We start from the raw sequence: 224,516 nt of genomic DNA on the forward strand, positions 1-224,516 counted from the left end.
TGCGCGATCTGGCACAACCGGACCACAGACCAGCCCGCGACCCGCTCACTGATCGCCTACGACCACTGACCGACTTCGGAACTACTCGTCTAGCCGGTGACGCCGGCGCCCCCTGTCGCCGCGACGGAGGCGTCGAGGTCCATGCCGAGGTTGGTCAGCCGCCACTCGCCCGTGACCTGGCCGAGGGTGAAGGTGAGGGCGAGCCGCACCTGGCCGGAGCCCTGTTTGGTGCTCAGGATCGCCTGCCGCAGGGTGTGCCCGTCCACGGTCACGTCCGCGTCGGTGATCACGCTCTGGCCCGCCGCCCCGGGGGCCTGGTGGGTGACCTTGAAGTCCGGCGTGTGGACGGCCTGGACGAAGTTCTCGTGCAGGGAGTTCACCAGCCGGGTGAACGCCGCCTTGCGGTCCTGCTGAGCGGCGGAGCCGGCGTTCGACGGCAGTCGGGTGAGCGTCCACGCCTGATCGACGTCCCCGCGGTACACGTCGGCGAGCCAGGCCTCCAGCACCCCGGCGGGACCGACCGCGGCCGCCGTCGTCGCACCGGTCGGTGCGGCCTCCGACGGCGGCGCCTGCGTCGAGGCGGCGGCGGGGGTGGTGGGGCCCGCGGCGGAGGCGGAGACCGCGACGGACGGGCCCGCGGCCGCCGTGCCGGTACCGCCCGCCGTGCAGCTCGCCGCGGCAAGTGCGAGGAACGGTAGGGCAGTTGCCCTGCGCAGGGGAACGCTCACGGTGGTCTCGGCTTTCCTGTCGTGGATCGGCAATCCGCTGATGCGAGGCCAGGCCAGAGCGTCGGCCGCCGGCGACGGTCACGCCCCCTCCACCGGCGGCCCACCGGTGCGGAGTCGGCCGGCACCGGGCGCGGCTCCCGAGATGGCGCCCCGTCTCCGGGTGGGGGCTCTGGCCAGATGACTAAGCGCTTGCTTACACTCGGCCCTGCCCCTTGCTGGACCCCGAACACGCCCTTGGAGACGTCATGACCGTAGTGAACCGCCAGATCCGCCTCGCCCGTCGGCCGGTCGGGGAGGTCCGGGCGGAGGACTGGGCGCACGGCGAGGAGGCCGTGGGCGTTCCGGGCGACGGCGAGTTCCTGGGGCGCACGCGGTACCTCTCGCTCGACCCCGCCATGCGCGGGTGGCTGGACGACCGGCCCTCCTACCTGCCGCCGGTGGGCCTCGGCGAGGTGATGCGGGCCGGATCGGTGGTCGAGGTCGTCGCGTCCAACCACCCGACGTTCCAGGTCGGCGACCACGTCGTCGGCACCTTCGGGGTCCAGGAGTACGCGGTGTCCGACGGCAAGGGGGCGCTCAAGGTGGACCCCGCGCTCGCGCCGCTGCCGACCTACCTCGGGGCGCTCGGGATGCCCGGCATGACGGCCTACTTCGGGCTGCTGGATGTCGGCGCGCTCAAGGAGGGCGAGACGGTGGTGGTGTCCGGCGCCGCCGGGGCCGTCGGCACCCTGGTCGGCCAGATCGCGAAGATCAAGGGCTGCCGGGTGGTCGGGATCGCGGGCGGACCGGAGAAGTGCGCGCTGCTCGTCGATGAGCTCGGCTTCGACGCGGCGATCGACTACCGCGCCGAGGACGTCCGCAAGGCACTGCGCACCCACGCCCCGGACGGCATCGACGTCTACTTCGACAACGTCGGCGGCCCGATCCTGGACGCCGCACTGACCCGGCTGGCGATGCACGCCCGGGTGGTGATCTGCGGCGCGATCAGCCAGTACAACAACGAGAGCGCCGTGCAGGGCCCGTCCAACTACCTGTCGCTGCTGGTGCGTCGGGCCCGGATGGAGGGCTTCGTGGTCTTCGACTACGCCAGGCGGTTCGGCGCCGCGGCCGCCGAGCTGGCGGGCTGGATCGGCGACGGCCGGATCAAGGTCAAGGAGCACGTGGTCGAGGGGACCGTGGACGACTTCCCGGAGACCCTCGGGATGCTGTTCCGCGGCGAGAACACCGGCAAGCTGGTGCTGCGCCTGACGTGAGGGCACGCCGCGCCGGTGGCCGGCCCGACCGGGGCACGGCGCAGCGGGGCGCGAGGCAGCCGGGCGCGGGGCGCGGAGGTCGGGACGGTGGAGCCGACGCCCCCGCGCCCCGGGCTCGTCGCCGGTCCGGGGCGCGGGGAGGTCAGGGGAGGTCAACGGCGCTGGAGCGCCCGGACGTTGTCGCCGAAGGTCCAGCCCTTCGAGCCGTCCCAGTTGACCGACCACGTCATCAGCCCCTTGAGGGAGCCGCCGAAGGCGTTCCACGCCTGGCCGACCGCGCCCGGGTCCAGGTAGCCGCCACCCGCGCCGGGTTGGGCCGGCAGTCCGGGCACCTGCTTGTCGTAGGGCACCCGGACGGTGGTGCCCTGGACGGTCAGGCCGTTGTCGAGGCAGGTGGTCTGCGCGGTGAAGCCCTGGACGGTGCCGGCCTGGTAGGAGTCGCCGGAGCAGCCGTACATGCTGCCGTTGTAGTACTGCATGTTCAGCCACCACAGCCGGCCGTTGTCGGCGTACTTCTTGACGATCGGCAGGTAGGCGCCCCAGATGGAGCCGTAGGTGACGCTTCCGCCGGTGACGTACGCGGTCTCGGGGGCCATCGTCAGGCCGAAGCCCGCGGGCATCTGGGCCAGCACGCCGTCGATGATGCGCACCAGGTTGGCCTGGGAGGCGGACAGCGTGTTGATGTCGCCGCTTCCGGCCAGGCCGGTCTCGATGTCGATGTCGATCCCGTCGAAGTTGTACTTCTTGAGGATGGGGACGACGGTCGCCACGAACCGGTCGGCGACGGCGCTGGAGCTCAAGTCGATGCCCGCGGTGGCACCGCCGATCGACATCAGGATCGTCGCCCCGGCCGCCTTGGCCTGGCACATCTCGGCGGGGGTCGCGACCTTGACGTTGGCGTCCATGCCGTCCTGCCACAGGACCGTGCCGTCCGAGAGGATCACCGGAAAGGCGGCGTTGATGACGTTGTAGCCGTGCGCGGCGATCCGGCTGTCGGTGATGGGGATCCAGCCCAGGCCGGGGTGCACACCGTTCGCCGCGCCGTCCCAGTTCTCCCAGTACCCCTGCAGCACCTTGCCGGAGGGCTTGGGCTTCGTCGGGCAGGTGTCGCCCGTGGGCGGGGTGCTGGTCGGCGGCGGGGTGGTCGGCGGCGTGGTCGGCGGGGTGCTGGTCGGCGGCGGCGTGGTCGGCGGCGTGGTGGGCGGGTTACTGGACGGCGGGGTGGCGGTCGGCGTGGGGCTGCTGCCGCCCGGTCCGGTGAGCGACACGTCGTCCGCGTAGTAGGCGGGCTGCCCGTACCAGCCGTGCAGGTAGACGGTCACCGAGGTGGTGTTCGGCCCGGTGGTGAACCCGACGCTGAGCTGGCCGTACGAAGGACTGGCGGGTGTCCAGGTGGACTGGGCACCGGTGATTCCGGTGCCGGTGGCCCCCAGGTAGACGTAGCTGCCCTGGACGTAGGCGCTCAGCGTGTAGGAGGAGTCGGGCTGGACGCTGACGGTCTGGGTGCACTGGGCGTCGTCCTGGCCGGTCGGTACGGCCCGGAGCGCGGAGGTCCCGGAGTGGACAGGGCTGCCGACGACCGCGCCGGAGCCGGCGGAGCAGGTCCAGTCGGAGAGCCCGTTCTCGAAGCCGGGGTTGGCCACCAGGTTGGTGGTGGCGGCCCCGGCCGTGACCGCCCCGGCCACGGCGGCGCACGCGCCGAGGAGGGCGAGCGCGCTCACCGCGGCGAGGGGCCGCTTCAGGGCGGCCGGTCGGTCCAGGGCGGCCGGTCGCTCCAGGGCGGCCGGTCGGTCCAGGGCGGTGCGGTTCGGCTGCGGTGCGCGTTCCACGCCCGGCGGGCGTGGGGTGTGCGGCCTCCGACGGAACATGTGGTGCTCCCTTCCGCCGGACGCCATGGACATGACGAGCGCGTGGGGGCGTGACGCCCGGCCCTGGGTGAGGTGGGGACATGTGGGGCTGTGCCGGACCGGATCGTAGGGAGGGCCGACCGGACCCGTCAATAGGTCTGGACCAATTCCGGTCCGGTCGACGAGGCCCGGCCCACGAGGCCGGGACGCCGTATGGCCGGCCCCGCTCGGCGCCGCTCGACGCCGGCCACGGCTCCGGGCCGTTCCCGTTTCCGCCCGCTCCCGGCTGGGCACCCGCGATGCGCGACGGCGGAACCCAGTGACGGGATCCGCCGCACCGGAAGGGGCTCCGGCCGCCCAGCCGGGCGCGTCGCACCGTGAAGGGGTGACAGCATGGCCGTCGTCGACGACGAACACCTGCTCGCGATCTACCTCAACGACCACCTGGCCGGTTCCTGCGCGGGCGCGGCGCTCGCGCGGCGGATCGCCCGTACGCACCCCGAGGGTCCCTCCGCGCCGGACCTGCGGCGCCTGGCCCGGGAGGTCGCCGAGGACCGCGACGAACTCGTCGGACTCATGCGGGCGCTGGGCGTCCGCCCCCGGCGGTACCGGATGGTCCTCGGCGCGGCGGCCGAGAAGGCCGGCCGGCTGAAACCCAACGGACGGCTGGTGCGCCGCTCGCCGCTCAGCGACCTCCTGGAGGCGGAGGCCATGCGCACCGGCGTCCAGGGGAAGCTCGCGCTCTGGCGGGCACTGCGGACGGTGGCGCGCGACGACCTGATGGACTCCCGGCTGCGGGTGCTGGAGGCCAGGGCCGAACGCCAGGCGGACATCCTCGACGCCCGCCAGGCCGAAGCCGCCCGGGCACTGCGGCCGGACCCCGCCACCGACGGCACCGGCGGCGCGGCGCATCGGCGCCCCTCCTGACCGGCGGTGCCACGCACCGCAACTCGGCACCGTGGGAAACGACTCAGGGAGACCACATGGCCCTGTTCCTGTTCATCGTGCTCGTCGCCGTGGTGTTCGGCTTCGTCGGCGTCCTGGTGAAGGGCCTGCTCTGGTTGCTGGTGATCGGGATCGTCCTGTTCCTCGCGGCCCTGCTCTTCGGCGGCATGAGGATCGGCCGCCGACAGGCCGGGCGCAGGTAGCCCTCGGCCCCCCGGGGGGCCGAGGGCTGGGAGGGCAACCGCGCAACCGCCTGTGTCATCCGCTGTGTCATCCGCCGACTCCGGGGTAGCCGGACTCCATCCGAACGCAGAGGAGTGGAGAAGATGGGTATCGGCGGGTGCATCCTCCTGTTCGCCTTCGGCGCGGTGCTGGCCTTCGGGGTCGACTGGCACCTCTCCGGGATGAACGTGCACGTGGTCGGCTGGATCCTGATGGCCGCAGGACTGCTCGGCCTGATCACCTACGCCAGCGTCTTCCGGCGCCGGCGCTTCATGGGCCGGGCCGGAGCCGACGAGGTCGTCGAGGAACGGCGCTACTACGACGAGCCGTGAGGTGTCACCGACGCCAGGCGGGGGCTGGCCTCGGTCCCGTCCGAGTCCCCCGCGAGGGCCGCAGGCCCACCGTGTGCGCCCTTATCCGCCACTGCGGCCCGCACGGTGGGGTCCTCGGAGCCGGGGGGGATGGCTGACGGCCCGGCTGGTCAACCAGAATGACCGGATGGTCAGGCTCGAGACTCCCCGTTTGGTCCTGCGTCGCTGGCGCGAGGACGACATCGCCCCGATGGCCCTCATCAATGCCGACCCCGAGGTCATGCGGTGGATCCGTGACGGCAGGGTCCGGGACGAAGGGCAGACCCGGAGCGGGATCCAGGCCTGGGAGGGCGAGTGGGAGTCGGAGGGCTTCGGCCTGTTCGCCGTGGAGGTCCGCTCCACCGGTGAGCTGGCCGGCTTCACCGGTCTGTCGGTACCGGCCTTCCTGCCGGAGGTGCTGCCGGCGGTCGAGGTCGGCTGGCGGCTGGGGCGCAGCCACTGGGGGCAGGGCCTGGCCACCGAGGCCGCCGCGGCCGCCCTCCGCTTCGGATTCGAGGAGCGGGGGCTCGACCGGGTCGTCTCCATCGTTCAGGTGGGCAACCGCGCCTCCGAACGGGTCACGGCCAAACTCGGGATGCGCCTGGTCCGGGAGACCGTCACTCCCACCAGCGGTCGGCGGGTCCGGGTGTTCGGACTGTCATCGGACCAGTACCCCGCAGCCGGTCGTTGAGGCGGCGGCACGGCACCGCGGCCGGTTGCCCCGCGACCGGTCAGTCCAGCAGGCGCACCATGTGCAGCTTGGCGACCTCCCGCCCGTCCACCAGGACGGCCCTCGGCTCCCGGCCCCACACCTCGAAGCCGCAGGCAGTGTAGAGCCGCAGCGCCGGCTCGTTGCCCTCCGAGACGGTCAGCAGCACCTGGCGCAACCGCCCGTCCGCGGCGGCGATCGTGAGGACCCGCTCGACCAGGGCCCGGCCGATCCCCCGCCCTCCGGCGGCGCGGGCCACCGCCATGCCGTACAGGGTGGCCTTGTGCCGCTCCTGGGCGCGCGGATGGACCCGCAGTCCGGCGGTGCCGAGGAGCGTGCCGCCGTCGTCGAAGGCGCCGAGCAGCGCGCCCGGCCCGGCCTCGGCCTCGGCGAGGCGCCGGACCGTGTCGGCGAGCGGTTTGCCGCGCTCCTCGGCGTGGCCGGAGGTGAAGGCGCCGGGTGTCTCCTCCAGGGCCGTCAGCCGGAAGGCGCGGTACGGTCCGGCGTCCGCGACGCCGAGGCGGCGGACCGTCATGGTTTCAGCCGAGACGGACACGGGTGCACCTCGTGAGGTAGGGCATGGCGATCCGCTCCCGACCGGCCAGGTCGGGATGGGTGGCGAGCAGGCGCTCGACGTCGGCCAGCAGGCCGGCGCGCTCGGCTTCGGGCAGGGCGATGACGTAGCTGCGCGAGGCGACCATGTCGAGGATCCCGGCCGGGGTGCTCTGGTGCTCCCAGCGGATCTCCAGCCGCTCGGGCGCGCCGAACGGGGCGGGGATTACGGGCGCGGTGTCGATCCGCCGACGGGCGCTGCGGCGCATCAGGGCGCCGAGTTCGGCCGTCCAGGGCTGCGACTCGTCACGGACGTTCCACACCAGGGCGAGAGTGCCTCCGGGGGTGAGCACGCGGGCGATCTCGGAGAGGGCCGCCGCCTGGTCGAACCAGTGCCAGGCGTGGGCGACCACGACCGCGTCCACGCTGCCGTCCGGCAGCGGGATCCGCTCGGCCGTGCCGGCCCGGACCGCCGCCCGGGGCGCGTGCGCGGCGAGCAGGGCCCGCATGTCCTCGTCCGGCTCGACGGCGACGACGTCGAGGCCGGCGTCGACGAGCAGTCGGGTCAACTGGCCCGTGCCGGCGCCGAGATCGAGCACCCTGCGGGCCTCGCGCGGCACCGCCGAGCCGATCAGCGCGTGGGGGTAGCCGGGGCGCCCGTGCTGGTAGGAGGCGGCCGCGGTGCCGAAGGAGCGGGCCTGCAGCCGCCCCGTCCAGCGCCGGGTGGCGCCCTGGCGGGTCATTCCGCAGGCGCGGCCGATCTCCTCCCAGGTCGCCTGCTTCCCGCGCCGGAGCTCCTCGACCAGACCGGTGCGCCGCTCCTCTAGGGCCGCGATCACCCCCGACAGCCGCCGCAGCCCGTCGAGTCCTCCCTCGCCCGCCACGTCGTCCGCCACCCGGCGCCCGAGATCGTCCGTGTTCATGGCCCGCACAGTAGGTCCCGCGCGCAGCGGCCGTCAACAGGCATTGCCCAGAGAGGCAACAGATGTTGCGCCACGCCGTGGGCGGGCCAAAATATCCCCCGCACGGGTGATGGAGGCCGCCGCGTCCGAGCCCTAGCACGAACTATCCGCCGCACGCGGCGAATTGAGCCGGAAACCCTTCGCATGAGCGAATCCCGGCCGGGTTGCCGGTGCGGAGGGTCCGAGGCGAGAAGCCTGGTGACCGGGCGGTGACCGACCCGGGCTGCGACTGGTGTGCGAGATGTCTGGCATGTCCGGCAAGTTGCCACAAGTCGGTTGACGGACAGTATTTTTGAGTTTCGGTCAGGGTTGTCCTGAACTTGGCTATGCTGCAGCACCACGCCTCCGGAGCCGGTCGTCGCCCGTCCCCGTTCTGTTCCGATCGTTTGAGGATGCCGAATGCTTCGAGCTGGATCGTCACCCACCAGACGGCGCCCCGCGCCTCTGCTCGGCTGGCTGCTGCCCACTGCCGTCATGGCCGTGGCGGTGGCGGTCGCCGCGGTGGTGGTGTCCGTCGAAGCCCGGGCCGGGGTGCTGTGGTGCGGGGCCACCGCCACCGTGCTGGTCGCCGTGGTGGCCGCCGAATCCGCCCGACGCGGCCGGGCGCTCGAGGAACTGCGCGCCGAACACATCCGGCGGGTCGACGAGTTGCACCGCAAGCTGGCCGCCCAGGAGGACGAAATCGAGCGGCTCGCCGCCGGCGAACTGCGCCGCCTGGTCGGCGGGGCCCGGTACGGCTCCTCCATCGACGTGCTGCTCAAGCCCTTCCAGCAGCCGAACCCGCTGCTCTCCCGGAAGTTCCGCGAGTCGCTCGAGATGGTCGCCCGGGGCATCGCCAAGGCCGTCGACGACGAGGTCAGCCGGCGCGACTCCGCCGAGCGCGCCTTCGTCAACCTCGCCCGCCGCGTCCAGGCGATCATCCACCGGCAGGCCAAGGACCTGCGCGAGATGGAGGACCGGCACGGCAACGACCCGGCCGTCTTCGACGACCTGCTGCGCCTGGACCACGGCAACGCCCTGGTCGGCCGCCTCGCCGACTCCATCGCCGTGCTCTCCGGCGCCCGACCCGGCCGGCAGTGGACCCGGCCGATCGCGCTCTACAGCGTCCTGCGCGGCGGGATGTCCCGCATCCTGGAGTACCAGCGGGTCGACCTCCACCCGGTCACCCAGATCTCCGTCACCGGCCCGGCCGTCGAACCGCTGATCCACGCCGTGGCCGAACTCCTCGACAACGCCACCCGCTACTCCCCGCCGCACACCCACGTCCACCTGAGCGCCTCCGAGGTGCAGAGCGGAATAGCGATCGAGGTCGAGGACGGCGGCCTCGGGCTCACCGACGAGGCCCGCGCCCGGGCCGAGCGCTCGATGCGCGAGGCCATGGTCTCCAAGGACTTCGACGACCTCACCGAGTCCCCCCGGCTGGGCTTCGCCATCCTCGGCCGGCTCTGCCAGGCGTACGGCTTCCAGGTGTCGCTGCGCCGGTCGGCGTACGGCGGCGTGCGCGCGGTGCTGGTCGTCCCCCAGGAACTGCTCACCACCGCGCCCCCGACCGGCCGGGCCCACGGCATCGGCGCCTTCTCCGGCCCGCGCCCGCTCCCGGCGAACCCGCCCCGGCAGACCACGCCCTCCCGGCCCTGGGGCGCCCGGACCTCCGCGCCGTCGGCCGGCGTCGGGCCGTCCTACGGCTCGACCAGTCCGTGGGGGTCCGCCGGCCCGGAGCCCGGGGACGACGAGGTGACCATCACCGAGCGGACGGCCAACGGCCTGCCGCAGCGCCGCCGCCACCGGCCGACCGGCCGGGCCGCCTTCGCCCCGGCCCCGCGCGCCGCCGCGCAGCCCAAGGGCACCGGCGCGCACCTCAGCGGGCCGACCTCGGGGCCGGCGGCGGGTCCTGCGGGCCCGACCCCCCGGCCGGCCGCGAAGAAGCCCGGCCTGTGGCTGGAGGCGTTCATGGACGGCTACAAGGGCACCGGCCCGTCGGCGAGTTCGACCGGACAGACCGGCGCCGGGCAACCCGGCACCGGACAGACCAGTGAAGAGACGGCAGGGAAAGGCGAGCAGTGATTCCGCACCGCAGCAACATGGACTGGATCCTCAACGACCTCGCACACAGCGTCCCGTACGTGCGCCACGTCATCGTGCTCTCCGCCGACGGCCTGCGGATCGCCCAGTACGGCGCCGACCCGGACACCGCCGACCGCCTCGCCGCCGCCTGCGCCGGCCTGCAGAGCCTGGCCGCGGCGGTCGGGCACGAGTTCCCGCACGGCAACGGCTCGATGCGGCTGGTCGTCATCGAGGTCGACGGCGGCTACTTCTACCTGATGTCGGCGGGCGACCGCGCCTACCTCGCGGTGCTCGCCGACGAAGGGGTGGACGCCGGACTGGTGAGCCACCAGATGCGCGACCTGGTGGAACGGATCGGCGAGCACCTCTCCACCCCGCCGCGCAACCCCGAGGTGGTCGCGTGATCCGGCCGGTGAACCGCCGCGGCGCCCGGGCGGTGACGTGAACCAGCACCCCGAGGCGATGACATGACGGCCGAACAGGGCGGCTGGGAGGGACCGGACCCAGATCGCCTGTACGTGATCACCCGGGGCCGCAGCGGCCCCTCCGGGCCGGGCGTCTTCGACCTGGTCACCCTGATCGTCTCCCGCGCGGAGCCGACCCCCGCCATGCAGCCCGAGCACGCGGCCATCCTGCGGCTGTGCCGCTCCCCGCTCTCGGTGGCAGAGGTCTCCGCCTATCTCGAACTGCCCCCGAGCGTGGTCATCGTCCTGCTGGCGGACCTGCTCGACGACGGGCGGATCGAGGCCCGCGCCGCCATCCCGGCGGCGGAACTCCCCGACCGTGCCCTGTTGGAGGCGGTGATCCATGGACTACAGCGGCTCTGACACGGTCGTCGGCCCGGCGAGCTCGGACCTGCTGCCCGACACCGTCGCCACGGCGGTGAAGGTGGTGATCGTCGGTGGCTTCGGCGTCGGCAAGACCACGCTGGTCGGCTCGGTCAGCGAGATCCGCCCGCTGACCACCGAGGAGACCATGACCCAGGCCGGGGTCGGCGTGGACGACCCGACCGGAGTCGAACGCAAGACCTCCACCACGGTGGCCATGGACTTCGGCCGGATCAGCATCAGCGACAAGCTCGTGCTGTACGTCTTCGGCACCCCCGGGCAGGAGCGGTTCTGGTTCCTCTGGAACGGACTGTTCGAGGGGGCGCTCGGTGCCGTGGTGCTGGTCGACACCCGCCGGCTGGAAGTCAGCTTCGAGGTGATCGGACGGCTGGAGGACCGCGGCGTCCCGTTCGTGGTGGCCGTCAACGGCTTCCCGGAGGCGCCGAGTTACGCGCTCGAGGAGCTGCGGCAGGCACTCGACCTCCCGGCCGACGTGCCGATCGTGGCCTGTGACGCCCGCAGCCGCCAATCCAGCCGCGACACCCTGATGGCGCTGATGCACTACCTGTACGAACTCGCCGCCCCGCCCACCGCCTGACAACCCTCCCCCCTTCCGCACCCCGCAACCGGAGCCCCTGTGACCACCCCGTTCCCCGCCGACGACGCCGCCCTCGCACCGCCGCCCGGCTGCCCGGCCCACGGCCGCGACATCGGGCCGATCGGCCCCGGCGGCCTGCGACGCCTGTACGGCCCGGAGGCCGAGGCCGATCCGGCGGGCCTCTACGAGAAGCTGCGCGCCGAGTACGGCGAGGTCGCCCCGGTGCTGCTGCACGGCGACCACCGGGCCTGGCTGATCCTCGGCCACGCCGCCAACATCACCGCGATGCGCACCCCGTCGCTGTTCTCCCGCGACTCCCGGCTCTGGAGCGCCTTCCGCAGCAACGAGATCCCGGCCGACTCCCCGCTGCTGCCGGTGGTCGCCTGGCAGCCGATCTGCGTCTTCGCCGACGGCGAGGAGCACCGCCGGCTGCGCGGCGCCGTCCTGGACGGCCTGAACGGCTTCGACCGGCGCGGCATCCGCCGCCACGTCCGCCGCTTCACCACCGACCTGGTGCAGGTGGTCGGCACGACCGGCCGGGCCGAGCTGGTCTCCCAGTTCGCCGAGCACCTGCCGATGCTGGTGATGACCAAGCTGATCGGCATGCCCGACGAGTACGGGCCGCAGCTGGTGAACGCCGCGCGCGACCTGATGAAGGGCACCGAGACGGCGATCGCCAGCAACGAGTACGTGGTGGCGAGCCTGCGCCGGACCATCACCTACAAGCGCGACCACCCCGGCGACGACCTGACCAGCCGGCTCCTGGCGCACCCGGCCGGGCTGACCGAGGACGAGGTGATGGAGCACCTGCGGGTGGTGCTGCTGGCGGCCAACGAGACGACCGTCAACCTGATCGCCGACTCGCTGAAGATGGTGCTCACCGACCCGCGCTTCCGCGCCCACCTGTCCGGCGGGCAGATGACCCTGGGTGAGGCGCTGGACCAGGTGCTCTGGGACTCGCCGCCGATGTCGCTGGTCGCCGGACGCTGCGCGACGGCCGACACCGAACTCGGCGGCCAGCAGATCAAGGCCGGCGACTTCCTGTTGCTCGGCCTCGCGGCGGGCAACGTCGACCCGGTGATCCGGCCCGACCTCGCCACCCCGCTGTACGGCAACCGCTCGCACCTGTCCTTCGGAGCCGGGCCGCACGAGTGCCCCGGGCAGGACATCGGACGGCACGTCGCGGAGGCCGGGATCGACATCCTGCTCACACTGCTGCCGGACCTCCGGCTGGCGGTGCCGGAGGAGGAGTTGACCTGGAGCTCGTCCTGGATCTCCCGCCACCTGACGGCACTGCCGGTGGAGTTCACCCCGCGCGAGATCGAACCCGACCCGGAGTCGGTGGCGGAGGCCCAGCTGGCCGCGGAGGAACGGGCCGCCCGGGAGGCGGAGGCGCTCCGGGCCGTCCAGCGGGCGGCGGCCGCAGCCGCTGCGCCGGCGGCCGTTCCGGCGCAGCGGCGCAGTTGGTGGGACGTGCTGACCGGGATCTTCCGGCGGTGATCAGCGGCGTCGTGTGCTGACGGCCGCGTCGCGCGGTGGTCAGTGCCGTCGCGCGGTGGTCAGTCGCCGTCGTGCGGCGGTACGCCGAGGTGTGCGGTGGTGAGCCGCGCCGTGTGCTGATCTCTCGCCGCGCGCTGGTCGGCTTCTTCCGGCGCTGATGGTCACTCGGCGCTCGCCAGGCGGGGGGCGGGGGGCCGGTGGTCTCCCGCCCCCCGCCTGCCGCGTGCTCAGTACTGGTCCCCACCGGCGTCGGTACGGCGGCGGTGCAGGGTGAAGGTGTCCACCGGGGTGAGGTCCCCGTGCGGGCCGTCGAAGGTGTAGTAGGTGACCCGCATCGTGGTGGTGCCGCCGGGCCGGTCCCCCGGGTCGACGTCGAAGGCGGCGAAGCCGTGGGTGTGGACGCGGTCCTGGAAGGCGGACCACGGCGCGTCCTCGGTGAGCCAGATCGACTCCCGGTACGGGGCGCCCGGGGCGGGGTGGTCCTCCAGGCCGATCACCACCCGGCCCTGGGGCCGCTCGAACAGGTCGTCCTGGGTGGTGGCGGCATTGCCTCCGGCGCCGATGACCATGTGGACGGTGCCGCGGCTGGTGTCGGCCAGGCGCGGGTCCGTACCGGTCGGGACCGGGGTGCGGGTGTCGTTGGGCAGGGTTCCGCGGACGGGGTGGGAGCGCTCGTAGTAGTGCTCGTGGCCGCTGACCACGAGGTCGACCCCGTAGGCGTCGAACAGCGGGCCCCAGGACTCGCGGACGCCGAGATCGCTGCCGGAGCCGTGCTTGGAGGTGGAGATCATCGGGTGGTGCATGCAGACCACGATCCAGTCGATCCCCCGGCTGCTCCGGGCCGTACGCAGCTCGCGTTCCAGCCAGCGGAGTTGGGCTCCTCCCGAGAAGCCGCGCAGATAGCTCTCACCGGAGTTCTGGATGGCCACGTCGTCGTTGGACAGGCTGATGAAGCGCACCGAGCCGACGGTGAAGGCGTACCACATGCTCCTGGTCTCCTCGTCGCGGTCCGCGGTGGAGTCGGGCAGCGAGAAGTAGGTCTGGTAGCCGAGGGCGCCGATCGGGCCGTTGCCGCTCTCGTTCTCGTGGTTCCCGGCGCAGGGCATCCACGGGCGCGACCGGGTCGAGCGGCTGTTGTTGATGAACCAGTCGGCCCAGGTGGCGGTGCGGCTCTGGCCGTGGCGGCCGCTGTAGGAGGCGTAGCAGAGGTCGCCGTTGACCAGGTTGAACAGCGGGCCGACGCGTTCGACGGCGGCGACGATGTCGGCGGCGTGCGGGGAACCGATCTGGCTGCTCATGTACACCGGGTACTTGCCGAGCGGTGAGGGCATGCCGTCGGGGAGGACCAGTCGGCGGCGGAGGTTGGGGGTGGCCTGGTCGCCGAAGCTGGTGAAGGTGAAGGGCGCTCGGCCGCGCGGGGCGGTGGTGAAGCTGCCGGTCTCCGGATTCGCGCCGTCGTGGCCCGCGGTGTACAGGTAGGTGGTGGCCGGGCGCAGGCCGGTGAGCCTGGCGTGGTGGACGTACACCTCGTCCTTGCCGAGGGCGTCGCGGTAGGTGCGGGTCTCCGCCTCGACGACCCGGCCGGGGCCTCCGTCGGGCGTGCCGAGCCGGACCTGCGGGCGGCGGACGGACTGCGGAGTGATCCAGGAGACCGTCATCGCGGTGGCCGGGTCGGTGCCGAACTGCAGGTGCACGCCGCTGACGCTCGGCGCCCCGGCGCGGTGCGGGGTGGTCTGCAGCAGCGGACTCGCGGGTGCGTCGTCGTCCGGACCGCCGGGGTCCGCGGCCGCAGCCGGCTGGGCGACGGCACCACCCGCGACCAGGGCGGCACCGGCCGCCGACGTGCCCTTGAGGATGGACCTGCGTGCGATCGTCATGGTGCTCCGTCCGCCGAGTGGGGGTTCGGGATCCGCAGCACTGTAGCGACATGAGCATGCACAGGCGATCGGTTTCTGACGAGGGGTCATGCCCGGCGTGGCCGGGATGACTTCGCGCGGCCGGAGTGGCCGGCATGGCGGGACGGGCCGGCTTGGCTGGACGGGCCGGCGTGGCTGGAGTGGCCGGCGTGGCTGGAGTGGCCGGCGTGGCTGGAGTGGCCGGCCGGTGACATCCCCGCGAATGCCGCACCCGGCACGGAATGCGCCCCGGCCCCGGCGGCCGGGGCTCCGCCGGGGCCGGGGCGGGCCCTGGGATTCGAGGATCGCGGGTCGGTGGACCGGGGCCGGAGCGTGGCGGCCGGCACCGGGGTCAGGCGGATCGCGTCAGGGGCAGTGCTTCCAGGCGAGGTGGTAGACAGTGTTGATGTCGCCGTCCGTCGAGTCCATCGTCATGAAGCTGGTGGTGCGGGTCGGGTCCGAGGAACCGGCGGCGACTCGCAGCTCGGTGTTGATGTTGAAGTTGCGCTCCTCCCCGCAGGGGGCGAACACCAGGGAGGCGACGTCGACGGTGTCGGTCGCCTGCCAGTTGTCGTCCCTCGGGCCGGTGAAGCGGTGGCTCTGGGAGGTCGTCCCCGACTGGCCCTGGAAGTAGTAGCCGGCCCGCTGGGTGCCGGTCGCTCCCGGCTCCAGGTGGGCGAAGCCGCGGTAGTCGGCGGAGGCGATCGCGTAGGTGAAGCCCTGCGGGACGTGCACGCGAAGGTCGAGCTGGCAGTTCTTCCGGAAGTCGGTCGGCTTGGAGCCCACGCCGACCTGGGCGAGGTAGCTGCTGTACGTCACGGTGAAGGCGGTGTTGTCGGGCGCCACGGCCACCGCCGCCGTCCCCGCCGGGCAGCCGGAGCCGTTGACCGTGGCGACGTCGATGACGATCCGGTCCGGCGGGCTCGGGAGCGAGTCAGCGCCGAAGGCCAGCGAGCCGGCGAGCGCGGCGGGGACGGCGGTCGCGACGGCCAGTGTGCGGAGGAGCATGGGGCTTCCCTTCGATCGTCCACCGGAGCCGGGGACGGCGATTGCCCCGGTCCTGGCGCGGGCGCGCCAGCCGGATTGACATGGCTATGCCATCACGCTCGAGCGCACTGTGTCCAGAGGGTGACGCATGGTCACCACGATCCGGGCCAACGCCGACGGCCGCCATGCCCGGGCTGTTCGAGCCCTTCGCCCGGCCCCGCACTCCACCCCGAGCCCCGCAGTCGACGACCCGTCCGCGAGGCGAAGATCACCGTGCGGTAGGCTCGCTCCGCAACACGACGCGAAGGGGAGCCAGTTGGCGCGGGTTGCAGTGATCGGTGGCGGTATCAGCGGGCTGGGAACGGCCCTCATGCTCGGTCGGCGGGGACACCCGGTCACACTGTTCGAACAGGACGCGCGACAGGCCGGGGAGGACCTGGAACGCGACTTCTTCGACTGGCGCCGGCCCCGCGTCCCGCAGGCCGTCCAGCCCCACTCGTTGCTCGCGCCGGTACGGACCGTGCTGCGCACTGAGAGTCCCGACGTCTACGCCGACCTGTTGGCTCGCGGGGCCCGGGAGTACCACGAGTTCGACTGGTTCGGCGAGCATCCGCCGCACCGGGCCGGCGATGAGCAACTGGTCACCCTGCGCACCCGCCGCATCGTGCTGGAGGCCGCCCTGATCGCGGCCCTGCGGCGGGAACCCACCGTCGAGGTGCGGGGAGGCCACCGGGTGAGCGGTCTCGTCGTCGACGAAGGCCGGCCGGCCCGGGTCACCGGAGTGCGGGTGGGCGCGCGGACTCACCAGGCGGACCTCGTCGTCGACGCCTCCGGCCGCCGTTCGCCGGTTCCGGGCTGGCTGGTCGCGGCCGGCTGCCGTCCGCCCGCGGTCGAGAGCCACCGTGCCGGGATCGCCTACCTGTGCCGCTGGTACCGGCTGCGGGCCGACGGCCCCCGCGATCCCGGGCAGGTGAGGACCGGTTCGGCCGCACCGTTCGCCCTGGCCGGCGTCTTCCCTTCCGACAACGGCACCTTCGCGGTGAACCTGGTGCTCTCCACCGGCGATCCGACCCGCAGCGCGCTGATGGACCCCGCCGTGTTCGAGGCCGTTGCCCGCAGGTTCCCCGCCTGCGCCGCCTGGCTCGACCTGGATCCCGAGCCCCGGTCGGCCGTCCTGGCGATGGCCGGGCTGGACAACCGCTGGACGGCCCTCGCGAACGAGGCCGGGCCCGTCGTCACCGGACTGATCAGCATCGGGGACAGCCTCATCCACACCAATCCCACGCTGGGCCATGGCGTGGCCCTCGGTCTGCTCGCCGGCCAGTACCTCGCCGGCCACGCCGACGAGATCGCCGCCGACCCCGACGGCTACCACGCCTGGACCGTCCAGGCCCTCCGCCCGTGGTTCGATGCCCAGGTGACGGCCGACCGCGTCAACGCCCAACGCCTCGCCGAGGGTTCACCGCTCTTGGACCGCCGGGCCGCGGCGCTGGCAGCCTGCGCCTTCGAGGACCCCGTCGTCATGAGGGCCCGCGCCCAGGTGCGCCACCTCGTCCGCCCGGCCGAGGAGGCCTACGGCACCGAGGAGGTGGAGCGCCACCTCACCGCCTGGCTCGATGCCCGCCCGGACTTCACTCCCCAGCACGACGGGCCGACTCGGGCCCAGTGGGACGCGACCATCCCCGGCTGAGTCCCGCCGGGCACCGCGCGGTGTCCGAACCCTCCGCTGCGGTGGCCAGGCGCGCCGCGTGCCCGAATCCGGAGCGAGAAGGGCATTCGATGGGGCGGACGCCACATCCGTGCAGCCGCGTGACCTCCGGTTCTCGGGCCTCAGTGATCAAGGCCCAATGCATCTGGAACACCCCGGATCCAAGCGGCTCGATCCTGCTCTTCCGCAGCAACGCGCTCCAGCCCCTCGATGAATCGCCGACGCCCGCCCGGATCCATCCTGCCCAGCTCATAGGCAATCTCTTCCAGGGTGCTCAGCGCCGCATGAGAGTCATGCCCCACCGCAACGAGATCCTCCAAGGTCGCCACCGCCGCCAGAAGGGCCCTGACGACCTCATCTCCCTGAACCACAGCTCCGCGTTCTTCAACCCCAGTGATCACAGGACGATGCTGCCACCCACACGGGTGCCCAGGACACCGCCGGCGCCGCCGCCCGCGACCGCTCACACCGGCCGGCCGAACGACACCCAGCCCGGTGAACGTTTGTGGTCAGGGCACTGGCCAGGTGCCGAAGCACTCCACTACCGGGCCCCGGGGGCCCCGGCCTTCCGGGCAGCGGTCGGAGTCTCCCCGGGTGACCTGCGGGCGTGGGGGAAGCGGTCCGCGCCGGGCGGGCCCGCATGGTCGAAAGGTTGGTCATACCTTCCGATCACGAGACGAGCCGATGATGCCCCTGTCCCATCGGCGGACCGCCGCCACGACCCTGGTCCTGCTGCTCGCCCTCCCGGCCTGCGGCGCACCGCGGGCAGCCGAGCCGCCCGCCCCGACGCCGCAGGCGGCGACGCCGACGCCGACCGGCCCGAGGGCCTTCACCCTGGTCGCCACCGGCGACGTGTTGCCGCACACCGAGATCATCCAGCAGGCCAAGGAGGACGCCGGCGGCAACGGGTACGACTTCACGGCCATGCTGGCCGGAGTCAAACCGCTGGTCAGCGGTGCGGACCTGGCGATCTGCCACATGGAGACCGTCTACGGCGCGGACGGCGGCCCGTACACCGGCTATCCGACGTTCAAGTCCCCGCCGCAGGTGGCCAAGGCGCTCAAGGACACCGGGTACAGCTCCTGCGACACCGCGTCCAACCACACCCTGGACGACGGTGCGGCCGGAATCCGCCGGACGCTCGACGCCATGGACGCCGTCGGCCTCGCCCACACCGGATCCGCCCGCACCGCCGAGGAGGCCGGTCGGCCCGCGCTGCTGCGGACGAGCGGCGCGACGGTGGCCCAGCTCGCCTACACGTACGGCACCAACGGCATCCCCCTGTCCGAGGGCGAACCCTGGGCCGTCAACCTGATCGACCGGGACCGGATCCTCGCCGACGCCCGCGCCGCCCGGGCGAACGGCGCCGACCTGGTAGTGGTCAGCATCCACTGGGGCACCGAGTGGCAGGACACGCCGAACGAGCAACAGCTCACCCTGACACGGGAGTTGTCCGCAGCCGGACAGGGTCCGGGCCGACCCGACATCGACCTGGTCCTCGGCACCCACGCCCACATCCCCCAGGCCTACGAGAAGATCAACGACACCTGGACGGTCTACGGTCTCGGTGACCAGCTTGCCGGCCACATGTTCACCTACGACGGCGCCGAGGACCCGCGCGGCAACTGGAGCTCCCTCGCCCGCTTCACCGTCAGCCCGTCGGCCGGCCCCGGGCAGCGGTGGACGGTCACCCGGGCCGAGTTCGTGCCGCAGATCACCGACCTCGGCCCGCCCTACCGGGTGCTCGACCTGCGGGAGGCCGTCCGCCGCAACCCCGGCCGCACCGACTGGGCCCGCGCGCTGGAGCACATCCGTACAGTGGTGCTCAGCCGCGGAGCCGGTGCGGCCGGCCTCACCATGGCGCCGCCGCAGCGGTGACGGCCGCCGGTACCGGGTCCGCCGGTCCGCCCGGATCAACGGTGGCCTCCCGGTGCCGCGTCCGGTAGTGCGCACAGGGCGGCGTCCACGAGGTCGTCGAGCCGCTGGCGGCCCGCCCTGTCGGTCACCTGCGCCGTCACCGCGACGCCGGCGGACCTTCCGTCGGCGGTGGCGCCGGCGCGCGTCTCGTAGCCGGGGTAACTGCCGCCGTGTCCCCAGTAGTAGCCGCCGCAGGACAGCGGCCTGCGCACCAGGCCCAGGCCGTACTCGGCGCCCGGACCGAAGGTGTCCTCGGCTGGGGTCGTGGTGCGCATCTCGGCCAGCAGATCGCCGGGCAGGAGACGGTCCTCCTCCAGCAGGGCGGTGAAGAACCGGTCCAGGTCGGAGTTCGTGGACACCAGGCCCCCGGCAGCCCAGGCCCAGGAGGGATCGAGTTCGGTGACGTCGACCAACGGGGCGCCGGGCGCCGGCCTGTCGTACCCCTTAGGGTGCGGGCCCCGGATCGTCGTGTCGCCCGGGGCCGGGAGGTACGTGTGCCGGAGCCCGAGCGGGCGGATGATCCGCCGGTTCAGCTCCTCGGACAGGGGCCGGCCGGTGACCTCCTCGATGATCATGCCCGCTACCAGGTAGTTGGTGTTGCTGTACTGCCAGGACGCCCCCGGCCGGAAGGCGGCGGGGTGCCGCAGGGCGAGGTCGAGGAGCTCCCGGGGCTCGTAGTGCCGGACCTCGTCACCGAGGTGGTCGCTGTAGTCGGGCAGTCCGCTGCTCTGGTGGAGCAGCTGACGGATGGTGATGTTCCCCCCGTCGATGCCCTCGCCTCTCACCAGGCCCGGCAGGTGGTCGTCGACGGTGTCGTCCAGCGCCACCTCGCCCTCGTCGACCAGCTGGAGCAGGACGACGGCGACGAAGCTCTTGGTGTTGCTGCCGACCCTGACCGCTCCGTCGAGGGGCACCGGTGCGCCCGTCGCCACGTCGCCGACGCCGGCCGTGCGGCCGGCGGTCCGGCCCCGGCCGTCGCGGACGGTCAGCAGCGCTCCGGGCGCCCCGAGGTCCGTCACCAGGGCGTCCAGCCGGCCCTGGACGGTGTCGGGCGGGGCGCCCGGACGCGCGGCAGTGCCGGCCAGGGCGGTGCCGGGCGGGGCGGCGACTGCCGGGGTGGCGAGCGTGAGGAGGGCGAGGGCGGCGGCTGCCGCGGTGGCCGCCGCCCTGCGGAGCGGACGGCGGCGCGGGGTGGACGAAGTCATGGTGCTCTCCTCCGGTGCGGCGGGGAGCGTGATCGCTCCCGGGTGCCCCCACACCATCACGGGATCCCGTGACCGGTCGTCACCATGCAGCAGGAAAGGGCCGTCGCTCCCGTGCTACCCCGGTAGTGCCCGGCCCTGCTCCCCTCGGAGTACCCGGCCCCCGACGAGCCGTCAGGGGCCGGGGGCGGGCGGCTGCCCCTACGGCTTGCGGGCGAGGCCGCCGTACACCGAGACCTCGCTGTCGGCGACGGCCGAGGGCTCCCCCAGCTCCGGGTGCCAGCGGTTGACCAGTACGACGCCCGGATCGTCCAGTTCCAAACCGGTGAAGAAACGTTCCACCTCGGCCAGGGAGCGTACGTGGACGTCGATCCCCGCCTCCGCGTAGCGGCGCGCGCCGACCGCGGCCTGCTCCGGCGCGTTGTCGGCGGTCCCCGCGGTCAGCGCGAGGAAGCTGCCGGAGGGCAGGGCGTCCAGGAGCTTGCGGACGGGCGGGTGCGCGGCCTCGTCGGAGAGGAAGTGCACGATGTTGATCAGCGTCAGCGCGACCGGCTCGGTCAGGTCCAGGGTGGCGGCCACCGCCGGGTCGGCCAGGAACTTCTCCGGGTCACGCAGGTCACCCTCGACGTACGCGGTGCGGCCCTCGGCGGTGCTGCTGAGCAGCGCCCGCGAATGGGCCAGCACGATCGGGTCGTTGTCCACGTAGACCACCCGGCAGGTAGGGTCCACCGCCTGGACGACCTCGTGCAGGTTGGGGGCGGTGGGGATGCCGGTGCCGACGTCCAGGAACTGGCGGATGCCGTGCGTCCCGGCCAGGCGGCGGACCATCCGGTGCATCACCCCGCGGGCCGCGGCGGCGCCGTCCCGGGCACCGGGCAGGTCGGCGAGCAGGCGGTCGGCCATCTCGCGGTCGGCCGGGAAGTTGGTCTTGCCACCGAGCAGGTAGTCGTAGACCCGGGCCGAGTGCGCCCGGTCGGTCCGCAGGTCCACCTGGGGCGGCTGGTCGAACGCGGCCTCCGTCAACCAGCTCTCCGGCCCGATGCTGTCCACTGCGCCCTCCCCGTTCGACGTCCGTCCCGGACCACTCAACCACAGGAGGCGACGTCCGTCAGGCGGTTCCCGGTGTCCGCTGAACGCCTGCTTCCGCCTCCTTCACCGCGGCGGCGAACGAGGGCACCCGCATCGCCGTCAGCAGGGCGAGGGCCGGCCCCGCCGTGCAGACCGTGACGTAGGCGGGGATCACACCGAGCCGGTTGTGGTGGTCGAGCCACTCGGCGAGCAGCGGGAAGGTCCCGCCGAAGGCGGCGATGGTGGCCGCGTTGACCACGCCGAGGCCGACCGCCCTGACCTCGGTCGGGAAGAGCAGACCGGTGAAGACGTTGAGCGTGCCGAGCACCGTCGCCACCAGCATCCCGAGCAGCACGGCCACGGCCTGGAAGGGCAGCCAGCCACCGCGCAGCCCGGCCAGCAGGATGCCGACGGCCGGGACGGGCAGTCCGAAGCCGAGCCGGGCGACCGGCAGCAGGCCGAAGCGGTCGGCGGCCGCACCGGTGAGCAGCATGGTGACCAGCACCGCGCCCAGCACCACGGTCATGAAGGAGGCCGCCTGCTCCTTGTCGATCACGTGGTAGGCGGCGGCGTACTGCGGCAGGTAGACCAGCGCGAAGTAGTACCCGACGGTGCCGCCGAGGGTGTTGAGGAAGACGGTGAGCACCGCCCAGCGGTGCTCACGGAGCATCCGGAGGAACGGCGGGCGTGCGGCGTCCGGCCCCTGGGCGCGGGACCTCGCGCGGGCGCGGTGGAACTCGGCGCTCTCCGGCGCGGCACGTCGCACCCACACCGCGCCGAGGCCGAGCAGCGCGGCGGCGACGAAGCCCCAGCGCCAACCGCCGTGCTCCAGGCCCGACTTGCCGATGGTGTGGATCAGCAGGGTGAGCACGCCGAAGGAGAGCAGCGAGCCGAGGATGATCCCGCCGTAGGACACCGAGCTGAAGGCGAAGCGGTGCCGCGGCGGGGCGGTCTCGGTGACGTACGCGGCGACGCTCGGCGCCTCGCCGCCGAAGGCGAGCCCCTGCACCACCCGCGCGGTGACCGCCAGCACGGCCGCCCAGGCCCCGACGCTCCGCTGCCCCGGCAGCACAGCGATGCCCAGACTCGCCGCCGCGATCACCGCCATCCCGAGGCTGAGCGCGAACCGCCGCCCCCGGGTGTCGCTGAGCCGCCCGATCAGGTAGGAACCGACCGGCCGGGCCCCGAAGCCGACGGCAAAGGTGGCGTACGCGCCGAGCACCCCGCTGACGCCGCCCTTGCCGTGGCCGAAGAGGTCCGCGGCGAAGTACGGCGCGAGGACGGCGTAGACGTTCCAGTCGAAGGACTCGACCACCGACCCGACGGTCGCCGCCGCCAGCTCCCGCCGTCGACCACCGGTTCGCGCCTCACCCTCGGCGGGACCGGTCTCGATGCGATCTGTCATGGCGTCAGCATGGCACCGTCGGGAGGGCGGCGGAATCGGGCCCGGCGGGCTCGTCCGGGCGGTCGGCGAGCAGGCGTGCGGGCGGCCCCTTGGGGCAAGCCGGCGTAGCGGGCGGACCCCTCCGGGCAAGCAGGCGTGCGAGAGGGCGTACGGGAAGGGTACGCACCACCGATGTGACTGGTGTGACTACCTGGTGATATTTGTGTGCGGTGCATTCGATGATCATCCGGACCTCAAGGCGCGCCCTGCCCGTCGCCGTCTCCGCCGCCACCGCCGTCGCCCTGCTGGCCGGCTGCACCAGCGGCGGCTCCTCCTCCGCGCCCGCCCCGGCCGCGGCGTCCGCCACCGCCCTCGCGTCCGCCACTCCGAGCGCGACCCCGACCCCGACCGCCAAGCCCACCGGCGCCGACGACCCGGCCCTCAAGGCCTTCTACGGCCAGCAGCTGGCCTGGGCGCCCTGCCGGAACGACGGCGACCAGTCGGCCGAGGACCAGGCCGACACCTCGGCACTGCAGTGCTCGACCCTCAAGGTCCCGCTCGACTACGCCGCCCCGGACGGCGGCACGCTGGACGTCGCCGTGATCCGCAACCCCGCGGTCAAGCAGGACCAGCGGATCGGCTCGCTGATCCTCAACCCCGGCGGTCCGGGCGGTTCCGGCGTCGCCATGGTCAAGGGCGGTCCGAAGCGCTTCGACGGTCCGGTGCACGACCGCTACGACCTCGTCGGCTTCGACCCGCGCGGAGTCGGCGGCACCAGCTCGCTCAACTGCCTGGACGACCGGACCCGCGACGGCTGGCTGAACACCGACGAGGCCGGCGCCGACCACGGCAAGCAGCTCGCCGACGCGTGCCAGGCCAAGTACGCCCGGGTGCTGCCCTTCGTCAGCACCCGCAACACCGCCCGCGACATGGACGTCCTGCGCTCCGCCCTCGGCGACCGGAAACTCAGCTACCTCGGCATGTCCTACGGCACCTACCTCGGCTCGCTCTACGCCGAGGAGTTCCCGGACCGGGCCGGCCGGCTGGTGCTGGACGGCGCCACCTCGCCGTCCAGCACCCTGATCCAGCACAACATCGAGCAGGAAGCCGGATTCGAGCGCTCGCTGAAGGCGTTCGCCGCGGACTGCGCCGCCAAGAACCCGTGCCCGCTCGGCAAGGACCCCGACCTCGCGGCGGGGAAGCTCGCCGACTTCCTCGACGGGCTCAAGGACAAGCCGCTCAAGACCGCCAAGGGCCGGACCCTCACCTCCACCGCGGCCTGGAACGGCGTGATCGGCCGACTCTACGGCGGCGAACAGGCCTGGGCCGGCCTGCGCAACGCCCTCGGCTGGGCCATGGTCCGCGGCGAGGGGGACGACCTGCTCGCGCTCGCCGACGACTACAACGGCCGGGACAAGGACGGCCGTTACGGGCCCTCCACGGACGCCTACACCGCCATCCACTGCGCCGACGGCGCCACCGACGCGCCCTCCGGCGAGCAGCTCCAGGCCGCGCTCAGCGACCTCGCCGCCAAGGCCCCGCTGGTGAGCAAGCACGACCCGACGGCCGCGCTGTTCGATCCCGACTGCCGTGTCTGGCCGTTCCGCTCGACCGAGAAGCCGCACGTCGTCAAGTCCACCGCCGCCACCCCGATCGTCGTCGTCGGCTCCACCGGCGACCCGGCCACCCCCTACGCCTGGGCGGAGAAGCTCACCGGCGAGCTCGGCAACGCCGTCCTGCTCACCCGCGAGGGCGAGGGGCACGTGGCGTACGACCGCAGCGCCTGCGTCCGCGCATCGGTGAACGCCTTCCTCGTCGACGGCACCGTGCCAGCCGCGGGCACCCGCTGCACGACCGACTGACGCCCGGAGCTGCCGCGCGCCGAGTCCCCCTGCCCCTGCCTCTCCCCCGAGCGGGCAGGGGGTCGGCACACCGTCGGCACAGGATCTGGCAGCACAGGAACTCACCGCGAGAGCCGTCGACACGGGAACCGTTCGCGCGGGAACTGCCGGCACGGGAACGCCGGCGCCCCTTCCGGACCTGCCGTCAGCAGGGGCGGGGCGGCCCTTCGCGCTCCGTCGGACCCAGCCGGCCTCGCAGGGGCGGCGGCGCCACCGGAAGTCCCCTCCTGCCCTCTCCCGGTAGACCGCCCCCGCGCAGGACTGCGGACCTCCCGTGCCACCACTTCGCAATCCTGCATCACGTCGGTGTCGGCGAACCCGCACTGCGGTGACGATCATAATCGCCAGGCGACGCGCGTTGTACCCCGCGACCACCGAAACCGGCGAGCTCGCCTCCCCGCACGGTGCACGACCACCCGTCGCGGCCGACCGAGCCACGGGCCGCGTGGGCGGCGCGGAAACGGACATCGCCGAACGGTGCGGCGCCTCCGCTCATCGGCCGTCGGCCGGACCAGGCGTACGCGCGGCCTTCTCCTCGAGCTCGCGGAGGTCGTCGGCCATGGCGAGCAGGACCCGCAGGCTCCCGTCCGAGAGCGCGGCGGCACGCCTGGCCAGGTCCACCACCCCGTCGTGGCCGAGGGCCTGTTCCAGCTCGCCGATCCGCCCCAGCCGATCGAGCTGCTCATCGACCAGGGCGGCCTTGGCGTCGTCCAGGAAGTAGCTCGCGCCGGCGCTGATGCCGAAGCCGCGGCCCAGCCAGTCCAGCGTGTCCACGGTGGGGTTGGAGGCCTGGCCCTTCTGGTTCAGGCCGAGGTGGAGGTTGCGCACCGTGTCGCGCGAGATGACGTCCCGTCCCGCCAGCCGGTTGATCCGCTCGGCCAACTCGCGGTAGGCCGGCGGGCGTCCGCCGGACCGCGCCGCCTCCCGGGCCATCAGCCGCTCCAGCCGGGCGGCGATCGCCGAGGCCCGGTCCACCGGCTGCTCCGGTCCGCCGGCCGCGCCGGCGTCTGCTGCCGTCACCTTCGTCCCCCTCCCCGAGGCGCAGTCACGATACCGTCGGCGTTCCACCAGCCGTCACCCGGGCTCGTCGGCCGGCCGGCGGCGGTGGGCCCCCCGACCGGGAGAGACCGGGGCCCACCGGCACGCGGGCGAGGTCGACAGCGGGCTCAGCAGCCGAAGTCGATCAGGCGGAACGTGGCGTAGTGGTCACCGGTGTAGTAGTCCTCGCGGTACCGCTGCCCCGTGACGATCCGGCGGGCGCCCCGGGTCGGGGCACCGGGGGTGACGACGGTGTACTCGTGGTAGTAGCCGGACCGCTGCGAGGGCAGCACGTGCTCCTTGTTGCCGAACACGGTGCCGTCCTGGCGGTACGGGAAGGGGCCGCCCGCGGCGATCAGGTCGAGGGTGGTCCGGACCTGGGAGGGCAGGGCGGAAAGGCACACCTTGCCGCTCACCGAGGCATGCGCCTCGGTGGCGACGGCGACGGGCGCGAGTGTGGTCAGGGCGAGGACGGTGGTGGCGGCAACACGCTTCCACACGCGTGGAGTTCGGGTCATGCCACCCAGGATGACGAGCCCGGGAGCGACTCGGAAGCCCTGTCCGAAGCCTTCACCTCCGGTCAACTCACCGTACTTTTGCAGGACTTGACCGAATCAGCGGGCCACTCCGCGGGGCCGCATCCGTGGACGGCCGACCCGTCGGCCGTCCACACCGGCCGAACCACAGCCGCCCGCACCCGCCTTTACCCGCACATGCGTCCGCCACCGCCGGTCGAGGCGGTGGCGGACGCGGAGGCGGTGGCGGACGCGGTGACGGCCGCAGTGCCGGACGCGGTGCCCGACGCGGTGCCGGACGCGGTGCCGGACGACCGCGCGGCTCAGCCGCGCGGCAGCACCAGGGACTGCACCGCCGACAGCTTGCGCCAGTCGCTCGACACGATGCTGGCGTGCGCGCGGGCCAACTGCTCGGTCCGGGCCCGCGCCTGGTCGGCGGTCGGATCGGTCGCGCTGATCTGCGGCGCGACGTTCTGGGCGTCCGTCATCACCAGCAGGTAGTGCGAGCGGTCGTACCACGCGGTGTCGATGCCGTTGACGTAGGCGGCGGCGTCGCCGTCGAAGACCACGAACCAGGGCCGGATCCCGGCGTCCGCCCCGGTGTACTTGCCGCGCGGGTCGCCGGCCGCGGCGCCGTGCACGGCGGGGAACAGCTGGGCCTGGCCGATCCGCCCGGCCGCCGCGAGGTCCCGCAGGTGCCGCCCGTACTCGACGTCGGTGTGCAGGTTGTCGAAGGGGTTGCCCTCCTCGACCGTCCCGGGGATCGCGTAGAGCAGCACCCGGCCGGCGAGCGCCGAGCGGCTCGGCCAGTTGCCCGCCCGCACCGCCTCGTCGACCGTGGCGTACGAGCCGCCGCCGGGCCTGGCCAGCACGTCGGCCGGGCGCAGCACGGCGTTGCCGAGGTGGGCGGCGATCAGCGCGTCCAGCTGGTCGGCACCCATCCCCATGTTCCCGGCGAAGCCGCCCTTGAGTTCCAGCTTGATCACCAGCGGTCCGGCGCCCGGGTGGGCGCCGAGCCAGACCCGGACGTCGTCGAGGCAGTGCTCCAGGTTCTTGTTGGTGCCGCCGGCGTAGAGCTGGGCCGGGGTGTCCGCGGCGGTGCAGTTGTTGGAGTTGCCGAGCGGGTTGGAGTGGCTGACCTTCCACTCCTTGGTGACGACGTCGGTCCAGAGGTCCAGCTCGATCATCCCGGTGCCGGTGTCGAGGCTCTGGGCGAGGTACGGGTAGGCGGCCGGGTCGTAGGTGTTGTGCAGGCCCACGGTGGTGGCCGAGCCGAACGGCAGGTCGCCCGTGCCGCCCTCGGCGGCCGCGGGGGCGGCGGTCGGGATCAGGGCCGCCGCGGCGGCGGCCAGGCCGGCCGCCATGAGGCCGGCCAGGGTACGGCGTACGGTCATCGGAATCGTTCCCCCCGGGTTCGGTCGCGTCGGCCGCCCTCGCGGCCGCCCGAGCAAGCATCGCCCGCCCGGGCGTGCTTCTCGTGAAGAAGACACGACAATAGCGTGACGACTCCGTCACGCCTGCAGGGGGTCCGGGCCGGGCTCCCCCGGCCCGCGCGGGGTGCCGCGCAGGGCGCCACGCCCCGGAGGTGACGAAGCATCAGCCTGTCGTACCCGCGCGCTAGCGTGTCCCGCGAACACCCGGAAGCCGGGCACTGTGACGACTAGCACTGTGACGACCGACACGGGCGATGAGCACCGGGTTCGAGATCATCCTGCCCACGAACAGCGAGCACCGAGCACCGAGCAGCGGAGGAAACCGATGTCCCTGGTCCGCGTCCACAACTTCTCGATCTCCCTCGACGGCTACGGCACCGGCGAGGGCCAGAGCCTCGAGCAGCCCTTCGGCCACGCGACCGATCGGCTGCACCGCTGGTTCTTCCGCACCCAGACCTTCCGGCGGATGCACGGCAAGACGGGCGGCGACACCGGTGTGGACGAGGCGATGGCCCGCACCTGGGCCGACGACATCGGCGCGGAGATCATGGGGCGCAACAAGTTCGGCCCGCAACGAGGCCCTTGGCAGGACGAGGACTGGCGCGGCTGGTGGGGCCCGAACCCGCCGTTCCACACCCCGGTGTTCGTGCTCACCCACCACCCGCGCCCCAGCCTCGAGATGGAGGGCGGCACGACCTTCCACTTCCTCGACGCCACCCCCGAGGAGGCACTGGCGCAGGCCCGGAAGGCAGCCGGCGGCAAGGACGTCCGGATCGGCGGTGGGCCCAGCACCGTCCGCGCCTTCCTGGAGGCCGACCTGATCGACCACCTGCACGTGGTCGTGGTGCCGATCGTACTCGGCCGGGGCGAGTCGCTGTGGGCCGGGCTCGAGGGCCTGGAGCAGCGCTTCGACAGCGAAGCCGTGAGCAGCCCGAGCGGCGTCATCCACCTCACCCTCACCCGCCGCCGGAGCTGACGCGGAACGGGCGGCCTCCCCGCGTTCCGGGGAGGCCGCCCGACACACACCGGACCGGCCGGGACCGCCCGGGCCGGCCGGGACCGCCTGGGTCGCCCGGGCTCGTCGGATCCGGTCGGTCACACCCGGCCGGGCACGTCAGACCCGGTCGGCCGCGATCAGCACGTACTGGAAGGAGCCGTCCTTGTAGGACTCGATGAACGCCTCCTCGATGCCGGTGACCAGCGAGGTGGTGTTGCGCAGCTCCCAGTAGGGCAGGGTGTCGGGGGTCAGGTCGATGACGGCCTGCGGCACCAGGCGGTTGTCGGCCATCGCCCGCAGGTACTCCCGGCGGGAGTGGATGTTGCACTCGAAGTGCGCGTTGATCTGCGAGACCCACTTCGACGGCTGCCCGTACTTCGGGTTCCAGCAGCCCGTGATGGTCACGTACCGGCCGCCGACGGCCAGTACCCGGGAGTGTTCGGCGAACAGGTCGTGCAGGTCGACGTACATGCTGGACTCGTTGTTCCAGGAGCCGGCGGCCGAGCCGTTCTCGAAGGGCATGTCGAGCATGTTGGCCACCCGGGAGCGGACGAAGTCCCCGATGCCGAGCTCGGCGGCGCGCTTGTTGCCGAATTCGGCCTGCTGGGTGGAGAGGGTCAGGCCCTCGACGCGGCAGCCGAAGCGCTGGTGCGCCATGACCATGGAGCCGCCGCGGCCGCAGCCGGCGTCGACCAGGAGGCCGTCGGCCGGGACGTCGCCGAGGTGGTCGAGCAGCACGTCGGCCTGGGCGGACTCCAGGCGGTGCAGCTCGGCGATGACCTTCTTCTCGCGCTCGCTGTCGGCCGGGTCGCCGATCGCCTGCTGGTCGACCGCGCCGATGCCGTAGTGGTGGTGGTAGAGGCCGTCGACGTCACCCAGGCGGAGGTTGACCGGGCGGGCCTCGTGGTCCCAGTAGCGCGCGATGTCACCCTGGTAGGGAGTCGCCGGGCCGGGGATGGTGCGGTCGGGAGCGCTGAGGTCGTCGGTCACGGACATGGGTCAACTCCAGTGTTCTCAAGGGTGGTTACCGGAAACGGGTGATTACCGGGATTCGGGCGGCTGCCGGGGGTGCGACCGGGAACGGCGCTCACCAGAAGTCGGGCAGCGTGTAGCGGTAGGTGTTGGTCTGGTGCCAGTAGTGGTTGCCGTCGACCCACGCGGCGACGCCGCGCAGGAACCGTACGAGTGTCGGCACGGGGCAGGCCGCGGCCAGCGCGGCCGCCTCCGCCTCGAAGGCGTGCATCAGCTCGTTGTGGACCTCGACGGCCTTCAGGTAGCCCTCCTTGTGCGAGACGCCCTCGCGTTCGGAGATCACCACGGGGAGGTTGAGGTGCACCCCCGGGCTGGACAGCTCCTTGGTGTACGAGTACAGGTCGTTGACGATGGTCGTCGCGTTTCCGGCCAGCGCGATCACCCGCTGCATGGCGGGCAGCGCGTGCAGGTCGGCGGGCAGCTCGTAGCCGCCGACGGTGTCGGTGATCGTCGGGCAGGGGCGGAAGTTGTTGAACTGGCGCATCGCCAGGTACTCCCACACCTCCGGCACGTGGCCGGTCTCGTCCCAGGCCGCCTCCGCCAGGTACCCCATGTGCAGCCGCGCCATGTCGTGCCGGAAGCGGTCCGCCTGGGAGGGCGTCGCGGCGCGGACGAAGTAGTCCATCGCCGAGCGGTAGGCGCGCCGGGGCGGGTCCTCGGACAGCGAGGACTCCCAGGCCGGGTGGTACTCCGCCGTGGTGTGGAGCGGGTCGAGCGCGGTGTGCGCGAGCAGCAGGCGGCTGCCCAGGCCGACCGGAGAGCCGCCGAGGTCCTCGCAGTAGCAGTCGTCCACGGCGTTCTCCGCGACCATCAGGCGGGCCGCGAGCATCAGGTGGTCGACGCTGGGCGCGTCCGGGTGGCAGGCCACCATGTAGCGCCCGGTGGAGAACCCGTCGAAATCCTTCTCCCACTCCGGCGGGTAGAGCTCGATCTCGTCGATCGCCCAGGCCTTGATCTTCAGGCTGAGCGCCTCCACCCGGACCGGGTCGGGCTCGGCGATCGGGTGGTGGTAGAGGCCGGGGACGGGATCGCCGGCCTTCGGCTTGCCCCCGGTCGGGGCATCGACGGCCGGCGGATCGACGGCGACGGCTGGCGCGAGGCGGGGCGGACCGGGCAGGCCCGGCGCCGGACCGGCCGACCCGACCAGGAGCGGGGCCTTGGAGCCGGGAGCCCCGAACCCCGGGGTCCTGACCTCGGGCACCTTGGTCTCGGGCAGGACTTCCGCGGGGACGGCGGCCGCTGCCGCCGGCGCCTGGGCCGCCGCGAGCTGCGGCGCCGGCTGCAGCCCGGCGGTCCCGATTCCGCTCGGTCCGCGCAGGATCCGCTCGATGGCGCTGGTGTTCATGCGCCCACCCCTGACACGAGGACGGTCGTGGGCGGTGGGGGTGGTGAGTCCGGTTGGGTGCGCACGGGCATGGAGCCTCCTCTGAGAAGGACCGCAGGATGTGACGGGCCGTCATCCCGCCGTCGCGAAGGGGAACTCCACGCCGCGGGCCCCGTCTCGCTCGTTTCCCAACCGTAGGCGCGAAGGCGCGCCGCGGAACGCAATGGACGATCTTCTACACCCGATAAGGTGAACGTTCATGCGTACGGCGTTTGAAGCGCCCCCTCATCCTGCACGGGCCGACCCCACCCTCCGGCGCATCGCGGCGGCCCGGCCCCCTGCGCCCCCGCTGCGGACCGCGTCAACCCATCGCGACCGTGGCGCGTCCGGCGCTGCCCGGCCGCGGGCCGCCCGCCCCGACGAGTGGTTCCGCCCGTAGCCGGCCGTGTAAGAGGGAGAAGAATGGCCTGGGGCCCCGTCGAGGAAGCGGGACCGGGAAGGAAGACCAGCGCATGGAGAGCCAGCCCAGCAGCCGCACCGCACTCGTCGAGGACCTCATGGAGCGCTTCCCCGACGTGCCCCGGGAGGCGGTGATCAAGGAGGACCTGCTGCGCGGAGGCATGGCCTTCGACGAGTCGGCCCTCAGCGGCAGCTCCGGCGCCGACGGGGGCGGCGAGGTCAAGCCGAAGTCGTACTTCATCTTCTCCTTCGACCACCGCACCCTGCCCGAACTCGGCGCGGCCGCACTCAACCGGCCGCCGGAGGAGGTGGTGCTGACCGGCGGACCGTACGGGCTGCGCCGCACGGTGGTGTCGGTGCGGGTCAACCCGGACTCGCCGTACCGGGTGGGGGCGGGCGAGGACGGCACCCTCGGCCTCTACCTGGACGGAGCCCGGATCGCCGACGTCGGCCTGCCGCCGATGCCCGACTACTACCGCCACACCCTGGCCAACAGCAAGTCCGTGATGGAGGTCGCCCCGACGATCCAGTGGGGTTACCTCATCTACCTCACGGTGTTCCGGGTCTGCCAGTACTTCGGCGCCAAGGAGGAGTGCCAGTACTGCGACATCAACCACAACTGGCGCCAGCACAAGGCGGCCGGCCGCCCGTACACCGGGGTCAAGCCGGTCGAGGAGGTGCTGGAGGCCCTGGAGCTGATCGACCGGCACGACACCGCCCGCGCCTCCCAGGCCTACACCCTCACCGGCGGCGCCATCACCTCGCACGTCGGCGGCCGGGACGAGGCCGACTTCTACGGGCAGTACGCCAAGGCCATCGAGGAGCGCTTCCCCGGCCGCTGGATCGGCAAGGTGGTCGCCCAGGCGCTGCCGCGCGATGACGTCCAGCGCTTCCGCGACTACGGCGTGCGGATCTACCACCCAAACTTCGAGGTCTGGGACAAGCGCCTGTTCGAGCTCTACTGCCCCGGCAAGGAGCGCTACGTCGGCCGGGACGAGTGGCACCGCCGGATCCTCGACTCCACCGAGGTGTTCGGCGCGGAGAACGTGATCCCCAACTTCGTCGCGGGCGTGGAGATGGCCGAGCCCTTCGGTTTCACCACCGTCGACGAGGCGATCGCCTCCACCCGGGAGGGCCTGCGGTTCTTCATGTCCCACGGGGTGGTCCCCCGGTTCACCACCTGGTGCCCCGAGCCCACCACCCCGCTCGGCAAGGCCAACCCGCAGGGCGCGCCGCTGGAGTACCACATCCGGTTGCTGCGGACCTACCGGGCGGCCCTGGAGGAGTTCGGCCTCTCCTCCCCGCCCGGTTACGGCCCGGCCGGTCCCGGCAAGGCGGTCTTCTCGGTCAGCTCCTTCATGGACTCCCTCCCGGGCTGAGCCCGCTGCCGGCGGTGCCGCGCGCCCGGTCGGGGGCGGCACCGCCGGACCGCCGGACCCGCTCGGCGAGCGCTCGCCCGCCGCGCAGAGGCCCGTCGAAGGCCGGCCGAGCGTGGCCTCACCCGCCGTTCAGCGGGCGGACGGTGAGGATCTGCTCGGCACGGCCGACCGGGCCGTGGACGTCGTGCAGCACCGTGCTGGTGACACCGTGCCCGGCCGGACCGAAGGTGACGGCGGTGTCCAGGCCGGTCCAGCGGCCTTCGGGGCGGCGATGCAGGTGGACCGTCAGATCGGTGTTGGGGAACATCCACTCACCGGGATCCCGGCGGACGGCGATCCCGTTGGCGGTGTCGACCAGGGTGAGGAAGGCGGCGTGCGGGCTGCTGGGCTCCCCCGCGACCAGCTCCAGCGGCGTGGAGACCCAGGCGGCGGCGCGCCCGGGGGCGGTGAGGCGGTGCCGGACGTCGATGGAGGCGATGTAGCCGCCGCCCCACTGTCCGCTCATCGCCCACGGCTCGAACTCCTCGGGCGCGGGCAGCGGTTCGTCGTGGGTTCCGGCGACGGCGGCGGTGTCCAGCTCGGCCAGGAACCAGGCCCGGGCCCGGACGACCGCGCGGTCGCCCACGGTGGCCACCGCCTCCACCAGCTCGATGGTGCGGCCCGGTCGGACGGTCTCCACCCTGATCTCGAGCTCGTCGAGGGCGATCAGGCCGAGTATGTCGTAGCTGATCCGGGCCAGTGCCAGGCCGTCGGCGGGGCGGCCGGCCCGGTAGCGGTCGATCGCGTGTGCGATCAGGCCGCCCACCGGGCTGAAGTGCTGCTCGTCCGGGTGCCAGGCGCCCTGCGCGTGGCCGGTCGGCTTGTAGCGGTGCTCGCCGGTGCGCTGGTAGTAGCTGTCGGGCGCGGCGGTGGGGGCGGTCAAGGTGCGTTTCTCCTCGGGCCGGATCGCGGGGGGCCGGGCGGGCGCCGCAGGACTCCGGCGCCCGCGATCACGATCGTATGGGGCCGAACCGGCACCGGGGGTTGTGATGCGCCCCACATCGCCGCGCCCCGCACCGCCGCGCCCCGCACCGCCGCGTCCCACACCGCCGCGTCCCGCACCGCCGCGTCCGGAGCCCGACCGGACGGTCACCGCCCGCACCGCCGTGGCCAGGCCCACCGCAGGCCGTACCGCCCGCCTCGCCCCCCAGCCGAGCGGCGGTCAGTGCGCGGCGAGCGGGTAGTGGTCGGAGAGGTCGGTGTAGGTGTAGCTCCTGCCCCAGCTGCTCACCGTCCAGGGCGCGCTGTGCACCCGCAGGACCTCGTTGGTGTACTGCTGCGGGCGGGCGTGGTCGGCCCGGTAGAGCACGTGGTCGAGGTCCTCCTTGGGCTCGCCCGGGTAGCGGTAGGCGGCGATGGAGTTGTCGGTGGTGTCGAAGGAGTACGGCCAGCCGGTGCGGGCGGAGGCCGGGGCGAGGTTGCCGTTGTCCAGCAGCGCCTGGAACTCGGATCCGCGCGAGTCGATGTTGAGGTCGCCGGCGACGACGATCGGCTCGTCGGCCGGGATCCGCTTGGCGTCCAGGAAGGCCCGCATCGCGCCGAGTTGCCTGGCCCGGTCGTCGGCGGCCTGCCCGCTCGCGCACCCGGAGTCGGTGGACTGCAGGTGGGTGCCGACCACGTGGGTGCGGCGCCCGTCGACGTCCAGCACCGCGTAGACGAAGCCCTTGTTGGACCACCAGTCGGAGCCGCAGGCGTCCTTGAAGACGTACTGCTCCTTGCGCAGGATCGGCCACTTGCTGAGCAGGGTGACCCCGCCGTCCTCGGGGGTGGTGGCGCTGTAGCTGCCCGAGGTGGCGTCCCAGCCGCTGGTGGAGCGTCCCACCACCGGCGTGTGGTACGGGTAGGCGGCCGCGGCCTGGGCGATCAGCGCGTCGGAGGCCGCGTTGTCGAAGGCCTCCTCCAGCACGACCACGTCGTGGCCCTGGAAGAAGTCCGCCGAGGCGATGGCCCGGGCGCGTTGCTGCTGGCCCCAGTTGGGGTAGAGCGAGGTGCTCATCAGGAAGGTGTTGTACGTCAGGACGTGCAGCGGCGGCGCGGTGACGGGGGCGCTCTCCGCGGCGGCCGGGGCGGTGCCGAGGGTGGCGAGCACGGTGGCGGCGGCGGCGAGGGCGCGGCGCGGGGACGGCAGGGGCATCCGGGGGCTCCGTGGGGGACGTGGTGACCCGCCGGTTCGCGGGATGTTGGGCATCCAACTTCGGTGCGTGCACGGCTCGCAAGACTTCCGGCGAGCATTCGGTGAACTCGTCCGGAACAGGAGGGCCGGACCGTCCGAGTCGTTGGGGAGGACGGCCGGTGACGCAGCGTCGGTTCCGGCGGCCCGCTCCCCGGCGATCGGGCTGGTCAGCCCGATCGGACCCCCGGTCTTCCGGCTGTCGGGGGCTGCCGTCACACTGGCGCGGGCACGACCGCGCACACCGATCGGGGGCAGCATGACGAGCAGCAGGAACAGGAAGCCGAAGAGACCGCTCGCCGCCGGGGCCTCCCGGCCGGCGAAGCCCGTCCGCAAGCGGGCGCGCAAGGACGCCCCGCTGCCGCCGCGCACCGTGCGCCGGACGGCGGTGCTGGTCGGGGTGCTCGCACCGGTGCTGATCATCGGGCTGCTCGCGCTCGCCACCAACCCGGACTACCAGGTCGGCTGCACGGTCCTCGCGGTCCTGGTGCTGATGGCGGCCGTGGTGGGGCTGATGCTGGTCCGCAGCACCGGGTGGGTGGTCTGGCCGGCCGTCCTGCTGGGCGTGCTGCTGCTGGTGATCCCCACGCCCGCCATCCGCGCTCAGCTGCTCTCCCACCGCGGGGTGGAGACCCAGGTGGTCATCACCGCGGCCCACAGCGCCAAGGACAAGACGGGCAAGGTCAGTTGGACCTGCACCGTCCGCCGGGAGGACGACCGGCCGCTGCCCCACGGCACGATCGAGGGCATCGGTTGTTCGGGCGGCTCCGTCGGCACCACCGCGACCGTCGTGGTCGACCCGGACGGTTGGGCCCCGCCCGCCACCCTGGAGAAGGACCTCTCCTTCCGCAGCAGTGGTGTCTACGTCGCCGGCGCGGTTGCCGTCCTGTGGGCCGCGCTCACCTTCGGCGCCGCCCACCGCTCCCTGCGGGGGCGCGGCGGCCGCAAGGGCGGCACGTAGCAGCCGGACCGGCGGTCCGAACCGCTCGATGACGGACGGCTGCGTCGCCGACCGGGCCGGGCGCAGCCGTCCGTCAGGTCCCGGTCAGGCCGTCGAGCAGGGCGAGGGCGTCCTCGACCGAGCCCGCCGGGTCGGTGACGGGGTAGAGCACGCCGCGGACGGTGCGGGAGTCGTCGAGGACCAGGGTGAGCCGCTTGAGGCGGTCCACACCGGCGGCGCGGAAGGTGGGCAGCCGGAGGGTGGCGGCGAGTTCCAGCCCGGCGTCCGAGAGCAGCGGGAACGGGATCCGCGCGTGCTCGGCGAAGGCGGCCAGCTGGTCCGGCCGCTGGGTGCTGACGCCGTAGACGGCGGCGTCGCGGGCTGCGAACTCTCCCATCCGGTCCCGGTAGGTGCAGGACTCCAGCGTGCAGCCGGCCGCTCCGGGAATCCCGCTCCAGCCCGGCGGGTAGTCCGCACCGCCCGGCGCGTAGGCGCCCGGATAGCAGTACAGCACCGTCCAGGCGCGGTCCGCGGCCACCGGGTCGGCCGGCCCGCCGGAGGCGGCGGTGAGCTCCATTGCGGGCAGTCGGCGGCCGGTCAGTGCCATGACCCGGCGGGTCTCGGCGGAGTCGGCGGCGCTGGTGCCGGAGAGCGAGCCGTCGCCCAGGACATAGCGTCCGCCCCAGTCCTGGAGGGCGACCAGCACCGGCAGCAGTCCGCGTCCGGCTCCGGTCAGGTGGTACTCGTAGCGCGGCGGGTGCGGGTGGTAGAGCCGCTTCTCCAGCACGCCGTCGGCGACGAGGGCCTTGAGCCGCTCGGTGAGCACCTTGCGGCTGATGCCGAGTGCGTTCTGCAGCGCGTCGAACTGGTGGGTGCCGCCGGCCACGTCCCTGATCAGGAGCAGGGTCCAGGTGTCCCCGACCACGCTCAGGGCCTGGGAGATCGCGCAGTCGGGGTCAGCCGCTTCGGTGTGGCGCATGATCAGTGATTATAGTGAGTTCCCAAACGGAACTCACTCGGTCCCGGACCGGGTGGCGACAAGGGGGTGGACGTGACGGCGGAACCGGTGGAGACGGTGGACGGCGCGGGCGTGCAGGCGCCGGCGGAAACGGTCGACGCGGTGCGGCCCGACGGGCGCCGGAACGGCGGGGCGGGGGCGTTCTGGCGCTACTGGACCGCCTCGACGGTCAGCCGGCTCGGGGACCAGGTGACGGCGGTGGCGCTGCCCCTGATCGCGGTGGTCACCCTGCACGCGACGGCGCTGCAGGTCGGCTTGATCACGGGCGCGGCCTACGTGGCCTGGCTGCTGGTCGGGCTGCCCGCCGGGGTGCTGGTCCGCCGGCTGCCACTGCGCGGCACCCAGGTCGCGATGGACCTGCTCCGCGGCGTCGCCGTGGCCTCGGTACCGCTGGCGGCGGCCCTCGGCGTGCTCGGGCTGCCGCAGCTCGTCGCGGTGGCACTGGTCGTCGGGTTCGCGAGCGTCGTCTTCGACGTGGGCAACTCCACCTTCCTGCCCACCGTCGTCCCGAAGGAGCAGCTGACCGCCCGCAACAGCCTGCTCTCCGGCAGCGTGGCGGCGACCGACCTGGCCGGCCCCTCGCTGGGCGGCGTGCTGGTCCAGCTGGTCGGCGGCGCGGCGTCGATGCTGCTGGACTCGGTCAGCTACCTGGCCTCGGCGGCGCTGCTGGGCAGTCTGCCGCGCACCGGGCAACCGGCCGCCGAACGGACGGACGGCGCCGGCATGCGGGAACAGATCCGGGAGGGCTGGCGGTTCGTCATCCGGCATCCGGTGATCAAGCCCTGCGTCGCCGACGCCACCGCGGTGAACTTCGTCTGCGGCGCCCTGATGACGCTCACCCCGGTGTTCCTGGTCCGCACCCTGGACGCGCCGGCCGCCGCCGTCGGCGCCCTGATGGCCACCGGAGGCCTCGGCAGCCTGCTCGGCGCCGCCGCCACACCCCGACTGGTGGCCCGGATCGGCACCGGTCGCGCGGTGTGGTGGGGCGCGGTGGTCGCCACCGCCTTCGCCCTGCTGCTTCCGCTGGCAGGGTCAGGCTGGGGGACGCTGGTCTTCGCCCTCGGCAACGCCGGGTTCTCCGCCGGCGTCGTGGTGACCAGCATCGTGACCCGCACCCACCGGCAGACCAGGACGCCGCCGGAGCTGCTGTCCCGGGTGATGGCCACCGTCCGTTTCGTCTCCTGGGGCGCGATCCCGGTCGGCGCCCTCGCCGCCGGCGCCGCGGCGGCGGCCTGGGGGCCGCGTACGGCGCTGCTGCTGTTCGCGGTGAGCAGCGTGGCCAGCCCCGCCGTCCTGCTGGCGAGCCCGATCCGGCGGATGCGCGACCTGGCCTGAGCCCGGCCGGCCCGGCCCCGCTCCTCCGTCGACCGGGCCGGGCGCCGAGCCGCCCGGAGGATCCGCGGGTACTTGGAAGGGCTGGACAGTGAATTCGCATTGACGCAGCCGAGTAATACAAGATTACTTTGTTCACCCACATTTTTCCCCGCCGGAAAAGCTTCACCGGATGATTCCGTGGGCATACCGTCTTCGACGGGGGCCGGGCCCGACGGCCCCATCCGAATACGTGGGGAGCACATGAAGAGAACGTTTCGAAAAATGTGCAGAACAATCGGATTCGCGGGAGCCGCTCTGCTGCTCTCCATGACGACGTCGGCCTCCGCGCACGCCGACACCGTGCGGCGCTTCGAGGGGTCCCACTGCAACGGCTGGTTCTTCCCTGCCTGCCTCAGCACCCAGGCCCGCCACGGCGAGGTCCGGTTCGGGAACGGCAGCTACGAGGTCACGGCGGACGTCGAACTGCTCTACACGCAGGACGCCACCTACGGCTACCTCGAGCACTGGTCCCGTGAATACGGTGGTGGCCGAAGCGAAATCAGGCGCACCTCCTACATCCGCCCGGGAGAGGACGACCCCTCCGACGGGAAGTTCCGCCGGGTGTACGGGCTGGTATTCGGCACGGGCTATTTCAGCCCCACCCACGGAAAGAGCGTCGTGATCAGGTTCTGCGTCGCCGGCAATGCCGTCGGGGGCCAGTGCGGCGGGGAGATCGAGATCTTCGAGAACCCCCAGTAGCCCCGCGGCACGGAACGCGCGGCGTACCGGGTCCTCTCCGGAGGTGCTCCGCAGGCGGGGGCTTGCGGAGCACCTCCGGAGAGCCCCCTGGGCAGGATTCCCCCTACAAACCGCTCGGCCAGTTGTAGCTGCTCGGCACGGCCACGGAGGCGTTCTCCGCCGCCGTGCCGTACACCAGGGCGATCTCGTCGTGGGCGTGCAGCGTGATCGCCGCCGGATCGCCGGCCACCGGTTTGCCGTTCACGTACGCGGTCAGCGAGTGGGTGGCGTCGGTGCGCAGGCCGCCGAGGTGGTCGGCGGAGGCGGAGACCTGCCATTCGGTCAGGAACTGGCCCAGCGTGAAGTCGGCGTTCACCGGCGATTCGACGTGGATGACGCCGGTGGTGTCGTGGGTGTGCAGTGGACTGATCCGCTGGGCGTTCTCGTCGATGCCGATCAGCGCGGGCACCGTCACGGCCTGTCCGTCGGCGTACACGTCGAGGTGCGCGTGGATGTGCAGGGCCGTGCCCTCGGCGCCGAGCATCGGCAGACCGGCCGCCTTGACGGCCGCCGCGACGTCGGCGGGCGCGTCCCAGGGCGGCGGGGTGGTCCGGCCCTCGGCGGTCGTGCGCGGGTGCGCCGGCACCCCGGAGGGCGGGGACGAGCTCTGGTTCGTCGCGATCACGACGGCGATCCCGCCGACCGCCACGAGTACGAGCAGGCCGATCAGCCCGCCTACCAGCCATCGCCGTCGCCGCTGGTGGCGGACCTCGGCCGCCCGGAGCGCGGCGGCGCGAGCCCTCCGTCGGGACGGCTCCGGGTTCTGCGCTGACATCGGTGCCGGCCTCCTCGGTCGAGGTAGCTGCTCTCTCAGCCTCGCAGAGTCGGTCCGGCTCGTCGCGTCGGGCCCGGCCCGGCCTGGAACCAGGCGGCCCCGACTCCCGGGCGGGAGTCGGGGCCGGAGCGCACTCGGCTCGGGTCAGTGCTGACCCGGGTAGCCTCCCGGCTGGCCCGGGTAGGGCACGTTCGGGACCTGCGGCGGGTAGGGCTGCGCCTGCGGCGGCACCGGGGCGCCCGGCTGCGGCGGGTACGGCTGCCCCTGGGGAGCCGGGTAGCCCTGCGGCGCCGGGTAGCCCTGGGGTGCCGGGTACGGGTTGGCCGGCGGCTGCGGGTGCGGCTGGTGCTGCGGGTGCGGCTGGCCCTGCGGCGGGTACGGTGCCTGCGGCGCCGCGTACCCCTGCTGCTGCGGCACCATCGGCTGCCCCGGCACCGGCTGGCCGGCCATCGGGTACGGCTGGCCCTGCGGCGTGTCGAACGGCTGCGAGGACGGGTCGATCGACCCGGGCGGGAAGGCCGCGCTCAGCTGGTCCATCTCGGCCCGCCAGATGCGGTGGATGTTCAGGCGCATCGGCTTGGCGTCACCCGGCATCTGGAGGTACATCGAGCTCCAGATGCTGGCGCGCTTGACCCGGCTGACCGGGAAGGCGGTGCGCGGGAACGCCGCGACGACGTCGCCGGGGCGGTTCGTCCAGCGGCTGGCCGCGTTGACCACCACGTGGGTGTTGGTGAGCGTCAGGAAGTAGTAGCGGCGGGTCAGGATGATGATCAGGCCGAGCAGCGGGATCTCGCCGAAGACCCCGTTGAGCCACGGGCTGGGGCCGCTCTCCGCATGCACGCAGGCGATGAAGGTCTCCCCAGGAGGCGCCACCTGCGAGAGCTTCTCTATGACCTGGGCCTTCTGCTTGGCCCGGAGAATTGCCATGTGTTCGTCCCTCTTACCCCGTCTTGTCCGCCGACCGTTCGCGGCGGGAAATCGGCTGAGATTAGCAGGTGGTGATGAGGCTTCGAACAGCACCCTGGGCGGCCGAGGTTCCGCCCCGAGCGGTCGCCCCCGCCCAGGTCACCGACCCGCCGCCGCCCGGACTGCGGCCTCCTCCTGCCCGGGTCACGACCACGGCAGAATCCGTTAAAAGGAGGGTCAAAAAATGGCGTGTCATCTTGTTGATAATGTGATCACCTATGTATGCGCTGTGGCCCATTGCGCCGCAGGGGAGGGATCGGCCTGACCCGATCGATCAGGCCCTGTCACACAGGAGAAGCACCATCAACACCGTCATCCGCAAGGCCGCCAACGGCGCGCTGCCCGTAGCGGTCACCGCTTCCGTCCTCGCCGCGGGTCTGACCGCCTGCGGCACCGCCGAGCAGCTCTCGGCCGCCCAGAAGGTCACCAAGGCCTTCGACAAGGTGGGTGACGGCAAGTCGGCCGGCTTCACGCTCTCCGTGGAAGCCACCCCCGAGCAGGTCATCGCCTTCACCAAGGCCACTGGAGAGGCGGCCGACGAGACGAGCGCCCGCGCCCTGTCCGGGCTGTCCCTCTCCGTCGCCGTCGCGGCCGACAAGCCGCTCAAGGAGGTCGACGCCTTCAAGACCCCGAAGGCGGACGAGAAGAAGGACCTCACGCTCGACAAGTCGGTGCGGGTCTCCTACGTCCTCGCCGACCGCAAGGGCACTCCGCTCCTCGAGTACCGCCAGCTCGACGCCAAGGCGTACCTGCACGCCGACGTGAAGAGCGTCCTGAAGCTGACCGGCCAGGACCCGTCCGAGGTCGACACCGTCGCCCAGGACCTGCCCCCGGAGCTGAGCAGCGCCAAGGCCGTGCTGAACGGCAAGTGGGTCTCGTTCGACCTCCAGGAGCTGGCGGACGAGGCCAAGAAGACCGACGGCGGCAAGGGCGACAAGCCCGCCGCCGTGCCCTCGGTCGACCCGGAGGCCGGCAACCAGCTCCTCAACTCCCTGAAGGACGTGTTCAACCGGACCGTCACCTTCGAGGACAAGGGCAAGAAGGACGGCACCGAGCACATCTGGATGAGTGCCCCCGCACGCACCGCGGTGGACGAGCTGTACAAGGCGATCAAGCCCCTGGCCGGCAAGTTCCCGCAGCAGTTCAAGAACCTCCCGACCGAGGCCCCGAAGGACGTGCCGGACACCAAGGTCGGCGTGGACCTCTTCCTCAAGGACGGCGCGTTCTCCTCGGCCACCTTCGACCTGGCGCAGCTGGACCGCAAGGCCGGCCCCGGCGTCAACCTCCCCGTGAAGCTCGCCTTCAACCAGGCCGCGCCGAACGTCCAGGCCCCGGCCGACGCGGTGAAGATGACCGGCGAGGACCTGATGAAGACCTTCCTCACCCTCGCCGCCGGCGGCGCCGAGGACGGTACCGGACCGGACGACGTCCCGCCCGCCACCGAGGCCGCGCCGCTGACCGATGCCCAGCTCAAGGAGCTGGCCGGCCTCGGCGTGCCGGAGGCGCAGGCCCGTGCCTTCAACAAGCTCGGCATGAGCTTCGAGGACATCAAGTCCATCGCCCAGGAGAAGTGATCCTCCGATGTCGTTGACCGCCCGGCCGCGGCCGCCCGCAGGGCCGCGGCCGGACCGGTCGGCAGGTCAGTCCGACTTCTCCTGACGCCCCGTCATTCCTCGGCTCCCACGAGGAACGTGCAGCTCCACACGGCCGCGGCGGAGATGGTTGCGGTGGCCGTCGGCGAACTCCAGCCGGAGGCTGCGGTCGGCCGGGGCGGCCACCACGACGGCGCTCTCGACCGTGCCATAGGAGGAGTCGCGGTAGACCCACACCTGGTCCCCGACGTGGAACTCCGGCGTCTCGGAGACGATCACCGCACTCACCTTCCCTCGTGCCTCACCGATCAGTACGGTGCCCGGGCACCGGTCGACTCAGTGCCGGCCGAGGTCGCCGCGCGCGGGCCGCTTCCCGGGGGTGCCCAGCCCCGGGAAGCGGCCTGCGAAGCGCCGCGTCAGGCGTGGGCGGCGGCGCACTCCGGGTGGCCCCAGCTGCCGCCCACCTTGGTGATCTTGTCACCCTTGGCGTACGGGCGGCTGCACGGGCAGGTGCCGGGGAACCGGGCGTTCAGGGTGCGCGAGCCGCTGCGCCTCACGCTGCCGCCGGGACCGCCGGCGCTCCCGGTGCCGCCGGTGCCGCTCGTCCCACCGCTGCCGGTCGTGGTGGCGGCCCGCGGGCTGCGCGCCCGGGGCGCCCTGGCGGCCGGGGCCGGGTCGGGCACCGGCAGGTCGGCTGCGGTCCCGGCGGCGGCCTGCTGGGTGCGGGCGGCGTCACTGGCGGCCTTGTCGGCGATGGCGTTCAGCGGGTCGCCGTCCACCTGGTGGGCGGGGACGTACACGAAGACGACGTCCCTGCCCTCCAGGAGCTCGTCGATCCGCTGGATCAGCTCGCGGTTGGCGACCGGCTTGCCCGCGGCCGTCTTCCAGCCGTTGCGCTTCCAGCCCTTGAGCCACTTGGTCACCGAGTCACGGGTGTAGGTGCTGTCGAGCCTGACCTCCAGCGGCACGGCGGGATCGGTGGCGGAGAGCAGCTGCTGAAGTGCCGTCAGCTCACCGATGTTGTTGGTGCTGTGCCCGAGCGGCCCGGCCTCCCAGCGCTGGGGCCTCCCGGCGCCGTCCGCGACCACGTAGGCCCAGGCCGCCGGGCCCGGGTTGCCCTTCGCCGCTCCGTCACACGCTGCAATGACTCGTTCCACCATGCCCCGATCATGCCTGGTCAGGCGGCCGGTCGCCAAAGCCGCAGCCCGGGTCAGTACCAGCTGGTGAACGCGGCCACGCCCCGGCCGGTGCGAGCGGCGTACCGCAGCACGCGCAGCGGGCCGTCGAGCAGGGCATCGGCGTCGTGGTCGGGGGCGTCACCGAGGCCGGTCATCCAGGCGTGGATCCGTTCGATCGCGTCCCGGCGCCGGGCACCGGTCATGGTCAGGGCCGCCTCGGCCGCGGGAAGGCAGGCGCGCAGCCCGGCGGAGTCGAGCAGGACGTCACCGAACCAGCCCGGCAGTCGCAGCGTCGCTTCCGGCCCCAGCGCGTAGGCCAGGGCCCAGAACGGGTTGGCCTTGCGGGCGGCTGCCGCGAACAGCCCCTCCTCGTCCTCGGGTGGGAACCGCTCCATCACGGCGTCGCGCAGGTCTTCGACCGGTTCGGCCCCGTCGCGGCAGCCGTCGAAGAACGCGCAGAGCCACCGGGCGTCCTCCGTGGCGGTCCACTCCCCGTGGCCGTCCGTCGACCTGGCGAACAGGGACTCCCCCGCCCGTCCCCGCCACCAGTCCAGCTCCGCCGCACAGCCGGCCGGCGCCGACGGCGGCGGGAACGGCGACGCCGCCGCCCGATCCGCCGTCGAGGGCCGCAGGCCACGCAGCTCCTCGTCGGACACCGTGCCGACGACCCACACGCCCGTGGCGCTCAACTCCGCCTCCCCTTGCCGGTCCGGCCCCCATCCTGCCCGCCCCCTCCGACAGCCGCCCCCGCCCGGACGGCGCGAACGCCGCGGGGCCTCACCGCAGCCGGGTCCCCGCCCGAGGGATCGCCGGCGCCTGCCCGGCGTACACCGGGAGCACCGCCGTGCCGGCCCTGGCCTCCAGGGCCCCCGGACTCGACGGGCGCCCACGGGCCGACGGTCCCCGGCCTCAGGAGCCCGCGGCGGCGTCAGGAGCCCGCGGCGGCGTCCTGGTCCTCGGCGAGCGGGAAGTCCGGCCAGGTGTCCATCAGCCTCGCCGAACCGGTCGACATGTAGAGGCCCGGGCCGCCTTGCGCGCCGCAGCCGTAGCCTTCGTGGACGACGCCGATCTGGTAGAGGACCTCACGGCCGGGCACGGTGCGCAGCAGCGGGCCGCCGCTGTCGCCCTGGCAGGCGTCGCGGCCCTCGCGGCCGGCGCAGACCATGGTCGCCGGGTCGAACCCGCCCGCGATCGAGCACTCCTCGTGGGCGAGGAGCGGCACCTCCACCCGGTGCAGCCGGTCGGGCTTGTGGAAGAGCACGTCATCGGTCAAGCCCCAGCCGAGGACCGTGGCCGCCTGGCCGGGGCGCAGCCCCGCGTCGGTGCCCCTGGTGGGCAGCCGCACCGGTGTGATGCCGTACACCGCCTCCTCCAGTTGCACGGCCGCCACGTCGTAGTCGCCCCTCTCCGGGTCGTACAGGGGGTGGATCCTGACGTCCTCCACGTGCCGGAACTGGCCCTTTCCGGTGTCGGACAGCTGGGTACGGCCGACGACGACGTCGAACCCCTCGTGCTCCCAGCCCCAGACGCAGTGAGCGGCGGTCAGCACCCAGTCGGGGGCGATCAGGCTGCCGCCGCAGAACTGGTTCCGGTAGTCGTTGGCGGCGGGGTTCTGGAGGAGCAGCGCGGCCGTGAACGGGTAGGCGTCGTCCGCGACTTCGCTGCCGCCGATGATCCGGGCGCGCGGTGCGGTCTCCGCCGCGCGCCGGGCGGGAGGCGGGTCGGTGGTGCCGGCTCCCAGGAGGGCGGCGACCACGGCCGCGGTGAGGCCGATCGTCATGGCGTGGCGCAGGCGGCCACGGGCGGCGCGGAAGAGCATGGGGATTCCCTGTCGCAGGCGCGGGTCGACGGCCGGGACCGTCATCGGAGGGCGGCCACGGGCGGCGTCCGGGAGGTGCGCGGAGCCACTGGACCGTGGACGAACAGTATCGCCTCGGTCACTCTCCGACACCACGGCGACTTCCGCGGGTCGCCGACCGGACTCGTCGGGCCGGCGCCGGCGGCCGTGCGGCCCCGACCGGCCCGGCGGTCCGCACCGCCATGCGGACCGAACCGGCCGCGGATCCGCCGTAATCGGGTTGCGGGCACGGCGGAGTAGCGGGAATCCTCCACGGATGGAGCTGGCAGAGCAGGAGATCCCGCTGGGCGAGGTGACGCTGCGCCGTTTCCGCGGCGAGGCGGACCTCCCCGAGTACTTCCGGGTCATCGAGGAGTCACTGGAGCACCTGCGGCCGTTCATGCCGTGGGTCGCGGAGCACAGCCTGGCCAGCACGACCGCCTTCCTGGCCGAGCGGCCAGGGCTGTGGGAGAGCGGCCGGGACTTCAGCTACGCGATCCTGCTGGACGGCGCGATCGTCGGCGCCTGCGGTTTGTTCCGGCGTTCGGACACCGCGGAGAACGGTCGGGAGATCGGCTACTGGCTGCACCCCGGCGCCACCGGCCGCGGGATCGCCACCCGGGCCGCACGGGCACTGGCCGAGCAGGCCTTCCTCCTGCCGGGTGTGGACTTCATCGAGATCGTGCACGACCCGGCCAATCTGCCGAGCGCCGCCGTTCCGGCCCGGCTCGGCTTCTCCGAGCACCTGCGCCGTCCCGCCGAGGCGCTCGCCCCGGCCGAGACCGGCGAGGAACTGGTCTGGCGGTTGGAGCGCGCCCGATGGGCTGCGCTGACCACCTGAGCCTCTGACAGCCCGAGGCCCCAACAGCCTGGCGGCTCGACGGGCTGACGAACCGAGCCGACGGGCGGTGGACCGTCGCACGGGCCCGGCGGTCCACCGCCGTGGGGTGCGTGCGGACCGCCGGGCGGCGCCGCCGGACGGGACGATCCGGTCGGCCGCCGTGGGAACGGACGCGGCCGGAGACCTCGTCTCCGCACGGAGCGCCCCATCTCGAACCCCGCGTGCCGGCCGCGGTCCCTCTGCCGCGGCGTCGCGCGCCCGTTCCCGTGCCCAGGAGACCGTCCGGCACCCCGGGCGATAACACTTTCTTCCGCCGCCTTCCGACCGATCGATCGGCAGCCCCCGGTGATCCGGGACGCCCACGAAGCGCCGGGCGCGGCAACCGGGTGAGCGGGCGAGGCCGCAGTCTCCGAACGGCGGATCGGCGGGTTCGGCCGACGGCGAGCGGGTCCGCCGACACCAGGTCAGAAAGCTTGTACAGGAACTTCCGCTTCCTCATACTTCCGGACAGCGCCTGTCAGGGGCAGATCATCCTCCGTGCTTCGGGACAGCACCGGCAGGTGTCCGCCCGTCTCCTGACCGCGCCTCACGGCCCCCGACCCCCGGGGCCTCCCACTCCCAGGAGGAGATCGGTGAGGACTTTGCGCAGGACCCCCAGCACCGGCACCACGCGCCGCACCCGCCTGCTCGCCGTGGCCCTCGGCCTGCTGACCGCCACCGCGGTCGCAGTGCCGGGCGCCGCGGCCGCGCCCGTCGACACCACCACCCCCGTCCACACGACCACCCCCGCGGACACCACCACCCCCCTGAACACCGCCGCCCCCGAACAGCTCGCGGCCGTCAGCGACGCCGTCATGAACGCCGCGGTGGACGGAACGGCCTGGTACGTCGACCAGGCGGCCGGCCGCGTCGTGGTGACCGCCGACAGCACCGTGTCCCCCGAAGGACTCGCCAGGATCATGCGCGCCGCCGGCCCGGCGGCCGCCACCCTGACCATCCACCGGGTCGCCGGGGCGTTCACCCCGCTGCTCGCCGCGGGCGACGCCATCTACGGCGGCCAGTACCGCTGTTCGCTCGGCTTCAACGTGGTGAGCGGCAGCACCCACTACTTCCTGACCGCCGGGCACTGCGGGAACGTCGCCAGCAGCTGGTACACCGACCGCGCCCACAGCACGCCGATCGGCCCCACCGTCAGCTCCACCTTCCCCGGCCACGACTACGCGCTGGTCCGGTACGACAACCTCGCGCTGAGCAACCCCGGCGGCTTCACCTCCGCCCCGAACGCCTACGTCGGCGAGCACGTCACGCGCACCGGCTCGACCAGCGGCACCCACACCGGCACCGTCACCGCGCTCAACGTCACCGTGCGCTACTCCGGCGGCGGCACCGTCACCGGCCTGATCCAGACCAACGTCTGCGCCGAGCCCGGCGACTCGGGCGGCCCGCTGTACGAGGGCTCCAAGGCGCTCGGCCTGACCTCGGGCGGCAGCGGCGACTGCACCGTCGGCGGGACGACCTTCTTCCAGCCGGTCAACGCGGCGCTCGCCAACTACCACGTGAACGTGTACTGATCCGCGAGCCCGAGCCGTCCGGCCCGCCGCACGGTGCGGCAGCCGAGACGGCTCGGGCTCCGGCCTGCCGGGCCCGCTTCCCGTCAGCCCGCGTACACGTCCTCGACGTAGCGGCCGGACTCGACCAGCCCCTGCAGCCAGTCCTGGGCCCGCTGCTCGTCCGCCCCCGGCGTGCGCTCCCGGTACAGCGTCCGGAAGGTCTCCCGCACGCCCGGCGCCATCCGGGCGCCGTCACCGCACACGTACACCCGCGCGCCGGCTTCCAGGAGTCCCCAGACCTCCGCCGCCTCGACGGCGATGCGGTCCTGGACGAAGCGCCGCCCCTGCACCGGCCGCTCGCTGAACGCCGGCCGCATCGAGACCGCACCGGCCCGTTCGGCCGCCTCCAGTTCGGCCCGGTGCAGGTAGTCCGCCTCCGGGTCGTCGCAGCCGAAGTACAGCAGCGCCGGGGCCAGCTCCGCCCCTCCCCCGGCGAGCGCGCACCGGTCCGCGACCGCGCCGCGGAAGGGGGCCAGGCCGGTGCCGGCCGCGATCATGATCACCGGGGTGTCGTGGCCGATCCGGAACACCTCCCGGCACGGCTGCACCCGCGCCCGTACGGTGTCGCCGACGGCCAGCCGGGCGAGGTAGCCGGAGCCGGTCCCGCGGAAGGTCCCCCGTCCGGACCGGGCCGGGGCGCTGAGCACCGAGACCATCAGGTCGACCCGGCCGGCGTCGGCGGCGGGCGAGGAGGAGATCGAGTAGTGCCGCGGCCGCATCGGCGGCAGCAGGTCCAGCAGGACCGGCCAGCTCAACCGCCCGCGCAGCGCCGGGTGGTCCTCGATCAGGTCGAGCAGCGTCCGCGGGTCGTCCGCCGGCAGCGCCCGCAGCGCGGCCTGCTCGGGCGGGCAGGGGTTGAGTCCGGCCAGCACGGTGCGCTGCGCGGCGCTCGGGCGGTCCTGCAACTCCACGTGGTGGGTCAGCAGTTCGCGGACCGTCAGCGGACGGTCCAGGGCCAGGCCGGAGCGCCGGTGGGCCACCACGGAGAGCACGGTGCCGAGGTCGACGCCGAACAGGTCGGCGGCCCGCCGGACCAGGTCGGGGTCGTTGGCCGGGAGCACGGTGAGGTGGTCGGCGGTCCGGTACTCCACGCCCTCCGGCAGCGCCAGCCGGACCAGCCGCTTCACCCGGTGGTACGCCGGGTCGGTCAGGTTCTCGACGGCGGTGACGGTCAGCTCGACCATGCCGTGCCGGGCGGCCAGCGCGTCCAGCGGGCCGCCGACCAGCTCGGTGACGGTGTACCCGGCCTCCTCCTGGCGGGGGGCGGCCGGGGCGTCGGCGTCCCCGTAGCGCTCCAGCAGGGCGGTGCCCAGGGCCTCGGTGAACTCCCCGACCGTGCCGGACAGGTCGCCGGAGGCGTCCGCCTCCGCGCGGGCGAGCAGCCGGGTCCCGCCGAGGACCGCGAGCCGGTCGTCGATGAGGGCGGGGACGCGCTGGTAGGTGGCGGCGTAGGTCCGGTCGCCGATGCCGAGCACCGCGTACTCGACCCCGACCGCGCTCCCGTCCTCCTGCAGCCGGCGGACGAAGGCGGCGGCGTCGTCGGTCGGCTGCCCGTTGTACGAGGCGGCGGTGATCACCACCGGCCGGTCGGTGGGCAGCCCGTCCGCGTAGGCGTCCAGCGGGGCGATCTCGGTGGCGCAGCCGAGTTCGGCGGCCGCCTCCGCGAGGTGGCGGGAGAACTCGCGGCAGGCACCGTAGTTGGAGCCGTGCAGGAGCAGCAGGCCGGTGCCCTGTCGGACCCGGCCGGGCAGTTCGGAGCGTTCGGCGGCGCCGGCCGCGCCGCGGACGGGCTGCGCCGTCGGGGCGGGGGTGCGCGGGGCGAGGGCGAGGGTGAAGCCGTCGGGCTTGATGGTGAGGGTCTGCTTGAGGGCCAGCCGGTAGTCGGCGTGGTCGATCAGCCGGTAGCGGTGGACCAGCATGGCCAGCAGCATGGTGGCCTCGTGCAGTGCGAACTGCCGTCCGATGCACGCGCGTTCGCCGGTCCCGAAGGGCTTGAAGGCGTGCGGCGAGCGGGCCGCCTCGCGCTCCGGGTCGAACCGGGACGGGTCGAACAGCTCCGGGTTGTCGCCCCAGGCCGGGTCGCGGTGGAGCATCGGCGTGACCACAAAGACGGGCTGGCCCGGCCGGACCGGGATCCGCCCGCCGAGCAGCGTCTCCTCGCGCGCCTCCCGGCTGAACGCGGGAGCGGTCGGCCACAGCCGCAGCGCCTCGTTGAGCACCTGGCGGGTGCGGCGCAGTCGCCCGACGTCCTCGTACGTGGGCTCCGGGTCGGGCCGGTCGCCCCAGAGCGCGTCCACCTCCCGCTGGACGCGCCGGAGTTCGGAGGGGTGCTTGGACAGGTAGTACAGCGCGAAGGACAGCGCGCCCGAGGTGGTCTCGTGACCGGCGATCAGGAAGGTGATCACCTGGTTGCGGATGTTCTCGATGTCGAGCCGGGTGCCGTCCACGGGGTGCACCGCGTCCAGCATCAGGCCGAGCAGGTCCTCGGCCGGCCCCTGTCCGCCGCCGGCGGCCCGGGCGGTGATGACCTCGTCCACCACCCCGGCCAGGTAGTCGGCGTCGGCCCGGAACGCGGCGTCGCGCTCGCTGTGGTCGAGCTCCGGGTCGCGGGTGAGCCTGGTCATCGCCCATTCCAGGCAGCGCACCATCGCCTCGACGAAGGGGTGCAGGTCGTCCCGCTCGAAGGAGCCGAAGTCGAAGCCGAACCCGGCGAGCCCGATGGTGTCCAGGGTCATCCGGGTCATGGAGTCGGGCACGTCCACCGTCAGCCCGGCGGCCGCGCGGCGGTCCCAGGAGTCGATCAGCCGGCGGGCCACCCGCAGCATCACCGGGTGGTAGGTGCGCATCGAGCCGAGCGCGAAGGCGGGCATCAGGATGTCGTGCGCCCGGGCCCAGTTGGGCTCTTCGTTGTAGGCGGTGAACAGGCCGTCCCCGGTGAACTCGCGGACGTTCTCCAGCGCCGGGCCGACGGCCTTGCGGAACCGCTCCTCGTCGGCCAGTTCCTCCACCAGGTCCAGGCTGCCGACGACCAGGGTGTCGCGCCCGTGCAGCCGCTGGACGTAGGCCGGTCCGTGCTCTCTGACCAGTTCCATGGTCCGCAGCACGGGCGCGGAGACCGGCGGGAGTGCGGAGATGTCCACCAGGGGCACGGTCCCGGCCGGCGCCGGCGGCACGGTCGGTGGAGCCGGCACGGCCTCGGTCATGGTGTCGGTCATCGCTTGGTCCCTCCCTGGGAAAGTTCTCGACTCCTCCACTCTGCGCCCCCGGGAGGTGCGCACGGCAGCGATCACTACATGATTGTGTAGTGCCTGCGGCATCCGGAGACTTGCCCACGACCCGTCAGATCTGATGCGGGCGGGTGCCGCGGGAGGAGTGCGGAGCATGCGACCGACCGACGGCTGCGGTCCGGTGGCCGGCACCCGGCTCGACGCCGCGGTGATCTGGCGCAACCGGGCGCTGCGCCTGCTGGACCACGTGCCGCTGCCGATAGCCGTGGTGGAGTTCGGCGGCCGGATCCTGATCGTCAACCGCGCGATGGCGGCCGAGTTCGGCGTCCTGCCGGGGCAGTTGCGCGACCGCCGGATCCTGGAGTACTTCAGCCTGCGGGACAGCACCACCTTGCAGGCGCTCGCCGACGCCGTCCGCCTGCACCGCCGCTCGCAGTACCCGGCCCGGGTGTCCTGGACGCCCGTGGACGGCGGCGAGCGCCACGGCGAGATGACCGTCGACCTGGTCGCCGACACCCCGGAGCAGACCCCGAACCTGCTGCTGTCGCTGCGCGCCCTGGACGAGCCGCCCGCCCGGCCCGCGGCGGAGACGGCCGGCCCGGGCGCCGGCGCCAGCCCGATCGAGGCCCGCATCCTCGCCGCGGCGGCCCGGGGCGCGACCACCGCCCGGATCGCCAAGGAGATCGGGCTCACCGCGGACGGCGTCAACTACCACCTCGCCCGGCTCGCCCGCCGCTGGCAGCTGCCCAACCGCACCGCCCTGGTCGCTCGCGCCTACGCCCTCGGTGTCCTCGTGCCCGGCGCCTGGCCACCGGAGGTGGCCGGGCCGGGGTGACCGGGCGACGCTCCCGCCGATGCCGCGTCGGGGGGCGCGGGGCGTTCCGCCCGTCACCCCGGAGAACCGCCCCGGCAGCCCGCAGCGCCACCCGGCAGCCCAGCGCCACCCGGCAGCCCAGCACCACCCGGCAGCCCGAAAAGCCGCCCTGGCAGTCCGCGAACGGCGGCACAGGACTCGCCGCCGTCCTCGGGGCGTGCTGCCGTAGGACACATGATCACTTCATCGCCGGCCCGGCTGGCCGCCCCCCTCACCGCCGTCCTCCTCGTCCTCGGCGCCTCCGCCCCGGCCTGGGCGCTCCCGCACGACGTCACCGCCGAGCAGTGCCAGGAGGCCGGCGGCACCGTGCAGGGCGGCGGCTACTGCGTGGGCGCGGTCGGTGAGGACCAGTGGGGAGCGGACATCGATGGGCAGGGCATCGCGTAGCGGCCGCCCGGCGCGTGCGCCGCTCCCCTCCGCGGGACACGGTCTCGGAGCCGTTCCATTACCCGGGCTAATCGAAGCTTGAGGTGAACGATCTTGTTGCGCCCGGTCGGCGCTGATGAGCTGACTGCATGAACAGTTCCGACATGGTCGACCGGACGGCGACCGGGATCGCGTACCGCCGGGCACCGGTGATCGCTGTAGCGCTGACCACGTTCACGGTCGTCTCCTCCGAGATGATGCCGGTGGGCCTGCTGACCCCGATGGCGAAGACGTTCTCCGTCTCGGACGGGATCACCGGCCTCTCCCTCTCGGTCACTGGGATCGTCGCAGCCGTCGTCTCCCCCTTCGTCCCCGCGCTCATCGGCCTCCGCGACCGCAAGTGGGTGCTCGTGGCGTTCATGGGCCTGCTGTCCCTGGGGAACGCCCTGACCGCGTTCGCACCGAGCTTCCCGGTGCTGGCCGCCGCCCGGATCCTCCTCGGAGTCTCGATGGGCGTCGTATGGGGACTCGCCGCGGGACTGGGCCCGAGACTCGCCGACGGTCCCCGCGTCGCCCTCGCCACCACACTCATCTTCTCCGGAGTCTCGATCGCCTCGGTCCTCGGTGTTCCGCTGGGGACGTACCTCGCGGCGCACCTGGGTTGGCGTGCCGCCTTCTGGGCGCTCGGGCTCCTCGGCACGGCCGCCGCGGCCGCCCTCGCCGTCGCGCTCCCGGCGCTCCCCGTGCGCCGGCGGAGCAGCGCGGACGGAATCGTCGACGCCCTGCGCAACCGCGGTGTCGCCATCGGGTTGGCGGTCACGGCGCTCGTGGTGCTCGGCCACTTCACCGGCTACACGTACGTCCGCCCGGTGCTCGAGCTCGACGCCGGCATGAGCGCGGGCGCGGTCGCGGTCGCACTGCTGGCCTACGGCCTGGCAGGAGTCGCGGGGAACTTCACCATCGGCCCGCTGGCCGGGCGGCGCACCGGAGCAGCCGTGTCCGTGGCACTGGCCGGAATAGCGCTGGCCACCGCGCTGCTGCCGTTCGCCGCGGTGAGCACCCGCACGGTCCTGCTCGCGCTCGTCCTCTGGGGCTTCTCGTACGGCGGCGTCTCGGTGTCGACGCAGAGCTGGGTCCGCAAGGCTGCTCCGGAACGCGTCGAGGCCTCGGCCGCACTGTGGGCCGGTGTGTTCAACGCGAGCATCGCCGTGGGCGCCCTCGCCGGTGGGCTCGTCATCGACGGCGCGGGGAGCCGTGCCGTCCTGTTCTCCGCGTCGCTGGTCACGCTGATCGCACTGGTCATCGCGCTCGGTTCACGTCCGCGACCGGCGGCTGCGCGCTCCCGGCGCGGGGAGCGGGAGGCCCCGGTCTGCTCGGGCTGAGGCCACCTCCAACCGCCCGAAGCCCGAGCGGCCCAGGCCCCGGCCTGGGCCGCTCGCGGCAGACCGGCGCGCCCGTCGGGACGCGCCGACGCGAGCGGCTGCCGGTCTCGGTGGCGACGTCTCAGCCGGTGTTCCGCACCAGGAGTTCGGCGAACCGGCCGGTCAGGCCGTGCGGCTTCCGCTCGTTCTCCAGGAGGAGCAGGCTCGTCGGCTCCAGGTCGGGAACCGGCAGGTGGCGGATGTCCGGGCGCCGGACGTACCTGGTGCTCGCCTCGCACAGCAACAGGCCCAGCCGCGTACTCGCCACGGTCGTGAGCGCCTCCTGGATCGTCCCGGCGCCCGCCGAGTAGGTCAACTCGTGCCCACCGGGCGTCCTCCTCGGCGCGTTCACCTGGCGCCAGTAGTCGGGTGCCGACCCGAGCGGCTCGATCAGCCCCAGACGGGACAACTCACCGGCGGAGACAGCCGTCCCGCGTGCCAGGCGGTGCGTGCTGGACACGGCCACGCACATCGGCTGCCGCGAGAACTCCAGCACGACGCGAGCGCCCTTCTCGTGACAGGGAGCGAGGACGATGGCCGCGTCGACCTCCCCCCGGAGCAGCTGTGTGAACGGGTCCCCCCAGGGGAGCTCCACAAGGTGCGCAGCGTGCTCGGGAAGGCCCGCTATCGCCTTGGCGACCGGCTCGTGGACGACGCCCTGGAAGCCGATCCGCAGGGGCCGGTCCGCCGCCACCGCGCTGGCACGGGCAGCGTCGAAGCCCTCGCGGAGCCGGCGGAAGGCGGGCACCACCTGGTCCGCCAGCATCCGTCCCAGAGCGGTCAGTTCGACACGGCGGCTGGTGCGCTCGAAGACCGGGGCGCCCACCCGGCTCTCCAGGCGCTTGATCATCTGTGAGACGCGCCCCTGGGAGACGCCGAGCACGTCGGCCGTGCGCCCGAAGTGGAGGTGGTGCACCAGCACCGAGAAGCACTCGAGCTCCCGGAGCGGCAGCTCCGGCAGCCCTGGCAGCCCCGGCCCTGGGTCGATGCGCTCCATCTGCACGGTCTCCGTCAACGCCTCACCGATCGGGAACGGTGGGGCCGGCCCCGGCGGCCGGTCCTGTCCCCATGATGCGGTGTGGCAACGATCAAGGACAACGGCCCCGGCTCGCCCCGGGGCGCGGGCGCGCAGCAACCCCGGGCGCCCGCGTCCGGGAGTCCCGGGCGCGGGCGCAAAGGAGTCCTGGGCGCGGGCGCACCGCGGCCCGGCCCCACCCCTGATCGGAGGAGGCCGGAACCCGAAGGGTTGTCAGGGGCGGCGCGGGCCCGTCACCGCCCCAGGATCGCCGGATCCCGGGCGAGTTCGGCGAGCAGGGCGTCGAGCTTGGCCCGGTCGACCGAGGGCATCACGAAGACGTGGACGTAGCTGCGCCGGGTGGTCTCGTCGCCCGGGACCATCAGCACGTCCTGCGAGGACAGCGACCACTTGGCCACCAGCTCGGGGCTCGGCTTGCGGAAGCGCACCGTCACGGCGCCCGGGGTGCGGGCGGGCCACAGCTCGACGCCGAGTTCCTGCTCCATGGCGGCCAGCCGGCGCTCCAGGTAGGCGGCGAGCTCCTGGGCCTCGCGGATCCGCTCCACCTGGTCGCGGTAGGAGTGGCGGGACAGGTGGTCCCAGATGACCAGCGGCGAGAAGCCGTTGCGGGATCCGGCGAAGGTGGTGTCCGGTGCGCCGATGTAGTCCGGCTGGGACGGCGGCGAGATCTGGTACTTCACCTTCGTCATGTAGATGCCGCACGGCCACGGCGCACCGGCCCACTTGTGGCCGCTCATCGCGATCGAGGAGACCATGTCGACCTCGCCGTGCCGCTCGGTGGGCAGCCGCAGCCCGAAGTCGAACTCCGGCAGGTCCACCTCCGGCGTCCAGCCGTACTCCTCCGGCTCCTCGGCGGCCAGCCGCAGGAACGGCGCGTAGCCCGCGCCGAGCGCGCCGTCCACGTGGATCCAGAAGCCGCGGCGCAGGTCGACCAGCGGCTCGCCGGTGCGCGGGTCGGTGCCGTAGACGACCTCGCGCCGGACCAGACCGTGCCGCTCGAAGATCGGCAGCAGGCGCTCGCAGACCGCGCGGACGTCGTCGTGGGCGCCCTTGAAGGTGCTGCCGAGGTTGAGGTTGACGAAGATCGGGTGGCCCTTGGCGGCGAAGAACTCGACCAGTACGGCGAGGGCGTCGACGTCTATCTCGCCCGGGCCGTCCCAGGACAGCCCGGAGGGGCCGGGGCGGGACGGGACCTCGGTGGGCCAGGTGCGCAGGCCGGTCACCGGGTCGACCAGCGGGCACTCGTCGGCGTACTTCTCCAGTCCGACGGCGTGGAAGGTCTCCACGCCCAGGACCCGGACGGCCTTGGCGAAGGAGTAGTGGGTGTCCTCGGAGTAGAAGGCCACCGGGTGGTGGGCGTTCGGGTTCTGCCGGTCGGGCGCGGCCTTGACGTAGCGCAGCGCGTCGAAGGGGGCGGTCGGCGGCTGGATGAGCGCCTTGCCGCCGAGGTAGTCCCGGGCGTTCCAGAGGGCGTACATGTTGCCCTCGGTCGAGCCCATGGACAGCATGTAGCCCCAGTAGGACTCCGGGTCCGCCGGGTCGTGCGGGCGTTCCGCGTGCCAGAGCTTCGCGTAGTAGTCGAGGACGGCCCGCTCGACGACCTTGGTGTTGGGCTTGTAGCCGCCGCTCTGGAACGGGTCGCCGAGGTTGTTGATGTTGTTCGGCATGAACCGGGCCAGGTCCAGCGCGGTGCCCTGCATGTCCTGGGTGGCCTGGTAGCCGACCAGGTGGTTGCGCTTGCGGGTCAGGTACTCGTCGACGGCGTCGAGTGCGCGCAGCCGCTGCCCGTCGTCCAGGCCGTCAGCGGGGAGCGCGAAGTCCCGGCCGTCCAGCTCCGGGCCCGGGTCGACCGCGGACGGCGCTGCGGACGGGGCTGCGGACGGCACGAGGGCGGCGGACGCGGTCGGGCTCATGGACGGGGCGCTCCGGGGGTCGCTGCGGACGGGGACGGACGTTCGTCACCCGCGGCAAGGATGGAACTTTCGTCGCCGACCAGGAAGGCCGTCTGAAGAACATTCGGTCCGGGGCCGATCAGGTTTGCGAATCTGCGGGCCGAGCTGGGATCCTGGCAGCCATGCCGAACAATCCGCAGGCCCGGCGCGCGCCCGTCGACGAGGTGGACCGGGCGATCGTCCGCGTCCTGGCCGACAACGCCCGCCTGCCGAACAACGCCCTGGCCGCGGCCGTCGGCATCGCCCCCTCCACCTGCCTGGCCCGCGTCCGCGCGCTCCAGGAGCGCGGCATCATCCGCGGCTTCCGCGCCGAACTCGACCCGGCCGCGATCGGGCTGCCGCTCCAGGCGATGATCTCGGTACGGCTGCGCGCCCACACCCGGGAGCAGAACGAGAGCTTTCGCAGCACCGCACCCGACCTGCCCGGGGTGCTGGCGGTGTTCCACATGGCCGGCTCGGACGACTACCTGCTCCACGTGGGCGTGGCGGGTCCCGAGGCCCTGCGCGACTTCGTGGTGGACCACCTCACCACCCACCCGGCGGTCGCCCAGACCCGGACCAACCTGATCTTCGAGCAGATACCGGGCCGCCGCTACCTCGCGCCCGGGCGCTGACCGCGCGGCCTGGCGCGGCTCAGGCCCCGGGAGCTCCGACGCCGTCGAGCAGCGCCCGGACGGTCGCGTCCGCGAACTCCGCCAGGCCGGCGGGGCGCAGGGCCTCGGCGGGAGCCTCCCCGGCGTAGAAGACCTCCAGGAAGGCGCGGTGGAAGCAGGCGCCGACCAGCAGCACCGCGGCCGCGTCCGGGTCGATGCCGGCGGCGACGCGGCCCAGCCGCTGTTCGGCCCGCAGGTAGTCGGCCAGGTGCGAACTCACCTGGTGCGGACCGGCGTCGTCGAGCTTGCGGCGGTGGGCGGCGAGCAGTTCGGGGCTGGCGAGCAGGCCTCCGGCCATCGGGAAGGACTGCCGGTAGAACGGCACGGCGACCTCGACCACCGCCTCCAGGTGCTCCCGCACCGCGCCCTCCCCGGCGCGCGCGGGCAGTTCGGCGACGGCGTCGGCCAGGCGCGGGGCGCGTTCGCGCAGCACCCGGACGAAGATCTCCTCCTTGTCCCGGAAGTGCTTGTACAGGGCGGCCTCCGAGCAGCCGGCCTCCCGGGCGATCTCCTTCGTGGTGGCCCGTACCAGCCCCACCGTGCCGATCAGCCGGGCGGCGGCGTCCAGCACCCGCGCCCTGGTCAGTGCGCCACCGGTCAGCGGCCGGTGCCCCGCGTTGCGGTCTTCCCCCACGCCCTCGCCGGTGCCTTCGCGCTTGCCCTCGGTCGTCATGGGCGCCAGCTTACCTTGACAGGTGGGTGAGCACTCACTCACCATCGGAAGAAGAAGGAAGTGAGCACTCACCCACCCCCGGGAGGGGTCATGGAACTCGCCGTTCTGGGCGCCACCGGCGGCATCGGCCGCCACCTGGTCGCCCACGCCCTCGCCGACGGGCACCGGGTCACGGCCGCCGTCCGGGACCCGGCCCGGCTGCCCGTCCGGCACGACCGGCTGACCGTGGTCAGGGCGGACGCCCTCGACCCCGCCTCGCTGGAGCCGGTGATCGACGGCGCCGACGCCGTCCTCTCCGGCATCGGCCAGGCCGGCCGGACCGACCCGCTCAAGCCGGCCTCGACCTCCGCCCGCGCGGCGGCCGCCGCCATGACGGCCGTCGGGGTGCGCCGGATCCTCGTGGTCAGCGCCGCACCGCTGAACCGGGCCGGCACCGGGCAGCCCTTCCTCGCGGCCAAGGTGTTCGGCCCCCTGCTCTGGGCGGCACTCCGGGACGTGTACACCGACCTGGCGGCGATGGAGAGCGTCCTGGCCGAGAGCGACCTGGACTGGACGGCCGTCCGGCCGCCGCGACTGACCGACCGCCCGGGGAGCGGGCGCTACCGGCACGCCGTCGAGACCGGACCGGCCGGGGTCACCGTCCCCCGCGCCGATGTCGCACGGGCCATGCTGGACCTGGTCACGGACCGGGCGAGCTTCCGGCACGCGGTCGGCGTCAGTTCCTGACCCTGCGCCAGTTGCTGATCAGACGCCAGAAACCGGGCCGCCCACAGCGGAAAGCGGAGCCACGATTCCTCCACGATTGTGTCCGACGAGTGGAGTAGATCGGTCCGGACCCCTTGCCAGGCCCACCGTTCCTCCCTACCTTCATGGTCCAGGAACCCCGGCCCCATCGGGCCGGTCGGTTCGCGACGGCCGCGATCCGCGGCGTCGCCATCGCCCGAGGCACGACCAGACCTGGAGGCGTCACATGCCCGTACCCATGATCGACGAGATTCGCGACGCAGGCCCGCTGGTGGTCGACGACGAGACCATCGCCTTCGAGGACGACGACCGCGGCGACCACGAGGCCACGGCGTGTCTGGCGGACCCGTGGGTCACCGCCACCACCCGCTTCGCCTGCGACTTCAACTCCTGACGTGACCGGTTCCATCGCCGGCCGCAGCGGAGGGTCCGACGACACCTGGTCGTACCTGAACGACCCGCGGATGCCGGCGATGGAACACGGCTGGAAGCTGCACGTCTCCGCCCGCCCCGGCGAGCTCGAGGCCGCGGTCGCCCTCGTCCTGCCGGTGCTGGCACGCCACGTCTGCCACGCCAAGTGGGCCCGCGACCCGGAGACCCTCCGGGAGCTCAACTCCGGGGCGAGGAGCGCCGGTTCCGTCGGAAAGGCGATCACCGTCTACCCGGCGCCCGGCACCGTCGTGGCGCTCGCGGACGAACTCGTCGCCGTGCTGCGCGGGCGGGAGGGTCCGCCGGTGGTCAGCGACCGCCGGGTCGATCCCCACGCCCCCGTCTACTACCGCTACGGCCCCTTCACCGGCGACTACCGGACCGGCCGGAGCGGGCGGCTCGAATCGGTGATGACGGGCCCGGACGGACAGCTCTTCGACGGTCTCGCCGGCGCCTCCTACCGCCGACCGCCCTGGGCCGAGGACCCCTTCGAGCACCGAACCCGCCCGCGCACCGGCGCCGGACTCGGCGGTGGACGCTACCTGGTCACCGGCGGCATCGCGCGCAAGCCGCAGGGCAACGTCTACCGGGCGCTCGACCGGGCCACCCGGGCACCGGTCGTCGTCAAACAGGCCCGGGCCTTCGTGGCCGAGGACGAGTCCGGAGCGGACACCCGCGACCGGCTGCGCAACGAGCGGAGGATCCTCCGCGCCCTCGACGGCGTCACGGGCGTGCCCCGCGCACTCGACTACTTCCGCCACCGCACCGACGAGTACCTGGTGATGACCGACTGCGGCGCACGCGACCTGCGGCGCACCGTCCAGCAGGACGGCCCGTACCGGGACGACGCGCTCCAGGATCTCGCCGCGCGGCTGCTGCGCGTCCTGGACGACGTCCACCGCCGGGGCGTGGTGGTCCGTGACCTGAAGCCCGACAACGTCGTGCTGGACAGCTCGCTCCGCTGCCGGCTGGTCGACTTCGGCATCAGCGCACTGGACGGAGCCGCCCCGGACGGCTCGACCCCGGGCTACAGCGGTCCGGTCCGGCGCGGCGCCGGGGCGGCCGAGGCCGCCGACGACTACTACGCCCTGGGCGCGACCCTCTGCTTCGCCGCCACCGGCCTGGACCCGGTGCTCGTCGACACCGATCCCGCCGTCAACCGGGACCGCACCCTGCTGGGCCTCGGCCGGGCACTGCCCGGTCCGGAACACCGCGCATTCCGTGCGCTGGTCGGCGACCTGATGAGCTTCGATCCGAAGGTGCGAGCCGCCGGCGCCGAGCGCCTCCGCACCGGGACGCACGCGCCCGGCAACGGCCACTCCGCCGACAGCGGCCCCTCCGCCGGAAGCGGACCGGTGCCAGGCCGGCGGTTCCGCCTCGACGACGGCCTGCTCACGGAGATCATCGACCACACGACCGCGTTCTGCGTGGCCGAGGCCCACCGGATCACCGACCCCACGGCCGCCGCACGCGCCGCCGTGCCCACCCCGATCGACGTCTACGGCGGCAGCTCGGGCCTCGGCCTCGAACTCCTCCACCACCGGCACCGGCCCGGGGTGCGCGACGCCGTCGAGGCGCTGGCGCACTGGACGGCCGGCCAGTCCCGGAACCTCTCCCCCGGCTTCTACTCGGGCCGTACCGGCGTCGAACTCTTCCTCGCCGGAGCGCACCTCGACCCGGTCGGCGCGTCGGCGGACACCGACACGACGAGCCCGTCGGCCCTGCCCCTCTCCGGCCCCGGCGGCGGACCACCCGAAGCGGACCTGATCGAGGGCGTCGCCGGAATCGGCGTCGGCCGCCTGCTGCTCGCCCGGCACGCCGCCGCGGGCGACGCCCGCACACCGGGCGGCCACGCCGAGCGGCACCTCGCCGTGGCCGCCGCATGCGCCCGGATGCTGGCCGCGGGCACCGCCCGGTTGACACCGTCCCGCACCGATCCGGCCGGCCGCGCCGCCCTGGCCGAGGGGCTGGCGCACGGCGAGGCCGGCGTCGCCTACTTCCTGCTGGAGTACGGCCACGCGACCGGCGACCCGACCGCGGTACGCCGGGCCCGGACGGCCTGCGCCCGCCTCGCCGCCGTCACTCCGGACGTCCTCGCCGCCTCGGCCGCGCCGGGAGCGACCCGCCGCTACGGCTCGTGGTGCCGGGGCCTGGCCGGGATCGGTGCGGTGCTCGTCCGCGCCGCCGACCGCCTGGCCGCGCCCGAGTACCTCGCCCTCGCCGAGGACGCCGCGCGCCGCTGCGCCGACCTGGCGCCCCGGATGCCGCTGGTCACCCAGTGCTGCGGGCTGGCCGGGGTCGGCGAGCTGATGGTGGACGTCGCGATGGCCTCCGGGAAGGCGGAGTTCTGGGACGCCGCCGAGACCGTGGCCGCGATCATCCTGTGCCGCAGTGGCGGCACGCCCGCCCGCCCGGTGTTCCCGGACACCGGCCTCACCCGCTCCTCCGCCACCTGGGCCGGCGGCTCGGCCGGCGTGCTCGCGTTCCTCCGGCGCCTGCACGACCGGGGCGGCCCGCGCCTCGGCCTGCTGGACTGAGCCGGGCCGGGACGCCGGGCCGCGCCGGGACCCTGCCGGACCGGGCCGGCGCGGCGGGCCGGCGGCTCGGCCTCGGGACGGCCCGCCCAAGTGGCACGGGTGTGGACCGCGCCGATCCGGGCAACCGCCCGGCATGATGCTGATCAGGCCCCCGGGCGTCTACGCGCCCCAGGACGACACCGAGCTGCTGGCCTCGTGCGTGGACCGCGAGCGCCTGGACGCCTCCAGCCGGGTGCTCGACCTCTGCACCGGGACGGGCGCCGTCGCGCTCGTCGCGGCCCGGAAGGGCGCCCGGGTCACCGCGGTGGACCTGTCCGCCCGTGCCGTCGCCGCGGCCTGGCTCAACGCCCGGCTGCACCACCGCCGGATCCGGCTCCTCCGCGGCGACCTGCTGGCACCCGTGCGCGGGCAGACCTTCGACCTGATCACGGCGAACCCGCCCTACGTACCGGCCCCGACCGCCACCGACCGGCCGGGCCGGGGCGCCGCCCTGGCCTGGGACGCCGGACCGGACGGACGGTTCGTGCTGAACCGGCTTTGCCGCCGGGCGCCCGACCTGCTACCGGTCGGCGGCGTGCTGCTGATCGTCCAGTCCTCGCTCGCGGACGTTCCGGCCACCCTGGCGGCCTTGCGCCGGGCCGGACTGGCCACCGAGGTGGCGGCCCGGCGGCGCCTGGCCTTCGGGCCGGTGATGGCTGCCCGGGCCGCCCTGTTCGAGCGGCGCGGCCTGATCCGGCCCGGCGAGTACGAGGAGGAACTGGTGGTGGTGCGCGGTGTCCGGGAACAGTGACCGGGGCGCGACCCGGGTGACGGTCGTAGCGAACGGTCCGCTGCTGATCGAGGGCCCGATCGAGGTGGTGCTGCCGGACGGCACGGTCCGGGCCGCCGAACGTCCCGTGGTGGCGCTCTGCGCCTGCCACCGGAGTCGGACCTACCCGTTCTGCGACACCAGCCACCGCCGCCGAGCCCGCCGCCCCGGGCGCGACGTCCAGCAGCCGGACAGCCGCACGCGGGACACGCCGGACACCGACGCCCACCCCCCGGAAGCGGACTCAGACGGGTTCGTCGGCAAGCGCTGAGCGCAGCGAGGTCCGCCCGGCGTTCCACCGGCCGAGCAGGTGTTCGCCGAAGCGGGCGTCCACCACCTCCGCCGCGGCGATGCCGAACGCGATGTCCTGCTCCAGCTCCGGCTCGGTCGCGATCAGTGCCTCGATCACCCCGCGCCTGACCAGTTGCTCGTGGACGGCGTCCGCCTCGACGTGCTCGCGGTAGAACAGGGTGCCGTCCGGCCCGCCGCCCAGCCGCTCCAGGGCCTTCGCCAGTCGCGCGGAGCCGGGCGACGAGGTGATCTCGATGACGGCGAACTGGCCGACGGCCGCGCCGCGCAGCGCCCGGTGCAGTCCGAAGAGCGTCATCAGGTTCACCACCGCCAGCGTCGGGGCGGGAACCAGGTCCAGGTAGTGGCCGTAGCCGGGGTCGAGACCGAAGGCGGCCATCATCCTGGCGAACAGCAGGGTGTGCGCGCGGTCCGGCCGCCCGGCCCCGTACTCGTCGTACGCGATCGTCATCAGCGAGGCCTGGGCCGGGCCGTGGATCCTCGGCAGCACCCACAGCTGCGGGTCCGCCTCCTTGAGGTGGTAGATCGAGCGGTGCACCAGGTACTCGCGGGCGTGGCCGCGCTCCCCCTCGGCCAGCAGGAAGTGCGACGGCCCGGTGCCCTCCGGCGCCTCCACCAGCAGACGCTCCAGCGCCTCCCGCAGCGGCGGCGGGGACGGCACCTCGGCGCGCACCGCGGCGAGGAAGGACTCCTCCAGCTGCCCTCGCAGGCGGAGCAGCTCAGGGTCCCACTCCCACTCGGGACGGACCCCGGGCAGGCCCCGGTCGTGCAGCTCGTAGCAGAGGTGCAGCGCGAGCTGGTGGTCCTCGCCCCACGGGTCGGTGAACGGGCCCGGCGGCGCGACCAGCCGCCCGTTGCCCGGCGGCCCGGCCGTGGCCAGGTCCAGCACCGCGGCCGAGATCGGCCCGCGCGCCCCGACCGGGCTCGTCCTGCCCGGCTGTGTCCGCACCACGTCCGGCTTCCCTTCGCCGTCGCTGCCCGTCGTCCCGCTGGCCATCACCGGCATCCTCCCGACGTCGCCCGGTATCCCGCCCAGGCGCGTGCCCCCGGGCCCTCGCGGCAAACCGGCCCGGGCGGCGGACCGGCCGCCGCGCCGGGCTGCCGGCGGGCCGTGTGAGGAAGACCACCGGCGGGTGGAATCCGCAGGTCAGCGCGGTGCGAAGGGGGTCCGGGAGGGGGTGTGACGGGGCCCACCGTTTGAGAACCCGCCGGGCGCTGTGACGATGGACGACGCCGCTGCGGAACCCGGCACCCGCGGCCATGGTCCGTGCACGACAGGTCGTGCGCCCGGACCGACCCGCTGCCGGTCCCGCCCCTCGGTTTGTGAAACGTGCTGCCCGAATCCGTCCTGTCGCCGCTCGACCGGCCCAGCCTCCTGCCCGCCCAGCGGTCCGCGTCCGCCCGTCCGGACACCGCTGCCCCCGACACCGCCCCCGCGCCCGCCGCCCCGGCGCACACCACCGCGTCGCACGCCACCGCGCCGGACACGCCGGCCCGGCCCGGCGCCGAGCGGCCGGGCTCCCGCGCGCCGTGGCGCTCGCTGCGCCACCGCAGCATGCGCTGGTGGTCGGCGGCGAACCTGGTCTCGAACGCCGGTGCCTGGATGCAGCTGACGGTCCAGAACCTGCTGGTCCTCCAGCTCACCGGCTCGGCCACCGTCACCGGGCTGTCGCTGGCCCTCCAGGTGGCGCCCGGTCTGCTGCTCGGGCTGGTCGGCGGCGCGGCGGTCGACCGGTGGCCCCGGAAGACCACCGCCGCCGTCAGCCAGGCGGCGCTGGCCCTGATCGCCTTCGGCACGGCGGCGCTGGTCGCCCTGGGAGCGCTGAGCGTCCCCGTCCTGCTGGTGCTGGCCGTGCTCACCGGGCTGATCGCCACCGTCGAGGGCCCGGCCTGCGCCCTGCTCGGCAACGACCTGGTGCCCCGCGAGGACGTCCCGTCGGCGATCGCCGTGGGCTCGGTGGTGCACAGCGTCGGCCGACTGGCCGGCACCGCCGTCGCCGGCGTCGCGGTCGGACTGTTCGGCATGGCGAGCGCCTACCTGGCCAACGGCCTCTCCTTCGTGCTGGTCGCGCTCGTCATCCCGTTCCTGCGACCGGCCGCGGACGCCGGCGCGGCCACCGCGGCCGACACGGCCAACGGCTCGCCGGCGGCGCCGGCCCGGCAGACCGTCCGGGACGGGATCGTCTTCTTCTGCGGCCGGCGCCAGCTGGTCGCGGTCGCCTGCCTCACCGGTCTGGGCTCGCTGCTCGGCCGCAACTACGGGCTCACCCTCGCCGCCTTCGTCAACGGCGCGCTGCACGGCGGCGCCCGGGAATACGGGCTGATCGCCACGATCCTGGCCGTCGGCGGCACCGCCGGCGCCGTGCTGGCCGGCCGGCTGCGCAACCCCTCCGTCCGGTTGGTGGCCGTGCTGACGGCGGCCGGCGGGGCGCTCCAGGCCCTCGCGGCGCTGTCCCCGACCCTGCTGGTGCTGGCCGTGCTGGTGGTTCCGATGGCCGTCCTGGAGTCGCTGAGCGACACCGCCGTGACCACCGTCCTCCAGACCGACCCGCCGGACCACCTGCGCGGGCGGGTCCAGGGCGCCTGGCGCAGCGTCAGCACGGTCTGGGGCCTGGCCGGGCCGCCGCTGCTCGGTGCGTCGATCCAGGCACTCGGCGCACGTGGCGCGCTGCTGACCGGCGGTCTGCTGGTGAGCGGCACGGTGGGCGGCGCCGCCGCGCTGCGACGCCGCTCCGCCGAGCGGCCCCGGGACCTGGAACGGCTCAGCCCGGCCGTGTGACGGACGGGCGTCCGGCCAACTGGTCGGACGGGCGTTCGGCCGGCCGGTCGGGCTGCGGGGCGCGGTGTTTCCACCCGTCCGAACCGGGCACGCGCGGCGGCATGGACAGGCCTCCCCCGACGCGAACCGCTCGCCGGCGCCGCTACCTGCTCTGCCCGCCCGTCCACTTCTCCGTGGACTACGCCATCAACCCGTGGATGGACCCGGGCAGGCCCGTCGACCGCACGGCCGCGCTGCACCAGTGGACCCACCTGTGCACGGTCCTGCGCCGCCTCGGTCACCAGGTGGAACTGATCGACCCCCAGCCCGGCCTGCCCGATATGGTGTACACCGCAAACGGGGCGACGGTGGTGCAGGGCCGGGCCCTGGTGGCCCGCTTCCGGCACCGCGAGCGCGCGCCGGAGGCGGAGGCGCACCGGCGCTGGTTCGCCGCCGCGGGCTACCACCCCGTCCGGACGGCCGGCCTGGTGAACGAGGGCGAGGGCGACCTCCTGCTCGCCGGCTCCCGCATCCTGGCCGCGACGGGCTTCCGCACCAGCCGCGAGGCGCACCGGGAGGCGGGGCGGTTCCTGGGGCGCGAGGTGGTCACGCTGACGCTGGTCGACCCGCGGTTCTACCACCTCGACACCGCGCTCGCCGTCCTGGACGACGACCTGATCATGTACTACCCCCCGGCGTTCTCCGCGGAGAGCCGGCGGGTGCTGCGCCGGCTCTACCCGAACGCCCTCCTCGCCACCGAGGACGACGCCGCCGTCCTGGGCCTGAACGCGGTCAGCGACGGCCGGCACGTCGTGCTCCCCGCCGCCGCGCACGGCCTCGCCACCCGGCTGCGCGCCGAGGGGTACGTCCCCGTCCCGGTCCACCTGCCCGAACTCCTCAAGGGCGGCGGCGGCCCGAAGTGCTGCACCCTCGAACTGCGCCCGGCGTGACCGGGCCGCCCCGCGGCCGCGGTGGATCAGCGCCGCAGGCCCCGGCGGCGCCCCAGTAGGCGCAGCCCCGCGAGCATCGACGTCAGGGCCCACACCACGCCGAAGGCCGCCAGCGCGCCGGGCGAGTGGACGTCCGCGCTGACCAGCAGCAGACCGGTCGACAGGGCCACCAGCAGCGCCAGGACGGCGGACGGCACGCGTACGGCGCCCCGCAGGACACCGCCCAGCACCCAACGGGGCCCGCGCCGCATCGTCCGCAGCGCACGGTCCAGTCGGCCGTCCGCCCGCAGGGTCTCCTCGATCTCCGCCAGGATGCGCTGCTCCCGGCGGGAGAGCTCCGGCCCGTCCATCGCCGACACCTCCACCGGGCGGCTGCCCAGCCCGCCCGGGCGTAACCGGCACCCGCCCGGGTGCCCCCGGCTCGCGGGGCCGGGCCCCGGACGGTCTCGTGGATCGGGAGGCGTGCACGGTTTTCCGCCTCCACGGAAGGAGACCGGCTGTGGAGCAGCGACCAGGGCATCCGCCGAGGATGGGCTTCTTCACCGACACCTCGGTGTGCATCGGCTGCAAGGCCTGCGAGGTGGCGTGCAAGGAGTGGAACGCGATCCCCGAGGACGGCCTCGAACTGACCGGGATGTCCTACGACAACACCGGCGGCCTGGGCGCCGACACCTGGCGCCACGTCGCGTTCATCGAGCAGAGCAGGCCCCCGGGCGGCGTCTGGGCGGTCGCCGACCACGGCCGGGTCGACGTCTTCGCCGAGGCGCAGCGCCTCGGCCGCCCCGCCGGGGCCGGCGAGCGCATCGCGCCGGTCGCCCCCGAGGGGCGGACCGAGTTGCGCTGGCTGATGTCCTCCGACGTGTGCAAGCACTGCACCCGGGCGGGCTGCCTGGACGTGTGCCCCACCGGCGCGCTGTTCCGGACCGAGTTCGGCACGGTGGTGGTCCAGCAGGACGTCTGCAACGGCTGCGGATACTGCGTGCCGGCGTGCCCGTACGGCGTGATCGACCAGCGGCCGGACGACGGGCGGGTGTGGAAGTGCACGATGTGCTACGACCGGTTGGGCTCCGGGCTGGAGCCGGCCTGCGCCAAGGCCTGCCCCACCGACTCGATCCGGTTCGGGCCGCTCGAGGAGCTGCGGGAACAGGCCGCGGAGCGGGTGCGGGTGCTCCAGGAGGCCGGGGTCGAGGGCGCCCGGCTGTACGGCCACGACCCGCAGGACGGCGTGGGCGGGGACGGCGCCTTCTTCCTGCTGCTGGACGAGCCCGAGGTGTACGGCCTGCCGCCCAGCCCGGTGGTGACCACCCGTGACCTGCCCGCCATGTGGCGCCGGGCCGCGCTCGCGGCCGTCACGGTGGCCGCCGGCGTGGCGGCGTGCTGTCTGCGGAGGGCCCGATGAGCGGGGCGCGCGCAGGGCGGGGCGGACGGACCCGTGGGGAGCGGGCGATGGTGCCGCCGGCGGAGTTCGGCTCGTACTACGGCCGGCCGGTGCTGAAGCGGCCGGTCTGGAAGCCGCTGGACATCGCCGGCTACCTGTTCCTCGGCGGCCTCGCCGGCGGTTCCTCGGTGCTGGCCGCCGGCGCCGGGGCGTCCGGGCACGGCGCGCTCGCGCGACCGCTGCAGGTGGGCGCGTTCGGGGCGATCTCCCTGTCGCTGGTGGCGCTGGTCCACGACCTCGGCCGCCCGGGACGCTTCCTCAACATGCTGCGGGTGGTCAAGCCGACCTCGCCGATGAGCATCGGTTCCTGGCTGCTGTCCGGGTACGCGCCGCTGGCGGGCACCGCCGCCGCGAGCGCCCTGAGCGGCCGGCTGCCGCGCGTGGGCCGGGCCGCCGGGGCGGGAGCCGCCCTGCTCGGGCCGGCGGTGTGCACCTACACGGCCGTGCTGATCAGCGACACCGCGGTGCCGACCTGGCACGACGGCCACCGGGAGCTGCCGTTCGTCTTCGGCGGGTCCGCGGTGTCCGCAGCGGCGGGCCTGGGCCTGCTGGCCGCGCCGGTCGCCCAGAACGGGCCGGCCCGGCGCGCCGCCGCCTTCGGGGCCGCGCTGGAGATCGGCGCGACCCGGCTGATGACCCGCCGGCTCGGGCTGAGCGCCGAGCCGCTGCACACCGGGCGGCCCGGCCGGCTGATGCGCGCGGCGGAGCTGCTGACCGGTCTCGGGACGGCGCTCGCGCTCGGCGCCGGGCACCGGGACCGGCGGGTGGCTGCGGCCGCGGGGGCGGCGCTGCTGGCCGGATCCGCCGCGCTGCGCTTCGGGGTCTTCCTCGGCGGCGTGCGGTCCGCCGAGGATCCCAAGTACACCGTCCTCCCCCAGCGGGAGCGCCTGGTCGCCGAACACCGGGCTGCGGGATGAGGTGCACGCGGTGATGATGGGAGTCGGCGGCCCGCGAGCGGGCGCCCGGCACGAGGAGGTCCCGTCGTGGGCGTTCTGACCTGGATCGACTCCTGGCCGGTCTACCGGCAGCTGACCGGCACCGACCCGCTGGGCCGGGGCGAGGCGGCCAGGAGCGCCCGCACCGAGGCCCTCGCCCCCCGGACCGACACGGCCGACCGGGTGGTCAAGTCCGTCTGCCCGTACTGCGCGGTCGGCTGCGGCCAGGACGTGTACGTCGAGGACGGCCGGGTCACCCAGATCGAGGGCGACCCCGACTCGCCGGTCTCCCGGGGCCGGTTGTGCCCGAAGGGCTCGGCCACCCTCCAGCTGACCACCGGGGCGGCCCGCGAGTACCGGGTGCTGTACCGCCGCCCGCACGGCACCGACTGGGAGCCGCTGCCCCTGGACACCGCGATGGACATGATCGCCGACCGGGTGATCGCGGCCCGCCGGTCCGGCTGGCAGTGGGAGGTCGACGGGGCGCGCACCCGCCGCACGATGGGTTTCGCCAGCCTGGGCGGCGCGACGCTGGACAACGAGGAGAACTACCTGATCAAGAAGCTGTTCACCGCGCTGGGTGCGGTGCAGATCGAGAACCAGGCCCGTATTTGACACTCCTCCACCGTCCCCGGTCTGGGGACCTCGTTCGGCCGCGGCGGTGCCACGACCTTCCAGCAGGACCTGCAGCACGCCGACTGCATCGTCATCCAGGGCTCCAACATGGCCGAGTGCCACCCGGTGGGCTTCCAGTGGGTGATGGAGGCCAAGGCGCGCGGAGCCAAGGTGGTCCACGTGGACCCGCGGTTCACCCGGACCAGCGCCCTGGCCGACCTGCACGTGCCGCTGCGCGCCGGAAGTGACATCGCGTTCCTCGGCGGCATCGTCAACCACGTGCTCCGCCAGGAGAAGTACTTCCGCGAGTACGTCGTGGCGTACACCAACGCGCCGGTGGTGCTGCGCGAGGACTTCCGGGACACCGAGGACCTCGACGGGCTGTTCTCCGGGTTCGATCCCGAGGCCCGCACCTACGACCCCGCGACCTGGCAGTACCGGGGGCTGGAGGTGCAGGCGGCCTCCGGGCAGCGCGACGAGCAGTACGTGCGGCGGACTGAGAGCATGGGCCGCGGCGAGGCCCACGGCTCCGGCGGCGCGCCGATCGGCGAGGAGGAGCCGGAGCGGGACGAGACGCTGACCCACCCGCGCTGCGTCTTCCAGGTGCTCAAGCGACACTACGCGCGCTACACACCGGAGCTGGTGGAGCGGGTCTGCGGCGTGCCGCAGGACGTCTTCCGGCAGGTCTGCGAGCTGGTGACGGAGAACTCCGGACGGGAGCGGACCACGGCCTTCGCGTACGCGGTCGGCTGGACCCAGCACACCGTCGGCGCCCAGTACATCCGCACCGCCGCCGTGCTGCAGCTGCTGCTCGGCAACATCGGCCGCCCCGGCGGCGGCATCCTGGCCCTGCGCGGACACGCCTCGATCCAGGGCAGCACCGACATCCCGACGCTGTTCAACCTGCTCCCCGGCTACATCCCGATGCCGTACGCCCACCCCGACGAGACGCTGGACAGCTTCGTCGAGGCGGAGGCCGCCCACAAGGGCTACTGGGGCGAGATGCGCTCCTACCTGGTGAGCCTGCTGAAGGCGTACTGGGGCGAGGCCGCGCAGCCGGAGAACGACTTCCGCTTCGACTACCTGCCGCGGCTGACCGGTTCGCACAGCACCTACGAGACGGTGCTGGCCCAACGGGAGGGCACCTGCCGGGGTTACTTCCTGTTCGGCGAGAACCCGGCGGTCGGCTCGGCCGACACCAAGCTGCAACGGCTCGGCATGGCCAACCTGGACTGGCTGGTGGTGCGCGACTTCTCGCTGATCGAGAGCGCGACCTGGTGGAAGGACGGGCCGGAGATCGCGAGCGGCGAGCTGCGGACCGCGGACATCGGCACCGAGGTCTTCTTCCTGCCCGCCGCCGCCCACACCGAGAAGGACGGCAGCTTCACCAACACCCAGCGGATGCTCCAGTGGCACCACGCGGCCGTGGAGCCCGCCGGGGAGGCCCGCAGCGACCTCTGGTTCACCTTCCACCTCGGCCGGATCATCCGGGAGAAGCTCGCCGCCTCCACCGAGGAGATGGACCGTCCGCTGCTCGACCTGGTCTGGAACTACCCCACCCGCGGTCCGCTCGACGAGCCGGACGCCGAGGCCGTCCTCGCCGAGATCAACGGCCGGGACGCCCGGGGCCGCCCGCTGTCCTCGTACACCCAGCTCAAGGACGACGGCTCCACCGCGTGCGGCTGCTGGATCTACTGCGGCGTCCGCGCCGACGGGGTGAACCAGGCGGCCCGGCGCAAGCCCGGCGCGGAGCAGGACTGGGTGGCCAAGGAGTGGGGCTGGGCGTGGCCGGCCAACCGCCGGATCCTCTACAACCGGGCCTCCGCCGACCCGCAGGGCCGGCCGTGGAGCGAGCGCAAGGCGCTGGTCTGGTGGGACGCCGAGGCCGGCCGCTGGACCGGGCACGACGTCCCCGACTTCCCCGTCGGCCGGGCGCCCTCCTACCGCCCGCCGCCGGGGGCCCGGGCCGCGGACGCGCTCTCGGGCGTCGACCCCTTCGTGATGCAGGCGGACGGCAAGGGCTGGCTGTTCGCCCCCGCCGGACTGACCGACGGACCGCTGCCCACCCACTACGAGCCGCAGGACTCGCCGTTCGACAACGCGCTGTACGGCCGGCAGCGCAACCCCGTCCGGCACCTGATGCCCTCGCTGCCGGACAACCGGTACCAGCCGAGCGGCAGCGAACCCGGCTCGGAGGTCTTCCCGTACGTGGCGACCACCTACCGCCTCACCGAGCACCACACGGCGGGCGGCATGTCGCGCTGGCAGCCGTACCTGGCCGAGCTGCAGCCCGAGATGTTCTGCGAGGTGTCGCCCGGGCTCGCGGCCGAGCGCGGGCTGGAGCACCTGGGCTGGGCCACGGTGGTGACGGCGCGGGGCGTGATCGAGGCCCGGGTGCTGGTCACGGACCGCATGGTGCCGCTGCGCGTCCAGGGCCGTACGCTGCACCAGGTCGGGCTGCCCTACCACTGGGGCCCGAACGGCTGCACCACCGGCGACGCGGCGAACGAGCTGCTGCACCTGTCCCTGGATCCCAACGTCCACATCCAGGAGGCCAAGGCGCTGGCCTGCGACATCCGGCCCGGCCGGCGGCCGCGCGGGCCCGCCGCGGTGGAACTGGTCCGGGAGTACTGCCGGCGGGCGGGCATCACGGAGCGCACCGGCACCGAGCCGTGACCGGCGCACGGCGGCTCGTACCTTACCGAGCCGCGCTCAGCGCAGCACCAGGGCGCGGCCGGACGGCGGCACCAGCTCCCCGATCACCGGCGCGCCGGGCACCTCCCCGGCGACCAGCAGTCCGCCGGAGGTCTGGGCGTCGGCCAGCAGCAGCCGGTCGGCCTCGGCCACCCGGCCGAAGTCCGTGTGCGGTGCCACCCAGTCGAGGTTGCGGCGCGTACCGCCGCTGACGAAGCCGTCGCGCACCGCCTCCCGGGCGCCCGCCAGGTACGGCACCGCCGCGGTGTCGATCACGGCGGTCACGCCCGAGGCCCGCGCCAGCTTGTACAGGTGGCCGAGCAGGCCGAACCCGGTGACGTCGGTGGCGCACCGGGCCCCGGCGGCGAGCGCCGCCCGGGCCGCGTCGCGGTTCAGGGCGGCCATGGTCTCGACGGCCTCGGGGAAGTGCTCGCCGGTCGCCTTGTGACGGTTGTTCAGCACACCGGTGCCGAGCGGCTTGCTGAGCGACAGCGGCTGCCCGGCGCGGCCCGCGTCGTTGCGCAGCAGCCGGTCGGGGTCGGCGATGCCGGTGACGGCCATGCCGTACTTGGGCTCCGGATCCTCGATGCTGTGCCCGCCGGCCAGGTGGCAGTCCGCCTGCCGGGCGACCGTCAGGCCGCCGCGCATCACCTCCCGGGCCAGCTCGAAGGGCAGGGTCCCGCGCGGCCAGGCGAGCAGGTTCACGGCGACCAGCGGGGTGCCGCCCATCGCGTAGACGTCGGAGAGGGCGTTGGCGGCGGCGATCCGCCCCCAGTCGAAGGGGTCGTCGACGACCGGGGTGAAGAAGTCGGCGGTGGCGATCACCGCAGGACCGCCGTCAGGGAGGCGGACGGCGGCCGCGTCATCCCCGTTCTCCAGGCCGACCAGCAGGTCGGCCGCCCCGGCGGCCGGGGGTGGGACCAGCCCGGACAGCGCGGCCTCCAGCTCGCCCGGCGGGATCTTGCAGGCGCAGCCGCCGCCCCGGGCGTAGCCGGTGAGTCGGATCGGGGCTCGGGTGGTCATGACGGTTCCCTCGGGTCGGTGCAGCGGGTCGGTGCGGCAGGTCGGTGCAGGCGGTCCGGGCGGGCGGGCCGGTGTGGTGCGTTGATCCGCGGCGCCCCACCCGCTTGCATGGGCGCTGACGCGGAGACGTGCGGGTGCCTGGTGGCCCTCCCGGTCTTCAAAACCGAGGTGTCCGAGGATCTCGGACAGGCGGGTTCGATTCCCGTCCGTCTCCGCCACCTGCCGCAGCGGCCGTGCAGCGGCGGTGGACGGCGTCGAGCCGTTCCGTCCAGCCGCGCCGGTCGAGGTGCTCCAGCAGGGGGATGACGACCCGCCGGGTGGTGTCCAGGGCGATCCTGGCCTCGCTGGTGGTGAACGGCTGGGCCAGCCGGGCCAGCGCGGCGGCCGCCCGCCGGTCGGCGTCCGGGAGCAGCACGATGCCGTCGGGGAGCCGCAGCAGCTCGCCGGAGGCGGCCGCGGCGGCGACCAGTTGCGGCGTCAGCCCGAGCGCGGTGAGCTCCGCCGCCTCGGGGGCGTGGAACGGCCGGGCGGCGAGCCGGTCCCGCACCTGCCGTACGGCGGGCGGCAGGACCGGCGCGGTGACGCTGCCGTAGAGCCGGCCGTCACGCTGGTCGAGCCGGCCGGCCAGCGCCCGGACCAGCGCGGTGACCAGGGAGCGGTCCGGCAGCTCCAGTTGGCGGCGGGCCGCCTCGACCGGCAGGCCCGGGTCGGTCGGGCGTTCGGCCGCATGGCGTTCCACGGCCTCGCACAGCCGCCGCTGGAGTCGCGACCAGTGCGCCGGGTCGCACAGCCAGTCGGCGGTGACGGGCGGTGCGGCGGGGGTGAGGCCCATCGCGGTGAACTCCTGGCGGCGGATCAGGCCGCGGCGGCGCAGCTGCGCGGCGGCGTCCGGCACGCCCCGGTACCCGTCGAGCTCGCGGGCCCGGTCGGCCGCCGCGCCCCGGCGGGTCAGCCGGGGCGGGCGCGGGTCGAGGACGGTGGCCGCGCCCGCGATGCGGTGCCGGCCCGGGTCGCGGAGCAGTGCCACGTCGTCGATCCGCAGCGGGAGCGGGGTGTCGAGGGCGAGTCGGGCGGTGGCGGTGCCGAGGGGGCGGACGGTGACCGGGACGGCGGCCGTGCCGAGGTGCAGGGTGAGCCGCCGCGGCAGGTCGGCGGCGGCGTCCCCGCGGAGCCGGACGTCGACGGTGTCGGTGGTGAGCCAGCGGTCCGGGGTCAGCAGGGCGCTGCCGCGCCGCAGGTCGGCGGCCCCGGGGCCGTGCACGTTGACCGCCACCCGGGCCGCGGCGCCGACGGCCGGTCGGGGTTGCTTGAGGCTCTCCAGGCCGCGGACGCGCAGCAGTCGGCCTTCGCCGGGGCCGGTCACCGCGAGCAGTCGGTCGCCGACGGAGATCGTGCCCGCTGCGAGGGTGCCGGTCACCACGGTGCCGTGGCCGCGCACGGTGAACGTCCGGTCGACCCACAGCCGGACGTCACCGGTCCGGTCGGCCGGGGGCAGCCGGGTCGTCAGACGGGCCAGCGCGGCGCGCAGCTCCGGCAGCCCGGCTCCGGTCAGCGAGCTGACGGCCACCGGCTCGACCCGGCCCAGGGAGCTGCGGGCCAGTCGGGCGAGGGCCTGGTCCCGGGTCGGGGCGGGATCGGCCAGGTCGCTGCGGGTGACGGCGAGGACGCCGTGCCGGACGCGGAGGGCGTCGAGGACGGCGAGGTGTTCCTCGGACTGGGCCTGCCAGCCCTGGTCGGCGGCGACGACGAACAGCACGGCGGGGACGGGGCCGACGCCGGCCAGCATGGTGGTCACCAGCCGTTCGTGGCCCGGCACGTCGACGAAGGCGGTCTCGCCGGCCTCGGGCAGGGTGGTCCAGACGAAGCCCAGGTCGATCGTCATGCCGCGGCGGCGCTCCTCGGCCCAGCGGTCCGGTTCCATCCCGGTGAGCGCGCGGACCAGGGCCGACTTGCCGTGGTCCACGTGGCCGGCGGTCGCGATCACGTGCACGGCCGCTCCGGTGTCTGGCTCCGGGCGACGGCCCGGCCGCCGCCGGCGCCGTGTGCGGCGACGGCGACCTGCGGTGGCGTTCCGGCGCAGCGACCCCGTTCCCCGGCTGCGGCGCGGACGGCCCCGGCGAGCCGGTCGTCGGCCTCCGGGGCGACGGTGCGCAGGTCGAGCAGGCAGCAGCCGTCGGCGGTCCGGCCGACCACGGGCGTCGGCCCCTGCCGCAGGAGGACAGCGAACTCCTCCGGCAGGGCGAGCGCCGAACTGGCCAGCACCACGCCGGGCGCTCCGCCGCCCCCGACCACGGCCCGGCTGCTGACCGCCCGGGCCGGGATGCCCTCCGCCGACAGCACCCCGGCCAGGCGCTGGGCACGGGTGCGCAGTTCGCGCTCCCCGGCGCGCAGGGCGCGGCGGGTGGGCGTGTCGGGTGTGGTGAGGGTGGCCTCCAGGGCGGCCAGGGTCAGCTTGTCGACGCGCAGCGCCCGGGCCAGCGGGTGCCGGGCGAGGGCCCGGACTGCGTCGGCGCGGCCCAGGAGCAGGCCGCACTGCGGGCCGCCGAGCAGCTTGTCCCCGCTCGCGGTGACCAGGTCGGCGCCGGCCCGCAGCCAGCTGTCGGCATCCGGTTCGTCCGGGAGCAGCGGTTCGCGCTCCAGCAGGCCGGAGCCGATGTCGGCGACGACCGGAGGGCCGAGCGCGGCGAGTTCGGCGACGCCGACCGCTCCGGTGAACCCGGTGATGCGGAAGTTCGAGGGGTGGATCTTGAGGATGAACCCGGTGTCGCTCCCGATCGCGGCGGCGTAGTCGGCGACGGTCGTCCGGTTGGTGGTGCCGACCTCGCGCAGCCGTGCGCCCGTCGAGGAGAGCAGGTCCGGCAGGCGGAAGCCATCGCCGATCTCCACCAGCTCGCCCCTGCTGACGACGATCTCCCGGCCCTGGGCGAGCGCCGTGGCCGCCAGGACGAGGGCGGCGGCGCCGTTGTTCACCACGTGTGCGGCCTGGGCGGCGGGGACGCGGGCGAGCAGGGCCCGTACGGTCGAGCGGCCCCGGGGTGCCCGTTCGCCCGAGGCGAGGTCGAACTCGACGTCGGTCGCGCCGGCCGCGGCGAGGACGGCCTGCCGGGCCGGCTCGGAGAGTGCGGCGCGCCCGAGGTTGGTGTGCAGCAGCACGCCGGTGGCGTTCAGCACGGGGCGCAGGGCGGTGGCGCTGTCCGGGAGCGACCCGAGGGCCGTCTCGGCGACCTCGGCCGGGCCGATCAGCCCCTGCCGGGCGAGCTCCTGGGCGTCCGTCACGGCGGCCTTGACGATCGGCCGGCCGAGGCGTCCGACGGCCTCGGCCAACCGGGGGTCGGCCAGGACGGCATCGGTGCGGAGCACCGCCCGGCGCGGATCGGGTCCGCGTCCTCCGCCGGCTCCTCCGGCCGCGGGTCGAGCGGCATCCGACGCCCGGTCACCGTGCGTCGATCCGTCGGGCGTCGAACCGTCGGGCGTCGATCCGCGGTACGTCGGTCCGCGGTGCGTCGATCCGGAGTGCGTCGAGCCGTGGTGCATCGATCTGTCTCGGCCTTCGGGCTGGCGGTCACGTGGGGATCAGCCTGACCGCTCGGCCCTGCGGCTTCGTCCACCGACACGCTGGGGAGCGGCGAAACTGCGTGGCCCCGCCCGCCGCGGGTGCCCGGCCGCGGGTTCCGTCCGCGACGCCCGACGAGCACACTGGAGGCGGGGCGGGACCCTGTTGCTTCGGCCGATGCGAGGTGGCTGCGATGCCGTTCCCGCCGTACACCACCAGACGGCCGGGTCTGGACCTGCTCCGATGGCTCACCGTGGCGGGGCTGGCGGTCGACGCCTACGTCCACGCCGATCTCGCCGACCGGTACGACCCGGTGGCGAACCCGATCAGCCAGGGCGACCTGTTCCGGGCCGAGGCCGGGCTGGCGGCCCTCGCGGCGCTGCTGGTCCTGATCCGCCCGCGCCTGTCGGCGCTGGCCTTCGCCTTCCTGGTCGCGGCAGGCGGCCTCGTGCTCCTGCTGCTGTACCGCTACGTCGACGTGGGGTCGATCGGGCCGCTGCCGGACATGTACGAACCGGTCTGGTTCACCGAGAAGGTGATCGCCGCGGTGGCCCAGGGCGTCGCCGCCGTGGCCGTCGTCCCGCTCCTGCGCGCGCACCGGAGGGTCCTGGTCTGACGTCCGCGCGTGTGCGGGGCCGGATACGGCGGAGCCGTGGCGGGGAGGTGGGGCGGCGAGTACGCGGGGCGGGTGCGCGCGGCACGGGCGGCCGGTGAATGGCCGGCGCCGGCGGTGGAGGTGCTGCAGCAGGTCACGGACGAGGTCGGCGACGCGGTGGTCCGCCGCTTGCCGAGTGCGGCGGCGCCGGCGCAACGGCTGTCTCGGACCTCCGTGCCCGGGGCTGGGCCGGGGACGACGAGCTGGCCGCACGGGCGGCCTTTCTCCTGGGCCTCGGTCCGGACCCGGCGACCGGGCCCAGCGCGGCGCGTCTGGGCTGAGCCCTGCGGCCCGGTGCGGCTGGGTCCGTGGGACTCCACCGCACCGGGCCGCCGACGGACCGCCGGGGGCCGGCCTCAGCCGACGGTCAGCCGGAACGGGCCGGCCAGCACCGAGTAGCCGTCGTTGGCCAGGTAGTACGCGTCGTAGGCGCCCGCGCCGTTCAGCTTGCCGGTGGAGAAGGTGACCGCGCCGCTCTGGTTCGGCGTGTAGGCCCAGGTCAGCGCGGAGCGCGAGCCGGGGGTGACGCCCGCCGGGTAGATGCCGACCCAGTTCTTGGGGCCGGCCTGGGCGGCGGTCGGCAGGGTGTAGCGGAGCGTGACGTTGCCGCCGTTGGCCACCGCGCCGAGGTCGCCGGTCAGCGTCGGGCCGGCGGCCCTGGAGGGGGCGAAGGCGGCGTTCAGCGGGGTGGCGTAGGTGTCGTTGCCGGTCAGCCCGGGCAGGCCCAGGGCGGACTCGATGGTGCGGCCGATGCCGTAGTGGTCGTAGTGCAGCGGGCTGCTGGTGCCGGCCGGCACGGTGCCCTGGGAGCCGACGACGACGGTGGCGAGGTGGTTGTAGCCCTCGCTCTCGCTCTCGTCCCAGGTGAGCAGGAGCAGGGAGCGCTGCTGGGTCCACGCCGGGGAGGCGAGCACCGGGGCGAGGGTCTGCCGCAGCCAGCCGTCCTGGGTCTTCAGGCTGGTGGCGTTGCCGTTGCCGGAGCCCTCGCCGTCGTAGTAGTCGTCGGCGGCGATCCAGGAGAAGTTCGGCGTGGTGGCCGCGGACTTCAGGTCGGCGGTCAGCTGCGAGGTGTCGAACAGGTGCGCCGCGCAGCGGGCCGGATTGCCGCTGATGTCGGTGTAGTTGATGAACGGGGCGTCGTCGGGCATGTAGGAGCTGTCGTAGTTCTTGTTGGTGTTGCAGGGCGTGCCCATGCCCTGTTCGTAGGCCTTCCAGGTCTTGCCGGCGTCCTCGATGGTGTCACCGAGGTTGCGCTGCGGGGAGTTGATGTTGGGCCAGTAGGTGGCGCCCTTCGTGTAGGTGTCGCCGCCGGCGATCGCGAGGTAGTTCTCGTCGCTCGGGTGGTAGACGCCGTGGGCGTCGGTGAGGGTGGCGCCCTGGGCCATCAGGCTGTGGATGTACGGCGTGTCCGCCGGGTCGTTCATGATCTGGGAGTAGTCGGTGTTCTCCATCATGACCGTGAACACGTGGTCGTAGCCCGGCACGGCGGAGGGGGGCGGGGTGAGCGGGGCGGGCGCGTTGACCGGGGTGTCGAGGGTGAGGGAGAGGTTGTCCAGGTAGCCGGTCTCGTTGGAGGTGGACAGGAACTGCACCTCGACCTGAATCGACCTGGTGCCGGCCGGGACGGCGCCGGTGGCGCTGCGGGAGAGGAACGCGGTGCTCAGGCCGCGGTCGGTGGCGGAGACGGTCGGCAGCTTGGCGGTCGCGCCGAGCGGGTTGCCGTCGGCTCCCCGGAAGTGCAGGCTGACCGCGGCGTAGCCGCCGTACGTGGTCCAACCGCCGAGCCAGGCCGCGAGGTTGTAGTGCACTCCCCCGCCGTCGATCGCGCCCGCCGCCGAGGAGACGTCGACGGTCTGCGACATCGCGCCGTCGCCGAAGTTGCCGGGGCCGAAGAAGGCCCTGCCGGGGGTCCGGCCGTCGGAGGGCAGGCCGAAGGAGCCCACCGAGTGGCACATCTGGTTGATGCCGCCGGCCTGGACCGTCCAGCCGGGGACGGTGCTGGCGGCGCTCCAGTCGGTGGTGCAGTAACCGCCGCCCTCCGCGTCGCCGTTGACGATCAGGTTGCCGCTGGTGGCCGCCGCGGTGGCGGTGCCGGGCGCGGCGACGGCCAGCGCGCCGAGGAGGGGCAGGGTGGCGAGCATTCCGCCGAGGGGGCTCCGACGCAGTCGCATGGGGGGTACCTCGTCCCGTTGGTGAGGGTGGGTGCCATGGCTGTCCGCCATGGGCGCGACATAGAGGTACCGGTCGGCACTGTCCGGCGGAAGAACGCCGGTCGAACTTGACCAGACAACTTTGCGCGTGCGCTACGCTCCCGGCCCCGCCTCGCCCCTGCCCGCCCCGGCGCGACGACGAGACGACGGGGCGGTCGGACCGCCGCTCAGGCGCGCAGCACCCGGACGCCGGCGTCGGCGATCGCCCGCTCCTGCTCGGCGGAGACCCCCGAGTCCGTCACCAGGTCGTGCACCTCGGCGAGCGGGCAGATCGAGGCGAAGGTCACCCGGCCGATCTTGGTCCGGTCGGCCAGCACGACCGAACGGGCGCTGCTGCGCAGGAAGGCCCGGTCGGTCTGGGCCTCCATCTCGTCGTGGGTGGTGCAGCCCTCCTGCACCGTCAGGCCGTCCACGCCGATGAAGGCGAGGTCGAGGTGGTAGCGCTGGAGCATGGCGTCCGCCGCCGGGCCGACCAGTTCGTAGCTGGCCGAGCGGGCGATGCCGCCGATCACGACCAGGCGGACCTCCGGACGGACGATCAGCTCGGCCGCGATGTTCACGGCGTTGGTGACCACCGTCACCTTGCCCCGCTCGGCCAGCACCCGGGCCAGTTCGGTGGCGGTGGTGCCGCCGGTGAGGCCCACCACCGCACCGTCCGGTACCAGTTCGGCGGCCACCCGGGCGATCCGGCGCTTCTCCTCCTGCTGCTTCTCGCTGCGGTGCCGCAAGGGGAGTTCGAGGTTGACGGCCCCGGTCACCGCGCCGCCGCGGGTGCGGTGCAGCAGCCCCTGGTCGTGCAGCTCCTGGAGGTCGCGCCGCACCGTCGCGCCCGACACCCCCAGCAGATCGGCGAGCGCGTGCACGTCGGCGCTGCCCACTTCCGCGATGTGGGACAGGATCCGGGCGGCGCGATCAGCTTTGAGCATGGTCGGATTGTATCTCCGGCCACAGCTGCTCGGACTTGCCATGTTCAGTCAAGATCGAGCGGTGGCGGCCCCGAGCACCCCCAGCAGGCGCGTCACCTCCGTGGCCACCGCCGTCCGCCCCGGACCGAGGTAGCGGCGGGTGTCCACCAGCCCGGGATCGGCGCCGAGGACGTACCGGACGGCACCGGTGAAGACCCGGTTGAGCTGGGTGGCAATGTTCACCTTGGTCATGCCGTGCGCCACCGCCCGGGCCAGGTGGCCGTCGGCCACGCCGGAGGAGCCGTGCAGGACCAGCGGGACGGGGACGGCGGCGCGCAGCCGGGCGATCAGCTCGAAGTCCAGGACGGCGTCCCGGGTGGCCATGGCGTGGGAGGTGCCGACGGCCACGGCGAGGGCGTCGACGCCGGTGGTGGCGACGAAGTCGGCGGCCTCCCCGGGGTCGGTCCGGGCGCCGGGGGCGTGCACCCCGTCCTTGCCGCCGACCTCGCCGAGCTCGGCCTCCACCCAGACGCCCGCCGCGTGGCAGCGCTCGACCACCGCGGCGGTGGCCCGGACGTTCTCCCGGTACGGCAGCGCCGAGGCGTCGAACATGACCGAGGAGAAGCCCAGTTCGACCGCGTCCGCGACCAGCTCGGCGGAGGTCGCGTGGTCCAGGTGCACCGCGACCGGTACGGTCGCGGCCCGGGCGACGGCCAGCACGGCGGCCGCTATCGGCGCGAGCGCGCCGTGGTAGCGGACGGCGTTCTCGCTCAGCTGGAGGATCACCGGGGCACCCGCGGCCTCGGCGCCGGCCACGACGGCCTGGGCGTGTTCGAGCTGGATGACGTTGAAGGCGCCGACTCCGCGCGCCGCGCTCGCGGCGGGGGTGACGATTGCGCCGGTTCCGGTCTGGGGCATCAGGGCCTCCTGCTCCCGGCCGTCACGGCCTGGTCAGCACGATCGAGCGGGTCAGGTTGCGCGGGCGGTCGGGGTCCAGGCCGGCCGCCGCGGCCAGCCGTACCGCCAGGCGCTGGGCGCGCACCAGGTCGGCCTGCGGGTCGAGCGCGCTCACCGAGGCGGCCGCGCCGGTGGCCCGCACCTCCCCCACCAGCCCGGCGGGCGGCTCGCCGAGGAACCAGACCACCCGGCCCGGGGCGGCGATGCTGATCGGGCCGTGCCGGTACTCCATCGCCGGATAGGACTCGGTCCAGGCGCCGGCGGCCTCCCGGAGCTTGAGGGCGGCCTCGTTGGCGAGGCCGACCGTCCAGCCGGTGCCGAGGAAGGTGAACTGGGCCGCGGCGGCGGCCCCTTCAGGCAGTTCTTCGGCCAGCGCCTGTTCGGCCTGCTCGGGCAGATCGGCCGGGGCGAGGCCGAGGTGGCCGCGCAGCAGCGTCAGCGCCGTGGTCGCGAAGCGGGTCTGCACCACCGACTCCTCGTCGGCGAAGGCGAGGTCGACCACGGTGCCGGCGTCCGCGCGGATCGGCGTGTCCGGATCGCCGGTGAGCGCCGTGCTGGGCAGGTGCCGGGCGCGACGGAGTGCGGCGAGCACCTCGGTCGTCGTCCCGGACCGGCTGATCGCGATCAGCCGGTCGTAGTCGCGGGTGGCCGGGAACTCCGAGGCGGCGAAGGCGTCGGTCTCGCCCAGTCCCGCGGCCTCGCGCAGCGCCGCGTACGCCTGGGCGACGTACAGGGAGGTGCCGCACCCCACCACGGCCACCCGCTCGCCGCGCTCGGGGAGTCCGGCCGGATCCAGCTCCAGGGCCCGGCGCCAGCACTTCGGCTGGCTGGCGATCTCCTGCTCGACGTGGCTCATGACGCTCCTTAGGTGCGCAAAACTGCGCCTCGAATGCTCGATACTGAGCAATACTGCTTACTTCTTACTACGGAAGCCGCGGATCGATCAACCGTGCGCACCGATCGCGGTCCTCGCGCAGGGGCGGCACGGGGGGCAGGGAGGTCACCCGGGGACGGGGGCGCAGGCCCCCGTCCCCGGGTGACTCGGACGCGTCAGCCCGCGATGGGGCCGGCCCCGGCCAGCAGCAACGAGAACCCGCTGGCGGTGGACTGCTGCGGCGTCTTCACGTGCACCACGCCGGCAGCCGCGTCGTACCACCAGCCCGAGGGCGCGGCGTCGAACGCGGCCCGCGAGTCGAAGCCGTCCAGCGCGCGGTGGTCCAGCAGCACCGCGCCCGGCCCCGCGCCGGTGTGCACGGTGAACCCGTACGCCCGGGCGGCCGGTTTGCCGGTGTAGTCACCGACGCTCGGCCCGACCTCGACGGTGGTCATGCCGTGGCCCCGACCGACCGAGCGGACGGTGACGGCCTGGGTCGCGGACGCGCCCTGCTCGCGGGCGCGGGTGGTGCCGTCGTCCTCGTACAGGGTGTACGAGGACGAACCCTTGGCGTAGACGTCGTAGTCGAGGCGGGCGGTGTCGCGGGTCTGCCAGGACAGCGTCCCCTCGGGCCACATCGGCACCACGGCACCGGCCCGGACGAACAGCGGCAGGGTGTCCAGCGGCGCCTGGTAGCCGTTGAGGGTCGTCGGCCCCTGGTACGTCCGGCCCGTCCAGTAGTCCACCCAGGTGCCCGCGGGCAGGTAGATGCCGTTGCGGACGGCGGAGTCCTCGTAGACCGGGGCGACCAGGAAGTCCTTGCCGCTCAGGAACTCGTACTTGGCCGCGTCACCCCAGGTGTTGGGATCGTCCGGGTACTCCAGGACCAGCGGCCGCACCGCGCCCACGCCGCTCCGGTGGGCCTCGGCGGCGAGCGTGTAGAAGTAGGGCAGCAGCCGCTCCTTCAGCTGCAGGTAGCGCCGGTTGATCGAGCTGTACGGTTCGCCCGCCCGCCAGGGCTGCTTGTCGGCGGCGGCCCAGCCGTCCATGGTCATGATCGTGGGGATGAAGGTCTTCCACTCCAGGTCCCGCGTCCCCACCTTGGGGTCGCTGCCGAAGATCCCGCCGACGTCCCCGGTGTCGTAGGCGATGCCGGACATGGTGGCGCCCGCGTAGGTGGGGATCTGCCAGCGGAGGTAGTCGTAGCTGCCCTTCTGGTCCCCGCTCCACAGCACGCCGCAGCGCTGGGCGCCGGCCCAGGAGACCGGCAGCCAGACGAAGCCGCGGGCGTCGCTGTTGCGCTGGATGCCGTCGTAGGCCGTCCGGCAGCCGTCGAGGGCGAACTTGTAGCCGGGGCCGACCCAGGCGACGTCCAGCTTGCGCACCCGGACGCCGGCCTTGACCTCCTCGTCCTGGTTGGGCAGGCCGGTGGACGTCCACAGGCCCAGTTGGGCGTGCTGGTCCCGCAGGCCCTGGCCGGTCTGCTGGAGGTTCTCGTAGCCGCAGCCGTAGCCGTCGTTGACCAGCATCCAGCCCAGCGGGTCCTGGTTGGCGGTGTAGCCGTCGGCGACCTGGAGGGCGTCCAGGGTGTGCCGCTCACCGCGGTTGGCGTTGTGCAGGTAGCAGTCGGAGTCGCCCGGCTCCAGGCCGTAGACGGGCGGCATGAAGGGCTTGCCGACCAGGTCGGTGTAGGCGCTGATGACCTTCTTCAGGTCCGGGCCGTAGAAGTAGTAGCCGTCGAAGCGCCGCTCGCGCTCGGCGGTGGTGACCGGGTCCCCGAAGGTGTAGGTGCCGGGCGCGTAGGTGTGCCGGAAGACGCCGTAGCCGGCCGAGGAGAGGTAGAAGGGCTGGGAGTTGTTGAAACCGCCCTCGTTCCAGTTGAAGTCGTTGGCGGCGTGGACGGTCCGGCCGCGGTGCGAGAACGAGCCGTTCTGCTCGCCGACGCCGTAGAACTGCTCCTGCGGTCCGCGGGCCAGGGTCTGGGCCGTCGCGTCCTCGGTCCAGGTCAGGCCCCGGGTCTCCTGCCAGACGAGTCTGCTGTCGCCGTCCGCGTAGAGCGCGAACCTCAGCGGGTGCTTGTAGGCGCGCAGCGTCACGTCCCGGGAGCTGATCGCCCAGTAGTCGCCCTCGTCGCTCTGCCGGACGGTCTTCAGGACGGGCGGGGTGGTCGCGATCATCTCGCCCACGGGCGGGGCGGTGAAGCTGCCGTCCGGGGAGAACCGCAGACGGAAGGTGTCCTCGGTGGTGAAGTCGACCCGGGCCTGGGCGCCGCCGGCGGCCCGGATCAGGTAGCCGTCGCCGTCGCGACTGATGCCGGTGGCGTCGCCGACCGTGGTGGGCCTGGTCAGCTGGGCGGTGGCGGTGTAGGAGGCGTCGGTGACGTGGTACGGCACGACCAGGACCTGGTACGTGCCCGAGGCGTCCGGGATCACCGCGGAGGCGGGGTCGGCGCCCGAGGCGTCCTCGGCGACCTCCCGGCCGGTGCTGTCGTAGACGTAAAGGTCGAACTCCATGGCCGGGTCGGGCCAGGTGACGGAGACGGGGACGCCTCCGTCGGGGTTGTCCCGCCAGTACCCGGCGGGGACGTCGACGGTCAGGTCGAAGCGCCCGCAGACCTTGCCCTGCGGGTCCTCGGCGGCACTCGGGCAGTGCTTGGGGTCGGGCACCGAGCCCTGCGCGTAGGTCGGGGACTGCCAGCTGACGGCGGGGTGGGCCGGGGAGAGCGCGCCGCTCGGAGGCGTCGCGGCGCGGGCCGCCGGGGCGGTGCCGAGCATGCCGCACAGCAGGGCGACGACGGCGACCAGGATGCTCCGGGGGCGGGGTGGAGGTAAACACCTAGGGATGGGCATGAGCATGCCACCATTCAACGGAGGTCAGGGTGGTGTGCGGCGCAGGACCCTATCAGTTCACTTCTGCTCACTCAATGGTTAAGAATGCGCACAGCTGGGGACATGGGTGTCCGACCATGCTTGCTCTGCGATTGACTTCTGCATCTTCACGCAGAAAACTCGCTCCTCCCGACACCGGGGCCGGCTGGCACCGGCCCCCTCCGCGAAGGCGGTACTGAGATGAAGCGCCCACTCCTCGCCCTCGCCGCCGCCACCACGGCCGGCGCGCTCGCCCTGTCGGCGTGCAGCAAGGGCTCAGGATCCGACTCCACCTCGGCCGACGGCGCCACCGTGATCAGGTTCGTCGCGGCCGACTACGGCTCCAACGGCGAGAACCCCACCCAGGCGTACTGGCAGGACGTCATCTCCGCCTTCGAGCAACGCAACCCCGGGATCAAGGTGCAGCTCCAGGTCATCAACTGGAACGACCTCGACACCCAGGTCAAGACCATGGTCCAGAACGGCAACCAGCCCGACATCCTGCAGACCGGCGGCTACGCCGACTACGCCGCCAACGGCATGCTGTACCCCGCGGGCGACGTCCTCTCCCCGGCGACCGCCGCCGACCTCGTCCCCGCGCTCGCCAAGGCCGGCGTCCAGGGCGGCACCCAGTACGGCATTCCGTTCGTCTCCAGCGCCCGGATGTTCCTGATCAACAACACCCTGTTCCGCAAGGCCGGCCTCGATCCGGCCGACCCTCCCAAGACGTGGAACGACGTCACCGCCGCCGCCACCGCCCTCCGGAAGGCCGGGGTGGACGTCCCGCTCGGCATACCCCTGGGCAAGGAGGAGGCCCAGGGCGAGTCCTTCATCTGGATGCTGGGCAACCACGGCGGCTACCAGGACGCGAACGGCAAGTACGCCATCGACTCCCCGGCCAACGTCGCCACCTTCACCCAGCTCAAGGCCTGGGTCGACGCCGGCCTGACCGAGCAGAGCCCCGCCTCCGTCAACCGCACCGACCTCACCAAGGACTTCGCCTCCGGCAAGGTCGGCATGCTCAACGGCTTCCCGGGCCAGCTGAACGACGTCAAGGGCATGGACGTCACCTGGGCCCCGATGCCCGGCAAGGACGGCCCGTCCCCCGCCACGCTCGGCGTCGCCGACTGGGTCATGGCCTTCAAGAAGCGCGGTCACAAGGACCAGATCAGGGCCTTCCTGGACTTCGCCTACGGCAAGGACAACACCGTCAGGTTCGCCAAGGAGTACCACCTGCTGCCGGTCACCGAGTCCGCGCTGACCGCCCTGAAGTCCGATCCCGACGAGACCGCCCTCCAACCCTTCCTCAAGATCCTGCCCTCGGCCTCCTTCTACCCGCTCAGCGACCCGACCTGGCCCGGCGTCTCCGCCCAGGTCAAGACGCAGATCGGCGCCGCGGTCAGCGACCCCGCCAAGGGCCTGGCAGCCCTCCAGCAGGCCGCGGTCCAGGCGGCGCAGTGACGACGACGGCCCCCGGCAAGACGCTCGACACCGTCCGGTCCCCGGCTCCCCCGACCCGGCACCGGTCGCTGCTGCGCAAGCTGGGCCCGCTGCCCTGGCTGGCACCGGCCGTCCTGCTCATCCTCGGCGTGGTCGTCTGGCCGGTCGTCGAGATGGTGCGCACCTCGCTGCGCCGCGTCGACACGACCGGCACCGACCACGGTGCGGCCGGCCTGCTCAAGTACCGCAAGCTGTTCGCCGACCCCCGCCTGCCCGACGTCCTCACCTGGACCGTGGTGTGGACGGTCACCGTGGTCGGCCTGACCATGGTGATCTCCCTGGCGCTCGCCCAGCTGTTCAACCGGGAGTTCCCCGGCCGCCGGATCACCCGCTGGGCGCTCATCGCGCCCTGGGCCGCCTCCGTGCTGATGACGTCGATCGGCTTCCGCTGGATGCTCGACCAGGTCGCCGGGGTGTTCAACCGCCTGCTGCTGGACCTCGGTCTGATCGACCGCCCGCAGGCCTGGCTGGGCGACGCCGCCCACGCCAAACCCTGGCTGGTGCTCGTCGCGGTCTTCGTCTCGCTGCCGTTCACCACCTACACCCTGCTGGCCGGCCTGCAGTCCGTACCCGCCGAGGTGTACGAGGCGGCCCGGGTGGACGGCGCGTCCCGCGCGCAGACCTACCGGCGGATCACCCTGCCGCTGCTGCGCCCGGCGTTCCTGGTCGCCCTGGTCGTCAACCTGATCAACGTCTTCAACTCCTTCCCCGTCATCTGGGGCATGACCCAGGGCGGCCCCAACACCGACACCGCCACCACCACCGTGTTCATGTACACGCTGCGGAGCTACGACGTCGCGGAGTCGGCGGCGATGTCGGTCGTCAACTTCGCCGTCGTGATCGTCATGGTGCTGCTCTTCCTCCGGGTCAGCGGCCGGAACGGGGAGGACAGCCGATGAGCCGCCAGGGACACCGCGCGAAGCCGCCGGCCGCCCGCACCGTGCTGGTCACCGCCACGGCCTGGGCGCTGGCCGCGATCTTCGTGCTCCCCTACCTGGAGATGGTGGTCACCGCCGGACGCCCGGCGGGCGAACTGCGCGACAGCGGGTACCTGCCCGGGCACTTCGACTGGTCCTCGTTCGTCCGGGTGTGGTCCGACACCACGCTGGCGCAGAACCTCCGGATCACCCTGGTGGTGGCGCTCGGCTCCACCCTGCTGGTGCTGGCGGTCGCGCTGCCCGCCGCGTACTACACCGCCCGGGTCGACTTCCGCGGCCGCAAGGCCTTCCTGCTGCTGGTGCTGGTCACCCAGATGTTCCAGCCCACCGCGCTCCAGGTCGGGCTGTACCGCGAGTTCTTCACGCTCGATCTGCTCGACACCGTCCTGGTGCTCGTCCTCGCCAACGCCGCGTTCAACCTCGCGTTCGCGGTCTGGATCCTGAGCGCCTACATCGCCGCCATCCCGGTCGAGTTGGAGGAGGCCGCGCAGATCGACGGCAACGGGCGGATCGGCGCCCTGTTCCGCGTCACCCTGCCGCTCGCCATGCCGGGCGTGGTGACGGCGGTCATCTTCACCTTCATCGCGGCCTGGAACGAGTTCGTCATGGGCCTCACCCTGACCACCTCCACCGACCGCCAGCCGCTCACCGTCGGCATCAACAACATGATCGGCGCCTACAGCGTCCAGTGGAACTACGTCTTCGCCGCCTCGGTGGTGGCCATCGTGCCGGTGATCGTCCTCTTCGCGGTGATCGAACGCCACGTCGTGTCCGGGCTGACGGCGGGCTCGGTCAGGTGACCACCGACCCGCCTATAGTGGCGCCATGACGGACCAGCGCCCCACCTCGGGCTTCCACGCCGCCAACGCCGACCCGGCCGTCACCGACCGGCTGACCGCCGCGCTGGACGTCCAGGCCGCCAACCCGGGCGTGCGCCGACTGCGCGAGTGGGCCCACGCGAGCCTGGCCGTACGCCCCGGTGACCGGGCGCTGGACGTCGGCGCCGGCACCGGCTCGGAGACCGTGGTGCTCGCCGAGGCCGTCGGCCCGGAGGGCACGGCGACCGGCCTGGAGCCCCACCCCGGCCTGCGCGCCGTCGCCGAACGGCGCGCCGCCGAGGCCGGCAGCCGGGCCGTCTTCCTCGACGGCGACGCGCTCGCCCTGCCGCTGCCCGACGCCGAGGTGGACGCGGTGTGGTGCGAGCGGGTCCTCCAGCACCTGACCGAACCGGACCGGGCCGTCGCCGAGATCGCCCGGGTGCTGCGGCCGGGCGGCCGGGTCGCCCTGCTCGACACGGACTGGGCCACCTTCGTGCTCCACCCGGCCGAGCCGGCGGTGCGATCCGCGCTGGCCGCCGTCACCCGGAGCGCCGCGGCCACGCCGGACGCCGGGCGCCGCCTCGCGGAGTGGCTGACCGGAGCGGGCCTGAGCGTCGACCACGCCGGCGCCGACGTCCTGCTGCACGATCCCCGTACGGTCAGCCTGCCCATCGTGCGGGGCCTGGCGGCCGCCGCCCTGGGCAAGGGCCTGATCTCCGAAGAGCAGCGCGACCGGCTGCACGCCGGCCTCACCGCCGCCGCCGAACGGGGCGCCTTCCACCTGTCGGTGACGATGTTCGCCGTGGTCGCCCACCGCCCCGCCTGACCGCCCGGGGGGCCGTCCGCGCGGCGCGGCACTGCCCGGAGCGCGTCAGGCCGTCCGGGAGTCGGCGGTGAGGGCCGTCAAGAGCGGTTCCAGGAAGCGCTGTTCGAGCCGACCCGGGGGGAGTTCGTCGGGTTCGACGTAGCTCTGGGCGAGGCCTCCCTCGCGGATGGCGATGAGCAGCCGGGCGAGTTCGTCGGCCTCCACGGTGAGGGTGCGGCCGGCCCGGGCCAGGTGCTCGGTGAGGGCGCGGGCGAGTTGGGCCCGCAGCCGGGCGTCGTGCTGGGCGAGCACCCAGGCGGCCTGGGGGTCGCGGATGGCGTGCAGGGTGAACTCGGTGGTGACGAGGTACCACTCGCGTTCGGCCGGTTCGACCTCGCAGAGGACGTCGACGAGGGCCCGCAGGGTGAGGTCCTCGCTGGCGATCGAGTCGACCAGCGCGGTCATCCGCTGGACGATCCGCTCGCTGTGGGCGTCGAAGAGCGCGAGGAAGAGCTCCTCCTTGCTGCTGAAGTTGGAGTAGAAGGCGCCCCGGGTGTAGCCCGCCCGTTCGCAGATCTGCTCGATGGTCGCGGCGTGGAAACCGGACTCGGCGAAGGTCTCCAGGGCCGCCTGGAGCAGGGCCGCCCGGGTGCGCGGCCGCCGTTTGGTCTCGCCCTTGGGCATCGGTGGTGTCCCCGTTCGCTCGAGAAGAAGGCCGATCGGATGCATTGGCGTATCGGATTCATCATTGTATCTTCTGGGGCCATGAGCACTCCCACCGCCTCGGGGGCCGGCACCCCGCTGCCCGCCTCGCTCGCCGCCGCCGTCGGACCGCTCCCGCCCGGCGTCACCTTCCCACTCCCGCCGACCTTCGACTCCGTCGAGCAGGAGCGCCGCTACCGCAAGGAGCAACTGGCCGCCGGCTTCCGGTTGTTCGGCCGCTTCGGCTTCTCCGAGGGGGTGGCCGGCCACATCACCGTCCGCGACCCGGAGCACCCCGACCGCTTCTGGGTCAACCCCTTCGGCATGCCGTTCGGCATGATCAGGGCCTCCGACCTGATCCTCGTCGACCACGAGGGCACCCTGCTGCACGGCAGCCGGCCGGTGAACCGGGCCGCGTTCGTGATCCACTCCCAGGTGCACGCCGCGCGACCGGACGCGATCGCCGCCGCCCACGCCCACTCGCTGCACGGCAAGGCCTTCTCCAGCCTCGGCATCCTGCTGGACCCGCTGACCCAGGACGCCTGCGCCTTCTTCGAGGACCATGCGCTGTACAGCGACTACCGGGGCGTCGTCAACGAGGTCGACGAGGGCAAGCGGATCGCCGGGGCGCTCGGCCCGCACAAGGCGGTGATCCTCCAGAACCACGGCCTGCTGACGGTCGGCCAGTCGGTCGCCGAGGCCGTCTGGTGGTTCGTCACCATGGAGCGCTCGTGCCAGGCCCAACTGCTCGCGATGGCGGCCGGCACCCCGAAGCCGATCGACCGCGAGACCGCACTGATCACCCGTGGCCAGATCGGCAGCAACCTGGCCGGCTGGTTCCAGGCGCAACCGCTGTTCGAACAGATCGGCGCGAGCGACCCGGACCTGGCGGACTGACCGGCCGAGGACCGAGGACACCCGGAATGGACCAGGAACCGCGGATCGCGGTCTTCGGCGCCGGCAGCATCGGCTGCCACCTCGGGGGCATGCTGGCCGCCGCCGCGGACGTCACCCTGATCGGCCGACCGGCCCCCATGGCGGAGATCGAGCGGAACGGGCTGACGCTCACCGGCCCCGGCGAGGCGCGCCGACACGTCCGGGGGCTCGCCACGGCGACCGGCGCGAGCGCCGCCGCGCGGGCGGACTTCGTGCTGGTGACCGTGAAGTCCGCCGACACCGCGGCGGCCGCCCGGGAACTGGCCGGCCACCTCGCGCCGCACGCGGTGGTGATCAGCTTCCAGAACGGCCTGCGCAACCCCGGGATGCTGCGCGCCGAACTCCCCGGCCGCCCGGTGCTCGCCGGGATGGTGCCGTACAACGTGGTGCGCAGCGGGCCGGCCGCCGTGCACCAGGGCAGCGGCGGTGCGCTGACGGTCGAGGACGACCCGGCGGCCCGTCCGTTCGCGGCGGCGGCCCGGGCCGGCGGCCTCGACCTGACGCTGCACCCGGACATGCCGTCCGTCCAGGCGGCGAAGCTGCTGATGAACCTCAACAACGCGGTCAACGCCCTGTCCGGGCTCCCGCTGCGCGAACAGCTCGGCACCCGGGCGTACCGGGCGTGCCTGGCCCGGTGCCAGCGGGAGGCCCTCGCCGCCTTCCGCGCGGCGGGCATCGTGCCGGCCCGGGTCGGACCGGTGCCACCGCGCTGGACGCCGGTGGTGCTCGGGCTGCCCGACGCGCTGTTCCGCCGGCTGGCCGCCGCCGGCCTGCGGATCGATGCGCGGGCCCGCTCGTCCATGTGGGAGGACCTGCGGCGCGGCCGACCGACCGAGATCGACGCGCTCCAGGGCGAGGTCATCGCGCTGGCCCGGCGGCACGGGCTGGCGGCGCCGGCCAACGCCCGCCTGGCCGCGCTGGTCCGCGAGGCCGAGCGGGCCGGTCCGGGCGCCGCGCGGAGCTGGTCGGGCCGGGAGCTGCTCGCCGAGCTCGGGGGGTGACGCCCGCCGGGGCTACGGCGTACGCGACCGCTACGGGGCGACGTACTCGACGGTCTGCATCATGCCGAGGTCCTCGTGCTGCAGCTGGTGGCAGTGGGCGACGGTGCTACCGGTGAAGTCCTCGTACCTGACCAGGAAGGTGACCTGGTCCCCGGGCCTGCCGCCGGCCAGGCCGACGGTGTCGTGCCAGACCGGCGGGTCGAGCCGCTGGCCGTTGCGGTGGGTGACCAGGACGTGGTTGGTGTGCAGGTGGAACGGGTGGTTGAAGCCCGCTCGGGAGTCGTCGGTGCGCACGGTCCACCGTTCGACGGTGCCGAGCGGCAGGGTGTGGTTGACGTAGTCGGGGTCGAACAGGCCGTGGGCCGGGTCCCGGGCCGGGTCGCCGTCGGGGTCGGCGGCGGGGGTGGCGTGGGTCCCCAGGACGCGGAAGGCGTTGGGGAAGGGCTCGGGGAAGACGCCCGGATCGGTGTGGAAGACCACCTCGCGGTCCGCGTGCGGGTTGGTGATGTCGTCCTCGTCGAGGAACGGCTTGCCGGGCGGCAGCTCGGTGGGCAGCGCCATCGGCGGGTCGACGGGCTCTCCCGCCACCTCGACCGTCATCAGGGGTCCGGGCACGCCGTCGGCCCGCAGCTCGTACCGTCCTGGTCCGTCGCCCCGGACCAGGACGTCGGCGCGGTTACCCATGGCCAGGCTCACCGTGTCGGTGGCGACGGTGGCCGGGAAGGTCACGCCGTCCTGGGCGATCTGGTGGAAGGCGAGGTTCCCTGCGTCGCCGGTGAGCCGCAGCGGTAGAGCGGTGAACGCGGTCGCGGCCACCAGCCGCCAGCGCTGCACCTCCCCCGGGCGCAGCGTCAGGGTGGGGTTGACCTCGCCGTTGACGGTGAGGGTGGCCGGGACGGCGGCGAGCGCTCCGCCGGAGGTGAAGTCGGGGACCCTGCCGTCCTGGAGCCTGAGTTCGTTGACGCAGACGACGAGGTCGGCGGCGGCCTTGATCTCGGGCACGTCGTCGATGTCGCCCTCGACGATCAGCACCCCGGCGAGGCCGCCGACGACCTGGACGGACGTGGCGCCGTGCAGGTGGGGGTGGTACCAGTAGGTGCCGGCCGGGTGGTCCGCCGGGATGTCGATGACGGTCTGGTACTGCGGTTCCGGGGCGCCGGCGTCGACCTCGTCGGCGGTGCGCGGGGCGAACTCGCGCTGGACGTTGTCGGCGTCCCCGGACGGGGAGACGTGCAGGCCGTGGGTGTGCAGGTTGACGCTGTTGAAGCGGTGCGGCTGGTTGTGGCCGCCGCTGTGGGGCTCGTTCGGGGGCAGCCCGTTGACGTGGGTCAGGCGCAGCGTGTCCCCGCCGCGCACCCGCAGGGTCGGCCCCGGGATCGCGCCGTTGTAGGTGCGCGTGGTGGCCGGCCCGTAGCCCGGGATCGTGAGGTCGGTGAACCGGACGTCGAGCGTCTGCTCGACCACCTGGGGCGCGGGGTCGGAGACCGACCGCGGGGCCCGGACGGTGACGGGCTGCGGGAACCGCGCCGCCGCCACCGCGCGCCAGTGCTCGGGGATCCGGTGGGGCGCGGCCAGGAGGACGGCCGTGGGGATCGCCTTGAGCACCGATCGACGACTGATTCCGACATTTTCGCTCATGGCCGGGCAATCTAGATCAGATTGTCACAGGCCTCCGGAAGGCACACCGCACGGCCACCCGTCGGCCACCGGTCGGCCCGGGGACGGCCCGTCAGATGGACCCGGTCAGGGCCGACGCCTCTGCTGGCGCCCCCAGGGGAGGTGACGATCGCTCGCCGCGGCGGCGCCGCAGAGGCCGTCACCGACCGGCCGACGGTCTGGCGCCGCCGGACCGGACCCCCAGGAGGCGGCGCCAGCGCGGTAGTTCGGTGCCGCAGCAGGTGACGGCGAGGAGGCTGACCAGCACCGCCGCCCAGGCCGGGAGCAGCAGCCAGGCGGCGGTGACGGCGCCCGCGAGTTCGGCGAGCACCATGAGGACGGTGACCCAGCCGGGCACCGCGACGACCGTGCCCGGCTTGTCGCCCGGCGTCTGCAGAACGGCCGGGACGCCGATCAGCAGGACGTCCACGGCGATCGCCAGCAGCACGGAGTGCGGCCAGAGCGCGATCGGCAGGCCGATCCACCCCACCAGTTCCAGGCCGGCTCTCAGCCCCGTGGCGTACCGGGGCTCGCCAGGCCGCTCGGCATGCTGCTCGTCCTGCGGGCCGCGCGCGGCCGCCTCGTTCCCGCCGGATCTGCCCGGCTCCTGTCCTTGACCCGCCATCAGTTGCCCCCCGTTCGCCGTGGCCGGAACGTTTCGCTGCGCATGCTAGCGCCGGCCGCGTGACGGCCGAGTCTCCGTCAAGGACTTGGTATGAGCACGGCAAAGGCTTCGCTCCACCGCGTCCGCACGTCTGGACCGACCGACCGGCCGGCTGGTGTGGTGTCGGCGCTCCACCAACGCACGGATCCACCCCGCACGGATCCACCGCGCCCGGACGCACCACGCCCGGGCGCACCCCCACGGATTGAACCTCCCACACCCTCACACTCGGGAGCAGACGCATGCGCAAGCCGTTCAAGGCCGCCGCCCACACCCTCACCGCGCTGGCCCTGGCCGCTTTCGGCACCACCACGCTGGCCACCGGAGCCTCGGCGCAACCCGCCCCGGCGCCCGCCCACTCCGGGCTCAAGCCGCTCCACCCCGGCTCCGCCCAGCGGCCCGCCGCGACCACGAGCAACACCCTCTCGGTCCGTTCCAGCGCCTCCCAGGGCGTGGTCTCCCCGACCCCGAAGGTCTACCTGGTCTTCTGGGGCTCCCAGTGGTCCTCCGACCCGGCCGGAGTCGCCCCCGACATGCAGAAGATGTTCAACGGCCTCTACGGCAGCCAGGACACCTGGGGCACCATCCTCGACCAGTACTGCGAGGGCGTCGCCAAGGGCACCACCAACTGCGGCACCTCGGGCGTCCACGTCCAGCACCCGACCTCCTCCCCGCTGGCCGGCGTCTGGTTCGACAACGCCACCGCCGCTCCCGGGAGCGCGACCAGCGCCCAGATCGCCGCCGAGGCCGGCAAGGCCGCCGCCCACTTCGGCAACACCACCCAGGCGCCCAACCTCAACGCCCAGTACGTCGTGGTCTCCGCGACCGGCACCCACCCGGACGGCTTCCCCAACAGCGGCTTCTGCGCCTGGCACGACAAGACCAGCAGCGCCTACGGCACACTCGCGTACACCAACCTGCCGTACATCCCCGACACCGGCGCCGGCGCCTGCACCACCTTCACGGACGGGCGGCTGCTCTCCGGCATCGAGTCCACCGAGACCCACGAGTACGCCGAGACCGTCACCGACTTCTGGCCCAGCATCGGCTGGAACGGCGGCGGCGGAGAGATCGGCGACGAGTGCCAGAACCTCGACGCCTACGTCACCCTCAGCACCGGCACCTTCGACCTCCAGGGCCTGTGGTCGAACAGCGCCAACAAGTGCGTGACCCACGGCTGACGGGTCGGACCGGAGCGCGGGCCCGCGGGGGCCCGCGCTTCCCGGCCGGGGCACCGGAAGGAGGAGGGCCGGGCGGCCCGAGCTCCCGGGGCGACCGGCGCGGAGGACTGACGGAGTGAAGGGCCCGGCCCCCGCCCCGCGACGATGCGGTTCACGGCTCACGGTTTCCGGTCACGGCTCCCGGTCCAGGGCCTGCGGGCGGCGTGCCCGCCGCTCGGGCCGCCGGTGGCCCACCACGGCCCACACCGTCTTGCCGCCGTCGGGCAGCGGGTGCGCCCCGTAGCGGTCGGCGAGGGCGGAGACCAGCCGCAGCCCGCGGCCTCCCGGCTCGCCGGGCTCCGGCAGGCGACGGACCGGGAGCCGGGGATCGCCGTCGCGGACGTCCACCCGGACCCGTCCGTCCTGGGCGCGGAGGACGAGCAGGGGCCGCTCCCCGGTGTGCCGGAGCGCGTTGGTGACGAGTTCGGAGACGATCAGCAGGACGTCGTCCAGGAACTCCGGGTCGCCGGCGTGACCGGTGACCTCCAGGGCACGGCGGGTGACGACTCGCGCGGTGGCGATCTGCCCGGGTCCTCGTCCCAGCCGCACGGCGAATCCCACCGCCGCATCCGCGGGCGCGGCCATCAGGGCCAGCGGAGGAGGTCTGGACATCTCGGCCTCCAGAACCGGAGCGGGTCGTTCACGCCTCGGGTACCCGGCCGCGATTCGCCCATTCGCCCGATCCGGACCCCGTTCGGTTCCCGGACGGCGGGGCGGAGCGTCGTACCCGGCGCGGCCGCCCGGGGATGCGGCGTCCCGTCCACCGTGCGTACCTGGTCTCGGAACGGGTTGGAGCGACTGCGGAGGACGCGATGGGCTTGCCGCTTTCCGTCGGCCATGTGCTCGTGCGGCTGGAGGACGGCGAGCCCGGGGCGGCGGATGCCGTCCTGGACCTGCTGGAGGCCCTCTTCCCGACGCACACCGGCCGCGGGCTGACCCGGATCGGGAACGTGTGGGAGGACCCGCCCACGCTGACCTCCGAGAGCACCTGGACGGTGGCCGAGCCCCGGCTCGGCGGTGCCTCGCCCGGCCCCGGTCCGGGCCCCGCGGTGAGCGCCTCGCAGGCGTTCGACGTCCACCACGGCACCCCGCCCGGGCGAGGGGCCGGGCCGGCGGGCGGGGTCACCGCGGAGTTGCTCGGCGCCCCGGAGGACGTCGAGGTGATGCTGCGCACCCTCACCGGCTGCTGCTCGGCGCAGGAGGAGGGGCGCCGGCAGGAGGGGCCGCAGCTGGTGGTGCGACTGCGGCTCGGGCCCGCCGGACGCCCACCCGGGTAGCCACGCGGGCGGCAGGGGCTCGGGTGCTCGACGGCCGGGCCCGCGCGGGCGGCGTCGGGCCGGGCCCACCGAGCGGCCGCGGGCCGTCACCCGGTCACCCCCGGAGGGCGGCGAGTCGGCGGCGGGCGGGGTGCAGCGAGCGGCCCCGGCTCGGGGCGTCCCGCCACGGATCGGCCTCGAGCAGTCGGTCGACGGTGGCGAGCGTCCAGCGCTGCGGGGTGAGGTCCGGGTCCGCCACGTCGTCCCAGCTGACCGGGGCGGCCACCGGGGCGCCCGGCAGGGCCCGTACGGCGTAGGGGGCGACCGCGGTCTGGGCGTAGGCGTTGCGCTGGAGGTCCAGGTAGAGCCGGCCGGCCCGGGCGCGTTTCCTCGCCTCGGTGGTGAGCCGGTCGGGGTGGCGGGCGACCAGGAGGCCGGCCACCTCGCGGGCGAAGGAGCGGACCTCGTCGAAGTCGGCGCGGCGGTCCAGCGGAACCAGCACGTGCAGGCCGCGTGATCCGGTGGTCATGACGGCGGACGGCAGCCCCAGTTCGTCCAGGAGTTCGCGCAGCAGCAGTGCCGCCTCCCGGACCGGGGTGAACTCCTCGCCGGCCGGGTCGAGGTCGAAGACCAGCCGGTCCGGGTGGTCCGGCCGGTCGGCGCGGGAGAGGAACCGGTGCGGGGTGATGCAGGCCTGGTCGGCGAGGTAGAGCAGGGTGGCGGTGTCGTCGCAGACCGGGTACGTCACCGTGCCGTCCGCCTTGGGCAGTTCGGCCCGGTGCACCCAGGCGGGGAAGTAGCCGGGGACGTCCTTCTGCATGAAGGCCGGGGCGTCGATGCCGTCGGGGTGGCGCTCCAGCATCAGCGGCCGGCCGCGCAGCTGCGGCAGCATCCGACGGGCCACCGCCCGGTAGTGGTCGGCCAGTTGGGCCTTGGTGATGCCGTCCGCGGGGAACAGCACCTTGTCCGCGCGGTGGAGTTCGACGGTCCGACCGCCGGCGCGCAGCTGCCTGGTGGTCATCGCGGACTCCTCGTCTCCGGGCCGGCGGTCCGCCGGCGAGGGGGCTCAGGCGGCATCGCGGGTCTGCCGGAGGGTGTGCCCGGTCCTCACCGAGCGCGCCCGGGCCGGATCGGTCGTGCCGTCGGCGGCGGCGCCGGATCCGGCGTGCTTGACCAGCAGCCAGGCCTCCCGCTCCCCGGCGCCGTGCCGGATCCGGGTCAGTGAGTAGCCGCCGTGCAGTTTGTGTCCGTACAGGTGGAACGAGGCATGGCCGCGCTCCAGGGCGTCGGCGAGCGGGAGGTCGCGCCCGGCGCGGTCGGTGGACAGGTTGCGGTACGTGCCCTCGTCCCAGACGATCACCGTGCCGGCGCCGTAGCCGCCGTCGGCGATGACGCCCTCGAAGTCGCGGTACTCCAGCGGGTGGTCCTCGGTGGGCATGGCGAGCCGCTTGTCGTGCGGGTTGCGGGACGGGCCCTTGGGGACGGCCCAGGACTTGAGTACGCCGTCGACCTCCAGCCGGAAGTCGAAGTGCATCGCCGTCGCGTCGTGGAGTTGCACGACGAAGGACGGACGGCCCTCGGAGGGCGTTGTCCGGCCGCCCTCGGGCTCGGCGGTCCGGGCGAAGTCCCGGCGCCGGTGGTACTCGGCGAGGGTGTCCTTCATGTCTCCTCCGACTCCTCGGGGTCGCTCGGGCGACGGACCCGCTCTCCCCGTCGTCGCCTGCCCCCGGTCCCCCGGCCGAAACGGGCGCCGCGGCGCCACGGCTCGCGCGGGCCCCGGGGGCCTACGGCAGCCCGAGTTCGCACCAGACGGTCTTGCCCCTCCCCCACGGACGCCAGCCCCAGCACAGGGCGAGCCGGTCGAGCAGGTAGAGGCCCAGGCCACCGCGTTCGTCCGGGCCGTGCGGGGGCCGGGGCAGCGGGGGCCGCGGGCTGGAATCGCTGACCTCGATCCGCATCCGGCCGGGGCCGCGGACGAGGAGCAGCGCGCCGGGCTCTCCGGCGTGGCGCAGGGCGTTGCCGACGAGTTCGGAGACCAGGAGGACGGCGTCGGCGATCACCAGCGGGTCCGGTACCCCGGCCAGGAAGTCGGCGGTGACCGAGCGCGCCTCGGCGACGATCCCGGGCGCCGCCCGGAGCGGCAGCCGCCGGGCACGGGCTCGGGCCGGTCGTGCGCAGCGGAGCGGTGTCCCCGTCACGCCCGTCCACCTCCCTCGGTCCTCCGCTGCCGGTGGCCGCGGGCGGCCACCGCCCTGCTGGTTCCGCGCCGCCCTCGGCGCTCCGGCGCCGCCCCGCCGGGGCGCGCCTACCCGGGCGGCCGGTCCCGACACGGTGGACGGCCGGAGGGCCTCGACGGCGGACAGGCGGATCGCGTGGCCGGCGCCGGCCCGGCCGGGAGGTGGCGGTCGGTCAGCGGGCCACCGACGGCGGTCAGTCGGGTGGGGCGTCCCGGATCCGGAAGGCCTCGGTGGCACCGGTGAGTTCGAGCATCCGCAGGACCAGCGGCCGCGGCCGGGCCAGGTCGATCCGGCTGCCGTCGGCCACCGCACGGGCCTGGGCGCGCAGGAGGGCGTTGAGGCCGGTGGAGTCGCAGAAGTCCAGGCCCGCGCAGTCGACCACCACCACGGTGCCGGGCGTCTCCAGCGCGGGGTCGAGGGCTGCCCGCAGGTCCGCGACCGAGTCGAGGTCGAGTTCGCCGCGGAGGGCGAGGACGGTCCCGCCGGCCCACGGTGTCGCGTCCACGGTGAACGGGCGCGGCGGCTCCTCGGGGGCGGAGTCCTGCTCGGCGGACCACCGGCGGGGCGGTTGCGGGGCCACGACGCTCCTCCTGGCGGTACCTCGGTGGCGACGGCCCCCGAGGCGCGGCTGTCCGCTGGGCGGAATCCGAAACCCGGGCCGCGCGGAAAACCGGCACCCGGGCAGATGCTTGACAAGCTCAACCTTTCAGGCCTAGCGTGCCTCCCCGACAGTTATTTCATGACCTGAAGCATCGGCGCGCAGGACGCCCCGAAGCCCCGCGAGACCGGACCCCGGAGACCACGTTCATGACCCCGCTCGACCACGGCGCCGCCGTCGCCGCCGAGACCGCCCGCTTCGTCGCCGCCGTGCGGCAGGCCGACGCCGCCCTCCCGGTGCCCAGCTGCCCCGGCTGGACCCTCGGCGACCTCGTCCGCCACGCCGGAAGCGTGCAGCGCTGGTTCACCGTCCTGCTCCAGCAGCGGATCCAGGAACCGCCGCGCAGCCGGGACGTGGACCTGCGGCTGCCCGAGCGGCCCGAGGACTACCCGTCCTGGCTGGCCCAGGCCGCCGAGGAGGCGGCCGCGACCTTCGCCCGGACCGACCTCGACGCCCCGATGTGGGCCTGGGGCGCCGACCAGCACGCCCGGTTCTGGGTGCGCCGGATGCTGTTCGAGACGCTCGTGCACCGCGTCGACGCCGAGCTCGCGCTCGGTGCCGAACCCGCCGTCGAACCGGAGCTCGCGGCCGACGGCGTCGCCGAGTTCCTGACCAACCTGCCCTTCGCCGCCTTCTTCGCGCCCGCCACCGCCGAACTGCGCGGCGACGACCGCGCCATCCGGTTCAGCTCCGTCGACGGCGGTGGCGAGTGGCTGGTGCGCCTGCGCGCCGACGGCTTCGGCCTCGACCCGGACGGCGTCGGCGCGACCGCCGACGCCACCGTCCGGGCCACCGCCGCCGACCTGCTGCTCCTGCTGTACGGGCGGCTCGACCGCACCTCGGAGCGCGTCGAGCGGTCCGGCGACGAGGATCTGCTGGCCCACTGGTTCGCCCACTCGTCCTTCTGACGGCGGTGACGCGGCCGACCCGACAACGGCGGTGGCGGCGGCCGACGGCCTGGGCCCGGGGCCGTTCGCCCGAGCGGCCCCGCGCCGCCGGACGGCCCCGGGCCCGGTCGTCACCCCCGGATCAGCGACATCAGCTGGTCGTGGGTCACACCGTCGGCCGCCGCCACGAGCCCGCCGCCCGGCCCGCCGACCGGGCCGCCGTCGATTCCGGTGACCACGCAGCCGGCCGCCCGGCACAGGGCGATGCCGGCGGCGAAGTGCACGCTCCCGGAGAGGTCCCCGCCGTCGGTGACGTACGCGGCGCGCCTGCCCGCCGCGACCCAGGCCAGGGCGAGCGTCGTGGAGAGGACCCGCGGGCGGAACCGGGCCGCGAACCCCGGGTGCGCGAGCAGGTCCACCGCCCGGAAGGTCCCGGCGTGAGGGAAGGGCGGATCCAGGTTGACGTCGACGAGCCCACTGGCGGCCGTGGGCTCCAGCCGGGCGTCCGCGCCGTCGCTCCGGATCCAGGCGGTGGCACCGTCGGTGAAGAACACCTCGTTGCCGAACGGATCGGCCACCGCCGCCGCACCGCCGCGCAGCGCCACGTTGACGGCCACGGCCATGGTGCCGACGGCGTAGTTGAGCGTGCCGCACAGCGGATCCACCAACCACCGGCGCTCGGCCCGCGCCGATCCCTGCTGCCCGCCCTCCTCCCCCAGCACGGAGTCACCAGGCCGCGCGGCCCGGATGACGTCCAGGATCGCCTGCTCGGCCTCGACGTCGGCCGTGGTCGCGAAGTCCCCGGCCCCCTTGTCGATCCGGGCGAGCCGGCGGCCGTACAGCTCCCGCACCACGGTCGCGCCGGCCCGGACCGCGGCCACCGCGACCTCGGAATCGTCATGCCCCTCATACGAGTTGATCATGACTCGCAGGATAGCGAGGCCGGGCCCGCCGCTGGACACGGGGGCGGCCGCGCAGCAAGGGGACGGACCCGGCGGGGTGGGAGCGCTCCTCCCGCACGCCGGGCCGCGCCGCCGCTACGGTTCGACCCGGACCTTGTCCGCCTCCATGCCCTTCGGGCCCTCGACCGCCTCGAAGCTCACCTTCTGACCCTCCACCAGGGACTTGAACCCGCTCCCTTCGATCGCGCGGAAGTGCACGAACAGGTCGGGGCCGGAATCCGGGCTGATGAAGCCGTAGCCCTTCTCGTCGTTGAACCACTTGACCGTGCCCGTCTGACGCTCCGCCATCTCTTCTCCTCCACGATCGGGCTCCGGTCCGGAGATCCTCTCACGCAGGGCGTCCGATCCGGCACGCACCGTGGCGGCGCCCGGGTCCAGGCGGTCGGCGCGGCGCACGCCGGCTCAGGCGGTCGGCGCCAGGGTGCCGTCGAAGGTGGCCGCCGCGAGGCCGAAGGAGAGGGTCATGCCGATGCCGGAGGTGACGGAGAGGGCCCGCACCCCCGGCGCCAGGTCGCGCACCAGCAGCGGGCCGCGCGGGCTGCTGGCGTAGACGCCCTGCCAGCGTTCGAGGATCCGCAGGCGCTGGACGCCCAGCACGTCGGCGACGGCTCCGATCAACAGCTCGGCCGTGCGCTCGTCGACGAACGGCGGCGTGGTGGCGTCGTAGTGGTGCGAGTCGCCGACCAGCACGGTGCCGTCCGGAAGCCTGGTGAACATCACGTTGGCGCCGATCTCCAGCAGCTCCGCGCTGTGCCCCTGCACCTCCTCCCGCAGCCGGGCGGCCGACGGGCGGCCGGTGAAGGCGTCGTAGCGGAGCATCGAGGTGGCGGTCAGCACCGCGGCGTGGGTGCGGAAGGCGGCCGGGGCGGCAGCTCGCGCCATGGTGAGGCGGCAGCGCTGGATGCCGTGGTCCTCGGCGAGGTCGGGGAACAGGTAGTCCAGGTCGTGGCCGACGCAGATCAGGATCCGGTCGCCGTGGACCGGCCCGCGGGTGGTGTGGACCGTCCCGGGCTCCACCCCGGTGACGGCGGTGCCCCAGAGGATCCGGCCGTGCGGCTGCTCCGCCACCCACCGGGCCAGGCCGGGCGCCGCTTCGCGCGGGTTGACCCGCAGGTCGGCGGGCAGCAGCGCGCCGCCCACCGGGCCGCCGGACCCGCTGCTGCCGCCGTCGCCCCGCGCCCCGCCGTCCGTGCGCCCGAGCAGGGCGGCCGTCTCGGCGGCGGTCCGCAGGCGGACGGCGTCGCCGCCGCGCTCGGCGCGCAGTTCCTCCAGGACGGCCGCCTCGGTCGCCGACCGGGCGACCACCAGGGTGCCGGCCTCCTCGGCCCAGATGCCCGAGGCCTTGGCCGCGCGCAGCCAGCCGGGGCGGGAGCGCTGGGCGAGGGCGAGCAGCTCGCCGTCCTGGGCGCTGATGCAGCAGTGGCCGAAGTTGCGGACCGAGGCGCCGACCGGCTGCCGGTCGCGGTCGAGGACGGTGACGGACAGTCCGTTGCTCAGCGCCTCGAAGGCGTGGGCCAGGCCGATGATCCCGGCGCCGACGATCACCACGTCGCTGCGGCCGGGGGTGCCGGCGGCGCGGGTGCGGGTGGTGGCGCGGGCGGTGGTGGGTGTGCTGCTGCTCATGGCTCCAGGTTTCCGGCTGGTCGGCATCCATGTCAATAGCTGTATGTACAAGTTATGCTGCGTTCATCCCGGCGACCGCTCGGGTATCGATGCAGCTCACCGCCCGGATTCTCCTACCGGACCGCCTTGAGAAGTGCCGCCCAGGAGTGTCATAGTCGACTTGTGAAGACAAGTGACGAGCTTCCTCTCCACCAACGGCTCGGCGCCGAGTTCCAGCGCCGCATCGCGGCCGGCGAGTGGCCCGAGGGCGAGCCGGTGCCCAGCGAGTCGCAGCTCTGCGCCGAGTTCGGCACCTCCCGGGGCCCGGTCCGCCAGGCCCTGGCCATGCTGCGCCGCGAGGGCAGCCTGGTCGGCGGGCGCGGCAAGCCCCCGGTCGCCCGCCGCGCGGCACCCTCCCAGCCGTTCGGCACCTTCCTGTCCTTCACCCAGTGGGCCCGCACCATCGGCCGCGAGCCCGGACAGACCACCCTCGAGGTGGCCCGCCGCCGGGCGAGCCCGGAGGCGGCCGCCCGGCTCGGCCTCGCCGAGGGCGAACCGGTCGTCGAACTGGTCCGGCTGCGACTGCTGGACGGCGTACCGGCCATGCTGGAGCGCTCCACCTTCGTCCACGACGTCGGTCGCATCCTGTTCGACTTCGATCCGGATCACGGGTCCGTCTACGAGGAACTGCTGCGCCGCGACGTCGACCTCCACCACGCCCGGCACACCATCGACGCGGTCGCCGCCGAGCCGGGCGACGCCGAACTGCTGCGGGTCGCCGTCGGCGCGCCCCTGCTGCGGGTGCGGCGGCTCACCGCGTCGAGCCGGGGCGTGCCGCTGGAGGACGCGGACGACCGGTACCTGCCCGCCATGGCCACCTTCACCATCGAGAACGCCATCAACGGCCCGACCGTCATCGGCCGTTACCACACCGAAGAGGACTGACACCGTGATCGAGCTCGTGGCCCTGGACATGGCCGGCACCACCATCGACGAGGGCGGGGCCGTCTACCGGGCCCTGCGCACCGCCGTCGAGCGCACCGGGGTGCCGGTCGCGGACGCCGACCTCCAGACCTGGATGGGCACCGACAAGCGCGAAGCCATCGCCGCCCTGGTCCGCCTCGGCGGCGGCACCCCGACCCCGGAACTCGTCGAGGAGGGCTACGCGGCCTTCCGGGAGTTCCTCCGCGAGGCCTACCGGACCACTCCCCCGCAGGCCATCGCCGGCGTCGAGGAGACGCTGGCCGAGCTGCGCCGACGCGGCATCAAGGTCGCCCTGACCACGGGATTCAGCGACGACGTCGCGTACCCGCTGCTGGAGTCGCTCGGCTGGTCCGCCGGTGAGGGCGGCAACCTCGACGCGGTGGTCACCTCGGACGAGGTGCCGCGCGGGCGCCCGGCGCCCCACATGATCCACCGGGCGATGGAGAGGACCGGGGTCATCGACACCCGGCGGGTCCTGGCCGCCGGCGACACCGTGGTCGACGTCGAGGCGGGCACCAACGCCGGTGCCGGGGTGGTGGTCGGCGTGCTGACCGGGGAGCTGACCCGCGCCGACTTCGACGGTCACCCGTACACCCACGTCCTGGACAGCGTCGCCGACATCCCCTCGCTGCCCGAGGTCCGGCCGGCCGGCTGACCCCGGGCCGGGGCGCCGGAGGAGGTCCGAGCGGCGCCCCGGCCGCCGCCCGGCGCCGGCCCGCACGGCGGGGCAGGTCCGGCCTCTTCGGACGCCGGTCGTGCCCGCGCCACGGAAGGTCGGAACACCCCTGATATCGCTGGCGATCGCCGTCCCGCGTGCCGCAGACTCGGGGCGAGCACTTTTCGGACCGGAGGACGATTTCCATGGTTGACCAGCCCTTGACGCTGATGGCAGTCCACGCCCACCCCGACGACGAGGCCACCGGCACGGGGGGTGTGCTGGCCCGCTACGCGGCCGAGGGCATCCGTACGGTCCTCGTCACGTGTACCGACGGCGCCTGCGGCGACGGGCCGGGCGGGGTCAAGCCGGGCGAGCCCGGCCACGACCCGGCGGCCGTCGCCGCGCTGCGCCGGGCGGAGCTCCGCGCCAGCTGCGACGTCCTCAAGGTCGGCCACCTGGAGATGTTGGACTACGCCGACTCCGGGATGATGGGCTGGGCGACCAACGACGCACCCGGCTCCTTCTGGCGGACGCCCGTCGAGGAGGGTGCCGCCCGCCTCGCCGAACTGATCCGGCACTACCGGCCCGACGTGGTCGTGACCTACGACGAGAACGGCTTCTACGGCCACCCCGACCACATCCAGGCCCACCGCATCACCATGGCGGCGCTGGCGATGACCGGGACGACGCCGAAGGTCTACTGGACGACCGCGCCGCGTTCGGCGATGCAGCGGTTCGGGGAGGTCATGCGCGAGTTCGGCGCGGACTGGGAGGCGCCGGAGGACGGGGACGCGTCGCAGTCCGACGCGATGCCCGAGATCGGCCTCCCCGACGAGGAGGTCACCACCTGGGTGGACACCACCGCGTTCGGCGGCCAGAAGTACGACGCGCTGGCCGCGCACGCCAGCCAGGGCGAGAACATCTTCTTCCTGCGGATGGGCAAGGAGCGGTTCACCGAGCTGATGGGCGTGGAGACCTTCGTGCGCGTCCAGGACACCACCGGCGCGCCCGTCCCGGAGAACGACCTCTTCGCCGGCCTGCGCTGAGCCCCTCGTGATCCCCGCGGTTCCGCCCGCCCGCTCGACCCGGGCGGGAGGAACCGCGGGGACGCGTCCCGCGTCGGAACGGGTGTACGCCCACCGGCCGCCGGGGCCGGGCGGGCCGGGGGAACGGGGGCCTTCGACGTGCTGATCGCGCTGGTACTCCTCGCCGCGGGCGCCGGCCTGGTCGTGATGGGCGTCCACAAGCTGACCACGGCGGTGCCCACGTGCGACGGCCGGCCCATGTCGCCCGAGGACGTCTGCCACCCGCGCGTCACCGGCTCCTTCGGTGACGGCATGCCCGAGCCCCACTCCTCCACCTACCAGGAGCAGTTGGACAACCTCACCAGCGGCGGCTGGACCGCCCTCGGCATCGGCGTGGTCCTGCTGGCGCTCGGGGTCCTGGTCGCCGTCGCCTGGGCGGCCTCCCGGGACTGAACCGGCGGGCGCGCCGCGAACGGGATCGGCCGGTGTACGACCGGCCCGGGAGGCCCTTGCGGCGGCGCCGCGCGTGGTCGGAGGCGTCCCCGGAGCCTTCTACGATGACCGCCATGAACACAGCTGGGGCGGAACGACGCCTCGTCGACGGACGCTTCGAGCTGCTCCAGCAGCTCGGTGGCGGCGGCATGGGCCTGGTCTGGCGGGCCCGGGACAACGCACTGCACCGCGAGGTGGTGCTCAAGGAGGTCCGACCGGCGGATCCGGCGATGGCCGCGGCCGACCCGGACGGCGAACGGGAGTTGCGCGAACGGGTGCTGCGCGAGGCCCGGGCGCTGGCCCGCCTCCAGCACCCCAACGTCGTGGTCATCCACCACATCGTGGACAGCCCCGAGCACCCCCACCCCTGGCTGGTGATGGAGCTGGTCAGCGGCGGCAGCCTGGCCGACCGGTTGGCGTACGGACCGCTCGGCGTGCCGGAGGCGGCCCGGCTCGGGCGCGGTGTGCTGTCCGCACTGCGCGCCGCCCACGCCGCCGGCATCCAGCACCGGGACGTCAAGCCCGGGAACGTGCTGCTGCGTCCCGACGGCACCCCGGTGCTCGCCGACTTCGGCATCGCGGCCGTCCAGGACGCGACCGCCCTGACCGCGACGGGCGCGCTGATCGGCTCGCCCGGGTACATCGCCCCGGAGCGGATCCGCGGTCAGGAGGGCGGCCCCTCCTCCGACCTGTGGTCGCTCGGCATGATGCTCTACGTCGCCGTCGAGGGCAGCCACCCGCTGCGCCGGGCGAGCACCCTGGCCACCCTGGCCGCCGTGCTCGACGAGCCGCTGCCGCCCCCGGTCCGGGCCGGGCGCCTCGGGCCGCTGCTGGTCGCCCTGCTCGACAAGGACCCGGCACTGCGCCCGGACGCCGAGCAGCTCGACCGGGCGCTGGCGGAGGCCGAGTACGGGCCCCGCACACTGCCGCTGACGCCACCCGCCCCCGCGGCCCGGCCGGCGCCGCAGGACCGCATACCCACCGGCTTCCCGGTGTCCCCCACCGCGGTCCCGCCGTCCGCACCCGCCGTCCGCCGCAGCCGTGCCGCGATCGCCGCGGTGGCGGCCGGCGCCGTGGTGTTCGCCGGAGCCGGGGCGCTGTACCTGAGCCGCTCCGGCGGCGACCCGGGCACCGGAGGGGCCAAGGCCCCGAGCGCCGCGACCGGGGCCGCCGTCACCGGAGCCGCCGTCAGCGGGCCCGCGAACCCGTCCGGCGCGTCCTCGCCCTCCTCCGCCGGCCCGGCCGTCTCCGCACCGCCCCCGGCGGCCTCGACCGCCCCGGCGAACCTGCTGACCCCGGAGGGCGTGCGCCGCACCGTCGCGGCCCTGCAGCCCTACGCGCCCGGCAACAAGGTCTTCGAGCTGACCGTCTACCCGGAGTACGCCATCGCCGAGGTCCCGACCTCGGCCGGCCCCAAGCTCTACGACCGGATCACCATCCGCGCCGGGAAGGTCACCAAGGAGGCCGGCGGGGAGGTGATCGGCGACGGCAAGGCCGTCGACCTGGGGCAGTACGACTGGGACGCGCTGCCCGGCCTGCTCCAACGCGCCCAGGCCACCCTGAACGTCCCCCAGCCGACCACCCGCTACCTGCTCGTCGACGCCGACATGTTCGACGACTCCCCCGCGCTCAAGGTCTACCTGGCCGACGACTACGGCACCGGCTACCTCGAGACGGATCCGAAGGGCACCACCAAGCGCAGCTACCCGCGCGGCTCCTGACCGCCGCTCAGGACGGCCGGACGCCCGCCTGCCGGAGCGCGGAACGCGCGGCCAGGACGCCGCACAGCCCGTGCACCCCGGCGCCGGGCGGGGTGGCCGCGGAGCAGAGGAAGACGCCGGGGATCCCGGTGGCGTACGGGTCGAGGGCGGCGCGCGGGCGCAGCACGGTCTGCAGCGCCGTGTTGGCGCCCGTGGAGATGTCGCCGCCGACGTAGTTGGCGTTCTCCCGGGCCAGTCGGCCGGTCGACGTGACGGCCGTGGCGAGGACCCGCTCCCGGAAGCCGGGCGCGAACCGCTCGATCTGGGCGAGGACCGCCTCCGAGGCGTCCCCCCGGTAGCCGTGCGGCACGTGGGCGTAGGCGTACACGGGGTGCACGTCGCCGCGCGATCGGCCGGGGTCGGCGAGGTACTGCTGCGCCACCAGGACGAAGGGGCGCTCGGGCATCCGGCCCGAGGCCGTCTCCCGTTCGGCGTGGGCGATCTCCTCCAGGGTGCCGCCGAGGTGGAGGGTGCCGGCCCGGCGGCAGTCCCGGTGGCGCCACGGGACGCCGCCGTCCACGGCGAAATCCATCCGGAACGCCGCCGGGCCGTGCCGCCAGCGGCGGTAGGCGCGGTGGACCCGGGCGGGCAGCTCCGGCCCGCAGAGGTCCGCGGCCGCGCCGGGCGCGAGGTCCAGCAGGACGACGCGGAACGGCCGCAGCTCGGCCAGCGAGCGCACCGGCCGCCCGGTCTCGATGCGTCCGCCGAGTTCGGCCAGCCGTGCCGCCAGGGCGGCGGTGATCCGGCCGGAGCCGCCCCGGGCGACCGGCCAGCCGCGGTGGTGGGCGGCCGCGAGCAGCAGCAGGCCGACGGCCGAGGTCAGCGGTCGGTCCAGCGGCTGGAAGGCGTGGGCGGCCGCGCCGGCGAACAGCGCCCGGGCCCGGTCGGTGCGCCAGCCGCGGGCGAGCAGGGTGGCGGGCCGGACGGCCCTCAGTCCGAACCTCCCCAGCGTCACCGGGTGCCGGGGCAGCCGCAGCAGCGGGCGCAGGGCGTCCCCGGCCAGGGCGTCGAAGTCCGCGCCCAGCCGGCCGAACACCCGCTGCCAGGCTGCCGCGTCCGGCCCCAGCGCGCGGGCGGTCTCCGCCACCGACCGCACCGCCACCGCCGCGCCCCCGTCGTCGAGCGGGTGCGCCAGGTCCACCTCGGGCCAGGCCCACTCCAGCCCGTGCCGGGCGAGGTCGGCGGAGCACAGCAGGGCGGAGGCCATCGCGAAGGGGTGCACCGCCGAGCAGTGGTCGTGCAGCAGGCCCGGCAGGGTGGCCTCGCCGCTGCGGGCGCCGCCGCCGATCCGTTCGGCCGCCTCCAGCACCGTGACGGCCAGGCCCTGCTCGGCGAGGGTGACGGCGGCGGCCAGCCCGTTGGGGCCGGAACCGACGACGACGGCCTCGCTCACGCCTGCCTCCCGGGCGGTCGCCCGCTACGGCCGGTGCGGCCGCGGCGCTGGTCCCGGACTCGGACTCGGGGCCGGACCCGCGGCCGGGGCGCCGCCCCGGCGACCGGCACCGTCCGCCTCCTCAGGACTCCTCCAGCGGTGCGGCCTCGTCGGGCCGGAAGGAGCGGAACGGATCCTGCGCCGGGTCGTCGGCCTCGGCCCACCAGGGCTGCTCCGCGTCATCGGCGCCCGCGGCGGTGTCGCGCGGCCTGCGGATGGCGCCGTGCAGGCGTTCCAGCACCTCGGGCGGCACGGACGCCGCGAGGTCGGTCACGGCGCCGGCCCGCCCTCCGGAGCCGCGGGCCTTCCGCCGCGCCCGGTCCGTCGGGGCGGCCGTCCGCAGCCCGGGGACACCGTCGACGCCGGTGGCGTCGTACCGGGTGCCGAGGCTCTCCGAGGCGATCCGCGGGTGGTCCCCCAGGGCGATCGGCGAGGACAGCACGATCTGGTGGCCGCCGAACGGCCCGGCCAGCACCGGCCAGGTCCGGTCGTTGCGGCACCGCTCGACGGCCCTGCGGGCCCAGTCCGGCGGGTTGGTGACCGACAGGAACCGGCCGTGCTCCAGGCCGAGCAGCAGGTGGACGGAGACCAGCGAGCGCGGCAGCGCCTCCTCCCGGCCGGCCCGCCGGGCCGGCGTCCAGTCGGAGGTGTTCTCCACGACCACCGTCAGGCGCTGCGCCCGGTACGGACCGGGCAGCTCCTCGGCCCGCACCCGCACCAGGCCGTCGACCTGTTCGCACCGCCGCACCAGCCTTCCGACGGCCGCGCCCTGCCGGTGCACCAGCTCCGTCCTGCCGACGCCCGGCAGCCGGAAGGCCCGCTGCACCCCTTCGCCGCTCAGCTCGTCGATGTCCAGCAGGAGTTCGATCCGCTCCTCGACGCCCTCGTCCCGCTCGGGGAGGGCCCACTCGGCGACTTCCCGACCAGCGGGTTCCCGCCCGGTGGGGGGCCGCTCGGGGAGGTCCGAACGCTCCGCGAGGTCGAACCCGCCGACCTCGAACCCGCCGGTCTCGACGGCCCGCTCCACGGTGCGCCGCTGGACGCGCAGGAAGCGCAGCTCGACGGCCAGCCGGTCGTCCCGGCGCGCCTCCATCACGCACTCGGTGCGCTGGTGGGAGTGCTCGCCGCCCTGCGCGGTGTACTCGGGCGGGACCAGGACGCCGAACTGCCAGCGCAGCGCGTTCCCGGCTGTCGGCTCCCCGTACGGGTGGAGCGCGTAGTCCTCCAGCAGCACCGCGTCGGCGATCTGCCGGGCGGCGGCGAAGCCGCGCTCGATGCCCTCCGGGTAGCAGTTCGCAGGCTCGGCCCCGCCCGCCGCCGCGGTGGCCTGGATCTCACGCATCGTCGCCTCCCGGAAGGGCGGGGCCGGTCGGGAGCGGCGGGCCGGTCGGCGCCGCGGTGGCGATCTCCTCGCTGCTCGGTCGCCGCGCGGCGGGCGGTGGCACGGTGCCGCCGTCGGTCGGTGCAGCACCCATCAGGACGCCTCCTCGGGTTCTCGGGACGGGGTCGTGCGGAAGGGCTCGGATCAAGTCATAGCAACGGTCCGGGCGGGTCGCCCGGTCCGAACGGTCGGGGTGGGCGCCCGGGGGCGCCGGCGGGCGGGAGCCTAGGGGTCGGGTGCGCCGGCGGAGTCCGGGGTTCCGCGCTGCACCGTCCGGAGTAGCCCGGCGCCCGGCCGCCCGCCGCCGCGCCGGACCACGGCGGATCACGGCGGACGGCGCCGGATCAGCCGACCGTCAGGGTGCCGTGCATGAACGGGTGGATGGTGCAGATGTACGGGTGGGTGCCCGACTGGGGCACGGTGAAGGTCCCGGTGGCACCGGCCGCGATCGTCCCCGTGTCGAAGGACTTGTCGGAGGCGGTGAGGGTGTGCGGGACGGAGTCCTGGTTGACCACCGTGACGGTCTGACCGGGGCTCACCGTGAGGGCGGCCGGCTCGAACGCGAAGTTCCTGATCGTGACCTGGAGCGCGCCGCTGCTGCTGGGCACGGGCGACGAGGCGGTGGCGGCCGGGGAGGTGACCGCCGGGGAGCTCGCGGCCGGGGAGCGCGCGCCGGTCGTCGCGCCGCCGGAGGGCGTGCTGGAGCTGGAGCAGCCGGAGAGGACGACGGGGATCAGGAGCGCTGCGGCTGCCTGGAGTGGCCGGGGGGTGATCACGGACGGGCTCCGTTCGGAGAGGGGCTCGACGGGGGTGGCGGCGCGATGACGGGCCGCTTCCGTTCTCCTGCGGCGCGCGCCCGGCCGCAACCGGGCCGGGCCCCGGGACGGCCCGCCGGTTCACGCGCACGGGTGAACCCGGGTGAACCCGCGGCGCGGCCTTGACCCGGACCGGCGGTCGGGGGCGCTCCCGCCACTCGTTGCCCGTCCGCCCCTGCGCGGGGCGGCGCGGACGGTGGTGTGCGAAGGGGTTGTGGAGATGACGGCCCCACGGGGTGCACGGAAGCGCTTCGGGTAGGCGTCCCGCAGGTGTGCCGGCCCGTCCGGGGGCCGGTCCGTCGCGATCGAAGGAGGCCGAATCGATGCAGACGTCCACGGTCCGCCCGATGCCCGTCACGTTCCCCGAGAGTGCGCTGCCCGACGTACCGGTCGACGCCGAACTGCGCTTCGACACGAGCCTTCCGTACGCGGCCTGCCTGGCGTTCCCGCTCTCCCCGTGCCAGTGCACCGACGACGGCGCCCGGGTGTGCTGGTACTTCAGCCGGGAACTGCTGAACGAGGGCCGTCACCAAGCCGTCGGCAGCGGCGACGTGAAGGTCCGTCCGGGCCCGGACGGCGAGGTCCTGATCACCCTTCGGGGGCCGACCGGCAACGCGGCCGTGCTCAGCGCCCCGGAGGACGTGGTCACCGCGTTCCTCTCGGAGTGCTTCGCCCTGGTGCCCCCCGGGTCGGAGTCCGACCACCTCGACCTCGACGCCGCCGTCACCCGGCTCCTCGCCGCCGACTGATCCGCCCGCCCGGGGCGTTCCGTAGAATCCGCAGGTCGTACCCGCCCTACCCACTCGCCTGCTGGAGGCCCCGTTGGCGCCCAACCCCGGGCCCGGTGTGCTCACTCACCTGGAGACCCTGCTCCGCGAAACGCCCCCCGACCGGAGCGGGGCGCTGTGGCGACTCGCCGAGGAGGGGCGCCAGCTGGACGCGAACATCGTCCGGCTGGCACCGCACGCCGAGGTCGCCGAGCACGTGGAGCCGGACCTCGACGTCCTCGTCCAGGTGCTCGGCGGGAGCGGCCGTCTGGAGACGGACGGCGGCCGCCAGCCCCTCGCCCCGGGTGCCACGGCCTGGCTGCCGCACGGCGACCGGCGGGCCCTGGCCGCCGGGCCGGAGGGACTCCTGTACCTCACCGTCCACCGCCGCCGGCCCGGCCTCTCGATCCGCTCCGTTCCGCTCCCGTAGGCCGACGGCGCCTGCCGGGCGCGTTCCCCGGGTGCCCGGGTGCCGGGGATCCAGCTCAGCCGTCGTTCTCCGCGGAGGGCAGGTACGCCCCGGGCACGTCGTCCGGAGCGAGGACGGCCGACTCGCCCGGGTAGGGCGTGGTCCAGCCGTGCGTCTGGTACCAGGTCAGGTGGTTCATCTGCGCCGGGTTGGCGCGGTCCGGTGCGGCGTTCGGCCCGGTGAGGCGCTGCTCGGCCTTCCAGGCGTCCCACTGGTCCGCGACGGCCCGCTCCGCGGCCGGCGGTGCGGTCGTCACCGGGGCGGCGGCCGCAGCGCGGTCCTGCGCCGCGGGCACGTCGACGCCGCACGCGGGCGGCGTCTTCAGACCGTCGGTCAGCGGGGTCCGGTTGGGCACGGCGGTGAACGGCGTGAAGTCCGGCTTGTCGGTGAAGGCCGTGGCCATCGGGGAGGCCGCGCTGTCCTTCTGGTTCATCGGGTGGATCCCGAGGATCTGCTCGATGGTGCGGATCACGGTGATCTGGGAGTAGTAGCGGCTGTCCACGGCCCCGTGCCGGGCCCAGGGGCTGATGACCTGGATCGGGGCACGGTGGCCGTCCACGTGGTCCAGGCCGGCCTGGGAGTCGTCCTCGACCACGAAGACCGCGGAGTCCTTCCAGTACTCGCTGTGCGAGATCTCGTCGACGATCCGGCCGACCGCCAGGTCGTTGTCGGCGACCTGCGCGGCCGGGCTCGCCGGGCCGCCGGTGTGGTCGCTGGACAGCCACAGCAGATTGAGGTCGGCCGGGCCGTTCTGCTCGAAGTCCCGCTTCCAGATCTGGTACCGGTACTGGTCCGGCACGTCGAGGTCGAACTTGGGGAAGCCGGGCACCGACACGTCGTTCAGCGAGGGGATCGGCGACGAGGACTCCAGCGGGTAGGCGGTGTCCTGCCCCTTCGCCTCCATGTCCTTGGCGTCGCAGTACAGGTTCTGCCAGGTCGCGCCCGCGGGCTTGGTCAGGAACTGGTGGAACTCGCCGAAGTCCCGCACGTCTCGGCCGGCCGCCTGGGCGCCCGTCCACAGGAAGCCGGAGCGCTGGTGGCCCAGGCCGTCGTCCTCGGTGTCGTAGCTGCGCTCGTACTCGCCGGCCGAGGACTCGGTGTACTCCGGGTTGTCGGCCTGCATCAGCCAGTTGTGGCCCTCGGCGGAGTTGGTGCCGATGTCGTAGGTGTTGTCGTAGAGCCCGAACTGCTGGGCCAGTGCGTGCTGGTTGGGCGTCACGTTCGCGCCGAACTGGGCCAGCCGGGGATCGCCGTTGCCCTGCGCGAGGTCGCCGAAGAGCTGGTCGTACGTCCGGTTCTCCTTGACGATCAGGAAGACGTGCTTGATCGTCGACGGGTCGCCGATCCGCGCCGGCACCGGCACCGGCTCGGCCTTCCGACGGTCGGCGGTCCGCACCGAGCCGTCGGTCCAGCCGTTCTGGCGGAAGACCTTGGCGGTCTGGGAGCGGATCTCCCGGTCGCCGGGCAGGGTGAACCGGGTGATGCTGGCGGTGGTGTCGTGGGTGTTGTGCGCGCCGGTGCTGTTGGGCCGGCGGGCGTCGACGCCTCGGGTGTTGGAGACGACCACCGTGGATCCGACGGTGGTGATCTCGGCCGGGAAGTAGTCCGTGGGCAGCAGGCCGACGTAGCCGACCGGCTCCTGCGCACCCCCGTAGCGGTAGACGGCCACCGCGTCGGCCCGGCCGAGGGTCACCAGCAGGTGCCCGTCGTCGGTGAGCGTCACGGCGGTCGGCTCGTAGCCGACCGAGGCCTCGGGCCACGGCTTGGTGGAGATGCGCTGGACGACCTTGCCGCGAGCGGTGTCGACGACCGACACCTCGTCACTGCCGGTGTCGGTGACGAACAGCACGCCGTCCTTGGCGTACAGCGCCGTCGGGTGCAGGCCGACCTCGATGGTGCCGACGGCCGCGGAGGGGTCCGCGAGGTCGATCACGCTGACGGTGCCGGTGGTGGTGGCGCCGGTGTCCGGGTCGGCCACCACCTGGGTGCCGTAGGAGTTGAGGGTGTCGTCCTCGGGCGTGGCCGGACGGCCGCCCTCGTTGCTCACGTACAGCTTGTGGCCGACCCGCACGATGCCGCGCGGCGCGTTGCCCACCGTCCAGCTCCGGCCGATCGCGCCGGTCGCCGCGTCGATCGCCACCACCCGGTTCTGGCCGTTGACGGCCGCGTACACCGTCGAGCCGTCGGCGGAGAACACCGCGCCCGAGGCCAGCGCGTGCTTGGCGCCGTCGGCCGGGATCGCCACCGTCACCGGGGCGGACAGGGAACCGTCGGGGTTGACGGTGAACCTGGTGTAGCCGTTGAGCTGGCCCAGCCACAACTGGGAGCCGTCCGGAGAGTAGACCGGTGCCTCCTGGCCGACCGAGCCGTCGGCGAGGTGGAGGTCGTCCCCCTTGGCCCTGCCGATGCGCTGCTGCACCCGGCCGGTCTTCAGGTCCACCACGACCAGCGAGGCGTCGCCGTCGGCGACCGAGGCGGCCAGGTGACCGCCGTCCGGGCTGACCCGGGAGGCCATGACCTTGCCGTTGTCGATCTCCAGCCGGTCGCCGTACGGCGCGAGGTACTGGTCGCTGGAGATGACCTGCCCGTCGGCGGTGACCTGGCCGACCCGGTCGGTGCCGAACTGGTGGGTGGACGCGAAGGCGGTGCCGGTGGCCACGGACACCGCCGTGATGCACGCCGTGGCGAGGGTGGCGCGGCGGCCGGCTCGCCGGCCGGAGAGGACGGGGTGTTCCTTCGGGGGGCGTCGACGACGCGTCACCTGCATGAGGTCAGTCCTTCGGTGAGTGGGTTGCGGTCGCTGCGACCGTCGCGGCCTTCGGGTGCGTAGCGGTCGTTGCGGGCGTCGCGGCCGTCGGGTGCGCCGCGGTGGTCGGATCCGGCGCGGCGGAGAGCAGCCCGAGCCTGCCGTCGAACTGCCACAGCGGGTTCGGCGCGTCCCCGTCCGGGGTGTGCACCAGGAAGTAGCCGTTGACCTCCTTGGGCCCGTCCCCGTCCGCCGTCAGCCGGCCGTCCGGGGCGACGTCCACCTGGTAGACCGCCGTCCCCGGTGCGGCCGTGCCGGGCAGGTGCCAGGTGACGACGCAGCGCCAGTCGTTGCCGGGCCCCTCCGGATCGACCTGGCCGTCGCCCCGGTCGCAGGCCGCCGTGACGCTCAGCTGCTCCTCGGAGACGGCGGGGCGGTGCAGCTGCTCGGTCTGCAGGCGGTACAGGTGCGCGAACACGGTCGCGACCGACCGCTGCACCTTCGCCTGGGTGATCCCGGAGCCCGTCGAGGGTGCGGCCACCGCGACCGCGCCGAAGGTCAGCGCGAGCAGCCCGGCGAGCGGCAGCACCCCGGTCGCGAGCGCGCGGCGCCCGGTGCCGTCCTCGCTGCCGTGGGTGAAGTCGCGCCGCAGGAACAGCCGGTAGGCCGCGACGGTCGCCACCACGGCCCACCCCAGGCTCACCGCGACCGCGATCAGCGGCTCGTCCAGCCGCGTCGGATCGGCGAACAGCCCGTCCCAGGCGACGAAGGCGTAGCCGGGCAGCGCGAGGCGCAGCGCCACCGGCAGCGGCAGCAGTTGCGCGAGCTGCATCGCGACCGCTGCCAGCGCGGGGACCAGCAGCCCCATCGGCGAGCGCCCGAGGACGACGGAGCCGAGCAGGCCGATGGCCGCCAGTGCCAGCGTGGGTGCGAGGGCGATCCCCCAGGCCAGCAGGACGTTCGCGGCCGCGTCCGACGGCGCCAGGAGGTGCCCGTCGATGCCGACCAGCGGCCGGTTCCCGACCGCCGCCAGCCCGCCGGCCGTGCTCGCGACCACGAGCCCCGCCACCAGCAGCACGATCACGGTCGCGCTCGCCAGCGCCTTCGCCGCGAAGATCCGCCGCGGGGAGCGGATCGCCACCAGCAGGTGTCGCCAGGTGCCGAGCCGGTCCTCGGCGGCGAACACGTCACCGGCGACCACCGAGGTGAGCAGCGGCAGGGCCCACGAGCCCGAGAATCCGAGCACCACGAGCGGTCCGGCCCAGCCGGTGGCGTGCATCCAGCGGCCGAACAGCGTGTCGGAGGGCAGCGTGCCCTGCTGGGCCACCGCGGCCGTGAACAGCCCGGGTACGGTCCAGCAGGCGAGCATCAGCAGCCGGATGCGCCACTGGGAGACGAGCTTCACCAGCTCGAAGCGGTAGACCCGGCCGACCGGCACCCGGCCGGCGCCCGGTACCCGGTCGGCGGCCGAGGCGTTGGTCGTGGTCGTGGTCGTGGTCATGCCCGCCCCTCCTGCCGCTGTTCGGTCAGGGCGAGGAAGGCGGCCTCCAACGGCGGTACCACCGGCGCGACCTCGCGCACGCCGATGCCCGCGAGCACCAGCTCGGTCACCAACTCCTCGAGGGCCGGCCCCGATGCCCGTACGACCAGCGCCCCGTCGGCGCGGCGCGGCCCGGGCTCTGCGAGGGCCCGTACGCCCGCCGCCCCGGCGGCCACCCGCCGGGCAGCCTGCGGATCGGAGGTGACCAACCGGTGCTCCAGTTCGCGGCTCTCGGCCGCCAGTTTCTCCAGCGGGCCGGAGAAGCGCACCCGCCCGGTCGCGAGGATGGTGACCTCGTCGCACAGCGCCTGGAGGTCGTCCATCCGGTGGCTGGACAGCACCACCGTCACCCCGTCGTCCGCGAGCCGCCGCAGGGCCCGGTGGACGTGCCGCTTGCCCGCCGGGTCCAGGCCGTTGGACGGTTCGTCGAGCACCAGCAGCCGGGGACCGGTGAGCAGCGCCGCGGCCAGTCCGAGCCGCTGCCGCATGCCCAGGGAGAAGCCCCGCACCCGGTCGTCGGCGACGTCCGTGAGACCGACCTCGGCGAGGACGTCGTCGATCCGCCGGCCGCGCGCGACCGGTCCGTGCAGCGCCGCCAGCGCGGCCAGGTTCCTCCGTGCGGTCAGCGCGGGGTACAGTCCGGGGCCGTCCACGAAGCCGGCCACGCCGTGCGGCGCCGCCAGGGCCGGCCCGACCGGTCTGCCCAGGACCCGCAACTCGCCGCGATCGGCGACGGCCAGCCCGAGCAGCAGCCCGAGCAGGGTCGTCTTCCCGGCCCCGTTCGGCCCGGCCAGCCCGTGGATCCGGCCGGGCGCCAGGTCCAGCCCGACGTCGTCGAGCGCCACGACGTCACCGAAGCACTTCGTCAATCCGCGAGCCCGTACGGCGAGTTGTGTGTCGTCCATAGCCCCTTCTCGCAGTCCACCAGGGAAGGTAGGACGTTGACGGGGCGCTGACAGGAGCGGGTGGTTGAACACGGGTGGAACAGCAGGCGCTCGGCGGGCCGATCCGACGGCCGGGCCTGTCCCTCAGCTCCGCCGGCCGCCGGGTCCACCTCCTGGCGCCGCCGGCCGCCGGGCCTGCGGAGCGGACGTCCCCGGCCCCGGCCCGGCGACCGCCCACCGCCCCCACGGGCGGACGGTCGCCGGGCCCTCGCGGCCGGTGCGGCGTCAGCCCTGGCAGATGCCGCGGGTGTAGTCGTACGTCGCGGCGGTCCGCGAGTACTGCCACTGGGGGGCGAGCACCCGCTCGTCGAGCTGCGCCGCGGCGGTGCGGTCCTCGACCACGTAGCCGAAGTCCTGCAGCCAGGCCGGGTAGAGGTTCTTGGAGCCGATGGCGAAGGCGGATCCGTCGACCGAGACCAGCTTGTGGTGGAGGGCGTACGGGTGGCCGTCGGCCCAGGTCGAACCGGCGGCGGCGCGGAACGGCGCGAGTTGGAGGTTTCCGCACATCGCCGCCCTGGCCCGGGCCGGGTCGCCGAGGCGGGCGGTGAGCCGGGCGGCGAGGGTGTCGCTGATCTCGTTCAGGGACTTGATCTGCGAGTAACCGCCGCTGCCGACCGCGCCCCGGTTGCCGGGGTCGCTGACCACGATGCGGACCTTCACGCCGTCGGCGAGTTTGGCCGCGAGCAGGTCGAAGAGCCGCACGTCGTAGCGGGGCATCGGCGGGCAGGTGCCGGTGACGTCCTGCTGGGAGATGTCGATGCGGCTGGTCGCGCTGGCGACCAGCGCGCGCAGCGCGCTCTCCTCCGGGTTGACCGTCTCGTAGTCGCGGTCGCCGTTGGTGTTGTCGTGCAGGCCGACCGGGCCGCACTTGAGATCGTCGGCGGCGGGCACCGGGCCGGGGCGGTAGGTGGAGACCGGGTCGCTGTCGCGGATCCCGGCACCCAGGCCGCCGACGGCGATCACCGACTGGCCGCCGGTGGCGGGCACGCGGTCGGCCGGCGGGTTGTGCCGCTTCTCCAGGTCCGGGGTGCAGGCGGCGCCGTTGGAGGAGGCGAACCAGGCGGCCGAGAGGACTCCGGTGTTGCGGCAGGTCCAGGCCCAGAGGGTGTCCAGGTAGGCACCGGCGGAGGCGGCGGCCGGACCGTTCAGCGCGAGGTCGACGTCGGTGACGGGGTGGGTGGTGTCCAGGTAGTCGGCCTTCCAGTTGTTGATCCCGCCGGCGATGACGCTCTGTCCGTCGACGACCAGCAGCTTGGAGTGGTTCCAGGAGAACGCGGTCCTGGCGGTGGTCATCGAGGCGACCTCGACGGTGACGGCGCGGGCGGCGCCACCCAGTTTGGCCACCAGGTCGTCGCGGTACTTCGACGGGAGCGCGGTGATGTTGTAGAGCGGCGCGGCTCCGGCGAGGATCCGCACGTGCGGCGTGTTCCCGGCGGCCACGGACGCCTTGAGGCCGTCCACGATGGCGTCCTGGAACGCGCCGTCCGGGAACGGCGCCAGGGTCGAGATGTCGACGGTGCGGGTGGCGCGCGCGATGTTCTCCCGCATCCTGTCGAGCAGGCGGCGGGTTCCGGTGCGCTCGGTGCAGGACGCGTCCCCCCAGCAGCCGGGGGTCTGCAGCAGCCAGCCGCCCGGGTCGTCGGCCGGCGCGTCGAGCCGGTTGCCGGCCGTCCGCTGCCACACCGTCCCCTCCAGGCCGGGGGACACCTGACGCAGCGCCTGTTCCACGGCGTCCAGGTGCGGGGTGGCGTCGGTCCGGGCCGCCGGCCCCGGGGCGGGGGCCGGGGCGGGCGCCGCAACGGCGGGGGCGCCGGGCAGTGCGCAGACGGCGGCGGCGAGGGCCAGTGCCGTTCCGGCGAGACGGCGGCCGGATCGGCGGGGCTGGTGATCGAGCACGTACAAGTCCTTCATGAGGGGCCGGGTTCGTTCACCCGGATGACAAGATCAAATTACCCTAAGGTAACCTGATGTAATGTCAGGGACCCATCACCGGAAGCACGTCGGCCCCGCACCGGTCGGGGCGGGGGCCGCGGGCGAGAATCCGAGCACCGTGCCGCGCACGAGGACGATCAGGGCGACGGGTGTGCGCCGTTGGGCACCGGCGGTGGCGGGGCTCGGCCTCCTGCTGGCGGGATGCGGGAGCGAGCACGTGGGAGGCGGGGCCGGGCCGGGGGCCGCGATGCCCTCGCCGAGCACGACGGCGGCGCCCGCCTCACCGCGCGACTTCCCCTGCCCCGGGGAAAGCCCGACGACGACCCCGGCGGCGGCCCCGACGTCGACGGGGGCGCCGGCCGGGCCGCCGTCGCCGCCGGACCACTACTGGGAGAACAACGGGTTCAAGATCCCCCTCCCGCTGCACGGACAGGCGCGCTGCGACGGGCTGTCGGCCGTCCAGCGGATCCGGGGCGCCCTCGAACCGCTGCGCCGGCGCGGGGATCTCACGGTCGGGAGCACCCGCACCGCGCTCACCGGCCTCGGGTTCGAGGACGGGAAGGTGACGGTGGACGGCAACGGTGCCGGCCTCAGCTTCCTGATCGACGCCACCGGCTCCCACCTGTGCCTGGAGGGCACCGTGAATCCGGCCGCCGTCACGGCGGAGGCCTTCGGGGGCTACCCGGACCACCCCGGCTGCGACGTCCCCCGCGGCGGGCACTGACCTCGGCCCGGCGGTCCCGGCGGCCCGAGGTCAGGCCGGCCACCTCAGCCGGCCGCCCCAGTCGGCCGCGTCAGCCGGTGACCTCGACCGTGACGTCGTACGTGCGTTGGTCCGGCGCGCAGTTGAGGGCCTCGCCGCAGACGGTCCGGGAGGCGGCGAGGTGGGCGGTGCCGGGCGTGCGGGCGGTGAAGGTGGTGGTCGCCGTGCCGCAGCCCCCGCCGGGGTGGCAGCCGGCGGACGGCGAGGTGGTCGGCGGGCCGGCCGGGGCGACGACGTCCGGGGCCGAGCTGGTGACGGCGGACCAGTAGGTGCTGTGCAGTTCGACGGAGACCGTCGTGCCGACGGCGACCTTCAGGGTGGTGTGGTCGGCCTTCTCGTCGGCGGTGACGGCGCCCGAGGCGGTCGTGGCCGTGGGCGTGGGCGCGGCCGTCCCCGTGGCCGTCGCCGTGCCCGTGGGCGCGGCCGTCCCCGTGGGCGCGGCCGTCCCCGTGGGCGCGGCCGTCGCCGTGGCCGTGGTCGCCGGGGCGGAGGAGGCCGCCGGGCTGGCGGCCGAGCCGCAGCCGGCCAGGGCCAGCAGCGCGGCGGCGCAGGTCAGGGTGACGGCGGTGGGTCTTCTCAGGTTCACGGTGGTTCCCTAGTGCCGGGGTACGAGCGGTGCCGGTTGGACGCACCGGCGCCCGGATCGGATCCCTTCCCCCGGGAGCGAAAACCGCACCGGGGCGGGCACGAGGCCCACCCCGGCGCGTTCGGCGCGTCGATCGTCAGGAGACGGTCACGTCGTCGTAGTAGGTGTAGGTCGGGTCACCCGGGTAGTTGTCGTCGTGGTTGCTCAGGGTGAGCGTGTAGGAGTGGCCCGGGGTGACGGCGGCCGTCTTGTTGGTCCAGGTGCCCGTGGTGGTGCAGGTCTTGGCGAGGACCGTGGTGGTGGTGCCGGTGGTGTTGTCCTTCAGGGTGGCGGTGGCCCAGTCGTAGGTGACGGTGTCGTCGCAGGTGTTGCTGTACCAGAAGGACAGCTTGCTGGAGCCGGTCGGCGCGGTGAAGGTCTGGGCGAGCGAGGAGTCCCCGGTCGGGCTGGTGGAGCCGACCATGGCGCCGTAGCCGCCGCTGTGGGCGGCGCCCGCGGTGGCGGAGGTGGAGCCGGCGGCGGTCCAGCCGGTCAGGCTGCCGGTCTCGAAGCCGCCGTTGGTGACGGATCCACCGCCCGAGGTGGTGGACTCGGTCCAGGTGAAGGTGGTGTTGCCGGCGGCGCCGGTGGTGTCGGTCGCGGTGACCGTGACGCTGGAGGTGCCGGCGGCGGTCGGCGTGCCGGAGATCAGGCCGGTCGAGGAGTTGATCGACAGGCCGGCCGGCAGGCCGGTGGCCGAGTAGGTCAGGGTCTGGCCGGTGGCCGAGTCGCTGGCGTGGATCTGCAGGCTGGCCGCGGTGCCGACGGTGCCGGTCTGGTTGCCCGGGTTGGTGACGGTGACCGTGTTGCCGTGGGTCAGGATGGCGTGCGAGATCGCGCAGGAGTTGGTGTCGTTCGACCAGCTGGCCTGCTCGGCGAAGGTGCCGAAGGAGCCGAAGGAGACGTTCGCGGCGCCGCCCGTCGAGCCCGGCTGGATCCAGGCGCACTCGTCGGAGTTCTCCTGGCCGTTGTACGAGCTGCCGGACACGTGGTTGGTCCAGCCGCCGGCCGGGTTCTGGTCGGACATCATCTCGTGCCACTCGTGGCCCAGCGTCATCGTCCAGCCGTCCAGCGTGCCGGGCGAGTTGACGAAGCCGACGCCGCAGCTGGCGCCCTGGTCGATGTTGTACGGCTGGTTGGAGAAGGCGATGTCGCCGTAGGGCGAGCTGGCCGCGCCGCCGGTGAGGGTGGTGTCGCCGTTCCAGTCGTGCCAGGCGCAGTACCCGGTGGTGGGGTTCTGGTAGTCGTCCGGGTTGGTGCCGTGCGGCGAGAGGATGACGTAGTACGCGTCGCGGTTGGAGGCGGCCGTGGTGTTGCCGAAGTGGCCGGCGGCCTTGACGGCCTCCTGGGCGAGCTGGTTGCCGGTGGCCTGGGCGGGCGAGGCGGCCGCGTTGTCGTACCAGACGCCGGCCAGGACGCCGCCGCTCTGGTACGGGATGAAGTTGGCGTTGGACGGGCAGCTGGTGGCACCGGTGGCGACGTTGGGGCCGTCGCACCACTGGGTCAGGTCGGCCGACCAGGTCTCGCCGTTGGTCCCGATGCCCTTGAACATCTGCTGGGTGGCACCGGCGGCGCCGGCCGAGTCTCCGGAGAACTTCGCGTTCCCGTTCGCGTCGGTGGTCTGGGTGCCCCACTGGGTGCCGTAGAAGACCAGGTACACCTTGGAGTGCCCGCTCTGCACGCCGATGCCGTCGACGCCGCCGCCGTAGGACAGCGTCTGCTGGCCGGTCGCCGCCGCCTGGTTGTGCGCGGCGAGCCACTGCTTGTAGTTCTCGTGCTGCTTCATGTTCGGCACCGCGCCGTGGCGGTACGGGTGCCCGTTCTGCGGGCTCCAGGGGTTGAACTCGTTGGCGGTGCTGCCCGAGGAGCTGGAGATGTCCTGGGCGGCGGCCGGGCCGGCCGCACCGGCCAGGCCTGCGGCGGCGAGCGCGAGCGACGCCATTCCGGTGAGCGCCGCGTACTTCGCGCGCCGCATTCTGCGGGAGTGACCCATGGGGTGGGGGTGCCTCTCTCTGCCGATCGCCCGCACGGCCCGGGGGGCGGCGGACGATCCCTTTGTGGGGAAGGGAGCTGACGGCGAATTCCGTTCGAAAGCCGAATCCGGCGATGTGTTCCGGCACCCGGATTTGACTGCCCGTCGGCTGGGGCCGCCGTCTGCTGGCATGAGGAAAGCAGAGCTGATGAACGCGGGTCAACGGCGAAGGGTAAGGAATCATTAAGAGTGGGTATCCGGGCAGGTGGAGCCCGTGATCGGCAGGGAGTTCAGAGCTTCGGCCATTCACTGAATAGTGGTCACAACACTGTTTCCGAATTCAGTGAAACCGTCGCATCGTCAACAACTTCGCGATTCACTGTGAACGGCCGCCGTGCCCGTTCCCGGCCTCCGCCGGGGGGCCTATTCCGGGCTCAACTTCCCGTGGCCGGACGCGGGGCGTCGATCTCGGCCCAGACCGTTTTGCCGTCGTCGTGCGGCAGCGCGCCCCAGCGGGTGGCGGTCTTCTGGACGATGAAGAGGCCGTGCCCGCCGGGCAGGCCGGGGTGGTGGGGCCGGCGCGGCTCGGGCAGGGTGGTCGACCGGTCGCCGACCTCGATCCGCAGGCGGGCCTCGGAGGCGTCGAGGACCAGTTCCACCGGACCGCCGGCGTGCAGGGTCGCGTTGGCGACCAGCTCGGCGACGAGGAGCACGATGTCGTCCCAGGCACCGGCGGCGCCCGTCGGCCACGACCAGTCGGCGACGGCCTGCGCGGTGTACGTCCGGGCGCGGGCGACGGGCTTGGGCAGCCCGGCGAGGTGCAGGCGGCGGCGCTGTCCGCCGGGGGGCAGTGTGGGACCGGCACCCGACCGGTCGCCGTCCAGGGTGGCCCGGCTGGTCGTCATGAACGGGTTCCCCTCCGTTTCGGCACTGGGTGGCTCTCCGCTTCGCCTGCTCGGCTTCCCGACCGCCGCGGGATCATGCGCGATCGCCCGGCGGCAGCGGTCACAGCGGCGCCGTCAGTGCGGCCTCCAGGGACGGGTGGAGCGAGAACACGCTGTCGGCGCAGGTCAGTTCCAGCAGCCGCCGGACCGCTTCGGACGGGGCCGAGAGGCGGAACCCGACGTCCGCCGCGGTGGCCGCCAGCCGGGTCCTCAGCAGCAGGTTCAGCCCGGAGGAGTCGCAGAAGTCGACGTGTCCGAGGTCGACGACGAGCAGCGGCGGATGCCGGTCCACCAGGTCGTCGAGCGTGCTCCGCGCGGGGGCCAGCGTCTCGACGTCGAGGTCGCCCGCCAAGGCGCAGACCACGGCGAGGTTCTCGGTGTGCCAGGTGCGGACGGCCAGGTCGGGCCGGACCGGACCACCCGTCGCCGCGTCGAAGCCGACCAGTCGCAGCCCGGGCAGTCGGGGCTCGGGCAGTCGGGGCTCGGGCAGTTGGTGTCCGGACAGGTCGGGCCGGCGCAGTCGGGCCTCCGGCGAGTGGGGCCGGCGCAGGGGCGCCCCGGTCGGCCGGAACCGCGCCGGGGTGCTCGGCGGCGGCGGTTCGAAGGCGGCGGGGACCGGGGGCACGGTCGTGGGCCCCTCCTCCTCCGGCGTCGTCTCCTCAGGCCGCATCGTCCTCGCACTCCCTCCACGGGCGTCCTCCACGAGCCTAGGCACGTCGATGCCGTTACGGCCAGGCCCTGGCCCGAATTCGACCGGTCCCGGACGGTCCCGCGGACCGTGACCCGGGTTCAGGTGATGGCGAGGCCGGCGCGCAGGCGCTTCATCGTGCGGCCGAGCAGACGCGAGACCTGCATCTGGGACAGCCCGAGCCGGTCGCCGATCTGGGCCTGGGTGAGGTCCTCGCCGAAGCGCAGCGACAGGATGAGCCGGTCGCGCTCCGGCAGCGCCGCGATGAGGGGCTTGAGCGCGATCAGGTCCTCGATCCTCGCGTACCTCGGGTCCTCCTCGCCGAGGCACTGGAGGAGGGTGGCCGGCTCTCCGTCCTCCCCCTCGGCGGCGGGGGCGTCCAGGGAGCCGGCGGTACGGCCGTTGGCGGCGGCGAGCCCGTCGACCACCTCCTCCTCCGGCAGTCCGAGGTGTTCGGCGAGCTCGGGCACGGTCGGCGCGCGGCCCAGCCGCTGGAACAGATCGTCGCGGGCCTTGGCGAGATCGATGCGCAACTCCTGGAGGCGTCGCGGCACGTGGACGGCCCAGGTGGTGTCGCGGAAGTGGCGACGGATCTCCCCCAGGATCGTCGGCAGGGCGTAGGTGGTGAACTCGACGCCGTGGCCGGGGTCGAAGCGGTCGACCGCCTTGATCAGGCCGAGCGAGCCGACCTGCACCAGGTCCTCCTCGGACTCGCGCCGCGTGCCCAGGCGGTGCACCGCTATCCGGACCAGGGACAGGTTGAGCTCGATGAGGGTGGCCCGCACGTACGAGTACGCGCGGGTGCCCTCGTCGAGCGCCGCGAGCCGGACCAGCAGCACCCGGGTCAGCTCGCGCGCGTCGGCGGGCGCGACCCGCCGGACGTCCTCGATGCCGGCGAGTTCGGGGAGGGCGGGGCGGGAGGCGGTCGGAGCGGTGACGGACGGCGCCGCCCGGCCCGGGGCCGTCGCGCGGTGGAGGAGGTCGTCACCGGTCGTGGCCATGGCTTTCCCTTCCGCTCGGCCTGCGGTCCGCCCCCGGTTACCCCCGGGAGCCTCGTCCATGCCCCTCCCCGGGTGCGGATCGCGTGAACTTCCCTGCCGGGCCGGCGAGTAGTCGAGACGGCACACACTGTGCATGCCCGGCCCGGATCGGGGCACCCGGACCGGTGTGGACCGCCGCAGGGGCGGCGGAGTCGGGGGAACCCGGACGCCGGAGGTCGAGGAGGAGACGATGGGACGGATCGAGGAGTCGGTCGAGGTGGCGGCGCCGCTCGACGAGGTCTACGGGCAGTGGATCCGCTGCGAGGACTTCCCGCAGTTCATGCGCGGGGTGCTGAGCGTCGACGTGTCGGGCCCCGGCAGCAGCAGCTGGGTGGTCGAAACCGCCGGCGGCCGACGGGAGTTCGAGGCGGTCACCACGGAGGTGGTGGAGGGCGAACGGGTGGCCTGGGACGGTGGGTCCGGCCCGGTCCGCCACAGCGGCGTGGTGACCTTCCATCACGTGGACGAGCGCACCACCCGGGTCATGCTGCAGCTGGAGATCGAACCGCACGGGCTCTGGGAGCACCTCGCGGAGGCACTCGGCTTCGTCGACCGCAGGGTCATCGACGACCTGAACGACTTCAAGCACCACGTCGAGCTGAGCAGCGGGGCCACGGCCGGTTGAACGGCCTGCTGCCCCGGACGGCGTTCCGGACGCCGAAGGGCGATCCGAACGCATGAACCTCGACATCGGGGGCAGTCGAGCGGACACGACCGGCCGGGCCGTACGGGAGGGCCCGGTCCACGAGGAAGCGAACGGAGGCAGTCATGAGCGAACGACACGACATCTGGCAGTTCCGCACGGCCGCCGGGCACACCGCCGGCACCGACCTCATCGGCTTCCACGTCGAGGCCACCGACGGCTCGATCGGCAAGGTCGACAAACTGTCCGAGGAGGTCGGCGAACAGTACCTGGTCGTCGACACCGGCCCGTGGATCTTCGGCAGGCGCGTCCTGCTCCCGGCCGGCACGGTGACGCGCATCGAGATCGCCGAGCAGAAGGTCTACGTCGACCGGTCCAGGGACGAGATCAAGCACAGCCCCGACCTCGACGAGTCCGAGGACCACCAGGAGAACGACACCCGCGAGCGCTTCGGGCCCTACTACGACCGGTTCTACGGCGGCCGGATCATGTGACCCGGCAGCGGCCGGACACCGCGCCGGACCGGTCGGCCCCGCCGGAGACGCCGGCACCACCGGAGGGGCCGGCGCCACCGGAGGGGCCGGCGCCACCGGCCGGGCGAGCACCACCACGGGTCAGCACCGGACGGGACTGACCGCGGCAGACCGACGGAAGGACCGGCCGCGACCGTCCCGCTGCGGACGGAACGGGGAAGGAGAACCCGCTCGATGGAACGTCTCACCACCCGGATCACGATGCGGCTGATGACCGGGGACGAACGCAGCCGGGACCTGGAGGTCGGCTGGTCCTACCGGGCCGACGATCCCCACGCGGTGGACCTGGACTTCTCGTCCTACCAGCCGGGCACGGTGTGGACGCTCTCGCGCGATCTCCTCGTCACCGGCCTGCTCCACCCTGCGGGAGAGGGCGACGTCCACGTGACGCCCTACGACAACGACCGGGTGCTGGTGGCACTCGGCGGCCGCGAGGGCGTGGCCCTGCTCGCCGCTTCCGCCGAGCCGGTCGCCCGCTTCCTGGCCGCCACGGCCGGCATGGTTCCGCCCGGGCGCGAACACACCCGGATCGACTGGGACCAGGGCCTGAAGGACCTGCTGGCCGCCTGAGCCGTCGGGCCCTGCCCTCGGCGGCGGGCGGGGCCCGGCGTCATCCACCCCACGGCCCGCCGGACCGCGGCCCCGCGAGACCGGCCTCCCGGACCGAGCCTCCACGAACCACGCTCACGCGCCGAGCCCACGGACCCGCCTCGCGAACCCGGCTCACGCGCCGAGCCCACGGACCGAGCCGGTGAACCCGGCTCACGCACCGAACCCACGGAACGACCGAGAGGAGCCCCCATGACCAGCGCACCCGCCCAGCCGGGCGTCCTGCCGCAGCCCGACGAACCGCCGGGGCCGCCGATGCCGGTGCCCCCGGAACCGGCCCGGCCGCCCGGCCCGCCCGTGGTCCCCGACCCGCCGCCACCACCCGGTTCGCCCGTCCCGCCGCCGGACCCACCACCGGCGCCCGGCCCCGTCCGGCCGGCCCCCGGCCCGGCCGCGCCCCGACCGGGGCATCCCCATCCCCCCGAGCCGCCGGACTGACCGGCGGTCAGCGAGCCCGGTCACGGGCCGACGGACGCCGCCCAGCTCCCCCGGGCGGCGTCCGTCGGCGTGGTGGCACCGCCTCCCGCGACCGGGCGTCACCGTGCCCAACTCCCGCAGACAGGAAGGAGACCGGCACATGTGGAGTCTGCTCCGCCTCGCCGTCGTCGGTGTCGCGGCCGCCCTCTTCACCTATGGCCTCGACCGGATGATGCAGTTGGTGGCGCGGCGGCTGACGATCCAGGGCAGTGCCGAGGGTGTCCCGCGGATGGTACGCAGGTGCCGCCGCCCGGTGCTGGCGCTGACGGCGTGCCTGCTGCTCTCCGCCGCACAGCCGTGGATCGACCCGCCGACCGCCACCCGCGAGGAGCTGCGGCACCTCCTCGTGATCCTCTCGATCGCCGCCGGCGGATGGCTGTGCGCCCGGGTGGTGGCGTTGCTGGTGGACAGCGCGCTGAGGCTCGCCGTGCACCGCCGCGACGCGGCCTGGGCCGGCCGGGCCCGCACCCAGGCCAGCCTGCTCGGCCGGATCTGCCAGGCGGTGGTCGCCGTCGCCACCCTCGGAGCCGTGCTGATGACCTTCCCGGCGGTCCGCGGGGTCGGCACCAGCCTGCTGGCCTCGGCCGGGCTGGTCGGCGTGGTGGCCGGTGTCGCGGCGCAGAGCACGCTGGCCAACGTGTTCGCCGGGGTGCAGATGGCCTTCGGCGACCTGGCCCGGATCGGCGACGTCGTCGTGGTGGCCGGTGAGTGGGGGACGGTCGAGGAGATCACCCTGACCGCGGTGGTGATAGCGACCTGGGACCAGCGGCGGCTGGTGATGCCGATGTCCTACTTCGTCGGCCGCCCCTTCGAGAACTGGTCGCGCCGCACCAGCCGGATCACCGGGACGGCGCTGCTCCACCTCGACCACCACACCCCGGTCGGGCTGCTGCGGGAGGAGTTCGACGCCTTCCTGGCCAAGAGCGACCTCTGGGACGGCCAGGGCAGCGCGCTCCAGGTGGTCGACACCACCCCGACCACGATCGTCGTCCGGGCCCTCGCCACGGCGGCGAACGCCGACGACGCGTTCGAACTGCGGTGCAGGCTTCGTGAGCACCTGATCGGCTACCTGCGCGACCACCACCCCTACGCGCTGCCGCGCGTCCCGGTCGCGGACGCAGCGTCGGACCGGGTCCCCGGGCAGCTGCGGGAGGGCGACGTCACGGTGCCCCGCGGCCGCATGCCCTGACCCACCCGCCGGGGCCCTGCCGCTGGCCGCGCCCCTCCCCGGGCTCCGCCGACGCGACGCTGACGGACCGCCGACGCGACGCCGACCGCCGGCGTCACGTCGGCGGTCCGTCAGCCCTCGTCCCGACCGCTGCCGGCCCCGGGCTCTCCCGCTCCGGGCAGCTGGTCCTTGATGAGCTGCATCACCGAGCTGTCGGTGAGGGTGGTGACGTCGCCGAGACTGCGGTTGTCGGCAACGTCCCGCAGCAGGCGGCGCATGATCTTCCCGGAGCGGGTCTTCGGCAGCTCCGGCACCACCAGGATCTGGCGGGGCCGGGCGATCGGGCCGATCTCGTGGGTGACGTGGGCGCGCAGTTCCTCGGCGATGTCGCGGCCGCCGTCGCCCGCACCGGTCGCCGCGTCCGCGCGCAGGATCACGAACGCGACGATGCCCTGCCCGGTCGTCACGTCGGCCGCGCCGACCACCGCTGCCTCCGCCACCTTCGGGTGGGAGACCAGCGCCGACTCCACCTCGGTGGTGGAGATCCGGTGGCCGGACACGTTCATCACGTCGTCGACCCGGCCGAGCAGCCAGATGTCGCCGTCCTCGTCCTTCTTGGCCCCGTCCCCGGCGAAGTACACCCCCGGGAACCGCGACCAGTAGGTGCCGAGGTAGCGCTGGCGGTCCCCCCAGATGGTGCGCAGCATGGCCGGCCACGGCTCGGTGAGCACCAGGTATCCGCCGGCGCCGTTCGGGACCGGCACACCGTGGTCGTCGACCACCTCGGCGCTGACCCCGGGCAGCGGGCGGAGCGCCGACCCGGGCTTGCAGACGCTCAGGCCCGGGAGCGGACTGATCATCTGGGCACCGGTCTCGGTCTGCCACCAGGTGTCCACCACCGGGCACCGGTCGCCGCCGATGGTGCGCCGGTACCACATCCAGGCCTCCGGGTTGATCGGCTCGCCGACCGAGCCGATGATCCGCAGACTGCTCATGTCCCAGGCGGCCGGCACCTCCTCGCCCCACTTCATGAACGTCCGGATCGCCGTCGGCGCGCAGTACAGGATGCTGACCCGGTACTTCTCGACGATCTCCCACCACCGCCCCTGGTGCGGGGTGTCCGGGGTGCCCTCGTACATCACCGAGGTGGCGCCGTTGGCCAGCGGACCGTAGACGATGTACGAGTGGCCGGTCACCCAGCCGATGTCCGCGGCCGTCCAGAAGACGTCCCGTTCGGGCTTGAGGTCGAAGACGGCCCAGTGCGTCCAGGCGACCTGCGTCAGATAGCCACCCGAGGTGTGGAGGATGCCCTTGGGCTTCGCGGTCGTCCCCGAGGTGTACATGATGTAGAGCGGGTGCTCGGAGTCGAAGGGCCGCGCCTCGTGGTGCGGCGACTGCCGGTCCACCAGGTCGTGCCACCAGACGTCCCGGCCCGGGGTGAACGACACCTCCTGACCGGTGCGGCGCACCACCACCACGGTGCGCACCTCCGGGCAGTCGGCCACGGCGTCGTCGACGGCCGGCTTCAGCGCGGAGGCGGAGCCCTTGCGGTAGCCGCCGTCCGCGGTGATCACCACCCGGGCGTCGCAGTCGATGATGCGCCCCCTGAGGGCGTCGGCGGAGAAGCCGCCGAAGACGACGGTGTGGGGCGCCCCGATCCGGGCGCAGGCGAGCATGGCGATGGCCGTCTCCGGGATCATCGGCATGTAGATCGCCACCCGGTCGCCCTCCCGCACGCCGAGTTCGGTCAGCGCGTTGGCCGCCCGGCAGACCTCGTCCTTGAGCTGCGCGTAGGTGAGGGTACGGGTGTCACCGGGTTCGCCCTCCCAGTGGAAGGCGACCCGATCACCGTGTCCGGCCTCGACGTGCCGGTCGACGCAGTTGTGGGCGACGTTGAGACGGCCGCCGACGAACCAGCGGGCGAACGGCGCGTCCGACCAGTCGAGCACCTCGGTCCACGGCTCGGCCCAGCTGAGCCGCTGCGCCTGCGCGGCCCAGAAGGCCAGCCGGTCCCGCTGCGCCTCGTACACCGTCCGCTCCGTGACGTTGGCGGACGCGGCCAGCTCGGCGGGCGGCGGGAAGCGGCGCTCCTCGTGCGACAGGTTGGACAGCGTCTCGTTGGACGGAGTCTCGTCAGTCATCGCTACTCCCCGGGGCGGTCCGGGAATCCTCTGGCCTCCCCGAACCCGGGGTCCGAAGGCCCGGTGGGCGGAACGGAACCGCCCGGCGGGACGGTGCCAGCCGGAGGAGCGGTACCGCCCGGACCGGCGGGCGCAGCGGCGCCGCCGAGCGGCCACACCGGGAGGACGGTCCGTTTGAAGGTGCCGTTGGTGACGGTCGCGAAGGAGGCGTACCAGGCGATCAGGGCGGTGAGCAGCCCCAGCCAGCCCCCGGCCTTGGTGCAGCCGTCGGACTGGGCGAAAGCACCGATGGTCAGCAGCAGGAAGGTCAGGGTCAGACTCACGAACACCGCGAGCACCGCTGCCGTCGTCCGCAGGGCGGCGATCGTCATGTAGGCCGTGAAGATCGTCCAGGCCAACAGGAACAGGCCCGTCGCCTGGTAGAGCTGGTGGGCGTGGAGCAGGTGCGGGACCACGGCCTGCACGAAGCCCCAGTACGCCAGCCAGAAGGCGCCGAAGGAGGCGAAGGCGGTGGCCGCGAAGGTGTTGCCGCGCCGGAACTCCCACATCCCTGCCAGCAGTTGGACGATGCCTCCGTAGAACAGGGCCAGCGGCAGCACCACGGCCGCCACGGACTCGTTGATCAGGCCCGCGTTGAACCAGCTCAGCACGAACGTGGTCATCGCGAAGGCCCCGAGGCCGAGGGCACCCGGATCGGCGACGGTGCTGGGGGCCGGCGGGGCCGGCGGTCTGGGAGGAAGTACGGACCCTGGATCGGTCCGGCCGGGAACTGCCACGATGACTCCTCTCCACGGCGTGCCGACCGCAGCCGCCCGCCCGTGCCCGACGTCGGACACGGCGCCGAACGGGATGCGGTGTGTTCCGGGCACCCGCTGATCGGCGGTGGTGCTGCCGGCCGGAAGGCTCCGCGGCGCGGCAGCCCGTCGCACCGAGCGCGCCTTTCCGGTCCGCACCCGCTCAAACGGCCGGCGGGGCGCCTTCGGGGCCGAGGCCTCCGGCACGCTCGACGTGCGCTGATCGGTGCGCTCTTCGATCCGCTCTTCGGCCCGTTGATCGGCGCACTCTTCGGTGCGCCGGGCCGGGCTCTGGTGCGTCCGACCCGTGGCGGCCACAATGCGGGCATGCGGACACGGCGCGTGGCGGGCCTGCTGGGCTCGGTCGTGGCGGCCCTGGCGCCGTGGGCGTGCGGTGGACCGCCCACGGCGCCGCCCTCCGTGGCGGCCGCGCCGTCCTCCGCCGACCGGGTGACCGACTGCGTGCTGAGCGTCCTGCCCTGGTTGCGGACCTACCTGGACGGCGGCACCGATCTCGGCGACTACCAGGAGATGGGCCTCTCCAACGCCCAGGGCGGTGCACTCCGGGAGCTCCAGCGGCAGGCCGCCGCCGTGAGGGCCCGCGGTCCCCTGCCCTCCGGCTGGGCCGCCACGGAGGTCCGCCGCGCCTGCGACTCGATCGTCGCCGCCTCGGCCACGCCGACCGCCACGACCAGCACGAGGCCGCCCGGCTGGCCGTGACGGGCCGCCCCACCCCGTCCGGTGCACCCGGGCCCCGGGGCAGGGCGGACAAGGCCGGGGTCGGCGGGGTCAGGCCCGGCGGGGTCACGCCGGGCGGGGTCACGCCGGGCGGGGTCAGGCCTGGGCGCGGCGCACGATGAGCATGTCCTGGGTGTGGCCGATCGCGTAGCTGCCGTCGGGCTGGGTGAAGTGTTCGCGCACGTAGCAGGTGAGGGCCGCGCGGGTGGGCCGGGCGTCGAGGGTCGCGAGGTCGGCGACGTTCACCATGAACTCGGCGACGTCGACGGCCTCGCCGAGGTGGGGCGTGCGGTAGTGGAGGGCGAGGGTCTCCAGGGCGTAGTCGTGGGCGGGGTGCGCGGTGCGGAGGCGGTCGAGGAGGGGCCGCAGGTCGTAGCGGGCGCCGGTGAAGTGCTCGGCCATCCGCATGCACGGGCTGTCGGGGTTCTGCAGCACGACCAGCAGGGCGCCCCCGGGAGCCGTCCAGTCCAGGGCCCTGGAGACGGTGGGGAGCCAGTCGCCTTCCGGGACGTAGTAGAGCACGTGGGAGAGGTGCACCAGGTCGGCCGGCTCGGGCGGCCGGGCCCGGTCGATCGGCTCGGGGAGGACGAGCGCCTCGGGGCAGGCGGCGCGGAGCTTCTCCCGCATGGCCGCGCTGGGCTCGACGGCGATCACGCGGTCGAAGGACCGGGCCAGGTGGGCGGTGGTGCGGCCCTCGCCGGCTCCCAGGTCGAGCAGGACCCGGCGCTGCGGGAGTGCGGCCGCGATCTCGCTCAGCCGGGCGTGGGTGCGGGGCTTCTCGTCGGTACCGGCGAGGAAGAGTTCGAAGGCCCGGCGGTAGTCGGCGCCCGAGACGTCGAGTACGCGGACCGGAACGGTGTCGGTGGTCGTCGGCTCCATCGGGAGCGTCTCCTGTGGTGTGTGCGGGGGCTCGGAAGGGGGCCGCGGGCGGAGGGCTCGCGGCGGAGGTGGTGCGGGACGGCCGAGCGGTGCGGCTTCAGCGGCCGCTCCCTTGCACCGCGGTACGGCTTCCCTCACTGCACCGCGGTACGGCTTCCCTCATTGCACCGCGGCGCGGCCGTCCCCATTGCACCGCGGCGCGGCCCCGACCGGACGCAGGGACGTTCCTGCCCGGGTGTCGCCGCCGCCCCGCCGCCCGCCGGGCCGTCAACTCCGGCATCCCAGTTTCCACCTGGGCGGGTGGTTAGGCCGGGCCGCCCCCTCACCGGTGGACCCGCGTCGTCGGACCCGCCTGGTACGAAGGCGGAGCGAAACGATCCCCATCCGGAAAGGAGTCCACGGCATGCGACGCCTGCTCCGCCTGTTCGCCCTCCTCGCCGTGCTCCTGACGGTCGCCGCCGCACCGCCCGGCCACGACGGCGCCGATCCGCCGCGCACCCCCGGTGCGCCCGCCTACACCGTCGAGCTGCGCAGCGACGCCACCGGCTCGCACTGGCGCGGCCGCGAGCGGATCGCTTTCAGCAACGCCTCGGCCGAACCGCTGCGCGAGGTGTACCTGCGGCTCTGGGGCAACGCGCACGGCGGCTGCGCCGCGCCGCCCGTCCGGGTGTCCGGCCTGGACGGCCCGTACTCCGTCGGCTGCACCGCGCTGCGCGTCGCCCTGCCCCGGCCGCTGCCGCAGGGCGCCTCCGGCAGCGTGGCGTTCGACCTGGCCGTCGACGTCCCGCACCGCGTCGACCGCTTCGGCCGCGACGGTGCCTTCAGCTTCCTCGGCAACGCCCTGCCCGTCCTCGCCGTCCACGACGGGGAGGGCTGGCACCTGGACCCGTACAGCGACCTCGGTGAGTCCTTCTACGCACTGGCGTCCGACTTCGCCGTCACCCTGGACCATCCCGCCGACCTGCTGGTCCCCGCCACCGGCACGGCCGTCGACGCACCCGGCGAGCCGGGCCGTACGCTCACCCGGGCCACGGCCCGCCGGGTACGGGAGTTCGCCTGGGCCGCCGGGCCGTTCCGTCGCATGACGGGCCGCTCGGCCGACGGCGTCCGGATCGCCGTCTACGCGGCCGCGGGCATCCGCGCCGAGGACGCCCGCGCGATGCTCGACCTCTCCCTGCGGACGGTCGACGCCCACTCCAGAAGCTACGGGGCCTACCCGTACGGCGAGCTGGCCATGGTCCTGGACGACGCCTTCGACTTCGGCGGCATGGAGTACCCGGCCTTCATCCTCGACCGGATCAGGCCATCCGCCGTCATCCACGAGCTGGCGCACCAGTGGTGGTACGGCATCGTGGGCGACGACCAGTACCGCGCGCCCTGGCTGGACGAGTCCTTCGCCGAGTACGCCATGGACCTCGCCCTCGGCGACTTCGGCGAGGGCTGCACCGCCGCCACGCCCTGGCGGTCCGCCGAGGAACGCCTCACCAACGCGATGAGCTACTGGGACGCCCACCCCGACCGCTACGAAGCGGTCGTCTACGACCGCGGCTCCTGCGCCCTGCACGAACTCCGCCGTCTGATCGGGGCCGGGACGATGGCCGCCCTGCTCCATGACTACGCGGGCGCCCACTGGTTCGGCGTCTCGACCACCGCCGACTTCAAGGCCGCCGCCCAGGCCGCGACCTCAGTCGACCTGAGCGCCTTCTGGCACGAGCACCGGCTCGACTGAACCACCGCCGGAGGAGCCGGCGCGCCCCTTCCGGCCCGGAGTCCGCCGAAGGCGCCGGGCAGGGCGCAGCCGGCGTGCCCCCTGTCCACACGGCCGGGTGCGGCTCGCCCCCGGGGCGGGAGGCGAGCCGGGAAGGGCCTCAGGCGCGGCAGCGCAGCAGTTCCAGCGGCGGGCTTGCGAGGAGGTCCGCCCAGAATTCCTCGCCGTACTCGCGGACACCGGCCTCGGACACCTGCAGCGGCACCCACTCCAGCTCGCCGAACCCGGCGGCCCGCAGGGACTCCTCGTAGACCTGGCGGCGCGGAACCACGCCGAGGATGCTGATGGGCTGCGGGTCGAGGAGCGCCGTGACCCGCGCCCGCGGGCCGATCTCGATCTCCTCGCCGGTCGGCTCGCAGCGGAACCCGTACTTCTCGAGGGAGGCGCAGTCGAACCGGTAGTCGGGCTTCTGGGCGAACACGAAGAGCTCCCCACCGGGCACCAGATTGCGGTGGATGTTGCGACACATCCGTTCGAGCTCCGCGCGGGACTGCGCGTAGTTGAGGCACTGGACCGCCAGCGCGATGTCGAACCGCCGATCGAGCGGCGCGAGTTCGGCCACGTCACCGACCTCGTAGCGCGCCCCCAGGGGTTCCCGCCGCTCGAACTCCCGGGCGACGGCGATCATTTCACCGGAGATGTCGACGCCGAGCACCTCCTTGGCTCCGCGCCGCATGAACTCCCTGCTGTAGAAGCCGGTGCCGCACGCCAGGTCGAGGACGGACTTCCCGCTCACGTCCCCGACCAGGCCCAGGAAGCTGGGCACTTCCCCGTACCGGATCAACGGCAGCGACTTGAAGCCCTCGAACGCCTCACCGATCTCGTCGTACTGCTGCGCGCCCATGCGCCGCCCCTCCCGTGTCGTCATCCTGTGGACGGCCGCCGCCCCCCGTTCCGAACGTGCTGATGGGCGGCGGCCGTGGCGGAAAGTCTCCCGCCCCCGACCCGGCCGCCGTACTGGCAGATGACACAAAGAACTCGGCCGGCGCCCCGGGGCGGGTGCCCGCCATCGCCCAATCCCGGACGACGCGCGGCCTGTCGGAACGTCAGGTCACCCCGCCCCCGGTCAGCCGATCGGCGTGCCCACCTGGTCGCGTTCGAGCGCGGACCGCAGGGCCGAGAGGGCCTGTGCGACCGCCGACAGTGAGGGCCCGTCGAGATTGCCGCCGAGCAGCTCGGCCAGCCCGCCGGTGAAGGTCCGCTCCGCTTCTTCGACGAGCCGCGCGCCGTCGTCGGTCAGGGCCAGCAGCGAGGACCGGCGGTCCGAGGGGTTCGGCCGGCGGGCGACCCACCCCTGCTTCTCCAGCCGGTCGATGCCCTTGCTCGTCGCCCCGACGCCGATGGCGAACTCGCCGGCCAGGTCCGCCACCCGGCACCCGGGGTGGTCACGCAGGTAGCTCAGGAACTCGTACTGGGAGGTGACGATCCCGTGCCCGTCCCGCAGGCGGTCGTTGAGCGCGTTGTACACGCGCGTCTCGCAGCGGACCAGGTCGGCGAAGACCTTGGCGAGCTCGCCCGCAGGCCGATCGCCACCCGATGTATATTCCATGGCATATAGTGTACCGGAAGCTACTTGCGAGGAGTGTGCCCATGAGCAGGGACCAGCGCATACGCATCGACCGGCTTCTGCGGCAGCCGCACCCCCAGGGCCCCCAGTCGGTCGAGCAGATCCGGGCGGGCTTCCGGGAGTTGATGGCGCAGATGATCGTGCCCCACGACCGCATCCGGACCGCACCGACGACGCTCGGCGACCGGCCCGCCCTGCGCGTCGAACCGAACCCCGGACCGCAGGCGGGGACGGACGGCCCGGGCTCCGGAACGATCCTGTACTTCCACGGCGGCGCCTGGGTCTTCGGCTCCCCCGAGACCGCCCTCTCGCTCACCGGCAACCTCGTGGCCAGGACCGGCTTCGGCGCGTACTCGCTGGACTACCGGCTTGCCCCCGAACACCCCTTCCCCGCCGCGATCGAGGACTGCGTGGCCGCCTACCGTGCCCTCCTCGACAGCGGCGCGGACCCCTCGGCCCTCGTGTTCGCCGGGGACTCCGCCGGCGGCGGCCTGGCCGTCACCACCTGCCTGGCCGCCCGGGACGCGGGCCTGCCGCTGCCCGCCGCGATCCTGGCCTTCTCCCCCGGGCTGGACGCGACCCGGACCGGCGAGAGCATGGACACCAAGGAGGGCATCGACCCGGTCTTCACCCGCGCGGCACTCGACCACACCGGAGCCATGTACCTCGCCGGAGCGGACCCGCACCAGCCGCTGCTCAGCCCGGCCGTCCTCGCCGACCTGACCGGCTTCCCCCCGATGCTGATCCAGGTCGGCTCCAACGAGGTGCTGCTGGACGACTCCACCCGCCTGGCCGCGCGGGCGAGGGCCGCAGGCGTGGACGTCATCCTCGACGTCACGGCCGACGTGCCGCACGTGTTCCAGGCGTTCGCCGGCGTCCTCGACGAGGCGGACGAGGCGCTGGACCGCGCCGCCCTCTTCCTGCGTCAGCGGATCCGCGCCGGAGCCGCCGCGCGGACCTCGGGCGCGTAGGACCGAACGGCGCGCAGGACCGAACGGCGCGCAGGACCGAACGGCGCGCAGGACCGAACGGCGCGTAGGGCCGAACGGCGCGCAGGACCGAACGGCGCGCAGGGCCGAACGGCGCGCAGGACCGGACGGCATCGCGCCCGCCGGAGCGCACGGCCCACCCGCCCGACGCTCAGACGAGGACGTCCGCGTGCTCCGGGCCGAGGAACTGCACCCCCACCCGGTCCGCGTGGGCGGCGAGCAGGCCCCGCAGTTCCTCGGCGGCCGCGTCGAGCAGGTGCCCGTCCCGGGTGGCCCGGACGGTTTCCAGCAGGAAGAGGACGCGGGCGGACTCCTCGGTGACGCGGGTGCGGTGGGCGTCGCGGTGGTTCCAGTGGCGGGTCAGCACGCCGGCGCCGTCCGCGTAGACGACCTCGCCCGGCGCGGGGTGTTCGACGGTGCCGGGCTCCCCGAGCGGGGTGAAGGCCTCGCCGCCGTCAGCGTGGCGGATGGTGATGTCACCGGTGACGCGGTCCAGGTCGAAGGCGCCGGCGGGCAGGCCGTGCCGGACGGAGACGGCGTTGTAGGAGTCGACGGCGGGGCCGATGCGGGGCAGGGTGCCGCGCTTGACGAGGCGTCGGCCGAGGGCGTCGACGCTGGGGCGGCTGCGACGGGGATTGGTGCCGAAGGAGCGGTAGGCGGCGTGCCAGGCCTCGATGCGTGGGTCGGTCTCGTCGGCGGGCCGCCGGCTGCCGTCGGCGAGCCCTCGCTCCAGTTCGGCGAGTGCGGCGTCGGTGCCGGGCCAGGGCTCCCGGCCGCGCAGGCCCGTGACGGTGAGCACGGCGATGCGGGTGTCGGGGAAGGCGTGGGCGACGGCGGGGTCGAGCCGGAGGCGGGGCATGGGCGGTCCTTTCCTGTGGCGGTGGGGGGCGTGCCGTGGTCGCCGGAGGTGATCGGCGGCCCGGCGCGGCGGCGGTACCGGCTTCCGGCTGCGCCGGGGTTCGGCGGCGCCCGCCTTCGGCGGCTCGGGCCGGCGCCGCAAGGCTGACCGCGAGGGCGGCGGCTCAGGCCAGGGCCAGGAGGCTGACCGCGAGGGCGGCGGCGCCGAGCCCGACGACCTGGCCGCGGTGGATGCGCTCGGCGAGCACGCCGCGGGCGAGCAGCACGGTACCGGCCGGGTAGAGCGCCGTGATCACGGCGACGACCGTGAGGTCCCCGCCGCGCACGGCGAGCAGGAACAGCAGGTTCGCCACCGAGTCCAGTACTCCGGCGGCGGCCGACATCGCGTACGCGGGCCGCTCCGCGCCCAGCCTGCGGCGCATCGCCCCGGCCGCGGCCAGGGTGACCGCGGAGGAGACCGCACGGCCCACGATCAGCGGCGCCACGCCGCTGCCGGCCGGCGCCTGGTGCAGGCAGACCAGCTGGAGGGCGATGGCGGCGCCCGCGCCGAAGGCGAGCAGCAGGGCGGTGCGCGAGGGGCGCGCCGCGCCGGCACCCTGACCGGCGCTCACCAGGACGATCGCCACCAGGGCAAGCGGCAGGCCGATCACTCCGGCAGCGCCGAGGTGCTCGCCCTGCAGCAGTCCCACGGCGACCGGCAGCGCGGCGGAGACCAGGGCCGTCACGGGGGACAGCACGTTCATCGGTCCGATCGCCAGGGTGCGGTAGAGCAGCGCGAAGGCGGCGGCGGAGGCGACACCCGAGGCGGCGCCCCAGCCGAGCGCTCCCGCGCCGAACGAGGCGCCGAGTACGGGCCACAGCAGCAGTTCGACGGCGAGGCTGGCCGGGGCGGCGATGAGCACGGTCCGCAGCACGTGGGCCTTGCGGGCCCCGAGACCGCCGACGAAGTCGGCGCACCCGTAGGCGAGGGAGCTGCCGAGGGCAAGGAGCAGAGCGATCACGGTGGTACATCCCTCGCGGACTCACAATGGAACGACCACAACGTACATCAAACCGACCGCCGCGTGCCAACGAACCGACCGGGCGGTGCACTAGAGTGGTCCGAGTGAGGATGGTGATCAGGTGACCGAGACGGCCGAAGCACTGCGGACGGTCGCGCACAACGTCCGGGCCGCCCGCGTCCGCGCGGGGCTGTCGCTGGAAGAGCTCAGCCGACGCGCCCAGGTCAGCAAGGGCGCCCTGGTCGGTCTGGAGAAGGCCCAGGGCAACCCCAACCTGGCCACCCTGGTGCGCCTCGCCGACACCCTGGGCATCTCGGTGTCCGCGCTGATGCAGGGCCGACCCGAGGGCCGCGTGCGCGTCGTCGCGGCCGACGCCGTCGCACCCCTGTGGACGGGGGAGCACGGCGGTGAGGCCCGGCTGATGCTGACCACCTCCGGCCCGGCCCCGGTCGAGGTGTGGCGCTGGCGGCTGGAACCGGGCGAGGAGTACCCGAGCCACCCGCACCAGGCCGGCGTCGTGGAGACGGTCAGCGTCACCTCCGGCCGGATGACCCTGGTCGTCGACGGCACCGAACACGCCGTCGAGGCCGGCCAGACCGCCACCTTCGACGGCGACGCCCCGCACACCTACCGCGGCGCCGGATCCGGGCCCTGTCACCTGATCATGACCGTCCACCTGCCACCGGGCCCCGCCACCACGGCCTGACCGCCGGGATCCCCCCTCGACGCCGGGCGCCGCGCTCCTCCCCCCCGCCGGGCCCGGCATCGCCGTGCGGCGAGGGGGCGCACCGCCCCACCGCACAGGACGGCCCGCACACCGCGGCGCTCAGCTCCGAAGCGCGCCGAGCCACTCGACCAGCAGCCGGTTGACGTCGTCGGCCCGCTCCTGCTGGATCCAGTGGCCGCAGCCCTCGAGGAGGTGGCAGCCGGTCAGCCCCGGCAAGGTCTCGGTGTAGGCCGCGATCGCGTCGGCCAGCCAGGTGGTGGAGGCGTCCTGGGTGCCGCCGACGAACAGCGACGGCTGGGTGACGGGGGCACCGTGGTAGGCCATGAGGTCCTCCCAGTCCCGGTCCATGTTCCGGTAGCGGTTCAGCGCCCCGGTCAGGCCGGTCCGCTCGAACTCCCCGGCGTAGAAGTCCAGATCACTTTCGCTGAGCCACCCCGGCAGCGGTCCGGAGGGGAAGCGCTCGCGCAGCGTGCCGCCGGTGGCGACGAAGTGCGGGTCCGGGGAGCCGGGCGCCGGCATGGTGTCGGCCGACAGTGCCGCGTAGAAGCCCGCGAGCCAGCCCCGGACGTCCGGCTCGATCTCGGCCTCCGCGCGCCCCGGCTGCTGGAAGTAGGAGACGTAGAACTCCTCCCCCCCGCCCAGCCCGGCGAACACCTCGCCGGGTCGCGGACCGCCACGCGGAGCGTAGGGGACGCTGAGCAGCCCCACCGCGCTGAACACCTCCGGGTGGAGCAGCGCGCTGTCGGCGGCGATCGTCGCTCCCCAGTCATGGCCCACCACCACCGCCGACGCCTCGCCAAGCGCGCGCACCACGGCGACGTTGTCCTCGACCAGCTCACGCATCCGGTAGGCCGCCGGCTCGGCGGGCCTGGAGGAGCGGCCGTAGCCGCGCACATCGAGGGCGACCGCGCGGTACCCGGCCGCGGCGAGGGCGGGGAGCTGGTGGCGCCAGGAGTACCAGGACTCCGGGAAGCCGTGCACCAGCAGCACCAACGGCCCGGAGCCCTGCTCCACCAGATGGATCCGCCGGCCGCCGGAGGAGACCAGTCGGTGGGTGGGTGCGTCCTGCTGCGGCATGCGTCCTCCGAGGTTTCGACCCGGCGCGCGCGGGAAGCGGCGCCACCTGCCCGCACTGCGGGCTCCGCCCACGATCCTGGGCGAGCACCCGCCAGGAGGCCCAGCCGATTTGCTGTTCCGGCAAAGCCGCTGTCCCCGGGTCACCTTCCTTCCTTCCGGAAACGCCCACCCACCGGCAGGTGGGAAGTTCAACCAGTGGATGCTCGACCTCACCTCAGCCGAACTCGCCGAGCTGGCTGACGAATTGCAGGCGCTGTCGCGGCGCTGGCGGGATCGTTGGAAGGCCGCGCGGGCCGCCGGTGACATCGAGGGTCGAGAGCACGTGTCGGTTCACGTGTACGGCTTCCCCTTCCGCCCCTGACCCGGCTCCGCGCACCGCCACCGTGCGCCACCACCGCGCCGTCACCGACCAGTTGGAGCCCGCCTTGGCCACCGTGGAGACCGCACCGCCCCTGCTCCCCCCTGCCCCTGCCCATCGCGATGCCAACGTGCTGCGCTGGCTCACCGCCTACACGGCTTCGCTGGTCGGCGACAGCGTCTACTTCCTGGCCCTCGGCTGGTCTGCCCAGAAGACCGCCGGGCCCACCGAGGTCGGCATGGTGATGGCCGCGGGAGCGCTGCCCCGGGCGGTCCTGATGCTGGGTGGCGGCGTGGCCGCCGACCGGTTCGACCCCCGCCGGGTGATCCTCGGCAGCGACACCGTGCGCTGCCTGCTGATCCTCGCCGCCGCCGTTGCCGTGGCCGTCACGGCGCCGGCGCTCTGGCTGCTGGCCGCGGTGGCAGTGGTCTTCGGGGCGGTGGACGCCCTCTTCGTTCCCGCCGTCGGCGCCCTCCCGCCGCGCATCACCGGCGCGGACCAGCTGGCCCGGGTCGCCGGTCTGCGCTCGCTGGTGATGCGCGTCAGCCAGGTCGCCGGGCCGCCGCTCGGCGGCCTGGCCATGGGGCTCGGCGGTCCCGCCGTCGCCTTCGCCCTCGCGGGCCTGCTCTTCGCCGTCTCCCTACCGCTGCTGCTGGCGGTGCGGCTCCACCGCCTTGATGCGCCGTCCGAGCCGTCCGAGCCGTCCGAGCCGTCCGGTCCGTCCGACCGCCGTGAGCAGCAGGCGCAGGGCCGGGTCGAGGCCCGGGGTGAGCTGCTGGACGGGCTGCGCTACATCCGCCGCCATCCGCTGATCGGCCCGCTGGTCGCCGCCGGGGCCGTCAGCGAGCTCGGCCTGTCCGGCATCCTCAACGTGGGCTTGGTGCTGCTGAACGCCGAACGCGGCTGGGGCGCGTCAGGCTACGGCTGGATCGTCGCCTGCTTCGGCGCAGGTGCTGCCGCCGGGGCCGCGCTGGTCGCCGTCGCCGGCTGGCTCCCCCGGCCCGGTCTGACGATGGCGGCGACGCTGGCGGCGGGCAGCGTGGGTGCGGCCGCCATGGCGTCGGTTCCCAGCCTGGGGGCGGCTGCGCTGCTGGGCGCGCTCGTCGGGCTGGGCGCGGGCGTCTTCGGCAGCCTGGACAGTGCCCTGATCCAGACCGCCGCCGACCCGGCCTACCTCGGCCGGGTCACCTCCGTCGCGATGCTGACCATGGTCGGCCTCGCGCCCCTCAGCTACCCGGTGGTCGGCGCCGCCGTCGGAGTCTGGGGCGCGGCGCCGGTCTTCGCCGGCTGCGGCGGCCTGGCCTGTCTCGGGGCGGCCCTCGCGTTCGCCTCGCGGGCGGTCCGCCGGGCAGAGCTGCCCCGACGGTAGCGCCCGCAGCGGGTGCCCGGCGAGGGCGGGGCGACCGGGCCGGTGGCCCGGTCCCCTGCCGCGCCGTCGGGTCGGGCTACAGCCCGGGTGTGTAGGGGGCGACGCCGACGATGAGGATGTCGCGCCGGCCCTCGGGGCCGTCGTCCCCGAGTCGGACCGGGCCGACGTAGTGGCTGACCCGGCAGTCGTGCACGCCGTACCCGTCCAGTGGGTCGCTCAGGACGAAGCGGTCGTGGACGGCCTCGGGGGGCAGTGCGTCGGGTTGCCGGCCGGCGCTCTCGGGGGTGGCGATGACGTTCTCGCCGCCCTCGATGTTCCGCCGTCCGACGAGGTGGGCGAAGGTGAAGGTCGCCGGTGAACCACCATCCTGGTGGAGGCAGTTCGGCGAGGACACCGCTACCTGGTCCCGGTCCCGGACGCCGAGCGCGATCAGGTGGATGCCGACGTAGACGGGGACGCGGTGCAGGTCCTCCAGCCACAGGGCGTGCTCGAGGTCGGCCCGGATCACGGCGTCGAGCAGCCGGTTGCCGTGCAGGGCGGTCGGGATGTCGGGCAGCCGACGGCGCACCCTCGGGTACTCGGGGTTGTGCTCGTCCTGCCAGTACTCGGTGACGGTGCCGAACTCGTCGTCGGGCGCGCCGGGGATGTAGGACAGCTCACCGGTCCAGGGCAGGTAGACGGCGTGGGAGTAGCGGCGGAACCGGTTGGTCTCCTTGGCGTACGGGTCCGGGGGCAGGTCGTCGTAGGCGCCGGCGAGCCGCCCGAAATCGTCCGCCATGGCCTCGAGGTCGACGCCGAGGTCGGCGGCGCCCAGCCGGGCGTAGCCGTCGCGGCGCACCCGTACGGCCTGTTCGACCGTCGGGGGCTCGGGCGGCCGGTCGGCGGTGCCGGGCGCACCGGTGGCGGCCGGCCGGCCGTCTGAGTCCAGGATCGTGTCCATCGGCTCCTCCTCCTGAGTTCACGGGCGGCCGTCGGCGGGGTCCGTTCCCCGCTCGGCTCCGGTCGCGCCCCTTCAACCTGGCACGCCTACGGCGGTGGCGCCGCCGCGTGATCCGCCGTGCGGGCGGTGTCGGGGGCTGTCATGCCGGCCGCCAGGTCGTCCACGACGGCCGGCAGACCGCCCGAACGGTAGGCGGCGCGCTGGCGGTGGGCGCCGCTGCCCCGGGCGGCCAGCCGGTCGAGGAAGGCCTCGACCCGTTCCAGGTCGCCGTATTCCTCCAGGGCCGCACCGATGTGCGCCACCAGCCGCCGGGCGCGCTCGGGAGCCGACAGTCTCCGGCCGGAGAGCGCGTCCACGCCCTCCCCCGGCCAGCCGTCCCGGGTGGCGTACCAGTACGCGCCCCGCAGTACCTCGCCGCCCAGCCGCGGGCCCTTGTCACCCTGCTCGGCGAGGCGGGCGGAGGTCACCACCAGGCCCCGCACGACGGCCGCCAGCGCCACGGAGTCGGCGGCGTCGGCCGGGACGTCCATGCAGCGCACCTCCAGGGTGGGCAGGCAGGGGTGGGGGCGGGTGTCCCAGAACGGCAGCTCGGCGAAGGACATGCCCCCGACGTCCGCCATGGCCGTGGCCACCTGCCGGTAGCCGTCGAAGGAGTCGACCCACGGCGGCGGCCCGAGGCTCGGGAAGCGCAGGCGCAGTACCGACCGCCAGCTGGCGTACCGGGTGTCCCGTCCGGCGTGGAAGGGCGAGTTGGCGCTCATCTCGACCAGCAACGGCAGCCAGGGCCGCAGGTGGTTCCCGGCCAGGGCCGCGACCTCGCGGTCGGGCAGGTGGACGTGGACGTGCAGCGCGCTGACGGCGAAGTCGTCCATCATCGTGCGGAACAGGTCCACGCCCTCGCGGTACCTGGGGTGGTCGCCCACGGGGACCGCACCGGCGCCGCCGCCGATCACGGGCGTCCCGCTCGGGCACACCCTCAGGTTCGCGGTGGCGGCGCAGGCGGCCAGCTCCCGGCGCAACCGGGCCAGTTGGGCGGACAGCTCGTCCATGGTGGTGCAGGGTGTCGTCCGCACCTCGATCTGGAGGTCGGTGAACTCCCCCGACACCGACGCGCCGAGCACACCGGCGGCCCGGGCGGCGAGCCGCGGACCGGCCGGCACCACGGCGCGGGTGCCGGCGTCCACGAGGAAGTACTCCTCCTCGACTCCGACCGTCGGCGGGCCCCCCTCGGGCGCGCGCTCCTCGGGCTTGCGGTCCTGGGGCTTGCGGTCCTCGGGCTCCGCGCCGTCCGGGGTCGCGAACGGCCCGGGCCGCAGGGCCCGGGTCGCCGCGTTCACGGTCCCGGTGTTGTCCGTCACCGCGGACCCCCCATCGGCCGGACGGGACCGGTCGGAAGCACCGGACCGGTCAGTAGTAGTGGCGACGTCCACCGACAGCGTGTCCCAGAGCGCCCGCGATCCAGAGGATCAGGCCGATGACGAGCAGGACGATGCCTATGGTCCACAGGATCGAGATCCCGGTGACGAAGCCGATGATGAGCAGGATGACGCCGACGACGATCACGGTGCCCTCCGGGTTGGTTGACGGGACGGCTGTCGAAACGGGGCGGTGGACCGGTCCGGCGCCCGGGGCCGTCCCCTGAAGTGGGACCGTCCGTCCTTCGGCTCCACCCGAGACACGCGTCTACCGCCGTTCGGGCGGGCCAAACCTCGTGCGCGCCCGGTTTCCCCGCGGAAGCGACCGGCGCGCCCGGACCGGGTGCGCACGGCGCGGCACGGCACCGCTCCCTCGCGTGCACGACGCGGCACGGCACCGCGTCCTCGCGTGCACGACGCAGCACCCACCGCGGGGCACCGGCCTGGCCTGGCACTCCAAGGCGTCCGGGGCACCCGTGAAAAAATTCCCGCGAATCCGTCCCTCGTGTCGATCCCGGGCTGGTCCCGTTCGACCTAGGTCTGAGAGGGTCGAGAAACGGCCCCTGATCGAGGAGAGCGAAGATGGCCAAGTACATGCTGATCATGCGCGGCACGGACGAGTCCGTCGCGAAGATGATGGAGACGCCCTTCGAGGAGATGCTCGAGACGGTCGGCCGCTTCAACGAGGAGCTGATCCGGGCGGGCGTGCTCGTCGCCGCGGAGGGGCTGGACGATCCGTCGCAGGGCGTGGTGGTCGACTTCAGCGGGGAGACCCCGGTGGTCACCGACGGGCCGTACGGTGAGACGAAGGAGCTGTTCGGCGGCTTCTACCTGATCGACGTCGCCTCGAAGGAGGAGGCGGTCGAGTGGGCCAAGCGGCTCCCGGCCGTCCCCGGCTCGAAGTGCGAGGTGCGCCGGGTGCCGGGCATCGACGAGTTCCCCCAGGACAACGAGTGGATCGTCAAGGAGCGGGCCTGGCGCGAGCGGACCGGCCAGCTGTGACGTCCGGTGTCCCCGACGGCCCGCCGGTCGCCGAGTCGGCGCGGCGGGCCGTCGAGGCCGTCTGGCGGATCGAGTCCGCCCGGATCGTGGGCGCGCTGGCCCGCTACACCGGGGACTTCGCGTTCGCCGAGGACGTCGCCCAGGAGGCGCTGGCGGAGGCGCTGGTGTCCTGGTCCCGGGACGGCGCCCCCGCCAGCCCCGTGGGGTGGCTGCTGGCGACCGCACGGCGGCGGGCCGTCGACGCCTTCCGCCGCAGGTCGGCGCTGGACGAGCGGTACGCGGCGCTCGCGGGCCCGCTGGTCGAGGGTGAGTTCAGCTCGGGCGCGGCGGCCGCGCCCGAGCGGCCGGAGGACGACCTGCCGTTCGACCCCGACCGGGTCGACGACGACGTCCTCGCGCTCATGTTCACCGCCTGCCACCCGGTGCTCTCGCCCGAGGCCCGGGTCGCACTCACTCTGCGCGTGGTGGGAGGCCTGTCCAGCGAGGAGGTCGCCCGGGCGTTCCTGGTGCCGGTGCCGACCGTCCAGGCCCGGATCACCCGGGCGAAGAAGACGCTCGCCGCGGCCCACGTCCCCTTCGAGCTGCCGCCGCCCGAGGAGCGGCGCGAGCGACTCGGCGCCGTACTGAGCGTGCTGTACGTGATCTTCACGGAGGGGTCGACGGCGACGACCGGCGACCGCCTGCTGCGTCCGGACCTCGCCTACGAGGCCGTCCGGCTGGCCCGGATGCTGACCGCGCTGCTGCCCGCCGACCCGGAGGTGCACGGGCAGCTCGCGCTGTTCGAACTCACGGCCGCGCGCTTCCCCGCCCGGACGGGGCCGGACGGCGAGCCGGTCCTGCTGGAGGACCAGGACCGGAGGCTGTGGGACGGGTCGGCGATCCGGCGCGGTCTGGCTGCTCTCGGCCGGGCCTCGGCCCTGCGGCGGGGGATCGGCCCGTACGGTCTGCAGGCCGCCATCGCCGCCTGCCACGCCGTGGCGCCCTCCGTGCGGGAGACCGACTGGGAGCGCGTCGTGCTCCTCTACGAGGCGCTCGGCCGGGTGGCCCCCTCGCCGGTGGTGGAGCTCAACCGGGCGGTGGCCGTGGCGATGGCGAGCGGCCCGCAGGAGGCGTTGAGCCTGGTGGACGACCTGGTCGCCGCCGGCCGGCTGTCGGGCTCGCACCTGCTGCCGACCGTGCGCGGCGAGCTGCTGGTCCGGCTCGGCCGCACCGTCGAGGCCAGGGCCGAGCTGGAGCTGGCCGCCCGCCTGTGCGGCAATGCGCGGGAGCGGTCGGTGCTGCTGCGCAAGGCGTCCGCGCTGGAGTGAGGTCGGCGCCGGTCCCGCCCCCGGCGGTCGGCGCACCTCCTCCGACCAGGCCACTCGGGTCGGATTGGCCCGCGACACCGTCTCTCCGTCCCGCTACCGTCGGGCTGACGTCCGATCAACGGAGAAGCCCCATGCACCCCGAACTCGCCGCCGACCTGGCCCACTTGCCCGCCCTGCTGGAGGAGACCCGACGGCAGGCCGTCGCGTTCCTCGCCGGCCTCGCCGACCGCCCGGTCGTCCCCCGGCACCCGGATCCGCCGGCACCGGCCCAGCCGCTTCCCGAGGAGGGCGAGGGCCTGCGAGCCGCCCTGGCGGCGTTCGGCGAACGCTGGCAGCCCCGGCTGTCGGCAGGCGCCGGCCCGCGCTACTTCGGCTTCGTCACGGGCGGCGCGACTCCGGCCGCGCTGGCGGGCGACTGGCTGACCTCCACCGCCGACCAGAACTCCAACTCCTCGCTGGATCCGGCCGGTCAGCACCTGGAGGCGGAGACCGTCGGCTGGCTGCGCGACCTGTTCGGCCTCTCCCCCGTGCACGACGGGACCTTCGTCAGCGGTGCGACCATGTCCAACACCGTCGGTCTGGCGATCGCCCGGGAGTGGCTCGGCGAGCGGCTCGGCGTGGACGTGGCCGAGGACGGGGCCGCCGCGCTGGGCCGGGTGCGGGTGCTGTCGGGCAGCGCGCACTCCAGCGTGTCCAAGGCGCTGAGCGTGCTGGGCCTGGGCCGCCGGGCACTGACCGCCGTGCCCACCCTGCCCGGCCGCGAGGCCGTGGACGTCGCCGCGCTGGAGCGGGCACTCGCCGAGGCCGAAGGCCCGTGCGTCGTGGTGGCGAACGCGGGCACGGTGAACACCGTCGACTTCGACGACCTGTCCGCGATCGCGGCCCTCCGGGACCGTCACGACTTCTGGCTGCACGTGGACGCCGCCTTCGGCGCCTTCGCGGCCCTCGTGCCGGAGCACGCCGGGCTGGTGGCCGGACTGGACCTCGCCGACTCGGTCTGCGTGGACCTCCACAAGTGGCTCAACGTCCCCTACGACAGCGCCGTGCAGTTCACCCGCCGCCGCGACCTCCAGGCGAAGGTCTTCCGGAACGCCGCCGCCTACCTCGGCCCCCTCGGCGAGCACCCGGACCTCGTCCACCTCACCCCGGAGAACTCGCACCGACTGCGCGCGCTCGCCGCCTGGTTCACCCTGCGCGCCTACGGCCGGGCCGGGCACCGGGAGATCGTGGAACGCTGCGTCACCGGCGCCCGCGCGCTCGGCGAGGCCGTCGACGCGACCGACGGCCTGCGCCTGCTCGCCCCGGTCCGGCTCAACGTGGTCTGCTTCACGCTGGCCGAGGACCCCACCCCGGAGCGGCTCGCCGCGCTCGCGGCCGAGGTCTCCGACGAGGCCTTCCTGACGCCCACCCGCTACGGCGGGCAGGCCGCCCTGCGCGCGGCCTTCAGCAACTGGCGCACCACGGACGCGGACGTGCGCCGCACCGCGACCGCGCTGTCCGGCGCCGTCCGGAAGCTGGCGCCGAACTGACCGCGGGGCGCGGCGTGTTGCGGATGCGCCCCGTCGCCGTGGAGACTCCTGGGCGAGTCGGTCACACGCGGGGCGACGGGGCGGCGCGGCGGACGTCCGCCGCGCGCACCCGCTGCGCAACACACCTGCCACCCCTTGACCTTGACACCGGTGTGAAGCCCGATGATGGTCCCATGACCACCACTGCCTACGACCCGTACGCGCTCCTCGCCCAGAGCCGCCTGGGCATCCTCGCCACCATCAAGGCGGACGGCCGTCCCCAACTCTCCCCCGTCATGCCCTACTACGACCGGGAGGCGAACGCGATCCTGATCTCCACCCGGGAGGGGCTCGCCAAGACGGCGAACCTGCGCCGGGATCCGCGGGTCAGCCTGGAGGTCACCGGCCCGGACGGCCGTTCCTGGGCGACCGCCGAGGGCGTCGCCACCCTCACCGGCCCGGGCACCGACCCGCACGGCCCCGAGGTCGAGGCCCTGGTGGACTACTACCGCCGGGCCGCCGGGGAGCACCCGGACTGGGCGGAGTACCGCCAGGCGATGGTCGCGGACCGCCGGGTGCTGCTCACCATCCCCGTGGACCACGTGTACGGGACCAGCATCTGAGAACGGGCCGAAGCGGGGCTGGACCGGGGGCTGGACCGGGCGCTGGCTCGAGGGCTGGACCGGGCGCTGGCTCGGGAGTTGGTACGGGGGTTGGTCCGGGGGTTGGTGCGACTGTCCCGACCGTCCCGGCCACCGCCACGGGGGTGCGGTGACCGGGGCGGTCCTCACTCACGGCCTGGTCGCGACGACCACCGTGGCGTCCAGTTCGTCGTCCCGGCGGGCGACGGCCGCCAGGCCGGCCGCCCGGGCCACGGCCAGTGCGCCCGCCGCCTGCCGGTCACTGGTCTCGAACAGCAGCGACCCTCCGGCGGCCAGCCAGCCCGGCGCCCCGGCGGCCACCCGGCGCAGCACGTCCAGCCCGTCGGTGCCGCCGTCCAGTGCGGGCCGGGCCTCGTGGACCCGGGCCTCGGTGGGCAGCAGTTCGATGTCACCGGTCGGAACGTACGGGACGTTGGCGATCAGCACGTCCACCCGCCCGCGCAGCGCGTCGGGCAGGGCGGAGAACAGGTCGCCCTCGAAGACCCGTGCGCCGGTGCCCGCCAGGTTGCGCCGGGCGCAGTGGACGGCGGCCGGATCGAGATCGGCCGCGTAGAGCTCGACCGGGTGGCCGACCGCAGCCACCACGGCGGCACCGAGCGCACCGCTGCCGCAGCACAGGTCGACGACCAGCGCACCGGGGCGGGTCAGCCGGGCGGCAGCGGCGGCCAGGAACTCGCTGCGCCGGCGCGGCACGAACACGCCGGGGTCGACGGCGATCCGCAGCCCGGCGAACTCGGCCCAGCCGACGACGTGTTCGAGCGGCCGCCCCTCGGCGCGGGCCCGGACCATGGCAGCCAGTTCGGAGGGTGTGGCGGCGGCAGTGAGCAGGATCCGCGCCTCGTCCTCGGCGAACACGCAGCCGGCGGCACGCAGCCGGGCGACGACCGAGGAACGGAGAGCGGTGGAGGGAAAGACCGGCAAAGGGACCCCTTGGGCAGGACAGGAGAAGAACGGAGGACTCCGTCAGGGCTCCCGCCAGGGCCGACGCCGCGTCGACGCGTCCGCGCTACGCGCGCGGGGCGCCCGCACGGCCGCGCTCCGGGAGCACCCGTTCGGACATACCGGTAATGGGTCTCACCTCCCTGCGTGACGGTCGTATGCGGCGTCGGTCACCCTACCGCACCGGCGCCGCCGGTGATCAGGCCTTTTCTGGTACCCGGCGCGACCCGGGAAATGGCAGGCCGGCGGGCCGGCAGGCCAGCACACCGGCGGATCCGCTGGCCGGGTCCGGCCGGCTGGTCAGGGGAGGAAGTCGGCCACCAGCACCGCGAACTCCTCCGGCGTGGTGATCGACACGCCGAGCTCCTCCGCCTTGGCCCGCTTGGAGCCCGCCTTCTCACCGGCGACCAGCAGCGTGGTGCGCTTGGACACCGACGAGGAGGCCTTGCCGCCGGCGCGCTCGATCAGCTCGTTCACCGCGTTGCGGGAGAGGTCGGCCAGAGCACCCGGCATGCTGCCGGTGACCACGACGCTCTGCCCGGCCAGCGGGCCGGCCGAACCGCCCTGGTCCGCTGTGGTCGGAGGGGCTGCTGCGGCAGCGGCCGGCTCCGTCACCCCGACGCCCACCCCCTGCGCCGCCAGCCGGTCCAACAGCGGCCCCACGGCGGCGAGTTCGGCCAGGATCACGGCCGCCTTCTCCACCCCGATGCCGTCCACGGCCGCCAGCGCCTCGGCGTCGGCGGCGCGGATCGCGGCCATGCTGCCGAAGTGGGCGGCGATCCTGCGCGACATGGTGCGGCCGGTCCCGCGGATGCCGAGGGCGCAGAACACCCGGTTCAGCGGCCGGGTGCGGGCGGTCTCGATGGCGGCGAGCAGCTTGTCCGCGCTGGTGTCGCCCATCCGCTCCAGGGTGAGCAGCTGCTCCCGGCTGAGGGTGAACAGGTCGGCGAGATCCGTCACCAGCCCGGCCTCGACCAGCTGGACGGCCCGGGTGCCGCCGAGTCCCTCGATGTCCAGCTGGTCGCGGCCGGCCGCGTAGATCACCGAGGCGACGGTCTGGCAGCCGCGGCCCCGCACGCAGCGCCAGCGCTGCTCGGAGGTGTCGATGGCGTCGCCGCAGCGCGGGCAGGCCTCGGGGAAGGCGATCGGCTGTTCGACGCCGGTGCGCTCGTCGACCAGCGGGGCCTCCACCCTCGGGATGACGTCCCCGGCCCGGTAGACGAACACCTGGTCCCCGAGCATCAGGCCGCGGCGCTCGATGTCGGCCGGATTGTGCAGCGTCGCGTAGGTGACGGTGACACCGTCGATCACCACCGGTTCGAGCACGGCCCGGGGCGCGATGATGCCGGTGCGCCCGACGTTCCACTCCACCCCGAGCAGCCGGGTCACCTTGTGCTGGGCCCGCAGCTTGCGGGCCACCGCCCAGCGCGGGGCCCGGGAGCCGGAGCCGGCCCGCTCCTGGTCGGCCGCCGCGTCCGCCTTGACCACTACGCCGTCAATCCCGAACGGCAGCGCGGCGCGCATTCCGGCGATCTCGCCGATCCGCTGCTCCACCTCGGCGAGGGTGGCGCAGCGACGCGGCGCCGCCTGCGTACCGGCGGCGGTGCCGACGCCGAGTTCGGCCAGCCGGGCGAGCAGGTCGCCGTGGTCGAGGCCGGGCAGGCCGAGGGCGTCGTAACCGAAGAAGGTGAGCTCGAGCCGGTAGGCGCGGTCCTTGGCCCGCAGGGTGCCCGCGGCGCCGCTGCGCGGATGGGCGAAGGGAGTGGCGCCGTGGGCGGTGCGGACGGCGTTGGCCCGTTCGAACTGCTCGTGGGTGAGGAGCACCTCGCCGCGCAGTTCCACGTCGAGCGGTTCGGCGAGCCGGGCCGGGAGGCCGAGGACGGTGTCGGCGGCGTGGGTGATGTCCTCGCCGGCCAGGCCGTCGCCCCGGGTGAGCAGTCGGGTGAGCCGGCCGGCCCGGTAGCGGGCGGCCACGGCGAGCCCGTCCAGCTTCGGCTCGACGCACCAGGCGGCCACCGGGTGGCCGAGCCGGCGCTCCAGCCCGGCGGCCCAGGACTCCAGCTCCTCGGCCGAGAACACGTTGTCGAGCGAGAGCATCGGCGCGCTGTGCGGGACGTCTCCGACTGCCGCGCCGCCGGCCACCTTGCCGGTGGGCGTCTCGGGCAGCACCTCGCCGGGGTGCTCGCGCTCGTAGGCCTCGATGGCCCGTACCAGGGCGTCGTACTCGTCGTCCCCGAGCGGGGTGGCACCGTCGGCGTAGTACGCGGCGGCGGCGCGGACGGCCGTGGCGACGGCCTCGGCGTAGGCCGCCGGCGAGGCCAGGGCTGCGAGGGAGGCGAGGGCTGCCGGGGAGGCGGGGGCCGCCGGGAAGGCAGGGGCTGCGGGGGAAGCCGTCGTGGCTGCGTCCTTCATGGCCCCATCATGTCGAGCAGCACTGACATTCGATCCTGCCGCCGGAGGCGCCCCCGCGCGACGGCGCGGCCCACCGGGACGGACCGGCGGGCCCGGCACCGGGACGGGTGCGGTGAGGATCAGGCGGGCGGCACATGTGATCCGGAACACGGTTGAGGTTGCCCCTGGGGCAGGGTGGAGGGTCGTCGCATCGGCCCGGGGCAGGCACCGGGCACCACGACGCGGAGGAGCGGCATGTCCACCACCCGGACCGACCGGCGGCAGGACCGACCGGAGCTGCGGCGGGCGATCGAGGAGATCGCCGAGTCCGGCTTCCTCGGAGTCCAGCTGCGGGTGAACGACGAGCACGGCACATGGGTCGGCGGCGCAGGGGTCAGGGAGTCGGGCCGCAGCGCCGAGGCGCACACCGACGGTCACTTCCGCGCGGGCAGCACCACCAAGAGCTTCGTCGCCACCACGGCGCTCATGCTGGTCGCGGAGGGGAGGATCGGCCTGGACACGCCGGTCGAGGAGCACCTCCCCGGCTTCGGCTTGGACGGGCGGATCACGGTGCGGATGCTGCTGCAGCACACCAGCGGGATCTTCAACCACACCGGCGAGCTCCGCGAGGACGGGACGGTCGAGCCGGGGGTGCCCTGGCAGGGCGAGGAGTGGGTGAGGAACCGGTTCCGCACCTACCGGCCCGAGGACCTCGTCCGACTGTCCCTGTCCAGGCCGGGCCGGTTCGCGCCGGGGACGGGCTGGAGCTACTCCAACACCAACTACGTGCTGGCCCGCCTGGTGATCGAGCGGGTCACCGGCCGCACGTTCGCCGAGGAGCTGCAGCGGCTCGTGCTGGGACCGCTGGGCCTGACCGGCACCGTGGCACCGGGCACCTCGCCGGCCGTCCCCGAGCCCCACAACCGCAGCTACTACCGCTACCGGGACGCCGGGCGGGAGCGGACGGTCGACGTCACCCGCCACAACCCCTCCTGGGTCTCGGCCGGTGGTGACATGATCACCACCACCCGGGACCTCCATGTCTACTTCTCCGCCCTGATGGGCGGCAGGCTGCTGCCGGCCGCTCTGCTGGCGGAAATGCGCACGCCGGAGGCGACCATCGGTTACGGCCTCGGGGTGTTCGTCCAGGACACCGGCCTTGGCGGCCCCACCCTCTTCCACCACAACGGCGCGACCATCGGCTCGGCAGCGCTGATGTACAGCACCGCCGACGGCGGCACGACCATGACCGCCGGCCTGAACTACGTGGACGACGCCGAGCTGTCCATCGCGCCGGCGTTCCAGAACGCCCAACAGCGGCTCGTCCAGGCGGTGTTCCTGGACGGGCGGACCGATCCGGCCCGGCCCGGCCCGGCCGAGGAGCTGACCGCCGAAGGCCGTACCCTGCGTGACCGGGGGCTCCTTCCGAACTCGCCCCGCGCAGAATTCACCGGGGCCACGCCGAGCCGGTCAGGCCGGCGGGGTCCGTTCACCCACGGCCTGGCGGGGCAGCGCATCCGCCAGGCCGGAGAAGGACAGGCTGAGCAGTGATGAACGGAGTCACCATCGGGCAGGCGGCGGCCTTCGTCGGCGTCACGGTGAAGACGGTGCGGCACTACCACCAGCTCGGGCTGGTCGACGAACCGCGGCGCGACGGCTCCGGCTACCGGCGGTACGGGTCGGACGAGTTGCTGCGGCTGGTACAGGTCCGGACACTGGCCGCCGCCGGGGTACCGCTCGCCGAGATCGGACCCCTGCTCGACGCCGACGCCGAGCGGTTCACTGCCGCCCTGGCCGATGTCGAGCGGCGGCTGAACGACCGGATCGCAGAGCTGACCGCGCGCCGCGACACGCTGCAGCGGCTCGCCGACGGCGATCGGGCGCTGCTGCCCGATCGCGCCTGCGCCGTCCTGGACCGGATGCCCGGCCTCGGGCTGAGCCCCGACTACGTGGCCGCACAGCGCGAGGCGCTGGTGCTGGCCCGGGCCCTGGTGCCGGAGGGCTTCGACGGCTTCGTGGCACAGCTCGAACACTGCCTCGACGACCCCGAGTTCGTCGATCTCGCCAAGCGCGGCCAGGAGGCCGAGGACTGGGAACCGGACGACCCGAGGGTCGGGGAACTCGCCGCCGCCATGGCCGACCGCTACCTCGCCAATCCCGCCCTGCTGGGTGATCCCGCGAGCCTGCGGGCCTGGACCAGGGCCTCTGCCCAGTACCGGCTGATCAACCATCACCGGGAGGAACGGGCGCCGGTCTCGGCCCGGCTGACGGCGCTCACCGAGGCCAGACTCCGCTGGGCGGGGGTTCTTGTCCCCCACCGCTCGGCGGAGGTGCCGGTTCCGCACCGTCAGCGGAGGTGACGTGCCCCGGCGGCCTCAGCCGCCCGCCCGTACGCGCGGGCCCGAACGCTCCGTTCGCTTCCGCGGCCGCGCCCGTCCGGGAGCGGCGTGGGTTCCCGTCTCGTAGCCGCCTTCCGCGCAGGACCGGCTACCACGGACCGGGCAGCCGGGGCGGCCGTCCAGAACCGGCTCCGGTCACCCCTGCCGTTCACAAACCGGCCGCGACCCGTTCGGCAGTCCCGGCGCGAGCGTCCGTCGACTCCTCGCCCCCGTGCGGGGCCGAACGGGCCGCCGCGGCCTCGGCGACCACCTGGGCGCCGCGGTCCGGCCCCATCTGGAGCGAGCCCAGCACGCCGGGCACCGCGATGCTCGGCATCAGGTGCTGGAACAGTCCGGACACCCGTTGCTCCAGGTCGGCGCGACCGGAGAGCTTCTGGGACTGGATCTGCACGCCCGTCCAGGCCGCGGTGATCACCCACGCGGTGTCAGCCGGGACGACGTGCGGCAGCAGTTCTCCGCGCTGGCCGGCGGCCACCAGCAGCGCCTCCGTCCGGTCGATCCAGGTGCGGATCGCACCGCCACCGAGATCGTCGGACAGGTCCTGGCCGAGCGAGAGCCGGGCACCCGCGCTGAGGAGCGGGTCACGCGGCATCAGGTGGGCGACCACCATGCCGGTGTCCACGAACTCCTGGAGCTTGCAGCTGCGTTCGGGCACACCGTCCTGGCCAAACTGCTCCTCCACCACTCCTCTGGCCAGATCCCGCTTCGAGGCGAAGTGGAAGTACACGGCGCCCCGGGTGACTCCGGCCCGGGAGACCACTTCCCCGATCGTGGCGCGCTCGTAGCCGAACTCGTCGAAGACCGACGCCGCGGCCTCCAGGATCAGCCGACGCGTCCGACGCGCCCGCTCCTGCCGCACCACCGCCACCACCCCGCCCTGAGCTTCCGCAAACAAAACCAAATACCCCGTATCTTAGCTACCGACGGCCCGGGAACCACGCGGCCGAGGGAATCGCTGCAAACTCCTTCCGCTCCCCACCCAAGCGTTCACCCTTCCTCCCGGTCCTCCCAGTTGCGCCAGGGGTGGGCGCCGGGCAACCACAGGGTTCCGACGCCCCGCCGCCTCCGCAATGAAGGCTCTGAGCCGCCCCACCAAGAAATACCGAGCGACCGGTTTTCGCGGGCGCCGGCCGCGTGAACACCGGCGGGCGCCCCCTCCTCAACCGATCGGTTGACAGTGTCCCCGGCGGGAGTAACGTGGTCATCAACCAATCGGTTGAGGATGAACAGAGGTGTGCGGTGGCCATCGATCCGCTCTCCCGGGCGTTCGTCGCCCTGGCCGATCCCACCCGGCGCGACATCGTGGCCCGACTCTCGACCCGGGACGCCACGGTCGGCGAGCTGGCGGAGTCCTACGCGATCTCGATGCAGGCGGTCTCCAAACACCTCAAGGTCCTGGAGGAAGCCGGACTGGTCAGCCGCAGCCGGGACGCCCAGCGGCGACCGTGCCATCTGGAGCCGCAGGTGTTCGACTTGATGACGAGCTGGATCGAACGCTACCGCCGCCAGGCCGAGGATCGGTTCAGCCGTCTGGACGCCGTCCTCGCGGCAGTGAACACCTCGGCCCCCGGTGCCCACCCCGACACCGGCCCCGAACCCGGCACCGACCCTGAACCCGGCGCTGGCACCGGCACTGATGCCGAGCCAGACCTACGGACACCGCCCCGGCAGGTCCGGACCCCGGACCGGGACACCAGGCCCGAACCCGGCAAGCCCGATCCCGGCAAGCCGGACCCCGGCAAGCCTGAGCCCAGCAGGCGCGAGCCCGACAACCCCCGCGCCGAGCAGAACGAAGGAGCCCGTCATGACCCCCACCGACCGTGAGACCCGGATCGAAGCGGACCCCGCCCTTCCCACCATCCGGATCGTCCGGGAGTTCGACGCCCCGCAGGACCAGGTCTTCCGGGCCTGGACCGAGCCGGAACTGGTCGCCCAGTGGCTCGGCCCCCGGGACCTCGACATGAAGATCGACACCTGGGACGCCCGCACCGGCGGTTGCTACCGCTACTCGGTGTACCGCGAGGGCCGGGAAGTCGCCGGCTTCTACGGCTCGTTCCACGAGGTGCGGCCGGCCACGCGGCTCGTTCAGACCTTCACCTTCGAGGGCGTGCCGGACGGCGTCTCCTTGGACACCGCTGTGTTCGAGCCCGTCGGCGAGAGCCGCACCCGTGTCACCGTGCTGTCGGTGGTCGACAGCCTTGCGGCCCGGGACGCCATCCTGGCCAGCGGCATGGAGCGGGGCGTGGTCGAGGGCTACCAGAAGCTGGACGCCCTGCTCGCCGCCTACTGAGCCCGACGGTGCGGGGCGCGTCAGGGCAGTACGGCCACCGCCTCCACCTCCACCAACTGGTCGTGGTAGCCGAGCACCGAGACGCCGAGCAACGTGCTCGGGACGTCATGCTCCCCCATGTACTCCCGGTAGACGTCCCACACCTTGACCAGGTCCGCCTGGTCGCCGGAGGCCACGTACACGGTGGTCCGCACGATGTCGGTGAGCGCCGCGCCCGTCTCCTCCAGCACGGTTATCAGATTGCGCATCACCTGGTGGGCCTGACCCGCGTAGTCGCCGACGGCCACCGTGCGCCCCTCGGCGTCCAACGGGCAGGCCCCGGCGAGCCAGAGCGAGCGGACGGGCGCGTCGACGACCGCCGCGTAGGCGTAGTCGACGGCCGGGGTCAGGCGCGTGCTGCGGACCAGCTTGACGGCGCTTTTCACGAGGTCCTCCGAGGGTCGCGACCGAACGTTCGCGCCCATCGTTGGCCCCTCACGAACGCCGGTCAAACGCTTTTACGGTGAACTCCCGGCCCGGCCAAGGCCCGTGTGCCCACGATTCACCGTTGCGGGTGATGGCGCACCGGGCTGCCGGACCGCGATGCTGGTGCCCGTCCGTAGCGCCGCACGCCACGCCCGGCCACGCCGGCCCGCCCTGGACGCCCCCACCAGTACCGCAGCCACCCCGGGAGTCGACCGATGGAGTCCCCACCACCCAGCCGCGACCAGGCCTCCGGGGTCGGACGGCGCCGGATGCTCGGCCTCGCCCTCGGGGCGGGCCTCGCCCCCGCCCTCGTCCCGGCGGCCCAGGCAGCGGCCGGAGCGACAGCCCGGACCCCGGCCCACGCCGCGCCGCCGTCCGAGCGCGCCGCCGCCCTCGGCCAACGGGTCGCCGCCGTCGCCGAGGCCCAAATCGGCATCCCGTACGCGTGGGGCGGAGGCGACCGGCTCGGCCCCAGCCTCGGTTTCTGCGACGACGAGAACGGCTACCTCGACGGCAAGTGCCTGGGCGAGTCCACGGTCGGATTCGACTGCAGCGGCCTGTCCCTCTACTGCTGGTACCGGGCCAGCAACGGCACCGTCGAACTCGGTCACTACACCGCCGCCCAGTTCCACCTCGGCACCCCGGTCGATCGTGATGCCCTGGCCCCCGGCGACCTGCTGTTCTTCTCCCGCCCCGACGCACCCCTGCACCACGTCGGCATCTACGCGGGCGACGGCGCGATGATCCACGCCGAACGCACCGGCACGCTGATCGCCCGGGTCGAGAAGGTGCTCGACGTCCCGCGCTGGGCGGGCGAGTTCGCCGGCGCCCGCCGCCCCGGGCCACGCGCTTCCTGAGACCACCCGGCCGGGGAGACCACCCGACGCCCAGGACCACTCGCCGCCCGAGACCGCACGCGGCCTGAGTCACCGGACGCCGGAGACCACCGGCCGCCGGAGATCACTCGCCGCCGGAGATCACCGGGCGTCGGAGATCACTCGCCGCCGGGCTGCTCCGCCATCCCCTGGTGCACCCGCAGCAGCAGGTCGTGCAGGGTGCGCCGCTCCTCCGCGTCCAGCGGCGCCAGCACCTCGTCCCGCACCGCCCGCGCCCGCCCCTCCAGTTCGGCCAGCAGCGCGCGCCCGGTCGCGGTGACCGCCACCGACACCCTCCGCCGGTCCCGCTGGTCGCGGGTGCGCTCGACGTAGCCGGCCGCGCCCAGTTGGTCGGCGACCTTCGCCAGATCACTCGGGTCGATGCCCAGCCGGTGCACCAGGTCCCGCTGGGCCTGCGGCCCGAAGTCGGCGAGCGCGGCGAGCACCGCCAGGTCCCACAGCCTCAACCCGCGCTCCGCCAGCTGGTCGGCGAGTCGGGCGCGCGCGGTCCGGCCGGTCCGGGCGAGCAGGAAGGTGGTGAGGTCGAGCAGCGTGGGCGGCAGCCCGTCGGGCCGGTCGGAAGTGTCGGGAGCCATGGCCGGCATTCTAGGGGCTGCCCCTACAGTGGGCGATTCCCTATAGTGGGTGCCGACCCACTATTTCCCGCTCAGCCGCCCGCTCCGCGGCTTCCGACCGACCCAGGAGTTCCCGCGTGGACGCCCTGTACACCCGCCTGCTCGTGACCCGCTTCGCCGAGTGCTTCGAGTTCTACCGCCCGGTCCTCCCGGCCCTCATCGGCGCCACCCTCGTCAAGGGCTCGCCGGACGGCCCGTACGCCAACTGGGACGTCGACGACCAGGCCGTCCTGGTGCTGTACGACCGCTCCGCGATGGCCGCCGGCCTCGGCACCACCGACCTGCCCGCCCGCCCCTCCGCACCCACCCAGGACTCCGCGATGCTAGTGTTCCGGGTCGGTGACGTGGACGAGGCGCTCGCCCTCTGCCTCGACCACGGCGGCACCCTCGCCGCCCCGGCCACCGACCGACCGCAGTGGGCGCCCGGCCTGCGCACCGCCCACCTGCGGGACCCGGAGGGCCACCTGATCGAGCTGCAGTCGTACTGAACCGACGGCCCGGCGACGAGGACGCGCACCGCGTCCGCCCATGACTCCCGATCACCCCCGCCCAGGCGACCGCCTCCGGCTCACCGGGCAGCCCCGTCCTCCCACAGCTCGGAGCTGCACCGGGCCACCAGCGCACCGATCCGCGCCCAGGCCTCCTCGGCCTGCATCTGCTCCAGCCGACGGCCGTCCCGCAAGCGCAGCGCGACCCGGTCGTCCACGGCCTCCTCGGCGCCGATGACCGCCTGGTAGGGCACCAGCCGGGACTCCCGGATCCGGGCCCCCAGACTGCCGCGCTCCGGCCCGGCGAGCTCGGCGCGCAGGCCGAGGTCCAGACAGCGTCGCCGCTGCCGCTCCGCCTGCGGGACCTCGGCGTCGGAGATCGGCAGCAGGACGACCTGGGCCGGTGCGAGCCACGCCGGGAACGCCCCGCCGTAGCGCTCGATCAGGTGGGCGACCACCCGCTCGACGCTGCCGATGACGCTGCGGTGCACCATCACCGGGCGGTGCTTGGCTCCGTCCGGGCCGATGTAGTGCAGGTCGAAGCGCTCGGGCTGGTGGAAGTCGATCTGGACGGTGGAGAGGGTGAACTCGCGCCCGGCACCGTCGGCGATCTGCACGTCGATCTTCGGACCGTAGAACGCGGCCTCGCCCTCCGCCGCCTCGAACGGCACCCCGGAGCGTTCCAGCACATCGGTCAGCAGCCCGGTGGCCCGCTCCCACAGGGCCGGATCGGCGACGTACTTGCCGCCCTCCCCGGGCAGCGAGAGGCGGTAGCGGACCGGCACGATGCCGAGCGCGTCGTGCGCCTCGCGGATCAACTCCAGCGCGGCGACGGCCTCGTCGGCGGCCTGCTCCGGGGTGCAGAAGACGTGCGCGTCGTTCAGCTGGATCGCCCGGACCCTGGTCAGCCCGCCGAGCACCCCCGACAGCTCGGAGCGGTACATGCCGCCCAACTCGGCCATCCGCAGCGGGAGTTCCCGGTAGCTGTGGGACCGGGAGCGGAAGATCAGCGCATGGTGGGGGCAGAGGCTCGGCCGCAGCACCATCTCCTCCGAGCCGACCTCCATCGGCGGGAACATGTCCTCGCGGTAGTGGTCCCAGTGACCGGAGATCTCGTACAGTTCCCGCTTGCCGAGCACTGGCGAGTACACGTGGCGGTAGCCCGCCCGGCGCTCGCGGCCGCGGATGAACTCCTCCAGGGTGTGCCGGACGGCGGCGCCGCCGGGCAGCCAGTACGGCAGGCCGGACCCCATCAGCGGGTCGGTGTCGAACAGGTCGAGCTCACGGCCGAGCTTGCGGTGGTCGCGCGGGGGCAGGTCGTTCACGGGTGTCTCCACTCTGGTTCCGCGGGCCGAGCGGATCCGGAGACGAAGCCCCGGGGCACTCGGCCCCGGGGCTTCGGACTAGGTCAGCAGTCAGCGCGCCGGGACTCTCTCCGGCGTCGTCGTGACGAGTGCAGCGCGCTTCATACCGCTCACCGTAACAGGTGCTCGGCATTCCCGCTGGTCCTTTCCTCGCGCCCCGCCGTCTCGCGGCGTCACCCGGCCCGGGCTCAGAACAGAACGACGCAGCCGCGCCCGGCGAGCGCGTCCAGCAGCCGCTCCGACGGCCGTACCGCGTTCCACCGCAGGTCGAGCTTCTCCAACGCGGGCAGCGCCGCGGGTTCGGCCAGCCACTCGGGCAGTTCGGTGATCCGGTTGCCCCGCAGGTCCAGCCGGCGCAGCAGCGGGAGACCGGCCAGCTCGGCGGGGAACTCGGTGAAGGCGTTCTCCCGCAGCTCCAACTCGCGCAGTTCGACGAGCCGGACCACGGAGTCCGGCAGCGAGCTCAACTCGTTTCCCCGGAGCCACAGTTCACGAAGTGCACCGAGGTCACCGATCGCCTCCGGCAAGGCGGTGAGCCGGTTCCGCTGGGCGCGCAGCTCGACCAGGGCGGCCATCCCGCCGATGGTGGAGGGCAGTTCGGTGATCCGATTGTCGCCGATATTGAGGTATCGCAGGGCGCTGAGCCGGCCGAGTTCCTCGGGCAGGCTGGTCAGCGCGTTGTCGTGCAGGTAGAGGAAGTCGCCGAGGCCGGTGAGGCCGCCCAGTTCGGCCGGCATCGCGGCGAGCCGGTTGTGCCCCAGGTCCAGGGTGCGCAGCCGGTTCAACCTGCTGATCCCCGGCGGGAGTTCGGTGATCCCGGTCTCGGCGAGGATCAGCACGGTCAGCTCGGTCCGGTCCCACAGCCGTGCGGGCACCTCGCCGAGCGGCTGCTTCCACAGGTTGAGCGTCACGTCCGTCATATCTGAGGCCCTTCGGTCCTACGGGGGGCACCGCGTCGACGACGCGGCGGAGTGGCCTGCCGGGAACCCGGCGAGCGGCCCGCGGGGTTCCGTGCCGATGCCCGCCTCCCCACCCCTCCTCCACTGCCGCCGCCCCCGCCGAACCGAGAAGAGGGAGCGGCTACTGCCCGGCAGCCGTCCGGACCGGGTGCTTGCTCATGATCGACACCCGGTTGAAGGCGTTGATGGCGATCGCGACCCAGATCACCGCCGAGATCTCCTCCTCGGTCAGCGCTTCCCGCGCCATGCCGTACGCCGCCTCCTGCAGCGCGGCGTCCGACGGGGTGGTGGTCGCCTCGGCCAGCGCCAGCGCGGCGCGCTCCCGCGGGGTGAACAGCTCGGTGTCCCGCCACGCCGGGAGCACGCCCAGCCGCTGGGTGGTATCGCCCTCGCCCAGCGCGGCCCGGGTGTGCACGTTCAAGCAGTAGGCGCAGCCGTTGATCTGGGAGACCCGCAGATTGACCAGCTCCACCAGCCGCCGGTCCAGCCCGGCCTCCGCCGCGGTCTCGCGCGCCGCCTCGGCGGCCGCCCGCAGCGCCCGGTACGCCTTCGGGCTCTGCTTGTCGATGAAGACCCGCCGCTCCGTCGGAACCACCGTCACATCGCTCACCTGAACTCCTCCACCGGCTCGCTGTCGTCCGCCACTCTGCCATGCCATAATAGTTGAATCTAGAACTACCAGTCGAGCACCGCCGCCCCGGGAGGGACCACCACCGTGAGCACCGCCGAGACCGAGCCGCGCCCCGCCGCCGATCAGCAGGACCCGCAGGTCGAGGTGCTGCCCGCCCGGAACGTCCCGCTCGGCGGACCGCGCGCCATGACCGTACGCCGCACCCTGCCCCAGCGCTCCCGCCCCCTCATCGGCGCCTGGTGCTTCGTCGACCACTACGGACCCGACGACGTCGCCCGCACCGGCGGCATGGACGTCGCCCCGCACCCCCACACCGGCCTGCAGACCGTCAGCTGGCTGTTCACCGGCGAGATCGAGCACCGCGACAGCCTCGGCGTCCACGCCTACGTCCGCCCGGGCGAACTCAACCTGATGACCTCCGGCCACGGCATCTGCCACTCCGAGGTCTCCACCCCGGCCACCACCGTCCTGCACGGCGTCCAGCTCTGGCTCGCCCTGCCCGACGAACACCGCGACACCGCCCGGGACTTCCACCACCACGCCCCCCGGCCCGTCCCGCTCGACGGCGGCGAGGCCCGCGTCTTCCTCGGCACCCTGGCCGGCGACACCTCCCCCGTCCCGACCTTCACGCCCCTCCTCGGCGCCGAACTCACCCTCCGCCCGCGCGCCACGGTCACCCTCGCCGTCGACCCCGCCTTCGAACACGGCGTCCTCGTCGACCGCGGCGACATCCACCTCGCCGGCACCCCCTTGAACCCCGCCGACCTCGGCTACCTCGCCCCGGGCCCCACCACCCTGACCCTCACCAACACCGGCGACACCGAAGCCCGCCTCATCCTCCTCGGCGGCACGCCCTTCGAGGAGCAGATCATCATGTGGTGGAACTTCATCGGGCGGTCTCACCAAGACATTACCCGAGCCCGCGAGGAATGGATGAGCTCCGCGAACCCTGCCCGCTTCGGCGTCGTCGAGGGCTACCCGGGCGACCGCCTCCCCGCCCCGGAACTCCCGGGAATCCCCATGAAGCCCCGCGGAAACGCGCGCTGACCTGCGCTTTACGCGATCGGGGGTGGGGCGGCCGGGTCCGCCCCACCCCCGAGCCGGAGGCTCCCTGCGCTCGCCCCGAAACGCCCCCGTCGACACTCGCCTCCGCGCGCGACGCGTGACACCGTTCGACCATCCACGACAGCGTCTGACAGGACTAATGCTGACCCAATGCTGACTTTGCTGACGGCCCATCAGAACTGACCAGAGCATTCACGGAGCCCGGGACGTCATCGTCGGGTCCCGTCGCGAGAACCGGCGGGCGCCCTGGCACGTCCCCCTCGCAGGCTGCCGAAGGACGGCCACCACCGGAGTGGCGCGGGTCGGAGAAGACAGCCACCATGCAGCCGCACGCCCACCGACGATCTTGCTTCAAGCCAGTTATTAGCCCCTGACCCTACGGAACCCCGTCCCCAGCTCCTCCGCCGGCAAGAACCCGCCGACCCGCCACGGCCCGGCGCTAGGGTGACCTCATGGCGGACGCCCCGACAACAGCAGCGCCTTCGGTCGAGGCGCTGCACGCCCTCGTCGAGCATGCCTGTGAACCGCCGACCGGCATGTCCCGGGCGAAGCAACTGCGCTGGGTCGCCGGCGAACTGCGCACCGCCCTGGAGCGGGGCGCGATCGCGCCCACGGCCGCCGGCTCACTCCCCACGCTCCTCGCGCCGGATACCCTCGCGGCATACCTCGCCGCCGCCGAGCGGGGCCTGCTACGGCGCAAACCCGCCGCACGACCGGGCCAAGCCTCACCCGCGTCCATGCGCGTCCGGCACGACTGCCTCCGCATCCTCGGAACCCAGGCCGGCATCACCGTCACCCTTCCGGAGCGCGACACGCCGCGGGTCGCGCTCCGGCCCGTGGTCGCCGCCCGCCCGCGCAGCGTCCTGCTCGGTCACCTGGAACACTCGGCCCGCCCCGGCCGGTCCGACTCCCGCAGCCGGATCCTCGCGATCATCGGCACCGTGCTGGACACCGGCTGCCGCGCCGGCGAACTCTGCGCCCTGCGCACGGACGACGTCGACCTGCACCGCGGCACGATCCACCTCACCCGACTCCCCCAGCACCGCAACCCGCACACCACGCCCGCCACCGAGACCGTCGCCCTGTCCGGCCCCACCCGGGCCGCGATGCGCCACTGGCTCACCGTCCGCAGCCACCTCGTCGCACGCGACACCACCCGACCCATCGGCCCGGGCAACGAGACCACCAACGCCCTGTGGGTGAGCATCGCCCCCAGCGGCCACCCCCGCCCCGGCCTGCCCCTCCACTTCCGCGGCCTGGCCCGCGCCTACGCCCGCGCCATCTACGACCTCAACACCGACATGGCCGCAGAACCCGGCTGGCAGCCCCTGCCCCGACGCATGGAACAGCTCCGCCGCGCCATCGAGCTCGAACCGGCCGACCCCGACAGCGCGACTCCCCTCCTCCGCACCCGCACACCTACCGCCTACTCCGAAGCACCGGCACCAGATGGTCGGGTGTCGGCCCAATAAACCGGTCCGTAGTCAGCCTCTGAGCGGGCGCGCGGGTCGGCGTGAGACTGTCCACATTGTGTGGCGGCTGAGTTCCCCGCCATGACCGGGCCGCAGTCTCTCTTCACCAGAGGGATCACCGTGCGGATCTGGGGAATACCGGTTGTTCGACCCTGGCCTGTTCGCAGTGCAGTTGGTCGAGGCGGTCCCAAGCGTCACCGCTTCCTCTTCGCTGCTGGCGGCCGGTTCGGTCGACGAGGTGGACGTCGGGGGTGACGACGACGACGCCAACCGGGCCGGTCGAGGTGCCGGGGTGACTACGGGCGCTGTACGGCGAGCTGGACGAGGCTGCTGAACGTCGCCTCGGTGGTCCTCCGCCCGTCGGTGTCGCACCGGGCGGGTCCTCAGCTGACCCCGTTGGCGCAACGCGCGCATGGAGAGCTCTGGACTTACTAGGACGTCCAACTATATGGTCGACGGCAGGTCCGCGGTGTCAGGGAAGCCGGTGTGAGTCCGGCACGGTCCCGCCACTGTGACCGGGGAGTTCGTCCTCGCGGGAGACGGCCACTGGCAGCCAGCCGGGAAGGCCTGAGGGCGTGCGGTGATCCGGGAGTCAGGATACCGGCCGCGGGTGATCCGTGTTTTCCACGAGGATGGAGACGACACGCATGACTCCGGGCTGCTCCCGTTCTGCTGCTCCTGGTTGTCCTGTGCCGACGACCCCCGGGGCCCACCTGCTCTGACGGTTCGTCCTGCCACCGCCACCGTGACGTCGCGGGGCCGCACCACCGTGCGCCCGTCCGTCGGCGGCGGCCTCCATTCCTCCTCTCCCCGACCCTGTTGAGAGAAGGAACCAATGGTCCGTGAACTGACGCACTTCGTCGCCGGCAAGCGCACGCCCGGGACCTCCGGCCGCTTCGGCGACGTGTACGACCCCAACACCGGCCGGGTGCAGGCCCGGGTCCCGCTGGCGAGCCGCGCCGAGGTCGAGGCGGTGATCGCCGACGCCGCGCAGGCCCAGCCCGCATGGGCGGCCTGGAACCCGCAGCGGCGGGCCCGGGTGCTGCTGCGCTTCCTGCAGTTGGTCGAACAGGAGAAGGAGGAGCTGGCCCGGCTGTTGTCCGCCGAGCACGGCAAGACCGTGGCCGACGCCCACGGCGACCTGCAACGTGGCCTGGAGGTGGTGGAGTTCGCCGCCGGGATCCCGCACCTGCTGAAGGGCGAGTTCAGCGACAACGCCGGCACCGGCATCGACGTCTACTCGATGCGCCAGCCGCTCGGCGTCGTCGCGGGCATCACGCCGTTCAACTTCCCGGCGATGATCCCGCTGTGGAAGGCGGCGCCCGCGCTGGCCTGCGGCAACGCCTTCGTCCTCAAGCCCTCCGAGCGGGACCCGTCGGTGCCGCTGCGGCTGGCCGAGCTGTTCCTGGAGGCCGGGCTGCCGCCGGGCGTGTTCAACGTGGTCAACGGCGGCAAGGAGGCCGTGGACACCCTGCTGGAGGACCCGCGGGTCGAGGCGCTGGGCTTCGTCGGCTCGACCCCGATCGCCCAGTACGTCTACGCGACCGCGGCTGCGCACGGCAAGCGCGCGCAGTGCTTCGGCGGTGCGAAGAACCACATGGTCGTGATGCCGGACGCGGACCTCGACCAGGTCGCCGACGCGCTGGTCGGCGCCGGCTACGGCTCGGCCGGCGAGCGCTGCATGGCCATCTCGGTGGCCGTCCCGGTCGGCGAGGAGACCGCGGACGCCCTGGTGGCGAAGCTGGTCGAGCGGATCGCCGCGCTCAGGGTCGGCCGCTCGGACGACCCGGCCGCGGACTTCGGCCCGCTGGTCGGCCGTGACGCCCTGGAGCGGGTCCGCGGCTACCTGGACCTCGGGGTCGAGGAGGGCGCCGAACTCGTCGTCGACGGACGGGACTTCCGCCTGGAGGGGCACGAGGACGGCTACTTCCTCGGCGCCTCGCTGTTCGACCGGGTCACGCCGGACATGCGGATCTACCGGGAGGAGATCTTCGGCCCGGTGCTGACCGTCGTGCGCGCCGCCGACTACGAGGAGGCGCTGCGCCTGCCCAGCGAGCACGAGTTCGGCAACGGCGTGGCCATCTACACCCGGGACGGCGACACGGCGCGGGACTTCGCCCGCCGGGTGAACACCGGCATGGTCGGCGTCAACGTGCCCATCCCGGTGCCGATCGCCTACCACACCTTCGGCGGGTGGAAGCGCTCCGGCTTCGGCGACCTCAACCAGCACGGCCCGGACTCGATCCGCTTCTACACCCGCACCCGCACCGTCACCTCGCGCTGGCCCTCCGGGGTCAAGGAGGGCGCGAGCTTCACCATGCCGACGATGGGCTGAGCACTGTGAACGCAAGTGAACTGACGGAGGAGCAGGCCTCCATCGCCGAGGCTGTCGGAGCCTTCGCCGCCGAACACCTGGCACCGCACGCGGTCGAATGGGACCACACCAAGCACTTCCCGGTCGACGTGCTGCGCAAGGCCGCCGATCTGGGCCTTGCCGGTATCTATGTCCGGGAGGACGCCGGCGGCTCTGCGCTGACCCGACGCGACGGGGTGGTCGCCCTCGAGGCACTCGCCACCGGCTGCCCGTCCATCGCCGCCTACCTGTCCATCCACAACATGGTCGCCTGGATGGTCGACCGCTACGGCGAGGCCGCCCAGCGGGCCCGCTGGCTGCCGGGGCTCTGCTCAGCCGAGCATCTGGGCAGCTACTGCCTGACCGAGCCCGGCGCCGGCTCCGACGCGGCCGCGATCGCCACCCGAGCGGTGCGCGACGGCGACCACTGGGTGCTGGACGGCGTCAAGCAGTTCATCTCCGGAGCAGGGGCCGCACAGATCTACCTGGTGATGGCCCGCACCGGAGGCTCCGGGGCCTCCGGGCTGTCCGCCTTCATCGTGGACCGGGACGACCCCGGCGTCTCCTTCGGACCGAACGAGAAGAAGATGGGCTGGAACGCCCAGCCCACCCGGCAGGTCGTGCTGGACGGTGTCCGGCTGCCCGCCGACCGCCTGCTCGGCGACGAGGGCGAAGGCTTTCGGATCGCCATGTCGGGACTCAACGGCGGCCGGCTCGGCATCGCCGCCTGCTCGCTCGGCGGCGCGCAGAGCGCCCTGGAACGGGCCACCGGCTACCTCGCGGACCGCGAGGCGTTCGGCGCCCGGCTGCTGCACGCCCAGGCCCTGCAGTTCCGGCTCGCCGACATGGCCACCGAGCTGGAGGCCGCCCGGGCGCTGGTCTGGCGGGCGGCCGGCGCGCTGGACCGGAGCGATCCCCGGGCGCCGCAGCTGTGCGCGATGGCCAAGCGCTACGCCACCGACACCGGCTTCGAGGTCGCCAATCAGGCCCTCCAGCTGCACGGCGGCTACGGCTACCTGGCCGAGTACGGCATCGAGAAGATCGTCCGCGACCTGCGGGTGCACCAGATCCTGGAAGGAACCAACGAGATCATGCGCGTCATCGTCGCCCGCGGCCTGACCGGAGCCGCGTGATGGCCGGCCACGACCTCGACGAGGTCATCGTCCAGCGCGAGGGCCGGGCCGGCCTGATCGTCCTCAACCGCCCCGCGGCCCTGAACGCCCTCACCCACGGCATGGTGCTGCGCATCGCCGAGGCCCTGGACGCGTGGGAGGACGACGCCCGGGTCGAGACCGTCGTCATCACGGGGTCCGGGGACCGCGCCTTCTGCGCCGGCGGGGACATCGTCGCCATCCACCGAGCCGCCACCGGCGGGGACCCGGGCGCCGTCGAGGAGTTCTGGCGCGACGAGTACCGCCTCAACGCCCGGATCGCCCGCTACCCCAAGCCCTACGTGGCCGTGATGGACGGCATCGTCATGGGCGGCGGGGTCGGCGTCTCCGCCCACGGCAGCGTGCGGATCGTCACGGAGACCACCCGCATCGCCATGCCCGAAGCCGGCATCGGTTTCGTCCCCGACGTGGGCGGCACCTACCTGCTCGCCCTGGCGCCCGGCGAGCTGGGCACCCACCTCGCGCTCACCGCGGGCTCCGTCGGCGCCGCCGACGCGCTGCTCTGCGGGCTCGCCGACCACTTCCTGCCCTCCGACCGGGTGCCGGCGCTGCTCGACGACCTCGCCGAACTGCCCGTACACGACGCCCTGGAGCGACACGTCGAACCCGTGCCGAGCGGTGCGCTGAACGGACAGCGCGGATGGATCGACCACTGCTACGCGGCCGGCACCGTCGAGGAGATCCTCGACCGGCTGCGGGAGAGCGGCGAACCGGAGGCGAAGAAGGCCGCGGACCGGATCACCGCCAACTCGCCCACCGCCGTGAAGGCCACCCTGGCGGCGCTGCGCCGAGCCCGGGCCCTCGGCCCGCTGGAAGCCGTCCTCGACCAGGAGTACCGCACGTCCTGCGCGGCGCTCGCCACCGCCGACCTCGCCGAGGGCATCCGGGCCCAGGTGATCGACAAGGACCGTTCGCCGCGGTGGAGCCCGGCCACCCTGGGCGCCGTCGAACCCGCAACCGTGGCCCGCTACTTCGTGCCACTGGGCGAGCGCGAGCTGGGCCTCGCCGCCACCACCACATCCCTGGAGCGCTGGTGACCCTGACCGTCGGATTCATCGGGCTGGGCAACATGGGCGGCCCGATGGCCGCCAACCTCGTCAAGGCCGGGCACCGGGTGATCGGCTACGACCTCTCGGCCGAGGCCCGGGACCTGGCCGCAGCACAGGGAGTGATGATCGCGGTTTCCGCCGCCGAGGCGGTCGGCGAGGCCAACGTGGTGCTGACCATGCTGCCGACCGGACGCCATGTCCTCGACTCCTACGGCGAGTTGACCGAGGTGGCCACCGGTGCGCTGTTCATCGACTGCTCCACCATCGCCGTCGGGGACGCCCGGGTGGCAGCCGACCTCGCCCGGGTCGCCGGGCACCGGGCCGTCGACGCCCCGGTCTCCGGCGGTGTGGCGGGGGCCGAAGCGGCGAGCCTGACCTTCATGGTCGGCGCCGAGGACGTCGACTTCGGCGAGGCCGAGCCGGTGCTCGCGGCCATGGGCCGCCGGGTGGTCCACTGCGGGGCCTCCGGGGCCGGACAGGCCGCCAAGATCTGCAACAACATGATCCTCGGCGTCTCCATGATCGCGGTCAGCGAGGCCTTCGCGCTCGGGGAGAGCCTCGGGCTCAGCCACCAGGCGCTCTACGACGTCGCCTCGACCGCCTCCGGCCAGTGTTGGGCGCTGACCAGCAACTGTCCGGTACCCGGCCCGGTCCCGACCAGCCCGGCCAACCGCGACTACGCGGCAGGCTTCGCCGCCGCGCTGATGGCGAAGGACCTCGGTCTCGCCGCCGACGCGGCCGCCGCCTCGGCCGTGCCGGCCGAACTGGGCCGGCGGGCAGCCGAGTTGTTCGCCGCCTTCGCCCGAGACGGCTCGGGCGGGCTGGACTTCTCCGCCATCATCACCACCCTCAGGAAGGACACCGCATGACGTTCGAGACGATCCTGGTCGAGCGCAAGGGCCGGGTGGGGCTGATCACGCTCGACCGCCCCAAGGCGCTGAACGCGCTGAACACCCTGCTGATGACCGAAGTCGTCTCGGCGGCAACGGAGTTCGACCGGGACCCGGAGATCGGCTGTCTGGTGGTCACCGGCTCGGAGAAGGCCTTCGCGGCCGGCGCCGACATCAAGGAGATGCAGTCCCTGGAGTTCGTGGACGCCTACCTCGGCGACTGGTTCGCCGCCTGGGACCGCTTCGCCGCCCTGCGAACGCCGGTCGTCGCGGCCGTGGCCGGTTACGCGCTGGGCGGCGGCTGCGAGCTGGCAATGATGTGCGACGTCCTGCTGGCGGCGGACACCGCGAAGTTCGGGCAGCCCGAGATCAAGCTCGGCGTGATCCCGGGCATCGGCGGCTCGCAGCGGCTCACCCGGGCTGTCGGCAAGGCCAAGGCCATGGAGCTCTGCCTGACCGGCCGGATGATGGGCGCCGAGGAGGCCGAGCGGGCCGGACTGGTCTCCCGCATCGTCCCCGCCGACCAGCTGATGGCCGAGGCCCTGACCACCGCCGAGACCATCGCGGCGATGTCCGCCCCGGCCTCGATCATGATGAAGGAGAGCGTCAACCGGGCGTTCGAGACCACCCTCGCCGAGGGCGTCCGCTTCGAACGGCGGCTCTTCCACGCGACGTTCGCGACCGCGGACCAGAAGGAGGGCATGGCGGCCTTCACCGAGAAGCGCCCGTCGACGTTCGCCAACCGCTGACGGGCCGGGCAGTGCGCCGCCCCCCGACGGGGCGGCGCGCCGCCGGTCAGCTCTCGGCCCGCCGCAGCAGGTAGGTGTCCATGATCCAGCCCTTGCGTTCGCGGGCCTGCTCGCGCACCTCGCGGATCCTCGGGGCGGCCTCGGCGAGCGGGCCGGCGACGAGGATCTCGTCGGGGGTGCCCAGGTAGGCGCCGTACCGGATCTCCAGCCCCTCGGGGTCGATCTCCGTGAAGGCGGCCCGGCCGTCCAGCATCACCACCACGTCGTCCACGCCCTCGGGGAAGCCCTCGGCCAGACGTCGGCCGGTGGTGATCTGCACCGGGCGGCCGACCCGGGTCAGTGTGGTGCGGTGGCGGGCGGCGAGCGCGGAGACGCTGCTGATGCCCGGGATCACCTCGAACCCGAACCCGACGGTGCCGCGGGCCAGGACGTCGTCCACGACGGCGATGACGCTGTCGTACAGGCTTGGGTCGCCCCAGACCAGGAACGCCCCCGTCTCGTCCTCGCCGAGGTGCTCGACGACGAGCCGTTCGACCAGGTCGGCGCGGCGGACCCGCCAGTCGTCGACGGCGGCCGCGTACGCGGGGGTGCCGCGGTCCCGCTCCGCGTCCGGCGCCTCGACCACGCGGTGCCCGGCCCGGCCGTGCTCGGCGAGGATCCGTCGACGCAGCCGGATCAGGTCCTGCCGTTCCTCGCTCTTGTCGAGGATGAAGAAGACGTCCGTGCGGGCGAGCGCCTTGACGGCCTGCAGGGTGAGGTGGTCGGGGTCGCCCGCGCCGATGCCGATGACGAAGATGTGCCGCATGGGAGGCATTCTGCCCTCCGACCGGCCGTGCCCGGACCGGCGGACCGGCGCGCGTCCAGGAATCCACCCGCATCACCGTGATGTGACGCACGATCCCTTGACCCGATCTTTTCCGTTTCGCCATGATGAGCCGTCACGTTGTGACTCCGCCAACGGGGGAAGTCCGGTTCGAATCCGGCGCTGGCCCGCAACGGTAGGCCGCCGACGCCACGTCGGCGGCGAGCCCGAGTACCCGTCGGCGGAGGTGTGTCGTCCCCTCCTCCCGTCGTGGTCTGCGGGCCGGAGCTCCGAGGGCTGCTCCGGCACACGCCGACGCCCTCCGGGCCCCTGCGTCCAGGCCCGGAAAGGCACCCATGCCCACGCTCCGCCGCACCCTCGGTCTGCTCGCGATACCCGCCCTGGCCCTCGCCACCGCGCTCCCGGCGGCCACCGCCGCCCACGCCGACACCACCTCCTCCCGGACGGTCCGCCCCGACGGTGCGGCGGCCGGCTGGCTGGCCCGCCAGCTCGTCGGCGGTGACCACTTCGAGAGCGTCTTCAACGGCACCGCCTACCCCGACCAGGGGCTGACCATCGACGCCGTGCTGGCCTTCGCCGCCTCGCACAACTCCGACGAGGCCGCCGCCCGGGCCACCGCCTGGCTGGCGAAGCCCGAGATCATCTCCGGCTACCTCGGCGACGGCACCACCGAGGCGTACGCGGGCGCGACCGCCAAGCTGCTGCTCGCCGCCGAGGTCCGCGACGCGAACCCGGCGAGCTTCGGCGGCGTCGACCTGCCCGCTCGGCTGCGCTCGCTCCAGACCCCCGAGGGCCGCTTCTCCGACCGCTCCCAGTGGGGCGACTACAGCAACGCCTTCGGCCAGTCACTGGCCCTGATCGCCCTGCACCGCACCCCCGGTGACGCCCCGACGGCGGCCGTGGACTACCTCGCGAACAGCCAGTGCGCGGACGGCGGCTTCCCCGTCGCCTTCGGCCAGACCACCTGCACCAGCGACCCGGACGCCACCGCCCTCGCCGCCCAGGCCCTCGCCGCCACCGGCCGCACCGCCAAGGCGAACACCGGCCTCACCTGGCTCACCACCCACCAGAACGCCGACGGCGGCTTCGCGGCGGCCGGCGCGACCGCCTCCAACGCCAACACCACCGGCCTGGCTACCCAGGCGCTGCTCTCCGGCGGGCGCTTCGGCGCCGGCCTCAAGGGCTGGAGCCGGCTGGTCAAGCTCCAGCAGGGCTGCGCCGCCGACCCGGCGGTGCGCGGCGCCGTCGCCTACGACGCGACCGGCTTCAACGCGGGCAACGGCGCCCGGGCCACCGCGCAGGCCGTCCTCGGCCTCGCGGGCACCCCGCTGGCCACCCTCTCCGCCGCCGGCGCGCGCCCCGACGCCCCCACCCTGGCCTGCCCGGCCCCGGCCGCCCGCTGAACGGGCCCGACACCACGAGGAGTTCACCGATGACCGACACCCTCACCCCGGCCCGCCCGGCGCGCCGTACCCTCGGCTCGATCGCCGCGGCCGCCGCCCTCACCGCCGGCCTGCTCGGCGTCTCCGCCGCCCAGGCCCCGCAGGCCCACGCGGCGGCCTGCGACGGCACCACCGGTGTCACCGTCGTGGTCGACTTCACCGCCGTCGGCGGCGGCATCCAGACCGGGTGCGCCCCCGGCGACCCGGCCAGCGGCCTGGCCGCGCTGACCGGCGCCGGGTTCTCGTACGCCTTCCACCCGCGCTTCCCCGGCTTCGTCTGCAAGATCAACAGTCTGCCGACGACCTGCACCAACCCGACCGGCAACGCCTACTGGTCGTACTGGCACGCCCAGCACGGCGGCCCCTGGTCGTACAGCAACCTCGGCGCGGGCAGCTACAACCCGGCGCCCGGCGACGTCGAGGGCTGGTCCTTCGGCGCCGGCGCCCAGCCGGGCATCACGGCGCCCTGACACCCCATGGCACATCGGCGCCCCGGCCCCTCCTTGGAAGGGCCGGGGCGCCGGGTGCCCGGGGCTCACCTCCGGCGGCGGACGAAGCGCTCGGCCAGCACCACGGTGATGACGGCGGCGGTGGTGAACAGCAGTGTGTTGGCCACGATGCCCGCCGTGGTCAGCCACCCGGGATCATCGCCGTTCGGCAGTCGTGTCGTGGTGAACAGCTCACCGACGCCCGTCAGCAGCCCCCGGGTGAGGTAGACGCCCGCGAACGCGGCGAGCCCGACGGGCAGGGTGAGGACGATCGACGCGAGGTAGTAGCGCCCGTTCCCCGTCAGCCCGCCCAGGGCGGCGAAGACGCCGACCGAGGCCACGTAGCCGCCTGCCACCCACCTGGAAGCACCCATCGGTACCACTTCCCCCCTGTTCCGTGGTCCGGCGGCGGGATCAGTCGGGCCGTCGTGGTCCTGCCCTGCCGAGGGGAGGGCGATCCGTGCTCAACTCCCCTGCGGAGTCGTGCGGTCAGCTGCCGTAGCGCAGCGAGACGGTGTCGCCGAGGTGGACGGTGGTGGCCCGGGTGGCGGCCACGGCGGTGGCGCCGTCCAGGCTGACCTTCCAGGTGGACGAACCGCTGTTGGCGGTGCCGTTGATCGCCGTGACGGTGCCGCCGCCGGTGGACGGCGTGACGGCGGTGACGCAGCCGGCCGGGGTGGCGGTGCCCGCCGCGTCGAGGACGTCGCCGAGGGTCGCGGTGCTGCCGGTCGGGGTGAGCGTGACGGTGCAGGCCTTGAGCGCCCCGGTGCCGTCGTCGACGACCAGAGCGAGCCTGGCGGCGGTACCGGCCGTGAAGCCGGTGGTGGCGGCCCAGGTCGGTTCGCCCGCGGTGACCGGGGCGGGCGGGGTGGCGGTGAACCCGGCCCCGGCCACGGCGCGCAGGCCGTCGACGGAGGCGTAGGGGGACGGGGAGGTGTCGGTGGGCAGGTACTTGAAGCCGCCGCCGGGCTTGAACTGCTGGGCGATGAGGAAGTCGAGCGGGGTCTTGCCGGTGCCGCTGGTGAAGTCGGTGCCCTGCGGGTTGATGCCGCAGGCGTTGAGGCCGGACACGGCCCAGCCGTTGGAGTCGGTGTTCACTCCGAACATGGCGTTGAAGGCCCCGGAGGAGGCCAGCTTGCCCTTGAGGAAGTTCTTGGCCACCACGATCGCCGGGTCGGTGTTGGGGACTCCGGCAGCGCACAGCGAGGCCATGGCGGCGCCGGTCATGTCGATGTCGCTGCCCTGGGCGAGCGCGGTCGGGTCGCCCGCGGCCTTGCTGTAGTTCCAGCCGCCGTCGTTGTGCTGGTTGGCGCGCACCGCGGTGACGGAGGAGTTCAGCAGGACCTGCGGGGCCCGCTGGGTGCCCGTCTGGGTCTTCGCGCCCGCGAGGGCGAGCAGGCCGAAGACGGTGCCGTTGAAGTTGGCGGACGGACCGTAGTAGCCGGGCTCGGCGGTCTGCCAGTAGGCGACCGCGTCGGCGATCAGGTTGCGGCCGGGACCGACGCGGGCGGGGTCGATCCCGGCGGCGTAGGAGTTGAGGATGGCGCGCTCGTAGTCGGTGACCACCGGCGAGCCGCCGGGCCAGCCGGCGGCGGCGAGCTGGTTCCGGTACACGAGACGGGCGTTCTTGCTCGTGTCGCCGCCGGGGGTCACGTCCGCGGCGGCGGTGCCGGCGGCCGCCAGCGCACTGAAGGCCCACTCATTGGAGAGGCCTCCGCCGGTGACGTAGCTGCCGTCGGCGGCTTGGAGGGACTTCAGGTACGTGACGCCGGTGCTCTTGGAGGTGGCTATCTGGGTGGGGCTGGCCGTCGCGTGGGCGGGAACGGCGGACAGCAGCAGGGCTCCGGCCGTCAGGGCGACGGTGGCCGCGGAGGCGGCGCGGGCCGGGGTGGTCCGGCTGGGGGTGGTCCGCTTCGGGGTGGGAAGGGGCACGGAACAGGCTCCTTGGGGTGGCGGGCGCCGACCCTGCCCCGGAGTCCCGGCGTCCGTTCGGGGGCGCGCGACAGCCGGAACGGTCGCCGCCCGGATCGCGTGGGCCGGCATTCGCCGTGGTGCACGGTCGGGCGGGCATTCGGGCTCGGAACGGCACAACCGCCGCCCCACACCGCTGCGCGTCAGCCCCGGAGTCGCACCGGGTTCCCCCACTCGGCCACGGCGGACGCTACCGCACGCGCGGACCGGCTGACGAGGTGCTGTGACCTACCTGACGACCTGTTGACTCCGAATCGAACACCGTGGTCTGATGAATCGGTTTTTCGCCCTCGGCATTCAGGGGAAGCCGGTCTGATTCCGGCGCTGACCCGCAACCGTAGACCCACCGCCCGGTGGGTGAGCCGGACTGCCTGGACCGGGGGTCTGTTCACACAGCACTTGCGTCGTCGCGGACTACGACGCAGCTCATGACGGCCCCGTGTCTGCGGGCGGCCGTCGGCTGCGCCGTGGCCTCCCGCGTCGACCGACCGGGGAGTCGTCGTGAGGGTCAGCAGCAGTCGCACACGTCACAGAAACCGGGACCTCGCGTCCCTGCTGGTCGCCGGCACCGTCGCGGCCGCCGCCTGCGGCACGGTCCTGCTCGGCCGGCCCGGCATAGCCGCCGCCGACCCGATCGAGCAGTGCACCACGACCACGGGCGCGATCGTCGCCGTCGACTTCACCCACTGGGGCGGCGGCGTCGTCCGGGGCTGCGACGCCCACCCCACCACCGGGATGAACCTGCTGCGCAACGCCGGATTCACCACGGCCGGCACCGAGCACGACGGCCCCGCCTTCATCTGCCGGCTCGGCACCGGGACCTTCAACGGCGGTGTCCAGTACCCGACTCCGGCCGAGGAGCCGTGCGTCAACACCCCGCAGGCCACCGCCTACTGGTCGTACTGGATCGCCCCACCCGGCCAACAGACCTGGTCCTACAGCCAGTTCGGCGCGGGCACCCAGCAGCCCAAGCCGGGCGAGGTCGAGGCCTGGGTGTACGGCGGCACCGACATCGGCGGCACCAGCGGGGCACCGAGCTTCACCCCCGACTCCGTGCGGGCCAAGAACGGCGGCCCCTCGCCCTCCACGTCCCCCTCCGCCACCCCGACCCCGACCCCGACCACCACCCCGACCGGGCCCGCCACCACCGGTGACCCGGCCGCGGCCGCCGCCTGGCTGGCCGGCCAACTCGTCGGCGGCGACCACATGGAGAACTGGGCCGCTCCCGGGCCGGACTACCCCCGCACCGCGCTCACCGCCGTCGCCCTCGCCGCCGCGGGCACCCAGGACCCGGCCCTGCGCAAGGTGGTCGCCTTCCTCACCGCGCACACCGACGCCTTCCTGTACCCCGACGGCCCCACCGCCCAGCCCGACACCAGGGCCGCCGCCCTGCTGGCCCTCGTCGCCGAGAGCACCGGCCGGGATCCCCGCACGTTCGGCAGCCGGGACCTGATCGCCGCGCTCACCGACCACGTCTGCACGGCGCCCGGGGAGAACGGGAAGTGCACCGCCGCCGGGGACTTCCTCGGCGCGGCCTCCCCCTGGGGCCAGTCGCTCGGCGTCATCGCGCTCCAGCGGGCCGGAGTCACACCGCCCGCCGCCGCCCTGGCCCGGTTCACCGCCCTGCAGTGCGCCGACGGCGGGATGGCCGGAGCGATGATCGTCGCCGGCGACCACTGCGAGTCCGACCCGCTCACCACCGCCGTCGCCGCCCTCGCGCTGCGCACCGCCCCCGGGTACGAGGCGGCCGCGAAGAAGGCCTCCGACCAGCTGGCGGCGAGTCAGCAGAGCGACGGCTCCCTCCTTCCGTACGCCGGCGCCCCCGGAGACACCCTCAGCACCGCGAGCGCCGCCCAGGTGTTCAAGGCCACCGGCCAGGGCGCCCGGCGGGCCGCCGCCACCGCCTGGCTCGCCGCCCGGCAGGGCAAGGACGGCGGTTTCGGACCCGACGCGTCCACGGTCGACCCGGACGCGCCCGCCACCGAGCAGGCCCTCCTGGCTCTGACCGGCACCGACCTCACCAGCGTCCGGCACAACCCGGACGCCACCACCACGACACCGACCCCGCCCGCCGGGAGGAAGCCCGACGCCGCCAAGGGCAGCGCCTACCTCACCGACCCCGCCCGGCTGATCGACGGCCACTACTACGAGGGCTTCCCGGCCTTCGCCGACTTCGGCCTCACCATCGACGGCGCCTACGCCCTCGCCGCCACCGGCACCGACGACACCGCGCTGCGCAGGATCGTCGACTTCCTGGACCAGCAGGGCAAGGACGCGAGCGACCGCACCGTCAACGACTGGACCGGCATCGGCACCGAGTACGCCGGCGGCGGCTCCGTCGGCAAGGAAGCGCTGCTCGCCGAGATCGTCGGCCGCGACCCGCGCGCCTTCGGCGGCCACGACCTGATCGCCGCCCTCGCCGCCATGGTGTGCACCAAGGCCGACGCGAACACCGGCTGCGACGCCCCCGGCAACTACCAGTACGCCACCTCCGTCTTCTCCCAGGCCCTCGGCGTCATGGCCCAGCTCCGCGCCGGGGACGCGACCGCCGCCGCGCCCGCGACCGCCTACCTGAGGAGCCTCCAGCACGCGGACGGCTCGTGGCCGAGCCTGATCCCCGCCACCGGCGACTCCGACGTCGACAGCACGGCCATGGCCGTCATGGCCCTCGCCCTCGTCCCCGGCGACGACGCCGCCCAGGCCGTCGACAAGGGACTCACCTGGCTCGCCGCCCAGCAGCTCCCCGACGGCGGCTTCCCCGGCGCGGCCGGCCACTCGACCAACTCGGCGGCCCTCGCCGTCCAGGGCATGACGCTCCACAAGGCCGCCTACGACGGGCAGATCGCCAAGGCGCTGGACTTCCTCGCCGGGCAGCAGAACGGCGACGGCGGGTTCAACGTCGCCTCCGCCGGACAGCAGGGCTCGGACGTCCGGGCCTCGACCCAGGTGCTGGGCGGCGCCACCGGCATCTCCTTCGGCACGCTCTCCCGGAACCTGGGCGGAACGCCGACGCCGACCGGGACCCCGACCGGGACGCCGACGGGCACTCCCACGGGGACGCCGACCGGCACTCCGACGGGCACCCCCACCGGAACGCCGACCGGCACTCCCACGACGACCGGGCCCGCCCCGGTCACCAGCGCCCCCTCGACCGGCGCCGGCCCGACCACCGCCCCGGCTGGCGGCATCGACGCCCCGGCCGGTGGCGGCGCCGCCGGGGGCGACAACGGGCAAGCCGCGGGCGTGTCGGTGCAGAGCGGTTCCGGGGACTTGGCCCGCACCGGCACCGAGGCACTCACGCTGACGGCGGGCGCCGGCGTGCTGACGGCACTCGGAGCCGCCGCCGTCGTCATCGCCCGTCGCCGAGCCACAGCCACCTCGGGGCGTCACCGGTGACCGGCCGGCCCGGCACGCGACTCGGTCGGCTGTCCGGGGCAATGGCACTGACCTTCGCGCTCGCCTCCGGCGGCATCGCGGTGGGCACCGCCCCCGCAGTGGCGGCGCCACTGCCGATGGACCAGTGCACCACCACGTCCGGCGTCGTGCTCGCCGTGGACTTCGGCAAGTGGGGCGGCCCGCTGCTGCGGTCCTGCGGGACCACCCCGACCACCGGCTACGCCCTGCTCAACCAGGGCGGGTGGAAGACCACCGGTACCGGCCACGACGGCCCGGCGTTCATCTGCCGGATCGGCTACAGCGGCTTCCAGGGCGGCAAGCAGTTCCCCACCCCGGACCAGGAGAAGTGCGTGCTGACGCCGCCGGCCACGGCCTACTGGTCGTACTGGCACGCCGACCCGGGCCAGAACACCTGGTCGTACAGCCAGCTGGGCGCCATGCTCTACCAGCCGAAGCCCGGCAGCGTCGACCTGTGGATCTTCGGAGGCACCAACATCGAGGGCACCGAGGGGCGTCCCACCTTCTCGCCGGACAGCGTCCGGGCGCACAACTCCAGCCCCGGCGGGCAGCCGGCCGACCCGGGCCAGGGCACCGCGGGCGGCTCCGGCGGTTCCACGGGATCCGGCGGTACCTCGGGTGGCTCTGGTGGTTCCACGGGAACCGGCGGTACGAGCGGTGGCACCGGCACCGGTTCGGGCGGCAGCTCCGGCAGCACCGGCGGCAGCGGCTCCGGTACGGGCGGGGGCACCGGCCGGGCCCCGGCCCCCGCCAAGCCCCCTGCGGCCGGAGCCCGTCCGCCCGCGCCGACCCCGCCCGCAGGGGCCGGCACGGCCGGTACCCCCGAGGACGGCGTCACCCCGCCGGGCGCGCCCGAACCGACCCCGGTGCCCGCCACCGTGGAGCCGGTCGAGCCGCCCACCGCAGCACCGACCGACACCCCGAGCGAGCAGCCGCCCCCGCCGACGGACGCCGTCGCCGCAGCGACCGCCACCCCGGCGGTGCCCGGCGGGGTGCAGAACGCCCCGCCGATGGCCGACGCGTCGCACGACTCCGGGTCGATGCTCCCCGCCGTGATCGGGTCCGTCCTCGTGGTGGTCCTGGGCGTGGCGACCGTGATCACCGCGCGCCGTCGCCGGCGAGGGGCCGAGTGATCCGGTGACCATGCCCGACAAGCGCTCCGCCGGTTTCCCGTCCGCCGGTTCCCCGTCCGTCGCCCCCGGGCGCGGCGCGGGGGGCCGGCGCGTCCCGCGGAACCTCCACCCGCTGGCATGGTGGACCTGGGCGCTGGCCCTGGCGACGGCGGCCAGCCGCACCACCAACCCGCTGCTGCTCCTGCTCGTCCTCGCCGTGCTCGGCTACGTGGTCACCGCCCGCCGCAGCGAGGCCCCGTGGGCGCGCGGGTTCACCTACTACCTGTGGGTGGCGCTCACCGTGGTGGCGATCCGGGTGGGATTCCGGTGCGTCTTCGCCACCGGCATCACCCCGAGCGACCACCTGCTCTTCTCGCTGCCGCACATCCCCACCCCGGCCTGGTACGCGGGCATCCGGATCGGCGGCCCGGTCTCGCTGGAGGCGACGCTCTCCGCGGCCTTCGACGGGCTGCGCCTGGCCTGCCTGATCTGCTGCATCGGCGCCGCCAACACCCTGGCCAACCCCAAGCGGGCGCTGCGCGTGCTGCCCGGGGCGCTGTACGAGCTGGGCGTCGCCGTCACGGTGGCGCTGAGCGTCGCGCCCCAGCTGGTGCAGAGCGTCCAACGCGTCTCCCGGGCACGGCGGTTGCGCGCCGGGCAGCGCACGGGTGTGCGCGCGTTGCGCGGCATCGTCGTGCCGGTCCTGGAGGACGCGCTGGAACGCTCGCTCGCCCTGGCGGCCGCGATGGACTCGCGCGGCTACGGACGCTCCGGCACCACCTCGCGCCGCTCCCGCCGGCTCACCGGCGCGCTGATGCTGCTCGGTATGTGCGGCCTGTGCGCCGGGGTGTACGGGCTGCTGGACGGCACGGCCCCCGCCGCGCTCGGCCTGCCCGCCTTCGTGGTGGGCGCCGTGCTGTGCGTGGCGGGCCTGCTGCTCGGCGGGCGTCGCGTGCGACGCACCGCCTACCGGCCGGACCGCTGGCGGGCCGCCGAATGGGGTGTGGCCGGCTGCGGCGTGACCGCCGCCGTCCTGCTGTTCGCCACCGTCGGCTACGACGCCACCGATCTCAACCCCTCGCTGTACCCGCCGACCTGGCCGACGCTGCCGCTCGTCCCGGTGGTCGCCCTGCTGCTGGCGGGCGCCGCCGGGGTGGTCTCGCCGCCGCCCGGCCGGACACCCGAGCCCGCCAGCGACCCCCGCAGGACCGACGACCCCCTTGGGACCGGCGACACCGGCAGCACCCGCACCGCCCGTTCGACCTCAGAGGTGAGCACGTGATCCGATTCGACCAGGTCAGCGTGGTGTACGACGGCGAGACCACGCCCGTCCTGCGCGACGTCGACCTGCACATACCGGAGGGCGAGCTCTGCCTCGTGGTCGGCCGCACCGGCGCCGGCAAGTCCACCCTGCTCGGCGCCGTCAACGGCCTCGTGCCGCACTTCACCGGCGGCACCCTGCGCGGCCGGGTCACAGTGGACGGCCGCGACACCGCCCACCACCCGCCGCGCGAACTCGCCGACGCGGTCGGCGTGGTGGGCCAGGACCCACTGGCCGGCTTCACCACCGACACGGTGGAGGAGGAACTCGCCTACGTCATGGAGCAGTTGGCGATCCCGCCGGAGGTCATGCGCAAACGCGTCGAGGAGACCCTCGACCTGCTCGGCCTGGCAGACCTGCGCCACCGCGCCCTGCACGAGCTCTCCGGCGGCCAGCAGCAGCGCGTCGCCATCGGCTCCGTACTCACCGCGCACCCGCGCGTCCTGGTCCTGGACGAACCGACCTCCGCGCTCGACCCGACCGCCGCCGAGGAGGTGCTCGCCGCGATCACCCGGCTCGTCCACGACCTCGGCGTGACCGTCCTGCTCGCCGAACACCGCCTGGAACGCGTCGTCCAGTACGCCGACCGGGTCGCCTACCTGCCCGGCGACGGCACCGTCGTGCACGGCCCGCCCGCTGAGGTCTTCCGGACCACCGCGATCGCGCCGCCCGTCGTCGGCCTCGGCCGCCTGGCCGGCTGGCAGCCGCTGCCGCTCTCCGTCCGGGACGCCCGCCGCGCCGCCGCGCCGCTGCGGCAGCGGCTCACCGACGCACCGGTTCCTCCGCCGCGCCGGGCAGCGGTGGCAGGGGAGCCGGTGCTGGACGCCCGGGGCGTGGTCGTCCGCTACGGGCCGGTGGCCGCCGTCCGGGACGTCGACCTGTCACTGCGCGCCGGAGAGGTGACCGCGCTGATGGGCCGCAACGGCTCCGGGAAGTCCTCGCTGCTGTGGGCCCTGCAGGGCTCCGGCCCGCGCCAGGGCGGCAGCGTCAAGGTCACCGGCGCCGGGGAAGGGAAGGCCGAGGACCCCAAGCGCCTCCCGGCCGCCCGGGCCCGGCAACTGGTCGGACTCGTCCCGCAGACCCCCACCGACCTGCTCTACCTGGAGACGGTCGCACAGGAACTCGCCCAGAGCGATGTCGAAGCCGACCGGGTCGGCGGCCCGACCGCACGGCAGATCCTGGACCGCCTCGCCCCCGGGATCCCGGACGACACCCACCCCCGGGACCTCTCCGAAGGGCAGAAGCTGGCGCTCGTCCTGGCCATCCAACTCGCCGCCGCACCAAGGGTCGTACTGCTGGACGAGCCCACCCGCGGGCTCGACTACCAGGCCAAGGAAGCGCTCATCGGCATCGTCGACGCCCTCGCCACCGAAGGCCGGACCGTGGTGGTCTCCACCCACGACGTCGAGTTCGTCGCCTCCGCCGCCGACCGCGTCGTGGTGATGGCCGAGGGGGAGGTCGTCGCCGACGGCCCCACCGCCGGGGTCATCGTCGCCTCGCCCACCTTCGCCCCGCAGACCGCCAAGATCCTGGCGCCCCTGGCCTACCTGACCACCCGGCAGGTCGCCCAGGCCATCGCGCCCGCGGGGGCCGCGCGGTGACCGCCGTCCGGATCCCGGCCCGGGCCCGCGTCGTCGTCGCCCTGGCCGCCTTCATCGGCCTCGTCGCCTTCACCTGGCCGTTCGTCGTCGCCCCCGGCAAGTTCGGCTCCAACTACGCCCCGCCGCTGATCTTCGGCGCCCTGCTCGTCCTGGTGCTCACCGTCGTCATCGCCGAGATCTCCGCCGGAGGCATCGACGCCAAGGCCCTCGCCATGCTCGGCGTCCTCTCCGCCGTCAACGCCGGACTGCGCCCGCTCGGCGCCGGAACCGCGGGTGTGGAGACCGTCTTCTTCATCCTCGTCCTGGCCGGCCGGATCTTCGGCCCCGGCTTCGGCTTCACCCTCGGCTGCACCTCACTCTTCGCCTCCGCCCTGCTCACCGGCGGCGTCGGCCCCTGGATGCCCTACCAGATGTTCGGCTGCGCCTTCGTCGGTCTGCTCGCCGGACTGCTGCCCAAGGCCCGCCGCCGCTGGGAAGTGCCGATGCTGGCCGTCTACGGGGCCTTCTCCGGCTACCTGTTCGGCTTCCTGCTCAACCTCTCCTTCTGGCCGTTCTCCACCGACCCGAACAGCTCGATCGCCTACCTGCCCGGCCTGCCCTTCACCGAACAGTGGCACCGCTACCTGCTCTTCGACCTGGCCACCTCGCTGGGCTGGGACACCGGCCGCGCCGTGACCACCTTCACCGCCGTGCTCGTCGTCGGGCCGGCCGTGCTCACCGTCTTCCGTCGCGCCGCCCGCCGCGCCAACTTCGAACCTACCGTGCGCTTCGAGACCCCGGACCCGCCCGGAACGCCGACGGACCCGGGAACCGCCGTACGACACACCGAAACGGCGTCCACCTGAACCGAAAGGCCATCCACGTGCCCAAACGCGAGAAGCCCACGACGACCACGGTGAACGGCGTCGACGTCGTCCTCCTCACCCCCGGCCAGCACGCCGGACTGGAGTCGGCCCGCCGTCAGCTGGGCGGGGCACAGGCACACGTCGCGAGAATGCGCCTCGACCTGCGACGCAGCCAGCACCTGCTCGGCGAGGCCGAGCGGGTGCTGGCCCACCTGCCCGCCGACCAGGCCGAGGCGGCGGGCGGCCACCTGGCCGACGGGCGCGGGATCGCCGACCTCCTCGCGGACATCCGCGCGACCTTGCCGCGCACCCCGGACTTCGAGAAGCAGCCCTGACAGCTGCCACGCGGACGCGGGCGTCGCTGCCGGTGACCGGCCGACACGGCGGCTACCCCGGTCCGGCCAGGGGGCGGGCCTCCTCGAACGTCACCGGCTCACCCGCGCGCACACCGTGGAGAACGTGGGCCAGGACCTCGGCGCCGCGCACGACCCTGGGGCCGGGACGATTGAAGTAGGACGGGCCGTCGAGGACCCATACCCGGTCGTTGCGGACGGCGGGGACCTCGTCCCAGCCCGGCAGGCCGGTGATCAATGGGAGTTCCCGCTCGGTGCGCGCCGGTGGGAAGCCGCAGGGCAGGAGCAGCAGGACGTCGGGCCGGGCGGCGAGCACCTCGTCCCAGGTCATCGGCTCGGTGTGCTGGCCCGCCTTCGCGAGAAGCGGCTGCCGCCCGCCAGGTCGATCTGCTCGGGCACCCAGTGGCCGGCCGGCCAGAGAGGGTCGAGCCATTCCACCGCGACCACCCGTGGACGGGGCAGACCCTGCACGGCCGCCGACACCCGGGCCAGCCGCGATCGCAGCTCCGCGGCGGCCCGTGACGCGGTGACGGCGACTCCCAGCTCCCGTCCTACGTGTTCCAGACATGCGATGACCTCGGGCAGCGTCCGGGGCTCCAGGCTCAACACGCGCGGACCGCCGTCCAGAACCCGTACCGCCTCGGTCGCACCGCTGTAGGACACGGCACACACCTCGCACAGGTCCTGGGTGAGGACGATGTCGGGGGCGAGGGTGGCCATCAGCTCCACGTCGAGGGTGTAGAGCGACGACCCCTGGTGGGCCGCACCGCCGACAGCCTCAGAAATCTCCCGGCTGGTGAGCCGGTCGGCGTCGAACTCACGCGCCGTCACCACGGGGACTCCGGCAACAGCCGCCGGCGGCCAATCACACTCATGGGTCCGGCCGACCAGGAACTCACTGAGACCGAGCGCGGCAACAATGTCCGTGGCGGCGGGAAGCAGGGAGACGATCCGCATCCTTCGAGCCTAGTCTCGGCGTCCGGAAAGTGAACCGTACGACCGGGGTCCGTCGGCGATCGGACGGGCTTGGGCTCGCAAGGGCACGACGGCTTCAAACGACGTCTCAGTATCCGGGCGGTAGAGCGGTTCTTCAGTCAGAACCCAAGGTTCTTCCTCTAGGCTGGTCGTGCAGCTGGTTCGCCCCGTCCTCCAGGCGGGGCGTCGTAAGAGGGAACCCGGTGACGCCTTTCAACTGGCCAGTCCGGGACTGCCCCGCAGCGGTGAGTGGGAACGACCGCCGTCATACGCACTGGACCCGGGACGGGTCTGGGAAGCGACGGCCAGTAGGTGTCCGCCCTGGAACCAGGACGGGCGCGCCCGCGAGTCCGAAGACCTGCCACTGCCCGTGCGCGACCGTTCGCGCGCGGCAATCCGGTGACCTCGAGGGCGGGTCGGCGACCATACCAGGCGGATCCGGCCCGCAATGCACGGTGGCCACCGCCCGGTTTCGTCATCCCTTCGCGCCTTCGTCCGTCTCCGGGTTCTTGAGGAGACAGACTCGCGAAGGAGAGTCCCTTGACTACGAAGTCCGCAGCCGCGGCAACCCTCGCCACCGCGTACGGCTACCCCCGCCAGGGGCGGGGCCGGGAGCTGAAGAAGGCGATCGAGGGCTACTGGAAGGACACGGTCACCGCCGAGGCACTGCTGGCCACGGCCGCCGACCTGCGCCGCGGGAACTGGCAGCAGCTCGCCGACTCCGGTATCGACGAGGTCCCCACCGGTGACTTCTCGCTCTACGACCACGTGCTGGACACCACAGTGGCAGTCGGCGCTATCCCGGCCCGCCACCGCAAGGCGGTCGAGGCCGACCCGCTGGACGGCTATTTCGCCATGGCGCGCGGCACCCAGGACGTCGCGCCACTGGAGATGACCAAGTGGTTCGATACCAACTACCACTACCTCGTGCCCGAGTTGGGCCCCGACACGGCCTTCGCCGCGAACCCGGCCAAGGCCGTCGGCGAGCTGACCGAGGCGCTCGCCCTCGGCCACGACGCCCGGCCGGTCCTGGTCGGGCCGATCACCTACCTGCTGCTCGCCAAGCCCGCCCCCGGCGTCGCCGAGGACTTCCAGCCGCTGACCCTGCTGGACCGGCTGCTGCCCGTCTACGCGCAGCTGCTGGCCGAACTGAAGGCCGCCGGCGCCGGCTGGGTCCAGCTGGACGAGCCCGCCCTCGTCCAGGACCGCTCCCCGGCCGAGTTGAACGCCGCCGCCCGCGCCTACCGGGACCTCGGCGCCCTCGCCGACCGGCCGAAGCTGCTGGTCGCGAGCTACTTCGAACGCCTCGGCGAGGCCCTGCCCGTCCTCGCCAAGGCCCCCGTCGAGGGCCTGGCGCTGGACTTCACCGGACCGGCCGCCGGCAACCTCGACGACCTGGCCGCCGTGGGCGGGCTGCCCGGCAAGCGGCTGGTGGCCGGGGTGATCGACGGGCGCAACATCTGGATCAACGACCTGGAGAAGTCGCTGGCCACCCTGGCGACCCTGCTCGGCCTGGCCGACCGGGTCGACGTCGCGCCGTCCTGCTCGCTGCTGCACGTGCCGATCGACGCCACGCTCGAACGCGACATCGACCCGCAGATCGCCCGCTGGCTCGCGTTCGCCAAGCAGAAGGCCGCCGAGGCGGCGCTGCTCGCCCGCGGCCTGCGCGAGGGCACCGGCGCGATCACCGCCGAACTCGCCGCCAACCGCGCCGACCTGGGCTCCCGCGCCACCTCGCCGATCACCCGCGACCCGGCCGTGCGCGCCCGGGTCGCCGCCGTCACCGGGGCGGACACCCGCCGCTCCCAGCCCTATTCGGTGCGGGCCGAGGCACAGCGCGCCCGCCTCGCCCTGCCGCTGCTGCCGACCACCACCATCGGCTCCTTCCCGCAGACCATCGAGCTGCGTGTCGCCCGGGCCGACCTGACGGCGGGCCGGATCGACGCGGCCGCGTACCGGGAGCGGATGGAGGCCGAGGTCCGCGAGGTCATCGCCTACCAGGAGAAGGCCGGCCTCGACGTCCTCGTCCACGGCGAGCCCGAGCGCAACGACATGGTCCAGTACTTCGCCGAGCAGCTCACCGGCTACCTCGCCACCCGGCACGGCTGGGTGCAGTCCTACGGCACCCGGTACGTGCGCCCGCCGGTCCTCGCCGGGGACATCTCCCGCCCGCACCCGATGACCGTCGATTGGTTCGGCTACGCGCAGGGTTTGACGGACCGCCCGGTCAAGGGCATGCTCACCGGCCCGGTCACCATGCTCGCCTGGTCCTTCGTCCGCGACGACCAGCCGCTCGCCGACACCGCCCGCCAGGTCGCTCTCGCCCTGCGCGACGAGGTCACCGACCTGGAGGCCGCCGGCGCGGCCGTCGTCCAGGTCGACGAGCCGGCGCTTCGCGAGACCCTCCCGCTGCGGGCCGCCGCCCGCCCGGCCTACCTGGCCTGGGCCACCGAGGCCTTCCGCCTCGCCACCTCGGGCGTCCGCGCGGACACCCAGATCCACACCCACATGTGCTACGCCGAGTTCGGCGCGATCATGACGGCGATCGACGAACTCGACGCGGACGTCATCTCCCTGGAGGCCACCCGCTCCCACATGGAGGTCGCCGGAGAACTCGCCGCGGCCGGCTACCCGCGCGAGGTCGGCCCCGGCGTCTGGGACATCCACTCCCCGCGCGTCCCGAGCACCGAGGAGGCCGTCTCGCTGCTGCGGGCCGGCCTCGCGGCGATCCCGGCCGAGCGGCTCTGGGTCAACCCCGACTGCGGCCTGAAGACCCGCGGCTGGCCGGAGACCCGCGCCTCCCTGGACAGCCTGGTCGCCGCCGCCCGCCACCTGCGCGAGGAACTCGCCGGCTGACCGCCGACGTGAGCCCAGGGGCGGGCACGGCAGGAGTGCCGTGCCCGCCCTGGCGGCCTGCCATTGCCTCACGGATGGTCCTGGGAGGCGAGTTGTCGCCGCGAGGAATGGGGGTCGCACATGAGCAAGAGGCCAGCGCCGCGCCGTGTCCGTATCAACGGAGAGGCTCTGGTCGTCCTCTCGGAACGGGAGTACGAGAGCCTGCTGGCCACCCGGCGGCAGGTCGGCGCGAGCAACGCACGGCTGCGCGCGCTGCAGCATGCGCTGACCGAGGCCCTGGCCAGACTGGCGGCATCGGACAACATGGCACCGACCGGTGACGACACCGTGTGACCACGAGCGGAGCTGAGGGCGGAACCGGCATGCGCAACGGGATCAGCCGGCCGCAGACAGGCCGAGGTTCTGGTAGATCTCCGTCGTCACCGTGGAGAAGTTCATGGTCATGAAATGCAGCCCCGGCGCGCCCTCGGAAAGCAAACGGCTACACATGGCGGTTGCGTGATCGATTCCGGCGGAACGGACCGCCGCCGGGTCTTCCTGCAGGCCAAACATACGCTCCGAGAAGTCCGGCGGAATGGCAGCCGTGCTGAGCGCGGGAATGCGATGAAGTGACCGGATGGTGGTCACCGGCATGATTTCCGGGATCACCGGAATGTCACACCCAGCACCCTGGAGAAGGTCACGGAATCTGAGGTAGCTGTCCACGTCGAAGAACATCTGGGTGATCGCGTAATCCGCGCCCGCCTGCCACTTGGTGAGGAAATGGCGGATCTCCGAGTCCCAGTCCGGTGACCTCGGGTGCATTTCGGGGAAGGCCGCGACGCCGACGCAGAAGTCTCCGGACTCCTTGATCAGCCGCACCAGGTCGGCGGCGTACTCGACGCCGTCCGGGTGGCGGACCCACGGGCCGAGCGGGTCGCCTGGCGGGTCGCCGCGCAGCGCCAGAATGTTGCGAACGCCCTGGTCGGCGTAGTGGCCGAGGATGTTCCTGAGTTCGGCGACGCTGTGGTCGACGGCGGTCAGGTGGGCCGTGGGCGTGAGGGTCGTCTCCTGGGCGATACGGCCGGTGACTTTCACGGTCCGCTCCCGGGTCGACCCGCCTGCCCCGTAGGTCACCGAGACGAAGGTCGGGGACAGTGCCTCGAGGCGGCGGATCGCATTCCACAGTCCGGCCTCCGCTGCGGCGCTGCGTGGCGGCATGAACTCGAACGAATAGGAACGCTTCCCGGTGGCAAGAAGATCGCGCACGGACGCCGCCCGATCGCTACGGGTGGAAGGAGTTCCGAGTGTCATGCCGAGAGAGTATACGGATGGGCGCATCGGTCATCTGTATCGTCCATGGAGTGATACGGAATTGTCCGACAAGGTGTCCATCGGTGTCCGGATACGATACCGGCGAAGTGGACCCTGAGAGGCTCCGGGCGTTGCACAATGGGGGCATGGAAAGACAGTCGAACACCCTTCCCGGACTTCCCGCCTGGGGCCGCTGCGCGGTGATGGGAATTCTCAACGTCACGCCCGACTCGTTCTCGGACGGCGGTAGCTGGCTGGACCCGGGCCGGGCGGTGGAGCACGGTCTGGCGCTGGCCACCCAGGGCGCCGACGTTGTGGACGTGGGCGGAGAGTCGACCCGCCCGGGTGCCCGTCGGGTGTCGGCCGACGAAGAGCTCGCCCGGGTCCTGCCGGTTGTGCGGGGCCTCGCCCGCGAAGGTGTCCTGGTGAGCATCGACACGATGCGGGCCGAGGTGGCAGAGGCCGCGGTGGATGCGGGCGCGCGGATCGTCAACGACGTCAGCGGAGGCCGGGCCGACGACCGGATGGCGAAGACCGTCGCAAGGTCCGGCGTGCCCTTCGTCGTCATGCACTGGCGGGGACAGTCCGATGCGATGGACGAACTGGCCGAATACGAGGACGTCGTGGCCGAGGTGGCCGCGGAGGTGGAACGCCAGATGGACGCCGTGGTGTCGGCCGGTGTCGACCCGACCCAGGTGATCGTCGACCCCGGCCTCGGCTTCGCCAAGGGCCGCCGGGACGACTGGGCGCTGCTCGCCGCCCTGGACGCCTGGCACACTCTGGAACGACCAATTCTGCTGGGGCCGTCACGCAAGCGCTTCCTCGGCGAACTCCTCGCAGACCCGGCCACCGGAGAGCCCCGCCCGGCCCGGGAACGGGACCACGCGACTGCGGCGGCTGCCGTCCTTGCCGCCGCCCAAGGAGCCTGGGCGGTGCGGGTGCACGAGGTGCGGGCCACCGCGGACGCCGTGCGGGTCGAGGCGGCCCTGCGGGCTCACCGGCCGGCAGCCGGTCGGTGGGCTCTGCACCGCAGCAGGTAGGTGTCCGTGGTCCGGCCCGGGCCTGCCCGGGTCTCCGCGCGCAGCCGGGCGATCTCCAAGGGCGACCGCCGGTCCCTTGCCGACATCGACCCGTCGCGCCGCCGATTCCCCCTCGCCTGCGGATTACTCGCAGCGGGAGTGCCGGTTCTTGCGAACTCTGCGAACCCGAGGCAGTGGTACCTTCGCAAAGACGGGCAGGGAAAGGATCGGTAGGCGCCATGGCACGTCCGGTCGGGCGGAAGATCTACGCCCACGCCAAGCTGCGCCGGCTGCGCCGCGAGCACGGCATGAACCAGGTCGAGCTGGCGCAGGAGCTGGGCATCTCGACCAGCTACCTCAACCAGATCGAGCACAGCCAGCGCCCGCTGACCGCCGCCGTGCTGCTGCGGATCTCCGAAGTGTTCGGCGTCGAACCCGAGTTCTTCTCCGAGGCCGACGAGGAACGGCTGGGTACCGACCTGCGCACGGCTCTCGCGGACGAGGCATGCGGAGACGCGGTCCCGCCCGGGGCGATCGCGGAGGTGAGCCGGGACCACCCGGAGGTCGCGCGGGCCTTGGTCGCACTCCACCGCAGCTACCGGGAGGCGCTCGCGCGCGTCGCGGACCTGGACGAGCCCGGCACCGGGGCAGGCATCCGGGCGGCCGAACCCCACGACGAGGTCCGGGACTTCTTCTACGCCCATCACAACCACATCGCCGCCCTGGACGAGGCCGCGGAAGAGACCGCGACATCGCTGGCGACGACGACCGCCGGGCGCACCGCCGCAGCGCTGGCCGCCCGCCTCGCCGACCGGCACGGCGTACGGGTGGTCGAGGCCGGCCACCCGAAGGCCGCGGACCTGCGACGCTACGACCCGGCGACCGGCACCCTCCAGCTCTCGCCGTGGCTGACCGACGGCCGCCGCGCCTTCCAACTCGCTACCCAACTGGCGCTGCTGGAGCACCGGCCGCTGATCGACACACTGGTCGCGGCGGCCGAACCCGACCTCACCTCGCCCCAGTCCGCCGACCTGGCCCGGATCGGCCTGGCCAACTACTTCGCCGGCGCCCTGCTCATGCCCTACACCACCTTCCATGCGGCGGCCGGGGAACTGCGTTACGACATCGAACTGCTCCAGGCCCGGTTCGGAGTCGGGTTCGAGACGGTCTGCCACCGGCTCAGCACCCTCCAGCGCCCCGGCCGCCGAGGCGTGCCGTTCTCCTTCCTGCGCGCAGACCGGGCCGGCAACATCTCCAAGCGCCAGTCCGCGACCGACTTCCACTTCTCCCGCCTCGGCGGCACCTGCCCGCTCTGGACGGTCTACGAGGCCTTCTCCTCCCCCGGCCGGATCCTCACCCAGGTCGCCGAGATGCCCGACGGCAAGCGCTACTTCTGGATCGCAGGCACCGTCACCCACGGCGGCTACGGCCACCGCACGCCACGCAGCGAGTTCGCCGTCGCCCTCGGGTGCGAACTGCGCCACGCCCACCGCCTCGTGTACGCGGAGAGCATCGCGCTCAACGCCCCCGGGGCCGCCGCACCGATCGGGCTGGGCTGCCGCATCTGTGAACGACGCGACTGCGCCCAGCGCGCGCGGCCCCCGGCGGGCGGGCGCCTGCTGGTCGACCCCGACCGCCGCGGTCACGTCCCGTACCCCGTCCTCGGCGAGGTCACGGAGGCAGTGGACGAGTGAGCCGACTCGTGCACTTCTGCAGCGTCTCGGAGAACACCAAGCGTTTCGTGGAACAGGTCAGCACCGGGGCCCGGATCGGCCACCTGAAGGCCGTGGAGAAGCGCCTCGACCTGGACGAGCTGGTCGAGGCGCTGCTCGCGAACGTGCAGGTGATGCGGCCCGGTCAGGAGGAGGAGCAGACACCGGCCGTCAACGCGGCCTGTGCTGTCTCTTCCTGACCCGGAGGCTTTCCCGGCCGGTCACCTACACGGTGGCCGGCACCGGCCGCTGGCCCGGGCCGTCGTAGGAGGCGAGCGGGCGGATCAGGGCGTTGTGGGCGAGCTGTTCGGTGATGTGGGCGGTCCAGCCAGTGATGCGGCTCATCACGAACAGCGGGGTGAAGACCGGGGTGTCGAAGCCCATCAGGTGGTAGGCGAGGCCAGCCGGGTAGTCCAGGTTGGGGTGGATGCCCTTGCGTTCGAGCATCGCCCGGCGCAGGGCGGTGTGCAGGGCGGCCAGGCGGGCGGTCTCCGGGTCGGCGCTGCGGGCGATCAGGTCGTCCAGGGCGGCCTGCATGATCGGAACGCGGGAGTCGCCGTGCTTGTAGACGCGGTGCCCGAACCCCATGATCTTGCGCTTGGCGGCGAGCGCCTCGTCGAGCCAGTCGGCGGCGCGGGCCGGATCGCCGATCTCGTCCAGCATGTGCATCACGGCCTCGTTGGCGCCGCCGTGCAACGGGCCCTTGAGCGCGCCGATCGCCGCGGTGACGGCGCTGTAGAGGTCGGAGAGCGTGGAGGTGACCACCCGGGCGGTGAAGGTGGAGGCGTTGAAGCTGTGTTCGGCGTACAGCACCAGGGGATCTCGAAGCAGCGCACCACCTCGGGGGCGGGCACGGTGCCGAAGCACATGTGGAAGAAGTTCTCGGCGTAGCCGAGGTCCGGGTCCGGTGCGATGGGGGCGAGGCCACGGCGGCGGCGCTGGTCGGCGGCGACGACGGTGGGCAGTTTCGCGAGCAGGGTGAGCGATTTGGCGAGGTTGGGAGCGGGTCGGCCGTCGTCCTCGGTCGGGTCCTCCGCCCCGAAGAAGCTCACGGCGGTACGGAGCACGTCCATCGGGTGGCAGGTCTCCGGCAGCTTCGCCAGGACTTCGGCGGTGGTGCGGTCGAGCGGGCGCAGGGCGCGTTCGCGGGCGCGGAACTCGCGCAGCTGGGCGTCGTCGGGCAGCTCCCCGTACCACAGCAGGTACGCGACCTCCTCGAAGGAGCGGTGGGCGGCGAGGTCCTGCACGGGGTAGCCGCGGTAGGTCAGGGAGTTGGACTCCTGGATGACGGTGGAGATCTCCGTGGTGTCGACGACGACACCGGCGAGTCCGCGATGGATCTCGGTCATGACGCTGATGCCTCCGGGTCGTCAGTTTCCGGGCGGGAGGGTGAAGTCGAAGACGGCCGAGTCGAAGGCCGCGTAGTCCTGGTAGCCGAGGAGTTCGTACAGGCGGGAGCGGGTCTGCATCCGGGGCAGCAGGGACTCCTGGGTGCCTTCGGCGGCGATGGTGCGCAGGCCGTCCTCGACCGCGCCCATGGCCAGGCGCAGCAGGGTGACGGGGTAGAGGACGATGTCGTAGCCGAGATTCTGCAGGGTGCGGGTGTCGAGCAGCGGGCCCTTGCCGAACTCGGTCATGTTGGCGAGCAGCGGGACGTCGACGGCCTTGCGGAAGGCCTCGAACTCGGCCACCCCGGCGAGCGCTTCGGGAAAGATCGCGTCGGCTCCGGCGTCGACGTAGGCCTTGGCCCGGTCGATCGCGGCGGCGAGACCTTCAACGGCGCGGGCGTCGGTGCGGGCCATCAGCAGGAAGTCGGGGTCACGGCGGGCGTCGACGGCGGCCCGCAGGCGGCGGGTCATCTCCTCGCGGGAGACGACCGTCTTGCCGTCGAGGTGGCCGCAGCGCTTGGGGTTGACCTGGTCCTCCAGGTGCAGCCCGGCCAGGCCGGCGTCCTCCATCAGGTGCACGGTGCGGGCCGCGTTCATCGGCTCGCCGAAGCCGGTGTCCGCGTCGATCAGGATGGGCAGATCGGTGGCCCGGGTGGTCTGCTGGGCACGGGCGGCGACCTCGGTCGCGGTGGTGAGGCCGATGTCGGGCAGGCCGAGATCGGCGGCGAGCACGGCGCCGGACAGGTAGGCGGCCTCGAAGCCGAGGTCCTGGATGAGCCGCGCGGAGAGCGGGTTGAGTGCGCCGGGCATCGTCAACAGCTGCCCGGATGCCAGGCGTTCGCGCAGGGCGCGGCGGCGTTGGGCGGGGGTGGTGCGGGTGTGCAGCATCAGAACAGGCCCCTCGGCAGCGTCTCGTCGAAGGCGCGGACGGTCTCGGTGTCGACGGCCGGGAACAGGCCGTCCAGGTCGGCCGCCGTCAGGTCGGCGAGGTCCGCCGCTGCGGCCAGGAACCGGTCCTGGTCGGCGGGGGTGACGATGCCGTCGGTGAGGGTGCGGAACTTCCGCTCGTAGGCGGGCCGGTCGAAGGGGCGCGCGCCGGCCGGGTGGGCGTCGGCGACGCCGAGCTCGTCCTCGACGACCGAGCCGTCGTCCAGGGTGATCACCACCCGCCCGCCGAAGGCCCGCTGCGCCGGGTCGGGGTCGTGGTAGCGGCGGGTCCACTCCGGGGCCTCGACCGTGGTGATCTTCCGCCACAGTTCGACGGTCTCCGGGCGCCGTGCCCGCTCGGGGGCGTAGGAGCGCTCGTGGTGCCAGCCGCCGTCCTCGAGGGCGACGGCGAGGATGTAGGGGATCGAGTGGTCGAGGGTCTCCCGGCTGGCGGTGGGGTCGTACTTCTGCGGGTCGTTCGCCCCGGAGCCGATGACGTGGTGGGTGTGGTGGCTGGTGTGCAGCACCACCGAGCGCACCGATGTGAGCGGGCCGGCCTTCTCCCGCAGCCGCCGGGCCAGGTCGATGATCGCCTGGGCCTGGTACTCGGCGGAGTGTTCCTTGGTGTAGGTGTCCAGGATCGCGCGCCGCGGCTCGCCGGCTTCGGGCAGCAGCACGGTGTAGTCGGACTCCGGGCCGTCGAGCATCCAGGCGAGGAAGCCGTCCTCGCCCTCGTAGATCGGCGAGGGGGAGGTCTCGCCGCGCATCGCCCTGTCCACCGCCTCGATCGCCGCCTTGCCGGCGAAGGCAGGGGCGAACGCCTTCCAGCTGGAGATCTCGCCCTTGCGGGACTGCCTGGTCGCGGTGGTGGTGTGCACGGCCTGCTGGACGGCCTGGTACACCGTCTCCGTCGGCAGCCGCAGCAGCGCGCCGAGCCCGCAGGCGGTGGCCGCACTCAGGTGCGCCACGTGGTCGATCCGGTGGGCGTGCAGGCAGATGCCCTTCACCAGCGCGACGTGCACCTCGTACGCGGCGACGATGCCGCGCAGCAGGTCGGCGCCGGTGCGGCCGGTGTGCTGGGCGACAGCCAGCAGCGGCGGGATGTTGTCCCCGGGGTGGGAGTAGTCCGCCGCGAGGTAGGTGTCGTGGAAGTCCAGCTCGCGCACGGCCGTGCCGTTGGCCCAGGCCGCCCACTCCGGCGGGACCCGCACTCCGGTGCCGAACACCGACGCGCCGGGGGCGGCCGCCCGGTGGGCGGTGGCCTGCGCGCGGGCGACGGCCACCGGTCGGCGCAGCAGGGAAGCGACGGCCACGGAGGCGTTGTCGACGACCCGGTTGACCGCCATCACCGCGCTCTCGGGATCGAGTTCCTCGGTGCTGGCGGCGACCGAGGCGAGCTTCCAGGCGAGCTGCTCCTCGCGGGGCAGTCGGTCGGTGCTGGGGTGGACACGGACGTGGTGCTCGATCACGGGACTCCTCGTGGGCGTCGGACGGCTCCGGGCTTGTGTGATCGAGCCTGCACGCCGGACTGCCGATGATCCAGCATGCCAATCTGTGGAATCCGTACACGGCTGAGCTGTGAATCTGCGAATCCTGTGGACCCATGAGGATCCCCACGGACCCTTCGCCCGGTGAGCGCCGGGTGCTGGAGGGACGGATTTCCCGACGTTCCGAGGTGAGCGCGGAGGACAGCCTCGCGCAGGAGGCCCAGCGCCCGGGACCGGGACCCGCCACGGCGGCCGCCGCTGTACTGGCCGCCGCGCAGGGCGCTGGGCGGTCCGCGTCCACGAGGTGCAGGCCGCCGCGGACGCCGTACGGGTGGAGACGGCCGCGCGTGTCCACCAGGGTCGGTGCCCCTCGTGGAGCTGCGGATTCACGGCGTCGGCCACATCGGAACCGCAAATACTGCGAATCCCCACGGTGGTACCTTCATCATCACTGAGCGTCGCCGCCGCCCCGCGCCGGCCCGATATCCCTGCTTCCGAGGTGATCACAGCGAACGGCATGGTGCCCGAGATCCGGCGACCGTCCGTCCTCCGCTCCGCGCGGTCGGAGGACGGCTCGTGTCGTCACTTGCTGGTGTGGAAGGCCGGTCCCGGCTGGCGGATGGTCAGCAGTGCGGTGCTGGGCGGCGGTATCGGCGAACGCCGCTGGGTGCTGAACGCCCAGGTCCGGCCCGGCTACGACCGCATGGACCCGGAGCGGCACCTGGCAGGGCTGGCGGAGGCCGAAGGACTGCGGGGCCCGGGCGTCGGTCTGATGACCGCCGCGGAGGTCGACGACTGCACCTGGGGCGAGGACGGCGGTGCCGTCGCCCTGGTGACGACCGGCATCGGCGTCCCCACCTGGGCCGCCGCACCCGGTCCGCAGGTTCCCGGCCCGTACGTCCCGGGCACGATCAACATCCTGGCGGTCGTGCCCGCGCCGGTGGCGGACGCGGGTCTGGTGAACCTGCTCGCAACGGCCACCGAGGCGAAGGTGCAGGCCCTCCTGGACGCCGGGTACTCGTGCTCCGGGACACCGTCCGACGCCGTGTGCGTCGCCGTCCGCTCGCCGACCGGCGGTGAGGTGGCCGACCCCTTCGGCGGCCCGCGGTCGGTCTGGGGCGCGCGACTGGCCCGAGCGGTCCACCGGGCCGTCCTCGACGGCGCGGAACGCGATCGGGCGCGGCGGTCGAACGGGCCGGGGGTGCCGCACCCCCGTCCCCGCCCGAACTGCTTCCGGGAGGACGTCCTGGCGCCCGGGAGCGTCACCGCCTGAGTGCGTGGCTCGTCACCCTGAGCGCCGCACGGATCCCCAGCTCCACGTCAAGCTGGTGAAGTCCTTGGGATCGTGGTTCGTCGAGTACACGAGGTAGCGGAAGCCGCTCTCTTCCGGGCCGGTCACGAACGTCCGGAAGAGGGCGGCCAGGCGACGCCCCTACGCGGGCACGGCGGCGGCCCGGCCCCGTACGACAGGGCCGGGCCGTGGGCGAACCGTACTCGGTCAGGCCGCCCGGTGGACGTGGAAGCCGCGGCCGCTCTTGCGGCCGAGCAGGCCGGCCTCGACCATCCGGGAGAGCAGCGGCGGGGGCGCGTACAGGGGCTCCTTGTACTCGTCGTACATCGAGCGGGCGATGGCCTCGACGGTGTCCAGGCCGATGAGGTCGGCGAGGGCGAGCGGGCCCATGGGGTGGGCGCAGCCGTGGACCATGCCGGCGTCGATGTCCTCGGGGCTGGCATGCCCGGCCTCGGCCATCCGGATCGCGGAGAGCAGGTAGGGCACCAGCAGGGCGTTGACGACGAAGCCGGCCCGGTCGCGGGAGTGGACGACGCGCTTGCCGAGGACGTCGGTGGCGAAGGCCTCGACCCGGCGGACCACGGCGGGTTCGGTGTGCAGTGAGGTGACCAGTTCGACCAGGGGCATCACCGGTGCCGGGTTGAAGAAGTGCAGGCCCAGGACGTGGGAGGCCCGGCCGGTCGTGATGCCCAGCCGAGTGACCGGGATGGCGGAGGTGTTGGTGGCGAGGACGGCGTCCTCGGCGACCAGCACCTTGTCCAGGGTGGTGAGCACCTCGGTCTTGACCCGTTCGTCCTCGACGACGGCCTCGACGACCAGCTGGCGGTCGGCGAGGGCTTCGAGGTCGTCGGCGAACAGCAGGTGCGCCCAGGCGTCGGTGCGCTGCCGCTCGCTGATCCGGCCGCGCTCGACGGCGCGGTGCAGGGAGCGGTCGATCCTGGCCCGGGCGGCGCGCAGGGCATCCCGGCCGTGCTCGCAGACGACGGTGTCCAGCCCGGCGCGGGCGAGGACCTCGGCGATGCCGGAGCCCATCAGTCCGGCGCCGACGACGGCCACGCGGCGGATGTCGTTCATGGGGATGCCTCTCAGCTGACCGGTGCGGTGGTGCGGACGAGGTGACGGGCGTACGCGTCGGTGGTGAGGAAGGCGGGCAGGTCGGTGCCGAGGGCGGTGCCCTCCAGGATCCGAACCGCGTCGTCCAGCAGCGCCGGGTTGCACCCTTCGGTGAGCAGGGTGGCGCGTTCCCGGTCGATCAACCGGCGCACCAGGTCCGGGGTGGCGAGCGAGCCGCCGGTGAGGCGGGTGCAGTGGTGCTGCCACTGCCAGATCTGGCAGCGGGAGATCTCAGCGGTGGCGACGTCCTCCATCAGCCCGAAGACGGCGACCGCGCCGGAGCCGTTCAGCCAGGCCGTCAGGTAGCGCAGGGCGACGGCGACGTTGGCGCGCAGGCCCTGCTCGGTGGGCAGGCCGGCGGTGAGCCGCTGGACCCCGAGCAGGTCGGCGGCGGTGACCTCGACGTCCTCGCGGGTGCGGTCGAGCTGGTGGGGGCGGTCGCCGAGGACGGCGTCGAAGGCGGTGCGGCAGGTGGCCACCAGCCCGGGGTGGGCGACCCAGGAGCCGTCGAAGCCGTCGCTGGCCTCCCGCTCCTTGTCGGCGCGGACCTTGGTCAGCGCGACCTCGTTGGCGGCGGGGTCGCGTTGCGGGATCGCGGCGGCCATGCCGCCGATGGCGTGGGCGCCGCGCCGGTGGCAGGTGCGTACCAGCAGGTCGGTGTAGGCCCGCATGAACGGCTGGGTCATTGTGAGGGTGGCGCGGTCGGGCAGGACGTAGCGCGGGCCGTGGTGGGCGAAGTTCTTGATCAGGCTGAACAGGTAGTCCCAGCGGCCCGCGTTGAGGCCGGCGGCGTGTTCGCGCAGCTCGTAGAGGATCTCGTCCATCTCGAAGGCAGCGGTGATCGTCTCGATCAGGACGGTGGCGCGGATGGTGCCGTGCGGGATGCCCAACTCGACCTGGGCGAAGGTGAAGACCTCGTTCCAGAGCCGTGCCTCGTGGTGGTTCTCCAGCTTGGGGAGGTAGAAGTACGCGCCGGACCCGGCCGCGATCTGGGGCCGGCCGCAGTGGAAGAGGTAGAGGCCGAAGTCGACCAGGGCGCCGACGGCCGGGCGGCCGTCGATCAGCAGGTGGTGCTCGTCCAGGTGCCAGCCGCGGGGGCGGACCACGATGGTGGCGGGGTCGTCCCCGACGTAGTAACGCCTGCCGTCCGGGGCGGTGTCGTCGATCCGGCGGTCGATCGCGTCGAGCAGGTTGAGCTGCCCGGAGATCAGGTTGTGCCAGGTGGGGGAGGTGGCGTCCTCGAAGTCCGCGAGCCACACCTTCGCACCGGAGTTGAGGGCGTTGACGGTCATCCGGCGCTCGGGCGGGCCGGTGATCTCCACCCGGCGGTCGTGCAGGCCGGGGCCCGCTCCGGCCACCCGCCAGGACGGGTCCTCCCGGACGGCGCGGGTCTCCGGGAGGAAGTCCAGGGTGCCGCCGGCGGCCAGCTCGGCCCGGCGGCGGTCCCGTTCGGCGAGTAGCTCGGTGCGGCGCCCGGTGAACCGGTCGTGCAGGCGGGCGAGGAAGGCGAGCGCCTCGGGGGTGAGGATCTCGTCGAAGCGGTCCTCGGGTGCGCCGAGGATCTCGATGCGGCTGGGCTGGCTCATCCGGTTCTCCAGGAGGCGGTGGTGAGGCGCCCGGGACCTCGTCCCTCAACGAGGCCCCGGGCGGCGGGGAGGAGGCGGCTCGTCCCCAACGAGCCGCCCGGGGTGGCTCAGTGGAACTGCTCGGCCTCGGTGGAACCGGTGAGCGCGAGGGTCTCGGCGTTCGGGTTGAGCGCGGTGGAGACCAGGTCGAAGTAGCCGGTGCCGACCTCGCGCTGGTGCTTCACGGCGGTGTAGCCGTCCGGAACGGCCGCGAACTCGGCCTCCTGCAGGTCGACGTAGGCCGTCATGCCGTGCTCGGCGTAGCCCTTGGCGAGCTGGAACATCGAGTGGTTGAGCGCGTGGAAGCCGGCCAGCGTGATGAACTGGAAGCGGTAGCCCATGGCGCCCAACTCCCGCTGGAACTTGGCGATCTGGTCGTCGTCCAGCGCGGCCTTCCAGTTGAAGGACGGCGAGCAGTTGTAGGCCAGCATCTTGTCGGGGTACTCGGCCTTGATCGCCTCGGCGAACTCGCGGGCCTGGGCGAGGTCCGGGGTGCCGGTCTCCACCCAGATCAGGTCCGCGTAGGGCGCGAAGGCCAGGCCTCGGGAGATCACCGGCGCCATCCCGGGCTCGACCCGGTAGAAGCCCTCGGCGGTGCGCTCGCCGGTGCAGAACCGGGCGTCGCGCTCGTCGACGTCGGTGGTCAGCAGGTTGGCGGCCAGCGCGTCGGTGCGGGCGACGATCAGGGTCGGCACGTCGGCGATGTCGGCGGCCAGACGGGCGGCGTTGAGGGTGCGCACGTGCTGGGCGGTGGGCACCAGCACCTTGCCGCCGAGGTGGCCGCACTTCTTCTCGGACGCCAGCTGGTCCTCGTAGTGGATGCCCGCCGCGCCGGCCGCGATCATGCCCTTGGTCAGCTCGAAGGCGTTCAGCGGACCGCCGAACCCGGCCTCCGCGTCCGCCACGATCGGCACCAGCCAGTCCGGCCCGCCGTTGCCCTCGGCCGCATCGATCTCGTCGGCCCGCAGCAGCGCGTTGTTGATCCGGCGCACCACCTGCGGCACCGAGTTGGCCGGGTACAGGCTCTGGTCCGGATACGTCTGGCCGGCCTGGTTGGCATCGGCCGCGACCTGCCAGCCGGACAGGTAGATCGCCTCCAGGCCGGCCTTCACCATCTGCACGGCCTGGCCACCGGTCAGGGCGCCCAGCGCGTGGATGTAGTCCCGTTCGTGCAGCTGCGACCACAGCCGCTCGGCGCCGCGCCGGGCCAGGGTGTGCTCCTCGCGCACCGTGCCCGACAGGCGCACAACGTCGGCCGCCGTGTAGGTGCGCTCGATCCCTGCCCAGCGGGGGTCGGAGGCCCACCGGGCGGCCAGCTGCGCCGCCTGCTGCTCCTGCTGCTGCCGAACCGACGTGGTCATGGTCTGCTCCCGGGGATGCTCGTTGCGAAGGGTGTGAGGCACTTCACCGCTCGGGCGAGTGGGCGGCCGGACGGTGCCGGGCTGCGGTGGTGCACCGCGGGACGTGGATGCCCGGACAACCCACCGGACCGCGACCGACCTGGTGTTTCACGGTTGTCCTGCGCACCTCCCGGCCGCACCACTGACTCTGGCAGCCCGCCGGGCCGCCGTCACCGGTGGACCGATGCCAACTTCTGCGAACGATCATCAGCGAATCTGCGAAGGTTGCGACGATCCGGCCCCAGCCCCGGCGGCTAAGCTGCCCCCATCGCGCCCGCCCAGGGCGGGCGCAGTGGAGGGAGCCACATGGGGAAGGCCTTCGCCGGTGCCAGGCTGCGCCACCTGCGGGAGGAGCGCGGGCTCAGCCAGGCCGCCCTCGCCCGGCTGATCGACCTCTCGCCCAGCTACCTCAACCAGCTGGAGCACGACGCCCGGCCGCTCACCGTCCCCGTGCTGCTTCGGCTCACCGAGGCCTTCGGGGTGGAGGCCGGCTACTTCGCCCCGCCCGACAGCGCCCGGCTCACCGCCGAACTGCGCGACGCGCTCGGCGAGGAGCTCACGGCGGGCCGGGTCGGCACCGGTGATCTCGACGAACTGGCGGCCCGACTGCCCGCCGTGGCACGGCTACTGACGGACCTCGCCCGCGGCCGCCGCGACGCGGCCGAACAGCTCGCCGTCCTCGCCGGGAACCGCGGCCCCGAGACCGGCGCCCGCACCCCGCACGAACAGGTCCGCGAGTTCTTCTACAACCGCCGCAACTACCTCCACGAACTCGACACGGCCGCAGAGGAGTTGGCGGACTCCATCGAGCTGAGGCGCGGCGGCGTCAGGGAGGCGCTGACCGAACGGCTCGCCACCACGCACCGGGTCCGGATCGCCACCGGGGGCGGACACCTGCACCGGTACGACGAGCGGACCCGGACCCTGCACCTGTCGGACCGGCTGCGCCCCGGCCAGCAGGCCTTCCGGATGGCCACCCAGCTCGCCTACCTGGAACACGACGCGCTGCTGTCCCAACTCGCCGTCCAGGACAGCCCGGAAGGCTCCACGGCGTTCTCCCTCACCCGGATCGGCCTGGCGAACTACTTCGCCGCCGCCCTCGTCCTGCCGTACACCGCTTTCCATGCCCAGGCGGAGGCGGCGCGCTACGACATCGAGCACCTCGCCGACCACTTCGGCGTCGGCTACGAGACCGTCTGCCACCGCCTCAGCACCCTCCAGCGGCCCCGGCTGCGCGGGGTGCCGTTCTCCTTCATGCGCGTCGACCGCGCCGGGAACGTCTCCAAGCGCCAGTCCGCCACGGCCTTCCACTTCTCCCGCACCGGCGGCACCTGCCCGCTGTGGAACGTCTACGACGCCTTCGCCGCGCCCGGCCGGGTCCACGTCCAGGTCGCCGCCATGCCCGACGGCCGCCGCTACCTGTGGACGGCCCGCGCCGTCACCCGCTCACCCGGCGGCTGGGGCCGCCCCGGCAAGACCTTCGCCATCGGCCTCGGCTGCGAGATCCGCCACGCCGGACGGCTGGTGTACTCGGCCGGCCTCGACCTCGGCGACGAGGCTGCCGCCACCCCGATCGGCCTCGGCTGCAAGGTCTGCGAACGCCCTGCCTGCCCCCAGCGCTCCGCCCCGGCCATCGGCCGCCCGCTGGGCGTCGACGAGCACACCAGCACCTTCGTCCCGTACCCCGCGCTGCCCGATCCTGGGGACTGACGGGCGGATCAGCAGGGCGGGACGACCCAGGTCGGTCGGCAGCCCGAACGTCCGGTGCCCGTCCTTCCTCGTCTCGGGAGCGCCGGAAGGCCGGTCGGAGCGACAGGAGATCGCTCCGACCGGCCTTCCGGGGCCGTACTGCGTTTGTTCAGTGCGCGGACGCGGCCGTCTCGGGGGTGGTCTCCCGGGTGGCGGCGGCCGCAGTGGCCGGCTTCGGGTTGAGGAGGCGCTCGGCGAGGTGGCCGAACAGCAGCCCGAAGGACGTCCAGAGGGTGAGTTGGATGGCGAGCGCCGCGAGGCGGAACTGCCAAAGCAGGGTGGCCGAGAAGTCCTCAGGCACCTCGTTGATGGCGGGCAGGAAGGCGTAGGCGAGGCCGACGGCCACCGCGAAGCCGAGGACGGCCACCACGGTCGCGTACCAGTTGCCCAGGCGCGGCGCGAGGCGCTTGCCGACGATCACCGCGGCGACCGCCAGCAGCACGCTGAGCGCCATCATCAGGAAGTACAGGGTGGTGCGCTTGCCGATGGTCTCCGGGTCGCCCACCGACGGCGGGTTGGCCGGGTACTTGAGGAACGGCACGACGTAGACCGCGACCAGCGCGACGCCGGACAGCAGGGCCGCCGTGGCGCGCGGGGAGAAGCGGCCGATGCGGCCGAGGGCGAAGCAGTAGGCGAGCGCGGCGATGCCGCCGAGCGAGACGCCGTAGACGAGCACGCCGGTGGCCAGGCCCGCAGTGGACTGCAGGGAGCGGCTGACGATCTCCATCTCGGGCGCGCCCGCGGCGTGGGCGTCCTCGTAGGCGATCGCGGCGTCCACCCGGGGTTCACCGAGCAGGTAGGCCACGATCAGGGCGAGCATGCCGGCGCCGAGGCCGGCGAGCATGCCGCGGACGAGCAGGGATCTGACGTTCACGGAGTTCACGAGTCCGTTCCCCGCTCAGTGGCAGGGGAAGCCGAGCAGGTGGCGACCGTCGTGCACCCACTCGTGCACGTCCTCGCCGGAGATGAGGGAGGTGGCGCCCTGCTCGGCGCCGACGAAGTAGATGAGGGCCATCAGCAGGATGCCGAAGAACACCGCCCAGGGCAGGATCGCCTTGACGGAGATGGGGGTGAGCGCCGGAGTCGTGGCGGCAGGGGCAATGGGGTGAGCCATGGCCGACCTCCTTCTGGGAGCACGCGTCCCGTTCGATGGAGCACGGACGACGGAGGCGGGTCTGACTCACCGGCCCAGGACATCGCGTCAGAAGGACGGTTTCACAGTGGCGCGACCGTGCCGGGTTCTCACCGGGCTTCCGCGCACCGTCGTCTTCAGTTGTCGCAGGGACGGTACCGTGCTCCGAACGTCCGGCCAAGGGGCTTGACAGGGGGCTCACAGGCGCGCGGGCGGCGCGTCCGACGCCGCGAGCACCGGTACGCATACGCGCGAAGGCCCAGTTCAGGGCAGCAAGGAGGACGAATGACCGTACGCGTGATCTTCATCGCACCATCGGTCGGAGCCGAACTGCGGGAGGCGAGATTCGGCGACGACGCCCCGCCGGAGGAGGCCGGCCTGGCCGCTGCCCGCGCGGCGGCCGGGGCGCTGCCCCCGGCGGCCCGTTCCTTCACCTCGCCCTCGGCGCGCTGCCGACTGACCGCCGAGGCGCTCGAACTCGCCGCCGAACCGGCCGAGGCCCTCTCGGACCTCGACGTCGGAGCCTGGCGCGGGCGCAGGCTCGACGAGGTCGCGACACAGGAGCCGCAGGCGGTGTCCCGCTGGTTGACGGACCCGGAAGCGGCACCGCACGGCGGTGAGTCGGTCACCACCCTGCGCGCACGGGTGGGCGGCTGGCTGAACGGGCTGGCCTCCGACGCCGGCCGTGTTTTGGTGGTGGCCGAGCCTGCGGTCGTCCGGGCGGCCGTGGTGCACGCCCTCGACCTGCCACCCGCAGCGTTCTGGCGCCTCGACGTCCGGCCGCTGTCGGCGACCGAGCTGTCAGGGCGCTCCGGTCGCTGGAACCTGATCTGCGGGACTGCTCTGACGTCGTCCTGAGCATGCGGGCGGGTTCGCGGTGATCTGCTGCCGTTGCCCCAGCACGATGAACTCGGACAAGCGGGGCCCAGTCCCGGACGAACGGGGCGTCGAGCGCGTCGGCGATCTGCCGGCCGTACGCGCCGGCGTTCTGGACTGGTGCGGCGCCGACGGTGTGTCCTCGGGCCGCCATCGCGCGCGTACGCCCCCTGTGCCGCTGCCTACACGTCAGGCACAGGGGGCGTAGACTTCATGGTGGGTCAGCCGGTCTTCTCGACGCGGGCGGCCCAGCGCTGTTCGACGTTGCTGAAGCGCCAGTAGCCGAGCGCGCAGGCCCAGACGACGACGAACATGCCGACCAGGATGTAGCCGACGTTGTCGAGGCTGATGTCGGCGATCCAGCCGGTCACCGGGTCGGTGAGGTCCAGCTTCTCGTGGAGGACGCCGACGAGTTCGATGGTGCCGATGACGAAGGCGACGGCGATGGACAGGCCGGTGATGGTGAGGTTGTAGTAGACCTTGCGGACCGGGTTGGAGAACGCCCAGTGGTAGGCGAAGTTCATGAAGGTGCCGTCGAGGGTGTCGAAGAGGCTCATGCCGCAGGCGAAGAGCAGCGGCAGGCAGATGATCGCGTACCAGGGCAGGCCGGAGGCGGCGCCGGAGCCGGCCATGACCATCAGGGCGACCTCGGTGGCGGTGTCGAAGCCGAGGCCGAACAGCACGCCGACCGGGTACATCTGGCCGGGGCGGCGGATGGACTTGGTGAGGCGGCCGAGGATGCGGTTCATGAATCCGCGCTCGTCGAGGTGCTTCTCCAGCCGCTTCTCGTCGAACTGGCCAGCGCGCATGTCCTTGTAGACCTTGTAGATGCCGGACAGGGCGACCAGGTTGAGCGCCGCGATGAGGTAGAGGAAGGTGCCGGAGACGCTGGTACCGATGACCCCGAGCCACTGGTGCGTGGTGGACTCGTCGTCGACCAGGGTGCCGGCGATCTGGGCGCCGCCGGCGACCAGGGCGGCCATCGCCATGACGATGCTGGAGTGGCCGAGCGCGAACCAGAAGCCGACCGAGACCGGCCGCTGGCCGTCCGCCATCAGCTTGCGGGTGGTGTTGTCGATGGCGGCGATGTGGTCGGCGTCGAAAGCGTGCCGCATGCCGAGCGTGTAAGCGGTGACGCCGAGACCGACGCCGAACGTCTGCGTGCCGATGGTGTAGTGGTTCGGGGCGATCAGCAGGAACAGCATGCCGAAGGCGACCACGTGCATGGCGACGATGACGGCCATGAGCGCGGCGGTGCGGACGGTGTCCTGCCGCTGCCAGCGCGGCGGCAACGGCAAGGCGGATGACGGGGTTTCGTCGGTGAGGGTCATGACGGCAGGCCTCTCCAGCTCCTCGATGGGGGCGCCCCCGGGGGACTCGGGGGTCGTGCGCGCCGTGGCCGGTCTCCTGGCTCCGGGTGGACCGCCCTGCCCGCGTCCGGGCAGGGCGGAGCGCACCCCCGGCTCGTCTTCCCGCCCGCCCTGCGGCGCCGGTGACTGCCCGCGACGGTGCGGGCACGTCGGGGGACTTCCCGATCACAGTGGCGAGGGCCGCGCCGGATTGAGCCCCTGAGGGGCTGTCACCGGACTTCCCGTGCACCACGGCGGGGAACACCGTAGGGGCGCGACTGCCCTCTCGACAAGCCTGCGCAGCTGCGCATATGTTGCAATAACGCAAAGTGATGACGAGGGCATGGCGGGTGAAGGAGGCTGCACGTGCCGGGGGCGATTGACGCCGGCGCCGTCGAGGCGGCTGCCGCAGCAGTGGCGGACCGGGAGCAACTGCGGCAAGCGGCCGTGAAGTTCGCGCTTCTCGCAGACCCCGGTCGGCTGGCCGTGCTGGTTGCCGTGCGCGCGGCGGACGCGATCCCGGTCTCCGACCTGGCGCTCGCGTGCGGCATGAATCCGCCGGCTGTCTCCCAGGTCTTGCGCCTGTTGCGCGCCTCGGGCGTCGTCCGCGCGACCCGCGAGGGTCGGATAGTCCGTTACACGCTTTGTGACGCGGCGGTGGTGCGTCTGCTCGACGACGCGGTGCGGGCACGCGGATGATCGGTCGAGCGGCGAACGCGGCGAGGCCGTCGGTCCCAACGGGGGCGCCGGGAAGCGACCGGCCCTGAACCCGACCCGGGTGGGTGGCACAATGGCGCCCACTCGGTCGCTATGCCCACCACCGGGCGGCGCAGGCACCGGTGTCCCAGCGGTCGGCCGGCCGAGCAGGGCTGGCGGCGCGCGCCAGCCTCTACTCGTCGGTGGAACCATGGCTTGCCTGTGCCATGCCGCGGGTGAGCCGTCGATATCCGGCTGACGGCGGACCTCTACCACCACGTGCCGTGGGAGCGGCTTTCTCTCGGACTTGAGCGGCCAACGCCGGCGGGCAGGCTGGCTCTCCCCACCCAGATCACCACCGCCCAGGCCAAAGTACGGATCCAGCGTTGGTTGCCGTGTCCGCCAAAGCAGCGGAACCGCGCTCGGGACTTCCATACGGTCAACGCCTGTGAACGAGCGGCGCCCCCGGGCCCTCCGGCTGCCCCTTCGAATCCGGGCTTCTCCGCCAGCTCGGCAGACATCCCCCGCTCGTGAGCGGCTCTGCCTGGTCGGCGCGGCCGCCCCCGCCGTACCGACCACGATCAAGCAGCCACATCCGAACCGGAATAGATCCATCCCATTCCTCGATTTGTCTCTGGGTACGGTCGTGCAAAAGGGGGCGTGTGTGGCAGATCTGAAAGTGTTCCGGCGGGGGGCCGATGGCCGGGATGTCGAGCTGCGGGGTTCGACGGTGGAGCGAGAGCGGGAGCTACAGGGGCGGGTCGAGGGGGCGCTGGAGGCGATGCTGGGGGTGCGGTTCCTGGCGTCGGAGTATTCGACGGGTCCGTGGCACCAGGGGCGGATCGACACGCTGGGGCTGGACGAGGACGGCGTGCCGGTGGTCATCGAGTTCAAGCGCGGGCGCGATGCCGGGGTGATCACCCAGGCTGGGTCCTACCTGGTCTGGCTGCTGGCACGCCGGCACGAGTTCGAGGCGCTGGTACGCAGACGGCTGGGCGCCGAGGTGGCGGAGTCGGTCCAGTGGCAGCGGCCTCGGGTAATCTGCATCGCGGGCGACTTCTCGCGCCATGACCGGGCGGCGGCGTCGCTCTACCAGCGGGATCACCGCGTCGACCTGGTGCGCTACCGAGCCTTCGGGCCGGACCTGCTGACGCTGCAGCTGGTCGAGACCGTTCCGGGCTTCTCCGCCTCGCGTGCCGCGTCGGTGCCGGCCAGTGCGGCCGGCAAGGCGGGTGACGAGCCGGAGGTGGTCGCCGTTCCGGCGGGGTCCTCGCAGGTGGAGGTGCCGGAGCGCCTGCGGGAGCTGTACGGCGAGCTGGACGATGCGCTGACCGCGGCGGGCGAGCTGGAGGTGGTGGTGCTCAAGCACTACATCGCCTACAAGCGGCTGCTGAACGTGGCGTCGGTGGTCTTCCGGCCGTCCGCGTCGCACCGGGCGCTGCTGGTGTACCTGCGGCTGGACCCGGACGCGGTGGAGCTGGAGGAGGGCTTCACCCGCGACGTGCGCGGCATCGGGCACCTGGGGACGGGTGATCTGGAGGTACGGATCGCCTCGTCGGCGGACGTGGAGAAGGCGGTGCCGCTGATCCGGCGGGCAGTCGAGGAGTCCTGACGGGGTAGGGAAGGGTGGCTGGAGCTGGTGCTCCAGCCACCCTTTCGCGTCTGCGGCCCCTTGGCCAGGTGACGGTTCTCACGCTCACGCCTCCGGGCCTGCGAGGACGAGGTCGTCCTGGGTCAGCTCGGCGCGCAGCCGCTGTTCGGCGACGTCGGCGTAGTGCGGGCTGAGCTCGGCACCGACGAAGCGCCGGCCTTCGCGTAGGGCGGCGACGCCGGTAGAGCCGCTGCCGGTGAAGGGGTCGAGGACGACGCCGTTCTCGGGGCAGATCCGGACGAGCTGCTGCATGATCTCCAGCGGCTTCTGGGTGATGTGGACGCGGTCCTTGCGGGGCTGGCTGGCGATGAAGTGGCCGGGCAGGTAGAGGTTGCGGCTGTTGTCGAGGGTGCCCTTGACGCCCCAGGTGATGAACTCCGCGGACTGCTTGAAGCCGCCCTTGCGCGGACGGCTGGCGGGCTCGATCCAGGGGATGGTGCCCTGCCACGTCCAGCCCGCCATCTGCAGTGCGTCGCTCGTCGTCGGTTCCTGCCTCCAGTCGGAGAACACCATGGCGACCGCGTGCTCGGTGCTTGCCCGGTACGCCTCGGTGAGCAGTTCGGTGAGCCAGGCCCGGTAGGAGCGCTGGTCGCGGTTCTCGCCGGGGAAGGTCTTCAGGTCGTGGTTGCTGCCGCTGGTGACGTACTTGGCGCGGGCGTCGCGGCTGGTGCGCTCGGAGCTGGTACGCCCGCCGCTGTTGTACGGCGGGTCGGTGATGACCGCGTTGACGGACTCGTCAGGGAGGGCCTTCAGCATGGTGAGGGCGTCGCCTCGGTGCAGCGTGTAGGTCACGGGTTTTCCTTCGGGGCGTGGTTGGGCCCGCTCCGGGCGGCGCCCGGCGGCAGCCGCCGGGAGCGGGGATGTCGGGCAAGGTAGCCGCGATCGACGGCCGTACCTAATGAGCGGCGACGAGGGAGCCGGGCCCGGCCGGGGGTCGTTTGGTGCGGCCGACTTTCGCGTCTACTGTCTCGCCATGCCAACCGGGCAGCAGGCCAAACTGGCCTGGTCCGGGGCGTGTTGATCCGTGCTGCCCCGTGCAGGCGGAACCACGTGCGAACCGGCATCCCCCTTTCCCCTGAGTCCCGAGGAGCGCCGTCGTGTTCCGGCTGAGATTACGAGCGCGGCTGGCTGCCGCGCGTGACCCGAGACCGGCGTCCGGGAGCTACCAACTCCCCTGACCCGAGCCCGCCCTGAACGAGGGCAGTTTCACCACCGGCGCGGTGCCGGCGACTTCTTCGCACGAGAGGCCGGCACCGCGCACTCCTACGAACCCGCAAGGAGTCGCTGCGATGCAGCATGCCCTGGCACACCCGTGCCCTCATCCGCCTCCGCTGCCCGTCCAGCCGCTGCCCGGTGACCGGGAGCCGTCGTGAAGAAGACGGTCGGCGCGCTCGTCGGCGTCGTCGCCTGCGGTCCGCTGGTTCTGGCCCTGCCCGTCGCAATCGTCGGCGCGGGCAACGCCTCGGCCGCCGCGTCCAGCTCCTGCCCTCCCGGCGGAAATTCACAGGGTGTGGATTCCTCGGCGGTGGCGGCGCAGGTCGAGGCGATCCTCAAGGGCTCCAGCCCGCTGTCGGCTCCGGCCGTGGCCGGGCTGAGCAAGCCGTTCGAGCAGATCCCCAACGCGAAGACGATCCAGGCCACCGGTGTCGCCATGCACATCCCGGTGCGCGGGCAGGTCGTCGCCCTGGCAACGGCCTTGCAGGAGAGCGAACTTCGCAACGTCAACGGCGGCGACCGGGACTCGCTGGGCCTGTTCCAGCAGCGGCCGAGCCAGGGATGGGGCACGCCGGAGCAGATCATGCAGCCGGTGTACGCCTCGACGCGCTTCTACGAGGCGCTGCAGAAGGTCAACGGCTGGGAGTCGATGACCGTCACCCAGGCCGCTCAGGCGGTACAGCGCTCCGGCTTCCCCGACGCCTACGCCAAGTGGCAGCCCTTGGCGGAAGCGCTCCAGAAGGCCCTCGCGCCGCTGCTCGCCCCCGCCGCCGGTACCTCGCCTACAGCGAACCCGACGCCGTCACCGACGCCAACGGCGCGCGCGAGCGCCAGCCCGACCGCAGGTGGCGGCTGCAGGACGCCCACGGCGGGCGGTGACGGCAGCGACTTCGGCACGATCCCCGCGGGCTCGCTGCCCAACGGGTACACGATCCCGGCCGACGCACCACAGCCGGTGCAGACCGCGATCCGGTGGGCGCTCGGCCAGTTGGGCACCGCCTACCAGTGGGGCGGCACCTGCGCGAATTCGCACGGTGCGGACCCGATGGGCAGGTGTGACTGCTCCTCGCTGATGCAGATGGCTTACCGCTCGGCCGGCGTCTCGCTGGAGCGGACCACGTACGACCAGGTCAAGCAGGGCAGCGCCGCCTCGGCGGACTCGCTCAAGCCGGGCGACCTGCTGTTCACCCGGGGCACCGCCGCCGTGCCGGAGCACGTCGGGATGTTCATCGGCAGCGGGCTGATCGTGCACGCGCCGAAGACCGGTGACGTGGTCAAGATCTCGACCCTGGCCTCGTGGCGGCCGGAGATCCTCGCGGTCCGCCGGGTCGTCTGACCCGCGCCCTCGCCTCCCCTCTCCCTTCTCCCCCTTTCTTCGGGCTGCCTTCGCGCGCCCTGAATTGCTCTGGAGCTTCCCTTGTATCTCGCGGACGCAGTCGTACAGCTCGCCTACGACCCCGGCATCGCCCCCGCCGAGGGTGGTCTGCCCGGCCTCTCGGTCCTCAAGCAGGTGATGGGCAGCCTGAATCTCTTCGGGATCGTCGCGGTCGTCGGAGCCCTCGCGGTCAGCGCCGGGGTGTGGGCCTGGGGTCACCACTCCGGCGGCCACCAGGCCGAGGCCAACGGCAAGAAGGGCGTCCTCGTCAGCGCGGGCGCCGCCCTGCTACTGGGCGCCGCAAACGGGGTCGTCAGCTTCTTCTCCGGACTCGGCGGCCAGATCAAGTGATGCAGAAACGTTCCCTCAACCCCCCGGCCCGTTCTGGGGACTTCGGCGGCGCGGTGGTGCGCCGCCGGGCGCTGCTGGGCTCGATCGTCCTGATGCTGCTCATCACCTGCGCCGGCCTTCTCGCCTACCTCACCCGGGACGGCCGTGACGCCGCCAACCCGGCTTCCACGAATGCGAGTTCGCCCGCAGCCCCCGGCCCGGTGGCCTCGGCAACGCCGGGCGGACATCCGAAGGCGCTGGCGGGTCCGCCCTCGACGCACGATCCGATCGCGTTCGCGAAGGCGGCGGCGGTGGCGCTGTGGTCCTACGACACCCGCTCGTCCTCACAGCCTGAGCTGGTGGCCTCCCTCCACCGGTGGCTGACCAGCGAGGGGCAGTATGTCGACGCCGACTCGATCGACCGTCTGGCGCCCTCCCCGGTGCTGTGGGGTCGGATGGCCGACTCCGGGCAGTTCGCCACCGCGACCGCGGACGAGGCGCACTTCCCGGACAGGTTCACCAAGGCGCTGCAGGCCGATCCGGGGGCGATCACGCAGGCGTACGTCTACGCCGTGACCGTCTCCGGGAAGCAGTCGATCGCCTGGAACGGCTCCCCGGCCGGTGGTGCCGAGGACCGTTCGGCCACCCTCGCCGTGCAGTGTCGTCCTGACCGCCCGTGTGCCCTGGCCGGTGTGCTGCCGGCCGTGGCACCCTGACCTGGGGAGTTGCTCGTGGATATCTGCAACCTCCCCATGGTCGCCCAGGTCTGCAACGTGGTCGACGGCATCAACTTCGTCAGCGACCCGGGCAAGTCGATCACCGATGGCATCGGCGCGTGGATCGCCAAGAGCATGGGCGAGCTGGCGGCCAGCGCCGTCGACCTGTGCGCGAAGGCGGTCGACGAGACCACGGCCATCGACCTGTCGGCGCCGTGGTTCCGGGACAACTACCAGTTGATCCTGCCGATCGGGCTGATCCTGACCGTGGGCACGTTCTGCGCCCAGCTGGTGCTTGCCGCCTGGCGGCGGGACGAGCGGGCGCTGGCCAAGGCCGGCTGGGGCACGATGACCGGTGTCCTGTTCGCCTTCGGCGCGATCAGCTTCACGGCAGTGGCCGTGACCGTGGTCGACGCGTTGTCGGCCGGGCTGTTCCAAGCCGCGCACACCAGCGTCGCCGACGCGGTCAGGCGCATGATCAAGATCAGCCAGTTCGGCCCCATGTTCGCCCTCGGCTGGGCGATCCCCGCCCTGGTCGCGGTCGGCAGCGCGATCGGCGCGTTCCTCTACTGGTGCGTGATGGTCGCCCGCAAGGTCGGCGTGCTGATCCTCGTGGTGCTCGCCACTTTCGCCGGGGCCGGCGGCGGCTGGGAGGTCGCCCAGCGATGGCGTCGCGGCTGGATCGAAGCCACCGCCACCCTGATCGTCTCCAAGCTGCTGATGACGGTGGTCTTCCTCGTCGGCGTCTCCGCCCTCGGCAAGACGGACGCCAAGGACGGCCTGGCCGCCCTGTCCGACGCCATGGCCGGTGTCGTGATCATGGTCATGGTGCTGCTGTGCCCGTACGCCGTCTACAAGTTCGTCCACTGGGCGACGGACGGCAGCGGCCACGACGACACGCACCGCACCGGCATGGCCGGCATAGCGGTCGCGGCCGGGGCGGCGAAGACCGCCGGTTCCCTGGCCATGCAGATGGGCACCGGCGTCCCGGCGCCGCAGGGCCCGGCCCAGGTCCCGGGCATGGGCGGTGGCGGTGGCGGTGCCGCCTCCGGCATCGACCCGACCGGCCGGATCAGCAAGGAGGGGATCGACGCCGGCCCCGCGCAGCAGCCGACGAAGTTCCGCTTCGGCGAGGACGGGAACGCCGGCGGTGACCGTGGACGTGCCCTGGTCACCCGGCCCGGCATCCCGGCCCTGGTCACCCGGGCGTCCCCTGGCGGCGGCGGTGACCAGTCGGCATCCGGCGGCGGCCAGGACGGCGTCGAGGCCCAGCCCTCCGCACCGTCCGTGCCGGGCGTGTCGACGACCCCGGCCGCGCCCGCACCCTCGGCGCCCGGCCCGGCCCCCGCGGGCCCCGGCATCCCGGCACCGGCGGCTGCGGGACCGGCCCCGGGCGGAGCACCAGCTCCGGAACCGTCCCGGTTCGTCTACCCCGGTCCCACCCAGCCCGGTTCCTGACCGGCATCCCCCATGCCCTGGGGCGAGCGGCAGCCCGCCGCCCGCCCCAGGGCCCCGACCACGAGCGAAGGGAGCATCCGCGATGACGTCCAGAAGAGTGCCGCGCCCCCGCCCGCCGCCCGCACGCTCACCCTGTCTGGAACACCGATGTCCTCCTCGACACCCGACGCCCCCGCGTCCGTCAAGTTCCCCCACCGCAGCCGCCGAGGCGTGCTGCTCGGCCTGAGCGCCCCGCAGCTGACCACCTGCGCCGCCACCGGCCTGCTGCTGCTCGCCGTGCTCATCACCCGGGGCGTCACCGGCGCCCTGCAGCTCATACCCCTGTGGGCGGGAGTCGCCGCCCTGGTGTTCATCCGCTACCGGGGCCGCACCCTCGCCGACTGGGCGCCCGTCGCCGCCCGCTATGGCCTTCGGCGCCTGCGCGGCCAGCTCATCTGGCTCGCCCGCCCCTCCTCCCGCCCGGTGCGCGAGGGCCTGCTCCACCTGCCCGGCAGCGCAGCCAGCCTGCGCGTGGTCACCGCCCCCGATGGCCGCTACGGCGCCGTCCACGACCCCCACGCCGGCACCCTCACCGCGATCGTCAAGGTCTCCTCCCGCGCCTACGCCCTCCTGGACCCCGGCACCCAGAACGCCAACGTCAGCGGGTGGGGACGTTCCCTGGCGGCGCTCGCCCGCACAGGCCAGGTCGCCCGCATCCAGGTCATCGAGCGCACCGTCCCGGACACCGGTGACGCGCTTCGCCGGTACTGGGAGGAGCACGGCCGCCCCGACGCGCCGCTGGCCGGTGAGCTGTACGGGGAGCTGATCCGCGGCGCCGGTCCGGCCGCCGCCCCGCACGAGTGCTACGTCGCCATCGCTCTGGACTTCAAGGGCGCGCGGCGGCTGATCAGCCAGGCTGGAGGCGGCCTGACCGGCGCCTTCGCGGTCCTGGCCCAGCTCACCTCCGCGTTCGAGCAGTCCGCGCGCACCGCCGGTCTCACCCCGGCCGGCTGGCTGTCCGCGGGCGAGGTCGCCGCCGTCGCCCGCACCGCCTACGACCCGAAGTCCCGTGCGGCGCTGGACCGCTGGTCGAAGGACGGGCGTCCGTCCGCCGACCCGGGCGGCGCCGGTCCGGTGGTCGTGGTGGAGAAGGCCGACCACATCTCCACCGACTCCGCCCACCACTCCACGTACTGGGTGGAGAACTGGCCCAGGACACAGGTCAACCCGGGCTTCCTGCACCAGGTCATGTTCGCCTCCGGCGTGCGCCGCACCGTCTCCCTGGCCTACGAGCCCCAGGACCTCGACTCGGCGCTGCGCGACGTGCGCCGCAAGAAGGCCAGCGTGATCGCCGACTCGGCCGAGCGCGCCCGCAAGGGCCAGGTCTCCAGCGAGGCCGACTCCGTGGAGTACCAGGACATTCAGGACCGCGAGCGGCAGCTGATCGCCGGCCACGCCGACGTCGCCCTCACCGGCCTGCTGACCGTCAGCGCGGACACCGAGGACGAACTGCGCTCCGCCTGCGCCGTGGTGGAGACCGCCGCCGTCGGCGCCCAGCTCGACCTGCGCCCGCTCACCTGGCAGCAGGCCGAGGCGTTCACCGCCTCCGCGCTGCCGTTCGCCCTCGCCGCCTGATGCCGGCCCTCCCGCCTTCCGAAAGAGCACCCCTGATGCCGGCCCCCACTCCCGTCGCGCAGGACTTCGTCCCGTATGCGACCGCCGCAATCGACTTCCACCGTGCGCTCAACATCCCCACCGGCCCATTGGTCGCCTCCCGCGCCGAACTCGACTCGCTCCACGAGCACCTGGTCGCACTGCATGGCCTCCTCGACGCCCACACCCAGCGCACCGCGCCGCTACTGCCGACCGAAGGCGACCACCTCAAGGCCGCGCGCACCCGCCTGTGGCAAGCCGCCACCCACCTCCACGCCGCCTACCACGCCTCGCCCCGGCCCGACAGCGGCGAGGTCCCCGGCCCCGAAGCCTGCCGCGCCCGCCTGCCCGAAGGCGCGCCGGCGCTGACCGTCTGCCGCCGCCACCAGGAGACCGCGCAGCTCGTGCGCCGCCGCACCACCCCCGCCGACCTGCACACCCCGTTCACCGGCCTCGTCCGCCGCTGACCCTGCACCCCGGAATCCGTGATCATGCCCAGGAATCGCGCCACCGCCAGCCCCCTGTTCGTCCCGAGCAAGAGCACCCGCGCCCAACAGCGTGCCGCCCGAGCCGAGTTCGCCCAGGCCCGCACCAAGGCCCGCCACGCGCAACCCGCCGCCGAGCGCCCCCGGAACAGCGGTCCCGACGCGGACCTCCAGCCCGTCTACCCCGTGGCCGGTCGGCCGGGCCCTGCCTCCGCTCGCGGCGGCAAGCTGCGCCTGCCCAAGCACCGCCTGACCACAGCCGTCGCGGGCGGGGCCTACCCCTTCCTCGCGGAGGCCGGCCTCGGCGCGGAGGGGATCTTCATCGGCCGCGACCTCCACGCCGAGGGCAGCTTCTGCTACGACCCCTTCACGCTCTACAACAGTGGCCGAATAGAGGGGTTCACGAACCCGAACGCGATCCTGTGCGGCGTTATCGGCATGGGCAAGAGCGCCCTGGCCAAGTCGATTGCCACCCGTGCCATCGCCCACGGCTACAAAATCTATGTGCCGAGCGATCCGAAGGGTGAGTGGTCGGGGCTGGCCGAGGCGCTCGGCGGCCAGACCATCGCGCTGGGCCCCGGTCTCCCGGGCAGGCTGAACCCGCTGGACGCCCCGCAGCGCCCGGATGGAGTGAGCGAGGAGGACTGGAGCAGCGAGGTCCGCAAGCGCCGGCTCCTGCTGCTGGCCAGCCTCGCGGCCACCGTGCTCAAGCGCGACCTGCTGCCGATGGAGCACACCGGCCTCGACGTCGCGCTCGACCTGGTCGTCGCCGACGCCGACGCTGCCGGCACCGTGCCGCTGCTAGGCGACATCGCCCACGTCCTCGGCCGCCCCGAGCGCCTCGACGCCGCCCTCGGCGGCCATGCCGGCAGTCTCGGCCACGCCGCCGACGACCTCGCCCACGCCCTGCGCCGCCTGGTCCACGGTGATCTCAGCGGGATGTTCGACGCGCCATCCACTGTCGTGTTCGACGCGAACGCGCCGATGCTCTCCATCGACCTGTCGCGCCTGGGCAGCAGCGGCGACGACACCGCCCTCGTCCTCGCCATGACCTGCGCGAGCGCCTGGATGGAGGCGGCCCTCGCCGACCCCGCGGGCGGCAGGCGATGGGTCATCTACGACGAGGCGTGGCGGATCATGCGGCACGTCGGCCTGCTGGAGCGGATGCAGCAGCAGTGGAAACTCAGCCGCGGCCTGGGCATCGCCAACCTGCTGATCCTGCACCGGCTTTCCGACCTGCTCTCCGCCGGCGACGCCGGATCGCGCGGGCGGGTTCTCGCCGAGGGCCTCCTGGCCGACTGCAGCACGCGGATCATCTACCGCCAGGAACCCGACCAGATTCCCGCCGCCATGGCCCTGCTCGGCCTCACCGGCGTCGAGGCCCAGGCCATCGCCGCCCTCACCCGCGGCCGGGGCCTGTGGAAGGTCGCCTCGCTCTCCTTCATCGTCCAGCACCTCCTCCACACCAGGGAGAAGCAGCTGTACGACACCGACTTCCGTATGGCCGCCTGACCACCCAGCCTTTCGAGAATCCTGAACTCACGTGCCTGACAACGACGTTGAACCCTACCTCGACCGCGCAAGCCTCACAACGGCCGACTTTGCGGCGTTCGAGCAGCTGGTCGTCGCCCAGCGCGAGCGCCGCCCATACACCGATTCCGACTGGCACCTCGTACTCAGCTCCAGCGCCTGCGGCAGCGACGGACGGTGGGAATCCGCCCACGCGCTGTTCCGCCCCGGCGGCGCCTTCGGCACTCGGGACACCAGCGACAAGACGTACGTGCGGGTGTACTTCGACGAGAACGGCCGAGCCCTGCCCGACCAGCCGCGCGCCCCAGGCCCCTGCCACGGTTCGCCGCCGAGCTGGCCGAGCACCTGCCCGGCTGGACCGTCCAGGCCAACCCGCTCGGCCCCGGCAGGGACCTCGCCGAACTGGGAGGGCAGACATGGGGCTGGGGGCGGCTGCCGTGGACCACCGCCTCCGCCCCGCACACCGCCCTCACCCTCACCGGCCCGGACGGCGAACGGCTCCTCGCCGTGCGGACCGGCAAGGACGCCCCGGTCCTCCTCGGCGCCGCGAAGCCTGACGACCTGCCCGACTACGACCCCAGGGCGGTGCACCTGCCCGCGCCCGTCGCCCTCCCCGCCGATGCCGCGCCGGCCATGGTGGCCGCCGAGGTCACCGCTCTGGGGCCGGACTGCCGACAGGCGGCCTGGCAGGCCCGCACCAGCTCCACCACCCACGCCGTCTCGGCCCTGCGCCGCCTCGCCACCGCCTACATCCCGGCCCCCGGCGACCCCTGGGGCCACGGCGAGATCGGCTCCTTCGACTCCGCGGAGGACCGTAACCGCGCCGCCTGGCCGTACACCGAGACGCTCATCCACCAGGGGCCGCGCCTGGTGGCCGGGATCCGAGCCGCAGCGACGATCGAGGACCACCTCGACCCCGCCATCGGCTCCGACCTGCGGCGGCTCCACGTCACCGAGGCCGCGCTCGACCGGCTCCGAGAGGTCCGGGACGGCTGGCGCACGGCCACAGCCGCCCTCACCGGCGACCGCCCCGAGGCCGAGGCGACGCGAGAACGCGCCGAGGATCGGTCTGCTCGTGCCGGACCGCGAGCAGCAGGTCAAGGCCGCGCTCGCCCGCACGGGCCAGTTCCACCGCGCCAGTGCTGCGGTGCCGGTGCCCGCCGCGTCGGCACCGGGCGCACCGCGCCGCACGCGGTCTATCACCGTTTCGCGGCCGGTCCAAGTTCCCTCTCCCCGGCATCATCAGCGCCTGCCCACCACGCCACCGGGCGCACACCCCGCAGGAGCACCCCCATGCAACCCGACCAGCTGACCGTCCTGTTCGCAGACAACGGTTTCGGTGTCACCGCCCACGTCCACGGCCCGGGCACCCTGACCGACCGTGCCACCACAGGTCCGGGCCGACGCTATGCCCACCTCACCCGCCGCCTTGCGCAGCGGGGCCTTGAGACCGGGGTCGACTTCGGGGCGGACGACTACATCGTCGTCGCCCAGCTGAACGACGGGACCTGCCTGACGATCTCGCCCCTGCCGGAACACGCATACGGGAGCCACGAGATCCCCAGCTTCCCGCAGGCGTGGCTCGTGACCCGGGACAACCCGGACAACCCCGAGCTATTCGAAGTCATCTACGACAGCAGGCCACAGGGAACCGACGCCCGCAACGGGGGCAGCGTGCCCGCGCTGCTGGCCGCCGTCGACGAGCACCTCGACGGCCTCGGCGTGCCGTCCCGCCAACAGGTCCAGGCGGTTCGCGCGGGGAGCGGAGTCCGCTCTCCACCGGGCCGGGTTCATCCCCGTCGTACGCGTGCACGAGACCCATCACCGGCTTCCCGCCGCCATGGTCGATCCCGGCGAGCGCAAAGCCACCGTGACGCGGGCCGTCGACTACCTGCGCGCCTCCGGCTACCGGTTCACCTGCCCGGCGGACCTGATCGACCACCGCCTCCCGCCGACGCTGCCCCCGTCCCGGTCGCTGGCCCAGGTCGGCGAGGCCATCGCCGGGGCCGGGCACACCCGGCGGGTGGCCGACGCTCTGAGCGAGCTGACCGCGCCCGGGGACGGCGTCCTCGACCAGGCCGTTGCGGTCCTGCACGAGAGCGCCGCCTGGTGGGAGGGCCTGGGCGGCGCCTCCGATCCGCACTACGCCGCGCGCCTGCGCTACATCGCGGACATGGCGGACGGCTACGTGCGGGAGATCCGGGCGATGCGCGGCGACCTCGCCGACCGGCACACCGCCCATGCCGGCCGCGCCCGGCCCGCTGCCCAGGCCACGGCCGGCCCCGACGCCCGGGTGCTCGCCGCGCTCGCCACTTCCCCGACCGACCACCGTGCGCACTCTCACCGGCCACCCGGTCGAGGCCGCCCTCGCCACACCGGTCGCCGCGCGCGCTTCCGGGCCGCGCCGCTGACCCCCGTTGTCCAGGAAGGAGGACCGCTGTGCCCCGCCGCAACAGACCTCGCCCCGCCCACCGGTCCACCGTCCGAACCAGCGAAGCGGAACCCCACCGTGCCTGCCGCCGAACCCTCGCAGCTGCCCGACGTCGCCGTCGGCCAGCACCCGAACCACGGCATCGTCGCTTCCCTGCCCACCCACAACCCGGCCGCCCAGTGGATGCTGGAACGCCTCGACTTCCAGCGCCTGTCCGGCAACCCTCGCCTGTACACGCTCACTGAGCAGCACCGCGAGGCCCCCGAGCGCGCCGTCTGGGCCGCCAAGCTCCTCACCGGCGCCGGCTACCGCGTCGACACCGACATCTCCCTAACTCCCGAGAACGCCAACGGCAAGCACCGGGCCAACGCCCCTCAGGCCAACGCCACTCCGGAGGCTCCCCGGCCACAGCGTGCACCCGCGCAGGACGCCGGTCCGGACGTCGCCATCGCCGAGCACCCGAGCCTGGGCGTCGTCGCCGCTGTCAACGACGACCTGCCCTTCAACCCGGGCATCTTCCTGGACACCGACGGCTGGCGCTACCGCCGGGACCTGGACGTCTACCTCCCCCCGGCCGGCACCCGGGAGGAGTCCCTCGACGTGGTGGCCCACACCGTCGCGGGCCTGCGGCGCGGCAACTTCCAGGTCGCCATGCAGCCCCAACTCGCCGAGGACGTCGCCGCCCACCGCGGGGCGGTCCGTCAGGCGTTCACCACCCACAAGTTCCGCGTCGACGACGCCGCGCTCAAGGGCCCAGCCCGCCCGGCCGTTCCCACCGTCACGACCGCTGTGCCCGGCGACAGCCGTCCGCCCACGGCGGTAGACCCGCGCATCGCCTTCGCCCGCACCCGCTGACCAACCTCACCCCGCTGTCCGGCCGCCACCCAGGAGCACGCCGTCAGCGGCCACCGGGCCGGTGCGCGTGCCTGATGACCACTCCCCCGATCACCAAGGAACAGAATTCAGATGGCTGTGAAGAAGGTCTGGCAGATCGCCCACCAGTGCGGGCACGAATCGGCAAGGGACCTCGGTGACCGTCCGGCCGACCGCCGGGCCGGCTCCGCCGAGTGGCTGGCCAAGCAGGAGTGCACCGACTGCTGGCGCGCCGCCCAGAGCGGGGACGAAGCGGGCAAGGCGCAGTGGTTGGAAGCCAAGCGCGCCGCCGAACAGGCCGAATCCGACGCCTGGTCCGAGCAGTTCCGGATGCCGCCGTTGGAAGGCACCGCCAAGGGCGTCGCCTGGGGGTCCGCTGCCGCCACCAGGTCCTCGCCGCCGCCTACACCGCCCTCGTCCTCGACACGGGCATGCCGGAGCCGCAGTGGGAGCGGATCGAGGACCAGGCCCGCACGATCACCCGCGCCGGCTGGTGGATCGACCAGCGCGCGTGCGAGCCGGGCGACCTGCCCGAGCTGCTGGAGGCGGCCGTCGACGCCGACCGGCCGACCGAGAACCCCTTCGTCTGACCCGCCGGCGTCCCGACCCGGCGCGCGTCATCGTCTCCAACTCACCTTCACCGCAATCTGATTCGGAACACACCTCCATGGCCGCCTCCCCTCTGCACTGCACCGTCAAGCGCACCGAGAGCACCCCCGACCTGCTCGCCGCGCTGTACGACGACGATCCCGGCTTCGAGTCCTACCTGCTGGCGTCATGGTCGCCCGGCCCGCCCGCCGAGGAGGACATCGTCCTGCCGGACCTGGCCGCGCTGCTGGACGAGCCGGTGGCGCTGCGCAAGCCCCGTACCGGCCACACCCCCTCCCGGCGTCTGACCTGGCACTGCTCGATACGCAGCACCGGCGCGCTCAGCGACGACCAGTGGTTCGAGCTGACGCGGCAGGTGCTCGACGCCACCGGCATCGAGCCGGACGGCGACCCCGACGCCTGCCGGTGGGTGGCCCTGCGCAACACCGGCGACCGGCTCGACCTCGTCGCCACCGTCATCCGCAAGGACGGCCGCTGGGCCCGGCTGCACAACGACCAGCGCCTCGCCCGGTGGGCCTGCGAGGACTTCACCCGTGACCACCGGCTCACCGCGCGACGCTGACACCCCCACAGCGCTCCGCCTGGGCCCGGCCGACGACCGGCTACCACCGATCTCCGGCCGGGCCAAACCGGCGGGTCTACGGATCCTGTCCCCGTCAGCCCGCCCGCCGGGCCCCACCGTCCGCCGTCAGAGAAGGAGACGCTCGTGATCGCTCACCTGCAGCGCGCCACCACCACGGCCGCGCTGATCCCCGCCCTCTACGGCCTGGACGACCCACGTGGCCGCCGGCGCCCCCGGCTGATCGGCGCCGACTACCGCGGCGCCGACAAGCAGCTGCCGCTGTTCGGCGACCCGCAGGAGGTCCTCGGCGGCGGCGCGCTCGACGCCCCGGCCCTGCGGATCGGCTCCCGGGCGCCCAAACAGCCGGTGTGGATGTGCTCGGTGCGCTCCGACCCGCGCCATCCGGACCCGAGCGACGCCCAGTGGGCCGACGTCGCCCGGCGTCTGGTCGCCGCGACCGGGCTCGCCCCCGCCGGCGACACTCACGGCTGCCGGTGGGCCGCGATCCGCAATGGCGAC

General features: G+C 73.6%; 203 protein-coding genes, 1 tRNA gene, 3 pseudogenes and 5 riboswitches (1 of these 212 running past the window's edge). Of the genes and pseudogenes, 110 read left to right on the top strand and 97 right to left on the bottom strand.

Annotated features, from left to right (window positions below):
• Positions 1–89: 89 nt before the first annotated feature.
• Positions 90–728, bottom strand: a complete 639-nt coding sequence (locus ACGF07_RS06940; RefSeq protein WP_392896087.1) for a hypothetical protein — start codon at positions 726–728, stop codon at positions 90–92.
• 245 nt (positions 729–973) lie between these two features.
• Between ACGF07_RS06940 and ACGF07_RS06945 the strand changes: the two genes are divergently transcribed.
• A complete protein-coding gene (locus tag ACGF07_RS06945) occupies positions 974–1,981 on the top strand; it encodes an NADP-dependent oxidoreductase (protein ID WP_392896089.1) in 1,008 nt (335 codons plus the stop codon).
• A 152-nt stretch (positions 1,982–2,133) separates the two neighbouring features.
• On the opposite strand, the gene ACGF07_RS06950 is transcribed toward ACGF07_RS06945, so the two are convergent.
• A complete protein-coding gene (locus tag ACGF07_RS06950; RefSeq protein WP_392896091.1) occupies positions 2,134–3,849 on the bottom strand; it encodes a carbohydrate binding domain-containing protein in 1,716 nt (571 codons plus the stop codon).
• 372 nt (positions 3,850–4,221) lie between these two features.
• Here ACGF07_RS06950 and ACGF07_RS06955 point away from each other — a divergent pair, with 372 nt between their 5' ends.
• The 4 genes from ACGF07_RS06955 (at position 4,222) to ACGF07_RS06970 (ending at position 6,036) form a co-directional block, all read left to right on the top strand.
• Positions 4,222–4,755: a hypothetical protein gene (locus ACGF07_RS06955; RefSeq protein ID WP_392896092.1), complete on the top strand. Its 534-nt coding sequence runs from the start codon at positions 4,222–4,224 to the stop codon at positions 4,753–4,755.
• A 56-nt stretch (positions 4,756–4,811) separates the two neighbouring features.
• Positions 4,812–4,976, top strand: coding sequence for a hypothetical protein (locus ACGF07_RS06960; protein WP_350735416.1), 165 nt, complete (start codon positions 4,812–4,814; stop codon positions 4,974–4,976).
• A 123-nt stretch (positions 4,977–5,099) separates the two neighbouring features.
• A complete protein-coding gene (locus ACGF07_RS06965; protein WP_350735419.1) occupies positions 5,100–5,327 on the top strand; it encodes a DUF6458 family protein in 228 nt (75 codons plus the stop codon).
• Between the two features lie 166 nt (positions 5,328–5,493).
• Positions 5,494–6,036 (top strand): GNAT family N-acetyltransferase, encoded by a 543-nt coding sequence (locus ACGF07_RS06970; RefSeq protein WP_350735423.1) that lies wholly within the window; start codon positions 5,494–5,496, stop codon positions 6,034–6,036.
• Positions 6,037–6,076: 40 nt separating this feature from the next.
• Here ACGF07_RS06970 and ACGF07_RS06975 read toward each other — a convergent pair whose 3' ends face one another.
• Both ACGF07_RS06975 and ACGF07_RS06980 read right to left on the bottom strand, forming a co-directional pair.
• Positions 6,077–6,589 carry a GNAT family N-acetyltransferase gene (locus ACGF07_RS06975; protein ID WP_350735426.1) on the bottom strand — a complete coding sequence of 171 codons (513 nt, stop codon included), beginning with the start codon at positions 6,587–6,589 and terminating at the stop codon, positions 6,077–6,079.
• Positions 6,590–6,593: 4 nt separating this feature from the next.
• Complete coding sequence (locus ACGF07_RS06980; protein WP_392896095.1) at positions 6,594–7,529, bottom strand: class I SAM-dependent methyltransferase; 936 nt, start codon at positions 7,527–7,529, stop codon at positions 6,594–6,596.
• 438 nt (positions 7,530–7,967) lie between these two features.
• Between ACGF07_RS06980 and ACGF07_RS06985 the strand changes: the two genes are divergently transcribed.
• From ACGF07_RS06985 to ACGF07_RS07005, 5 genes are all read left to right on the top strand, one after another.
• Positions 7,968–9,632, top strand: a complete 1,665-nt coding sequence (locus ACGF07_RS06985; RefSeq protein ID WP_392896097.1) for an ATP-binding protein — start codon at positions 7,968–7,970, stop codon at positions 9,630–9,632.
• 17 nt (positions 9,633–9,649) lie between these two features.
• On the top strand, positions 9,650–10,036 hold the full coding sequence (locus ACGF07_RS06990) for a roadblock/LC7 domain-containing protein (protein ID WP_350735435.1): 387 nt from the start codon (positions 9,650–9,652) through the stop codon (positions 10,034–10,036).
• Positions 10,037–10,099: 63 nt separating this feature from the next.
• On the top strand, positions 10,100–10,459 hold the full coding sequence (locus tag ACGF07_RS06995; protein ID WP_350735438.1) for a DUF742 domain-containing protein: 360 nt from the start codon (positions 10,100–10,102) through the stop codon (positions 10,457–10,459).
• Positions 10,440–11,057, top strand: coding sequence for an ATP/GTP-binding protein (locus tag ACGF07_RS07000; RefSeq protein WP_350735440.1), 618 nt, complete (start codon positions 10,440–10,442; stop codon positions 11,055–11,057). The genes ACGF07_RS06995 and ACGF07_RS07000 overlap by 20 nt, the downstream gene beginning before the upstream one ends.
• A gap of 39 nt (positions 11,058–11,096) precedes the next feature.
• A complete protein-coding gene (locus ACGF07_RS07005; protein WP_392896100.1) occupies positions 11,097–12,557 on the top strand; it encodes a cytochrome P450 in 1,461 nt (486 codons plus the stop codon).
• A 227-nt stretch (positions 12,558–12,784) separates the two neighbouring features.
• Here the strand turns inward: ACGF07_RS07005 and ACGF07_RS07010 are convergent, their stop codons facing one another.
• Both ACGF07_RS07010 and ACGF07_RS07015 read right to left on the bottom strand, forming a co-directional pair.
• Positions 12,785–14,434 (bottom strand): purple acid phosphatase family protein, encoded by a 1,650-nt coding sequence (locus ACGF07_RS07010; RefSeq protein WP_392896102.1) that lies wholly within the window; start codon positions 14,432–14,434, stop codon positions 12,785–12,787.
• A gap of 384 nt (positions 14,435–14,818) precedes the next feature.
• Positions 14,819–15,460, bottom strand: coding sequence for a DUF4360 domain-containing protein (locus ACGF07_RS07015; RefSeq protein ID WP_392896104.1), 642 nt, complete (start codon positions 15,458–15,460; stop codon positions 14,819–14,821).
• Between the two features lie 295 nt (positions 15,461–15,755).
• On the opposite strand from ACGF07_RS07015, the gene ACGF07_RS07020 reads away from it, so the two are divergent.
• Positions 15,756–17,129: an FAD-dependent oxidoreductase gene (locus ACGF07_RS07020; protein ID WP_392896106.1), complete on the top strand. Its 1,374-nt coding sequence runs from the start codon at positions 15,756–15,758 to the stop codon at positions 17,127–17,129.
• Positions 17,130–17,269: 140 nt separating this feature from the next.
• Here ACGF07_RS07020 and ACGF07_RS07025 read toward each other — a convergent pair whose 3' ends face one another.
• Entirely contained in the window at positions 17,270–17,548 is a 279-nt protein-coding gene (locus ACGF07_RS07025; RefSeq protein ID WP_392896108.1) for a hypothetical protein, read from the bottom strand.
• Between the two features lie 286 nt (positions 17,549–17,834).
• Between ACGF07_RS07025 and ACGF07_RS07030 the strand changes: the two genes are divergently transcribed.
• Positions 17,835–19,025, top strand: coding sequence for a CapA family protein (locus ACGF07_RS07030; RefSeq protein WP_392896110.1), 1,191 nt, complete (start codon positions 17,835–17,837; stop codon positions 19,023–19,025).
• Positions 19,026–19,060: 35 nt separating this feature from the next.
• Here ACGF07_RS07030 and ACGF07_RS07035 read toward each other — a convergent pair whose 3' ends face one another.
• From ACGF07_RS07035 to ACGF07_RS07045, 3 genes are all read right to left on the bottom strand, one after another.
• Positions 19,061–20,269 carry a serine hydrolase domain-containing protein gene (locus tag ACGF07_RS07035; protein WP_392896112.1) on the bottom strand — a complete coding sequence of 403 codons (1,209 nt, stop codon included), beginning with the start codon at positions 20,267–20,269 and terminating at the stop codon, positions 19,061–19,063.
• Between the two features lie 198 nt (positions 20,270–20,467).
• Positions 20,468–21,316: an SAM-dependent methyltransferase gene (locus tag ACGF07_RS07040; RefSeq protein ID WP_392896114.1), complete on the bottom strand. Its 849-nt coding sequence runs from the start codon at positions 21,314–21,316 to the stop codon at positions 20,468–20,470.
• 58 nt (positions 21,317–21,374) lie between these two features.
• The gene (locus ACGF07_RS07045) at positions 21,375–22,739 is read right to left on the bottom strand and encodes an MFS transporter (RefSeq protein ID WP_392896115.1); all 1,365 of its coding nucleotides are present in this window, start codon (positions 22,737–22,739) and stop codon (positions 21,375–21,377) included.
• A 218-nt stretch (positions 22,740–22,957) separates the two neighbouring features.
• Here ACGF07_RS07045 and ACGF07_RS07050 point away from each other — a divergent pair, with 218 nt between their 5' ends.
• Positions 22,958–24,580, top strand: a complete 1,623-nt coding sequence (locus ACGF07_RS07050) for an alpha/beta hydrolase (protein ID WP_392896117.1) — start codon at positions 22,958–22,960, stop codon at positions 24,578–24,580.
• A 531-nt stretch (positions 24,581–25,111) separates the two neighbouring features.
• On the opposite strand, the gene ACGF07_RS07055 is transcribed toward ACGF07_RS07050, so the two are convergent.
• From ACGF07_RS07055 to ACGF07_RS07065, 3 genes are all read right to left on the bottom strand, one after another.
• Positions 25,112–25,639 (bottom strand): hypothetical protein, encoded by a 528-nt coding sequence (locus ACGF07_RS07055; RefSeq protein WP_392896119.1) that lies wholly within the window; start codon positions 25,637–25,639, stop codon positions 25,112–25,114.
• Between the two features lie 146 nt (positions 25,640–25,785).
• Positions 25,786–26,175 (bottom strand): ribonuclease domain-containing protein, encoded by a 390-nt coding sequence (locus ACGF07_RS07060; protein WP_392896121.1) that lies wholly within the window; start codon positions 26,173–26,175, stop codon positions 25,786–25,788.
• 320 nt (positions 26,176–26,495) lie between these two features.
• The gene (locus tag ACGF07_RS07065; protein ID WP_392896123.1) at positions 26,496–27,566 is read right to left on the bottom strand and encodes a phosphatidylinositol-specific phospholipase C domain-containing protein; all 1,071 of its coding nucleotides are present in this window, start codon (positions 27,564–27,566) and stop codon (positions 26,496–26,498) included.
• A 364-nt stretch (positions 27,567–27,930) separates the two neighbouring features.
• Here ACGF07_RS07065 and ACGF07_RS07070 point away from each other — a divergent pair, with 364 nt between their 5' ends.
• Positions 27,931–28,581: a dihydrofolate reductase family protein gene (locus tag ACGF07_RS07070; protein WP_392896125.1), complete on the top strand. Its 651-nt coding sequence runs from the start codon at positions 27,931–27,933 to the stop codon at positions 28,579–28,581.
• Positions 28,582–28,719: 138 nt separating this feature from the next.
• Here ACGF07_RS07070 and ACGF07_RS07075 read toward each other — a convergent pair whose 3' ends face one another.
• Positions 28,720–29,598, bottom strand: a complete 879-nt coding sequence (locus ACGF07_RS07075; RefSeq protein ID WP_392896127.1) for a geranyl diphosphate 2-C-methyltransferase — start codon at positions 29,596–29,598, stop codon at positions 28,720–28,722.
• Between the two features lie 91 nt (positions 29,599–29,689).
• Positions 29,690–30,979 carry a family 2 encapsulin nanocompartment cargo protein terpene cyclase gene (locus tag ACGF07_RS07080; RefSeq protein WP_392896129.1) on the bottom strand — a complete coding sequence of 430 codons (1,290 nt, stop codon included), beginning with the start codon at positions 30,977–30,979 and terminating at the stop codon, positions 29,690–29,692.
• 491 nt (positions 30,980–31,470) lie between these two features.
• On the opposite strand from ACGF07_RS07080, the gene ACGF07_RS07085 reads away from it, so the two are divergent.
• Complete coding sequence (locus ACGF07_RS07085) at positions 31,471–32,796, top strand: radical SAM protein (protein WP_392896131.1); 1,326 nt, start codon at positions 31,471–31,473, stop codon at positions 32,794–32,796.
• A 118-nt stretch (positions 32,797–32,914) separates the two neighbouring features.
• Here the strand turns inward: ACGF07_RS07085 and ACGF07_RS07090 are convergent, their stop codons facing one another.
• Both ACGF07_RS07090 and sph read right to left on the bottom strand, forming a co-directional pair.
• Positions 32,915–33,718, bottom strand: coding sequence for a thioesterase family protein (locus ACGF07_RS07090; protein WP_392896133.1), 804 nt, complete (start codon positions 33,716–33,718; stop codon positions 32,915–32,917).
• Positions 33,719–33,997: 279 nt separating this feature from the next.
• Entirely contained in the window at positions 33,998–34,969 is a 972-nt protein-coding gene (sph, locus tag ACGF07_RS07095; RefSeq protein ID WP_392896135.1) for a sphingomyelin phosphodiesterase, read from the bottom strand.
• Between the two features lie 295 nt (positions 34,970–35,264).
• Between sph and ACGF07_RS07100 the strand changes: the two genes are divergently transcribed.
• Positions 35,265–35,966, top strand: coding sequence for a hypothetical protein (locus tag ACGF07_RS07100; RefSeq protein WP_392896137.1), 702 nt, complete (start codon positions 35,265–35,267; stop codon positions 35,964–35,966).
• 73 nt (positions 35,967–36,039) lie between these two features.
• On the opposite strand, the gene ACGF07_RS07105 is transcribed toward ACGF07_RS07100, so the two are convergent.
• Entirely contained in the window at positions 36,040–36,924 is an 885-nt protein-coding gene (locus ACGF07_RS07105) for a winged helix-turn-helix transcriptional regulator (protein ID WP_392896138.1), read from the bottom strand.
• A 72-nt stretch (positions 36,925–36,996) separates the two neighbouring features.
• On the opposite strand from ACGF07_RS07105, the gene ACGF07_RS07110 reads away from it, so the two are divergent.
• A complete protein-coding gene (locus ACGF07_RS07110; RefSeq protein WP_392896140.1) occupies positions 36,997–38,298 on the top strand; it encodes an MFS transporter in 1,302 nt (433 codons plus the stop codon).
• A 306-nt stretch (positions 38,299–38,604) separates the two neighbouring features.
• Complete coding sequence (locus ACGF07_RS07115) at positions 38,605–39,036, top strand: hypothetical protein (RefSeq protein WP_392896142.1); 432 nt, start codon at positions 38,605–38,607, stop codon at positions 39,034–39,036.
• Between the two features lie 103 nt (positions 39,037–39,139).
• Here the strand turns inward: ACGF07_RS07115 and ACGF07_RS07120 are convergent, their stop codons facing one another.
• Both ACGF07_RS07120 and ACGF07_RS07125 read right to left on the bottom strand, forming a co-directional pair.
• Complete coding sequence (locus ACGF07_RS07120) at positions 39,140–39,850, bottom strand: hypothetical protein (RefSeq protein ID WP_350735503.1); 711 nt, start codon at positions 39,848–39,850, stop codon at positions 39,140–39,142.
• Positions 39,851–39,994: 144 nt separating this feature from the next.
• Positions 39,995–40,777 carry a hypothetical protein gene (locus tag ACGF07_RS07125; protein WP_392896144.1) on the bottom strand — a complete coding sequence of 261 codons (783 nt, stop codon included), beginning with the start codon at positions 40,775–40,777 and terminating at the stop codon, positions 39,995–39,997.
• A 257-nt stretch (positions 40,778–41,034) separates the two neighbouring features.
• On the opposite strand from ACGF07_RS07125, the gene ACGF07_RS07130 reads away from it, so the two are divergent.
• Positions 41,035–42,390: a hypothetical protein gene (locus tag ACGF07_RS07130; RefSeq protein ID WP_392896146.1), complete on the top strand. Its 1,356-nt coding sequence runs from the start codon at positions 41,035–41,037 to the stop codon at positions 42,388–42,390.
• Positions 42,391–42,456: 66 nt separating this feature from the next.
• Here the strand turns inward: ACGF07_RS07130 and ACGF07_RS07135 are convergent, their stop codons facing one another.
• The 4 genes from ACGF07_RS07135 to ACGF07_RS07150 form a co-directional block, all read right to left on the bottom strand.
• Complete coding sequence (locus ACGF07_RS07135; RefSeq protein WP_392896148.1) at positions 42,457–42,687, bottom strand: hypothetical protein; 231 nt, start codon at positions 42,685–42,687, stop codon at positions 42,457–42,459.
• A 137-nt stretch (positions 42,688–42,824) separates the two neighbouring features.
• Entirely contained in the window at positions 42,825–43,568 is a 744-nt protein-coding gene (locus ACGF07_RS07140; RefSeq protein WP_392896149.1) for a ribonuclease H, read from the bottom strand.
• A gap of 50 nt (positions 43,569–43,618) precedes the next feature.
• Complete coding sequence (locus tag ACGF07_RS07145) at positions 43,619–44,275, bottom strand: hypothetical protein (RefSeq protein WP_392896151.1); 657 nt, start codon at positions 44,273–44,275, stop codon at positions 43,619–43,621.
• Positions 44,276–44,514: 239 nt separating this feature from the next.
• Positions 44,515–45,405, bottom strand: coding sequence for a S1 family peptidase (locus ACGF07_RS07150; protein ID WP_392896153.1), 891 nt, complete (start codon positions 45,403–45,405; stop codon positions 44,515–44,517).
• Between the two features lie 295 nt (positions 45,406–45,700).
• Here ACGF07_RS07150 and ACGF07_RS07155 point away from each other — a divergent pair, with 295 nt between their 5' ends.
• Positions 45,701–46,264, top strand: coding sequence for a GNAT family N-acetyltransferase (locus ACGF07_RS07155; protein WP_392896154.1), 564 nt, complete (start codon positions 45,701–45,703; stop codon positions 46,262–46,264).
• A 632-nt stretch (positions 46,265–46,896) separates the two neighbouring features.
• A complete protein-coding gene (locus ACGF07_RS07160) occupies positions 46,897–47,835 on the top strand; it encodes a S1 family peptidase (RefSeq protein WP_350735525.1) in 939 nt (312 codons plus the stop codon).
• Between the two features lie 83 nt (positions 47,836–47,918).
• On the opposite strand, the gene ACGF07_RS07165 is transcribed toward ACGF07_RS07160, so the two are convergent.
• Positions 47,919–51,089 carry a bifunctional cytochrome P450/NADPH--P450 reductase gene (locus tag ACGF07_RS07165; protein ID WP_392896156.1) on the bottom strand — a complete coding sequence of 1,057 codons (3,171 nt, stop codon included), beginning with the start codon at positions 51,087–51,089 and terminating at the stop codon, positions 47,919–47,921.
• Positions 51,090–51,255: 166 nt separating this feature from the next.
• Between ACGF07_RS07165 and ACGF07_RS07170 the strand changes: the two genes are divergently transcribed.
• From ACGF07_RS07170 to ACGF07_RS07180, 3 genes are all read left to right on the top strand, one after another.
• Positions 51,256–51,936: a PAS domain-containing protein gene (locus ACGF07_RS07170; protein WP_392896158.1), complete on the top strand. Its 681-nt coding sequence runs from the start codon at positions 51,256–51,258 to the stop codon at positions 51,934–51,936.
• Between the two features lie 213 nt (positions 51,937–52,149).
• The gene (locus ACGF07_RS07175; RefSeq protein ID WP_392896160.1) at positions 52,150–52,362 is read left to right on the top strand and encodes a hypothetical protein; all 213 of its coding nucleotides are present in this window, start codon (positions 52,150–52,152) and stop codon (positions 52,360–52,362) included.
• A gap of 128 nt (positions 52,363–52,490) precedes the next feature.
• A complete protein-coding gene (locus ACGF07_RS07180; RefSeq protein ID WP_392896162.1) occupies positions 52,491–53,723 on the top strand; it encodes an MFS transporter in 1,233 nt (410 codons plus the stop codon).
• A 121-nt stretch (positions 53,724–53,844) separates the two neighbouring features.
• On the opposite strand, the gene ACGF07_RS07185 is transcribed toward ACGF07_RS07180, so the two are convergent.
• Both ACGF07_RS07185 and ACGF07_RS07190 read right to left on the bottom strand, forming a co-directional pair.
• Positions 53,845–54,759 (bottom strand): LysR family transcriptional regulator, encoded by a 915-nt coding sequence (locus ACGF07_RS07185; RefSeq protein WP_392896164.1) that lies wholly within the window; start codon positions 54,757–54,759, stop codon positions 53,845–53,847.
• 272 nt (positions 54,760–55,031) lie between these two features.
• Complete coding sequence (locus tag ACGF07_RS07190) at positions 55,032–56,711, bottom strand: histidine decarboxylase (protein ID WP_392896165.1); 1,680 nt, start codon at positions 56,709–56,711, stop codon at positions 55,032–55,034.
• Between the two features lie 161 nt (positions 56,712–56,872).
• Between ACGF07_RS07190 and ACGF07_RS07195 the strand changes: the two genes are divergently transcribed.
• Positions 56,873–57,364: an Lrp/AsnC family transcriptional regulator gene (locus ACGF07_RS07195; RefSeq protein WP_350735540.1), complete on the top strand. Its 492-nt coding sequence runs from the start codon at positions 56,873–56,875 to the stop codon at positions 57,362–57,364.
• A 19-nt stretch (positions 57,365–57,383) separates the two neighbouring features.
• Here the strand turns inward: ACGF07_RS07195 and ACGF07_RS07200 are convergent, their stop codons facing one another.
• Positions 57,384–58,076, bottom strand: coding sequence for a TetR family transcriptional regulator (locus ACGF07_RS07200; protein ID WP_392896168.1), 693 nt, complete (start codon positions 58,074–58,076; stop codon positions 57,384–57,386).
• A 90-nt stretch (positions 58,077–58,166) separates the two neighbouring features.
• On the opposite strand from ACGF07_RS07200, the gene ACGF07_RS07205 reads away from it, so the two are divergent.
• From ACGF07_RS07205 to ACGF07_RS07225, 5 genes are all read left to right on the top strand, one after another.
• A complete protein-coding gene (locus tag ACGF07_RS07205) occupies positions 58,167–58,802 on the top strand; it encodes an NAD(P)-dependent oxidoreductase (protein ID WP_392896170.1) in 636 nt (211 codons plus the stop codon).
• A 244-nt stretch (positions 58,803–59,046) separates the two neighbouring features.
• Positions 59,047–59,214, top strand: coding sequence for an SflA family class IV lanthipeptide (locus ACGF07_RS07210; RefSeq protein ID WP_392896171.1), 168 nt, complete (start codon positions 59,047–59,049; stop codon positions 59,212–59,214).
• A gap of 1 nt (position 59,215) precedes the next feature.
• Positions 59,216–61,786, top strand: coding sequence for a class IV lanthionine synthetase LanL (lanL, locus tag ACGF07_RS07215; RefSeq protein WP_392896173.1), 2,571 nt, complete (start codon positions 59,216–59,218; stop codon positions 61,784–61,786).
• A gap of 133 nt (positions 61,787–61,919) precedes the next feature.
• Positions 61,920–62,576 (top strand): HemK2/MTQ2 family protein methyltransferase, encoded by a 657-nt coding sequence (locus tag ACGF07_RS07220; protein WP_392896175.1) that lies wholly within the window; start codon positions 61,920–61,922, stop codon positions 62,574–62,576.
• Between the two features lie 16 nt (positions 62,577–62,592).
• Entirely contained in the window at positions 62,593–62,865 is a 273-nt protein-coding gene (locus ACGF07_RS07225) for a CDGSH iron-sulfur domain-containing protein (RefSeq protein WP_392896176.1), read from the top strand.
• Here the strand turns inward: ACGF07_RS07225 and ACGF07_RS07230 are convergent.
• Positions 62,839–63,900, bottom strand: a complete 1,062-nt coding sequence (locus ACGF07_RS07230) for an iron-containing redox enzyme family protein (protein WP_392896178.1) — start codon at positions 63,898–63,900, stop codon at positions 62,839–62,841. The genes ACGF07_RS07225 and ACGF07_RS07230 overlap by 27 nt on opposite strands.
• Positions 63,901–64,458: 558 nt before the next feature.
• Between ACGF07_RS07230 and ACGF07_RS07235 the strand changes: the two genes are divergently transcribed.
• Complete coding sequence (locus ACGF07_RS07235; protein WP_392896658.1) at positions 64,459–65,682, top strand: MFS transporter; 1,224 nt, start codon at positions 64,459–64,461, stop codon at positions 65,680–65,682.
• 101 nt (positions 65,683–65,783) lie between these two features.
• Positions 65,784–66,611 carry a dimethylargininase gene (gene ddaH / locus ACGF07_RS07240; protein ID WP_350735566.1) on the top strand — a complete coding sequence of 276 codons (828 nt, stop codon included), beginning with the start codon at positions 65,784–65,786 and terminating at the stop codon, positions 66,609–66,611.
• Positions 66,612–66,637: 26 nt separating this feature from the next.
• On the opposite strand, the gene ACGF07_RS07245 is transcribed toward ddaH, so the two are convergent.
• Complete coding sequence (locus tag ACGF07_RS07245; protein ID WP_392896180.1) at positions 66,638–66,961, bottom strand: hypothetical protein; 324 nt, start codon at positions 66,959–66,961, stop codon at positions 66,638–66,640.
• Positions 66,962–67,140: 179 nt separating this feature from the next.
• Between ACGF07_RS07245 and ACGF07_RS07250 the strand changes: the two genes are divergently transcribed.
• From ACGF07_RS07250 to fdh, 3 genes are all read left to right on the top strand, one after another.
• Positions 67,141–68,010, top strand: a complete 870-nt coding sequence (locus ACGF07_RS07250) for a 4Fe-4S dicluster domain-containing protein (protein ID WP_392896660.1) — start codon at positions 67,141–67,143, stop codon at positions 68,008–68,010.
• Positions 68,011–68,057: 47 nt separating this feature from the next.
• Positions 68,058–68,966, top strand: coding sequence for an NrfD/PsrC family molybdoenzyme membrane anchor subunit (nrfD, locus tag ACGF07_RS07255; protein WP_392896182.1), 909 nt, complete (start codon positions 68,058–68,060; stop codon positions 68,964–68,966).
• A 66-nt stretch (positions 68,967–69,032) separates the two neighbouring features.
• Positions 69,033–72,275 (top strand): formate dehydrogenase, encoded by a 3,243-nt coding sequence (gene fdh, locus ACGF07_RS07260; RefSeq protein WP_392896184.1) that lies wholly within the window; start codon positions 69,033–69,035, stop codon positions 72,273–72,275.
• Positions 72,276–72,311: 36 nt separating this feature from the next.
• Here fdh and selD read toward each other — a convergent pair whose 3' ends face one another.
• Positions 72,312–73,316 (bottom strand): selenide, water dikinase SelD, encoded by a 1,005-nt coding sequence (gene selD, locus ACGF07_RS07265; RefSeq protein ID WP_392896186.1) that lies wholly within the window; start codon positions 73,314–73,316, stop codon positions 72,312–72,314.
• Positions 73,317–73,438: 122 nt separating this feature from the next.
• Between selD and ACGF07_RS07270 the strand changes: the two genes are divergently transcribed.
• Positions 73,439–73,534 (top strand) — tRNA-Sec (locus ACGF07_RS07270).
• Between the two features lie 83 nt (positions 73,535–73,617).
• On the opposite strand, the pseudogene ACGF07_RS07275 reads toward ACGF07_RS07270, so the two are convergent.
• Positions 73,618–75,306: pseudogene (locus ACGF07_RS07275) on the bottom strand (GTP-binding protein); the annotation flags it as partial.
• On the bottom strand, positions 75,297–76,676 hold the full coding sequence (gene selA, locus ACGF07_RS07280; protein WP_392896188.1) for an L-seryl-tRNA(Sec) selenium transferase: 1,380 nt from the start codon (positions 76,674–76,676) through the stop codon (positions 75,297–75,299). The pseudogene ACGF07_RS07275 and the gene selA, both read right to left, overlap by 10 nt.
• 386 nt (positions 76,677–77,062) lie before the next feature.
• Here selA and ACGF07_RS07285 point away from each other — a divergent pair, with 386 nt between their 5' ends.
• A complete protein-coding gene (locus ACGF07_RS07285) occupies positions 77,063–77,485 on the top strand; it encodes a hypothetical protein (RefSeq protein WP_392896190.1) in 423 nt (140 codons plus the stop codon).
• A 395-nt stretch (positions 77,486–77,880) separates the two neighbouring features.
• Here ACGF07_RS07285 and ACGF07_RS07290 read toward each other — a convergent pair whose 3' ends face one another.
• The 5 genes from ACGF07_RS07290 to ACGF07_RS07310 form a co-directional block, all read right to left on the bottom strand.
• Positions 77,881–79,695 carry an alkaline phosphatase family protein gene (locus tag ACGF07_RS07290; protein WP_392896193.1) on the bottom strand — a complete coding sequence of 605 codons (1,815 nt, stop codon included), beginning with the start codon at positions 79,693–79,695 and terminating at the stop codon, positions 77,881–77,883.
• Between the two features lie 206 nt (positions 79,696–79,901).
• Positions 79,902–80,660 (bottom strand): DeoR/GlpR family DNA-binding transcription regulator, encoded by a 759-nt coding sequence (locus tag ACGF07_RS07295; protein ID WP_350735592.1) that lies wholly within the window; start codon positions 80,658–80,660, stop codon positions 79,902–79,904.
• 48 nt (positions 80,661–80,708) lie between these two features.
• Complete coding sequence (locus ACGF07_RS07300) at positions 80,709–81,557, bottom strand: ketose-bisphosphate aldolase (RefSeq protein WP_392896195.1); 849 nt, start codon at positions 81,555–81,557, stop codon at positions 80,709–80,711.
• A gap of 22 nt (positions 81,558–81,579) precedes the next feature.
• Complete coding sequence (locus ACGF07_RS07305) at positions 81,580–82,452, bottom strand: SIS domain-containing protein (RefSeq protein ID WP_392896197.1); 873 nt, start codon at positions 82,450–82,452, stop codon at positions 81,580–81,582.
• A 194-nt stretch (positions 82,453–82,646) separates the two neighbouring features.
• On the bottom strand, positions 82,647–85,244 hold the full coding sequence (locus ACGF07_RS07310; RefSeq protein ID WP_392896200.1) for a TIM-barrel domain-containing protein: 2,598 nt from the start codon (positions 85,242–85,244) through the stop codon (positions 82,647–82,649).
• Positions 85,245–85,538: 294 nt separating this feature from the next.
• Between ACGF07_RS07310 and ACGF07_RS07315 the strand changes: the two genes are divergently transcribed.
• From ACGF07_RS07315 to ACGF07_RS07330, 4 genes are read left to right on the top strand one after another with little or no spacing between them, the layout of a single operon-like run.
• Positions 85,539–86,798: an extracellular solute-binding protein gene (locus ACGF07_RS07315; protein WP_350735600.1), complete on the top strand. Its 1,260-nt coding sequence runs from the start codon at positions 85,539–85,541 to the stop codon at positions 86,796–86,798.
• Positions 86,795–87,736, top strand: coding sequence for a carbohydrate ABC transporter permease (locus ACGF07_RS07320; RefSeq protein ID WP_392896203.1), 942 nt, complete (start codon positions 86,795–86,797; stop codon positions 87,734–87,736). The genes ACGF07_RS07315 and ACGF07_RS07320 overlap by 4 nt, the downstream gene beginning before the upstream one ends.
• Complete coding sequence (locus ACGF07_RS07325; RefSeq protein ID WP_392896205.1) at positions 87,733–88,575, top strand: carbohydrate ABC transporter permease; 843 nt, start codon at positions 87,733–87,735, stop codon at positions 88,573–88,575. Before ACGF07_RS07320 ends, ACGF07_RS07325 begins: the two co-directional genes overlap by 4 nt.
• A 25-nt stretch (positions 88,576–88,600) precedes the next feature.
• Positions 88,601–89,419, top strand: coding sequence for a methyltransferase domain-containing protein (locus tag ACGF07_RS07330; RefSeq protein WP_392896207.1), 819 nt, complete (start codon positions 88,601–88,603; stop codon positions 89,417–89,419).
• 45 nt (positions 89,420–89,464) lie between these two features.
• On the opposite strand, the gene ACGF07_RS07335 is transcribed toward ACGF07_RS07330, so the two are convergent.
• Positions 89,465–90,082: a TetR/AcrR family transcriptional regulator gene (locus ACGF07_RS07335; protein ID WP_392896208.1), complete on the bottom strand. Its 618-nt coding sequence runs from the start codon at positions 90,080–90,082 to the stop codon at positions 89,465–89,467.
• 81 nt (positions 90,083–90,163) lie between these two features.
• Here ACGF07_RS07335 and ACGF07_RS07340 point away from each other — a divergent pair, with 81 nt between their 5' ends.
• Together ACGF07_RS07340 and ACGF07_RS07345 are read left to right on the top strand one after the other, a co-directional pair.
• Positions 90,164–90,997, top strand: a complete 834-nt coding sequence (locus tag ACGF07_RS07340; RefSeq protein ID WP_392896211.1) for a class II aldolase/adducin family protein — start codon at positions 90,164–90,166, stop codon at positions 90,995–90,997.
• Positions 90,998–91,023: 26 nt separating this feature from the next.
• The gene (locus ACGF07_RS07345; protein ID WP_392896213.1) at positions 91,024–92,037 is read left to right on the top strand and encodes a 2-dehydropantoate 2-reductase; all 1,014 of its coding nucleotides are present in this window, start codon (positions 91,024–91,026) and stop codon (positions 92,035–92,037) included.
• Positions 92,038–92,067: 30 nt separating this feature from the next.
• On the opposite strand, the gene ACGF07_RS07350 is transcribed toward ACGF07_RS07345, so the two are convergent.
• Both ACGF07_RS07350 and ACGF07_RS07355 read right to left on the bottom strand, forming a co-directional pair.
• Positions 92,068–93,675 (bottom strand): multicopper oxidase family protein, encoded by a 1,608-nt coding sequence (locus ACGF07_RS07350; protein ID WP_392896216.1) that lies wholly within the window; start codon positions 93,673–93,675, stop codon positions 92,068–92,070.
• 178 nt (positions 93,676–93,853) lie between these two features.
• Positions 93,854–94,318 (bottom strand): hypothetical protein, encoded by a 465-nt coding sequence (locus tag ACGF07_RS07355; RefSeq protein WP_392896218.1) that lies wholly within the window; start codon positions 94,316–94,318, stop codon positions 93,854–93,856.
• Between the two features lie 281 nt (positions 94,319–94,599).
• Between ACGF07_RS07355 and ACGF07_RS07360 the strand changes: the two genes are divergently transcribed.
• Complete coding sequence (locus tag ACGF07_RS07360) at positions 94,600–95,538, top strand: hypothetical protein (RefSeq protein WP_350735625.1); 939 nt, start codon at positions 94,600–94,602, stop codon at positions 95,536–95,538.
• A gap of 171 nt (positions 95,539–95,709) precedes the next feature.
• Here the strand turns inward: ACGF07_RS07360 and ACGF07_RS07365 are convergent, their stop codons facing one another.
• On the bottom strand, positions 95,710–96,189 hold the full coding sequence (locus ACGF07_RS07365) for an ATP-binding protein (protein ID WP_350735628.1): 480 nt from the start codon (positions 96,187–96,189) through the stop codon (positions 95,710–95,712).
• Positions 96,190–96,389: 200 nt separating this feature from the next.
• Between ACGF07_RS07365 and ACGF07_RS07370 the strand changes: the two genes are divergently transcribed.
• Positions 96,390–96,854 (top strand): hypothetical protein, encoded by a 465-nt coding sequence (locus ACGF07_RS07370; RefSeq protein WP_392896220.1) that lies wholly within the window; start codon positions 96,390–96,392, stop codon positions 96,852–96,854.
• Between the two features lie 94 nt (positions 96,855–96,948).
• Here ACGF07_RS07370 and ligD read toward each other — a convergent pair whose 3' ends face one another.
• The 4 genes from ligD to ACGF07_RS07390 all read right to left on the bottom strand — a co-directional run bounded on the left by ligD (position 96,949) and on the right by ACGF07_RS07390 (position 99,650).
• A complete protein-coding gene (gene ligD, locus ACGF07_RS07375) occupies positions 96,949–97,854 on the bottom strand; it encodes a non-homologous end-joining DNA ligase (protein WP_392896223.1) in 906 nt (301 codons plus the stop codon).
• A 45-nt stretch (positions 97,855–97,899) separates the two neighbouring features.
• Positions 97,900–98,496 (bottom strand): DNA polymerase ligase N-terminal domain-containing protein, encoded by a 597-nt coding sequence (locus tag ACGF07_RS07380; RefSeq protein ID WP_392896225.1) that lies wholly within the window; start codon positions 98,494–98,496, stop codon positions 97,900–97,902.
• A gap of 121 nt (positions 98,497–98,617) precedes the next feature.
• Complete coding sequence (locus ACGF07_RS07385) at positions 98,618–99,031, bottom strand: ATP-binding protein (protein ID WP_392896227.1); 414 nt, start codon at positions 99,029–99,031, stop codon at positions 98,618–98,620.
• Positions 99,032–99,263: 232 nt separating this feature from the next.
• Complete coding sequence (locus ACGF07_RS07390) at positions 99,264–99,650, bottom strand: STAS domain-containing protein (protein WP_392896228.1); 387 nt, start codon at positions 99,648–99,650, stop codon at positions 99,264–99,266.
• 227 nt (positions 99,651–99,877) lie between these two features.
• On the opposite strand from ACGF07_RS07390, the gene ACGF07_RS07395 reads away from it, so the two are divergent.
• Positions 99,878–100,636, top strand: coding sequence for a maleylpyruvate isomerase family mycothiol-dependent enzyme (locus ACGF07_RS07395; protein ID WP_392896229.1), 759 nt, complete (start codon positions 99,878–99,880; stop codon positions 100,634–100,636).
• A gap of 110 nt (positions 100,637–100,746) precedes the next feature.
• Here the strand turns inward: ACGF07_RS07395 and ACGF07_RS07400 are convergent, their stop codons facing one another.
• The 3 genes from ACGF07_RS07400 to ACGF07_RS07410 form a co-directional block, all read right to left on the bottom strand.
• Positions 100,747–101,538, bottom strand: a complete 792-nt coding sequence (locus ACGF07_RS07400; protein WP_392896231.1) for an inositol monophosphatase family protein — start codon at positions 101,536–101,538, stop codon at positions 100,747–100,749.
• 114 nt (positions 101,539–101,652) lie between these two features.
• Positions 101,653–101,865 carry a cold-shock protein gene (locus tag ACGF07_RS07405; RefSeq protein ID WP_392896233.1) on the bottom strand — a complete coding sequence of 71 codons (213 nt, stop codon included), beginning with the start codon at positions 101,863–101,865 and terminating at the stop codon, positions 101,653–101,655.
• Between the two features lie 114 nt (positions 101,866–101,979).
• Positions 101,980–103,200: a TIGR03364 family FAD-dependent oxidoreductase gene (locus ACGF07_RS07410; protein ID WP_392896235.1), complete on the bottom strand. Its 1,221-nt coding sequence runs from the start codon at positions 103,198–103,200 to the stop codon at positions 101,980–101,982.
• 162 nt (positions 103,201–103,362) lie between these two features.
• Here ACGF07_RS07410 and ACGF07_RS07415 point away from each other — a divergent pair, with 162 nt between their 5' ends.
• The 5 genes from ACGF07_RS07415 to ACGF07_RS07435 all read left to right on the top strand — a co-directional run bounded on the left by ACGF07_RS07415 (position 103,363) and on the right by ACGF07_RS07435 (position 108,059).
• Positions 103,363–104,124, top strand: a complete 762-nt coding sequence (locus ACGF07_RS07415; RefSeq protein WP_392896237.1) for a GntR family transcriptional regulator — start codon at positions 103,363–103,365, stop codon at positions 104,122–104,124.
• A 4-nt stretch (positions 104,125–104,128) separates the two neighbouring features.
• On the top strand, positions 104,129–104,818 hold the full coding sequence (locus tag ACGF07_RS07420) for a phosphonatase-like hydrolase (RefSeq protein WP_392896239.1): 690 nt from the start codon (positions 104,129–104,131) through the stop codon (positions 104,816–104,818).
• 206 nt (positions 104,819–105,024) lie between these two features.
• Positions 105,025–105,867: a PIG-L family deacetylase gene (locus tag ACGF07_RS07425; protein ID WP_392896241.1), complete on the top strand. Its 843-nt coding sequence runs from the start codon at positions 105,025–105,027 to the stop codon at positions 105,865–105,867.
• Between the two features lie 138 nt (positions 105,868–106,005).
• A complete protein-coding gene (locus ACGF07_RS07430; RefSeq protein ID WP_392896243.1) occupies positions 106,006–106,299 on the top strand; it encodes a hypothetical protein in 294 nt (97 codons plus the stop codon).
• A 113-nt stretch (positions 106,300–106,412) separates the two neighbouring features.
• A complete protein-coding gene (locus ACGF07_RS07435) occupies positions 106,413–108,059 on the top strand; it encodes a serine/threonine-protein kinase (RefSeq protein ID WP_392896245.1) in 1,647 nt (548 codons plus the stop codon).
• 7 nt (positions 108,060–108,066) lie between these two features.
• Here the strand turns inward: ACGF07_RS07435 and ACGF07_RS07440 are convergent, their stop codons facing one another.
• The 4 genes from ACGF07_RS07440 to ACGF07_RS07455 all read right to left on the bottom strand — a co-directional run bounded on the left by ACGF07_RS07440 (position 108,067) and on the right by ACGF07_RS07455 (position 111,687).
• Positions 108,067–109,491, bottom strand: coding sequence for a phytoene desaturase family protein (locus tag ACGF07_RS07440; RefSeq protein WP_392896248.1), 1,425 nt, complete (start codon positions 109,489–109,491; stop codon positions 108,067–108,069).
• A 121-nt stretch (positions 109,492–109,612) separates the two neighbouring features.
• On the bottom strand, positions 109,613–110,872 hold the full coding sequence (locus ACGF07_RS07445; RefSeq protein ID WP_392896249.1) for a hypothetical protein: 1,260 nt from the start codon (positions 110,870–110,872) through the stop codon (positions 109,613–109,615).
• Complete coding sequence (locus ACGF07_RS07450; protein WP_392896251.1) at positions 110,865–111,005, bottom strand: hypothetical protein; 141 nt, start codon at positions 111,003–111,005, stop codon at positions 110,865–110,867. Before ACGF07_RS07450 ends, ACGF07_RS07445 begins: the two co-directional genes overlap by 8 nt.
• A gap of 250 nt (positions 111,006–111,255) precedes the next feature.
• Positions 111,256–111,687 carry a cupredoxin family copper-binding protein gene (locus ACGF07_RS07455; protein ID WP_350735676.1) on the bottom strand — a complete coding sequence of 144 codons (432 nt, stop codon included), beginning with the start codon at positions 111,685–111,687 and terminating at the stop codon, positions 111,256–111,258.
• 362 nt (positions 111,688–112,049) lie between these two features.
• On the opposite strand from ACGF07_RS07455, the gene ACGF07_RS07460 reads away from it, so the two are divergent.
• Together ACGF07_RS07460 and ACGF07_RS07465 are read left to right on the top strand one after the other, a co-directional pair.
• The gene (locus tag ACGF07_RS07460) at positions 112,050–112,475 is read left to right on the top strand and encodes an SsgA family sporulation/cell division regulator (protein WP_392896254.1); all 426 of its coding nucleotides are present in this window, start codon (positions 112,050–112,052) and stop codon (positions 112,473–112,475) included.
• Between the two features lie 73 nt (positions 112,476–112,548).
• On the top strand, positions 112,549–112,923 hold the full coding sequence (locus tag ACGF07_RS07465) for a cupin domain-containing protein (RefSeq protein ID WP_392896257.1): 375 nt from the start codon (positions 112,549–112,551) through the stop codon (positions 112,921–112,923).
• A gap of 55 nt (positions 112,924–112,978) precedes the next feature.
• Here ACGF07_RS07465 and ACGF07_RS07470 read toward each other — a convergent pair whose 3' ends face one another.
• The 4 genes from ACGF07_RS07470 to ACGF07_RS07485 all read right to left on the bottom strand — a co-directional run bounded on the left by ACGF07_RS07470 (position 112,979) and on the right by ACGF07_RS07485 (position 120,088).
• Entirely contained in the window at positions 112,979–115,729 is a 2,751-nt protein-coding gene (locus ACGF07_RS07470; protein WP_392896259.1) for an alkaline phosphatase family protein, read from the bottom strand.
• A 4-nt stretch (positions 115,730–115,733) separates the two neighbouring features.
• Positions 115,734–117,209 carry an ABC transporter permease gene (locus tag ACGF07_RS07475; RefSeq protein ID WP_392896262.1) on the bottom strand — a complete coding sequence of 492 codons (1,476 nt, stop codon included), beginning with the start codon at positions 117,207–117,209 and terminating at the stop codon, positions 115,734–115,736.
• Positions 117,206–118,153, bottom strand: coding sequence for an ABC transporter ATP-binding protein (locus ACGF07_RS07480; RefSeq protein WP_392896264.1), 948 nt, complete (start codon positions 118,151–118,153; stop codon positions 117,206–117,208). The genes ACGF07_RS07475 and ACGF07_RS07480 overlap by 4 nt, the downstream gene beginning before the upstream one ends.
• A 264-nt stretch (positions 118,154–118,417) precedes the next feature.
• Positions 118,418–120,088, bottom strand: a complete 1,671-nt coding sequence (locus ACGF07_RS07485; RefSeq protein ID WP_392896266.1) for a phospholipase — start codon at positions 120,086–120,088, stop codon at positions 118,418–118,420.
• Between the two features lie 283 nt (positions 120,089–120,371).
• On the opposite strand from ACGF07_RS07485, the gene ACGF07_RS07490 reads away from it, so the two are divergent.
• The gene (locus tag ACGF07_RS07490; RefSeq protein ID WP_392896268.1) at positions 120,372–120,848 is read left to right on the top strand and encodes a hypothetical protein; all 477 of its coding nucleotides are present in this window, start codon (positions 120,372–120,374) and stop codon (positions 120,846–120,848) included.
• Positions 120,849–120,918: 70 nt separating this feature from the next.
• On the opposite strand, the gene ACGF07_RS07495 is transcribed toward ACGF07_RS07490, so the two are convergent.
• From ACGF07_RS07495 to ACGF07_RS07515, 5 genes are all read right to left on the bottom strand, one after another.
• On the bottom strand, positions 120,919–121,473 hold the full coding sequence (locus ACGF07_RS07495; protein ID WP_392896270.1) for a hypothetical protein: 555 nt from the start codon (positions 121,471–121,473) through the stop codon (positions 120,919–120,921).
• Between the two features lie 136 nt (positions 121,474–121,609).
• Entirely contained in the window at positions 121,610–123,487 is a 1,878-nt protein-coding gene (locus tag ACGF07_RS07500; protein WP_392896272.1) for a putative Ig domain-containing protein, read from the bottom strand.
• A gap of 431 nt (positions 123,488–123,918) precedes the next feature.
• Positions 123,919–124,389, bottom strand: coding sequence for an ATP-binding protein (locus ACGF07_RS07505; RefSeq protein ID WP_392896274.1), 471 nt, complete (start codon positions 124,387–124,389; stop codon positions 123,919–123,921).
• 100 nt (positions 124,390–124,489) lie between these two features.
• Entirely contained in the window at positions 124,490–125,053 is a 564-nt protein-coding gene (locus ACGF07_RS07510) for an STAS domain-containing protein (protein ID WP_392896276.1), read from the bottom strand.
• Positions 125,054–125,217: 164 nt separating this feature from the next.
• Entirely contained in the window at positions 125,218–126,117 is a 900-nt protein-coding gene (locus tag ACGF07_RS07515) for a SigB/SigF/SigG family RNA polymerase sigma factor (protein ID WP_392896278.1), read from the bottom strand.
• Between the two features lie 229 nt (positions 126,118–126,346).
• Between ACGF07_RS07515 and ACGF07_RS07520 the strand changes: the two genes are divergently transcribed.
• From ACGF07_RS07520 to ACGF07_RS07535, 4 genes are all read left to right on the top strand, one after another.
• On the top strand, positions 126,347–126,781 hold the full coding sequence (locus tag ACGF07_RS07520) for an SRPBCC family protein (RefSeq protein ID WP_350737579.1): 435 nt from the start codon (positions 126,347–126,349) through the stop codon (positions 126,779–126,781).
• A 143-nt stretch (positions 126,782–126,924) separates the two neighbouring features.
• Positions 126,925–127,293, top strand: a complete 369-nt coding sequence (locus ACGF07_RS07525) for a PRC-barrel domain-containing protein (protein WP_350737576.1) — start codon at positions 126,925–126,927, stop codon at positions 127,291–127,293.
• Between the two features lie 213 nt (positions 127,294–127,506).
• A complete protein-coding gene (locus tag ACGF07_RS07530; RefSeq protein WP_392896281.1) occupies positions 127,507–127,902 on the top strand; it encodes an SsgA family sporulation/cell division regulator in 396 nt (131 codons plus the stop codon).
• Between the two features lie 616 nt (positions 127,903–128,518).
• Positions 128,519–129,607 carry a mechanosensitive ion channel family protein gene (locus ACGF07_RS07535; RefSeq protein WP_392896283.1) on the top strand — a complete coding sequence of 363 codons (1,089 nt, stop codon included), beginning with the start codon at positions 128,519–128,521 and terminating at the stop codon, positions 129,605–129,607.
• 110 nt (positions 129,608–129,717) lie between these two features.
• On the opposite strand, the gene acs is transcribed toward ACGF07_RS07535, so the two are convergent.
• A complete protein-coding gene (gene acs / locus ACGF07_RS07540; protein ID WP_392896285.1) occupies positions 129,718–131,727 on the bottom strand; it encodes an acetate--CoA ligase in 2,010 nt (669 codons plus the stop codon).
• A gap of 2 nt (positions 131,728–131,729) precedes the next feature.
• Complete coding sequence (locus tag ACGF07_RS07545) at positions 131,730–132,503, bottom strand: acetate uptake transporter (protein ID WP_392896286.1); 774 nt, start codon at positions 132,501–132,503, stop codon at positions 131,730–131,732.
• Positions 132,504–132,848: 345 nt separating this feature from the next.
• Between ACGF07_RS07545 and ACGF07_RS07550 the strand changes: the two genes are divergently transcribed.
• A complete protein-coding gene (locus tag ACGF07_RS07550) occupies positions 132,849–133,241 on the top strand; it encodes a hypothetical protein (RefSeq protein ID WP_392896288.1) in 393 nt (130 codons plus the stop codon).
• A gap of 114 nt (positions 133,242–133,355) precedes the next feature.
• Here the strand turns inward: ACGF07_RS07550 and ACGF07_RS07555 are convergent, their stop codons facing one another.
• Complete coding sequence (locus ACGF07_RS07555; protein WP_392896290.1) at positions 133,356–134,138, bottom strand: class I SAM-dependent methyltransferase; 783 nt, start codon at positions 134,136–134,138, stop codon at positions 133,356–133,358.
• A 403-nt stretch (positions 134,139–134,541) separates the two neighbouring features.
• On the opposite strand from ACGF07_RS07555, the gene ACGF07_RS07560 reads away from it, so the two are divergent.
• The gene (locus tag ACGF07_RS07560; protein WP_392896292.1) at positions 134,542–135,867 is read left to right on the top strand and encodes a M1 family metallopeptidase; all 1,326 of its coding nucleotides are present in this window, start codon (positions 134,542–134,544) and stop codon (positions 135,865–135,867) included.
• Positions 135,868–136,006: 139 nt separating this feature from the next.
• Here ACGF07_RS07560 and ACGF07_RS07565 read toward each other — a convergent pair whose 3' ends face one another.
• Both ACGF07_RS07565 and ACGF07_RS07570 read right to left on the bottom strand, forming a co-directional pair.
• On the bottom strand, positions 136,007–136,750 hold the full coding sequence (locus tag ACGF07_RS07565; protein ID WP_392896294.1) for a class I SAM-dependent methyltransferase: 744 nt from the start codon (positions 136,748–136,750) through the stop codon (positions 136,007–136,009).
• Positions 136,751–136,972: 222 nt separating this feature from the next.
• A complete protein-coding gene (locus ACGF07_RS07570) occupies positions 136,973–137,455 on the bottom strand; it encodes a MarR family winged helix-turn-helix transcriptional regulator (protein WP_392896296.1) in 483 nt (160 codons plus the stop codon).
• Between the two features lie 41 nt (positions 137,456–137,496).
• On the opposite strand from ACGF07_RS07570, the gene ACGF07_RS07575 reads away from it, so the two are divergent.
• Positions 137,497–138,444: an alpha/beta hydrolase gene (locus ACGF07_RS07575; RefSeq protein WP_392896298.1), complete on the top strand. Its 948-nt coding sequence runs from the start codon at positions 137,497–137,499 to the stop codon at positions 138,442–138,444.
• A gap of 169 nt (positions 138,445–138,613) precedes the next feature.
• Here ACGF07_RS07575 and ACGF07_RS07580 read toward each other — a convergent pair whose 3' ends face one another.
• Entirely contained in the window at positions 138,614–139,321 is a 708-nt protein-coding gene (locus tag ACGF07_RS07580) for a B3/4 domain-containing protein (RefSeq protein WP_392896301.1), read from the bottom strand.
• A gap of 163 nt (positions 139,322–139,484) precedes the next feature.
• Positions 139,485–140,321 carry an EamA family transporter gene (locus ACGF07_RS07585; protein ID WP_392896303.1) on the bottom strand — a complete coding sequence of 279 codons (837 nt, stop codon included), beginning with the start codon at positions 140,319–140,321 and terminating at the stop codon, positions 139,485–139,487.
• A 121-nt stretch (positions 140,322–140,442) separates the two neighbouring features.
• On the opposite strand from ACGF07_RS07585, the gene ACGF07_RS07590 reads away from it, so the two are divergent.
• A complete protein-coding gene (locus tag ACGF07_RS07590; protein WP_392896304.1) occupies positions 140,443–141,027 on the top strand; it encodes a helix-turn-helix domain-containing protein in 585 nt (194 codons plus the stop codon).
• 120 nt (positions 141,028–141,147) lie between these two features.
• On the opposite strand, the gene ACGF07_RS07595 is transcribed toward ACGF07_RS07590, so the two are convergent.
• Positions 141,148–142,125 (bottom strand): alpha/beta fold hydrolase, encoded by a 978-nt coding sequence (locus tag ACGF07_RS07595; protein WP_392896306.1) that lies wholly within the window; start codon positions 142,123–142,125, stop codon positions 141,148–141,150.
• 190 nt (positions 142,126–142,315) lie between these two features.
• Between ACGF07_RS07595 and ACGF07_RS07600 the strand changes: the two are divergent.
• Positions 142,316–142,486 (top strand): annotated as a pseudogene (locus ACGF07_RS07600) (transcriptional regulator); the annotation flags it as partial.
• Between the two features lie 64 nt (positions 142,487–142,550).
• Positions 142,551–143,852, top strand: coding sequence for an MFS transporter (locus ACGF07_RS07605; protein WP_392896308.1), 1,302 nt, complete (start codon positions 142,551–142,553; stop codon positions 143,850–143,852).
• A gap of 76 nt (positions 143,853–143,928) precedes the next feature.
• Here ACGF07_RS07605 and ACGF07_RS07610 read toward each other — a convergent pair whose 3' ends face one another.
• The 3 genes from ACGF07_RS07610 to ACGF07_RS07620 form a co-directional block, all read right to left on the bottom strand.
• Entirely contained in the window at positions 143,929–144,792 is an 864-nt protein-coding gene (locus ACGF07_RS07610) for a 2OG-Fe dioxygenase family protein (RefSeq protein ID WP_392896311.1), read from the bottom strand.
• 86 nt (positions 144,793–144,878) lie between these two features.
• Positions 144,879–146,150: a YbdK family carboxylate-amine ligase gene (locus ACGF07_RS07615; RefSeq protein ID WP_392896313.1), complete on the bottom strand. Its 1,272-nt coding sequence runs from the start codon at positions 146,148–146,150 to the stop codon at positions 144,879–144,881.
• A 49-nt stretch (positions 146,151–146,199) separates the two neighbouring features.
• Positions 146,200–146,355 carry a DUF6131 family protein gene (locus ACGF07_RS07620; RefSeq protein WP_350737518.1) on the bottom strand — a complete coding sequence of 52 codons (156 nt, stop codon included), beginning with the start codon at positions 146,353–146,355 and terminating at the stop codon, positions 146,200–146,202.
• A 434-nt stretch (positions 146,356–146,789) separates the two neighbouring features.
• On the opposite strand from ACGF07_RS07620, the gene ACGF07_RS07625 reads away from it, so the two are divergent.
• The 4 genes from ACGF07_RS07625 (at position 146,790) to ACGF07_RS07640 (ending at position 150,647) form a co-directional block, all read left to right on the top strand.
• Positions 146,790–147,209 (top strand): YciI family protein, encoded by a 420-nt coding sequence (locus ACGF07_RS07625; RefSeq protein WP_350737515.1) that lies wholly within the window; start codon positions 146,790–146,792, stop codon positions 147,207–147,209.
• Positions 147,182–148,516: an RNA polymerase sigma factor gene (locus tag ACGF07_RS07630; RefSeq protein WP_392896662.1), complete on the top strand. Its 1,335-nt coding sequence runs from the start codon at positions 147,182–147,184 to the stop codon at positions 148,514–148,516. The genes ACGF07_RS07625 and ACGF07_RS07630 overlap by 28 nt, the downstream gene beginning before the upstream one ends.
• 131 nt (positions 148,517–148,647) lie before the next feature.
• Positions 148,648–150,045: a pyridoxal phosphate-dependent decarboxylase family protein gene (locus ACGF07_RS07635; RefSeq protein ID WP_392896317.1), complete on the top strand. Its 1,398-nt coding sequence runs from the start codon at positions 148,648–148,650 to the stop codon at positions 150,043–150,045.
• Between the two features lie 173 nt (positions 150,046–150,218).
• Positions 150,219–150,647 carry a PPOX class F420-dependent oxidoreductase gene (locus ACGF07_RS07640; protein ID WP_392896319.1) on the top strand — a complete coding sequence of 143 codons (429 nt, stop codon included), beginning with the start codon at positions 150,219–150,221 and terminating at the stop codon, positions 150,645–150,647.
• 168 nt (positions 150,648–150,815) lie between these two features.
• On the opposite strand, the gene ACGF07_RS07645 is transcribed toward ACGF07_RS07640, so the two are convergent.
• On the bottom strand, positions 150,816–151,607 hold the full coding sequence (locus ACGF07_RS07645) for a putative protein N(5)-glutamine methyltransferase (protein ID WP_392896322.1): 792 nt from the start codon (positions 151,605–151,607) through the stop codon (positions 150,816–150,818).
• A gap of 318 nt (positions 151,608–151,925) precedes the next feature.
• A complete protein-coding gene (gene ligA / locus ACGF07_RS07650; protein WP_392896324.1) occupies positions 151,926–154,037 on the bottom strand; it encodes an NAD-dependent DNA ligase LigA in 2,112 nt (703 codons plus the stop codon).
• A 234-nt stretch (positions 154,038–154,271) separates the two neighbouring features.
• On the opposite strand from ligA, the gene ACGF07_RS07655 reads away from it, so the two are divergent.
• Both ACGF07_RS07655 and ACGF07_RS07660 read left to right on the top strand, forming a co-directional pair.
• Positions 154,272–155,567, top strand: a complete 1,296-nt coding sequence (locus ACGF07_RS07655) for a serine hydrolase domain-containing protein (RefSeq protein WP_392896326.1) — start codon at positions 154,272–154,274, stop codon at positions 155,565–155,567.
• Positions 155,567–156,376, top strand: a complete 810-nt coding sequence (locus ACGF07_RS07660; RefSeq protein ID WP_392896327.1) for a MerR family transcriptional regulator — start codon at positions 155,567–155,569, stop codon at positions 156,374–156,376. The genes ACGF07_RS07655 and ACGF07_RS07660 overlap by 1 nt, the downstream gene beginning before the upstream one ends.
• Positions 156,377–156,563: 187 nt before the next feature.
• Here ACGF07_RS07660 and ACGF07_RS07665 read toward each other — a convergent pair whose 3' ends face one another.
• A complete protein-coding gene (locus tag ACGF07_RS07665; protein ID WP_392896329.1) occupies positions 156,564–157,316 on the bottom strand; it encodes a ScbR family autoregulator-binding transcription factor in 753 nt (250 codons plus the stop codon).
• Positions 157,317–157,612: 296 nt separating this feature from the next.
• Here ACGF07_RS07665 and ACGF07_RS07670 point away from each other — a divergent pair, with 296 nt between their 5' ends.
• Positions 157,613–158,239: a metalloregulator ArsR/SmtB family transcription factor gene (locus tag ACGF07_RS07670; RefSeq protein ID WP_392896331.1), complete on the top strand. Its 627-nt coding sequence runs from the start codon at positions 157,613–157,615 to the stop codon at positions 158,237–158,239.
• On the top strand, positions 158,220–158,705 hold the full coding sequence (locus ACGF07_RS07675) for an SRPBCC family protein (protein WP_392896333.1): 486 nt from the start codon (positions 158,220–158,222) through the stop codon (positions 158,703–158,705). Before ACGF07_RS07670 ends, ACGF07_RS07675 begins: the two co-directional genes overlap by 20 nt.
• Before the next feature lie 20 nt (positions 158,706–158,725).
• Here the strand turns inward: ACGF07_RS07675 and ACGF07_RS07680 are convergent, their stop codons facing one another.
• Positions 158,726–159,130, bottom strand: coding sequence for a RidA family protein (locus tag ACGF07_RS07680; protein WP_392896335.1), 405 nt, complete (start codon positions 159,128–159,130; stop codon positions 158,726–158,728).
• Positions 159,131–159,385: 255 nt separating this feature from the next.
• On the opposite strand from ACGF07_RS07680, the gene ACGF07_RS07685 reads away from it, so the two are divergent.
• Entirely contained in the window at positions 159,386–160,027 is a 642-nt protein-coding gene (locus tag ACGF07_RS07685; protein WP_392896337.1) for a C40 family peptidase, read from the top strand.
• Between the two features lie 137 nt (positions 160,028–160,164).
• On the opposite strand, the gene ACGF07_RS07690 is transcribed toward ACGF07_RS07685, so the two are convergent.
• Positions 160,165–160,641, bottom strand: coding sequence for a MarR family winged helix-turn-helix transcriptional regulator (locus ACGF07_RS07690; RefSeq protein ID WP_392896339.1), 477 nt, complete (start codon positions 160,639–160,641; stop codon positions 160,165–160,167).
• 116 nt (positions 160,642–160,757) lie between these two features.
• On the opposite strand from ACGF07_RS07690, the gene ACGF07_RS07695 reads away from it, so the two are divergent.
• Positions 160,758–161,168, top strand: a complete 411-nt coding sequence (locus tag ACGF07_RS07695; RefSeq protein ID WP_392896342.1) for a VOC family protein — start codon at positions 160,758–160,760, stop codon at positions 161,166–161,168.
• Positions 161,169–161,248: 80 nt separating this feature from the next.
• Here ACGF07_RS07695 and thrS read toward each other — a convergent pair whose 3' ends face one another.
• The 3 genes from thrS to ACGF07_RS07710 all read right to left on the bottom strand — a co-directional run bounded on the left by thrS (position 161,249) and on the right by ACGF07_RS07710 (position 164,149).
• Positions 161,249–162,493 (bottom strand): threonine--tRNA ligase, encoded by a 1,245-nt coding sequence (gene thrS / locus ACGF07_RS07700; RefSeq protein ID WP_392896345.1) that lies wholly within the window; start codon positions 162,491–162,493, stop codon positions 161,249–161,251.
• Positions 162,494–162,720: 227 nt separating this feature from the next.
• Positions 162,721–163,452: a leucine-rich repeat domain-containing protein gene (locus ACGF07_RS07705; RefSeq protein ID WP_392896347.1), complete on the bottom strand. Its 732-nt coding sequence runs from the start codon at positions 163,450–163,452 to the stop codon at positions 162,721–162,723.
• Positions 163,453–163,612: 160 nt separating this feature from the next.
• The gene (locus tag ACGF07_RS07710; RefSeq protein ID WP_392896349.1) at positions 163,613–164,149 is read right to left on the bottom strand and encodes a carboxymuconolactone decarboxylase family protein; all 537 of its coding nucleotides are present in this window, start codon (positions 164,147–164,149) and stop codon (positions 163,613–163,615) included.
• 57 nt (positions 164,150–164,206) lie between these two features.
• Between ACGF07_RS07710 and ACGF07_RS07715 the strand changes: the two genes are divergently transcribed.
• The 7 genes from ACGF07_RS07715 to ACGF07_RS07745 all read left to right on the top strand — a co-directional run bounded on the left by ACGF07_RS07715 (position 164,207) and on the right by ACGF07_RS07745 (position 172,872).
• On the top strand, positions 164,207–165,169 hold the full coding sequence (locus ACGF07_RS07715) for a pirin family protein (RefSeq protein ID WP_392896351.1): 963 nt from the start codon (positions 164,207–164,209) through the stop codon (positions 165,167–165,169).
• Between the two features lie 470 nt (positions 165,170–165,639).
• Positions 165,640–166,659: a site-specific integrase gene (locus ACGF07_RS07720; RefSeq protein ID WP_392896352.1), complete on the top strand. Its 1,020-nt coding sequence runs from the start codon at positions 165,640–165,642 to the stop codon at positions 166,657–166,659.
• 432 nt (positions 166,660–167,091) lie between these two features.
• Positions 167,092–167,283: riboswitch (cobalamin riboswitch) on the top strand.
• Between the two features lie 211 nt (positions 167,284–167,494).
• Positions 167,495–168,994, top strand: coding sequence for a CoA-acylating methylmalonate-semialdehyde dehydrogenase (locus tag ACGF07_RS07725; RefSeq protein WP_392896354.1), 1,500 nt, complete (start codon positions 167,495–167,497; stop codon positions 168,992–168,994).
• A 5-nt stretch (positions 168,995–168,999) separates the two neighbouring features.
• On the top strand, positions 169,000–170,145 hold the full coding sequence (locus ACGF07_RS07730; RefSeq protein ID WP_392896356.1) for an acyl-CoA dehydrogenase family protein: 1,146 nt from the start codon (positions 169,000–169,002) through the stop codon (positions 170,143–170,145).
• Positions 170,145–171,221: an enoyl-CoA hydratase/isomerase family protein gene (locus ACGF07_RS07735; protein ID WP_392896358.1), complete on the top strand. Its 1,077-nt coding sequence runs from the start codon at positions 170,145–170,147 to the stop codon at positions 171,219–171,221. The genes ACGF07_RS07730 and ACGF07_RS07735 overlap by 1 nt, the downstream gene beginning before the upstream one ends.
• Positions 171,218–172,102 (top strand): 3-hydroxyisobutyrate dehydrogenase, encoded by an 885-nt coding sequence (gene mmsB / locus ACGF07_RS07740; protein WP_392896360.1) that lies wholly within the window; start codon positions 171,218–171,220, stop codon positions 172,100–172,102. Before ACGF07_RS07735 ends, mmsB begins: the two co-directional genes overlap by 4 nt.
• On the top strand, positions 172,099–172,872 hold the full coding sequence (locus ACGF07_RS07745; RefSeq protein WP_392896362.1) for an enoyl-CoA hydratase: 774 nt from the start codon (positions 172,099–172,101) through the stop codon (positions 172,870–172,872). Before mmsB ends, ACGF07_RS07745 begins: the two co-directional genes overlap by 4 nt.
• A gap of 46 nt (positions 172,873–172,918) precedes the next feature.
• Here ACGF07_RS07745 and cobF read toward each other — a convergent pair whose 3' ends face one another.
• A complete protein-coding gene (cobF, locus tag ACGF07_RS07750; protein ID WP_392896364.1) occupies positions 172,919–173,677 on the bottom strand; it encodes a precorrin-6A synthase (deacetylating) in 759 nt (252 codons plus the stop codon).
• Between the two features lie 114 nt (positions 173,678–173,791).
• Positions 173,792–173,932: riboswitch (cobalamin riboswitch) on the top strand.
• 98 nt (positions 173,933–174,030) lie between these two features.
• On the opposite strand from cobF, the gene ACGF07_RS07755 reads away from it, so the two are divergent.
• Entirely contained in the window at positions 174,031–175,098 is a 1,068-nt protein-coding gene (locus ACGF07_RS07755; protein ID WP_392896366.1) for a peptidase, read from the top strand.
• Between the two features lie 29 nt (positions 175,099–175,127).
• Positions 175,128–175,607, top strand: coding sequence for a flagellar hook-length control protein FliK (locus tag ACGF07_RS07760; RefSeq protein ID WP_392896368.1), 480 nt, complete (start codon positions 175,128–175,130; stop codon positions 175,605–175,607).
• A 65-nt stretch (positions 175,608–175,672) separates the two neighbouring features.
• Here ACGF07_RS07760 and ACGF07_RS07765 read toward each other — a convergent pair whose 3' ends face one another.
• Both ACGF07_RS07765 and ACGF07_RS07770 read right to left on the bottom strand, forming a co-directional pair.
• Positions 175,673–175,999 (bottom strand): hypothetical protein, encoded by a 327-nt coding sequence (locus ACGF07_RS07765; RefSeq protein WP_392896370.1) that lies wholly within the window; start codon positions 175,997–175,999, stop codon positions 175,673–175,675.
• Positions 176,000–176,114: 115 nt separating this feature from the next.
• Positions 176,115–177,479, bottom strand: a complete 1,365-nt coding sequence (locus ACGF07_RS07770) for a hypothetical protein (RefSeq protein WP_392896664.1) — start codon at positions 177,477–177,479, stop codon at positions 176,115–176,117.
• 211 nt (positions 177,480–177,690) lie between these two features.
• Positions 177,691–177,767: riboswitch (cobalamin riboswitch) on the bottom strand.
• Between the two features lie 78 nt (positions 177,768–177,845).
• Positions 177,846–177,990, top strand: a riboswitch (cobalamin riboswitch).
• 107 nt (positions 177,991–178,097) lie between these two features.
• Here ACGF07_RS07770 and ACGF07_RS07775 point away from each other — a divergent pair.
• From ACGF07_RS07775 to ACGF07_RS07800, 6 genes are read left to right on the top strand one after another with little or no spacing between them, the layout of a single operon-like run.
• Positions 178,098–180,992 (top strand): prenyltransferase/squalene oxidase repeat-containing protein, encoded by a 2,895-nt coding sequence (locus ACGF07_RS07775; RefSeq protein WP_392896372.1) that lies wholly within the window; start codon positions 178,098–178,100, stop codon positions 180,990–180,992.
• Positions 180,993–181,033: 41 nt separating this feature from the next.
• Positions 181,034–182,143 (top strand): hypothetical protein, encoded by a 1,110-nt coding sequence (locus ACGF07_RS07780; RefSeq protein WP_392896374.1) that lies wholly within the window; start codon positions 181,034–181,036, stop codon positions 182,141–182,143.
• A 10-nt stretch (positions 182,144–182,153) separates the two neighbouring features.
• Complete coding sequence (locus tag ACGF07_RS07785) at positions 182,154–183,404, top strand: energy-coupling factor transporter transmembrane component T (RefSeq protein ID WP_392896376.1); 1,251 nt, start codon at positions 182,154–182,156, stop codon at positions 183,402–183,404.
• A complete protein-coding gene (locus ACGF07_RS07790; protein WP_392896377.1) occupies positions 183,401–185,044 on the top strand; it encodes an ABC transporter ATP-binding protein in 1,644 nt (547 codons plus the stop codon). The genes ACGF07_RS07785 and ACGF07_RS07790 overlap by 4 nt, the downstream gene beginning before the upstream one ends.
• Complete coding sequence (locus ACGF07_RS07795; protein WP_392896379.1) at positions 185,041–185,889, top strand: ECF transporter S component; 849 nt, start codon at positions 185,041–185,043, stop codon at positions 185,887–185,889. Before ACGF07_RS07790 ends, ACGF07_RS07795 begins: the two co-directional genes overlap by 4 nt.
• A gap of 17 nt (positions 185,890–185,906) precedes the next feature.
• Positions 185,907–186,224: a hypothetical protein gene (locus ACGF07_RS07800; RefSeq protein ID WP_392896380.1), complete on the top strand. Its 318-nt coding sequence runs from the start codon at positions 185,907–185,909 to the stop codon at positions 186,222–186,224.
• Positions 186,225–186,276: 52 nt separating this feature from the next.
• Here the strand turns inward: ACGF07_RS07800 and ACGF07_RS07805 are convergent, their stop codons facing one another.
• On the bottom strand, positions 186,277–186,573 hold the full coding sequence (locus ACGF07_RS07805; protein ID WP_392896382.1) for an ABC transporter substrate-binding protein: 297 nt from the start codon (positions 186,571–186,573) through the stop codon (positions 186,277–186,279).
• On the bottom strand, positions 186,570–187,199 hold the full coding sequence (locus ACGF07_RS07810) for a hypothetical protein (protein WP_392896384.1): 630 nt from the start codon (positions 187,197–187,199) through the stop codon (positions 186,570–186,572). Before ACGF07_RS07810 ends, ACGF07_RS07805 begins: the two co-directional genes overlap by 4 nt.
• 159 nt (positions 187,200–187,358) lie before the next feature.
• Positions 187,359–187,598: riboswitch (cobalamin riboswitch) on the top strand.
• A gap of 159 nt (positions 187,599–187,757) precedes the next feature.
• Between ACGF07_RS07810 and metE the strand changes: the two genes are divergently transcribed.
• Positions 187,758–190,073, top strand: a complete 2,316-nt coding sequence (gene metE, locus ACGF07_RS07815) for a 5-methyltetrahydropteroyltriglutamate--homocysteine S-methyltransferase (RefSeq protein ID WP_392896386.1) — start codon at positions 187,758–187,760, stop codon at positions 190,071–190,073.
• Between the two features lie 120 nt (positions 190,074–190,193).
• Positions 190,194–190,406, top strand: a complete 213-nt coding sequence (locus ACGF07_RS07820; RefSeq protein ID WP_392896388.1) for a hypothetical protein — start codon at positions 190,194–190,196, stop codon at positions 190,404–190,406.
• Positions 190,407–190,448: 42 nt separating this feature from the next.
• On the opposite strand, the gene metF is transcribed toward ACGF07_RS07820, so the two are convergent.
• Positions 190,449–191,366, bottom strand: coding sequence for a methylenetetrahydrofolate reductase [NAD(P)H] (gene metF / locus ACGF07_RS07825; protein WP_392896389.1), 918 nt, complete (start codon positions 191,364–191,366; stop codon positions 190,449–190,451).
• Between the two features lie 146 nt (positions 191,367–191,512).
• On the opposite strand from metF, the gene folP reads away from it, so the two are divergent.
• The 3 genes from folP (at position 191,513) to ACGF07_RS07840 (ending at position 194,297) form a co-directional block, all read left to right on the top strand.
• Positions 191,513–192,406 (top strand): dihydropteroate synthase, encoded by an 894-nt coding sequence (folP, locus tag ACGF07_RS07830; RefSeq protein ID WP_392896391.1) that lies wholly within the window; start codon positions 191,513–191,515, stop codon positions 192,404–192,406.
• 218 nt (positions 192,407–192,624) lie between these two features.
• Positions 192,625–194,079, top strand: a complete 1,455-nt coding sequence (locus ACGF07_RS07835) for a short-chain fatty acyl-CoA regulator family protein (protein WP_392896394.1) — start codon at positions 192,625–192,627, stop codon at positions 194,077–194,079.
• Positions 194,076–194,297 carry a hypothetical protein gene (locus tag ACGF07_RS07840; protein ID WP_392896396.1) on the top strand — a complete coding sequence of 74 codons (222 nt, stop codon included), beginning with the start codon at positions 194,076–194,078 and terminating at the stop codon, positions 194,295–194,297. The genes ACGF07_RS07835 and ACGF07_RS07840 overlap by 4 nt, the downstream gene beginning before the upstream one ends.
• 25 nt (positions 194,298–194,322) lie before the next feature.
• Here the strand turns inward: ACGF07_RS07840 and ACGF07_RS07845 are convergent.
• The 3 genes and pseudogenes from ACGF07_RS07845 to ACGF07_RS07855 form a co-directional block, all read right to left on the bottom strand.
• Positions 194,323–195,446, bottom strand: a pseudogene (locus ACGF07_RS07845) (bifunctional 2-methylcitrate synthase/citrate synthase).
• 21 nt (positions 195,447–195,467) lie between these two features.
• The gene (prpB, locus tag ACGF07_RS07850; protein WP_392896399.1) at positions 195,468–196,373 is read right to left on the bottom strand and encodes a methylisocitrate lyase; all 906 of its coding nucleotides are present in this window, start codon (positions 196,371–196,373) and stop codon (positions 195,468–195,470) included.
• The gene (locus ACGF07_RS07855; protein ID WP_392896401.1) at positions 196,373–197,881 is read right to left on the bottom strand and encodes an MmgE/PrpD family protein; all 1,509 of its coding nucleotides are present in this window, start codon (positions 197,879–197,881) and stop codon (positions 196,373–196,375) included. Before ACGF07_RS07855 ends, prpB begins: the two co-directional genes overlap by 1 nt.
• Positions 197,882–198,416: 535 nt before the next feature.
• Between ACGF07_RS07855 and ACGF07_RS07860 the strand changes: the two genes are divergently transcribed.
• On the top strand, positions 198,417–199,172 hold the full coding sequence (locus ACGF07_RS07860; protein ID WP_392896666.1) for an adenosylcobinamide amidohydrolase: 756 nt from the start codon (positions 198,417–198,419) through the stop codon (positions 199,170–199,172).
• Positions 199,173–199,397: 225 nt separating this feature from the next.
• On the opposite strand, the gene ACGF07_RS07865 is transcribed toward ACGF07_RS07860, so the two are convergent.
• The 3 genes from ACGF07_RS07865 to aceA all read right to left on the bottom strand — a co-directional run bounded on the left by ACGF07_RS07865 (position 199,398) and on the right by aceA (position 203,289).
• Positions 199,398–200,264, bottom strand: coding sequence for a 3-hydroxybutyryl-CoA dehydrogenase (locus ACGF07_RS07865; RefSeq protein WP_392896402.1), 867 nt, complete (start codon positions 200,262–200,264; stop codon positions 199,398–199,400).
• An 11-nt stretch (positions 200,265–200,275) separates the two neighbouring features.
• Positions 200,276–201,889: a malate synthase A gene (gene aceB / locus ACGF07_RS07870; RefSeq protein WP_392896404.1), complete on the bottom strand. Its 1,614-nt coding sequence runs from the start codon at positions 201,887–201,889 to the stop codon at positions 200,276–200,278.
• Between the two features lie 107 nt (positions 201,890–201,996).
• Complete coding sequence (aceA, locus tag ACGF07_RS07875; protein WP_392896406.1) at positions 201,997–203,289, bottom strand: isocitrate lyase; 1,293 nt, start codon at positions 203,287–203,289, stop codon at positions 201,997–201,999.
• A 345-nt stretch (positions 203,290–203,634) separates the two neighbouring features.
• On the opposite strand from aceA, the gene ACGF07_RS07880 reads away from it, so the two are divergent.
• On the top strand, positions 203,635–205,038 hold the full coding sequence (locus tag ACGF07_RS07880; protein WP_392896408.1) for a short-chain fatty acyl-CoA regulator family protein: 1,404 nt from the start codon (positions 203,635–203,637) through the stop codon (positions 205,036–205,038).
• A 148-nt stretch (positions 205,039–205,186) separates the two neighbouring features.
• On the opposite strand, the gene ACGF07_RS07885 is transcribed toward ACGF07_RS07880, so the two are convergent.
• Complete coding sequence (locus ACGF07_RS07885) at positions 205,187–205,960, bottom strand: CbtA family protein (RefSeq protein WP_392896410.1); 774 nt, start codon at positions 205,958–205,960, stop codon at positions 205,187–205,189.
• A 15-nt stretch (positions 205,961–205,975) separates the two neighbouring features.
• Entirely contained in the window at positions 205,976–206,191 is a 216-nt protein-coding gene (locus ACGF07_RS07890; protein WP_392896411.1) for a CbtB-domain containing protein, read from the bottom strand.
• A 303-nt stretch (positions 206,192–206,494) separates the two neighbouring features.
• Here ACGF07_RS07890 and ACGF07_RS07895 point away from each other — a divergent pair, with 303 nt between their 5' ends.
• Complete coding sequence (locus ACGF07_RS07895) at positions 206,495–207,067, top strand: histidine phosphatase family protein (RefSeq protein WP_392896414.1); 573 nt, start codon at positions 206,495–206,497, stop codon at positions 207,065–207,067.
• A gap of 239 nt (positions 207,068–207,306) precedes the next feature.
• On the opposite strand, the gene ACGF07_RS07900 is transcribed toward ACGF07_RS07895, so the two are convergent.
• A complete protein-coding gene (locus tag ACGF07_RS07900; protein ID WP_392896417.1) occupies positions 207,307–208,416 on the bottom strand; it encodes a HoxN/HupN/NixA family nickel/cobalt transporter in 1,110 nt (369 codons plus the stop codon).
• Positions 208,417–208,800: 384 nt separating this feature from the next.
• Here ACGF07_RS07900 and ACGF07_RS07905 point away from each other — a divergent pair, with 384 nt between their 5' ends.
• Together ACGF07_RS07905 and ACGF07_RS07910 are read left to right on the top strand one after the other, a co-directional pair.
• A complete protein-coding gene (locus ACGF07_RS07905) occupies positions 208,801–209,133 on the top strand; it encodes an ArsR/SmtB family transcription factor (RefSeq protein ID WP_392896419.1) in 333 nt (110 codons plus the stop codon).
• 661 nt (positions 209,134–209,794) lie between these two features.
• A complete protein-coding gene (locus tag ACGF07_RS07910; RefSeq protein WP_392896420.1) occupies positions 209,795–210,742 on the top strand; it encodes a DUF5655 domain-containing protein in 948 nt (315 codons plus the stop codon).
• A gap of 84 nt (positions 210,743–210,826) precedes the next feature.
• Here the strand turns inward: ACGF07_RS07910 and ACGF07_RS07915 are convergent, their stop codons facing one another.
• Positions 210,827–211,573: a DNA-methyltransferase gene (locus tag ACGF07_RS07915; RefSeq protein WP_392896422.1), complete on the bottom strand. Its 747-nt coding sequence runs from the start codon at positions 211,571–211,573 to the stop codon at positions 210,827–210,829.
• Positions 211,574–212,150: 577 nt separating this feature from the next.
• Here ACGF07_RS07915 and ACGF07_RS07920 point away from each other — a divergent pair.
• From ACGF07_RS07920 to ACGF07_RS07970, 11 genes are all read left to right on the top strand, one after another.
• Positions 212,151–213,332: a C40 family peptidase gene (locus tag ACGF07_RS07920; RefSeq protein ID WP_392896423.1), complete on the top strand. Its 1,182-nt coding sequence runs from the start codon at positions 212,151–212,153 to the stop codon at positions 213,330–213,332.
• An 81-nt stretch (positions 213,333–213,413) separates the two neighbouring features.
• On the top strand, positions 213,414–213,722 hold the full coding sequence (locus ACGF07_RS07925; protein ID WP_188308008.1) for a DUF6112 family protein: 309 nt from the start codon (positions 213,414–213,416) through the stop codon (positions 213,720–213,722).
• Positions 213,722–214,417: a hypothetical protein gene (locus tag ACGF07_RS07930; protein ID WP_392896425.1), complete on the top strand. Its 696-nt coding sequence runs from the start codon at positions 213,722–213,724 to the stop codon at positions 214,415–214,417. The genes ACGF07_RS07925 and ACGF07_RS07930 overlap by 1 nt, the downstream gene beginning before the upstream one ends.
• 15 nt (positions 214,418–214,432) lie before the next feature.
• Positions 214,433–215,875, top strand: coding sequence for an ATP-binding protein (locus ACGF07_RS07935; protein ID WP_392896427.1), 1,443 nt, complete (start codon positions 214,433–214,435; stop codon positions 215,873–215,875).
• A 147-nt stretch (positions 215,876–216,022) separates the two neighbouring features.
• Positions 216,023–217,489 carry an SCO6880 family protein gene (locus ACGF07_RS07940; RefSeq protein WP_392896430.1) on the top strand — a complete coding sequence of 489 codons (1,467 nt, stop codon included), beginning with the start codon at positions 216,023–216,025 and terminating at the stop codon, positions 217,487–217,489.
• 35 nt (positions 217,490–217,524) lie between these two features.
• Positions 217,525–217,974: a DUF6238 family protein gene (locus tag ACGF07_RS07945; protein WP_392896433.1), complete on the top strand. Its 450-nt coding sequence runs from the start codon at positions 217,525–217,527 to the stop codon at positions 217,972–217,974.
• 24 nt (positions 217,975–217,998) lie between these two features.
• The gene (locus tag ACGF07_RS07950; protein WP_392896435.1) at positions 217,999–219,504 is read left to right on the top strand and encodes an ATP-binding protein; all 1,506 of its coding nucleotides are present in this window, start codon (positions 217,999–218,001) and stop codon (positions 219,502–219,504) included.
• Between the two features lie 1,825 nt (positions 219,505–221,329).
• A complete protein-coding gene (locus tag ACGF07_RS07955) occupies positions 221,330–222,808 on the top strand; it encodes a hypothetical protein (RefSeq protein WP_392896437.1) in 1,479 nt (492 codons plus the stop codon).
• A 449-nt stretch (positions 222,809–223,257) separates the two neighbouring features.
• Positions 223,258–223,416, top strand: a complete 159-nt coding sequence (locus ACGF07_RS07960; protein WP_392896439.1) for a hypothetical protein — start codon at positions 223,258–223,260, stop codon at positions 223,414–223,416.
• 77 nt (positions 223,417–223,493) lie between these two features.
• Positions 223,494–223,997, top strand: a complete 504-nt coding sequence (locus ACGF07_RS07965) for a hypothetical protein (protein WP_392896441.1) — start codon at positions 223,494–223,496, stop codon at positions 223,995–223,997.
• Between the two features lie 144 nt (positions 223,998–224,141).
• Positions 224,142–224,516, top strand: the start of a protein-coding gene (locus tag ACGF07_RS07970) for a hypothetical protein (RefSeq protein ID WP_392896443.1). The gene runs 858 nt beyond the window's last position; only the first 375 of its 1,233 coding nucleotides appear in the window; the start codon lies at positions 224,142–224,144; its stop codon lies beyond the right edge, outside the window.

The organism is Kitasatospora sp. NPDC048194 (genome assembly GCF_043202455.1).
In the GTDB taxonomy this organism is placed as follows: domain Bacteria; phylum Actinomycetota; class Actinomycetes; order Streptomycetales; family Streptomycetaceae; genus Kitasatospora.

What these genes read in the sequence shown, in the direction of transcription:
- ACGF07_RS06945 (WP_392896089.1), top strand. Translation starts at nt 974, where the DNA reads ATGACCGTAGTGAACCGCCAGATCCGCCTCGCCCGTCGGCCGGTCGGG.
- ACGF07_RS06950 (WP_392896091.1), bottom strand. Translation starts at nt 3,849, where the DNA reads ATGTTCCGTCGGAGGCCGCACACCCCACGCCCGCCGGGCGTGGAACGC.
- ACGF07_RS06955 (WP_392896092.1), top strand. Translation starts at nt 4,222, where the DNA reads ATGGCCGTCGTCGACGACGAACACCTGCTCGCGATCTACCTCAACGAC.
- ACGF07_RS06960 (WP_350735416.1), top strand. Translation starts at nt 4,812, where the DNA reads ATGGCCCTGTTCCTGTTCATCGTGCTCGTCGCCGTGGTGTTCGGCTTC.
- ACGF07_RS06965 (WP_350735419.1), top strand. Translation starts at nt 5,100, where the DNA reads ATGGGTATCGGCGGGTGCATCCTCCTGTTCGCCTTCGGCGCGGTGCTG.
- ACGF07_RS06970 (WP_350735423.1), top strand. Translation starts at nt 5,494, where the DNA reads ATGGTCAGGCTCGAGACTCCCCGTTTGGTCCTGCGTCGCTGGCGCGAG.
- ACGF07_RS06975 (WP_350735426.1), bottom strand. Translation starts at nt 6,589, where the DNA reads ATGACGGTCCGCCGCCTCGGCGTCGCGGACGCCGGACCGTACCGCGCC.
- ACGF07_RS06980 (WP_392896095.1), bottom strand. Translation starts at nt 7,529, where the DNA reads ATGAACACGGACGATCTCGGGCGCCGGGTGGCGGACGACGTGGCGGGC.
- ACGF07_RS06985 (WP_392896097.1), top strand. Translation starts at nt 7,968, where the DNA reads ATGCTTCGAGCTGGATCGTCACCCACCAGACGGCGCCCCGCGCCTCTG.
- ACGF07_RS06990 (WP_350735435.1), top strand. Translation starts at nt 9,650, where the DNA reads ATGGACTGGATCCTCAACGACCTCGCACACAGCGTCCCGTACGTGCGC.
- ACGF07_RS06995 (WP_350735438.1), top strand. Translation starts at nt 10,100, where the DNA reads ATGACGGCCGAACAGGGCGGCTGGGAGGGACCGGACCCAGATCGCCTG.
- ACGF07_RS07000 (WP_350735440.1), top strand. Translation starts at nt 10,440, where the DNA reads ATGGACTACAGCGGCTCTGACACGGTCGTCGGCCCGGCGAGCTCGGAC.
- ACGF07_RS07010 (WP_392896102.1), bottom strand. Translation starts at nt 14,434, where the DNA reads ATGACGATCGCACGCAGGTCCATCCTCAAGGGCACGTCGGCGGCCGGT.
- ACGF07_RS07015 (WP_392896104.1), bottom strand. Translation starts at nt 15,460, where the DNA reads ATGCTCCTCCGCACACTGGCCGTCGCGACCGCCGTCCCCGCCGCGCTC.
- ACGF07_RS07030 (WP_392896110.1), top strand. Translation starts at nt 17,835, where the DNA reads ATGCCCCTGTCCCATCGGCGGACCGCCGCCACGACCCTGGTCCTGCTG.
- ACGF07_RS07035 (WP_392896112.1), bottom strand. Translation starts at nt 20,269, where the DNA reads ATGACTTCGTCCACCCCGCGCCGCCGTCCGCTCCGCAGGGCGGCGGCC.
- ACGF07_RS07045 (WP_392896115.1), bottom strand. Translation starts at nt 22,739, where the DNA reads ATGACAGATCGCATCGAGACCGGTCCCGCCGAGGGTGAGGCGCGAACC.
- ACGF07_RS07050 (WP_392896117.1), top strand. Translation starts at nt 22,958, where the DNA reads ATGATCATCCGGACCTCAAGGCGCGCCCTGCCCGTCGCCGTCTCCGCC.
- ACGF07_RS07060 (WP_392896121.1), bottom strand. Translation starts at nt 26,175, where the DNA reads ATGACCCGAACTCCACGCGTGTGGAAGCGTGTTGCCGCCACCACCGTC.
- ACGF07_RS07065 (WP_392896123.1), bottom strand. Translation starts at nt 27,566, where the DNA reads ATGACCGTACGCCGTACCCTGGCCGGCCTCATGGCGGCCGGCCTGGCC.
- ACGF07_RS07070 (WP_392896125.1), top strand. Translation starts at nt 27,931, where the DNA reads ATGTCCCTGGTCCGCGTCCACAACTTCTCGATCTCCCTCGACGGCTAC.
- ACGF07_RS07075 (WP_392896127.1), bottom strand. Translation starts at nt 29,598, where the DNA reads ATGTCCGTGACCGACGACCTCAGCGCTCCCGACCGCACCATCCCCGGC.
- ACGF07_RS07080 (WP_392896129.1), bottom strand. Translation starts at nt 30,979, where the DNA reads ATGAACACCAGCGCCATCGAGCGGATCCTGCGCGGACCGAGCGGAATC.
- ACGF07_RS07085 (WP_392896131.1), top strand. Translation starts at nt 31,471, where the DNA reads ATGGAGAGCCAGCCCAGCAGCCGCACCGCACTCGTCGAGGACCTCATG.
- sph (WP_392896135.1), bottom strand. Translation starts at nt 34,969, where the DNA reads ATGCCCCTGCCGTCCCCGCGCCGCGCCCTCGCCGCCGCCGCCACCGTG.
- ACGF07_RS07100 (WP_392896137.1), top strand. Translation starts at nt 35,265, where the DNA reads ATGACGAGCAGCAGGAACAGGAAGCCGAAGAGACCGCTCGCCGCCGGG.
- ACGF07_RS07105 (WP_392896138.1), bottom strand. Translation starts at nt 36,924, where the DNA reads ATGCGCCACACCGAAGCGGCTGACCCCGACTGCGCGATCTCCCAGGCC.
- ACGF07_RS07115 (WP_392896142.1), top strand. Translation starts at nt 38,605, where the DNA reads ATGACGACGTCGGCCTCCGCGCACGCCGACACCGTGCGGCGCTTCGAG.
- ACGF07_RS07120 (WP_350735503.1), bottom strand. Translation starts at nt 39,850, where the DNA reads ATGTCAGCGCAGAACCCGGAGCCGTCCCGACGGAGGGCTCGCGCCGCC.
- ACGF07_RS07125 (WP_392896144.1), bottom strand. Translation starts at nt 40,777, where the DNA reads ATGGCAATTCTCCGGGCCAAGCAGAAGGCCCAGGTCATAGAGAAGCTC.
- ACGF07_RS07130 (WP_392896146.1), top strand. Translation starts at nt 41,035, where the DNA reads ATGTATGCGCTGTGGCCCATTGCGCCGCAGGGGAGGGATCGGCCTGAC.
- ACGF07_RS07140 (WP_392896149.1), bottom strand. Translation starts at nt 43,568, where the DNA reads ATGGTGGAACGAGTCATTGCAGCGTGTGACGGAGCGGCGAAGGGCAAC.
- ACGF07_RS07150 (WP_392896153.1), bottom strand. Translation starts at nt 45,405, where the DNA reads ATGCTCTTCCGCGCCGCCCGTGGCCGCCTGCGCCACGCCATGACGATC.
- ACGF07_RS07155 (WP_392896154.1), top strand. Translation starts at nt 45,701, where the DNA reads ATGGAGCTGGCAGAGCAGGAGATCCCGCTGGGCGAGGTGACGCTGCGC.
- ACGF07_RS07165 (WP_392896156.1), bottom strand. Translation starts at nt 51,089, where the DNA reads ATGACCGACACCATGACCGAGGCCGTGCCGGCTCCACCGACCGTGCCG.
- ACGF07_RS07170 (WP_392896158.1), top strand. Translation starts at nt 51,256, where the DNA reads ATGCGACCGACCGACGGCTGCGGTCCGGTGGCCGGCACCCGGCTCGAC.
- ACGF07_RS07175 (WP_392896160.1), top strand. Translation starts at nt 52,150, where the DNA reads ATGATCACTTCATCGCCGGCCCGGCTGGCCGCCCCCCTCACCGCCGTC.
- ACGF07_RS07180 (WP_392896162.1), top strand. Translation starts at nt 52,491, where the DNA reads ATGAACAGTTCCGACATGGTCGACCGGACGGCGACCGGGATCGCGTAC.
- ACGF07_RS07185 (WP_392896164.1), bottom strand. Translation starts at nt 54,759, where the DNA reads ATGGAGCGCATCGACCCAGGGCCGGGGCTGCCAGGGCTGCCGGAGCTG.
- ACGF07_RS07190 (WP_392896165.1), bottom strand. Translation starts at nt 56,711, where the DNA reads ATGAGCCCGACCGCGTCCGCCGCCCTCGTGCCGTCCGCAGCCCCGTCC.
- ACGF07_RS07195 (WP_350735540.1), top strand. Translation starts at nt 56,873, where the DNA reads ATGCCGAACAATCCGCAGGCCCGGCGCGCGCCCGTCGACGAGGTGGAC.
- ACGF07_RS07200 (WP_392896168.1), bottom strand. Translation starts at nt 58,076, where the DNA reads ATGACGACCGAGGGCAAGCGCGAAGGCACCGGCGAGGGCGTGGGGGAA.
- ACGF07_RS07205 (WP_392896170.1), top strand. Translation starts at nt 58,167, where the DNA reads ATGGAACTCGCCGTTCTGGGCGCCACCGGCGGCATCGGCCGCCACCTG.
- ACGF07_RS07210 (WP_392896171.1), top strand. Translation starts at nt 59,047, where the DNA reads ATGCCCGTACCCATGATCGACGAGATTCGCGACGCAGGCCCGCTGGTG.
- ACGF07_RS07220 (WP_392896175.1), top strand. Translation starts at nt 61,920, where the DNA reads ATGATGCTGATCAGGCCCCCGGGCGTCTACGCGCCCCAGGACGACACC.
- ACGF07_RS07230 (WP_392896178.1), bottom strand. Translation starts at nt 63,900, where the DNA reads ATGGCCAGCGGGACGACGGGCAGCGACGGCGAAGGGAAGCCGGACGTG.
- ACGF07_RS07235 (WP_392896658.1), top strand. Translation starts at nt 64,459, where the DNA reads ATGCGCTGGTGGTCGGCGGCGAACCTGGTCTCGAACGCCGGTGCCTGG.
- ddaH (WP_350735566.1), top strand. Translation starts at nt 65,784, where the DNA reads ATGGACAGGCCTCCCCCGACGCGAACCGCTCGCCGGCGCCGCTACCTG.
- ACGF07_RS07245 (WP_392896180.1), bottom strand. Translation starts at nt 66,961, where the DNA reads ATGGACGGGCCGGAGCTCTCCCGCCGGGAGCAGCGCATCCTGGCGGAG.
- ACGF07_RS07250 (WP_392896660.1), top strand. Translation starts at nt 67,141, where the DNA reads ATGGGCTTCTTCACCGACACCTCGGTGTGCATCGGCTGCAAGGCCTGC.
- nrfD (WP_392896182.1), top strand. Translation starts at nt 68,058, where the DNA reads ATGGTGCCGCCGGCGGAGTTCGGCTCGTACTACGGCCGGCCGGTGCTG.
- selD (WP_392896186.1), bottom strand. Translation starts at nt 73,316, where the DNA reads ATGACCACCCGAGCCCCGATCCGACTCACCGGCTACGCCCGGGGCGGC.
- ACGF07_RS07285 (WP_392896190.1), top strand. Translation starts at nt 77,063, where the DNA reads ATGCCGTTCCCGCCGTACACCACCAGACGGCCGGGTCTGGACCTGCTC.
- ACGF07_RS07290 (WP_392896193.1), bottom strand. Translation starts at nt 79,695, where the DNA reads ATGCGACTGCGTCGGAGCCCCCTCGGCGGAATGCTCGCCACCCTGCCC.
- ACGF07_RS07295 (WP_350735592.1), bottom strand. Translation starts at nt 80,660, where the DNA reads ATGCTCAAAGCTGATCGCGCCGCCCGGATCCTGTCCCACATCGCGGAA.
- ACGF07_RS07300 (WP_392896195.1), bottom strand. Translation starts at nt 81,557, where the DNA reads ATGCCCCAGACCGGAACCGGCGCAATCGTCACCCCCGCCGCGAGCGCG.
- ACGF07_RS07305 (WP_392896197.1), bottom strand. Translation starts at nt 82,452, where the DNA reads ATGAGCCACGTCGAGCAGGAGATCGCCAGCCAGCCGAAGTGCTGGCGC.
- ACGF07_RS07310 (WP_392896200.1), bottom strand. Translation starts at nt 85,244, where the DNA reads ATGCTCGGCACCGCCCCGGCGGCCCGCGCCGCGACGCCTCCGAGCGGC.
- ACGF07_RS07315 (WP_350735600.1), top strand. Translation starts at nt 85,539, where the DNA reads ATGAAGCGCCCACTCCTCGCCCTCGCCGCCGCCACCACGGCCGGCGCG.
- ACGF07_RS07325 (WP_392896205.1), top strand. Translation starts at nt 87,733, where the DNA reads ATGAGCCGCCAGGGACACCGCGCGAAGCCGCCGGCCGCCCGCACCGTG.
- ACGF07_RS07330 (WP_392896207.1), top strand. Translation starts at nt 88,601, where the DNA reads ATGACGGACCAGCGCCCCACCTCGGGCTTCCACGCCGCCAACGCCGAC.
- ACGF07_RS07335 (WP_392896208.1), bottom strand. Translation starts at nt 90,082, where the DNA reads ATGCCCAAGGGCGAGACCAAACGGCGGCCGCGCACCCGGGCGGCCCTG.
- ACGF07_RS07340 (WP_392896211.1), top strand. Translation starts at nt 90,164, where the DNA reads ATGAGCACTCCCACCGCCTCGGGGGCCGGCACCCCGCTGCCCGCCTCG.
- ACGF07_RS07345 (WP_392896213.1), top strand. Translation starts at nt 91,024, where the DNA reads ATGGACCAGGAACCGCGGATCGCGGTCTTCGGCGCCGGCAGCATCGGC.
- ACGF07_RS07350 (WP_392896216.1), bottom strand. Translation starts at nt 93,675, where the DNA reads ATGAGCGAAAATGTCGGAATCAGTCGTCGATCGGTGCTCAAGGCGATC.
- ACGF07_RS07355 (WP_392896218.1), bottom strand. Translation starts at nt 94,318, where the DNA reads ATGGCGGGTCAAGGACAGGAGCCGGGCAGATCCGGCGGGAACGAGGCG.
- ACGF07_RS07360 (WP_350735625.1), top strand. Translation starts at nt 94,600, where the DNA reads ATGCGCAAGCCGTTCAAGGCCGCCGCCCACACCCTCACCGCGCTGGCC.
- ACGF07_RS07365 (WP_350735628.1), bottom strand. Translation starts at nt 96,189, where the DNA reads ATGTCCAGACCTCCTCCGCTGGCCCTGATGGCCGCGCCCGCGGATGCG.
- ACGF07_RS07370 (WP_392896220.1), top strand. Translation starts at nt 96,390, where the DNA reads ATGGGCTTGCCGCTTTCCGTCGGCCATGTGCTCGTGCGGCTGGAGGAC.
- ligD (WP_392896223.1), bottom strand. Translation starts at nt 97,854, where the DNA reads ATGACCACCAGGCAGCTGCGCGCCGGCGGTCGGACCGTCGAACTCCAC.
- ACGF07_RS07380 (WP_392896225.1), bottom strand. Translation starts at nt 98,496, where the DNA reads ATGAAGGACACCCTCGCCGAGTACCACCGGCGCCGGGACTTCGCCCGG.
- ACGF07_RS07395 (WP_392896229.1), top strand. Translation starts at nt 99,878, where the DNA reads ATGACCCCGCTCGACCACGGCGCCGCCGTCGCCGCCGAGACCGCCCGC.
- ACGF07_RS07400 (WP_392896231.1), bottom strand. Translation starts at nt 101,538, where the DNA reads ATGATCAACTCGTATGAGGGGCATGACGATTCCGAGGTCGCGGTGGCC.
- ACGF07_RS07405 (WP_392896233.1), bottom strand. Translation starts at nt 101,865, where the DNA reads ATGGCGGAGCGTCAGACGGGCACGGTCAAGTGGTTCAACGACGAGAAG.
- ACGF07_RS07410 (WP_392896235.1), bottom strand. Translation starts at nt 103,200, where the DNA reads ATGAGCAGCAGCACACCCACCACCGCCCGCGCCACCACCCGCACCCGC.
- ACGF07_RS07425 (WP_392896241.1), top strand. Translation starts at nt 105,025, where the DNA reads ATGGTTGACCAGCCCTTGACGCTGATGGCAGTCCACGCCCACCCCGAC.
- ACGF07_RS07435 (WP_392896245.1), top strand. Translation starts at nt 106,413, where the DNA reads ATGAACACAGCTGGGGCGGAACGACGCCTCGTCGACGGACGCTTCGAG.
- ACGF07_RS07445 (WP_392896249.1), bottom strand. Translation starts at nt 110,872, where the DNA reads ATGCGTGAGATCCAGGCCACCGCGGCGGCGGGCGGGGCCGAGCCTGCG.
- ACGF07_RS07450 (WP_392896251.1), bottom strand. Translation starts at nt 111,005, where the DNA reads ATGGGTGCTGCACCGACCGACGGCGGCACCGTGCCACCGCCCGCCGCG.
- ACGF07_RS07460 (WP_392896254.1), top strand. Translation starts at nt 112,050, where the DNA reads ATGCAGACGTCCACGGTCCGCCCGATGCCCGTCACGTTCCCCGAGAGT.
- ACGF07_RS07470 (WP_392896259.1), bottom strand. Translation starts at nt 115,729, where the DNA reads ATGCAGGTGACGCGTCGTCGACGCCCCCCGAAGGAACACCCCGTCCTC.
- ACGF07_RS07475 (WP_392896262.1), bottom strand. Translation starts at nt 117,209, where the DNA reads ATGACCACGACCACGACCACGACCAACGCCTCGGCCGCCGACCGGGTA.
- ACGF07_RS07480 (WP_392896264.1), bottom strand. Translation starts at nt 118,153, where the DNA reads ATGGACGACACACAACTCGCCGTACGGGCTCGCGGATTGACGAAGTGC.
- ACGF07_RS07490 (WP_392896268.1), top strand. Translation starts at nt 120,372, where the DNA reads ATGCCCTCGCCGAGCACGACGGCGGCGCCCGCCTCACCGCGCGACTTC.
- ACGF07_RS07500 (WP_392896272.1), bottom strand. Translation starts at nt 123,487, where the DNA reads ATGCGGCGCGCGAAGTACGCGGCGCTCACCGGAATGGCGTCGCTCGCG.
- ACGF07_RS07505 (WP_392896274.1), bottom strand. Translation starts at nt 124,389, where the DNA reads ATGACGACCAGCCGGGCCACCCTGGACGGCGACCGGTCGGGTGCCGGT.
- ACGF07_RS07515 (WP_392896278.1), bottom strand. Translation starts at nt 126,117, where the DNA reads ATGGCCACGACCGGTGACGACCTCCTCCACCGCGCGACGGCCCCGGGC.
- ACGF07_RS07520 (WP_350737579.1), top strand. Translation starts at nt 126,347, where the DNA reads ATGGGACGGATCGAGGAGTCGGTCGAGGTGGCGGCGCCGCTCGACGAG.
- ACGF07_RS07525 (WP_350737576.1), top strand. Translation starts at nt 126,925, where the DNA reads ATGAGCGAACGACACGACATCTGGCAGTTCCGCACGGCCGCCGGGCAC.
- ACGF07_RS07530 (WP_392896281.1), top strand. Translation starts at nt 127,507, where the DNA reads ATGGAACGTCTCACCACCCGGATCACGATGCGGCTGATGACCGGGGAC.
- ACGF07_RS07535 (WP_392896283.1), top strand. Translation starts at nt 128,519, where the DNA reads ATGTGGAGTCTGCTCCGCCTCGCCGTCGTCGGTGTCGCGGCCGCCCTC.
- acs (WP_392896285.1), bottom strand. Translation starts at nt 131,727, where the DNA reads ATGACTGACGAGACTCCGTCCAACGAGACGCTGTCCAACCTGTCGCAC.
- ACGF07_RS07550 (WP_392896288.1), top strand. Translation starts at nt 132,849, where the DNA reads ATGCGGACACGGCGCGTGGCGGGCCTGCTGGGCTCGGTCGTGGCGGCC.
- ACGF07_RS07555 (WP_392896290.1), bottom strand. Translation starts at nt 134,138, where the DNA reads ATGGAGCCGACGACCACCGACACCGTTCCGGTCCGCGTACTCGACGTC.
- ACGF07_RS07560 (WP_392896292.1), top strand. Translation starts at nt 134,542, where the DNA reads ATGCGACGCCTGCTCCGCCTGTTCGCCCTCCTCGCCGTGCTCCTGACG.
- ACGF07_RS07565 (WP_392896294.1), bottom strand. Translation starts at nt 136,750, where the DNA reads ATGGGCGCGCAGCAGTACGACGAGATCGGTGAGGCGTTCGAGGGCTTC.
- ACGF07_RS07570 (WP_392896296.1), bottom strand. Translation starts at nt 137,455, where the DNA reads ATGGAATATACATCGGGTGGCGATCGGCCTGCGGGCGAGCTCGCCAAG.
- ACGF07_RS07575 (WP_392896298.1), top strand. Translation starts at nt 137,497, where the DNA reads ATGAGCAGGGACCAGCGCATACGCATCGACCGGCTTCTGCGGCAGCCG.
- ACGF07_RS07580 (WP_392896301.1), bottom strand. Translation starts at nt 139,321, where the DNA reads ATGCCCCGCCTCCGGCTCGACCCCGCCGTCGCCCACGCCTTCCCCGAC.
- ACGF07_RS07595 (WP_392896306.1), bottom strand. Translation starts at nt 142,125, where the DNA reads ATGCCGCAGCAGGACGCACCCACCCACCGACTGGTCTCCTCCGGCGGC.
- ACGF07_RS07610 (WP_392896311.1), bottom strand. Translation starts at nt 144,792, where the DNA reads ATGGACACGATCCTGGACTCAGACGGCCGGCCGGCCGCCACCGGTGCG.
- ACGF07_RS07625 (WP_350737515.1), top strand. Translation starts at nt 146,790, where the DNA reads ATGGCCAAGTACATGCTGATCATGCGCGGCACGGACGAGTCCGTCGCG.
- ACGF07_RS07635 (WP_392896317.1), top strand. Translation starts at nt 148,648, where the DNA reads ATGCACCCCGAACTCGCCGCCGACCTGGCCCACTTGCCCGCCCTGCTG.
- ACGF07_RS07640 (WP_392896319.1), top strand. Translation starts at nt 150,219, where the DNA reads ATGACCACCACTGCCTACGACCCGTACGCGCTCCTCGCCCAGAGCCGC.
- ligA (WP_392896324.1), bottom strand. Translation starts at nt 154,037, where the DNA reads ATGAAGGACGCAGCCACGACGGCTTCCCCCGCAGCCCCTGCCTTCCCG.
- ACGF07_RS07655 (WP_392896326.1), top strand. Translation starts at nt 154,272, where the DNA reads ATGTCCACCACCCGGACCGACCGGCGGCAGGACCGACCGGAGCTGCGG.
- ACGF07_RS07660 (WP_392896327.1), top strand. Translation starts at nt 155,567, where the DNA reads ATGAACGGAGTCACCATCGGGCAGGCGGCGGCCTTCGTCGGCGTCACG.
- ACGF07_RS07675 (WP_392896333.1), top strand. Translation starts at nt 158,220, where the DNA reads ATGACCCCCACCGACCGTGAGACCCGGATCGAAGCGGACCCCGCCCTT.
- ACGF07_RS07685 (WP_392896337.1), top strand. Translation starts at nt 159,386, where the DNA reads ATGGAGTCCCCACCACCCAGCCGCGACCAGGCCTCCGGGGTCGGACGG.
- ACGF07_RS07690 (WP_392896339.1), bottom strand. Translation starts at nt 160,641, where the DNA reads ATGGCTCCCGACACTTCCGACCGGCCCGACGGGCTGCCGCCCACGCTG.
- ACGF07_RS07705 (WP_392896347.1), bottom strand. Translation starts at nt 163,452, where the DNA reads ATGACGGACGTGACGCTCAACCTGTGGAAGCAGCCGCTCGGCGAGGTG.
- ACGF07_RS07710 (WP_392896349.1), bottom strand. Translation starts at nt 164,149, where the DNA reads ATGGCATGGCAGAGTGGCGGACGACAGCGAGCCGGTGGAGGAGTTCAG.
- ACGF07_RS07720 (WP_392896352.1), top strand. Translation starts at nt 165,640, where the DNA reads ATGGCGGACGCCCCGACAACAGCAGCGCCTTCGGTCGAGGCGCTGCAC.
- ACGF07_RS07725 (WP_392896354.1), top strand. Translation starts at nt 167,495, where the DNA reads ATGGTCCGTGAACTGACGCACTTCGTCGCCGGCAAGCGCACGCCCGGG.
- ACGF07_RS07735 (WP_392896358.1), top strand. Translation starts at nt 170,145, where the DNA reads ATGGCCGGCCACGACCTCGACGAGGTCATCGTCCAGCGCGAGGGCCGG.
- ACGF07_RS07745 (WP_392896362.1), top strand. Translation starts at nt 172,099, where the DNA reads ATGACGTTCGAGACGATCCTGGTCGAGCGCAAGGGCCGGGTGGGGCTG.
- cobF (WP_392896364.1), bottom strand. Translation starts at nt 173,677, where the DNA reads ATGCGGCACATCTTCGTCATCGGCATCGGCGCGGGCGACCCCGACCAC.
- ACGF07_RS07755 (WP_392896366.1), top strand. Translation starts at nt 174,031, where the DNA reads ATGCCCACGCTCCGCCGCACCCTCGGTCTGCTCGCGATACCCGCCCTG.
- ACGF07_RS07760 (WP_392896368.1), top strand. Translation starts at nt 175,128, where the DNA reads ATGACCGACACCCTCACCCCGGCCCGCCCGGCGCGCCGTACCCTCGGC.
- ACGF07_RS07765 (WP_392896370.1), bottom strand. Translation starts at nt 175,999, where the DNA reads ATGGGTGCTTCCAGGTGGGTGGCAGGCGGCTACGTGGCCTCGGTCGGC.
- ACGF07_RS07780 (WP_392896374.1), top strand. Translation starts at nt 181,034, where the DNA reads ATGGCACTGACCTTCGCGCTCGCCTCCGGCGGCATCGCGGTGGGCACC.
- ACGF07_RS07785 (WP_392896376.1), top strand. Translation starts at nt 182,154, where the DNA reads ATGCCCGACAAGCGCTCCGCCGGTTTCCCGTCCGCCGGTTCCCCGTCC.
- ACGF07_RS07805 (WP_392896382.1), bottom strand. Translation starts at nt 186,573, where the DNA reads ATGACCTGGGACGAGGTGCTCGCCGCCCGGCCCGACGTCCTGCTGCTC.
- ACGF07_RS07810 (WP_392896384.1), bottom strand. Translation starts at nt 187,199, where the DNA reads ATGCGGATCGTCTCCCTGCTTCCCGCCGCCACGGACATTGTTGCCGCG.
- ACGF07_RS07820 (WP_392896388.1), top strand. Translation starts at nt 190,194, where the DNA reads ATGAGCAAGAGGCCAGCGCCGCGCCGTGTCCGTATCAACGGAGAGGCT.
- metF (WP_392896389.1), bottom strand. Translation starts at nt 191,366, where the DNA reads ATGACACTCGGAACTCCTTCCACCCGTAGCGATCGGGCGGCGTCCGTG.
- folP (WP_392896391.1), top strand. Translation starts at nt 191,513, where the DNA reads ATGGAAAGACAGTCGAACACCCTTCCCGGACTTCCCGCCTGGGGCCGC.
- ACGF07_RS07835 (WP_392896394.1), top strand. Translation starts at nt 192,625, where the DNA reads ATGGCACGTCCGGTCGGGCGGAAGATCTACGCCCACGCCAAGCTGCGC.
- prpB (WP_392896399.1), bottom strand. Translation starts at nt 196,373, where the DNA reads ATGCTGCACACCCGCACCACCCCCGCCCAACGCCGCCGCGCCCTGCGC.
- ACGF07_RS07860 (WP_392896666.1), top strand. Translation starts at nt 198,417, where the DNA reads ATGGTGCCCGAGATCCGGCGACCGTCCGTCCTCCGCTCCGCGCGGTCG.
- ACGF07_RS07865 (WP_392896402.1), bottom strand. Translation starts at nt 200,264, where the DNA reads ATGAACGACATCCGCCGCGTGGCCGTCGTCGGCGCCGGACTGATGGGC.
- aceB (WP_392896404.1), bottom strand. Translation starts at nt 201,889, where the DNA reads ATGAGCCAGCCCAGCCGCATCGAGATCCTCGGCGCACCCGAGGACCGC.
- aceA (WP_392896406.1), bottom strand. Translation starts at nt 203,289, where the DNA reads ATGACCACGTCGGTTCGGCAGCAGCAGGAGCAGCAGGCGGCGCAGCTG.
- ACGF07_RS07880 (WP_392896408.1), top strand. Translation starts at nt 203,635, where the DNA reads ATGGGGAAGGCCTTCGCCGGTGCCAGGCTGCGCCACCTGCGGGAGGAG.
- ACGF07_RS07890 (WP_392896411.1), bottom strand. Translation starts at nt 206,191, where the DNA reads ATGGCTCACCCCATTGCCCCTGCCGCCACGACTCCGGCGCTCACCCCC.
- ACGF07_RS07895 (WP_392896414.1), top strand. Translation starts at nt 206,495, where the DNA reads ATGACCGTACGCGTGATCTTCATCGCACCATCGGTCGGAGCCGAACTG.
- ACGF07_RS07900 (WP_392896417.1), bottom strand. Translation starts at nt 208,416, where the DNA reads ATGACCCTCACCGACGAAACCCCGTCATCCGCCTTGCCGTTGCCGCCG.
- ACGF07_RS07930 (WP_392896425.1), top strand. Translation starts at nt 213,722, where the DNA reads ATGCAGAAACGTTCCCTCAACCCCCCGGCCCGTTCTGGGGACTTCGGC.
- ACGF07_RS07940 (WP_392896430.1), top strand. Translation starts at nt 216,023, where the DNA reads ATGTCCTCCTCGACACCCGACGCCCCCGCGTCCGTCAAGTTCCCCCAC.
- ACGF07_RS07945 (WP_392896433.1), top strand. Translation starts at nt 217,525, where the DNA reads ATGCCGGCCCCCACTCCCGTCGCGCAGGACTTCGTCCCGTATGCGACC.
- ACGF07_RS07950 (WP_392896435.1), top strand. Translation starts at nt 217,999, where the DNA reads ATGCCCAGGAATCGCGCCACCGCCAGCCCCCTGTTCGTCCCGAGCAAG.
- ACGF07_RS07960 (WP_392896439.1), top strand. Translation starts at nt 223,258, where the DNA reads ATGCCGGAGCCGCAGTGGGAGCGGATCGAGGACCAGGCCCGCACGATC.
- ACGF07_RS07965 (WP_392896441.1), top strand. Translation starts at nt 223,494, where the DNA reads ATGGCCGCCTCCCCTCTGCACTGCACCGTCAAGCGCACCGAGAGCACC.